Below are 224,050 nucleotides of genomic sequence, written 5' to 3'. Positions count from 1 at the left end.
GAGTTCCAGGCGCTGTCCCGTCCCGAGGGGCAGGCCATGCGCATCCTGGACACGGACGGGACCGTCCTGCGCGACTGGCGGCCAGGCCCGGACGACCGGGCCAATCCCGAGATCGACCGCGGGCAGCTCCGTGACCTGCTGCTCGGCCCCCTCGACGTTCGGTGGGGGCGAGGCGTGACAGAGGTGGTGCCGGGGACCCCGGGCGGGACACTGGTCCGTTTCGCGGACGGACGGCAGGAGATGTTCGACCTCGTGGTCGGCGCGGACGGCGCCTGGTCCCGGGTCCGCCCCGCGGTCTCCCCCGCCACGCCGCACTACACCGGCGTCACCGCGATCGAGACCTCCCTGGACGACGTCGACACCCGCCACCCCGACCTCGCCCGGCTGGTCGGAGACGGTTCCGTGGCCGTGTACGGCGTGAACCGCTCCCTCGTCGCCCAGCGCAACAGCGGCGGCCACGTCAAGGTCTACGTCCAGACCCGCGCACCGCTGGACTGGCACACGAACCTGGATCCGGCCGACGTCGAAGCGGTGCGATCAACCCTGCTGGCCCTGTTCGACGGCTGGACCGCCCCCGTTCTCGACCTCCTCCGCCACGGCACCGCCTTCATCCCCCGCCCCCTCCACGTCCTGCCCGTGTCCCACACCTGGGACCACGTCCCCGGGGTGACGCTTCTGGGCGATGCCGCCCACCTGATGCCCCCCTTGGGGGCGGGTGCGAACCTCGCGATGCTGGAAGGCGCCGAGCTCGCCGAGTCCGTGGCCGCCGCCTCCGGAGATCTGGACGAGGTCGTCCGTGCCTTCGAGGATCAGATGTGGGAGCGGGCCGGCAGGTGGGCGAAGATCACGACGGCCGGGCTGGAACGTCTCGTGAGCCAGGACCCCACCCGGGCACTTGCCCTCTTCGACGAGGTCCAGCCGTCTTGAAGCCTCCGCCGCGGGCCCGGAACAGGCCCGTTGGCAAGGACCACTCCGCCAGCCGCCGGCCGGCTAGCTGAGCAGACCCCGCCGGTAGCCCTCACCAACGGCGGCGGCGCGGTCGCGGACGCCGAGTTTGTCGTAGATGTGCAGCAGGTGCGTCTTGATGCTGGCTTCGCTGATGAAGAGCCTGGCGGCCGCCTGGCGGTTGGAGGCGCCGTCGGCGACAAGGGCGAGGACCTGGAGCTCGCGGTCGGTGAGAGCGGCCTTGACCGGTTTGCGTACCTGGCCCATCAGGCGTCCGGTGACGGAGGGAGACAGGACCGGCTCACCGGCGGCCGCGGCGCGGACGGCGCGCAGGAGTTCGTCGGTGGGGGCGTCCTTGAGGAGGTAGCCGGTGGCGCCGGCTGCGATGGCGGGCAGGACGTCGGAGTCGGCGTCGAAGGTGGTCAGGACGAGGGTCTTGATGTGGGGGTGGGAGCGGCGCAGGGCGGCGATGGCGGTGACGCCGTCCATTTCGGGCATGCGCAGGTCCATGAGGACGATGTCGACCTCAAGCGCGGCGGCACGCTCCACACCTTCGCGGCCGTTTGCGGCTTCACCGGCGACGTGGATGTCGGGCTCGGCTTCGAAGGCGGCCCGCAGGCCGTCACGGACGATGGGGTGGTCGTCGACGATGAGGAGGCGGATCACCGGGGGGTTCCTTGGAGTGCGGGGACGGTGGCGCTGACGGCGGTGCCCTCGCCGGGCGTGCTCTCGATTTCGAGGGAGCCGCCGACGCCGCGCAGACGTTGCCGCATGCTGCTGAGGCCGAATCCTCTGCCGCCGGAGTCGCGGATGCCGGTGCCGTCATCGCGGATGTCGAGCAGGACGACGGCGCCGGCGTAGGAGAGGGTCAGGCCGGCGCGGGTGGCGCCCGCGTGCTTGGCGACGTTGGTGAGGGCCTCCTGGGCGACGCGGAAGAGGGTGACCTCGATGGCGGGGCTGAGCGGGATACGGTCGCCTGTGACCTCGACGTGCAGGTCGACGCCGGTGGACCGCGCCCAGTTACGCGCCAGGGTGGTCATCGCCTCGGGCAGGTGGGCGTCGTCGAGTTGGTGGGGCTGGAGGGCGGCGACGGAACGGCGGGCCTCGGTGAGGCTCTCGCGGGCCAGGTCGAGGGCGAGCGCGACGTGGGTTTCCGCGTCCTCGACGCGCTGGGCGGCGCGCAGCTGGGTGATGATGCCGGTCAGGCCCTGGGCGAGGGTGTCGTGGATCTCGCGGGCCATGCGCTGGCGTTCGTCGAGGATGCCCGCCTCATGGGCCTGGGCGAGGAGTTGGGCGTGCAGGTCGGCGTTCTCCTCCAGGGCGGTCTGCAGGTCGCTGACCGCCTTCCGGTATGCGCGCTGGCGGTCCTCGATCTTGATTCCGGCGATGGAGCCGCCGCCGATGGCGACGGTCTGCACGACGATGATCGCCAGGTAGAAGGCGACGAGCTGGATGGTGGCCTGCGACCAGTCGAGCGTCGAGCCGTACAGGACGAAGGAGGTGGCCGCGACGGCGGCGAAGGTCCACTTGGAGGGAGCGAGGTGGGCGGCCAGGAAGAAGCCGGATGTGCAGTAGATGATGAAGATGGGGTCGTGGAAGGCCAGCAGTGCCGCGGTGGCCAGGACACCGAGGAAGTGCGCGGTGACCGCCACCCGTCGCCCGCGCACGGCGGCGGGCAGGAGGGTGCGGGAGCCGAGGATCCAGGCCAGGGCCAGGGCGGTGAGCGCGAGGGTGCGCAGGACACCGCCCGGGGGCTGTGCCGGGGAGGCCAGGCTGATGACCAGGGAGGCGGCGAGGGTGAGGTAAGGGACGATCTCGACGATGCGCTCGAAGCGCCGTTCCCAGACGGAAGGCGGGAAGGGATCGTTCATCCGGGGCCTACCCTCCCCTTCCGCCTGGTAGTCGACGTGGACGAGCTTAGACGCATCGGGATGAGGATGGCGTAACCGTACATCAGCAGCCCAATCGCGATCATGAAGATGATGGTCGGCCACTGCCAGATCGGCGGGAGGTACAGGGCCAGGAACCAGACGCGCTCCTCGACACCCAGGATCTTCATGACCAAAGGGGCCAGGCCCTGGGGGAACAGGGGAAGCCAGGCGATGAGGTAGCTGATCGTGACGCCGATGCGGTGGTGGATGGGAAGGTCGGCGGTGGTGGGCTTGGCGGGTTCGGGGGGCGGGCCGTACTTCATGAGGTTGAGCAGTTCGATCCCGTGGCTCTCCAGTCTGCGGTAGGCGATCCTGCCCAGACCCCAGGCGCTGAGGACTCCTGTCAGCACGCCGGTGGCGACGCCGGCCCAGGGGTTGAGGAGGATGACACCGGCCGTGGGCAGGGCGGTGGCGGGGACCGCGAGGAGCACGAGCCAGGCGAGGCTGGTCTCGGCGGTCTCGTCGGCGCCGGTGCTGAGCGGGTTGCCGCCGCGCTTGTGCGGGTCGGTACCGGGGACGAGCGAGGTGACGGCGAGCAGGACGATGACCCCGGCGCCGCCGCCGAGCAGGGCGGGCAGCAGTCCCAGGACCCACGGCCAGGCCCAGGTCAGGCCGCTGACGAGGGCGCCTGCCAGGGAGAGAACGAGCGCGGCCGGGCCGACGATGACCAACCAGGCCAGCTGGCGGCCGCGGACGTCGGCGCGTTCGGCTCCGGGGGTCATGAGGGTGAGCCACAGGGCGGTGCCGTCGGAGCCGTACAGGTTGGCCGAGGTGGCGGCTCCCATCACGATCGCGACGAGACCCGTGAACGGGACCATGACCCAGGCGCCGATGGTCACGAGCAGCAGGGGCGTGACGACGGCGTAGGACAGGGCGGTGGCCAGGAGCTGGATGCGGACCAGGTCACGCCACCAGGCGCGCAGCTCCTTCGCGGCCGCGATCCGGGCGCCGGTCGCCATGGGAAGCGGACGCGGGGTGCCCCGGCGGGGTGGCACTCCGCCCCGCGCGGCCGAGACGACGCGGCGCGCGAGCAGGCCGGACCAGGCGGTCAGGAGGAGGGCGATCACGGCGGCGTCGGTCGCGAGGATGGCCAGGGCGAGAGGCCAGGGGGCCTCGACGGCGGCCACGCCCCATCCCGACGGCAGGGCGCGGACGAAGAGCCGCGACCACGCGGCGGTGTCGGCGCCGCCCAGCGCCGCCACCAGTGCCCAGCCGTTGCTGCACAGGGCGACGGCGGTTCCGGTCACCACGCCGACGGCTGCCGCGGTGACGCGGGATCTGACGAACAGGCCGATCAGGGCCACGATCACACGGGAGATCATCACCATCGTGACGAGCGTGCCGACCGCCGCCGCGAGGCCGATGAGCACACCTGCCGGGCCGAAGCGCCAGCCGTACACCGGCAGCGACATCAGGGCGACGAGATTGACCGCCGGTGCGGGGCCGGCGAAGGCTCCGGCGAGCAGCGCCGTCGCGATCCGGCCCGGCGGGGCCGGGAGCATGGAGAAGTACTCGGGGCGCAGGGCCTCACTGCCACCCCCGATGAAGATGGGGCCGAAGATCCAGCCGGACAGCCAGACCGCCAGCACGACCGGCAGGTGGACGGGCCACAGGACGGCGACGGCGATCGTCCCGAAGGCCAGGATCAGCCCGAGCGAGACGCCGGTGTAGAGGTTGGAGGCGTTGTCGCCGCGGAGGGAGTTGCGCATGATCGCCAGCCGCATGCGGATCATGTGCCGTGCCGACGCGGCCGGGCCGGGGGTCAGGAGGTGAGCCACGTCAGCCCCTCCGTCCCTCCGGTGCGGGCGCCCACGAGGTCGACGAAGGCGTCCTCCAGGGATCCGGCGCCGCGGACGTCGGCCAGCGGCCCGGCGGCCACGACGCGGCCGTCGGAGATGACTCCCACGTGGTCGCAGAGCTGCTCGACGAGGGCCATGACGTGGCTGGAGATGATCACCGAGCCGCCGCTGTCCGCGAACCTGCGCAGGATGGCCCTGATCGTGGCCGCGGAGACGGGGTCGACGGCCTCGAAGGGCTCGTCCAGGACGAGCAGGCGGGGCGCGTGCAGGAGGGCGACGGCCAGGCCGATCTTCTTGCGCATGCCGGTGGAGTACTCGATGACCAGGGTCCGCTCGGCGGAGTCGAGTTCGAGGACCTGGAGGAGTTCGTCGGTGCGCTCGGCGACGACGGCGGGCGGCAGGCCGCGCAGCAGGCCGAGGTAGGTGAGGACTTCGCGGCCGGTGAGCCGTTCCGGCATGGCGTTGCCGTCGGGCAGCACGCCGATCAGTCCCTTGGCCCGGACGGTGTCACGCCAGACGTCGACGCCGAAGATCTCGGCGCTGCCGGAGTCGGGGCGGAGCAGGCCGACGGCCATGGCCAGGGTGGTGGTCTTGCCCGCTCCGTTGGGGCCGACCAGGCCGTAGAAGGATCCGGCGGGGACGGTGAGGTGGATGTCGTCGACGGCCAGGTGGCCACCGAAGGCTTTGCGGAGTCCGGTGGTGCGGAGGGCGGCATCCCGGTTCGTTGGCATGCCTTGAGAATCGCGCGGGGGCGGGAGCGGCGGATCGTCCGTACGGGGAGCGGGGTGGTGGATCACGGCATCAACCGATCGGTTGATACGGGCGGCCGGGGCCGTGGTCGTCGAACGATTCGGATTTGACCCTGACGTCGCGTCAGGCTCCACGATGAACGCATGGCCGACTACTACGACGCATTCGAGATCAGCCCTGTCCCTCCGCCCGGGCCCGACGCGACGCCACCTGAGATCTACCGGGGCATCTACGGCATGCCGATGTTCGTCACCGTGCCGACGTCGGATCTGGCCGCGTCCGTGGACTTCTGGACCCGCGGGCTCGGCTTCATCGACCTGTTCACGATTCCCGGCCAGGTCACGCACCTTCGGCGGTGGGCGTTCCAGGATGTCCTGCTTGTCCCGACCGGTGCCCCGCAGACCCCTTCGACGGTGAGCGTCAGCTTCTCCTGTGTGCTGAGCCAGCTCGACGGGATCGCGCAGGCGTGCACCACGCTGGTGCCCGGATGCACGACCGGACCACGACAGACGCCGTGGAACACCGTGGATCTGGAGGTCGTCACGCCGGAGAACGCCCGGGTGATCCTGACCGCGGCCCGTCTCCTCGAACTCGACAGCGACGAGGCGCGCAACCTTGAGGCGATGGGCATCCCCCTCCCGAAGGAGGGAAATCGCGCAGGTCAGACGCGCATGACAGACTCGTCGGTGTGACCGACAGAGCGATGGGCGATGCCGCGGAGTCCGGCGGGCTGACCGTCGGGGCCGCGGCGTCGCACGCGGGAGTCACCGTCCGCACCCTCCATCACTGGGACGCGATCGGGCTGGTCCGCCCGTCCGGACGGACCGCAGGCGGTTACCGGCTCTACTCGGCGGCCGACGTCGCACGTGTGCACCGGGTGCTCATCTACCGCGAGCTCGGCCTGCCCCTCGACGACATCGGTGAGCTTCTCGACGCTCCGGCGGTCGACATGACCGTGCCGCTGAGACAACAGCGCGCCCAGCTCCTCGATCGCATCTCCCGTCTGCAGTCGATGGTCGACGCGGTCGATCGCATGATCGAAGCCGCGAACGCCGGCATCCTGCTCTCCGCGGAGGAACAGGTCGCGATCTTCGGGCAGCGCTGGGATCCGGCGTGGGCCGAGGGCGCGCGTGACCGGTGGGGCGAAACACCTCAATGGGCGCAGTACGCCGAGCGCGCCGCGGGCATGACCCCCGAGGACTGGCGGCGGATCGCTGACAGCGTCGCGACGCTCGAAAACGACCTGGCGGCGGCCAAGCGCGCCGGGGTCAGACCCGGCAGCGCCGAAGCCAACGCCCTGGCCGAACGGCACAGGGCGTCCATCGGCGCGTACTTCGACTGCACCCTTCCGATGCACGTCTGCCTGGGCAGGAGCCACGCCGCCGACCCTGGCTTCAGGGCCTACTACGACGCGATCGAGCCGGGCCTGACCTTCTGGCTCCGTGACATCATCGACGCCAACGCCCGCGATCGAGGCATCGACCCGGATTCGGCGACCTGGACCTGACACGTCATGCCTGCGGCGTGCCCGCCGGGCGTTCGGCGGGCGTCGTCGCGGCGGCGCCGTGCCGGTGCCGCGGGCCGAGAAGACGCAGCATGTCCAGCGCCTCGGAGCCGCCGGGTGTCGGGGTGAACACCCGCAGCCGCTGGTCCGCCGCGGGCGTCGCCAGCACCTCGCAGTCGAGCTCGATCACGCCGAGTTCGGGATGCATGATCCGGTACGGGTGCGACCTGCGCACCGCGACCTCGTGCCGGTCCCAGAGGGCCGTGAACTCGGTGCTGGCCGTACGGAGCCGTGTGACGAGCTCGCGGGACGCCACGTCGTCCCCGCGGCGGGTCACCGTGGCGCGCAGGTCGGCGACCAGTTGCCTGGCCTGTTCCTCGTGCTCCTCGGGCGCGAAGTAACCGCGCACGTCCGGCTCGGTGAACCAGCGCAGCACGATGTTGCGGTTCTCCGGGGCCACCGTGCACACGCATCCGAACAACGCCTGCGCCATGTCGTTCTGCGCCAGCAGGTCACCCAGGTCGCTCAGGACCTGGACCGGAACGCTGTCCAGCCGGTCGAGCAGGTACAGCAGGCTTGGCCGCAGGTACTCCCCCGCCCGTGCCCCCTCCGGCGGCCGGTGCCCGGCGAGCAGGTACAGATGGTCCCGCTCGTCGATGGTCAGCCGCAGCGCGCGCGTCAGCGCGGCCAGCATCTGGACCGAGGGCTGCGTGCTCCTGGCCTGCTCAAGCCGCATGTAGTAGTCGGCCGACATCCCGGCGAGGGCCGCGACCTCCTCACGGCGCAACCCCGGCGTGCGCCGCCTCGGCCCCTCGACCAGCCCGACCTCCCCCGGGGTCAGCCGTCCCCGGGACCGGCGCAGGAAATCGGCGAGATCGTCGCGATGCATCCCCATGCCGGTAGTGATACCACCGTTCCGCCGAGGGCGGTCACACCGCCGGGAGCCCGACCGCGTTCGAGGCGTCGGCCTCGAAGTACTCGGTGGTGGCGAAGGGGCCGACGTGCTCTTCGAGGAAGCTCCTGACACCGTCGACCGAGTCGTGGACGATGACGTTCACCGCCCTGTCGCCGTCGGCGCTCGCCACCGCCAGCGTCCATCCCGCCCCCCTGGGCAGCAGGCCGTACGCCTTCTTCAGGGAGTTCCAGAAGCCCTCGCTGTCGGAGATCGTGGAAACGGTCATGACGTGCACTGTGGCACTCTCCTTGTTCGTTCTCGGATGCACCCGGCAGTTGATGTGGAGGTACCGCGCGGCCCCGTCTTCGAAGTCGTAGATCGCGACGGTCTGCGGGTCCTCCAGCGGGTCGCCGGAAGGCATCAGGAAATGTGTCTCGCTGATCGGGAGAAGCTCGTATTCGAGCCGTTCCGGCCTGTTGAGGAGTTTCGCCTCCATGGGGTTCAGGGTGAGCCCGAGGCGGAGTCTCCCGTCTTCGGCCACCACCTCGTAGCGGGTGCCGGGCCGCCCGTAGGAGCCTTCGTACCTGGACAGGTCGAGGGCCGGGACCGGGGCGGGCTTCGGCAGGTCGGGGATCGTGACCGTGCCGAGGCCGGCGAGGATCTCGTTGAACACCCCCCGGTAGAAGCTGTCGCGCGGCCCGGCGTTCGTCAGCATCGTGATGGCGATGTTCGACTCCGGCAGGATCCGCAGGCGGGCGCTCTGGCTGACCGCGCTGCCGTCGTGGGCGTAGACGGTTTGGCCGTGCCAGTCGCACACGATGAGACCGAGCGCCCATTCCGGCCCGAACATGTACGGGTCGGGTACGGCGACCCGGGATTCCGTCATCTCGCGGATGATCTCGGGTGAGACGATCCTGGTCCCGTCCGGTGCCTTTCCCTCGTTGAGGAAGACGGAGGCCATCGTGAGCGTTTCCCTGGCCGTCGTGCTGATGTTGCCTCCGGGGCCGAAGGAGCGCGGCAGGTGGCCCAGCGGTGAGAGGACGGGGCCCTCGTCAAGGGACCGGATCAGATATCCGGTCGCGGCCCGGTTCCGGTCGACGTGCTCATGCCTGCTGCTCGTCGAGGTCAACCCCAGGGGACCGAACAGGCGGTCCCTCATGATGTCGTCCCACCGCCTGCCGTCGACCACCTCCATGACGCGGGCGAGGATCGCGTAGCCGAGGGCCGCGCTGTAGCCGTGGGTGTGACCCAGGGGGTGGACCTGTGACGCGCCGGCGATGTTCTCCACCATGCGCTCGTACACGTCGTCCCCCTCCCCCGGATCTCCGTAGCTCTCCTCGATGCCGTTGGTGTGGTTGAGGAGGTGACGGGGGGTGACCCTGGCACCGACCTCAGGGTCGGCGACCCGGAAACCCGGGAGGTAGGTCCGCACCGGCTCGTCCAGGGAGACCCTTCCCTCGTCGACGAACCGCATGAAGGCGAGGGCGGTCCATGTCTTGGACACCGAGCCGCACCGGTAGACGGTGTCGGTCGTCGCGGGCTCTCCCGTGGAGACGTCCCTGACGCCGACCGCGAAGTCGGTGATCTCCCCGTCGCTGAGGACGCCGATCACGGCGCTCGGGATCCGGTACTCCGCGAGCAGTCCGGCGACGTGAGCCCGTATCCGGGGCACGTCCAACGCTCTCGTCACAAGGGGCTCCAATCTTTTCCAGATGCGGAAAGGCTACGTTGCGTTTCAAAATTCGTCAACGAATAAACCCTAACGATGCGCGTCTTCACTGGGATTTCACGAAAATTGTTGCAATGACATTGTTGATAAATGCAACCCATACCGATCGTTCGTTGCAATGTATTGTTGGTGAACGCACCCGTGAACCCGAACCGACAGGGGCGAGCCGATGCCCGGAGACAGGCTGACCCACGAGGACCGCCGGCGGATCGCGACCTGGCTGGCCGAGGGGCTGGGATACGCCGAGATCGCCAGACGGCTGGGCAGGCCCACCTCCACGATCAGCCGCGAGGTGGCACGCAACAGCGCGCCCGGTGGCTATCTGGCCGACCGTGCGCAGCAGGCCACCGGACAGCGGGCCCGCCGTCGCAGACCGGTCCAGGCCGCGTGTCCACCGGCCGGCGAGCGGTCGGCCGAGTCCGTGCACGGTTTCGTGGAGCGGCTCGCGGCCCCGCTGGTCGGGGTCGGCCTTCCCCGGATGGCCGCCCGCGTGTTCGCCTGCCTGCTCACCTCCGGCTCAGGAGACCTGACGTCCGCCGAACTCGTGCGCGGGCTGCGGGTCAGCCCCGCCTCGGTGTCCAAGGCCGTCGGTTATCTTGAGGCGATCGAGCTGGTCGGGCGCACCCGGGACTCGGGGCGCCGTGAACGGTACGTCGTCGACGACGACGTCTGGCTCCGGGCGTTCAGGGCCGACACCGGGGCGCACGCCGAGGTCGCGACGGAGGCTCGGCGCGGGATCGAGATCTTCGGCGCCGACACGCCCACCGGCGCCCGGCTGGGCCGGATGGCTCAGTTCTTCACCTGGATCAGCGAGCAGATGAACGGCAGTGATCTCACCGACGCCGACGTCCGTGACGCGCTGACGGTGGTCTCCGCGCTGGTGTACGCCGCCCGGCCACTCACCGTGAACGAACTCGCCGCAGCACTGGGCTGGCCCGTACGGCGGGCGGCCGGCGCCCTGGACGCGATTGGCCGCCGTCCGGTCCTCGCCGACCCGTTCGTCGTGGAACGGGCCGGGAGCGGCGCGTTCGCCGCCGCCCCCAGGCCGGACCGCCTGAGCCCGGCGCAACGCGACGCCCTGCTCGAAGGCGTGGCGGCACCTCGGAAAACGCCTCGGTAGGCTCGGGGGAATCCTGGTTCGGACACGGTGGTACGGAGGCCTTGAATGATGCGATCGGAGCGGGGTTCGAGGCGGCTGTACGGCATCATGCTCGTGCTGGCCGCGGTGGTCGCGCTCCTGGACCAGCTCACCAAGTTCTGGGCGGTCTCCGCACTGTCCGAGACCGAGCGTGTCCCCGTGTTCCCCCCGCTGATCCACTTCCGGCTGCTGTACAACCCCGGCGCCGCCTTCTCCCTGGGAGAGAACGCCACGTGGGTGTTCGCCCTGGTCGCGGCGGCCGCGGTGGGTGGCATCCTCTACACCGCCCGCCGCGTGGCCTCCCCGGGCTGGGCGCTCGTGCTGGGCGCGCTGCTCGGTGGCGCGGTGTCCCACCTGGGCGACCGGCTCCTCCGTGAGCCCGGCTTCGCCCGCGGGCACGTCGTGGACTTCATCGACTACGGCCCGTTCGTGGGCAACGTCGCCGACATCGCGCTCACCTGCGGAGGCGCCGCGCTGGTACTGCTCAGCCTTCGCGGCGTTCCCTTCGCCAAGGAGACGGGCGAAGAGCCCGCCTGACCCGCACCCGTGCCGCCGCGTCCCACCGTGGGCGGCGCGCCGGTTCACGGGACCGGGCTACGGCCCCGGCGGCGTCGTGGAGCGGATTCCGTCGAGGGCGAGCAGGAGCAGGCGGTCGGTCGCGGCGGCCGCGTCGGCGTGCCGCTCGGTCGCCGCCGAGATGGCGTTGACGAGGGTGAGCAGGTCGTCGATGGACACCTCAGGGCGTACGGCCCCCGCCAGCCGGGCCCGGGTCAGCAACTCCTCACCGGCGCCGCTGATCTTCCTGTGGCAGGTCACGTTCCGTTCCCGGTGTTCGAGCTCGTGGGCGCTCAGCAGCAGTGACGGGGCGAGCCCGCGCACGTTGGCGGCGTAGGTGCCGATGGCCCTGAGCCAGGTGACGAGCGCGGCCCCGGGGTCCGGCTCCGCGGCCAGCTCGCGAGCCTGGGAGCACAGCGTCTCGACGCGGTCGAGGAACACCGTCTCCAGCAGCGCCAGGCGGGAGGGGAAGTGCCGGTGCAGCGTCGCCGAACCGACCCCGGCCTGCCTGGCGATCTCCTCCAGCGAGGCGTCGACGCCGTCCCTGGCGATGGCGATCTGGGCCGCGGCCAGGATCCGGTCGCGGTTGCGCCGCGCGTCCGCGCGCTTCGGCCGTTCTTCCCTGGTCTCCCGCACCGTGTCTCCTGCCGCTTGCCAAGTGGGGTGGTCCCCCATATCTTACCCTGAGAAGTGAAAACGGGGTGTCACCCCACTTATTGGTGGAGGCCTGTCATGCCTGATCCAGTGCTCGTCACCGGTGCGACCGGCAAGCAGGGCGGCGCGGTCGCGCGAGCCCTCCTCGCCGCGGGAACACCCGTGCGGGTCCTTCTCAGAGATCCGGAGTCCGAGCCGGCCAGGGCCGTCCTGGCGCTCGGCGCCGAACCGGTGCTCGGAGACCTCGACGATCCCGCGTCCCTGACGGCCGCGGTGACCGGTGTCCGCGGAGTGTTCTCGGTGCAGCTCCCGGACCTCACCAACCTCATGTCCGACGGCGAGGCCGTCCGCGGCCGCAACCTGGTCGAGGCCGCCAGAGCGGCCGGTGTGGCGCAGTTCGTGCACACCTCGGTCGCCGGAGCCGGAGACGAGGTCCGGGCCGTGCCCGGCTGGACGCCCGACGAGTGGAGCCGCCACTACTGGGCGAGCAAGGCCCACGTGGACGACCTCGTACGCACCGCGGGATTCCCCCACTGGACGATCCTGAAGCCCGCGACCTTCATGGAGAACCTGCTCGGCCGGTCCTACATGTTCGGCGACTGGGCGGAACAGGGATTCGTGACGGCGTTCGCGAAGGACACGAGACTGTCACTGGTGGCGGTTCCGGACATCGGCGCGGCGGCCGCCGCCGCCTTCGCCGACCCGGCGAGGTTCACCGGCGCCGACGTCGAGCTCGCCGGCGACCTCCTGACGATGACCGAGATCGCCGAGGTCCTGTCCGGAGTGCTGGGCCGTACGGTCGAGGCTCCCGTCCTGTCCGCCGAACAGGCCGTCGCGCGGGGGCTTCCGCCCATGATGGTCAACATGCAGCAACAGATGAACGTCCTCGGCCAGGCGGCTCGCCCGGAGCACGCGCACGCGTTCGGGCTGACCATGACCGGCTTCGCCGCCTGGGCCCGGGACGCCTTCGGTGGGGCACATTCGTCCTGACCCGGGGGCGATGAGGGTCTCGTCGGCACCTGAGGGCCCGCTGTATCGTCGTGATCGGGTTACACGTCTGGAGGTGATCGCGGTGCATCCGGTCTTGTGACGGCCCCATCCCGGGGCGTCGCGGAGCCGAAAGGTGACCGTATGAGCAAGACTGACAAGACCCGGCCCTGGTGGGTGCGGATGGCCGAGACACCGATGGTGACCTGCCTGCCCGTGCACGACCACCGGTTCGGGCCGTGCACGCTGCCGGATGAGATCACCGCCGACGGCGTCTCCCAGAGCGTCCGCACGACCGGCTGTTACTGGGGTGCCCCCGCCGGTCTCTGGTTCGGTCACACCGGCAGAGGCGGATACCGGGAGTGGCACTACTTCCTGCGCCAGGAGCGCCGGCGTGACCGCCGCCGGGCACGCCGCGAACTGCGCGCCTATCTCGACGACTGAAGGCCCTCCCGGCGCGGCGGAGCGGGATGCCTTCCCCCCGGAACCCCCAGGAGGCTGGGTATGAGCACGGGCACTCCCGAAGGACGCGCCGGCCGATGAGCCGGCCGGTGTGGCTGCTCGACGTCGACGGTGTGATCAACGTCGCCCGGCCCGGTTGGGGAGGTATCCCGCGTAGAGGGGTCGCCCACTCCGGTGGCTACGCCTATCGCATGCGCTGGGCGCCCGCTCTGATCGACCGTGTCCGCGCGTTGCACCGGACGGGCACGGTCGAGATCCGCTGGTGCAGCACCTGGTGCGCCGACGCCGATGAGGTGGAACGGTTGTTCGCCCTGCCCCGGTTGCCCCGTACCTGGTCGGAGCGCCTTTCCAGTACCGCCGCGGCGGAGGCCAAACTCGCCGCGGCACGCCAGGTCCTGGCGCGAGGGTGGCGGCTCGTCTGGACCGACGACGTCGAGGTGCCCACCGGCGGTCCGGTGCATGACGAGTTGACCAAAGACGGCCGGGCCCTGTTGATCGCGCCGTCGCCCCGCGAGGGTCTGCGGCCCGACCACATGGACGCGATCGAGGGCTTCGTCGCCACTCGGGGTGCCGGCTCCGGAGGCGGGCGGCCCGGACCAGAGGGTGTCTGATAATTCGGCGTTTCGGAGCCAGAGCACGAGCGAGGCGATGGTGACGCCTGCCAGATAGCGGCTGGCCGGCTTGTCGAAGCGGGTGGCGATCGCGCGCCATTGCTTGAGTTCGCCGATGCAGCGTTCGACCAGGTTGCGCTGCTTGTGGGCCAGGGCGTCGAAGGCGTGCGGGCGGCCTCCCAGGTTGCCCCGGCGCTTGTGGTTGGCGATCTGATCGCGGCGTTCGGGGATGACCGCTTTGATGCCGCGCCGGCGTAGGTCGAGCCGGATCTTGCGGGTGGAGTGAGCCCTTGTCGCCGATCATCGTGTCCGGCCGGGTGAGGGGGCGGCCGCCGGCCGGGCGGAGGAACCGCTCCGGCTCCTCAGGTGTGGGATCCGCCACGAAGGCTCCGTACCGGCGGACCTGCTCAGCCGGCAGATACTCCAAAGACACAGTCGGTGACGTTACGAGTTGACTGTGTCGGTGAGAAGCAGCAACACTCTGCGATCTTCGCGACGGCCGAATGTCGATGAGAACCGAGAACGCCTGACGCTGCGAGCCGACGTGTGTCCAGGCCGCCGCCCCCGCACCGGCTGTTGTCAGAACTCATCGACAAGAACATGTCGCCGGGGCGGGCGTTGTCGATTCTCATCGACAAACGTTGCAGCCTCTCACCGACAAAACCAACGAGTGCTTGCGGCTACTACCGCTCAGTACTCCCGAATCGAGATCAACGAACACGACTCATGACCACATGTCGGTACGCTGACCTGCCGGTTCGGCACTTAGCGCTAATACTGACGAGTAGAGTCCCCGGCTTCCCAAGCAGTTCCTAGTCGGTTCCCACATCGGCCAGAAGCTTCGCCGTGCCCTCGGGTGCCTCCACTGGGAAGTGGTGGCTGCCCAGCTCGATGAGAACGATGTCGAGCCGGTCCCCGTAGCGGTCGATCGCTTCCTGCGTCACCAGGTCACGAATCGCGAACACGGTGATCGGCTGCTTCGTCTCGCGCAGTGCCGCGTCCATGTCCCAGCGCATGAGCCCTTCGATGGAACGCAGCCCCGCAGGCTGCCGTACGGCGACCATCTTCTCGAAATACGTTTCCTTGAGAGCCGGATCGGTCCCCGACGGCGAGCCTCCCCCGACGAGGCCCCGCACCCCGGCGGCGAAGTCCTCCCGGAACAGGCGCAGCATCGCTTCGACCTGCTCGTCGCTCATCGCCGGGAACAGGGACAGGTAGTGCAGCGCGTCGAGCGCCACCACTCGCGAGACCGTATCGGGAAGCAGCTTGCCAACCTCGACAGCGACGGCCCCACCGAGGGAGTGCCCGGCCACGACCGCCTTGTTCACCGACTCGGCCTCCAGCACGGCCGCCACGTCGCGGGCGAACTCCTCCATCGTCCACAGCGCCCGCGTCGAGCGCGACTCGCCGTGCTCGGCAAGGTCGATCGCGAGGACACGGTGGTTCTTGGGCAGATGGTTGGTCACCGCGTCGAAGTCGCCGCGGTCGCACGCCCAGCCGTGGATGAGGGCCAGGGCCGGCCCTCCGGCCGGACCGCTGGCCGTGTACCGGACGGTCGTGTGGTCCCCTCGCTGGACCCCCAAGTGCTTCTTGTTCCTGCTTGTCTCCGTCACGATGTCTCCTTATTACTTGTTACGCATTTGCTGAGTGGAGCAGGGCGGGCGCGCGTTCTCAGCCGCACGCGGCCATGACGGTGCGGCGGTTGGCCCGTAGCTGGTTCAGGCGCAGGGCGAAGGCGGAGAACGTGATCACCGCGATCGCCAGCGCGTAGATCACGGTGGCGGTCCTCAGTCCCAGGGCAGTGACGGCGATCCCGCCGAGTACGGCGGGCACGCTGTTGCCCAGATAGTTGATGGTGTTCGCCAGGGCGAAGACCGCGCTGCGCTCGTGCGGCCTGGCGATCCGGGCGAAGGTGCCGAACGTCGCCAGCACCGACGCGCCGAAGCCGAGACCCGCGACGACGGTGCCGGCGGCGGCGAGCCAGGCAAGGTTCTGCGCCACCCCGGCGAGCGAGATCAGGGTGCCCAGCCCGAGCATCGCGGACGAGGGAGCCAGCAGCCAGGAGGCGGATCGGGAGCGGAGCAGGAAGACCGCGAGTGCTCCGGTTCCGGCCAGGAGCGTCACGACGACGCCGCCGATCAGGTGGTTGCGCAGCCCCAGCAACTCGGCCGCGACGGACGGGCCGAGCGAGAGGTACATCCCGGCCAGGGCCCAGGTGGCGATCATCGCCGGCACCACCGGGACGATGTCGGCGTGCAGGTGCGCGGGCATCGCGACCCGGGGTCGCAGGGAGGCGACGGCTCCCGGCCGGCGCGGCGACGTCTCCGGGACGAAGGCGACGCCCACCGCCGCCAGCAGCATCCCGCCGAGCAGCAGCACATAGATCAGCCGGGTCGGGGAGGGGCCGAACTCCACCAGCGCGCCACTGCCGAGAGCACCGGCGGCGAGCCCGGTCAGGGGAGCCACCGAGGTGACGACGCCCGCCCGCCCCCGAGACGGCTCTAGATCGACCAGCGTGGCGCTCAGCGTTGTCGTCGCCGCCCCGGTCGCGATGCCCTGCAACACCCGAGCGGCTGACAGGACGAGTACGTTCCCTGCGACCAGGAACAGGACGAGTGCAATCACCTCCAGCGCGATCGCCGCGGCGAGCACCGGCCGGCGGCCGAGATGGTCCGACAGCGCTCCGACGACGAGCAACGAGCCGAGCAGGCCGAACACGTACAGGGCGAAGACGACCGTCAGCACCCACGCCGTGAACTGCCACTGCTGCTGGTAAATGACATAGATCGGGGACGGGGCGCTGGACGCGGCCAGAAAGAGGACCAGGACGGCGGCCACGGAGGGGAAGGCCCCCTTCCACGGCACGCGGCAGTGCGCACCGCCGACGGGCGGTGTGGGGAGGGCGGAGGACTCAACAGACATGAGCATCTCGCAGTGATCGTTGCGTTAGTGGCTTCAACGTACTACAAAAGCAGTGATCGTTGCGATTATAAAGCAGTGATCAATGCGATACTGATTGCATGCGTCCTGCGCCTTCCTCGCCTCGCGCCGAGAGCCGACCCGGCGGCCGCTCTGCCCGGGTCCGCGCCGCCGTCCATCAGGCCGTTCGCGAACTGCTCAGCGACGAAGCCGACGAACTCACGATCCCGGTGATAGCCGCCCGCGCAGGCGTGCACGCCACCACGGTCTACCGCCGCTGGGGCTCCGTCGGAGACCTGCTCGCCGACGTCGCGACCAGCCGCTTCTCCGGGGACATCGTGGTGCCGGACACCGGAAGCCTGCGCGAGGACCTCGAACGCTTCGCCTCCGACCTCGCCAGGGACCTCAGCGACCCGGACACGCTCAGCTTGGTACGAGCCATCGTCGGCACGGGCGGTGAGAACGCCGGCGTGTGCCGCGCGGAACGCCAGCGGCAGCTCGAAGCCATGCTCGAACGGGAACAGGCCCGGGGTAACGAGACCCCACCCGTCGAACGCGCCACGGACGCCCTGCTCGCCCCCCTCTACTACCGCGCCGTCTTCACCGACCAGGCCCCTACTCCCGAATGGGCACGCACCCTGGTGTCACACCTGCTGCCGGACTGACCACACCCACACCGTCACCCCCCGGCCGGGCGAACATGTGCGGCAGGTCGCAGGCGCACACCGGCCTCCGGGGAGGATCGGACGACCGGATTTTGGCGCTACGCACGACGAGCACATCCGGTACAGGCGGCAACGCGCCGGACGACGCAGAGCCAGTTCTCAGCGCCTGTGTCGCCGGGCCGCGGGGTCGTGCTTGATGTGGGCGGAGGTCTTCTCGCCCAGCTCCAGGTCCGACTTGGCCGGCGGCGCCTCGATCGTGCCCGTGGCCGGCCCCACTCCGGTGACCGACGCCCTTCACCTCGCACGACGCCTCCTGGGAGGCGAGGCCGCACCGCCTCCGTGAGCGACGAACCGCGGACCGCCACCGGAACGTGAGCGCGTGTCGCCGTCCGGCCCGGGTGGCCTCGACCGGCTGATGGTCTACCCGATCAAGAACGAGACGTACGTCCCGGCCCCGGCCGGTGACGCCCGCTCTCATTAAATTGAACGTTTGTACTAGTTTTACTACTGTTCAATTTTATGAGAGCGAAGGGGGCGTGATGGCGGGGCAACGGTTCACGCGGGCAGGGGCGCGCCAGTGGGCGGGCCTGGGCCTGCTGGCCATGCCGACGGTGCTGCTGGGGCTGGACGTGACCGTGCTGTACCTGGTGGCGCCGAGCATGGCGGCCGATCTGTCCCCGTCGGCCACCCAGCTGCTATGGATCATGGACGCCTACGGGTTCCTCGTCGCCGGGTTCCTCGTCACCATGGGCACGCTGGGCGATCGGATCGGGCGACGCCGGTTGCTGAAGATCGGGATGATCGCCTTCGCGGCGGCCTCGGTGTTCGCCGCGTTCGCCCCCACGGCCGAACTGCTGATCCTCGCGCGCGCCCTGCTGGGGGTGGCCGGGGCGACGCTCATGCCCTCCACGCTGTCGCTGATCTCGAACATGTTCCCCGACCCACGTCAGCGCGCGGTCGCGATCGGGGTCTGGGCCACGATGTTCGCGCTCGGGATGGCCGCCGGGCCGATCGTGGGCGGAGCGCTGGTGGACTCCTTCTGGTGGGGAGCGCCGTTCCTGACGGCGGTGCCCGTCGCCCTCGTCGTCCTGGCCGGAGCACGCGCACTGCTCCCCGAGTACGCGGCCCCGGCCACCGGCCGGCCGGACCTGATCAGCGTGGGCCTGTCCCTGGCGGCGATCCTTCCGGTCGTCTACTCCGTCAAGCGCATCCCCTCCGACGGCCCCGGCGGCCCGGCCCTCGTCTGTGCCGTGGCGGGCGTTCTGGCCGGAGTCGTGTTCGTACGTCGCCAACGCCGCCTCACCGACCCCCTGCTGGACGTGACACTGTTCGGCAACCGGGCCTTCACCGTGGCCTTGAGCGTGCTGCTCATCGGCCTGGCCGGAGTCGGGGGCTCGATGTACCTGGTCACGCAGTACCTCCAGCTCGTCGTGGGGCTCACGCCCTTCGACGCGGGACTCTGGATGGGTCCACCGGCGCTGGCGATGTTCGCCGCCGCCATCGGTGCTCCCCTGGTCGCCCGGCGCTTGCGTCCCGGCTCGGTCATGGGTGCCGCCCTCGGGGTGTCCCTCGCCGGGTACGCGCTGCTCGCCACCGCGGGGCTCGACGACGAGATCCCTGTGACGGCCGGCTTCGCGTTCGTCTATCTCGGGCTGGGCGCCCTCGCCGCCCTGGGCACCGACATCGTGGTGGGCGCGGTGCCGGCGACGCGATCCGGGTCGGCGGCGTCGATGTCCGAGACGGTCCAGGAGCTCGGCATCGCCGTCGGCGTCGCCCTGCTCGGCAGCCTCACCACCGCCGTCTACCGTACTCAGGTGACAGTGCCCGAAGGCCTGGCGTCGGAGACCTCCGGTCCCCTCACCGACAGTCTGAACGCGACCGCGGCGATCACCGAGAACCTTCCGCCCGGGACCGTCGAGGCGGCCCGGCAGGCCTTCACCAGCGGACTCAACATCGCTTCCCTGGTCGCGGGGGTCGTCATCGCCGCCGCCACGGTGCTGTGCCTCAAGATGCTGCGTCACGTGCCCGCGCTCGGGGAGGCGCGGAGCCGCGACACGGACGGTTGAACGACGGTCCCACTACCCTGGGGTCGTGCCGAGGAGCAGCATGGACGACGCCACCGACGACGGCGAGCACATCGACGGACGCCGCGCGCGTGGTGAGAGACGACGCGCGGAGATCATCGAGGCCACCCTTGCCGTGGTCACTCGCGACGGCGCGGCGGGCGTCACCCATCGCACGGTCGCCAAGCAGGCCGGCACCACGACGTCCCTGAGCACCTACTACTTCGCGACCCTCGACGACCTGCTCGTCGCCGCCCTCACGAGCGTCGCCGACGCCTACACCGCCCGCATCCGCGACATCATCGACACCCCCGGCGACAAGCTCGCCGGCCTGGCCCGCCTCATCGCCGAGTCCGCCGGTTCCGGACGTGAACGCGCCCTGGCCGAACGCGAGCTGGCGACCCTGGCCGCCCGCCGCCCCCCACTGCGGCCCGTGGCACGCCGCTGGCGGGAGAACATCGCCGAACTCGCCGCCACGCTGACCGACGACCCCGCGGCCATCGCCGCCCTCGTCGCGGCCTCTGACGGGCTGTGCACCGCGATCCTCCTCGACAACGCCCCCGCCGACCCTGATCACATCCAGGCCGTCCTGCAACGAGCCGTCCGCGATTGAACCGGCCGGCCGGCGCGTCCCCGGTGAGCGGCGGCCGCGGGGCCACGCATTCATCGGCGACGCGAGGTTTTCGGCTCCGTGCTTCCGCCGGGCCGACAGGTGGAACGACCTGATTCGGCCTGTAAGAACTCCTCACGCGGGCTCGCCACTCGGGTCGCCACGGCCGGACGCGATGTGACTTTCCGCAGCGTTCGCGGCTTTTTGCGCTCTCAGAAACGGCCGATTGCGCGAAGCCGACGCCACGGACGTTCCGCGGACCGTTCGTTCAATTAATGTTCGCGAAACTCCTCCTGTGAACACGGATTCGGGGAGGCGATTCCGAAAATGCACCGAGCCGATCCGCTCTGCGGCCGGTGACACAGATCCGAGCGGAGGCCGGCGCAGGTGCGTCGAGGTACGGGCCTTTCCCCGCCTCCCATGCCACCGTCCGTGACCGGCCCCGTCGCTCATCGGCGGAACCGAACGCTGTTCTGCGACACGGCTTCAAAAGATATGAACAATCACCTTTGTGAAATCCCCTGCACACACGGCGGGAAGGCTCGCCGCGAGCTTCGGGGCGCCGGTCGGCGTTACCCGGCCCACCATCAGGACTCAGCTCGACCAACCGAAACCCCCGCCTCGCCGGGACCTCCCCTTGACAGGACCTGGTGGGCAACATACTTTCCGCAAGAGTTCTTTAGCAGCACGCCGTGAACGTGAGAGCACATTCGAAGTCTCATCCCCTCACGGACAACCGAAACATGGATTCACGCATCCGCCTGAACCAGGCGCGAGTCTTTCGGGAGGCGGAGCTGCGGCAGAGGTTCTTCGCGCACACATTGGATCGTGAGGGCCCGGGATATATCCCGCGTTCACCTCCGGAGCAAAACCGCGCCATCCCGAAATAGCCGACGTGGAAAAGACGCTTCCCGGCTCCTCGCCGCGGGCCTGGCCGGCACCGCCGTACGTGAGATCGACGTCCACCCGCCCGACCGGAACGGAGACCGCGACATGACCGACCCGTTCGAGGAAGCCGAAGGCACCTACCTGGTCCTGGTCAACGACGGGAACCGGCACGCGCTGTGGCCCTTCGGCCCGAAGGTCCCCGCGGGCCGGCGGGTCGCGCTGGGAACCTCCCCGAGAGCCGAGCGCCTTGACCACGTCGAGGCCAACGGGCGCGGCATCCGGCCCGTGAGCGTCACCCGTGCCTGACACGGTGCACGGCCTCTCGCCGCGCCGGCACCGAGGTTCGCCTCCACGGCGTCCCCATCACCCGGCCGCCCAGGTCCCGGGAAAGGACTGACGTCCCGATGGATATCAGCGTCATGTTCTTCGGGGCCGACAACGTCAGCGGCGTAGGCCATGCCACGAAATACACCGAGATCCTGGACATCGCCAGAGTGGCCGACCGACTGGGCTTCACCGCAGTCTGGACCCCCGAACGGCACTTCCAGCAGGTGGGCCAGGTCTTCCCCAACCCGTCGGTGCTGAGCGCGGCCCTGGCGGTGGCCACCGAGCGCATCGCGATCCGGGCGGGCAGCCTGGTGCTGCCACTGCACCACCCGCTGCGGGTCGTGGAGGACTGGGCCGTCGTCGACAACCTGTCGCGCGGCCGGATCGGCCTGTCGGTGGCCACTGGCTGGCACTCCAAGGACTTCGTGCTCGCCCCCGAGCGGTTCGCCGGGCGGCGCGAGCACGCCCTGGACGGCATCGAACTGCTGCGCCGCCTGTGGTCGGGCGAGGAGGTGGAGTTCACCGACGGCAGCGGCAGGCCGGTCGCGGTACGGCCCCAGCCCACGCCCTACTCGCCCGAGCTCCCCCTGTGGCTGACGACCTCGGGTAACCCGCAGACCTGGAGGACCGCCGGGCGGCTGCGCACCAACGTACTGGCCGCGACGATCGGCCAGACCCGTGAGGAACTGGCCGGCAGGATCGCCCTCTACCGGGAGCTGCACCCAAAGGGCACGGTGACCCTGATGGCCCACACCCACGTCGCCGACGACGCGGCCCGGACGGTAGGTGAGCCGCTCAAGGCCTACCTGAAGTCCTACGTGGCGCAGACCGCCACCAACCGGCTGGACGACGGCCGGGCCGCCCGGCTCACCGAACGGGAGAGCGACGCACTGGCCGAGTTCGCCCTCCGCCGCTACCTGAACTGGGGCGGACTGCTCGGCCCGGCCGAGCGCTGCCGCGAGTTCCTCACCGACCTGAGCGACCTGGGCGTCGACGAAGTGGCCTGCTTCGTCGACTTCGGGCTCCCGGCCGAGCAGGTGCTCGCCGGGCTGGAGCGACTGTCCACGCTGATGACGGAGGCCCCATGAGTACCACGACCCGTTTCGCCGCGCTCCCGCGTGAGCAGCGCGTCACACTCCTGCGCCGCCTCGTCGAGGCAGGGCAGATCGGGGCGATCCCCGACATCGTCCCGCAACGCGACCCCTCCCGGCCGGTACGGCTCAGCCCAGGCCAGGAGGACCTGTGGGTCTACGAGGCGCTCTATTCGGAGTTGTCCGCCCTCAACCTCTGCTGCGCCTACCACTTCGACGGCCCCGTGGCCCCCGGCGACCTCGAAGCCGCCCTGACGATCGTCCAGGAGCAGCACGACATCCTGCGCATGCGCATCACCGGATCGGTCGACGAACTGCGCGCCGACTTCCCCGCCGCGGGGCCCTTCGTCCTGGAGCGGGCCGAACTACGTGGCCCCCTCCACGACGAGCTGACCGCCTACAGCCGACGGCGCTTCGACCTCAGCAGGGACCGGCTGATCCGGGGACGCTTCATCAGGGTTGACGAAAAGCGCTCGACCCTGGTCCTGGCACTGCATCACATCGTGACCGACTGGTTCTCCTTCGACATCCTGCACAGGGAGTTCACCGCCGCCTACAAGACCGTGCGCGACGGCACCCCGCCGGTACTCGGCCGCCCGGAGATCCAGTACCCCGACTTCGCCTCGTGGCAGCGCGAACTGGAGGAGGCCGGGGTACTCCAGGCCCAGCTGGGCTTCTGGCGCGACTATCTGGGCGCCCCTCCGCCCCCGCTGACCGTGGGGCCGCTCGGCGCGCCGCGCGGCCCGTTCGGCATCACGCGGCTTCCCTTCCACATCGACCTGGAGGGAGAGGCGGCGATCCGCGCGCTGGCCAGGGAGCGGGGCGCGACCGTCTACGGCGTCCTGATGACCGCCTTCGCGGTGCTCGCCCACCGGCTGAGCGGCCAGGACGACATGACGATCGGCACGCCCGTCGCCAACCGGGCGGCCAAGGGCCTGGAACGCGTCATCGGCTACGTCATGAACGAGGTTCCCACCCGCTGGCACTTCGAGCCGGAGACGACCTTCGCCGACCTGCTGAGCCGCTTCACCGCCGACTTCCCGCGCCTGCTCGACAACGCCGACGTACCCGTGGGGCGGATCGTCAGCGCGATCCGCCCCGAGCGGGTCGTCGGGCGCTCGCCGTTGTTCCAGTGGGTCTTCATGTACCTGACCCGCCAGGAGAGCGTGCGGATGTTGCAGGAGATCGCCGAGCCGGAGCGCGTGCAGACCGGCGGCGAGCACGACGTGATGGGGATCGTGCGCGACACCGAGGACGGTCTCGCGGGGGCGCTGGAGGTCCGCATCGACCTCTACGACCCCGAGGCGGTCCGCGCCTGGGCCGACGGCTTCACCGTCCTGCTGGCCGACCTGGTGCGCTCCCCTGACACGCCGATCTCCCACGCGGCGCTGCTGTCTGGAGAGACACCCGGCGCCGCCGTCCCCCGGGAGCTGCCCGCCACCTCGCCGGCGGATCTGGCGGTACGGCAGGCGGCCCTCTCACCGGACGCCGTGGCGGTCGAGTCGGAGCAGGAGGCGGTGACCTACGCCGAGCTGATCGCGCGGGCCGACCGCCTGGCCGGGGCGCTGCGCGAGTGCGGCGCCGGTCCGGAGCGGATCGTCGCACTCGTCCTCGGCCGGTCGGTGGAGCTGGTGGTGGGCATCCTCGCGGTCCAGCGCGCCGGAGCCGCCTTCCTGCCCATCGACCCCGAATACCCGCAGGACCGGATCGCGTTCATCCTGCGGGACGCCGCGCCGGTGGCCGTCGTGGCCGACCCGGCGACGCCCTTACCGGAGACGGGCGTCTCGCGGTTGTCGCCCGGCGACTCCGGCCGGGCCCCGCTCCCGCGGGCCTTCCAACCGCTGCAGGCCGCGCACGTCTACTACACCTCCGGATCCACCGGCACCCCCAAGGGCGTCGTGGCCTCGCACACCGGGCACGCGACGCTGGCCGTCTCCCTGGTCGAACAGCTCCGGATCGACGCCTCCAGCCGGATACTGCAGCTGAGCGCCCCGACCTTCGACGTCCTGGTCGGCGAGCTGTGCATGGCCTTCGGCTCCGGCGGCACACTCGTCGTCACCAGGCCCGGTCCCCTGACGGGCCGGGAGCTGGCGGAGGTGCTCGTGGAGCGCGAGATCACCGGCACCTTCATCTCACCGACGATCCTGGCCAGCGTGCCGCCGGGCGAGTATCCGGCGCTGCGCGTGATCGCCACCATCGGCGAGGTCTGCTCCGCCGAGCTGGTGCGGGCCTGGGCGAACAGCAGGCGCCGCTTCCACAACACCTACGGGCCGACCGAGGGCACGGTCCTGGCGACCCTGAGCACGGAGCAGCCCCAGGGGCTCCCGCCGATCGGCCTGCCCATGGACAACGTCGGGGCCTACGTGCTGGACGCCCGGCTGCGCCCGGTACCCGTGGGCGTGCCCGGCGAGCTCTACCTGACCGGGGACCTCCTGGCGCGCGGCTATCTCAACCGGCCCGGGCTGACCGCCGAGCGTTTCGTGGCCTGCCCGTTCGAGCCCGGCGCGCGCATGTACCGGACCGGGGACCTCGCACGCAGGCGGCCCGACGGGCAGCTGGACTTCCTCAGCCGCACCGACGACCAGATGAAGGTGTCCGGCGTACGCGTCGAGCCGGGCGAGATCGAGGCGGTCCTTTCCGCCCACCCCTCGGTGAGCGGCGCCGCCGTGGTCCTGCGGGACGGACGCCTGATCGCCTACGTGGTGCCGCACGGCGAGCTCGACCAGGACGCGCTCATCGCCCACACGGCGGCCCGGCTGCCGGTCCAGATGGTGCCCGGCGCCTTCGTCGAGCTGGCGAGCCTGCCCCTGACCCGCAGTGGCAAGCTCCACCGGGCCGCCCTGCCCGCGCCGCCGCGCCGGGCCGGGACCCGTGCCCCCACCGGCGCCGTGGAGGCCCGGCTCTGCGAGTTGTTCGCCGAGTTCCTCAAGGTCGACGACGTCGGAGCGCAGGACAGCTTCTTCGCCCTGGGCGGCGACAGCATCGCGGCCCTCCAGCTCGTCTCCCGGGCCAGGGAGGAGGCGATCGTCCTCACCCCGAAGGACGTCTTCGTCGCACGGACCCCGGCCAGGCTCGCCGCGCTCGCCGGAGCCACGGGCGAGGTGGCGACCGACTCGCCGGTCGGGCGCTTCCCCCTCACCCCGATCATGCACCGGTGGCGCGAGCACCACGGCCCGCTGCACGCCTTCGCGCTGTCAGCCCTGCTGCCGGTGCCCGACGACGCCGACGCCGAGCGCATCGGTCGAGCGCTCCAGATCCTGACCGAACGGCACGCGAGCCTGCGGACGCGGCTCGTCCGCCACTCCGGCGAGCACTGGGAACTAGAGGTCCCGGCGACCGCCGAGCCGGTGGGGCTCGGCGGGGTCGCCCTGGATCCCGAGAAGGGCAGGATGCTCCAGGCCGTCTGGCAGAAGGAGGCGGGCAAGCTTCTCCTCACCGTGCACCGCCTGGCCGCCGACGGCGTGTCCTTGCGCATCCTGGCCGCCGAGATGGCGGTACTGCTGTCGGGAGCCGATATGCCTCCTCCGCGCGGGACCTCCGTGCAACGCTGGTCCACACTGCTGCACGAGCAGGCGGTAAGCCCGGCGCGCCTGGCCGAGCTGTCCTTCTGGACCGGGATGGACACGGGCGAGGAGGCCGGGCTGGTGCCCGGCAGGACGAGCGGCGGCAGCCGTACCACCCTGACCAGGACCCTCGCGCCCGAGATCACCGAGGCGGTGCTCACCCGGCTGCCCACCGCCTACCGCTGCGGGCCGGACCACGTGCTGCTGGCCGCGCTGACCGCCGCGGCGGCCAGGTGGCGCGGCCACGGCAACGCCCTGCTGGTCGAACTGGAGGGCCACGGACGCGAGGAGCCGACCGGCGACGTGGACCTCTCGGCGACCGTCGGCTGGTTCACCGCGCAGTACCCGGTCCGGCTGGAGGCCGCGGAAGGGTTCTGGGACGGCGCGGCCGGCGTCACGCTGAAGCAGGTCAAGGAGCAGCTGCGGGCGGTTCCCGGCGGCGGGCTCGGCTACGGCATGTTGCGTTATCTCAACCCGGACACCGCACCACGGCTGGCCGCCTCGCCCGGGCCCGACCTGCGCTTCAACTATCTCGGGCGCTTCTCCGGCGGCGACCTGGAACCGGTCGGCACGACCGACGTGCCGACGGCCTACGCCGTGGAACTCGACGTGATCGCCGACGGACCCCACCTGGTGGCCGTCTGGTCCTACGCCGGCATGTCGGCAGAGGAGGCCGAGGCCCTGGCCGACCTGTGGTTCGAAGCGCTCGGCGTGCTCGCCAGGGAACAGGGGGGCGGCTCGACCAGCTCGGACTTCCCGCTGGTCGAGCTCTCGCAGGAACAGGTCGACGCGCTGGAGGCGGCGGTGGGGTCCAGGCTGTCGGACATCCTGCCCCTCTCCCCCACCCAGGAGGGCATGCTCTACCGTGCGCTCCTGGTCGAGTCCGGGCCGGACGTCTACATGATGCAGGGCCGGTTCCGGATCGACGGGCCGGTGGACGTGGCGGCACTGCGGCGGGCGGTCGACACCCTGGTGGAACGGCACGCCGGCCTGCGCGCCTGCTTCCGGTACAAGGCGGGGCTGCGCAGGCCGGTGCAACTGGTGCCGGAACACGTGTCCGTCCCCTTCGTCGAGGTGGACGGACAGACGATGGAGGAGGTGATGGCGGCAGACCGGATCAGGCCCTTCGACGTCACCAGACCACCGCTGCTCCGCGCCGCGCTGGTCGGCTCAGAACTGCTGCTGACGGTCCACCACCTCCTGATCGACGGCTGGTCGAAGCCCCTCCTGGCCCGCGAGCTCATCGCGCTGTACGAGGGCGAGACGCTGCCGCCCGCCCCCCAGTTCCGCGACTACCTGGCCTGGCTCCGCGCCCAGGAGTCGGACAAGGCCACGGCCGCCTGGGAACCGGTCCTGGCGGGGCTGCCCGGTCCCACCCGCCTGCATCCGGACGCCCTCGACAGCGTGATCCCGCACACGCTCGACCTCGAACTCACCGAAGAGCTGAGCAGGAGGCTGCGCGAGCGGGCCCGCGCGGTCGACGTCACGCTCTACATCCTCGCCCAGGCCGCCTGGGCCATGGTCCTCGCCCAGATGACCGGCCAGGACGACGTCGTCTTCGGCACCATCGTCTCCGGCCGCCCGCCCGAGATCCCCGGAATCGAGTCGATGATCGGCCTGTTCATCAACGCGCTGCCGGTACGGGTCAGGCTCGGCGACAACCTCCTGGCCCGCCTGCAGGACGAGCACGCCCGGCTGGCCGCCCACCAGTACGTGCGCCTGGCCGACCTGCAACGGCTGGCCGGGCACCGCGACCTGTTCGACACCGCGCTGGGCTTCGAGAACTATCCCCGCGACGGCCTGGACCGTCCCGGGCGCCTGCGGCTGGCCGAGGTCTGGGACTCCTCGCACTACCCGCTGGCCGTCATGATCGATCCGGCTGACCGGCTGTACATACGGCTGGCCTACCGGCCCGACTGCCGCACCCGCACCGAGGCCGCGCTGATCATGGGACGCCTCGTGCATGCCTTCGAACAGCTGGCGGACGGGGCCGAGTAGGTGAACCCGCCTCCTTCCGGCGGAGTGGAACAACACCGTCACCCCACGGTTCGCCGAGCGGAGCATGCGGGCGCCGCAGGCTGTGGCGACGGTCACCACAGCCCTCGCCCCGAACCCACGGGAGTCGCGATGCGTTACGAATTCCCCGTCTCCCCCACCCAGGCCAGGCTGCTGGTGCTGGATCGCATGCACCCGGGCACGGCCCAGTACAACGTGCCGGTCGCCTTCGCCGTCCACGGCCCCTTCGACGTCGAAGCCTTCCGCCGGGCGCTGGAGACGCTGGTCGCCAGACACGAGTCGTTGCGGACGGTCTTCCGCGTCCGCGACGGCGAGTACGTCCAGGTGGTCTGCGACTCCGCCGAACTCGCCTTCACCGGCGTGGCGCGGCTCGACCTGAGAGCGGAGGCCGCCCGGCCCTTCGACGTGGAGCGAGGACCGCTGCTGCGGTGCGCGGTCCACACCGTCTCGGCGGACCTGCACCGCGTTCTGCTCGTCGCCCACCACCTGATCTGCGACGGCTGGTCCCTGCAGATCCTCCTGGACGAGCTGGCCACGGCCTACGGCGGAGCCGAACTGGAACCCCTGGAGCTGCAGTACCCCGGCTACGCCGCCTGGCGCCGTGAACACCCCGCCGAGGAGGCGGTCGCCTACTGGGCCGACAGCCTGTCCGGCGCACCGCACACCCTGGCCCTGCCGACCGACCGGCCCCGCCCGCCGGTACAGGGCACCGCCGGTGGCGTCGAACGACTCCCCCTGCCTCCCGACACACCGCACCGCCTCGCCAAGCTGGCCCGCGACCGCGCGACCACCTCCTTCACCGTGCTCTTCGCCGCCTTCGCCGCCTTCCTCGGCCGCGTCACCGGCCAGCGGGACCTGGTGATCGGCGTACCTGTCTCCGGACGCGACCACCCCTCGGTCCAGGGCGTGGTGGGCCTGCTGACCAACACCCTGGCCGTCCGGGCCGACCTCACCGGCGACCCCACCTTCGGGGAGCTGGTCGATCGGCTGCACGACCGCCTGCTCGACGGCCGCCTGCACCACGACGCGCCCCTGGAAGCCGTCGTCGAAGCGGTGGTGCCCGAACGACAGCTCAGCCACGACCCGCTGGTCCAGGTGATGTTCTCCTACTACGGCGACACCTCACTGACCCTGCGGCTGCCCGGCGCACGGGTGGAACGCATCGAGCTGATACTGGACGAAGCCAAGTTCGACCTGCTGCTCTACGTCGAACGGTGGGACGGGGAACTCCTCGGGCATGTCGTCTACCGAAGCGACCTGTTCGACGCGGCGACCGTCGGACACTGGGCCCGGAGCCTGCGGGTGATGCTCGAAGGACTGCTGGAGCGCCCCGACCTGCCGATCAGCCGGATCGGCATGCTCAACGCCGAGCAGTTCGCCCTGGCGACCCGCTTTCCAGCCGGCCCCCCGGCCCCCTCGTCCCCGCTCGTGCCGGATCTCATCGCCGCGACAGCCGCGGAGCGGCCCGATTCCGTCGCGGTGACGTACGGCGAGGCCACCCTGACCTATCGCGAGCTCCTGCAACGGGCGGACGACCTGGCCGCCCGGCTGCGCGGGGCGGGGGTGGGACCGGAGGTCCCCGTGGGCCTGCTCCTGCCGAGATCCCTGGAGATGGCCGTCTCCGCGCTGGCCGTACTGAGAGCCGGCGGCGCCTACGTCCCGCTCGACCCCGGTCACCCACCCGCCCGCCTGGCCGCCATGGTCTCCGGCACCCGTGTCCACCTGCTCGTCACCGGCGACGGCACCCGTGCGCTCGCCCGTCAACTGGACGTGCCGGTACTCGACGAGCTCGGCCCGCTGGAGCCGCCCCCGGGCCCGCCGAAGCCGGGCAACCTCGCATATGTCCTGTTCACCTCCGGCTCCACCGGCGCCCCCAAAGGAGTGGCCGTGGAGCACGGCGCTCTGCTCAACCTGGTGACGGCCGTACGTGGGCAGTTCCCCGTCACCCGTGACGACAGGGTCCTGCAGTACGTCAACTTCGGCTTCGACGTGGCGGTCTCCGACCTCCTCTTCACCTGGACGGCGGGCGCCGAACTGCACATCCCCCACGAATACGAACGTCTCGGTGAAGACCTGCTCGCACGTCTCCAGGACTCGCGCATCACCTACGCGTTCCTGCCCCCCGCGGCCGCGATGTCCATGCCCCCGCACGAACTGCCGGACCTGCGAACCCTGGCCGTCGGTGGCGAGACGGTCCCGCCGGAACTGGTCAGACGCTGGTGGGCACCGCACCGGCGGATCGTGAACGCCTACGGACCGAGCGAGACCACCGTCTATTCGACCCTCGCCGATCTGGAACCCGGCGAACCGGTGGTGCTCGGCCGTCCGGTCACCGGGGCCCGCGTCTACGTGCTGGACGAACGGCTATGCCCGGTCCCGGTAGGAGTGACCGGGGAGATCTACGTGGCCGGAGCCGGGCTCGCCCGAGGCTACGCCGAACGGCCGGGACTGACAGCCGAGCGGTTCGTCGCAGCCCCGTACGGCCCGCCCGGCTCACGCATGTACCGGACCGGGGATCTGGGCCGTTACGACGCCGACGGGGTGCTGTCGTATCTGGGCCGGACCGACACCCAGGTCAAGATCCGAGGATTCCGCATCGAACTGGGCGAGATCGAGAGCCTGCTCGCGACACACCCGCTGGTCTCCGTCGCCGCCGCCCGCGTCGTCGGCGAGGACGACGGGCGACGGCTGGCCGCCTACGCCGTCGCCCCGGGAGCCGACCCCGCCGCCCTACGGTCCTGGCTGGCCGAACACCTGCCCGGCTACATGATGCCCGACACCGTCACACTCCTGGACGAGCTGCCGGTCAACCGCTCCGGCAAGGTGGACCGGACCAGGCTGCCGGAGCCGCTCGCCGTACACCGCGGTCCCACCGAACCCCATCACACCCCGTCCGGCGCGACCGAGGAACTGATCGCCGGAATCTGGAGGCGGGTACTGGGCGTGGAACACATCGGAACACACGACAACTTCTTCGACGTGGGCGGCACCTCGATCCGGCTGCTGACCGTCCTGGCGGCCCTGCACGACCAAGGCCACGACGAGCTGGCCCTGGTCGAACTGTTCCGGCATCCCACCGTCGCCACCCTCGCGGCCCGGCTCGACGGCGTCACGCGACCCCATCACGACCAGGACCGGCGACACGGCGCGGACAGGCGGGCGCGCCTGGCGGCCAGAACAAGGAGGAGATCGTGACTGATGCGGCCGTGGCCGTCATCGGAATGAGCGGCCGTTTCCCAGGTGCCTGCGACCTCGCCGCCTTCTGGGCCAATCTACGCGACGGGGTCTGTTCGATCACCGACTTCAGCGAGAAGGAGCTTCGCGACGCCGGAGTCGGCGAGGAGGAACTGCGCGACCCGGCCTACGTGCCGTCGAAGGGTTACCTCGTCGGCGCCGACCGGTTCGAAGCGGAACTGTTCGGTTTCAATCCCGCCGAGGCGGTCGCTCTCGACCCCCAGCACCGCCAGCTGCTGCAGACGGCGTGGAACGCGCTGGAGGACGCCGGCCACGACCCGCGCAGACCACCCCGGCGTACCGGCGTCTATGTGGGCGGCGGACTGAGTGAGCACATGATCGCCGCCCACGCCGACCCCGGTCTGGCCGCGCGGTACGGCGCCATGCACCTGCGTGTCCTGACCGACCGCGAGTTCCTGGCCGGATGGATCTCCTACCGCCTGGGACTGGACGGCCCCAGCCTCACCGTGCAGACGGCCTGCTCCACCTCGCTGACCGCGGTCCACCTGGCCGCGCAGGCACTGTTGCTGGGTGAATGCGACACCGCGCTCGCCGGGGGCGTCTCGATCGACTCCGTCCGCAGGCGCGGCTACCTCTACCGGCCCGGTGGCGTCTTCTCCCCCGACGGCCGGTGCCGCCCGTTCGACGAGAAGGCGGCCGGCACGGTCCCCGGCAACGGCGTCGGCCTGGTGGTGCTCAGGCGGCTGGAGGACGCCGCGGCCGACGGCGACCCGATCCGCGCGGTCATCCGTGGCTCCGCGATCACCAACGACGGCTCGGCCAAGGTCGGCTTCACCGCGCCCAGCGTCGACCGGCAGGCCGCCGCCATCGTCGAGGCGTGGGCGGCCGCGGGACTCGACCCCGCGCAGGCGCACTACCTGGAGACCCATGGCACCGCCACCGAACTGGGCGACCGCATCGAGATCGCCGCCGCCTCCACCGCCTTCGCCGAGGCCGACCGCTGTCTGATCGGCTCGGTCAAGTCCAACCTCGGCCACCTGGACACCGCCGCCGGAGTCGCGGGCCTGATCAAGACAGTGCTCATGCTGGAGAACCGGACCCTGGTGCCCTCGGCCAACGTCACCCGCCCGCACCCCGACCTCCGCCTCCAGGCCTCCCCCTTCGACCTGGTCACCGCCGCCTCTCCCTGGACGTCCTCGCGGGGGATCCGGAGGGCCGGGATCACCTCCGTCGGCATCGGCGGAACCAACGTGCACGTGGTGGTCGAGGAGTGGGCCGGGAGCCGGCCGGCCATTCGCACCCGCGCCTTCTCCGGGGTCTCCTACGGAGCCTTCTCCCTGTCCGCGCTAGTCTCGGTGCCCGCCCTGGCGAACACCGGTCACCTGCAGGACGCGGTGATCGGACTGCTGTCGGCCACGCTCGGGCTGACCAGGGCCGAGGACCTGGACAGGACCTATCTTGCCGCCGGCGGCGACTCGCTCACCGCCGTCTTCCTCGTCGGCCGCATGCGCGACGACTTCGACCTCGACGTCCCTGTCACGCTCTTTCTGGAGAAGCTGACCCTGCGCGAGATCGCGGAGCGGATCGTGCGACCGGAGGAGAACCTGCTGGCCTCTTTGCTGGACGAGCTGGAGGACTGAGCCGTGGGGCCGCGTCCGAGCGGGACGGTGTGAGAACGGGCGGAGGAGTCTCTCCGGCCCGTGACCGCGCCACGGCATGGCCGCACCCGGCAAGACGGATGTCCTGTCGGGTGCGGCCTCCGTGTTCTCACCGGCGGCAGGTTCTACCGCTGGTTTCCGTACCGCTCCTTCCGCGCGCCCGCGGCCGGAACAGGGCCGCCTTCACCGCTTGCGTCCAGCGTCACCGAACTAGCGGATGCGGTAGGCGCTGACCCAGCTGCCGATCGAGTTGTAGCCGCTGCTGTCGACGACGATCGCTCCACCGGTGCAGTCGTAGTTGTCCCACAGCTCCACCAGGCGGCTGCTCTCGGTACGGGCGGAACGGATGTTGTCGTTCCAGCCGGCGCCGACGTAGTAGCACTGACCGGGGTCTCCGTTGAGCCAGGCGTCCGGGCCCGAGAAGCCCGTGGAGGAGTAGACGTGGATGCCGGTGACCAGTAACGCCTGGCGAGCGGTATCGGTGGAGGCCTGGGCCGAACCGGTCGCCAGCACAGGCGCCAGCATGACCGCGGCACCGACGGCGCCGAGAAGCCTCAGCTTGATGGACTTCGTGCGCTGTGACATGGATAGTTCCCCTTTACTACCGTTGTCCAACTATCTGATAGTTCGTTGATAACAGAGATCCGGTTGACGGATCACCCCTCGAATCCGTGTCATCTGACTGACCTTGTCGAGACACATGACTCCCGTTGACAACGCCACCCCGGGGCGACGGATCGGCCCACCGTGGTCGGGGAACTCCGGGACGGGCCCCGATCGGGTCACCTCGCGGAGGCTCCGGAGGCGGGCGATGGGCTATCGCGCGTCGTGCGGGCGGGGGTGCGGGGGGCGGTGGTGTTCGACGAGGACGGTGAGCAGTCGAGTGAGCTCCTCCCGCTGGCCGGGGGTGAGGGGGGCGAGGAGTTCGCGCTGGGCGTCGGCGATGAGCGCGTCGAGGTGCTCCAGGCGGCGGCGGCCGACGGGGGTGAGGGTGATGACGTTGCGGCGGCGGTCGGCGGGGTCGGGTTCGCGGCGGACGTAGTCGGCGTCCGCCAGCTCGTTGAGGACGGCGACCATGTCACTGCGGTAGATGCCGGTGCGGCGGCTGAGCTCGGCCTGGCTGGCGGGGCCGGCCTCGGCGAGCGTGACCAGTACGGCGAAGTGCCATTTGTGAGCGCCTTCCGCGGACAGGCGTTCACCGACGAGCCGGTCGGCGACGATCGCGGTCCCGGCGAGCAGGCGGCTGGGGATGGCGCGCAGCCGGGCCGGGGTCGGTTCGGGGATCGTGCCCACGGGATTCCTCCGCTTCTTGCGTTAGTGACACTAACAGTCTACCTTCGTTAGTGTCACTAACGTTTAAACCTCCCCGGAGTGAAGACCGTGATCAAGCCGTTCCGCATCGACATCCCCCAGGCCGACCTCGACGACCTGACCGACCGCCTCTCCCGAACCCGCTGGCCCAACGAGGTCGCCGACGCCGGGTGGGACTACGGCTTCCCGCTGACTCGGCTGAAGGAACTCGCCGAGTACTGGCGCACCGGGTACGACTGGCGTGCGCAGGAGGCCAGGCTCAACGAGCTTCCGCACTTCACCACCGAGATCGACGGCCAGAACATCCACTTCGTCCATGTGCGCTCGGCGAAGCCGGACGCGCTCGCGCTGATCCTCACCCATGGCTGGCCCGGCTCGTTCCTGGAGTTCCTCGACGTGATCGAGCCGCTGTCGCGCGACTTCCACCTGGTGATCCCGTCCATCCCGGGCTACGGCTTCTCCGGGCCGACCCACCGGCGCGGCTGGGACATCGTCCACGTCGCACAGGCCTGGGCCGAACTGATGCGCCGTCTCGGCTACGAGCGCTACGGCGCGCAGGGTGGCGACTTCGGTTCGGGCATCTCCCTGGCACTCGGCGCGGTGGCACCCGATCGGGTCGCCGGGGTGCACGTCAACTATCTGCCCACCCGGCCGGACCCGGACGCCGACGTCGAACTGTCGAAGACGGACGAGGCCCGGCTGGACAAGGTCCGGCAGCTGATGGCCAACCGCCCGCCGTACCAGGCACTGCAGGCCGCCACTCCGCAGACCATCGGTTACGCGCTGACCGACTCGCCCGTCGGCCAGCTGGCCTGGATCGCCGAACGCTTCGCGCAGTGGACCGACCCCCGCTCGACGATCAGTGACGAGCGGATGCTCACCGACATCTCCCTGTACTGGCTGACCGCCACCGCGGCCTCCTCGGCACGGCTGCACCGCGAGACTCCACGGCGGACCGAGCCGTGCCCGGTGCCGGTCGGTGTGGCGGTGTTCGCCCACGACATCACGCAGTCGGTACGGCCGCTGGCCGAGAGGTTGTACGACATCAGGCACTGGTCGGAGTTCGAGCGCGGCGGCCACTTCGCCGCGATGGAGGTGCCGGAGCTCCTGGCGCAGGACATCCGGGACTTCTTCCTCACCCACGTCGAGGCCGACCAGCGAAGGCGCCCGGCCGTTGCTCTTTAGTTCGTGGAGTTACGAGGGCTTGAGAACCGGACCGGTCCCGGCCAGGCAGCCGCCGATCAGATGCGGCCGGTACTGGATCTTCTTCAACCCGCGCTTGATCGCACGCACCAGATGATCCAGGTTCGCCGCGGTGGTCCCACGGCCGGCCGCACCTGCGCCTTCCACACCGTGATCGCCTCCTCATCCCGTCCGTTCGCCCGGCGCGCCGCTGCCGGTTCGGAGCGTCGGTGCCGGAAGGCGCAGGCGTCCGTCGTGGACTTCGGCGATCTGGTCGGCGTCGGTGAGGTGGGTGCGGTCGTGGGTGACCAGGACGGTGGCGGTGGCCTGCCGGCGGGTGAGGCGGGCGATCAGGTCGAGAACCGCGGCGCCGCGTTCGTGGTCGAGGGCGCTGGTGGGTTCGTCGACCAGGAGGACGGTGGGGTCGTTCATCAGGGCGCGGGCGATGTTGACGCGCTGGCGCTGGCCGCCGGAGAGCTGGTGGGGGCGGCGGCCCGCCTGGTCGGCAAGGCCGACGGCGTCGAGGAGTTCCATCGCGCGGTCGCGTGCGGTGCGAGGTTTGCGACCGTCGATCTGGGCCATGACCTGGAGTTGTTCGGCGGCGGTCAGGGAGGGCAGCAGGTTGGGCTGCTGGAAGACGATGCCGATCTTGTGGCGGCGCAGTTCGGTCAACTCGCCGCGGGTGAGGCCGGTGGTGTTCCGGCCGTCGACGGTGACGGTGCCGGTGTCGGGAGTGATCAGGGTGGCGGCGACCGCGAGGAGGCTGGACTTGCCGGAGCCGGAAGGGCCCACCACGGCGGTCAGGCTGCCCTGGGGAACCTCCAGGCTGACCTGGTCGAGAGCGGTCAGGCGGGCCTCACCGTCGGGGTAGGTGAGGGTGATGTCGGTCAGGTTCAGGCTCATCGGGCGCTCCCCAGGGCGGTCAGCGGGTCCACGGAGGTGATACGGCGGATGGACAGGGCGGCGCCGAGCGCGCCGAGGAGGATGATCACGGCGGCCGGGATCAGGATGGTGGCGGGGGTGAGGAGGAACGGCACAGCGGAGCCGGACACGAGGGCGCCGAGTGCGACGGCGATGCCGGTGCCGAGCAGGGTGCCTCCGGTGAGCAGGACGACGGCCTGGCCGAGAGCGTCCTTGAGCAGGTTGGCGGTGGAGGCGCCCAGTGCCTTGAGGACGGCGACGTCGCCGCTGCGCTGGATGGTCCACACGGTGAAGAAAGCGCCGATGACGAGGGCGGAGATGACGAACAGGAAGCCGCGCATCAGCTGCAGGGAGCCGTTCTCCGAGGTGTAGGAACCGATCGCAGACAGGGAGTCCTGGATGGAGACCGTCCGGGTACCGATCCGCTGGTCGGTGGTCGCCGTGTTGGCTTCGGAGGCGGTGGTCAGGGCGATGACGGTGGCGGTCGGGCCCTGCCCGCCACCGGTGGGTGGCGCGGCCTTGCGCCAGACATCCAGGCTGGTCCAGACGACCGGGGTGTGACTGAAGGAGGCATCGCCCTCGACGGCGGCCACTGTCAGCCGCTGACCTGCCAGGGTGAGGGAGCCGCCGGTCTGCACACCGAGGTCGTCGGCGGCCGCGACGGACAGCACCACCGCACTGTCGCTGATCTTGTCGCCGACCGGGGCGAGGCGGGAACCGGGCTTGACGCCGAAGGCGGAGACGGCGGTGCTCTTGTCTCCGGAGGCGGCCTTGGTCGTGGTGATCCCCAGCGGTTCGGCGTTTTCGACGCCGGGTGCTGTGGACCACTGCAGCCACTGCTGCTTGGTGACGGTGGAGTTGGAGTACGACAGGTTCTGGCCGCCGCCGGGAGCCTGGAACGCGATCTTGTCTGCGGGCAGTCCCGTGATCGCGGAGATGTTCTGCTGACCCAGACCGGCCGTCAACCCGGACAACAGCCCGACCAGCAGGGTGATCAACACGATGACGGTTCCCATCAGGGCGAAGCGCCCCTTGGCGAACTTCAGGTCTCTCCAGGCGACGAACACGGCCTTGGCCTGTCCTTTCCGGTGGTGGAAGCGGGGTACGCCTCAACCGTCGCCGCCGGAGTCTCACACACGCGTCTGGCGCAGGGGGGAACTTCACGGGCCGAAGGACGGCACGCGGGTTCTAACTTTCGATGGAGGCCCCCACGGGCCTGCCTCCATAGGCTGGAGGACACTGTGAACGCCACCGCCTCCGCCCTGACCCTCACCACCCGGACCCTGGCCTGGTGCCTGCACCTGCTGATCATCGGCCTGCTCGTCCTGACCTCCGGCCGGGCACTGGCCGGCGACCATCCCCATGCCGGATGGATCGCCGCGACGGCGGGGGCGTGCGGCCTGGTGTACGCCGCCGGTGCGCTTGCGCCGCGCGTCCGGCGCACGTGGCGGGGTGCCGCCTGGTGGCTCGCGGTCGTGGGCACCGTATGGCTGGCGCTGCTGGCCTTGTCTCCCGACGCCGTGTGGGTGGCCTTCCCGCTGTACTTCCTCCAGCTTCATCTCCTGCCTCGCCGCGCCGGACCGGTCACGGTGGCCGCCACCGCGGTGGCGGCCATCGCCGGATTCTCCGCCCACCAGCACTCCTTCAGCCCTGCCATGGCCATCGGCCCCGCGCTCGGCGCTGCCGTCACCGTCGCGGGAGTACGGGGTTATCAGGCCCTGTACCGGGAGAGCGAGCGCCGCCGCAGGCTGATCGAGGAACTCACCGCCACCCGCGCCGACCTGGCCCGGGTCCAGCACACCGCCGGTGTGCTCGCCGAACGCGAACGTCTGGCCCGCGAGATCCACGACACCCTCGCCCAAGGCCTGTCCAGCATCCAGCTGTTGCTACGGGCCGCCGAGCGCGCACTGCCCCAGGCACCGCAGAACGCGGCCCGCCACGTCGGCCAGGCCAGGCAGGCCGCCGTCGACAACCTCGCCGAGGCCCGCCGTTTCGTGGCCGCCCTCACTCCGCCCACGCTGGAGGGCACCACCCTGGCCGGTGCCCTGGAACGCCTGTGCGCCACCGCGTCCGCCCGGCATCGGCTCACCGCGCGGTTCCGCCTCACCGGCGATCCCGCCCCGCTCACCACCGCGCACGAGGTCGCGCTGCTGCGAATCGCCCAGTCCGCCCTGGCCAACGTCGTGCAGCACGCCGAGGCCACCACCGCCGAGGTCACCCTCGGCTATCTGGGTGACCACGTCGCCCTCGACGTCGCCGACGACGGACGCGGCTTCGACCCCGCCCGCCTGCCCGCCCCCGACCCCGAGACCGGCGGCTTCGGACTGGCCGCCATGCGCGCCCGCGCCCAAGCCCTCGGCGGCACTCTCACCGTCGAATCCGCCCCCGGCCACGGCACCGCCCTGGCCGCCCAACTGCCTCTCACCCCACCAGCCGACACCGAGCCCGAGGTCCGCCCGTGACCGACGACACTCCCATCCGCCTGCTCGTGGCCGACGACCACCCTGTTGTACGGGCCGGGCTGCGCGCCGTGCTGGAAACCGAGCCCGGCCTCGTCATCGTCGCCGAAGCCGCCACCGCCGAGGACGCCGTCACCCGCGCCGCCGAAGGCGACATCGACGTCGTCCTGATGGACCTGCAGTTCGGCAAGGGCATGGGCGGCGCCGAAGCCACCGCCCGGATCACCGCCCGCCCGGGAGCCCCCCGCGTGCTGATCGTCACCACCTACGACTCCGACGCCGACACCCTGCCCGCCATCGAAGCCGGCGCCACCGGCTACCTCCTCAAAGACGCCCCGCCCGAAGATCTGGCCGCCGCCGTGCACACCGCAGCCGCCGGACGCACCACACTCGCGCCCACCGTCGCCGACCGGTTGATGAACCGCCTGCGTGCCCCCGGCACCACCCTGACCCGGCGCGAAACCGAAGTCCTCGCCCTGGTCGCCGACGGCCTGTCCAACCAGGCCGTTGGCACACGCCTCCATCTGACCGAGGGCACCGTCAAATCCCACCTGGCCCGTATCTACGCCAAACTCGGCGTCGACTCCCGTACCGCCGCTGTCGCCGTGGCCACCGACCTCGGCCTCATCCGCCGTTGACCCGAACACGCGCGGTTCTCGTACGGCTACGGCAGGTGGCGTGTGGCGCCGTCTGCCCAGGCCCGTACGCTGCGGCCGATCAGGCTCTGCGCGAGATGACCATGATGTACTCGCAGGGAGCGTTCGTTCGGTTGGCGAAGCCGTGGTCCGCGTCGGCCTGGAGGAACAGGGAGTCGCCGGTGTTCAGGGTCTCGCTGATCCCGCCGATCGCGACGGTGAGGGTGCCCTTGAGCACCACGAGTTGTTTCTCCGTACCCGGCGGATACGCAGGCAGCAGCCCGGTGGAGACCTGCGCGGGGAGATAGTGGACGACCATCTCGGCTCCTCCCGCACCCGGGGCCGCTGACACCATGTGCCGCTCGAAGCCGGTCTCCGGGTCACGGAAGACGGGACGATCGTTCTTGCGCATGACAATGGCCACACCGGGCGCGGCGGCGGCCGGCGCGCCGATCAGGTCCGAGAGTGACGCGTCGAGCGCGTGGGCGATCCTGGACGCGACGCCGATCGTCGGGCTCTTCTCGCCGCGTTCGACCTTGGACAGCATCGCCCGGCTGACCGACGACTGCGCGGACAGCTGCTCAAGCGTCAGGCCCGCCTCCTCGCGGCGCCGCCGCACGTTACCGCCGAACGCTCCGGCCAGGTCGTCACCGTTTCCGTCTTGCTCGACCACCGTGCTCCTCGATCGATGGGGGTATCTCGACGCCCACAGTGTATGGTTTCTTCTAAAGGAGATATTGTCTTCTATTGAAGATGCGCGATGCGCGCTCAGCACGATGGAGATTCCATGCGTTTGATCTCAAGTGGCCTGCGTTATGCCACGTTTGAATTCGGCGACCTGCAGGTGACCTCGTTGCGAGACGGGTACATCGACATGCCGCCGACACGGCTCCGCGACGAGGACGGGTGCGCTCTCGACGAGCTGCCTGCCGCCGTCCCGCTGATCGACGACAACCTGCGGCTGTCGGTCAACGCCTTCTTCGTCACCGACGGCACGCGGTCGGTTCTCGTCGACACCGGTGCGTCCAACGTTTGGCACGTCCCGGGCATGGGGTTTATCCACGACGCGCTCGACGAGGCGGGAATCGACCGCGCGCACGTCACCGACGTGGCCATCACCCACAATCACGAGGACCACGTGAGCGGCCTGATCGCGCCGGACGGTTCGGAGGCGTTCGCCAAACTTGAGCGGGTGTGGATCGGCGCGGGCGACACCTCGGTGTTCACCGGGCGGCTTGAGCCGATCCGCGACCGGGTGGTACCCGTGTCGGAGAAGGTCGCGATCAACGGCTGGGTCACCGCGATCCCGACGCCGGGCCACACGCCCGGTCACACCGTCTACGACGTCAGGAGCGGCACCGGCCACCTTCTCGTCTGGGGCGACACCGTTCACGTTCCCACGCTCCAGTTCGAGCAGCCGAACGTGACCTGGGAGTTCGACGGTGACCAGTCCCAGGCCCGCTCCGCGCGAGCGGCCCTTCTCGAACGGCTGACCCAGCCGAACCACTTCGTGGCCGGCGCCCATCTCGACTCTCCCGGCATCGCCCGCGTGACCGCCTCCGGAGACGGTTACGCGCTGGAGTACCTCGCGCCGCCGATCGGCTGATCGAGCACGTCGGCTCCGGGCCGCGTTCACGACGGTCCCCAGCCCACCCCGGTCGAGGCACACCGCGACCTCCGCAGCGGTCGTGGCGAGCCGGACGCCTCATCGGGCGTGGGCGGTGTTCTCCCCTGCCGCGCGGGCGGGGAGGACCAGGGCGATCAGGGCGCCGGTGAGGATGGGGGCACCGTGCTCGTCTCCGATGAGGGCGAGCACGACCGCGCCGGCCAGGAGCGCGGCGGCGGCGATCCTGGGCCTACGGGGCAGTCCGGAGTGGCCGCGCACCACCCAGACGGCCAGTCCGCCGAGCAGGCCGGCGATGGCGACGGACGAGCCGGCGCTGTAGTCGCCGACGGCGTAGCTGTAGACCTCCCCGGCCAGGGCGCCTCCCAGGTAGAGCAGCAACCAGCGGGCCCGGCCGTACGCCCGCTCGGCGTATGTGCCGAGGAGGAGCAGCGCGGCCCCGTTGAAAAGGATCTGGTACCAGCCTTCCGGGTTGACCAGGATGGGGCTGAGCAGCCGCCACCACTGACCGTCCAGCAGGCCGGGGCTCCTGGCCAGCAGCGCGGACAGGCCGGGAAGGAGCAGGCCCGCGGTGGTGGTCACGGCGGTCACGGCGAAGGTCGTCCAGGTCAGCCAGGGCTTGCTCATGCGTCCACCTGTTCAGCGGGGAGGGAGGGGGCGGCGGGTTCGCGCAGCCATGCGGCGAAGGGGGGCGCCATGATGGCCGCGGCGATCACGAACACGGCGTTGATCGGGGAAACGAACGAGATCACCACGCCGTTCCCGACCGTGGCCACCGGTGCCGCGACGCCGGCCAGGCCACGTGACCCATGCAGCCGGTCGGGCCGAACTCCTGGACGAACGGGCCGAGGAGCCTCCCGTACTTCCCCACCAAGGAGGCCCTGGTCCTGGCGCCGCTGGAAGAACATGTCGACGAGCCCGCCCGTGTCGTCCGTGGCCGTGCGGCCGGAGAGTCGGCGGTTCGGGCCCTGCGACGCCATTTCCTGGCGGCCCTGGCCGCTCGCGACGCGGCCACCGGTCTGAGCGACGACCCCCAGGTGCTCGCCGTGCAGAGGCTCACCCATTCCGCGCCCGCCCTCCTGCAGCACCTGCACCACTTCCTGGCGCGTGGTCAGGAGCTGCTGGCCGAGGAACTCGCCACCCAGGACGGGCGGGCGGACCCGATCGCCCGCGTCGCCGCCGCACAGATGCTCGGCACCCGCAACGCCCTGATGTCGGAGAACATCCGGCGGCTACTGGAGGGCGAGACGGCCGACGCCGTCTACCCCGACGCGGTCGTCAACGCCGAACAGGCCTTCCACCTGCTCGAACACGGCCTGGGCGACTACCGCACGCGGCAGGCCCCGCCCGGTGGGAGGCGCAAGAGCCCACCGGGTCCGGTCTCACCAGCCGTTGAGCACCTCGCGACCCTGCAGGATCGCGAGGTCGAGCAGGCCGGGGAAACGGGCGTCCAGGTCGTCACGGCGCAGCCGGTTCAGCCGCCGTGTCCCCTCGTCCCTCTGCCGGATCACACCCGCCTCCCGCAGGACCTTGAAGTGACCGCTCCGGGTGGACCTGCTGACCGGTACCGCGAGCGTCGTGCACATCAGCTCGCCGTCGGGCTCGACGTCGGCGAGCTGGGCGACGATGGCCAGGCGCAGAGGGTCGCTCAGGGCCGCCAGCACCGCGGTGAACCGGAGCTGGTCGGAGTCGGGGTGGACGAGTTCGGTCGCGGTACGGCTTGCCATGCCTCCAGGATAGCGACATGTTCGGCATTCTCGAACATGTGTTATGTTCGGCAAGTCCGAACATGATGGTGTGGAGGAACGGATGTCTCTCGATCAACTCACCGCCGCGAGCCATGACCGTCCGCCGCGTCGTGACCCCCGCCGGGAAAGGCGCGCCCCGCAGGACGCGGGCCCCGCAGGACGATGGAGATTCTGGGGTACGGCGTACACGTTGCTCATCCTGCTGACCGGAACGAACCTGCCGACCCCCCTGTATCGGGGCTACCAGGCGGGCTTCGGCTTCTCCCCGTTGGTCGTCACATTGATCTTCGCCACGTACGTGGCCGTGTTGATTCCCTCCCTGCTGCTGGCCGGTCCGCTGTCCGACCTGCTCGGCCGCCGCACCGTGCTGCTGTCGGCGGTGGCGCTCGCCGCGCTGGGAGCGTTGCTCTTCGCCCTGGCCACGAGCACCGGATGGCTGTTCGCCGCCCGTGCCCTGCAGGGCGTGGCGCTCGGCGTGGCCTCGGGCCCGCTGACCGCGACGCTGACGGAACTCGAACCGAACGGCGACCGCCGCAGGGCCGCGCTGGTGTCCACCGTGGCCACCGTCGGAGGGCTCGGCCTCGGCCCCGTGCTGGCCGGGCTGCTCGCCCAGTACGCCCCCGCGCCGCACGTCCTGCCGTTCGCGGTGGAGATCGCGCTGCTGGTTCCCGCGGCGGTGACGATGGCCGCGCTGCCGGTCATGGCCTCGGGCATCCGGCGCGGGCCCCACCTCCCCGAGATCCCCGCCGCGGTGCGCTCCATCTTCGGGACCAGCGGTACGGCGAGCTTCCTCGCGTTCAGCGTGATGGGACTCTCCCTCGCCCTCGTCCCCACCTATGTCGCGATCCTCTCCGGCAGCGGGAACCTGTTCCTGGCCGGTGCGGCGGTGGCGCTGATGCTGCTGTGCTCCGCGCTCGCCCAGCTTCTCGGGTACGGCAGGCAGGCCCGCGACCTGGAGCTGGCCGGCCTGCCCCTCCTGGCCACCGGACTGGTGCTGCTCGCCCTCGCCGGTGGCCTGTCCTCGCTGCCGCTGTTGCTCCTGGCGGCGGCGACCGGCGGCACCGGCCAGGGGCTCACGTTCCTCGGCGGCATCACCGCGGTCAACCAGGCGGCTCCCGCCGAACACCGCGCCGACGTGCTGTCCACCTTCTACGTGATCATCTACCTCGGCGTCGGGGTGCCGGTCATCGGGGTCGGCTTCCTCGCCACGGTCTCCGGGCTTCTCTTCGCCGTGCAGTGCTTCGCCGCCGCAGTCGCCGTGGCCTGCGTGGTGATGCTGATCGTCCTGGCCCTACGACGTCACCGCTCCCCCACCGCAGGCTGACGCGGGCCTACGGTCACCCCAGGACGAACGGGAGCCGCGCCGCCAGTTCCCCCAGATCATCCTTCTCCCCGTCGGTCGGGGCACGCCGCCCGGTGCCGACCAGCAGCGCGTCCTCGTCGGAGAACGAGGCGGGGAACGCGGCTCCGGCGATCTCCTCCAGCATCTCGCGGGTCCGGGCGAGCCCCTCGGCGGGAGGTCCCGCCACGTGCGGCAGGTGCGCCACCAGGTCGAGGTGGTGCAGCGTCCACTCCAGCACGTACGCGGAGAGGTAGTCGCCCGCGGTGAGGACCTGACCCTGGGTACCGACCCACCGGTCCGGGTCGGCGAGCTCGGCGGCGCGACCGGCGGCTGAGCCGACGTCGTCGAGATGGAATTTGAGCAGCTCGGGCTCCTGGTAGGCGGCGGCCAGCCGCACGATCAGCGCGTCGAGCGGGTCGTCACCGGTCGGGGGTTCCGCGGCGACGTTCCAGTAGGTCACCGCGTCGCGGGTCGGCTCCGAGTCCACGGGGGTCACGAGGGTGATCAGGACGTCCTGGGCGTCGATGACCAGGTGGCACACCAGGTCCCGTACGAGCCAGCCCGCACAACCGGACGGCCGCGCGAAGTCCTCGTCGGGGAGGTCGGCGACCGCCGTACGTAACGCGCTCCAGGTATGAGAGAAGAGATCCACTTCGGCACGGTAAGACGACGCGGCGACGTGAGGCAACCACATATCGGACCGTCACGCGAACGCGGCGACGCCGTCACCGGTGGGTGGCGAAGAACGCGCGGATGTCGTCGGCGAGCACCTGCGGTTCCTCCTGCGCGGCGTGGTGGCCGCCCTTGGCGTACTCGTTCCAGCGCACGACGGCGCCGTGGTCGCGTTCGGCGAGCGGGCGGATCGAGGGGAAGAAGTCGTCGGCGAAGCAGGCAACGCCCAGCGGGAAGGACGACCGCTCGGCGGGCGGTCTGCGCCCGTGATAGCCGACCAGGGCCGAACTGCCCGCGCTGTCGGTCAGCCAGTGGATCGTGGCGTTGGTGAGGATGTAGTCGTCGCCCACCCCTTCGCCGAAGAGCTGCAGGTTCCAGGCCAGCTGCCCGGCCGGAGAGTCGGCGAGCGCGTGCGCGAGGGTCTGCGGCCGGGTGGCCTGAAGGGTCAGATAGGCGCTTCCCCCGGCCATGAAGCGCTCCAGAGCGGCGAGTCTCCCCTGGTCGTCCGGCCCCAGCGCGGCCCGCTCGGCCGGATCGCCGGAGGGCAGCGAGAAGACCTGGGTGACGTGCACTCCGGCGACGCGGGGCTGGTCCAGGCGTCCCAGCTCGATGGAGACCAGGGAGCCGACGTCGTTGCCGTGCGCGCCGTAGCGCTCGTATCCGAGCCTCCGCATCAGTTCCGCCCACGCCGCGGCGACCCGGCGGCGGTCCCAGCCGGGCTCCCCCGGCGCGCCGGAGAACCCGAAGCCGGGCACCGAGGGAACGACCAGGTGGAAGGCGTCGCTCAGCCGTTCGATCAGCGGCAGATACTCCACGACCGACATGGGCCAGCCGTGGGTGAGGATGAGCGGAAGGGCGTCCGGCCGGGACGAGCGGATGTGCAGGAAGTGCACGTCGAGACCGTCGATCTCGGTCGTGAACTGCGGATGGGCGTTGATCCGCCGCTCCCAGAGGCGCCAGTCGTAGCCGTCACGCCAGTACTCGACCAGCCGTCGCACACGTTCGACGGGCACGCCGAGCCCGGCACCGGGCAGGGAACGGGTGAAACGCGTCCTGACCAGGCGGTCGGTCAGCTCGTCCAGGCTCGCCTGGGGAATCTCCACACGGAAGGGGCGCGTCATGACCGGGCCGTCTCGTCCAGCACCCGGGCCAGCTCGACCGGCCTGGTGATCATCGGCCAGTGCCCGGAGTCCAGGACGACCATGTCGTGGTCCGGAAGGTCCGGCGGGTCGCCCGGGTCACCCGCGCAGACGATGTAGGTACGCGGCAGTTTCCGCACCGCGCCGAGGTCGTCCGGCGCCGGGTCCTGGAGGGTGCCGACCGGCTGGCCGACACCGCGGGCACGCAGCCACGCGAAGTCCTCGGCGGTGAGTCCGTGGTCGCCGAAGTTGGCGTCGATGATCTCGTCGCTCATCACGGAGATCCGCCCGTCCTGGACGGTCTCCATGATGGCCTCGACGGTGGAGGCGGGGATGATGTCGAACAGGCTTCTGCCCGGCTCGGGCAGGGAGGCGGCGACGTAGACCACCCGGGCGATCCGGTCGGGGATCGCGTTGGCGGCGATCGTGGCCGGGGCTCCGCTGTAGGAATGCGCCACGAGCACCACCTCCCTCAGGTCGGCGTACTCGATCGCGGCCGTGATGTCACGGGCGTGGGTGGTGAGCGTCGTGGCAGGCGAGCCCAGGTGGGCGCGGTCGCCGAAGCCGGTGAGCGTCAGCGGGTGCACCTGGTGGCCGTGTGCGGTCAGCAGCGGCGTGACCCGCTCCCAGGCCCACGCGCCGAGGAACGAACCGCCGACAAGAACGATGGTCGACACCTGGTCGACTCCTTTCGATCGATCTCCTGTGGCGCAACGCTAGGGCGGATTGTGGACGATTTCTGCCCTCATTAGGATCGGGTTCATGTCCCGTCCGGCAACCTGTGTCCTGGCGCTGTTGGAGATCCTCCAGGACCGCGGCCTGGTGCCCGCCGACGAACTGGCCCGGCGCCTGGCCGTCGACGCACGTGCCGTCCGCCGGTACGTCACGGCCCTGCGCGACATGGACATCCCCGTCGAGTCGGTCCGCGGCCGTTACGGCGGCTACCGGCTCGCGCACGGCGTGCGCCTGCCGCCCCTGATGCTCTCCGACGACGAGGCGGTGGCCGTCGCCGCCGCGCTGGTCACCGGCAGGCACGAACCGGTGGGTGAGCCGGGCCCGGCCGACCGGGTGCTGGTCAAGCTCAACCGCGTCCTGCCCGCCGCGTTACGCCGGCGTGTCACCGCGCTGGTCTCCTCGACCTCCGCGACGACGGGCCCGCTGACCCCGGACCCGCACCTGGTCCTGACGCTGGCCGCGGCCGTCCACGCGCGTCACACCGTACGGATCGAGCACACCCGCGGCGCGCGTGAGGTGGACCCCTACGGGCTCGTCGTGCACGGGCGCCGCTGGTACCTGGTCGGGCACGACCACCTGCGCGACGCCGTCCGCATGTACCGCCTGGACAGGATCGGCGCCGCCGCGGAACTGCCCGCCCGGTTCACCCCTCCCGAGGGGTTCGACCCCACCGACCACGTCATGCGGACGATGACGCTCGGGGCCTGGACCCACCGCACCGAGGTGTGGATGGACACCGACCTTGAAACCGCACGTGACCGGCTGCCCGCCCCCTTCGGCGACCTGTACCCCTGCCCGGAAGGCGGGGTTCTCCTGGTCAGCGGGGCCGAGGACCTGAAGGCCATGGCGCGCGTCCTGACCGGTCTGCCCTGGTCCTTCACCGTCAGGAACCCGCCCGCCCTGGTCACGGCGCTCACCGAGCACGTCGCCTCCCTCGCCCAGGCCGTGGCCCGCTCCCAGCCGTAGAAGGTCACGGCCCCGTACGGCACGCGCCGGTTGTCCGGCGGACGAGAGCGGCGTCGGCGAACCGCTCAGGCCGGAGTGTCAGCGGCTCTCGACGGCCATCCGCAGGCCCAGGGCGATGAGGACCGTGCCGCTGACCGCTTCCAGCCTGCGCCGGATCGCCGGGCGGCGAAACCACGCCCCGGCCCGTCCGACCACGGCCGCCAGTGCCAGGTACAGGACGATCTCGATGGCCACCTGGACCGCGGCGAGCAACGAGGTCGTGGCGAACAGCGGCCGGTCGGCGGGTACGAACTGGGGATAGAAAGCGATCATGAAGGCGGCGATCTTCGGGTTGGCCAGCATCACGACCGCCCCCTCACCGAACGCCTTCCACCAGGACGGCGACGATCCGGGCCCAGGCTCCTCCGCCACCGTCTCCCCGGCCCGCGCACCGCGCCACGCCGTACGCCAGGCCCTGAAGCCGAGGTACAGCAGGAAGCCGCCGCCCACCACGCGCAGGATCAGGTAGGCCACCTCGGAGGCGGCGACAAGGGCGGTGAGCCCGGTGGCGGCGAGCAACGCCCACGCGTACAGGCCCGCCTCCAGGCCCAGCACCGTGGGCACCGCGCCGGAGAAGCCGTGCAGGGCCGCGCGCCGCAGGATCAGCGCCATCGCGGGCCCCGGTGAGGCGGAGATCAGCATGACGGCGAGGACGAAGGCGGGCAGCGAGGAGAGGAGGTCCATGGAGGGCATCATGATCGTCCATATATCGCCCGTTCAACGGATTTAGTGCCATATACAGGTTTCTGCCAGGACCTCGTCGACGGCCGGGAAGGCGACGGCGGGAACACTCTTTACCCCCCTGGAGTGGGCGTCCTCCCCTGCGGGGGAATCGTTTCCTGGCGGGTTCTTTCGGGACCCGACCTGCGCCGATCAGCACCACCGCTGAGAAGGCAGAGTGCGAACGGGGGTAGGGATCATGACCGTTTCCAGCGCTCCGATGAACCTCACCCGAGCCGCCCACGTTGGGATCTCGGTCTCGGACCTGGACGCGTCGATCGCGTTCTACAGGGCCCTCACCGGACGGGAGCCCGTCGTCGCGGACGAGACCATGCACAGTGTGCCCTTCGGTGAGGCACAGGGGCTGCCCGTCGCGAAGCTGCGGTACGCCACGTTCAATCTCGACAACGTCGGCATCGACCTCATCCAGTTCCAGGACCCGGTCGGGGAGCGGACGAACGGGGCGGCGAACCGTCCGGGCTCGATGCATCTGTGCTTCAAGGTCGACGACTTCGACGCGGTGTACGGGCGTATGAAAGAGGCCGGGTACGACTTCCTCGGCGAGGACTACACGTTCATCGCGGGCGAGGTCACTCCTGACGCGGCACTCGGCACCCAGGTCGCCTACTTCAACGATCCTGACGGCACCAATCTGGAGATCATCCGACCCAAGGGAGGTTTCTCCAACTGAGACCGCCGATCCGGCCAGGCCGGTCCGGCCGGATCCGGGAGCGGCCGTGGATCAGCTCCTCGTCCGGGACGGGGCCAGGCGAAGGAAGGCGGCGTAGGCCAGCAGCACCAGCACGACCGCGTCGATCGTCAACGTCACCAGCGACCGCACCACCAGTCCGGCGCCCACCGTCACGATCAGCCCGGCCGCCAGCACTCCCATCGCCGCCGGCAGCGCCAGCCGTACTCCCAGGCCCGGCTGGGACACCGGTTCGCTCAACGGCCTGCGCCACAGCCACCAGCAGGCCGAGCCCAGCGCCGTCAGGGTGATCAGTGAACCGACCAGGTGCACCCCCTCGGACTCCATCAGCACCACGTCCCCGGCGGCGAGCAGCCACTCGTCCACCAGGCGGTCCCACAGCAGGTGGGTGGCGATCCCGACGGCGGCGGCCACCGGCCACCATGCCCAGTGCGCCGCCCGCCCCCGGCCGGGGCGCCCCATCCTGCGGGCCAGCGCCTGGGGCAGCAGGATGCGGACCGGGGCGGCGCACACCGTGATCACCCCGGCCAGGATCAGCGCCATGACCAGGTCGAAGACCATCGACCCCGTCTCCACCCGGTGGGTCTGCCCGGCGTCCCGCAGCGGGGACCATGGCGCGGAGACCGGAACGAGCGCATCGGTGAGCCCGTAGGGGACGAAGTAGGGAAGGTCGGGGACCATCGCTCCTGCGGCCAGCGCCGCCGGTGGCAGGAACCGGCGCAACGGGATCGCGACAACAGGATGAATAAGGGTAAAAGGCACGAAATGGCACACTATCGGCCATGGCGGGGTGGTGTTGACAATGGTCATGAGCCCCCGGTGGGCGCCGGACCATCGGTCCGCCCGCGGGTTCGCAGGTCCCACAGCCGGACCGTGCCGTCCTCGTCACCGCTGAGCAGTACCTGGTCGCCGTTCACCGTGCCCGCCGCGAGCGCGGTCACCGCCGTCCCGGGTCGAACGGTCATCTCCGCCAGGACCGCACCGTCGGCGGGGTCCCGTAGCTGGATCGGAGCCCCGGCGACCCGGCCCGTGACAAGGACGGGTCGCCGGCCGTCCAGGGCCACGGTGAACGAGGGGAAGGAGAAGAGCCGGGCGTCCTCCTGCCGGTTCTCGACGGACGGGCCGAGCTCCTGCCGCCTTTCGAGATCCCACCGTCTCAGGCCGTAGTCGGAGCCCGTGACGAGGGTGGGCCGCCCATCGAGGGTGAGCGCCTGGAACCGGTCGAAGCTCTCGGCCTCCTGCCTGGCGGGCAGGACAGCACCGGTCCTGTGACGTGTGGTGAGATCCCAGAGCTGCGCGTGGCCGGGGTCGTCCCCGTGGTTGTCGACGGCGACGACGAGGATCGGCCGGGAGCGCACCCGCGCCGACGCCAGTGCCGTGATCGCCGTGCCCGCGCCGGTGTCCAGGCTCCCGGCGGACGTGCCCGAGGCCAGGTCCCAGATCCGGACCCGGCCCCGGCGGTCGCCGGTGAACAGTGCGGGAGCCCCCCGAAGGGCGCCGAAGGCGAACGCGGAGACAGGTGCGGGAACGTGGAGCAGCTCCCTGCGGGTGTCCAGATCCCACAGGCGCCCGCCGTACCCGCCGGCGGTGAAGACCACCGACCGGCCGTCCAGCTCGGCGACGGCGGCGCGGTCGCCGGGCAGCGGCCCCGCGGCGGGTTCCAGGGTGGGCAGCCACCGGAGCCTGACCAGCCCGTCGGCCCCGGCGGTGACGGCCACGTCCCTGCCCCGCGACCTGCCGAAGGCCACTGTCCGGACGGCGGATCGGACAGCGGCCCGGTCTCCGGTGCTCGCCCGCGGACCGTCCTCTGGCGCATGTGTCCTGGAGGGCGTCGTGGTCACGGAGGAGCACCCGGCGAGGCCGGCGGCGCAGACCCCGGTGACCACGGCGGCGACGATCGATCGCCGGAGCGGCAGTCTGGGCATGCCCCTTTCTCCCAGACGGAGGTCCCACGGGCAACAGGACCCCGCTGTTCGCACCACCGGTTCCTGTACGGACTTGTACGGATAATTCGGCCGGGCTTTCACCGGTCACGGCGCCCTCGTCAGCGTGGTTCCGGCAACGCCCCGTCACGGAGCGCACAACTCCGTACAAGCAGAGAGGAACCCCCGTTGTCCAGAGCCATCAGGACCGTGGTCGCCGCCACGGCGCTGTCCTGCGCCCTCGCGCTGACGGTCACGGCCGCCAACGCCGTGCCCAGCTCCCAGAACGGCACGCAGACCGGCGCGCAGTTCTTCGCCGGGGAGAGCGCTCCCTGGACCGCCCAGACGGTCGGGGCCTGGGGGAACATCCCGACGGCGTCCGTCAACGTCACCGTGCCCGCGGGGACGACCCGGTTCGTCGACGCCCGCTTCACCGCCGAGTCTCTCTGCGTCGGCGACCCCAGCGCGTGGTGCTCCGTGCGCGTCGTCGCGGTCAACTCCGCGGGAACGACCATCGAGCTGCAGCCGGTCACGAGTACGGACTACAGGTTCGACACCCCCGGCGGCGCCGAGGAGGCGCACGCCCTTGAGCGCTTCTCCCCCTCGCTGGGCCCCGGGACCTACACCGTCCGGGTGCAGGCCCTGCGCATCACCGGCATCACCCAGTTCACCCTGGACGACTACGCGTTCGTGGTCGGCCTCGTCGAGCCCTGAGGTGTGAGGGGACGGCACCGACCATCGGTGTCTCCGCGGTCAGGTGTGCGCCGCGAGGACCGCGTGGTGGTCGGTGCCCTCCGGCCCGTCGGGATCGGTGTGCACGGTGGCCGCCCGCAACCGGGGCAACTCGTGGATGAGGTGGTGTTCGGCCTCGACCGCCACCGCGTGCGCCCGCACCAGCGACAGTTCGTGACCGACCACGATGTCGACCTCCGCGCGCAACGCGTGCCCGATCCAGCGCAGCCGTATCGAGCCGACACGCTTCACACCCGCGACCCGGGCGACGATCTGCTCGGCCTGTTCGACCAGGGAGGGATCGACCGCGTCCATCAGCCGGTGGTAGACCTCCCGGGCCGCGTCCCTCAGCACGAAGCAGATCCCCACCGTGATCAGCAGGCCGACGACCGGGTCGGCGAGCGGCCAGCCGAGCGCGGCGCCGCCCGCGCCGAGGAGGACGGCCAGGGAGGTGAAGCCGTCGGTACGGGCGTGCAGGCCGTCGGCCACCAGGGCGGCCGAGCCGATCTCACGGCCGACCCTGATCCGGTAACGGGCCACCCACTCGTTGCCGAGGAAACCGACCACGCCCGCGACGGCCACCCAGCCGAGCGCCTGGACGTTCTCGGGGACGATCAGGCGCCTGATCGCCTCATAGGCGGCCATGCCCGCCGAGGCGGCGATCAGGATCACGATGACGATCCCGGCCAGGTCCTCCGCCCGGCCGTACCCGTAGGTGAACCGGCGCGTGGCCGCTCGCCGTCCCAGCGAGAAGGCGATCGCCAGCGGGACGGCGGTCAGCGCGTCGGCGACGTTGTGCAGGGTGTCGCCCAGCAGCGCCACCGACCCCGAGGCCGCCACGATCACCGCCTGGACCAGCGCGGTCACCATGAGCACGGCGAAGGAGATCGCCAGCACACGCATGCCACGGGTGCTGGACTCCAGCGCCACGTCGGTTTTGTCGGCGCTGTCGTGACTGTGCGGGACGAAGGCGTGCCTGGCGCGGGCCAGCAGTCCACGACTCCCGCCATGCCCATGCCCATGCCCATGCCCGTGGCCGTGGCCGTGGCCGTGGGGATGGTGGTGCGGCTCGTGGGGGGTGGTGTGATCGCTCACGACAGCTCCAGTCTGTGCGAATCGGGGTGAGCCGGTTGGACGGCGGACCGCCCATCCCTCATTATGTGCAGATGAGCGCACGCATGCACCTATCAGGTGCGCATGACTCGCAAGAGCGTGACCAGGGCGAACGCCTGGCCGTCGCCGCCGACATCCTGTCCCTGCTGGCCGACCGCACCCGCCTGGCCCTGCTGCGGCGGCTGTCAGAAGGCGAGGCGGACGTGACGACGCTCACCGCCGCCTGCGACCTCGCCCGCCCGGCGGTCAGCCAGCACCTGGCCCGCCTTCGCCTGGCCGAGCTGGTCACCACCCGAAAGGAGGGCCGCCGCGTGATCTACGCTCTGCGTCACGGACACCTGCGGCGTCTGGTGGACGAGGCGCTCAACGCCGCCGACCACCAGCTCGGGCACCTTCCCCCGCACGACTGAACGCACCCCCGAACCACCTCGCCGCCCGGGAACCACGCCGGGCGTGAAATAGTTCAGGGCGTGGCGGATATCCGAATCGAGTGGCCGGACCCGGAGGGCCAGGAGATCGTGGAGCGTCTGTTCGCCGTGGCGGCGGCCCTGCGCGTGAACTTCGAGGAGACCGCCGCCCATGTCGGGCTCACCGTTCCGCAGGCCCAAACACTGATCCACCTCCAGGAGCCCCAGCGCATGGGAGGGGTGGCCGCACATCTGCGCTGCGAGCCGTCCCACGTGACCGCGATCGCCGACTCCCTCGAACGGAGCGGCTTCCTACGCCGGGAACCGGACCCCGAGGACCGCAGGGCCAAGCGGCTTCTCCTCACAAGCCGTGGACACCAGCTCAGGGACCGCCTCCTGGCCCGCCTGTTCGAAAACGCGCCGATCATCTCGGTGCTCGACGCCGGCCAGCGGACCGAGTTGCTCTCGCTGCTGCGCACGGCCCAGTCGGCGACCGGACCCGGCACCCGGAACTGAGCCCCGGAGGGGCCCGCCTCCACGGTTGGCCCGGCACCGTCGGGCGGTGTCATCGCTGCCTGGAATCCGTTCGTCCTTGACGTGGCGAGACCCTTTGGCCCTGGTGGGCCCCCCGCCGGCACGCGAGAAACAACTTCTGATAGAAAATAGTTCAATCATTGAAGTAATTTCCGTGAGGAGATCGCGGCCATGTTCATCGCCACCGCCGTCCTGTCCGTCCTGCTGGCCCTCGCCTTCGCCGGAGCCGGCTTCCCGAAGGCCTCCGGCAAGGAGGAGATGGCCGCCCAGCTCGGCAGACTCGGCGTGTCCGCCGGGTTCATGCGCGTCATCGGCGCGCTGGAGATCATCGGAGCCGTCGGCCTGATCGCCGGGCTGTGGGTCGGAGCCCTCGGCGTGGCGGCGGCGATCGGCCTGGCGCTCCTCATGGCCGGCGCCGTCGCCACCCACGTCAAGGCCCGCGACGCCGCCAAGGGCAGCCTGCCCTCCCTGGTCCTGCTGGTGCTCAGCGCGGTCACGGCCGCCCTTGGCCTGGCCGCCCTCTGAGTCCTCCTCCGCGCGGAGCGCCCACCCGTCCTCGTTTTCCTCGGAAGCGCCCTCGGCGGTTCGGGGCGCGGGCCGGAGAACACCGCGGTGGCCGTCGGAACGGACGGCCAAGACCGCCTCCCGGAGGGTCTGGGGACGTCGAAATGTAAAGCACACCTTCCATGAAGTCATGGACACTTTACTTCATGGAAGGTGTGCTTTACATTCATTCCATGGCAAACCAGATACAGCAGGACCAGCTGACACGCGCGGCCCGGCGCGCCGTGCTCATCGACGGCATACCCGTGTCCACTTTGGGGGTGATCGCCCTGGCCCTCGGCAGCAACCCCGACCAGAGCACCGCCCAGAAGGCCTGGTGGATCGCGACCACCATCGTGTTCACCCTCGCGATCGCCTGGGTGCTGCTGCGTGCGTTCCGGCGCGCGGACGAATACCTGCGCAGGATCCAGCTGGAGAGCATGGCCGTCGCGTTCGCCGCGGTCCTCGTGGCGCTGCAGGTGGCCACCCTGCTCGACGCCGCGGGTGTCGTACGGCTCCAGCAGCTCGCGCAGGTGATCCTTCTCGGCGGTGTGGCGACATGGCTGCTGATCGCGGACCTGCGCACCCGCCTGAACCGGTGACGGCCCACCATGAAGAACCGACTGCGCGAGCTGCGTGCGGCCCGCCGATGGAGCCAGGCCGACCTGGCCGACCGGTGCGAGGTCTCCCGGCAGGCCATCAACGCCATCGAGACCGAGCGGTACGACCCCAGCCTGCCCCTGGCCTTCACCATCGCCGACGTCTTCGGCCTGACCATCGAGGAGATCTTCCAGCCCGACCGACCGGAAGCGACGGACAACCCGCTCTGACGCCGAGTCCTTTCAAAAGGTCAGGTGGCGCGGGTTCCGCGGCTCCTCGGCGGTTTCGAGGTCGCCGGGACATCGACGCCGGGTTGGCCTTCCCACGGCTTGAGCATGTCGCATGACGACCGGGAGGGCGTTTCCGGTGCCTGTTGTCCGATGAGGTGGATGCGGTGACGGTAATCGATCGGAGAGATCTCGTAGGCGGCGCGAAAAAGACGACTGAAGTGCGCGTTGTTGGCGAATCCCCAGCGAGCGGCGATGGCGTGGACGGGCCGGAGCCGCAGAGCGGGGTCGGCCAGGTCATGGCGGCAGCGTTCCAGGCGGCATGAGCGGATCCAGGCGGCCACACTCAGCCCCTGGTCCTGAAAAAGCCGGTGCAGGTAACGAACGGAGATCTGGTGTGCCGCGGCGATGCCCGCGGGGCACAGCTCCGGGTCGCTCAGATACCGCTGGATGAACGCGTGGATGCGTGCCCGCAACATCTGACGGGGCGACTCGGTCTGCGGGAAGGAGCCTGCTTCGAGGATGTGAGCGCAGGTCGCGGCGACCAGGTCCAGGGTGATCATGGACAGCCGGGTGGCGTCGGCCGCGCTGCAACTGGAGGTGTGCCGGGCCAGCCCAAGGATGTGCCGGCGCAGCAGGGCGCCGACCCCGGCCGAGCAGAGCAGGTTTCGACCGGCGAGCCGTACCAGAGAGTCGGCGGGCAAGGGCATCAGCACCTTGGGGATGTACAGGATCACGATCTCGGCACCACCGGTCGCGTCGGCCAGCAGGTGGATGTGGAAGGGCTGGGTGGTGTCGTGGAACAGCAGGTCCCCCGGGCCCGCGATCACCTGCCGACTCCCCAGATCCAGCTGCTCGGCGCCGCGCAGGGGCAGCGAGAGGCAGTACGTCCCGGGGGCCGAGCGGCGGATCAGCGTGTCGGCACGCCAGACCTGCGACGGCGGGAACGAAAGCCATGACAGGTGCAACGCCCCGAGACCGATCCGGCGCACGACGGCGTGGGACGCCTCTTCGTGGTCGCCGAGGACGACCGCGGGAGGCCGTCCGCCGACCGTTTCCCGGTGCCGGACGAAACAGCCGGCGGATGGTTCGTGGTCACGGAAAACGGGCTCGGCATTCACCGTTGAATTCGTTGGCTGCCCGCCGCGCTCGTCGAGGCGCAAGAAAGCCTCCAGCTCGTTCTTTGGAAGACGTGTCTTTTCCTTTCTCGACCATAGGTAGCCGCCGGAGAGGTTGTTGCGCAGGTCAGGCCCCGGTGCGCAACAAAAAGAATCCGATCGGCGCAGGCCGCAATTCTCTGACGGGCGCACCCGAAACCACGCAGCCGATCCGGTGAAGGAACGCCACGGTTGCCGCTGTTTCTCGGCCTGAGTTAATTTGACGGCTCGGTCGACCTCTCGGCGCCGAGGCGGAGGGAGCACTGGATGGGCCGGAGTGAGACTCCCCTGGATCCCACCGCGGGGGTGGCCCAACGTTTCGCCTACGAGCTCCGTAAACTGCGGCAGGAGGCGGGTGGTCCCACCTACCGGGAAATGGCCGACCGGGCGGGATATTCGGTCAGCGTGCTGTCGCGGGCGGCGGCCGGGCAGCGGCTGGCGTCCTGGCCTGTGGTGGAGGCCTACGTACGCGCCTGTGGCGGGGACGTGGCCGGCTGGCGGACGCGCTGGCGGCAGGCGGCCGAAGAACACGCCTCCCCCGCCGCCGGTGAGGAGGAGCGGGCCGCGCCGTACCAGGGGCTGACGCACTACGACGTCGGCGACCGTGACCGCTTCTTCGGCAGGCAACGGTTGCTGGACCAGGTGACAGGAATGCTGGAGCGGCGGCGCCTGGCCGCGGTGTTCGGCCCGTCGGGCAGCGGCAAGTCCTCACTGCTACGCGCCGGCCTGATCCCCGCCGCCCGGTACGGTGCCCTGGGCGAACCTGTGCCGGCCGTCGTGACGCTCACTCCCGGTGCCCACCCGATGCGTGAGCACGCCGGCACCTTCACCGCCTTCACCGGGGGTGAGCTGGTGGTGGTCGACCAGTTCGAGGAACTGTTCACCCTGTGTTCGGACGTGGCCGAGCGGGCCGCGTTCATCGACCTGCTGCTGGCGACGGCCGGACCGGGCGGTGGGCGGGTGGTCCTCGCGGTGCGGGCCGACTTCTTCGGCCGTTGCGCCGAGCATCCCACTCTCACCGAGGCCCTACAGGGCTCGACGGTGCTGGTCGGGCCGATGAACCGGCAGGAGTTGCGGGAGGCGATCGTCAAACCGGCCGTCGCCGCCGGACTGATCGTGGAACGCGCCCTGACCGACCGGATCATCGAGGACGTGGCGGGAGAGGCCGGTGGGCTGCCGCTGATGTCACACGCGCTGCTGGAGACCTGGCGACGCCGCCGTGGCACTCTGCTGACCCTGGAAGGCTACGAACGGGCCGGCGGAGTGCACGGGGCGATCGCCGCCACCGCCGAGCAGGTTTACACGCACCTGTCTCCCGAGCAGGCCGACCAGGCCAAGCGGGTGCTGCTGCGGCTGGTCAGCCCGGGTGAGCAGGCGGCCGACACCCGCTGCCCGGTCTCCTACGAGGACTTCGACCATATCGCACACCCCGAAGGGGTGCTGGAACGGCTCGCCCGGGTCCGGCTGGTGACGCTGCACGACGACCACGTCGAACTGACCCACGAGGCGCTGATCACCTCCTGGCCGCGGCTGCGCGCCTGGATCGATCAGGAGCGTGAGCTGCTGCGCCTGCGGCGGCGCCTGGGCGAGGCCGCCGCCCTCTGGAACGAGCACGGCCGGGACGCCGGTGTCCTGTACCGGGGAACGCGCCTGACCGCCGCCAAGCCGTTGCTGAGCCACCCCGACGACCTCACCGTCGCCGAGCAGGCCTTCCTGCGCGCCTCCGTGCGGGCGGCGGAGTCGGCCGACCGCGCCACCGCCCGGCGCAGGCGGCTGGCGCGGCTGGCGGTGGCCGCGCTGGCCGTCCTGGCCATCGTGGCCTCGGGCGCCGCCGTGTCCGCGGTCGCCGCGGCCCGTCAGGTCGACGCCCGTGGCCGCGAGATCCTGGCCCAGCTCGTCGCCAAAAGAAGTGACGAACTGGCCGCGACGGACCCGGCCCTGTCCGGGCTGCTGGCCGCCGCCTCCTGGCGTTTCGCCTCCACCGCCGAGGCCCGCTACGACATGCTGACCATGCTGACCGGTTCCCTGGACGGAGTTCTGAGAAACCCCACCGGCGCCGTCACCACCGTGGTCTTCAGTCCCGACGGCCGCCTGCTGGCCACCGCCGGCACCGACGGGAGCGTTCAGCTGTGGCAGTTCGCCTCCCATCAGCTCGTCTCCACCTTGTTCGTCGGCCCCGCCCGCTACGGCGCCGTCCTCACGATGGCCTTCAGCCCGGACGGCCGCCTGCTGGCCACCGCCGGCGTCGGTGAGGACGTGCGGCTGTGGGAGGTCGCCACCCGTCGCCTGGTCGGGACCCTGCCCACCAGTCACACCACCGCCGTCACCACCATGCAGTTCAGCCGGGACGGTGTCCGGCTGAACACCGCCGACGACGAGGGAGGCGTCCAGGTGTGGGACGTCGTCGCTCGCCGTCCGGTCGCCACCTTGCCCATCGCCTCTGCTCGCGGCGCCGTCATGGTGGCCTTCAGCCCCGACGGCACCACCGTTTCCGCCAGTTACCTTGATGGGGCACGCGTACAGCGCTGGGATCTGGCCACTCGCCGCATGAAGGGCCCGATGTTCGACGGCGACGTCGGAATGTCCCCTCAGGTGAGGTTCAGCGCCGACGGCGCCGTCGCCGCCACCTTCGGGATGGCGAGTCCGAGTGTGCGGTTATGGGACGCCGCCACCGGCAGCCCGGTCGGCCGCCCCCTGCCGACGGGCTACACCGGCGACCTGGCACTCAGCTCGGACGGCGCCATGCTGGCCGTCGTCGACGAAGGCGGCAGACGCATCCGGCTGTGGGACGCCCGTACCCAGAGGCCCGTCGGCGTTCCGTTGAGCGGACACACCGGCCCGATCGCGAACATCGCGTTCAGTCCGAGCGGCGGCATCCTGGCCAGCGTCAGTGATGACGGCACCATCCGGTTGTGGAACACCGCGACATTCCACGAGATCAGCGGCCTTCCATCCGGTCACACCCTCGATGTCACCGCCGTGGCCTTCAGCCCGGACAGCCGTCTGCTGGTCAGCGGTGGAACCGACAAAACCTTCCGCCTGTGGGACGTCACGACGCGCCGCCCGAGCGGCTCCCCCGTGACCGGCTCCGCCAGCGGTATCGCCACACTGGCGTTCAGCCCTGACGGCCGTCTGCTGGCCACCTCCGGCAGCGACGCGAACGTTCACCTCTGGGACGCCGTCACCCGCCAACCGGTCGGTGCTCTCGCCCTTGGCAACTCCGAAAGTGTGGTGAACTCGGTCGCCTTCAGCCCTGACGGCCGTCTGCTGGCGGCGGGGAACTGGCGCGGCGTCATCCGGCTGTGGGACGTGGCCTCCCATCTCCCGGTGGGCGCTCCCCTCGTGAGGGGAAGCAGGCCGGTGAACTCGGTCGCCTTCAGCCCTGACGGCCGTCTGCTGGCGGCGGGGAACTGGCGCGGCGTCATCCAGTTGTGGGACGTGGTCTCCCAGCTTCCGGTCGGTGCTCCTCTGGAGGGGCACAACGGTCCGGTGAACTCGGTCGCCTTCAGCCCCGACGGCCGTCTACTGGCCACGGGCGGGCAGGACAGGACCATCCGGCTGTGGGACATGGCCACCCGCCTCCCGGTCGGTGCTCCTCTGGAGGGGCACAACGGTCCGGTGAACTCGGTCGCCTTCAGCCCCGACGGCCGTCTACTGGCCACCGGTGGGGAGGACAGGACCATCCGGCTGTGGGACATGGCCACCCGCAGGCCGATCGGCACTCCCCTGTCCGGTCACAGCCGTGCCGTCCGCACGGTCGCCTTCAGCCCCGACGGTCGCCTGCTGGCCACCGGTGGGGAGGACAGGACCATCCGGCTGTGGAAGACGGAGCTGCCCCCGGATCCGCCCGCGGCGGTCTGCGCCGCCGTGGGGCGCTCCCTCACCCGGCAGGAATGGCAGCAGTATGTTCCCGGGGAGTCGTATCAGCAGATCTGCCCTTGACGATCCGCGGACCAAGCTCTCAGCGCGGGGCGAGGACGCAGAACTCGTTGCCCTCCGGGTCGGCGAGAACCGTCCAGGGAACGCCGCCCTGGCCGAGGTCGACGTCGACGGCACCGAGAGCTCGCAGCATGGCGACCTCCGCCGCCTGGTCGTCGCCGGGGTACGGCCGGAGATCGAGATGGACGCGGTTCTTCACGGTCTTCACATCGGGCGTGCGGACGAACTCAAGGTACGGCCCGACGCCCTTGGCCGAGCGCAGTGTCGCATGGTCGTCGGTGACTTCGTGCAGGGTCCAGTCCATCGCCCCACCCCAGAACCGGGCCATGGCCCGCGGATCCACGCAGTCGACCACCACCGCGGCGATCGGCCCGGTGTCCCGGTAGATCGGCCGAGGCTCCAGCACGCAGAACTCGTTGCCCTCCGGGTCGGCGAGAATCGTCCAGGGAACGTCGCCCTGGCCCACGTCGGCGGACGTCGCGCCAAGGGCCCGACGGCGCGCGACCAGGTCCGCCTGGTGGGCGGCGGAGGTGGTCGCGAGATCGACGTGCAGGCGGTTCTTCACCGTCTTGGGTTCCGGTACGGCGACCACGTCGATGTACAACGCGGCGGGGTCGGGATAGGCGAAGCCCACGGGTTCGACGTTGGTCACGCCGGGTCCCTCGCTGGAGACACCCCAGCCGAGGGCCTCCGCCCAGAAGCCGCCGACCACGGAGTCATCCCGGGCGTCCATCGCAATCTGTACAAGCCTCGTCGCCATGCCGCCGATCCTACGAGGGAGAACCGGCTCAGCCGGAGTGCAGGACCCGGAGGCGACCGGGTTCCGCCGGGTCCCGGTCGACGATCTGGACCGGTGCCCAGACCCACTGCCGGACGCTGATGCCCGGGGTGCGGGAGAACCGGATCCACCCACGGGTGCCCTCGACCGCGACGTGCGGCCATGCTTCGGCGACACGTGCCCGGTCCGTGCCGTGGGACCGCAGCGCGTCGGCGAGGACGGCGATCGTGTCGTAGCCCTCGAAGGCCACGAAGGAGGGTGCTTCGGCCAGCCGTTCGCGAAGGGCCGTCTCGACGCGTGCGCCGAGCGGGCTGAGGACTTCGGGCAGGTAGCGCAGGAAGGGGATCGCGACGCCGTCGTCGCCCAGCAGCGTCGCCCACTCGGCGGACTCCGGTTGCCCGGCCGGAGCGCCGATCATGATCTCGCCGAGGCGCGGGTCACGGCGGACGGACGTGACGATCGACGCCGCCGGCTCCGGGTGACCGACCAGAAGGAGAAGGGCTGTCGCGCGGTCACGGACGAGTGCGTCGCACACGGCCGCGGGGGTGAGTGCGAGCATGTCGAGTTCGGTGACGGTGCCGCCACGGGGGGCGAGGTGGTCCCGCAGGACGCGGGTCCCGGACGCCCAGTAGACACTCGGCTGGACCGCCACGGCGATCCGGCTGTGGCCCGCGCGGAGAAGGAAGTCCGCGTAGATCCGCCAGCCGTGGGACTGCGCGGGGGCCAGGCGCGCGACCCACTCCGTCGGCCGCTCGGTGAGCTCGTCGAGGACCGCCGACGAGCAGAGGAAGGGCAGGCCGAGGGCGTCGGCCCTGGCTGCGGCGGCTCGGGCGACGACGCTGTGATACTCCCCCACGAGGGCGGTCACCCCCAGACCGGCCAGTTCGTCCACGGCCGCCGCGGCCTTCTGCGGATCGGCCGCGGTGTCCCTGACCACCAGTTCGAACGGCCTTCCGGCGATGCCCCCGGCGTCGTTGACCTCGTGAACGGCCAGCTCAAGCCCGGCGACCAGGTGCCGGCCCGCCTCGACCCAGCCAGGCCGGGTCAGCGGGGCAAGAGCGCCGATCCGGATGGATGACTCGGCGGCCCGTTCCGCTCCAGATGACGACGATGACGTGTTCATGTGCTGGCGTCTCCTGTGCGGTGAGTCATTGAGCGGTTTGCCTGGATCACGGAGTGGCAAGGCCTGATCGTACGCGGCGGGGCGCGCCCGGGTGATGAGGCCACCGCCGTCAGGGCCGGAACGCGTCGGCGTCACGTGCACCAGTGTGCGAACGTCCGTGGTCCGCGTCCGAGCGGTCGTTCCACGGCGTCGGTGAGGAAAGGTCACGGTGGACCTCACCGGCAGCGGTACAACTGACCCTGGTCGGGGTGCTAGGCTGCCGTTCGTTCGGTATTGGATCGATGTGGGAGGGAGGTGAGGTTTGATGACCGCGGTGAAGACCGCTGCCATGGGCAGCGCCCGGACCAACCTCACGTCCCGGGCCCCGGTCTGACCCACTTCTTCCCCCAGCCTTGAGCCATCGGGTTCGCCAGGCGGGGTGACGTCCGCGTCTCGTCGGGGCCCCTTCTCCGCAAGGGTCTCTCACGTTGCCATACACGTACACCGATCCATCCGGCCTGTTCAGGTACGGGTGGACCGGCGCACTCGACCGAACCTTCACCGAGCACTACGAAGCGGGCCTCGTGCCGGCGCGGATCTCCCGGGTCGATCGCGGCCTGTGCACGGCGATCACCACGTCGGGCCCGCTGCGGGCCTCGTTCGCCGCGCCGTACCCGCCCGACCCGCTCCTGACGCCCTGCACCGGCGACTGGGCCGCGCTGCGCCCGGGCGCCGAACCGCACCTGGCGGCGCTGCTGCCGCGGCACAGCGCGATCGTGCGTTCGTCGGCGTCCAGGTCCTCCCACGGACAGGTGCTCGCCGCCAACGTCGACACGGTCGTCATCGCCCTGTCCCTGGCCACGCCCCTGGACGCGGCCAAACTGGAGCGGCTGCTCGCCCTGGCCTGGGAGAGCGGGGCGCAGCCGGTGATCGTCTTGACCAAGGCGGACCTGGCCGACGATCCCGAGGCCGTCCACGCCGAGGCCGAAGCGCTGGCACCCGGCGTGGACGTCCTGGTCACCAGCGTCGCCACCGGTCACAACATCGACGTGCTGGCCGCGCTGGTGCGCGGTACCACCGTGCTGCTCGGCCCCTCGGGCGCGGGCAAGTCCAGCCTCGGCAACACGCTGCTCGGCGAGGAGCGGCTGGCCACCGGCACGGTACGCGAGCAGGACGGCAAGGGCCGCCACACCACGGTCCGCCGCGAACTGGTTCCCCTGCCCGGCGGCGGGGTCCTCATCGACACGCCCGGCCTGCGCGGGATCAGCCTGCATGACGCCGCCGACGGCCTGGAGCAGGTCTTCGCCGAGATCGAACGCCTCGCTCGGGACTGCCGCTTCGGCGACTGCGCCCACGACACCGAACCGGGTTGCGCGGTTCAGGCCGCCATCGACGCGGGCGAGCTGGCCGGACGCCGTCTGGACAGCTACCGCAAGCTGCAACGGGAGAACGCCTGGGCGGCCGCACGTACCGATGCCCGGTTGCGCGACGAGCGCGTCAACCGGCAGAAGGCCATCACCAGTCACCTGCGCGCCACCTACAGGTTCCGGGACCAGCAGCCATGACCGGCCGCGTCCCACCGACCTCCTCGACCGCTCATCGGCCACCCGGAGGCCGCACCACCATGCCCGGAGGACCGTACGACCCGGTCGGCGACCCCACAGTGGCGGCGTTCTTCGCCCTGCACGACAACCTGGCACGTCAAGGCCCCGGCTCCGACGCGACCGCCCGCCACCTGCTGTCCCTGGCCGGGCCGCCGACGCCGCGCCCGCGCGTGCTGGACATCGGCTGCGGGCCGGGCCGCTCCTCGCTGGTGCCGGCCCAGGCCGGAGCCGAGGTCACCGCGGTCGACCTGCGTCAGCCGTACCTCGACTGGTTCGAGGAGTACCGCACGCCGCTGTCACAGCGCGCCCACGCGGCCGACCTGGCCGTACCCGGGATGCGCGGGGCGGTCGCGGCCACCCTGCAAGAGATCACCATGCGCCGCGAGCACGGCGCTGACTACCGGTACACCGGCTATGTCCTGCATCCGCAGAAGGACAAGGAGACGAACCCGACCATGACCTCTTCCTGGACCACCCGTCCCGAGAACGCCGGCGACGTCGCCGCCATCCGCGACATCAACCTCGCCGCCTTCCCCAGCCCGCACGAGGCCGACCTTGTCGAGGCGCTGCGAGCCGACCCGCAGGCGTGGCTGCCCGGCCTGTCCTGGCTGGCCGAGACCCCCGACGGCGATCTCGCTGGATACGCGTTGCTCACCCGCTGCCATGTCGGCGACTCACCCGCCCTCACCTTGGGCCCGTGCGCCGTCAAGCCCGACCATCAGCGGCAGGGCTCCGGGTCCGCCGCCATCCGCGCCGCTCTGCGAGCCGCCCGTGAGCAGGGCGAGAACCTGGTGCTCGTGCTCGGCCACGCCGAGTACTACCCCCGCTTCGGCTTCACCCCGGCCTCCGGGTACGGAATCCGCCCGCCCTTCGACGTCGAGGACAAGTACATGATGGCGCTCGCCTTCAACCCTGAACAGCCGGTCCCGAGCGGCGTCATCCGCTACCCGGCGGCGTTCGGCGTCTGACCTCCCGCTCCTCGAACGCAGCGAACGGCCCCCGGCACCGCTGGGGGCCGTTCGCCCGTCGCGAAGGTCGGCGGAGCGGCTTCGCGGCCGAGCATCCGTGGTGCGAGATGGGGCAGGTTCACGAGATCGCCAAGCATCATCCCAGGTCAAAGGGGGTAAGCCAATCGCAGCTTGGGGGTCAGGGCCGTACGCCGCTCCAACGAAACCGCGGCCATCGCCTACCGGGAGGGCGACCATGGGTGAGGCGTTCGCCGACATGCTGCCCTACACGCTGGGCCTGATCGTCTCACCGTTCCCGGTCGTGGCCGTCATCGCGTTGCTGATCAGCGCCAACGGGCGGGCCAAGGCCCTGCTGTTCGAGATCACCTGGCTGATCATGAGCTGGGTCGTGCTGCTGGCCCTCATCGCGCTGCTGGGCGCCACCGGTGCCACCGGCCACGAGTCGCCCGCCTGGGCCGGTTGGATCAGCCTGGTCATCGGCGTCCTCCTGCTCCTGACGGCCTTCTTCGGTGTTCGCAGGGCCGTACGCCGCAAGGAGGGCAGGGACCCGAAGGTGCCCGGCTGGATCGCCGCGATGGACACGATGACCAAACCCAGGATCGCCGGAGTGGCGGCCGTGCTCATCGTGGCCAACCCGGTCAACCTCGCCTCCCTGGCCGGCGGTGCCGTCGCCGCAGGCCGGGTGCCACTGCCCGCGGGGCGGCAGGTGATCCTCGCGGCCGCGTTCGTCGTCATCGGCAGCCTCGGCGTGCTCGCCCCCTACGCCACCGCGCTCAGCAAGGACGGCCCGCAGCGACTGCGGCGGATGCGCGGCTGGCTGATCCGGCACAACGGCGCCCTGTCCCTGCTGCTGATCCTGGTGTTCGGCATGCTGTTCGTCGCCAGGGGCCTGCGCGGCCTGCTGGCCTGAGGCGTACCCGCGAGTCAGTGAGTCCGTGGGGTCCGTGGAGTCCGTGGGGTCCGTGGAGTCCGTGGGGTCGCGGTGAACCAGGTGCGGTCGTCGGTGAGCCACCGGCCCAGGGTCAGGTCCGCCTCGGCCAGGTCGCCGGCGAGTTCGGCTCCGTCGACGGGGTGGCGGCTGAAGGCGTGGGTCCAGGTTCGTTCGCCGACGTGGTAGTCGATGACGACGTCGACGCACGGCCCGTCCCGGTGGACCTCTCTGACCACGCGGCGGATGCCGTCGTGTTCGTGCGCGGTCGGCTGGGCCGTGTCGAACCAGTCCGGGGCGGTCCGCTGGAAGACGGCCGTGCCGTTCGGGGCGAGGTGTTCACGGCAGGTCCGCAGGAAGGCGCGGCGTTGCGCCGGGTCCGTGTTGATCATGGTGCTGGCGAGCAGGACGGCGTCGAAGACGCGCCCCAGACGCACCGTCTCGATCCGGTCCCGTACGGCGGGCAGCTCTCCCAGGCGTTCCAGCATCGCCGGGGACTCGTCGACCCCCATGACCGGGTGGCCGAGATCGGCCAGGGGCCGCAGGATCCGGCCGGTCCCGCAGCCGAGCTCCAGGATCGACGCCCCGGCGGGCAGAGCCGCGTGCACGATCTCGGCCTCCCCCATCGGCGGCAGGAGGTCGTAGAACTCAACGGCACAGCCGTCCGGGGTGATCTCCCCGGGACCGGACCCGTGGTAGGGGCTCAAGATCGTTCCCTTCTCGTCACTCGGAGCGGGCGGCCTGCGGTGAGGCGGTCGGATCATCGTCGGAGAGTTCCTGGACGGAGCGCATGTGACGCACCGGTGAGAACCACAGGATCACGGTGGGCACGAACAGTCCGACACCGGCGACGAGCACCGTCTCCCTGAGACCGATCCGGCCGCCCAGCGCCCCGCCCGCCAGCGAGCCGAGCGCCAGCGCGCCCCAGGAGATCATGCGCACGGTCGCGACGACCCGTCCGAGCAGGTGGTCGGGGGTGACGGCCTGCCGCAGACTGATGATCGTGACGTTGTAGATCGGGACCGCGAACAGTACGACGAAGTTCGCCGCCGCCGCGGTGACCAGCCCGATGCCGCCCCCGTGAACGGTCGCGAGGCCGAGCACCCCCACCCCGGGCAGCGCGGTGGACACCAGCAACGACCGCCCCGTGCCGAGGAAGCGTGTGACGGGTCCCAGGCAGAACGCGCCGCACAGCGCCCCCACGCTCCCCACCGAGATGATCAGGCTGACCCCACCGGCGCCGGTGCCGACGTCACGGATGAGGAACAGGAAGAACACGGCCGTCAGGGCGTCGAAGAAGAAGTTCCCCACGGCGCCGGCGATCATCGCCCAGCGCAGTACCGGATGGCGTAGCACCATGTCCAGGCCCTCGCGCAGCGAGGCCCGTATCGAGAGCGCCGTTCCGGACGGGGGCGGCGCCGGGCGTTCGTCCCTCTTGACGCCCAGCAGCGAAAGCGCGGACACGAGATAGCTGATCGCGTCGATGGCGACGACGACCGGCGGCCTCAGCACGCCGATCAGCAGGCCCGCGAGCCCGGGGCCCGCCACCTGGGCCAGCGATTCGGAGATCTGCAGCCTGCCGTTCGCCTCGACGAGGTGCCCACGCCCCACGAGGCCGGGAAGGAAGGCCTGGTAGGACACGTCGAAGACGACCGTCATCATGCCGATGACGAACGCCACCACGAACAGTTGCCCGATCGACAGGAAGCCGAGGCCGTACGAGACGGGGATCGAGCCCAGCAGCAGGGCCCTGACCGCGTCGGAGCCTATCAACAGCGGCCTGCGTCTCCCCCGGTCGACGAGCACGCCGATGAGCGGTGCGAACAGCAGGTACGGCAGGCGTTCGAGGAAGCCGAGGACACCGGCCTGCATCGGGGTCGCGTTCAGGACGACGACCGCGGTCAGCGGCAGCGCGACAAGGGTGATCTGCGTGCCGACCAGTGACAGTGACTGGCTCGACCACAGCAGCGCGAACGACCGGTTACGGACCACCGAGTCCGGTTTGAGACCGAGTTTCATCGTGCCGCTCCCCCATCCACTCGCTGCCCGCCTTCTCGCACGTCCCGGCACCGGATCACGGGCCGAGTTCCTCCAGCGCCTCGTCGAGCGCCGTCACGATCTGGGTCACGTCGTCCGCTGAGATCACCAGCGGGGGAATGATCATGATAGCCGGGCTTATCGCGAGTGCGGAGACGAGAACCCCCCGATCCTCCATCGCCAGCCGCAGATGGCTTGAGGCCGCCTCGTGAGCGGGCTCACCGTCCGGCCCGCGCATCTCGACGGCGTACATCAGGCCGGTGCCCCGGACCGCGTTCACATGCGGATGCCTTTCGGCCACCGCGGTGAGACCGGCGTACAGCTCCGCGCCCCGGTGCTTCACGTTCTCCAGTACTCCGTCGCCGGTCAGCGTGTCCACCACGGCGATGGAGGCGGCCAGCCCGAGGGGGTGACCGTCGTTCGTCGAGCCGATGAGGAACTTCTGGTCGTAGTCGAGACCCAGAATCCGTTCGTAGACCGCGTCCGACAGGACCACGGCCGACAGGGGCGCGTATCCGGCGCTCAGGCCCTTGCCGAGGGTGAGCATGTCCGGCTGGACACCGACCTGTCCGGTGCGGGTGAACTCGCCCGTGCGGCCCATCCCGGTCGTCACCTCGTCGACGATCAGATAGATCCCGTGCTCCCGGCAGAAGGCCGCGAGCGTGTGCAGGTACTCGTCGGTGAGCACGTGGCCGCCCTCACCCACCACCGGTTCGACGACGACCGCCGCCACGCGTTCCGGACCGTAGGAGGTGATGAGCCGTTCGAGGTCTCCGGCCTCGCCGGGCCGCCCCGCGGTGAACGGGCCGGGAGCGTGTTCGACGTCGGGCAGCAGGGGGCCGGACTGTTCGTGCACGTACGGCATGCCGGTGAGCGCGCCTCCGGCGGCCCCGAGGCCGTGGTAGCCGCTCCACAGGCCGAACACCGCCCTGCGGGCGGGCGCACCGTCGGCGCGGTGCAGGAAACGGGCCAGCAGCACCGCCGTCTCGACCGCCTGCGCGCCGTTGCTGCAGTATCGGATCTTGTTCATCGTGGGGGGAAGGTGCGGCACGAGGGCGTTGGCCGCCTCGACGGAGATCGCGCTGGGCCGTCCGTAGCCGATCAGGTTGGCGTAGGCAAGGGTGTCGATCTGCTTCTTGACGGCCTCGCCGACGGCCTGGTGGCCGTATCCCAGCGTGACGTTCCACAGCCCGGAGCGGGCATCGAGGAACCAGCGTCCGCCCCGGTCGCGTACCCGCACCCCCCGTCCCTCGACCAGCATGCTCTCCGGCCTGAGCGTCCGAAGGTAGGCGCCCATCGTGGGGCTGTTCCACAGCGGGTAGTCGGCAGGATCGATCAAGGCTTCACCTCTCCGATGTCCGATTCGGCCGGGGCCGTACCTCTGACGGCCTCGATCACGCTCATTCCCGGCGGACCGGTGACGACCTTCTCGAACCGCCATCCGCCGTGTTCCAGCAGCCGCCGATACTCCGTCAGCGTGCGTTCCCTGGCCCCCTCGTACAGGACCATCATGGCGACGTCGCTCCAGCTCTGCTGGGAGGCGGGGACGCCGTGTTCGGGAAGCAGGTCCTCGAACAGCAGGAGGCGGGCCTGCCTCGGCGCCCCGCTCGCGACGGCGCGGAGGATCCGGACCGCCGCGGCGTCGTCCCAGTCGTGCAACACCCGGGCGAGCAGATACAGATCGCCCGGCGGCGGCGGGACGAACAGATCGCCGGGATGGAGCGCGTATCGGCCGGACACCCCCTGACTCTCCAGGTACGGCCCGGCCAGAGCCAGGACCTGTGGCTGGTCGACGAGGACCGCCGTCGCCCCGGGCGCCTCCTGGAGCGCCCCGGCGGTCAGGACGCCGACGCCGCCCGCGACGTCGACGATCATCCCGCTCTCCGGCCAGTCGAGCAGCGGCAGGCACGGCAGCGACAGCAACCGCGCCTGCTCCACCATCGCCCTGCCGAAGGTCGTCTGCTCCTGCGGCCGCGGGGCGAGATACTCCCAGAAGCCCGTGCCGAGGACCCCGGGCGCCGCCGCGTGGCCCGTGGTGAGGGTCTCGGTCAGCGCGTGCGCGACGTCGGAGATCCCCAGCGTCGCGAACGTCGCCTGCAACGACATCGGGTGCGAGGCGCACAGCAGCCGTCCGCGTCCGGTGAGCGACACCTCATCCGGCACCGGGTCGAACGTGACGATCCCGTGGCCGGACAGCAGGCGCAGCACACGGCGCAGCGCGTCCTCGTCGGCACCGGCCTCGGCCGCCAGCCACGCGACCGGGCGGGCGCCGCCGGCGAGCAGATCGGGGACGCGGAGCCTGCTGATCGCGCACACGCAGTGCCACGCGACGCCGCTCTGGTAGATGTCGAAGAGCGCGCGGATGTCGGCGATCGGCTCGGTCGCCGTCTCCGCCGAAGGGGCGCCGTTCATCTGTCGCACGCTAGATCTCCTCGCCGTGCAGCTCCGGGACCATGGTGACCTCAAACCGTTCCAGGCCGTTGAGGAAGTTCGACCGCTGACGCACGGCCTCTCCCGCGGGCTCGACGGCGGCGACGCGCCGCAGCAGGACGCGCAGAAGACAGCGCAGTTCGATCCGCGCCAGCGCGGCGCCGACACAGTAGTGCGGCCCGCCGCCGAAGCTCATGTGCGGGTTGGGCCTGCGGTCGATCAGGAACCGCCCGGCCTCGGGGAACACCTCCTCGTCACGGTTGCACGAGGGGAACCAGACCACGACGCGGTCGCCCTCGCGGATACGGGCGGCTCCCAGTGTCGAGTCGGTCATCGCGGTGCGCATCGCGTGCATGGCCGGGGAGGTCCACCGGAGGATCTCCTCGACCGCGCTGTCGATCAGGCCCGGATCCTCCTTCAGCCGCCGCCACGCGCCGGGATGCTCGATGAACGCCAGGAGCGCGCCCGACATCGCGTGCGGGGTCGTTTCGAGGCCGCCGTTCATCAGGCCGTCGCAGTTGAGGATGACCTCCTCGTCGGACAGGGGGCGTCCGTTCACGGTCGCCTGGGCCAGCGAGGTCACCATGTCGTCGCCCGGGGCGTTCCTGCCCTCTTCGAGCCGATCGGCGAAGTAGGCGAAGACGCCGGCGTGCGCCGCCGTCCGCGCCGAGGCCGCGGCGGGGCCGGGGTCGGTGTCGTCGAAGGCGACGGCGATGAAACGGGCGAGTTCGTCACGGTCGTCCGGCGGGACGCCCATCATCTCGAACAGGAGCCATGTCGGGATCGCGACGGCGAGGTCGCGGACGGCGTCGAACGCCTCGCCGCGTTCGAGGAGCGTCCGCACGAGATCGTCGATCATCCGTTCGAGCCCCGGCTGCAGTGCCGCGACCGCCCGGCCGTTGAACCATGTGGAGTGGGCGGCGCGGAGCGCCCGGTGCTCCGTGCCGTCGGACACCACGAGCATCCGGCCGGAGGCGGCCTTCACCGCAGCCTCGTTCCCGCCGAGCCGCATGCCGAGCGCGGAGCCGAACCTGCCCGGGTGTTTGACCACCTGGCCGCCGAGCCGGTGCGTGGTGACCGACCAGAAGCCCCCCGCGCGTTCGGACTCGCACCAGGCGATCGGATGGGTACGGCGGGCCTCCCGCCACACGTCGAGGTGCCGGTCGCCGACGTAGAGGAGCGGGTCCGCGATGTCGAGCCCCGCTCCTCCCGCCGTCCATGTGGGACTGCGTCGGCTCATTGCCCGCGCTCTCCCCGTCCGGGCTTCGCCCGGTGCCCATCGATCGGTCCGCCGGTCAGGCCAACGCCCAAAAAACACGAGAATAAGCCCATAATCTACCCCGAATTCCTCTTTGGCCGCCATTCTTGTGACGTTGAAAACGCCGGAACCCGAAACGCTGGACGGCCCTGCCGAATGTCCGATGTCGCGCCGCTTCCGGCACGGAAAGACGATCCCTCGAAAGCCGGGATCCGGACTCCGTTTTCCCTTTCAGGACATGTCATTGGGCCTGCTCCGCGGAGGAAGGACGCGTAGAAGATTGCGGTTGAGGATGAGCGCGTGCTCCCTGCGGGGCAGCCCGGCGAGGACCCGGGGCCCTCGGACGACCTCCTCGACCAGGCGTCCGAGCCCGCCGGAGATGCGGTTGAGCGGCCAGTCGGTACCAAAGATGATCTTGTGGTTGAGGCCGAGGCGGAACAGGTGACGCAGATGGGCGGGCCAGCCGCCGGGCGTCGCCGCGCCCGCGAAACCCCCGATGTCCAGATAGACGTTCCTCTGGAAGGCCGCGAGATACGCCGCGACGTCCACATGCGTGACGCCACCGTGCCCGAGGACGAAGTTCACCCGGGGGAAGTCCCGCACCGCCTGGTCCACCCGCAGCGGATGCGCCGGCGCGAAGTCGAGACTCCCCGCGGTCGGGCCCGTGTGCACGAAGACCGGAAGCGACCGCGCCGCGCACACCTCGTAGTAGGGGTACAGCCCGGGGTCCGAGGGCGAGTAGCCGCACGGCGGATAGAGCTTGAGCCCGTCGAACCCGTAGGTGTCGACCAGCCTCTCGAAGAGCTCCACCCCCTCGGGGCCCCGGCGCGGGTCCGCCCCGATGTACACCCAGAAGCGGTCCGGGTGGCGGAGACGGATCTCGTGGTGACGCCGTGCCATCTCCTCGATCGTGAGTGGCGAGGCCATCCTGAGGGTGAAGTCCGGCACGAGGAGTACGGCGCGGTCCACCCCGGAGTCGTCCATCTCCCGCACCAGCTGGTCCGCGTGATGGTCCTGGTGCTGGGCGACGTAGGCGTCAACGAGCCGGCCACGCCGTGGGGCGGCGCCCTCGGCCTCCAGACGGCGGTGCACGTTCGCCACGACGTCCTCGATGAACCTCATTGGGATGAAGTCGGTCGACGCCACGTGACAGTGACCGTCGTAGACCGGCACGGGCGGCGCTCCGCCCGCCCCGGCGTTCACGCGGACCTCTCCGCGGCGGCCACCCCACCGTCGTCGCCCGCCAGCCGCCGGATGGTGCCGGCCATGATGAGCCTGCGATGCGACCGCCTGACTCCGGCGAAGACGGTCGTCCCCTCCCTGAACTCCCTGGTCAGCGAGTCGAGGGACACACTCATCCGGAAGGAGGGCCAGCACGTCCCGAACAGGATCTTGTGGTTGACGCCCAGGTGGAAGAGCCGGTTGAGGTGCGCCTGCCAGCCGTCGGAGCTGAGGACGCCGGGGAACTGGCTGATGTCCAGGAAGACGTTCGGCCGGTGCAGGCACAGGTACGTCGACTCCTCGACGTGCGTGACGCCGCCGTGCCCGAGGATGAAGTTCACCCCGGGGAAGTCTCGCGCCGCCTCGTCGATCATCAGCGGCTGGCCGTGGGTGAAGTCCAGCGGGCCCCAGCCGGGACCCGTGTGGCTGAGCACGGGGACGCCCCGGTGCGCGCACACCTCGTAGTACGGGTACAGCCGGCGGTCGCTCGGGGAGTAACCGGCGGGGGGATAGAGCTTGAGCCCGGCGAAACCGTACTCGTCGAGGCACCGTTCGAAGAGCGCGATCCCGTCGGGGCCCGACCGCGGATCGACCCCCCAGAACACCCTGAACCGGCCTGGATGGCGCTGCGACACCTTGTGGTGCAGTTCGGCGAGTTCCGGAGGTGACAGGATCCCGTCCGCGACGTGGGAGAAGTCGGGGGCGACGAGGAACGCCTGGTCGACGCCCGCGGCGTCCATCTCCGCGACGAGCCGATCCCCGTCGTGATCCTGGTACAGGGCGAGCAGCCGGTCGGTGACGCGTCCCAGCTTGACCGGCTGCCCGTGGGAGACCAGCCGGTGATGGACGTTGGCCGCCTGTTCTTCGAGGAACCGGCGCGGAACCGCCAGGTCCGTGGCGAGGTTGACGTGCGCGTCGACGACGGGCTCGTCCGTAGGCTGCCCCGTCATGTGGTCTGCGCCCCAGCCGGGCGGTCCGTCGGTTCCTCGAACCTCATACTCGTCTCCTCCGGCGTTCCCGCAAAGAGTCGGTGACGCCATGAGCCGGGATGGCGGGTTTCGGGACTTGTGCGAACCGTATTCCGTTTCGCGCGGAGGGTGAGGTGAATGCCGCACCACCGCATCCGGACAATTCCACATCAATGAAATTGATAGTTCGCGTCCGCAATATTTGCGATTAATCCGCATTTGACATTACAAGGTGGTCAGACTCAAAGTCAACGTTGTTATCACTTCTGTTTTCGCGTATCCGGCTGAACAGGTGATATGGCGGTGAACCGCGCCGGAGGGGGGCGCGGCGACCGGCCCGTCACGAAGCCGCCAGGCCGGCGTCACGGATCCTGGCCCCCAGGATCGGCCCCGTGACACGCGTCGCGTCGGCCTTCAGCACGTCCATGTGCCCGGCCTCGATCCGGTGTGTCTCGACCGGCCCCTTGAGCGTCTCCCGCCACGCCTCGGAGGCCAGGCCGTCGTGACCCGGCTCCGGTGAGGCGTCGAAGAACAGGACGGGGCCGTGGAAGCTCCGCGACCGGTGTTCGGCCATGGCCCGGACGTTCTCCTCGGTGATCGAGACAAGGTCCTCGATCACCTTCTCCTCCAGCGTCCCCAGGGAGCTCCCCGACTCCCGCAGCACCGTGGCGAGCTCTGCCGCCGGTGGACGGTACGGCCCGTTCCAGCCCGGTGCGGTGATCCCGCCGAAGGCGAGGTGCAGCACGTCCGCCACGCCGTCCCGCACGACGCCGTCTCCCGCGCCGCCGGGGAAGGAGTCGAAGAGCACGAGCAGGGCCACCTCCTCGCCCCGGCCTTCGAGCTCCACGGCGATCTGCTGCCCGACCACGCCGCCGAACGACCAGCCGACGATGACGCAGGGCCCGGCAGGGTGGATCTCCCGCATCTGCCGCAGCAACGCCTCCGCCAGGTCCGTGACGGACAGCGCCGAACGCCCGCCGAGAAGGCGGGGGTCCTGCAGGGCGTAGACCGGGTGGTCCGGCGGCAGATGGCTGATCAGTGCCGAGTAACACCAGCCCAGGCCGTTGATCGCGGGAACCAGGAAGATCGGCGCGCGCTCTCCCCGGGGACGGTAGGCCAGCACGGCGCCGAGGTCGTCGGGCGGGCCACCCCGGATGAGGTGCCGTTCCAGGAGCGCGACGGTCGGATGGTCGAAGATCGCACGCACCCCGAGCTCGACCCCCAGCACCTCCGCGATCCGGCTCACCAGGCGGACGGCCAGCATGGAGTGGCCTCCCAGTTCGAAGAACCCGTCGTCCGCCCCGACCGCGGGCAGCCCCAGGACCTCCGCGAATATCCCGCTCAGGACCTCCTCCCGGGCGGTGTGCGGGCGGGACGGGACGAGGTCGCCGGCGGGACCGGGCGCGGGCAGCGCCGTACGGTCGATCTTGCCGTTCGTGGTCAGCGGCAGGGCGTCGAGCACCACCAGGGCCGACGGCACCATGTACTCCGGCACCCGTCCGGCCAGCCGGGCCCGCACCTCGGCGAGGTCCAGGCCGTTCCCGCCCACGGGGACGACGTAACCGACCAGCCTCCGCTCGTCCTCCGCCCGCTCCCCCGCGCGGGCCAGCACGACGGCCTGGTCGATCCGGGGGTCGTCCGTCAGCGCGGCCTCGATCTCCCCCGGTTCGATACGGAAGCCACGGATCTTCACCTGGTGGTCGGTCCGCCCGAGGAACTCCAGCTGCCCGTCGGACGCCCATCGCGCCAGGTCTCCCGTGCGGTACATCCGGGTGCCCGCCGGTCCGAAGGGGTCGGCGACGAACCGCTCGGCCGTCAGGCCGGGACGGTTCAGATAGCCCCGGGCGACTCCGGCCCCGGCGATGTACAGCTCGCCGGGGGTTCCGGCGGGGACGGGCCGCAGGCGCGCGTCCAGCACGTAGATCTGGGTGTTGGCCATCGGCCGCCCGATCGGCGGGTCCCCGGGACGCCCGTCCGGGCCCGTGTCGACCGGCGCGAAGGCCGAATAGACGGTCGTCTCCGTGGGGCCGTAGGCGTTGACGACACGTGCCCCGCACACGGCCAGCTTCCGCGGCAACCGGTCTCCGCCGATCACGATGAGCAGGTCCCGGAGCGCTTCGGGATCCGCCGTACGCACCATCTCCCACAGTCCGGGCGTGCCCGACGCGAGGCTGATCGAGTGACGGCGGATCAGCACGCCCACCTGGTGAGGATCGCGTACGGCCTCCGCCGGGGCGACCACCACCGTCGCCCCGCTGAGCAACGGAAGGTACAGCTCCTGCCCGGCGACGTCGAAGGCGAGGTTGGTGGTCGCGAGCACCGTGTCCCCGGCCCCGAGGGGAAACCTCTCCCGCAGGTCGGAGAGGTAGTTCAGCAGTCCTCCCCTGGTGGCCGCGACGCCCTTGGGCCGCCCCGTGGAGCCGGAGGTGTAGACGAGGTAGGCGACGGTGTCGGAGGTCACCGGTGCCGGCAGGTCGGAACGGGTGAGGTTCTCCGCCGAGTGCCCGGCCATGCCGGCCACGGTGGCGTGGTCGTCGAGGACGACGCGCCGGACGGCTCCGGTCCCCTCCTGCGCGGTGTGGGTGTCGGTGAGGAGGATGAGCGGCCGGGTCTCATCCAGCATGAAGGCCACCCGGTCCGCCGGGGTGCCGGGGGCGATCGGCAGATAGGCGGCGCCGGTCTTGAGCACCGCGAGGAGGACCACCGGCGTCCACTCGGAACGGGCCAGCGCCAGCGCCACGTAGCGCTCGGGGCCCGCGCCCCGCTCCAGCAGGTACCGGGCCAGCCTGTTCGCCCGTTCGTTGAGCTCGGCGTAGCTCGTCGCGGCTCCTTCGCAGATGACCGCGGTGCGGCCGGGCGAGCGTTCCACCTGCCGTTCGATCAGCTCGACGACGTCGGCGCGCGGCAGCGCTCTGGCCGTGTCGTTCCACTGCCTGAGCAACCTGTGCCGCTCCGGCGGAGTGAGCAGCTCGATCTGGTCGATCGGCTGCCCGGGATCCGCCGCGACCGACTCCAGCAGGCGGGACAGCCGCGCCGACAGGGCGAGCGCGGTCGCCCTGTCGAACAGGTCGGCGCTGTACTCCAGCGTCCCGGTGAGTCCCAGCGGGGAGCCGTCCGCGCTGTGCCGTTCGCCCAGATAGAGGGTCAGGTCGAACTTCGCCGTGCCGCTCTCGGTCGGATGGGGAACGCTCTGGAGCCCCTCCAGGTGGAGGTTCGGCGCCTCACCCACGGCGGGCGAGAGGAACACCTGGAACAGCGGGTGCCGGGACAGCGACCGGGCAGGCTGCAGATGCTCGACCAGTTGCTCGAAGGGAAGGTCCCGGTGCTCGTACGCCGCCAGATCGGCGTCGCGCACCCGCCGCAGGAGCTCGTCGAAGGTCGGCCGCCCCGAGGTGTCGGTGCGCAGCACGAGGGTGTTCACGAAGAATCCGACCAGGTCCTCCAGGGCCTCCGCGTCGCGGCCCGCCGTCGCCACGCCGATGGGGATGTCCGTTCCACCGCCCGAACGGGTCAGCAGCACGGCCAGCGCCGCCTGTAGCACCATGAACACGGTCGCCCGATGGCGGTGCGCCAGCTCCAGCAGGTCCATGTGCGTCCAGGCGTCCGTCCGGAACGGGACCTCGCCGCCCCGGTAGGTCGCCTTGGCCGGTCGGGGGCGGTCGGCCGGGAGCGACAGCTCCTCCGGCAGCCCCGCCAGCGCGTCACGCCAGAAGGCCAGCCGGACGGAGATCCGGCTCTCCGGATCCCGCGGGTCCCCCAGCCTTTCCCGCTGCCACAGCGCGTAGTCGGCGTACTGGACCGGCAGCGGTTCCCACCCTGGTTCCCGCCCCGAGCGCCGGGCGGCGTAGGCCAGCGACAGGTCCGCGCTGAGCGGTGCCAGCGACCAGCCGTCACCCGCGATGTGGTGGACCACCATCACCAGGATCTGTTCCGCGGGGCCGGTGCGAATCACCTTCGATCGCACGGGGAGTTCGGCCGAGATGTCGAAGCGGTGGCCGAGGACTTCGGCGACCGCGGCGTCGATCTCGTCCGCCCCGCACTCGGTGAACTCCACCCTCACCCGTGCCTGATCCGCCGGGACGATCCGCTGGACGGGTTCGCCGTCCTGCTCGGCGAAGTGGGTGCGCAGGGATTCGTGCCGGGCCACCAGGTCGCGTACCGCCGCGAGGAACGCCTCGCGGTCCAGTTCGCCTCGTAGCCGCACGACCAGAGGCAGGTTGTAGGTGGCGCTCGGCCCGTCCATCCGGTGCAGGAACCACAGGCGGCGCTGGGAGTAGGAGAGAGGCAGGGCCGCCGGACGAGGGTGAACGGCCGCGGGTTCCTCCGCTCCGGGCCTCCCCGGCCTGGTTTCCGTCATGTCCGCCCCCTGTCAGTCGGTCGAATCGCGAAAGTCCGGCGAATTGCCGTTCCGGCCTCGAATGCGCGGCGCCGGAGACTCCGATGTCCGGGCCGATGCCGTCCCGGTAATTCTCAATGAAATGGTGTGCGGGCCCGGTGATTCTGTCGGCGATATTCCGGGTTCCGGTCCTGATTCGCTTGTACGGGCCGCGACGGAGCGAAGGCAGGTCATTGCCGAACGACATGGACTCACGGGTGAACGGCGAAGTATTCGCAGGTGAAGGCGGCATTCGCCCAATGGCCGCCGGTGGGGGAACCCCGTCGTTCTCTCTTCACGATCCACATTTCCACCCAGAAGAAAGGCAATGATTCATTCCGTGTCCGGGTGTGCGTTCCCGGGTGCGGGGGTCGCGATTTTTCTGCGAACCGGTCTTCCATTTCGGGATCGAGTTGTTATTATTTCTGCATATGCTCACCGGAAATCGCGATAATTCCACGAGAGTGACCCGAACGCCGTAGCGGAAATTCGAGCACCGACGAGAGGAACCTCCGATGTCCAAGGAAGCGACCCTCTACTCCCCCGTCATCAAGGATGAGCGGGGAATTGTCTCCGTAGTGTTCGCCAAGGACCACCCTGGATATGACGACCCGGAGTACCAGAGGCACCGGGCGGGGATCGCCGAGGCCGCCCTGCGGTACGTTCCCGGGCAGCCCGTGCCGGACGTCGTCTACACCGAGGAGGAGCACGCGACCTGGCGCCTGGTGAACGCCGAACTCGCCGAGAAACACCGGCGGCACGCCTGCCGGGAGTTCCTCGCGGGCAAGGAACGCCTGGCGCTCCCGGACGACCGGTTGCCGCAGCTCGGCGAGGCCTCCGCCGCGATCAACGAGGCGACCGGATTCCGCTTCAGCCCGGCCGCCGGCCTGGTGGAGGTCCGTGACTTCTACGGTTCGCTGGCCGACCGCCGCTTCCAGGCGACCCAGTACATCCGGCACTTCTCCATGCCGCGTTTCTCCCCGGAACCCGACATGATCCACGAGGTGGTCGGTCACGGCAGTCATCTGTCGGCCCAGCGGCTGGCCGACCTCTATGAGCTGTTCGGGAAGGCGGTTCGCCGGCTGCGCTCCAAGGAGGCCGTCGGCATGGTCTCCAGCGTCTTCTGGTTCGCCATGGAGTACGGCCTGGTCAGGGAGGACGGGGAGATCAAGGCGTGCGGAGCCAGTCTGCTCTCCTCCTGTGCCGAGCTGGAGCGCTTCCAGGAGGCCGACATCAGGCCGCTGGACGTGGCGTCCATGGCCGGTCAGGGCTATCTGGTCGAGCAGTACCAGCCCGTGCTCTTCTGCGCCGACTCCTTCGCGCACATGGAGGAGTTCCTGTCGACGTTCCTGATCACCGTGAGTGACGCGGACCCGCTCGCCACCACCTGAGAACGTCCCCGTCCCGCTCCCCGAGGATCCGGACGGTCGCGCCGTACGCGGGTGGGCACCGTCATCCCGTGCGCGCCCCGCTCCGCACCGGTGTGGAGCGGGGCGGTGGGGCACGGGATGGCGGCGAGCGTCGTGGACCGTCATCCGACGCAGTGCTTGATGAGGTCGCGGATGGTGACACCTCCGCTGGAGTTGAACGATCCGAAGTCGAAGGAGGTGTCGGTCTGGTCCTCCAGGTAGGCCACGAGCGCGACCAGGGCCATGGAGTCGAGCAGCCCGGCCCCTTGAAGGTTGGTGTCCGCCTCGACGACGAGATCCGTCTCCTCGTTCCACCTGGCCACCCAGCCGACGAGGTCGTTCTCCAGGGCGGTCATGTCAAAGCCCATGCGCGGTTCCCTTCCTCTGTTCCTTCGTGCAGGACTGTTTCCCGTGCGGAACCGTCACCGGCCGTGTTCCGCGGCCCGCTCCTGCCGCCTGGCCTGCGCGGCTTCGGCGAAGTACGCCGCCGCGAGCGGCCGGCTCAGCTTCAGGTTGGCGGTCATGTAGCGGGGGTCGTTCCGCAGGGGCCGGTCGGAGAAGACCAGCGACGTGATCCGTTGATGGGACTCAAGCGACTGGTTGGTCTTGTCGATCCGCTCACGGATCGACAAGACCAACGCGTCGTCCTTCGGGTTCGCCGGGGTGACGATAGCCCCGAGCCTGCCGGTTCTCGGAGTCGGGACCACGAGCAGTTCGACGACCCCCTCGACGCCGGCGAACAGGGACTCGATCTCGGCCGGGTGCACCTTGCGGCCGCTGTCGAGGACGATCACGTCCTTCTTGCGGCCCAGCAGGGTGAGGAAGCCGTCGTCGTCCAGCGTCCCGTAGTCGCCCGTCACGATCGTCCCGTCGGGACGGTAGGTCTCGTCGGCCGCGCCTGCCGTGTCGAAGTAGCCGGTGCTGAGCGGGGCGGGGCGGTGGACCAGCAACTCGCCGTCGGGCAGGAAGGTCACGGCCTCCGGGTCGATCAGCTTGCCCACGCTGCCCAGCCGGTGCTCCTCCTGCGTGTTCCAGGCGATCATTCCGGACTCGGTCATGCCGTAGGCCTCCAGCAGCCGCACCCCCTGAGCCCAGTAGGCCTCCAGGGTCTCCCGCCGGATGGGCGCCATTCCAGTGATCATGAAGCGGATTCCGCCGCCCAGGAAGTCACCGAGTGAGCCCCCGCCGGTCTTGTGGAAGAGCTGGAGCGCGGTGTCGTAGAAGACGGGCGGGGCGATCAGGAAGGTCGGCCGTTCGTCCCTGACCACACCGAATATCCGCTGGTAGGGCGCCAGCACCACGTCGGCCCCGATCCACAGGCAGCAGTAGACCGACAACCGCTGCTGGTAGTTGGACAGCGGCAGGAAGATCACATGCCGGTCATCCGCACCGACGCCGAAACACTCGATGAAACGGCTGATGACGTACTCGGTACCCTTCCGGCTGACGTTGAGCCCCTTGAGCAGGCCCGAGGTGCCCGAGGAGAAGACGAGGCTGTGCAGGTCGCCCGGCTCGCCCCGGGGGGCGTCGGCCGGTACGACGTCCACCCCGGGCACGCCGTCCGGCCTCACCAGGGCGGGGTGGCCGGACGTCACCTCGGCGTCCGTGACGAGCAGCGCCAGTCCGTGACGGGTGACGAACTCGCCGGGGTCACCGATCACGGTCTCGTCCGCGAACGCCTTGAGCACGGCGCCGGTCATCATGGCGGCGAGGTCCCAGAGCACCCAGTCGATGCCGTTGCCCGCGCGGATGCCCACCACGTGGCCCGGCCGTACCCCGGCGGCGGTCAGCCGATCGGCGTACAGCACCGCCAGGTCGTGGAGCCGCCGGTGTGTCACCTCACGCCGGCGGCCCGTGGAGTCGATCTCCACGACGACCGCCGAGGCGTTGTCACGGTAGCGGTCGGCGAGTTCGTGAAGCCTCATTCCTGCCCTCCTTCTCCAACGTCCGTTCCAGGCTCGCGACGAGGTCGGTGAGCCGCCGGGTGACGAAGAAACCGATCCGTCCGCCGATCATGGATTCGTAGCCGCCGCTGCCGGTGTCCCACTCGATCCGGATCTCCAGCTCGCATCCGTCGTCCTCGACCGGCTGCCGGACCCGCACCGACCGTTCGAGCGAGGCCCACAGCCAGCAGGGGTCGGCCCGCAGCGCGACACCGTCCTCCAGCCGCCGCGCGCGGTCGGCCCACACGACGTGGTCGTCACCCAGGGTCCCCCGGAACTCCACCTCCGCCGACGCCGCCGTCGCGTCGGCCTCCGGGTCCGCCGCGAACGGATCGAGCAGGTACGGCCTGCCGTGGAGCAGGTCCAGAACCTGCCGGGCGGGGTGGGAGCTTCGGACCCGCAGGGTCAGCGGCGACGTCACCGTCTGGGGCCGGTCCCGCCGCCCCCGGTGGGCCGCGGCCTCGGTCAGGACGGCCTCCAGCGTCTCCAGGCCGCGTTCGAGGTCGGCCTCCGAGATCACCATCGGTGGCTGGATCCGCAGCACCCTGGTGTTGTACAGCGAGTAGGTGGAGGTCACGCCCGCCGCCAGCAGCCCGCCGAGCACCAGCCCCGCGATCGAGTCGTCGTGGAACTCAAGGCCGTGCATCATGCCCATGCCACGATGGGCCGCGACCAGTTCGGGAAAGCGTTCCACGATCCGTGCGAGCCGGTCCCCGATCACCCGGGCCTTCTCCCCGACACCGGTGAGGAACTCCTCCTCCGTCGCGATGGCGATCGACTCCAGGCCGATCCGGCAGGACAACGGGTTGCCGCCCAGGCTGGAGCCGAAGGTCGAGGGAAGTGCCCGAAGCGTCTCCCACACCGCCTCGGTCCCCAGCACGGCGGAGATCGGGAGCATGCCCCCGCCGAACGCCTTGCCGATGCAGACGATGTCCGGGACCACGCCGAACCGCTGATGGGCGAAGAAGGCACCGCATCTGCCGAAGGCGGTCTGCATCTCGTCGAGGATCAACAGGGCGCCGTTCTCGTCGCACAGGCGGCGCGCCTCCCGCAGGTAGCCGGGAGGCGGCACGATCACCCCGGCCTCCGCCTGGACCGGTTCCAGCAGGACGGCGGCGGTTTCGCCGTCGACGGCCGCCGCCAGTTGCCCGACGTCGCCGAAGTCGACCAGTTCGAACCGCTCAAGGAACGGCCCGAACAGGACCTCGTGCTCGGGTCGCGCCGAGGCGCTCAGGGTGGCGAAGGTCTTGCCGTGGAAGCAGCCGCGGGCGCTGACGAACTTGGGACGCCCGGTCGTGGCACGGGCGAGCTTGAGGGCGTTGTCGATCGTCTCGCCGCCGCCGTTGGCCAGGTAGGCGAACGGCAGCCGGCCGTCGGTGAGTTCGGAGAGGCGTTCGGTCAGGCGGATCTGCACCTCCTCGAACATGATCTTGGTGCTGTTCAGGACGCCCAGGTCGAGCTGGTCCCGCAGCGCCGCGATGAGCCGCTCGTTGGAGTAGCCGAACGACTGGTTGCCGTACTGGTCGAACAGCGCGAGAAAGGAGCGCCCGTTCTCGTCCAGCACGCTGCTGCCGGAGCCCCGCCCCTGGACTCCGCAGCCCATCACGAACGCCATCTTCGAGTAGGTGGGATGGTTGTGCGCCGCCTTGGACTCAGCGAGCACCTGACGGTGTGTCCGCAACACGGCTCCCCTTGGCGTAGTCGTCGTAGTCGTGGAAGAAGTACTGCAGGAGCCTGTTGCCGCGCCCCGCCTCGGTCCTGGCCCGCGCGGCGGCGCCCGCCAGGTCGAGTACGGCGACAAGGCTGAGCGGGGCCTCCCTGAACCTGACGTCCCGGTACGGCTCGTGCAGCGCGACGAAGCCGATCTCGGTGTAGAAACTTCGCAACCCGCCTCCGGCCTCGGCGAAGAAGTCGCCGAGGACGTGGGTCGCGCCGTGTTTCGTGACGCTGTGCACCAGCCCCCGGCGCATCAGCGACATCCCGATCTCGCGATGGCGGACCTGGGGCAGGGTCATCAGGTGGCCGAACTCGACCAACCGGCCTGCGGCTCGCAGGCCCGTGACGTCCACGACGTCCTCACACGGCAGACCGGCCACCGAATCCGGCACGATCTTGACCGTCCCGACCGCCTCCGCCCCCTGGTAGGCGACGATGTAGTCCGCGTGGGCGTCGAACCGGTCGAAGGTGTCGGCGGTGTCGGCGGCGTCGGAGAGGCGTCCCTGGTCCTGGACGTACACGGCGTCACGCAGCCGGAGCACGGCGTCCCGGTCGGCCTGTGACTGTGCCACACGGAAGGTGACAGAGCTCATTTCTGCTCCATTCAACCGGTTCGTCCGGTCAGCGAGACTGTCCGATGATCAACTTCTTGAAGTAGTCGAAATAGCCCGTGTGGAAGTGGTGGAGCCGGTCACGGATCTCGACGTGCAGGTTCGGCAGCCGCGAGATCGGCAGGTTCGGCATCACGTGATGCTCGACGTGGAAGTTGTTGCCGTTGGTGAACCACGTCATCAGCCGGTTGGACCTGACACTCCGCGTGTTGGCGAACACGTCCACGTTGAGCGTCTCGCAGCCGTGGTGCTCGGGCAGCTCGATCAGGGCGTGCACCGGAGCAGCGACGGTCAGCAGCGGCACCAGCCAGGCCCAGAGCATGAACGGCGAGCCGGCCACCACCGAGACGACGGTCAGCGTGACGAGCACGGCCAGGATCAGGAGGTGGTCGTAGCGGATACGCCGTGAGACGGTGCGGGTCTCACCGTCGAAGTCCCTGCCGAACAGGGAACGCCCCAGGTTCACCAGGAACAACCGGTAGTGGTGGAACATGGTGAACCGCGCCGTCCAGTCCATCGCGCGCCGGAACCCGGACCCGCCCTCCGCGTCGCCGTACTGGTCTCCGTAGTCGAAGAACTCACGGTTCATCGCGGTGCCCAGATACCGATGGTGCCGCAGGTGGGCGACCCGGTAGGCGGTGAACGAGATGAGCATCGGCAGGCCGAGCAGGGTTCCCGCGATCGTGTTGGCCCGCTTGTTGCGGAAGGCCAGGTTGTGCAGGGTCTCGTGCTGAAGTTCGGCGGCGTGCGCGAACATGCAGCCGATCAGGACGACACCCGCGATCCTGGCCCACGGCGTGGGCTGCAGGGCGAGCACCAGACCGGCGGTGGTGAGGGCGCCGCACAGCAGGAGCTTGAGCGTGAAGATCGCCCCCCGGGTCTCGGTTCGCAGGTGCTTCAGCGAGGCCCGGAGTTCCGCGGCGCTTTCCGGTGCAACCGTCTCATCCGCCTGGGATTCCATCTCTCCCCCATCTCCCTCGGCCGTCAGGAGGTTTCGGTCTGTTTCCGCAACGCGTCGTCGACGAGTCCTGCCAGGCCGGCGGGCGTGGGCGCGTCGAAGAGCTCCCGCACGGTCAGCTCCACGCCGACCGTCTTGCGGATTCGGGCGAGCAGGCGGACGGCGGACAGGGAGTGCCCGCCGAGGTCGAAGAAACTGTCGTCGATCCCGGGCGGTTCGGCTCCGAGGATCGCGGCGAACAGCTCGACCATGAGCCTCTCGTGCGCGGAGACCGGAGGACGGCTCGCGACCGCCGTCACCTGCTGCGGGGGTGGCAGCGCCCTCCGGTCGAGTTTCCCGCTGGCCGTACGGGGCAGGCCGGCGATCCGCGTGATCACACTCGGGACCAGGTGGGCGGGCAGCCCGGCGGCCAGCCTGGCGCGCAGACGTTCGGGGTCCGGCTCCGCGCCGGGATCCGCCACGACGTATGCCACCAGCCTGCGGTCTCCCGGCTGGTCTCCCCACACCGTGGCGGCCGCGCCGGCGACCCCCGGGGAACGGGCCAGGGCCGCCTCGATCTCGCCGAGCTCGATCCGGAAACCCCGCACCTTGACCTGGTCGTCGTTGCGGCCGACGAACGTCAGCTCGCCGTCCGCCGTCCAGCGCACGAGGTCACCGGTGCGGTACAGCCGGGCGCCGGGATCGGCGAACGGGTCGTCTCCGAAGCGTTCGGCGGTCAGGACGTCCCGGCCGAGATAGCCGAGGGTCACCCCGGCGCCACCGACGTACAGTTCTCCGACCGCGCCCGCCGGGACGAGTTCCATGCGGTCGTCGAGCACGTAGACCCGCACGTTGCGCAACGGCCTGCCGATCGGCGGGGCGTCCGCCTGCGACGGCGACAGCCGGGTGCTCATCGCCGTCGACACCGTCGCCTCGGTCGGCCCGTATCCGTTGATCAGCGTGCAGACCGGGCTCCACCGTTCGATCACGGTCGGCGACCCGGCCTCGCCCACGATCGAAACCGTCGTGCCGCCCGGCCATTCCTGCGGCGACATGACCTCCAGGGCCGACGGCGGCAGCACCAGGTCGTTGATCCGCTTCTCGGTGACCAGCCGGGTGAGGTCCGGGCCCGGGGTCAGGCGCTCCGCGGCGGCCGAGACCAGGGTCCCGCCGTTCAGCAGGGACTGGGTCATCTCGCCGACGAAGGCGTCGAAGCTGGACGACGCGAACTGCAGGGTACGGGTCCCCGGTCCCGAACCCAGGCGGTCCACCATGGCCGCCACCAGGTTGACCACTCCCGAGTGCCTGACCACCACGCCCTTCGGCACACCCGTGGAACCGGAGGTGTAGATGACGTAGGCGGGCTGGTCCGGGGAGAAGACGGCACCGCGCTCCTCGTCGGTGAGGTTCCGTCCGGGCAGAGTCCGTACGGCCTCGGCGACCTCGGCGTGGTCCAGGAGCAGGCACCGTGCGTCCAGTTCCGCGGCGAGCCCCGCGGTGACGGAGTTCAGCACCACCAGCGCCGGTTTCGCGTCGCCCACCATGAAGGAGAGCCGGGCGGCGGGGTAGGCCGGGTCCAGCGGCAGGAAGGCGGCGCCGGTCTTCAGCACGCTCAGGGCGGTGATGTGGAGATCGGCCGAGCGCGGCAGCGCGAAGGCCACGATCTGGCCGGGCCCCGCCCCCAGGCTCAGCAGATGCCGTGCCAGCCGGTTGGCCCGCTCGTTCACCTCGGCGAAGCTCAGCACGGTGTCCTCGAACTCGATCGCCGGGGCCCGCGCGGTCCGCGCCGCCCATGCCTCGACCAGCTCGTGCACCGCGGTGGGCGGGATCTCGTGGACCGGCCCGGTCCCCCACTCGCGCAGCCGCGCCCGCTCCGCGGGGTCGACCAGCGGAACCTCGTGAACGGGCGTGCCCGGCTCCTCCCGCACCAGAGAGTCGAGGAAGAAGAGGAAACGCCGCAGGTGGGCCTCTGTCTCCTCCACGCTGTGGATCTCGGGGTGCGCGTCGACGATGAGCTCGAACGTGTCGTCCGCCGACGTCCGGTAGAAGGTCACCGACAGGTCGTCCGCGGCGGAGAGCGAGATGGTGCGCACGGTCGCGGTGGCGCCCGCGAAGTCGAGCGCGTAGTCGAAGTCCATGACGTTGACGACCTGTCCCCACAGCCTTCGTCCCGTTCCCAGCAGCCCCGTCTCCCTGGCGAGCTCCGCCGAGGGGTAACGGGAGTGCTTCAGCGTCTGCCGCAGTTCGAGCGACACCTGCCGGGCGAAGTCGGCCACGCTCGTCCCGGGGACCATCGGCACGCGCACCGGCAGGCCGTTGGTCGTCATGCCGGGTACCCGCCGCACCTGCGGGGTCATCCGCGCCATCGCCGGTATGCCGAGGACGACCTCGTCCGCGTTCGTCATCCTGCCCACGTAGGCGGCTGTGATCCCGGTGGCCAGGTCCGACCAGCTCACCCCGAAGCGGTCGGCCGCCGCCCGCAGGCCTGCGATCCTGGCCGGGCCGAGGTCGGCCCGGCGCCGGTGGGCGATCCGTACGGCGGAGGAGGACCGGCCTGCCAGCCGTACCGGATCGGGGCGGTCGGCGAACCTGGCGAGCCAGTAGGCGTGGTCTGTCTCGAAGCGCCTGGACTCCTCGTACTGCTTCTCGCTGCTGAGAAGTTCCTGGAAGGCGGGGAAGGCTCCGTCCTCGCTCGCGCGTCCCTCGGCCAGGGCGGTGTAGACCGCGGCGAGGCGGTTGTGGACGAGCGCGAGGCTCCAGCCGTCCACTACGGCGTGGTGGACCCGGCGGTAGAGGACGAAACGGTCCGCAGCGGTCCTCAGCAGGGCCGCGCCGCAGAGTCTGAGTGGGTCGATCGGCCGCCTCATGTCGGCCTGCATCCAGGCGTCCGCCTCCGCGACGGGGTCGGCCTCAGCGCTGAGGTCGAGGTAGACGAGTGGCGCGTTACCCGCGGGATCGACGTACTGCCGGTATCCGTCCTCGGTGCTCACCAGGCGCAGGCGAAGCGCCTCGGCCTCGTACTCGACCCGCTCGTTCGCCGCCCGCATGACGGCCGGGTCCACCGGCCCGTGGATTTCCAGGCAGTCGGTGATGCAGTTGGTCGGGTCCGTCAGGTCGGACGACTGAGCCATCCATGTACGCAGCTGCGCGGAGAGCAGCGGCCATTCTTCCACCCCGTGATCGAGCAAAATTCATCCTTCCGACACAGGCCATAGACATCGAAAATGCATTAGCTGTGCGTGCGGATCCCGCGCGGGCCGACTCGGCAGACCCAGCGAACTAAATGCCGGACAACTAGATCCGGCACCTTGACGAACTGATTAACTGTATGAATTCAGATCAGTCATACATCGACATACTTCCTTCGCGTAGCAGATCGTGTCAAGGGTGCCATACGGCCCGTATGTCGCTGGTGACGATATGTTCCCCGGCTGACCAGCACGTCTTGTGCCTTCTCTTTCTCCTCATTACAGACGGTTCACAAAAATGAACCAGATGTAGCCGGACATCAGGGCGGGACGGCCACGGAGAGCAACAAATAGAAGGCAGGCCATTAAAGGATGCGGATCTTCGTTTTTCGCCTCCCGAATCCGGTGGGCGGCACGCGCATTCACACCTGTATCCGCGGCGAAGAATCCCGGGTGGCGCGACGGGCACCGTCTGCCATATTCGCCGGACATGGGAGGCGCGCCGACGCCGTTCGCGCTTTCCGCGGCCCGCCGGACGGGCCGGTGGCCGGGGTGGCCGGCGGGCCGTGCCGGACCGCCGGGCACCGGTCCGGCACGGCGGCGGTCCTCGCCCCGAGCGGGCCTGTCCGATAATGCCCAAAACTGCACAAACAGCATCACCCTTGGCCGGGTCAGTACGGCAAATATCAAAGCAACCAAAACGGCGAAACCTCGCCCCATTGGGTCGTCTTGCCTGCGATAGGTTGCCAAGCATGATCACCAAGATCGATGAGTGCGAACTCACCGGGCCCTGGGAGGGGTTCCTCGCCGAAGCCGCATCGTCGGCGGACAGCAGTGGTGCGGGTGTCCTCGTGCTGTCCGGGTCGAGTGGCCGTGTCGAGCGCGAGCGGTGCAGGCTCTTCGCCCGTGCCGGTGTGACGGCGATGTCGATCCGGTGGTTCGGCGGACCGGGGCAGCCTCCCGGCATCTGTGAGCTTCCGCTGGAGACTTTTGTCGCCGCGGCCGAACTGCTGCGCGAACGCGGTGCCGGACGCGTCAGCGTCCTCGGGCTCTCCAAGGGCGCCGAGGCGGCGCTGCTCGTGTCCGCCCTCTCGGACTGCGCCGACGCCGTGATCGCGCTTGCTCCGTCGTCCGTCATCTGGGCCAACGTCGGCCCGGGGACCGACGGCAGGAACCGTCCGTTCCGCTCAAGCTGGACCTGGCGGGGACGACCGCTGCCCTTCGTCCCCTATGACGACTCCTGGACACCGGCGGAACCCGAAGGCACACCGGTCGCCCTGCTCGGCTCGTACGAACGCAGCCTCGCCACCCATGCGGACCTGGTGCCCGCCGCGGCCATCCCGGTGGAGAGGATCAGTGCGGACCTGGTGCTGATCGCCGGTGGCGCCGACCGGATGTGGCCGTCCCTGCGTTTCGCGCGTGAACTGGAGGCCCGGCGCTTGGCGGCCGGGCGCGATGTGGTGCTCGTCACGCGTGACGACGCCGGCCACCGGGTCGTCTTTCCCGGTGAGGTGGCACCGCCCCCGTCCATCCACTTCGACCACGGCGGCACGTCCGAGGCCGACGCGGCGCTGGGGGCCGCCGCCTGGCCGTACGTGCTCGCGGCCGTTCGCTGAGGCCGACGGCGGAGGCGGGGCGCCCAACCGGTTCCGGGGCGTACGGTATGCGATCGGCCAAGGGGCGTGTTGCCGTCCGGAAGCGCCGGGGATGATCACATAACGTCACGGCATGCCGGTGAGAAACCCCGCGTCGTCGTCCGTCGGATTCCGCACTCTCACGTCCTGCGCGGCGGCGGTGATAGTGCTGTGGGGAGTCAGACAGCTCAGCGCGGTGATCGCCCCGGCGTTCCTGGCGCTCACCCTGACGATCGCCGTGAGCCCGCTGCGTGACAGGTTGAAGGGATGGGCGGCGGCCTTCGTCCCCCTCACGGTCATCCTGCTCGTGCTGTGCGCCCTCGGCGGAGCCGTGGTGGTCGCCGCGGCCAGGTTCGCCGGCCTCGTCCCGCAGTACGCCGACCAGTACCGGCGTCTGCTGTCGTCCGCGGGCAGGGTCCTGCACGACATCGGCGTCGACCGGTCCCAGATCAGGAAGGCGCTGAGCGGCGTTGACCCCGACCGCCTCGTCCAGGCGGCGCAGAGCCTGCTGTCCGGTCTCACCGGGACGGTCTCGGCGGTGCTGATCACCGTCCTGGTCCTGTACGGCATGAGCCTGGACGCGGCCGTCCTGCAGCGGGCGACGGGTGCTCTCACGACCGAACGCCCCGGCCTGGTGACCGCGTTGCGGGGATTCGCCCGTGACACCTGTGCCTACCTGATGGTCTGCACGGTCTTCGGACTGATCGTGGCGCTGCTCGACACGGCGGTCCTGGCACTGCTCGGTGTGCCGTTGCCGCTGCTGTGGGGCCTTCTGTCGTTCATCACGAACTACATCCCCAACGTCGGTTTCATCATCGGGCTGGCTCCCCCGGCCGTGCTGGCGTTGCTGGACTCCGGGGTGGCCACGATGCTGTGGGTGATCGCGGCCTACTGCGTGCTGAACTTCCTGATCCAGTCGGTCGTCCAACCGAAGTACGCGGGGCGGTCGGCCCGCCTGTCCACCACCGTGACCATGCTCTCCCTCCTGGTGTGGACCTGGGCTCTGGGAGCCCTCGGGGCGGTTCTGGCGGTGCCGCTCAGTTCCTTCGCCCGTGCCGTACTGCTGGACGCCGACCCCACGACCGCCTGGGCCTCCCCCTTCGTCACGGGGCACGACGAGCGTTCGGGCGAGAAGCCCCGCTGACGGAGCTCTCGGCGGGGCCGGCGTCAGCCGTCCTGACGGAAGACGATCGCGACGCCCAGCGCGGCGTCGGCGGGCACGAACATCTCCTCAGGGCCGGTCCGGACGACCGGGATGTCGTTGTCGGACAGGAGCTTTTCGGTGACGGAGAGGTCGCGTACGGCCACCGCGTAGGCGACGAACGCGGGCAGGGCCGCCGGTCGCTCACCGGGCAGCAGGTCGGCGAGCGCCGATGCGGGCACGACGGTGACGTTCGCCCGGTCGAAACGCGTTACCCGACCGTGTCGCGCCCGGCCGAAGTAGCCTTCGTAGCGGCGCTCCACCTCGGGCAGCGCCGTTTCGGCCACACACAGCACGCACTCGACCAGCCCGGTCGCGCCGTTGGGGTGGTCGATGTGCCGCTGGTCCTGGGGAGTCTCGGCCGACACGTTCTGGGCGAACCCGAGCCTGCCTTCCTGCACGCGTCCCGGTGACAGCCGGAGGTCGGAGACCTCCAGGTAGCGGGCGGGTTCCATGCTGGTCCCCGTGGGGGTCTCGACGGGCCGCTGGATGTCGTGGACGCCACCGTGGCTGACACCGTCTGCCGCCAGTCGCGCGGCCACGTGGTCGATGTCGGGTGTGTCGGCGATCACGATGTGCACGCCCTGGAAGCGCTGCAGCAAGGACGCGATACCGTCGGCGGTGGCCCGGATGGCGGCCCTCAGCCCCGCCACCCTGTCCTCGGGCACCCGCAAGGGGATGGCGCGCGCGTCGCCGGGCATGCGGCCGGTGCCGTCGATGACGGCCACCAGCTCGACGAAACCACGCGGGAAGTACACGTGGGTGTTGGCCACCCCGAACGGCTCCGCGGGGCCTCCCGGCGTGGCCGGCATGACCGGGTAGGCGGGGGCGGCCACGGCGAAGCCGAGCCGCCGGTAGCGCTCCATCGCCTGGTCCAGGTCGTGCACGATGTGGCCGACGTGGTGCAGGCCGTTGATGTCATGGCCCATGGCGGGCACCTCCAGGTCTTCCGGTCCGAACATTTTGATAGTCAACTCTTTTTTGAGAGTACACTATCATTTGTGAGCGCGATAGAATCTTCTACGTGGCTGAGATCGGACTGCGCGAACGTAAGAAGGCCAGAACCAGGGAGACGATCCTGCGTGAGGCGTTCAGGCTCTTCCGAGAGCGTGGCTACACCGTCACCACCGTCGAGCAGATAGCCGAAGCGGCCGAGATCTCCCCGGCCACCTTCTTCCGCTACTTCCCGACGAAGGAGGACCTGGTCACGCTCGACCGCTTCCCTCCTCTCGTCGAGGCGCTGGCCTCCCAACCGCCAGGCGCTCCGGTCACCGTGCTACGCGGCGCGTTCCGCACGGCGTTCGCCGCCCTGTCCGCCGAGGAGATCGCCGCGGGGCACGCGAGGGAGGTGTTCGCGGCCACCGTGCCCGAGCTGCTGGTGGCCAACCTGCGGAGAAGTCCCCACCTGATCGGCGAAGTCTGCTCCATCGTGGCGGAGAAGGCCGGATGCGCCGGGGACGATCCGCGGATCCGGAACGCGGTCGGCGCCGCCTTCGGCGTGGTGGCGATGGTCTGGGTGCAGTGGGCGCGGAATTCCGGCCTTGACGGCCCGGCCGAGATCGACACGGCGCTGGCACATCTGGAGTCGGGCCTGACCCTGTGAACCGGATGCCCTAGGCCGGGTGCTCGGAGCTTTCGGCATCGGCCACCACCACGGCCTCCCGCGGCGCGCAGCGCCTTCGGTCGCACCCGGACGATCCGCCGCGCCGTTGCCCGCGGAGGTGTTCAGGACCTTCCTCGGCGAACGCGGCGCCGTGCCCCCGGCCGTTCATACGCCGGATGTCCGGCATGTACGGGACGGATCGGCCGCTGACCGCCACGAACAGTCCGTGCCCTCCCCTACGCGCCAGCGCCCAGCTGTACGCACCGCAGGTTTTCCCGGTTACGGACGGCCAGGTCGCGCACAACATGACGTCCGCCGCGATCCACACATGCTCAAGGTGTTTGACCGGAATGACAGGATGATCTGAATGCCGATTGATTCACACCTGCTCGCCGTGTTCACGGTGACCACCGTCGTCGCTCTGATCACCCCGGGCCCGGACATGTTGTTCGTCCTGGGCTGCGGTGTGCGGGGTGGCGCCCGCGCCGGGCTGCTGGCCACGCTCGGCGTGGTCACGGGGGACGCGTTGTACATCGCCGCGGCGGCGGCCGGACTCTCCGTGCTGCTGACGACGCTTCCCGTCGTGTTCACGGCGCTGCGGCTCGGCGGCGCCGCGTACCTGGTCTACCTCGGCGTCCAGATGCTCCGCAACCTCAGGAAGGGCCGGGCCGGCGATCGGACCGGCAGCGGCATGACCGGTCGGCGTGCCTTCCTCAACGGTGTGGTGTCCTCCATGGCCAACCCGCAGACGTTCACCTTCATGGTCGCTTTTCTGCCCCAGTTCATCGACCCCGGGGCGGGGCCCGTCTGGCTGCAGTTCGCCATCCTGGGTGCGATCCTGATCATCTTGGAGTTCCTGGCCGACGCGACGGTCGGCGTGCTGGCGGGGCGGATCGGCGGCTGGCTGCGCGACCGGCAGGTGGTGCGCCGCCGTCTCGACGCCGCGACCGGGACCCTGTTCATCGGCTTGGGCGTGACTCTCGCGTCTGCTCCGAACTGACCCTTCGCGGCCAGAGCGAACGCCGGTGCGCCCGCCTTGGCCACCGACGCGTAGCCGATGCTCAGCGCCTGGGCCGTGGGACAGGCCGCGGACCGGGATGAGGAGGCTTTGGCCGTGTGACCGGGTCCGGCGGCGGGCCCGGACACACGGTGCCAACCCGCGGGCCGACGCCTGCGGAGTCGGGATATTTCAGTTGATGCCGAAAGCCGGGCTCTGCGAGGCTCTCCCTTGATGTCCCGAGCGTAGAAACACCTCGATCACCGACAGGTGACGGCCCGGTTGAGGCCGCCACCCCGTCGGCGCTGCCCGTCGTCGCAGCCGTTCGGTTCGCCGGGCGCGCCGCCGACCCATGTGAGCGATGAGGGTTCCGGCGACACGGAACCCTCCTGTGATCGATGTGGGCGTCCAGGACGCCAAGAGGGACTGAGTCTTATGGAACTTCACGAGTACGCGCGGTACGACGCGATCGGGCTCCGGAAACTGATCGGGGCGGGAGAGGTCACCGCCGAAGAGGTGGAAACCGCGGCGCGCGAGGCCCTGTCCGTGGCGAACGACCAGGTGAACGGCCTGGCGCTGCCGCTGTTCACCCCGGCGCTCGAACATGACGGGACCGGGCCCCTCGCCGGGGTCCCGTTTCTCATCAAGGACCACGGGCCGGTGGCTCGGGGAATCCCGTTCTCCATGGGGAGCCGGGCCCTGCGGGGCGCCGCCGCCCGGCACGACAGCGACCTGATGACCCGTTTCCGGGCCGCGGGCCTGGTCACCCTGGGCCTGACCACCGTGCCGGAGATGGCGATCAGCTTCGCCACGGAGTCCGTCAGGTACGGGCCGACGCGCAATCCGTGGAACCTGGAGCGGGGCGTCGGCGGTTCGAGCGGTGGCGCGGCGGCCCTGGTCGCGGCCGGTGCCGTACCCGTGGCCCACGGCGGTGACGGAGCGGGGTCCATCAGGATCCCGGCCGCCTGCTGCGGCCTCGTCGGCCTCAAACCGAGCAGAGGCCGTGTCCCGTGCGGACCCGACATGGGAGAGGCGATGCTCGGGATGGTCTACGAGTTCGGGCTGACCCGGACCGTCCGCGACGCCGCTCACCTGCTGGACGCCGTTCAGGGGCCCGGCGTCGGCGACAAGTACACCGCGCCACCGCCACGGGGCCGGTACGCCGACGTCCTGGGAGCGGAACCGGGGCCGCTGCGGGTGGCGGTGACCACGGCCGCCTGGTCGGGGGCCCGGGTGGATCCCCAGGTGGCGACGGCGACGCTCCTGGTCGGCCGGACACTGGAGGAGATGGGACACGCCGTCACCGACGCCCGCCCGGCCCTCGACTGGGACGACGTCCTGCACTGCGCGACGGCGACATCCGTGGCGATCGCCTCCACGCTGCTCCTGGCCCCGCGCAGCCCTGACCCGGCCAAGATGGAAGCGGTCTCCAGACGGCTTCTGGAAGTCGCGAAGGATTACAGCGCGCTGGACATGATGGCCGCCTTCGGCGCGCAGAACCGGGTGACCCGATCGGTGGGCGCCTTCTTCACCGAACACGACCTGCTCGTCACGCCCACGTTGGGCGGGCTTCCAGCCCGTCACGGCACCCTTCGCTACGACGACCCCGACCACACCCTGACGAGCTGGCTGCGATCGATCTTCGACTACGGCCCGTTCACCATGGTCTTCAACGTCTCCGGACAGCCTGCGATCAGCCTGCCGCTCGGTCAGAGCGACGACGGGCTGCCGATCGGGGTGCAGATCATCGCGCCCTACGGCCGTGAGGACCTGCTGTTGCGCATCGCGCACCAGCTGGAGCAGGCGATGCCCTGGAACCGCCGGATCCCCCGGTTCTCCATCGGGAGGCGCTGACAGCCGTGGCCGCCGTACGAGGGCCGCCCGTGACCCAGGCCGGCGACGGCGCCGCCGGCCCCTCAGGGACGATCCGAGCTCTAACTCGTGACCCGTGGCACGGCGCGCAGGTTGTAGAGGAAGCGCCCGTCCTGGAGGAAGGAGATCAACGGGTGCAGCCCTCCGTCCGGCTCGACGCCGACGAAGCGGTTGTCGCCGGCGTGGACGTAGCGGGCGGTCGTGCCGCTCTCCCCGAACTGCGCCGCGAGGCCGTGCGGGATGTCGGTGATCTCCAGCCCGTCGGCATCGGCCCTCACCTCGTAGGTGACCGACGGCGCGGAGTACCTGCCGGTGCAGGCCTCCGGCAGGAACGGCACCGGGGTGTCCGGCGGCAGCACCCGCGACGGCAGGCGGATCCCGGCGGTGGCCGAGAGGATCTCCGCCAGCACCTCGTCGATGAAGGCCGAGGTGTGGCCGCCGTTCGCGTGGACGGCGAGCACCAGGCCTCGGCCGGGCACGATGCGCCAGATCGCTGACTGCCCCGGGGTGCTGCCGTCGTGGCCGACCACGGCCTCGCCGTCCCAGTCGAAGAGCATCAGCCCGAGGCCCCAGGCGGCCGGGTACCGCTCCCCCAGCCGCGGCAGTGTGACCTGTGGCCTGCGCATCTCGGCGAAGGTTCCCGGGGGCAGTACCCGTGTCCCGTCGGCCGCCACGCCGTCGGCCAGCAGCATCCGCCCGAACCGTACGAGGTCGCGCGGCGCGGCGCTCGGCGTGGACCCGGCCGGCGCGTTCGACTGCGGCAGCTGCCGCCGGGGTGACACCCGCAGCGGCTCGCCGACGTGCCCGACCGCGGCCCGGAACATGATCGCCTCCTCGGCGTAGAGCGCCATGTGCCGCGCTCCGAGAGGATCGATCAGCAGCTCCCGCATGGCGGCCTCCCACGTGCGCCCGCGCAGCTTGGCGACGAGGGCGCCGAGGGCGCAGTAACCGGCGTTGCAGTACGAGAACAGCTCCCCCGGCCCGCTGACCTGCCGGGCGTTGCCACGCATGAACGCGACGAACTTGGCAACCGCGTCCTCCCCGCGTCCGGTGTCCTCGAACAGGTCCCCGTCGAACCCACCGGTGTGCGACAGCAGTTGCCGCACGGTGATGCTCTCCGAGGCGGCGGCGTCCAGCACCCCGAACTCGGGAAGGTACCTTCGGACCGGCTCATCGAGGTCGACCAGCCCTTCCCCGGCGAGCTGCATCACCAGGGCGCCTGTCCAGGCCTTGGTGACCGACCCGATCTGGAACAGGCTGTCGACGGTGGCCTCAACCCCGGTGTCCAGATTGACCACTCCGGTGGCCGCCTCGGCCAGCTGATCCCCCATCCCGACGGCCACCGCGGCTCCCGGTACTCCATGCCGCTCGGCGGCCCGGTCGATCCATCCCTGAAGATCCGGAAGAAGCGTCATATCGAGGACCGTACTCGCAAGCCCTTCTCCGCGGCGCCGGGCGGCGAGGGGAACGGGACCGCCCCGCTCTGTCCTCGGTGCCTTTCGCGTGTGAGCGAGGTCCCGCGGAGACCGGGATCGCCCGCCGTCCTCTCGATGCCGGTGACGGTCAGCCCGGCGACCGCCGCCGGTTCGGTGATCGCCTCACGCGGTCCGGGCCGGCTCATCGGGCCGACCGGAACCATGGAGTCCCGGACGGCTTTCACATCCTCCCAAATGTGACAAAACGGGCATAGTGCCAGTGCCGTCGAGGTGACCATGTTTTGTTTCGGTGGCGAATCGGGATTTCAGACAATTCACCAGCCGCCCAGACTGAGCCCTGCCTGCCGCCACCCGGGACCGTCTCCAGCGGTCACAGGGCAGGGCTTCTCACCAGAGGAGCGACGGCAGGTACCGCATCGACATGGATTCCGAGCAGAACGGGGCAGGAGAATGCTCTTCACGGGGCGTGGACGGGCCGTAGCGGTGATCGCAGGCCACGCTCTGATCCTGGGGTCGCTCGCCGGTTGCGCCACCGGCCCCAGCGCGCCGCCCGCTCCGCTCACCCAGACCGACTACGTGGTCCTGAAACGCGCGGAACTCCTGCTCATCCGCGACTGCATGCGTGAGCAGGGCTTCTGGTACTGGGTGCCGAAGATGTGGGAGCCGTCGCGGGGGTTCGGCCTCGTCCTGGACGATCCGGGCTGGGCGCGTGAGCACGGGTACGGGGGGCTCGATCAGCAGGAGGTCATGCGGGAAAAGCGAGACGACCCCAATCTCGCCTACCGCGACAGCCTGCCCGCGGCCCGTCGAGCCCGGTACACCCTCGCCATGGGCGGCGGCGACGATGTCAAAGTGCTCACCGCGCATTTGCCCGACGGAGGAACGATCAACAACGCCCTCGGTGGGTGTCAGCTGTCGAGCAACGAAAAGCTCTACGGCGACCGTGAGCGATGGTTTCCCCTGGACGCGCTCGCCTCCAACATCGCGCCGCTGTACATGCGGGCGATCACCAAGGACGCGCGCTTCACCACGGCCCTGTCCTCATGGTCGCGATGCATGCGCGGGAAAGGCCACACCTACACCACGCCAATGGAGATCCGGGCGGCTCTTCCCGGCCTGGCCAAAGGGCTGGCTCCCGCCCAGGCTCATGCCGTCGAGGTGAAGCTGGCGGTGGCGGAGGCCACCTGCGCACGCGCCACCTCGCTCACCTCGACCTTGCGTGCGCTGCAAGCCGAGTACCGGCCCAAGGTGGAGGGCCCCAACGCGGCCGATCTCCGGACCCATGCCCGGCTGCTGCGCGAGGCGCTTGAGCGTGCGAAAGAGATCAACCACTCCACCCCCTGACCTCCGCGGCGCAAGGTCGCGGATCGCCCTTCAACCAGGGCTCACGAAGGAGAGAACCATGCGCAAGATCCGTCTCGCGGCTGTAGCCGTGGGTCTGGCGGTCTCCGTAGTTCCCGTGTCCTCCCCCTCCTCGGCGGCCGGTACCGCCATGGAGTCGCACTGCCTCACGATGAAGAAAATCTACGGGCAGGACGGCGATATCAACGCCTACGCGGACACCTTCTGCTACGGGGGCGAAATCGGCTACGACTCGGGTGACGACCCCAATTGGGCCGACAACTCGGGTGGGTTCCGCGACAGTGCCGGCAACAACGCCATGTCCGTCCTCAACACCGGCATACCTGGGAAGTACGAGGTCGTCGCCCTGTACGACTACGAGAACTACGACTACGCCGCCGGGTACCGATGCCTGGGCGTGGGCGACTGGGAGTCCGACCTGAGCAAGTTCAGGTTCGTCGACTCCAACGGCAACACCAAGGGCCCCATGGCTCGTCAGATCTCCTCGCATCGGTGGGTCACCCGCAGCGCCTGCTCGGCCAACAGCTGGATCGGTCTGTAACGGGCGAGCGACGCCGCCATCGGATGGCGGCTCCCACGCTGAACAATCCGGTGACGGTCACGCGAGCCGTTTCCGAATCCGCCCACGTCGTCGCGGCCCTCGCCCGATGGGTGACGGCCACCGGCCCCACAGCGGCAGGGTCCCCCGATGAAGGACGACTTCCATCCCGGCGCCGACGGGTGAGCGCCGAGCTGGACTCCCGGCCAGGACCTTGAGCAAAGCCAGGCCCGTGCCCTGTCAAAGGCGCGAGCCTGGCGCGCACAGCCATGAGTGACCCCGCCCAAGGCACTTCTGGGCAGGACACCAACGGCCATCGGACACATGCGACATCACCGTGACGGGAGCCTCGCGCTCGGAACCCGTTCAAGCGCCCCTCGGCCGTCACGTCCACGCCAGGACAACCTCGGCTTCCGGCAGGCCGACGTCAAGGTCGTTCTTCGCACATCGATCCTCAACGCCCTTCGTCATGACCCGGTAGTCATGAAGGTGTGCCGAGTCGCGAAGTAGATGGATTCACGTACCGGTGACGTGCGGGAACACTCCGGTCGGCTGTCCCTTCTTCGACTCAGGGAACGGTCATCAGCGGCGGCTTCCGGGAACTCCCGGCGCGCATGGCGTCCACTCCCCTTGTTCTCCGGAACGCTCGCCGTGGGATGAGGGGAGGCTCACTACGTTCCCAGGGGGTTGACACCCAGGCCCTCCGCCGACACCGGCGATAAACCGAATGCGCGGAACCGGCCCGGTGGTGTTGCATACAGACGTGACCGGCGGGCCCTCGCACTTCTCCAGGAGCAGTCGACCGCACACGGGTGCCGGTGCAACGCTGGCCACCCACCGGACGAACCCGCGACGCCCGCCGCTTCGACCCCTTCCCGCTGCTGCGCGCCCTCCCGAGCAGGCCAACGCGCTCACATCCACTCTCGCCCTGGCCGACTGCCGACTCAACGGCGATGGCTGCGGTACGGCGCTGCTTCGGGGCTATCCGGACGCGAGCGCTCTCCTTGACCGGTCCCTGACGGCACGGGACGACCACGGCCCCGGGATCCGCTATGTCCGGCCGCGCTGACCTGGTCACGACGCATCAGACGTCCGGCCGGGCCAAGGGCCTGCGCCGCATACATCGACTCCAGCAGGGAGAGGCACCGAACACGTGAAGGACACCGAGATCCCGCGGGCGGTGGCCGCGGCCGTCGACACGGCCGCCGAGTACGGTCTGGGCGCCGACGACGCCGCTGTGCTGCACAACTCGAACCGGATCGTCGTCCTGCTGCGGCCCAGCGGCGTGCTCGCCCGGGTCGCGCCCCTCGCGCACCGCCTCGACTCCGAGGTCGAGATCGCCCGGCGCCTCGCCGGGACCGGCAGCCCGGTGGCGGGGCTCGATCCGAGGGCCGAGCCCCGCGTCCATGTCCGCGACGGCTTCGCCGTCACCCTCTGGACCTACCACGAGCCCACCGCCGTACCCGAGAAGCACCCGCCCGCCGCCTACGCCGACGCCCTGGCCCGGCTGCACGCCGGCCTGCGCCGCGTCGACTTCGCCGCACCACACTTCACCGACCGCGTCGCCGACGCGCTCCGGGTGGTCGAGGACCCTGCCGCCAGCCCGGACCTCGGCGCCGCGGAACGCGCCCTGCTGACCGGCACCCTCCACGGAATCAGCCGCGCGATCCTGGACCGCGGCACGCGGCAACAGCTCCTGCACGGCGAGCCGCACCCCGGCAACCTGCTCGCCACCGCGGACGGGCTGCTCTTCATCGACCTGGAGACCGCCTGCCGCGGACCCGTCGAGTTCGACCTCGCGCATGCCCCGGAGGACGTCGCCGCGCACTACCCAGGCGCCGACTCCGGGCTGCTCGCCGACTGCCGGATCCTCAGCCTCGCCCTCGCGGTCTCCTGGCGTTGGGACCGTGACGACCAGCTCCCCGACGGGCGCAGAAGGGGCCGGGAGTGGCTCGCCCAGATGCAGGCCGACCTCGACCGCCGGGAGTACGCCGCCGGTGGCGGTCACTGAGCGGCGCCCCGCCTGCGCCGTCCGGTCGACGACGGCGTCTCGATCACCGAGGCCGCCCGCACCCTCAAGATCGGCCGCTCCACGGCCTACGAGGCGTCGGCTCAGCGCAGTACGGCCGTCAGCAGATCGGCGCCCAGCGCCGTCAGATCGGGCAGGTTGACGGTGTAACGGACGTAACGACCGTGTCGCCGGGCCGTGAGCAGACCCGCGCGGCGCAGGACAGCGAGGTGGCGGGAAACCTCCGGGGGTGAGAGTTCCCAGGCGTGGGCCAGCTCACCGGTGGTGTGCGGACCGCGGGCGAGAGTGCGCAGCAGCCGCAGCCGTACCGGATGCGCGAGTGCCTCCAGCCGGAGCGTCACCGTTTCCAGCGACACCGGCTCCGACGGACTCGCCTCGGCCACGGGGTACTGCACCACCGGCTGCCACCCGGGCGCGTGGACCACCACCAGGTGCGGGCGGCCGAAGACGCTGGGGAGGAAGGTGACCCCGGTGCCGTGGGCGGCGGTCGCGTTGTCCTGCAGCTTGTCCACGATGATGCAGTCGCCGTCCGGTGTCAGGGTCACGGCGCCGGAGACCGATGCGAGCGCCGCCCCGATGCCCTGGCGCTTCAGCAGGTCGTTCTTCAGGCGCAGGTCGGTGGCGAGCTGTACGGCGACGCTCGCCCAGGCGGCGTCGAAGAAGGCTTCGGCGCACTGTTCGAGGGTGTGGCGCACCCGCGCCCGCACGGCGGCCGGGTCCGCGAGCAGCCGTTCCGCGAAGGCCTCCTGGGTCGCGCCGCGGGCCTGGGCCAGGTTGAGGGCCCGCTCGCGCGCCGTCGCGTCGGCGAGCGGCGACGGTGCGGAGAAGTGAACCCGGTTGCTACCGCACGTGGTGATGAGCGCGGCGGTGACATAGGTTTCATCGTCGATCTGGTCCACATCGTCCAGTTCCTCGGCGAGGGTGGGCCGGGGGCAGGCGGGAACCAGAAAGTCGGCTCGTGAGGATCGCCAGAGGAACTCCGCCTCCCTGAGCCGCTCGGCCAGCTCCGGCCGCAGCCCGGCCCAGACGTCCCCGGCCCAGCCGGCGAGTTGCGGGTGGTGCCCGGGTTCGGCCAGCACGTGCAGCATCGCGGTCAGCTCGGCCAGCGGTGAGACAGCGAACCGCAGCCGCCCGGACGGCAGGCCGCCGATGTCGATCCTCAACGTCATCTCCTCATCATCGCTGGTCGGACGGCCGACGACCGCGTCGGTTGACGGTGTTCGTCAACCGACGTAGCCCGCCCGGCGGCCGAGCACATCGTTGACGCCATGGCAACCACCACCGAGTTTCAGCCGCGCGCCCTCGTCCGTGCCTCCGGAGGCCCCCGCTATGCCGTCGCCCTGGTCGTGGACGCGCTCGGCACCGGCTTGCTACGGCCCTTTCTGCTGCTCTACGGGGTGACGGTGCTGAGGCTGTCCGCGCCGGTCACCGGAATCGCCATGACGGCCGGTGTCGTCGTGGGCCTGGTGTGCATGCCCGTGGTCGGCCGGTGGCTTGACCGGGGCGCCCGCAGCACGGTCGTGGCGGCGTCGATGCTGGTGCGGGTGCTGGGCGTGGTGTTACTGCTGGCCGCCCCGGCGGGGCACGTCTGGCTGTTCGCGACGGCGGCGCTCTTCCTCGGCATCGGCAACCAGGCATGGCCGGCCGCCCACGCGGCCCTCGTGGCCACGGTCGCCCACGGCCGTGAACGTGACGCCGCTCTCGCGGGAGGCCGCGCCCTGCGTAATGCCGGCCTGGGCGTGGGCGCCCTCCTCGCCACCGCATGCCTGGCGGGTGGCACCGCCGCACTGCAGGCGCTGGCAGCCGTCACCGGGCTCGCCTATCTCGCTGCGGCCGCCCTGGCATGGTCGGTTCACCTGCGCACGTATCCGGCCACCCCTCCTGCCGTGGACGGGGCCGGTGAGCCCGCGCCTCGGATGCGCGCGCTGCTGGCCGCCAACGTGATCTACGTCTTCTGCCTCAACGTCCCCGAAATCGCACTCCCCCTGATCCTGGTGACGCAGCTGCACGCGTCCCCGGTGTGGTCGGCGGCCATCTTCGTGGCGAACACGGTGCTGGTGGTCAGCCTGCAGGTTCCGGTCACCGTCCTGATGTCCCGCTTCTCCCGCCGGACCGTACTGGCTCTCGCCGGTGTGGTGCTCGCCGCGTCCTACCTCGGCTTTCTCGCGGCCACCTCACTGGGAAGCGGCTGGGGCGCCCCGGCGGTCGCCACGGTGTCCGTGGTCTGCACCATCGGCGAGATCATCTATGCCGGTAGCGCCACCGCGCTCGTCACCGCTCTCGCTCCGGCCCATCTCCTGGGACGGGCCCTCGCCCGTTTCCAGCTCTCCACGGGCTTCGGCCTCGCGGTCTCTCCGGCGGTCATCACCGCTCTCGCCACCCGAGGCTCGGCCGCCCTCTGGGGCGGCCTCGCCGCCGCGACGCTCCTTTCCGCCTCCGCCGTCGCCACCGAGAAGGATCAAGGAACGCGGCTCAGCGATCGCTGACGCCGGGCACGAGCAGGCTCGTGAGCCCGGCGACCGCCTCGGAAGCGCGTCAAGGCTTAGGTGAAGATGGCGTGATGATCGCTCCTTCCGGGCCACGTTCCGCCGCCGAGATTCGCGACTACCTGACTGACCGGCTCAATTCGGCGCTTCGCCGTCCCGGGATGTTCGGCGGGGAGACGGCTCTGCTGCTACTGCTCGACCACCTCGCCTACGCCGAGAACCAAGACGATGCCTGGGAGCAGGAGCGCCGGGCGATGGAGTCTCGAGGTGCCTTCACCTCGATCGGTGTGACGGGGGCGTTCAGGACCCTGCTACCGAACAGTGAAGAACACGGCCCGGCCTCGGTCTACGCGGAGTTCGCCCACGTTCACGGATGGCTGCGAGCGGACCGGGTGCTCACGGCCGAGGAACATGAGTCCGTACGTCAGGAATCACGCACCTGGGTTGGACAAGACCGCCTGTTCAGCGAGGTAGTGGAGACCTTTGGCCCGCCTTCGGTGCTCTTCGGCGGCAGCAACCCCTTCTACGGGAAGACTCTGGGTTACCTGACCGAGCAGGTGAACGAACCGATGATCTTCTTCCATCTCTGGAACGGGACCGACTCGGACGCCGTGTCGACCTGGCCGCCGCTCCACAGTGAGCCCGTCCTCCTCGCCGTCCGCCACGGGAGAGGACGGTTCAGAGACACTTTCATCTTCAGCCCGGAGGGGAGGAAACGCCGTCCTGTCACCGAATGACGTTGGTCGAGTCGGCGCTCTCCTGCCCCGCGGGCGGTACCGGGGCGCGGGAGTCAGATCGGGGACCGTCACCGTACGGGCGGCGCACGGGCTGTCCCGGCAAGGCCGGGACCCTTCTCTCTGGTGCCCGGCCTGGGGTGCCCCCGAAATACGGCAGAAACGAGCCGGGGGCTTGATCGCTGATCGTTAGGATCTTGGCGTTCCGGCTGCTTAGTGGTGGGTCGGCCATTCGTGGGAGGCGCGAGCGGGCGGCTGCCGGCGATCGGCGTGAACGTCCGTGATGACTTCGGCGGGAGGACTGGCGCGGCTTGGCGCGCGTAGTGGCAAAAAGGACTGCCGGTGCGGTGGTCAGGGGGCGGTTCATCGGCCGGAGAACTCCGCCGACACTGGGCGAGCGGACTACTTCTCGGTCGCGCCGGCCTCCCCGCTGATGGATTCCTGGTAGATCTCCGCGTAGGTGGGAGAGCCCTTGATCAGGTCGTCGCAGAACGCGGCGACGTCACTGCCGATGAGCTCCAGGACCCCCTTGCCCGCGGCGGCGCCTTCCTCGAAGAAGTCGACGATCCCGGGGAGCAGGGGCCCGTCGGGCAGATCGACCGGCCCGACTTTGAACAGGTACTTCTGCATCTCCTTGTAGACGATCTGGTAGTCGGGCGGGAGCGCCTTGACGCGTGCCGTGTGCGCCCGCCACTGCTTCTTGCCCTCGATGATGTCTTGGATTCCCACGTCAGCCTCCCAGCCGGCTCAGTTTTCTTGCGACGTTCCTGTTCAACTGCTCGCGCCACCGGTCGCGATAGGTGCGGGCCTCTTCCCCGCCGGTCAGCGCCGCGCAGAAGCCTGCGATGTCGTCGCCGAGCACCTCCTGGGCACTCTGCCCGTCCGCAGCCGTCTCCTCCAGCAGCCCCAGCGCGGCGTCGAAGATCGGTGTCAGGTTGCGGCCGGTGAAGCTTCCGTAGGGGAACAGCTGCCCTTTGATCTGCTCCCACGCCGCCCGGTGGTCGTCCGGCAGGGCCTTGGCCCGGGCTTCGAACGCCTTCCATTCCCGGGTGAGATCGCTGCCTGTGACGGTCTCCCAGAAGTTCATCTCCGGCCCTCCTTGAGGCTGTTGATACGTGATGAGACGTATTGCCATCTCGCCCAGAACTTCGCGAGTTCCTCGCGTCCGGCGTCGTTGAGCGTGTAGAACTTGCGCGGCGGACCGACCTCGGAGGGCCGTTTCGTCACCTGGACGAGTTCGTTCCGCTCCAACCGCAGCAGGATGGTGTACACCGTCCCCTCGACGACGTCGGCGAAGCCGAGTTCGTTCAGCCGGCGCGTGATGGCGTACCCGTAGGCCTCCTCGCCACCGATGATCTCTAGCACGCAGCCCTCAAGTGTGCCTTTGAGCATCTCCGTCATCTGCTTGTCCATGGACCCCCTTCGACTACTCGGTGCTACTGACTACCGGTACAAAGTAGCACCGAGTACCGCTATTCAGCAACACCGAGTAGCTGGGAACGCGAGCGCGCAAGGGCGGGTGGGCCTCCGAGGAGGCTGGGTGTAGGAATTGGCGGTAGTGACCTGGGGTTTCTTTGCCCGTCAGTGCTCCGTGATGGCCCGGACTCCCACAGCTCCGGCCGGTCTCCACTCAGTTGATCAGTGGGTACGGCGACGGACGCCAGGTCCCCGGCGATCCTTCTCGGTCACCTTCGGCACGGCCGGCCCGGCGCTGGGGGCGAAACTGTTGTGCCGTCAGTGGCGGTGGCCTGGAAGGCGTTGGAGCCCTGTCGCTGGACGCTCACCGACGATGGAGTGCCCGACCGCGGGCCGTACCTGCCATTGGGCTTGATCTTGTTGAAGTCCGAGGTGGGGTGGTCGGTGCCGTTGCCGACGGGTACCTCCACCGTGATCACCGCGAACGCCCATCACCCCGCTCCTGCCTCGTTTGCGGCCACGGTGTACGACAAGCTCAACAAGGGCCGGTCGCTGATGGTCTGCGACGGTGATCAGGCCGAGCTTGGCTGCGAGTGGAGGCAGGTTCATCAAGGCCTTGCCGAAGGGTGCTGCCGAAGGTCTGCCGGCGCCGAGGGAGACGGGCAGTGGCCGCAACCGCACCAGACCGGCGTCCTCATTCGCCGACCGGCTCATCGTCGCGCCCCGGCCGTAGGGCGCCCGCGTGCACGGCGGCGAGCGTGACGCGCACCGCCTGGTCGGCGATCGTCTCGTCGACGGGTTCGGCGGTGATGAGCAGGCGCAGGTAGATCGGCGCGGCCAGGGTCTTCAGCACCTCGGCGGGATCGGTGTCCCCGGGAAGCTGGCCGCGCTCGATGGCACGCCTCAGCACCGGCTCAACCCTGGCCAGCCGGTCGTCGAACACCTGCCGGCGGGCTGCGGCGATCTCCGGAAGGTGGGCCGCCCCCGTGAACATGGCGGCCAGGATGGCCTGCCCGGCCGGGCTGGTGAACGCCTGGACGATCGAGCGCGCCAGCGCCCGCAGGTCGGTCTCGATCGCGCCGGTGTCGGGCACGGGGATGTCCGTCGCCATGTGTTCGGCCAGAGCGTCGATGAGCAGGCTCTCGCGATCTTTCCACCGGCGGTACACCGTCGTCTTGTGGACCCCGGCGCGCTGGGCGACGTTCTCGACGGTCAACGCGGCGTAGCCCTTGTCGACGAGCTCGGCGAGGGTGGCGGCGTGGACGGCGACGCGTACTTTGGCGCCGCGGCCGACCGGCCGGGCAGGGGGTTGACCAGACCACATTGCAACTCCAAGTTGCGATATTCGAAGGCGAATGACAGGATCAATTTATCGCAACTCAAAGTTGCGATGTGTTGGTCCCATTCCTCTGAGGTGGCACATCATGCACAGCCCTCCCGCCTGGACCTTCAACGACATCCCCGACCAGACCGGTCGTGTCGTGGTGTTGACCGGAGCCAACAGCGGTATCGGCTACATCACCGCCCGCGAACTGGCCCGCCACGGCGCGCAGGTCGTCCTGGCCTGCCGCGACCCCGAACGGGGCCGGCTCGCGCTGACCCGCATGCAAGGCGAGGTGCCCGGCGCCCGCCTGGAACTGCGCCGGGTGGACCTGGGCAGCCTGGCCTCCATCCGTGAGTTCGCCGCCGGGTGGGACCGTGGACGGCTCGATCTGCTGGTGAATAACGCCGGGGTGGCGATGGTGCCGTACGCCCGGACCGCCGACGGGTTCGAGTCGCAGTTCGGCGTCAACCATCTGGGCGCCTTCGCCCTGACCGGCCTACTGCTGCCGCACCTGCTCGCCGCGCCCGACCCGCGGGTGATAACCGTCAGCAGCGAAGGCCAGCGCTTTGCCCGCTTCGACCTGCGCAACCTCAACGCCGAGCGCAGATATCGCACAGTGTTCGCCTACGTGCAGTCCAAGCGGGCCAACCTCTACTTCGCCATGGAGCTGCAGCGCCGGGCCGACGCCGCCGGGCTGCGGCTGGGCAGCATGGCCGTCGCCCCCGGGCTCACCCGCACCAACGTGCTCACCGGCGGCGCCAACAGCGACAGAGGACGACTGTACGCGACCCTCACGCGCCTGGTGGTGCGCGCGGCCTTCCGCCCGACGCCGGAAGGGGCGAAGACCTCACTGTACGCGGCGACGGTACCGGACCTGTCCGGCGGCAGCTACATCGTTCCCGACGGGCCACTGCAACTGCGCGGCGAGCCCGTACGCCGCACCCGCGAACGCGCCATCCGCGACACCGATACGGCCACACACCTGTGGCAACTGTCCGAACGCCTGACCGGAGTCACCTACGCCTTACCGGCGTGTACGGCGGCTGGCCTGCACTGGCGTGCATCGCCCACGAGCTGAGGAACCATGCCCATAGATCCGCGCCGGGCCCTTGGGCTTGTTCGAGCTCGCGCAGGCCCGGCACCCTGACGGATCACCGGCCCGGCCGGTGGGCGGCTACGGGGCTGACATCGGGCTTCTCCTCCATTGGTCGAGGTGGGCGTTGATGAACTCGCCTATTGATGTGGGCTCGTGCCCGGTGATCTGCTTCACGGCCGGGGAGAGCCGGCTGAAACCGCCGTGTCGGACGCGGTGGTAGAGGTCGTCGAGGATGTCCGCCATCCAGGGGTCGAGGCCGTCGAGGGTTTCCCGCGGGGACGGGTCCTCGGCGCGGATCCGATGGCCGAGACGCGCGGAGAGCTCCTGCGCGACGTTCGCGACGGGAACCGGGTCCGGACCGGTGATCGTGTGCGCTCGGCCGTGGTGATCCTCCGGCGCGCGGAGCGCGGCCACAGCGACGTCGGCGATGTCGCGTGCGTCCACCCACGCGATCGGGGCACCGCCCGAGGGCAGGCTCAGGACACGGTCGTCCCGGATGGCGTCGCGGTAGAACCGAGAATCGGTCAGGACCTGGTGGAACCAGGACGGACGGAGCAGGGTCCAGGAAGCGGCCCGAGTGACGACCGCGTCCTCAACCCGGCGCGCCCAGTGGTCCGGCGAGAGGGTTTCGGCTCCCTGCTCGGACAGCAGGACGACATGCGCGTCCGGGTTCACCTCGACCAGATCGGCGACGAGTTCGGGGGCGGTGGGATAGTCGGGGCGCATCAGGTAGATCGCGTCCACGGCCGCGGCCGCCTCGCGCCAGGTCGCCCGGTCGTGCCAGTCGAAACGGACCGGATCGGTTCTGGTGTCTGACATCCTGGCGGGCTGCGACGACCCAGCGTGGACGAGGATCCCGAAACGGCGCAGCCGGGCGGCCACCTCGCGTCCTGTCTTGCCTCGGGCTCCAGTCACCAGCACCGTGCGGATCATGCCTGCTCCTGGAGCCGGACGACGGCCTTACCGATCGTGGGCGCCCCACTGCGCAGCAGGCCCAGCAGGGCTTCGGGCATCCGTTCGATGCCGTCCACCACCGTCTGCCGGTGGACGATCTCGCCCGAGCGTACCCAGGAACCCACCTCGGCGCGGAAGGCGGGCATCTGGTCCTGGTGATCGGTGACCAGGAAGCCGCGCGCGGTCACCCGCTTGGTGACCAACTGGTAGAGGTTCCGCAGGCCGTATGGCTCCCGGCCGTCGTACTGGCTGGCCATCCCGCACAGGGCCAGCCGGGCACCGACCCGGAGATGGTCGATCGCGGCCTCCAACTGGGCGCCGCCAACGTTGTCGAAGACCACGTCGATGCCGTCCGGGGCGGCCTGTGCAAGGTGCTCACCAGCCGCACCGTCGTTGTAGTCGAAGGCGGTGTCGAAACCGAGGTCATCGACCAGATGGCGCACCTTGGCGGACGATCCCGCGCTGCCGATCACCTGCTTGGCTCCCCGCAGCCGGGCGATCTGACCGGCGATGCTCCCGACTGCCCCGGCCGCTCCCGTGACGAACACCGTGTCGCCGGGTCGCACCGACGCCACTTGGGTGATGCCCAGCCATGCGGTCAGGCCCGTCGCGCCGAGCACGCCGAGATAGGTTTCGGCGGGCAGATCGTCGGTGTCGATGGGTACGACCCCGGCCGCATCGATCACGGTGGCCTCGCGCAGGCCCAGGAAGTGCTCAACCACCTGGCCCGGCTTGACACCGTCCGCACGGGACTCGACGACCACGCCGATCGCTCCTCCCTCCAGTGGCGCCCTCAGCGGGAATGGCGGGATGTAGGACGGGCGGTCGTCCATCCGGCCACGCATGTACGGGTCCACCGACAAGTGCGTGTTACGAACCAGGACCTGACCGGGCCGCAATTCGGGAATCTCGGTTTCGACCAGCGCGAAGTCGTCGGCCGACACCTGCCCTTGCGGCCGTCGCGCCAGGTGCCACTCCCGGGCCCGTCCCTTGCTGGTGACCGTCATTAGAATGCCCCCGTAGATACTTGACCCAATTAAGTATCTACCTTGGCACATATACTTGAGTCCATCAAGTTCTTGGTAGAATCGGCTCCATGGCTGCACCTTCGGGGCCCGTCGCCGCGTCGACCGATGCCGAACGGGCGATGTTCGACTTCGTCGATGCCTACGACCGCGCATACGAAACCGCCGCTCTGGGGCACGGGCTGAGCGTGGCGCAGGCCTGTGTGCTCGGGCGGCTCACCCGGCAGATCGGGATGCGGGAACTGGCCGACGAACTCAACTGCGACGCGTCCAATATCACCCAGATCATCAGCAGGCTCGAGGCTCGCGATCTCGTCCACCGTCGACCTCACCCCGGCGACGGCCGCTCCCGGCAGATCGTCCGGACCTCCGATGGAGCCGCCCTCTACGCCGCCTTCGAGGAGTCCTTCGAATTCGCCCGGTCCGCCACCGCCAACCTCAGCGCCCGCGAACAAGCCCAACTGGCCACCCTGCTCCGCAAGGCCCTCAACGGAACACGGGAACCGAACAGCTGACCCTTCGGGGCGTGGTAAGCGGTCCGACCTGGCAGGAGACGCGATGGAGCAGTCCCACATGGGCGATGCCTCGGGCATCGTCACCATGCCGGTTGAACGTCGACTTGCCGTCCGGACCGACGACGAGCAGACCCTCTGTTCGGGCCCGACCGCTGCAGGATCGTGGCGAAGATGGTGGCGTTCACCTCGGCGCGGATGCTGGTGGCCAGGTCCTCCAGCGTCGTGTACCCGAGCAGTTCCAGCCGGAGCCGGAGTAACTCCTCGATCGCCACGTTGATCAGATCCGCCGGGTTGTTCTTGGCGTGGGCCGCCTTCCGGACCGCCGTCGCGGCGATCGCCCGGGCCTGGCCCGCGTCGTACTTCACACCCTGACGCTGGCGCACCAGCTTGCGATGCGCCTTCGCGCTCGGGAAGGACCCGTGGTCCGGCAAGATGTTCTCGGCCAACTCCAGGCAGCGCCGGTCGTGGTCGACCACCACGTCGGGGATCTCGTCCGGGGACGGGAAGCGCGCCATCTTCTGAAAGCACTTCAACGCCGGCACCAGCGCGAAGCACGACTCGGAGCTGCCGGTGCACTGTTCGGCCCAGGCCACCTCCTCCGGCGACGGCGTGAAGAAGACGTACAGCACCCGCGCTGACATCCACGAGGCCTTCCTCAGCCTCGGTTGTGCTCTGATCCGCTGGCGCCGCCCCAGCTCATTGCGTTAAGAGTGCTAGGACGTGTATCGAAACGGATCTTGAGCTGTGAATGATCACCGTTCATGGGAGGAGGAGATCTCACGGACGAGCAGTGGGCAGTGCTGGAACCGTTGCTGCCGAAGGGCGCGAGAGTGGGACGGCCCCATGTCTGGTCGCGCCGGCAGTTGATCGACGGCATACGGTTCCGTGTGCGGACCGGTGTGCCGTGGAGGGACGTGCCCGTCGAGTACGGACCGTGGAGCCAGGTCTACGACTTGTTCCGTCGGTGGCAGCGGAACGGCACCTGGCAGCAGATCCTCACTCGGCTTCAGTCCCTGGCCGACGCGAGAGGAGCGATCGTCTGGGACCTGAGTGTCGACTCCACAGTCTGCCGCGCTCACCGGCATGCAGCCGGGGTCCATAAACGGGGTGACCTGCAGAAGGAACCGCCTGGCGGTGTGTTCACCGAGCCCGGAGATCACGGGCTGGGCAGGTCGCGCGGCGGATTCACCACCAAGTTGCACCTGGCGGTCGAGCAGGGACAGAAGCCCATGTCGATTGTGATCACGGCAGGGCAGCGCGGCGATTCGCCGCAGTTCGAGCCCGTGTTGGAGCGGGTAGGTGTGCCCCACCTCGGGCCGGGTCGGCCGCGTGTCCGCCCCAACCGGGTCCGTGCGGACAAGGCGTACGCCTCCCGCATGAACCGGGGCTACCTGCGCCGCCGCGGCATCCGCTGCACCATTCCGGACAAGGCCGACCAGACACGCAACCGCAAGAAGCTCGGTTCCCTCGGTGGCAGGCCGCCCGGATTCAACGCCGAGGACTACGAGGCTCGGCATGCCGTCGAGTGCGGCATCAACCGCCTGAAAAGGAATCGGGCCGTGGCCACGAGATACGACAAGCTTGCGGGCCGCTACGAGGCCACTGTCCTCGTAGGGGCTATCAATGAATGGCTGTGACCAGCTCGATCAGGACGACAAAGGATGTCCGTGGAGTTGTGGAGGTTCAGGTGTTGATGGCGTGTTCGACGAACTGACCGCAGGCGCGGAACCCCAGGCGGCGGTATACAGGCTCGCCGTCGGCAGACGCCTGCAGGACCGCGATGCCGTGGTCTCGCTCGCGGGCAGCGTGAAGGGCCGCGAGCGTAATGGCTCCGCCGTAGCCGCGCCGGCGGTGGGCGGCCAAAGTGGAGATGTTGTAGACGCCGGCGACTCCGGCGTGGTGGAACACCTCGGCGGAGCAGACCGGGCGGTTCTCCACGTAGCCCACCAGGTAGCGGGCCGGGCAGGTAGCGTCCAGAGCCTGGGATGCAGCCCGGGCGAAGAAGTCACGGACGGTTTCAGCGGGTGGATTCCAGTTTGCGGCGAGGACCGTGGCGTAATCGTCGAGCTGCTCGGGCGTGGTCACCGTTCGGATGTCCAGGCCCGGGACATGGGGAATCGGCAGGGTGTCGTCCAGCTCGGCCCACATCGCCGTCTCACGCTCGGACACCGGCAGGCCAGCCGCGGTCAGGCGGGTGGTGAGGTCTGTCGGTGTCGAGGCAGGTCCCACCCACCAGGAGAAACCGCGGCCGGTGCCGGCCAGCGACCCGACGGTCTCGGAGATGCGGGCCGCGGCGTGGCCGGCGGTGAAGCGAGCCGCTGCGACGATGTTGAACGTGTCGTCGTCCAGGCCGCTGTCCGCGACCAAGAGGTCACCCGCCTCCGTGACGGTCGCACCGGACATGCTTCGGTGCAGATGGCAGGCGTGTTCCGCCAGGTTCCGCTCCATCTTGTCCGTCAAGTCGGCTATATCGAGAAGGTAATCATTCATAGGGACTGATCCCAGCACGACCGGCGAAGACTGCATGTCATTTTAGGCGGCGCCACGCCGACGACCAGCACTTTCGATACACGCCCTAAGTGTCCTCTTCCTGTTTGAGAGGTGATCTCATTGTCCGGTTCACCGGCTGAAGCCGGCCCGCGCGCCACCTTCTCCGATTCCAGCGGCAACGGCAGCGGCCCCGCGGAGACAGCAGACTTGCATCGGTCTCCCGAACGGCTGTGTCCCTCTCCTCGAATTCTTTGGTAGGTCAGATGGGTTTCTCTTGGCCAACGTTGGTCTGGCGCCGCCTGGCCAACATCGACCGATGGGTACAGAAGGTCAGCAAAGGACGCTGGGCGCTGATCGGACGGGTCGACAACTCCCTTGTTCTGACGACGGTCGGACGCCGTAGCGGCAGGGCCCGTTCCAGCCCGCTGGTCTACGTCCGGGACCAAGATGCGCTGATCATCGTCGGCACCAATTTCGGGCAGCGGAACCATCCGTCCTGGTCAGCCAACCTGATGGCTCACCCCACGGCAACGGTACTGATGAAGGGCCGGTCTTTCACGGTCGACGCCGAGCCCGTCATAGACGAGCAAGCGCGCTCTCACGCCTGGGGTCTCATGACGCGCCATTGGTCGGGTTACGAGGCCTACGCCGAAAGATCAGGCCGGGAAATCCGCATCTTCCGCCTCATACCCCGGAAAGAATGACGAAAGGCCTCCCGCGCCGCGTCGAAGCCACGCATGACTTGAGACCGAGGCGCTTTCGGAGTGCTACAGCGACATCATGTTCCGGACACCGCCTGGTCGACGCCGCACCTCAACGACGAAGGCCGCATCGCACCGTAGCGTACGGTATGGCCTCCCCGAGGGGGTGCTCTGTGGCAAGAGCGTCATCACCGACAACGACCCGATTGTGCGGCCGGGCCGTGCCAGTGCTGCAGTGCCTGGTGGAGCCCGTCGGCGTGGTCGTGACCGGCGGCGCGCAGCCAGGCGGTGTGCCCGTCCGGCCGCAGGAGGACGGCCGCGAGTTCGGGATGGTCGGGGCAGGTCGCGGTGACGATGTCCACTCGGTCTGCCCATCCTGCGGCCGAATCGCGGATGGTGCCCGCTCCGGTCAGGTCGAGCAGCGCGCCGCGTCCCGAGGTGAGCAACTCGGCCAGGCGTGTACGGCCGTCGCCTGTGGTCAGGGCGAGGTCGGGCGCCAGGCGGCCCAGCCAGGGATGGCCGGAGTCGGGGCGCATCTCGTAGCGGGTGTCCAGCCCGGTGATGGTCTCGGTGAGAGCGCGGTTGCCCGCAGGGTGGCGGGCGAGGCGAGTGAGGAGGTCGGTGATCGGAGCGAGCCGGTCGTCGGCGTCGCCGAGCAGCACCTGGGCTCGCGTGTTGGCCAGCACGTGCGCACCGGCGGTGTGGCGTTCGGCGTGGTAGCTGGCGAGCAGGTGCGTCGGAGCGGTGCCGCGCACGGTGGCGGCGAGTTTCCAGCCGAGGTTGAACGCGTCGTCCAGGGCGACGTTGACGCCGATCGCCCCGGCCGGCGGGTGGATGTGTGCGGCGTCTCCGGCCAGGATGACCCTGCCTCGGACGTACTCGGACGCCTGCCGGGCCGCGTTGCCGAACCGGGTCAGCCAGCGTGCGGCGCGTAGCCCGACATGGCGGCCGAGCGCGTCGTCCACGGCGGTTTGGAGCAGGTCCAGGGTGACCGGGGTGTCTTTGTCCGCAGGTGGTTGCCGGTCGGAGGTGATGATCCTGACGTAGCCGGGGCGGGGGATGACGAACACGGATCCGTCAGGGCCGGTGGTCGCGCCGAACGGCAATGCCTCGGGGTCGGCGAGCTCGACGTCGCCGAGCAGGAAGAAGCGGGTCGCCGCGGTACCGGGGAAGTCGATGCCGGCCTGTTTGCGGACGGTGCTGCGGCCGCCGTCGCAGCCGACCAGGTACGCGGCCCGGACGCGGTACTCGCGGTCGCCGGTGGTGACGGTGGCGGTGACGGATTCGGAATCCTGTTCCAGCACGCGCAGTTCGTGTCCGCGCCGGATGTCGGCTCCCAGGTCGAGGGCGTGCGCCTCTAATATCTCCTCGACCCGGGTCTGCGGGATGCCCAGCGAGTACGGGTGGTCGGTGTGCGTGCCGGGGAGGGCGAGTGTCACCGGCAGGCCGGAGAACGCGGCGTGCGGCACTTGCCAGCCCTCGCTGATAAGCCTCTCGGCGAGGCCGCGCCGCGCCAGCAGGTCCAGGGCGCGGGCGTTGAGGTTGAAGCCCCGGCAGAAGTCCGGCCGTTGCGCGTGGCGTTCGACGACGACCGTGTCGACGCCGGCGAGCCGGAGTTCGCTCGCGAGTAACAGTCCGGCCGGGCCGGCTCCGACGATCAGCACCTCGGTCATCGGGTGGTTCCTTCCGGGGACGTGGGGGCGGACCAGGTCCATCCCTGTTCGGTTTGTTCGACCTTGGGCCAGAACAGGCTGCCGTCGCGGATCTCAGCGATGGTCCGCCGCGTCCAGGCCAGTTCGGCCTCCCAGGCGTGCAGTGCGCACTCGGTTTCGATCATGAACAAGCGGGGGACCTTACCGGAGCCGACCGTGTCGGCCAGCACCGTGTTCGTCTCCTCGATCCGTTGGGCCAGATGCCCCGCCCGTTCGGCCAGTGCCTCCGCCGCCCTGTCCGGACCGAGAGCGCCGAGGTAGGACACCGCGGCCATGAACTTCGGGTATTCCGCGACGGGCATACGCAGAAGCTCGTCGATCCAGTGCACGAATTCGCTTTGGCCCAGCTCGGTTGTCGCGTACACGGTTCGCTCCGGCCGCCTGCCATCGCGCGCCGTCTCCATCGGCTCGATCCAGTCATGCCGGACCAACGCCTCGACCGTGTCGTACAGGGACCCGGAGTTGACCTTGAAGCTGCTGTCCTTGTGCCGCTCCCGCAGGGTGGCCGCCATCTCGTACGGGTGCATTGGCTGTTCCTGGAGCAGGCCCAGCACGGCCAGCGCCAGGGTGTTGGAGACCTTCCGCTTCGTCATCTTCATCACCGATCTCTAATAGTAGGAACCGACTATACGGTATCGACTATCAGAGGCAAGCCCCTGCGGATTCGCGCGCAGGGCGACGGCGAACACGGATCGGGGGTCAGGGAGATGTGGAACGGAACCCGGCGTCAACGGGTTCCCGCTCGTTGGCGAACTGCGGTTTCCCCGCCTCCGAACGTGCGCTGACCCAGCCGACCGCACCCGGGCGCCAGGCCCCGCGAACCCACGAGGCGGCCCCGCTGCCTCCCATGTGTGCGACGCCACCAGTCGAGGGGCTCCCCGCCGCGCTCCAGGAGCGCGCCCGGCAACTGCTGGGCTTCCGTGATCAGATCGGGCGAGTGCCTGGCGAACTCGAACTACCGGGCAGCGCGGGCGTGGAACGTCGAGAATGCACGACCTGCCGTACGCGGGCGGCTCCCCGCGATCGACGCTTGTCGGCTATCGCCCGGTGTGCCGGAGGATCGCGGCGGAGATCCGGGGAATCACCGGTGGCGGGAACCCGTGCCCCATTCCCTCGATGGGCAGGAACTCGCTGCCGGGAATCGCCGCCGCCAGGGCCTGGCCGTGAGCGAAGGGCGCCATGGGATCGTCCGAGCCGTGAATCACCAGAGTCGGAGCGGTGATCGAGCCGACAAGCCCGGAACGGTCGCGGGAGGCGAAGGCCGCGAGGATGTGGTTCTTCGAGGCGTGGCCCGCATTGGTGGCGTTCTCGATCTCCCGCTCGATGATCACGCGCGTGGCCGCCTCGTCGAACGGCGTCAGCTGTCCGGCGAGAATGCGTGCCAGTTTGAGGTGCGACTCGACGTGCTCCTCCTGGGTGCTGGGCGGATTGGCGATCTGTTCGGCGTCCCAGGCGGCCAGCCGTGGATCGCGTACCGTGCCCCGGAAGGTGTTGGTCGCGGGGTCGAGGGGCTCGGCGCTCGACATGATGACGGTCAGGCTGCGCAGCCGGTCAGCGTGTTCGAGCGCGATCTCCTGGGCGATCATGCCGCCCATCGAGGCGCCGACCACATCCGCCGTGGCGATGCCCAAGCCGTCGAGCAGACCGACGGCGTCCTGGGCGAGGTCGACCATGGTGTACGGGTTGGCCTCGTAATCCACGCGGCCGGACAGCCCGGTGTCCCGGTTGTCATAGCGGATGACGTACCGGCCTCCCTCCTGGAGAAGGCGGCAGAGCTCGTCGGGCCAGGTGGCACCTCGGGCGCCGAGCCCCATCACGAGCAACAGTGCGGGGTCGGCCGAGTCGCCGAACGTCTCGCACCACAGACGGATTCCGTTGGCCTCGACGATGCGTTCCATCATGTTCTGCCCCTCGTTCTGGCTCGCACCAGTGGCGACGACTGGCGCTACGACATCCCGTACGAGGACGAGCGCTCACGGACCGTGCGCCGAGTCCGCTCCCACAGCACCCTCCCAAAGCAAAAAGTATATACACGTTAACTTTTTGCTTGATCCGGACCGTCACAATCCAGCCGGCGCATGCAGGACGGCGAGCATCTGGGCTCGCAGGTGCACGCCCAGCGCCCGGATGTCGTCGCTCAGCCGGGCGGCGAGCACCGCCGTCACCATCCCCATGACGGAGGTGACGGCGATCCGCGCCGCGAGGTCCGACAACTCCGGCCGTACCTCGATCAGCAGCCCGACCCACTCCTCACGTATCTGCCGCATCTGGCGGTTGAGCCGCCGCCGATCCTGCTCCGGCAGCCACAGAAGCTCGGCCTGCATGATCAGAGTCAGGCTCCGGTTCTCGACGGACGACCGGGAGAACCAGTCCACCAGGGCGATCAGCGCCTCCTGCGGGTCCCGGTCCCGGTTGGCCAGCGCGGCTTGCGTCCCCTCCCGAAGGCGTTCCAGCGACAACTCGATCAGGGCGAGAAGGATGGCCTGCTTGCCGGGAAAATGCCGGTAGACCGCGGGTCCGGAGATGCCCACCGCGACCCCGATGTCGTCGATCCCCGTGTCGGCGTAACCACGCTCCACGAAGAGCCGGGCCGCCTGCAACAGGATGACCCGCTTGCGCACCCCATGTTTGCGCCCCTGCGAGATGAGGGACTCCAGCTCGTCGGACTCGGCCACGTACGTACCTCTCTGAAAGAAACGGGAACCACGGTTAACATATTGGATAAGGGCTGACCAGGCACACCGCTTCTCGTCCGCGACCGCAGCGAGGTGAGCGCCCACCACGTCCACTCAGTTGGTCAGTGGGCACGGCGACGGGGCGCGAGGACCTCGGTGGCCGTGACGATGGCCTCAGGTCCGGGTTTGACGTAGCGGATTGCGGTGCGGGGGCTCTTGCGACGGGTCTTGCCCATGATGAGCTGCGGCGGCACTTCAGTCTCGCCGAGGTGGGTGGCGGCGCTGTGGCGCAGCTGGTGCAGATCGAACCCGGCGTACTTGTCCAGCAGGACGCGGGCGCGGTCGTAGCCGAGGCGGGCGCGCCCGGTGTACGGGCAGATGTCGGCCGGGCGGCGGGCGGCGGGCGACGCTCGGACAGGAACACCGGTCGTTTCGTGCGGGTCCTGCCATCCGGAAGCCGGAGTACCCGGGGCGGCAGGTGGGCGGTGCGCTGTCCCAGTACACCCACTCGATCGCGCCACCGGCTGCCCTGGCGGGCCCTGGACACCTCACCGGCCACGCCGCTCCGCCCTCACTCACGCTGCCGAGGACAGCGCCAGCACCTCCACCCTCCTGGCCCACTACGCCCGCCTGCCCCCCAAGGCCCTGGCCCGCCGGCGGAACAACCGAGACCCGGCGGCGGAACAACCGAGACCCGGCGGCACGGCGCCGGTAACGCGTACAGCGCATCAGATCAGGTTCGTATCCGCCCGATTTTCCGCGAGTACTACGGATCCCCTGGGCACCAGGGCCCGGGCAGCCGGGCGGGCGCCGGTACGGCCTGCGAGACCTTTGCTCACGATGGGGTCGCCGTGAAGTCCAGGTCACCTGCTTGGTCCCGGCCGTTGTGTCCTGCTGCGGATTCCGGGGCCTCGGATCCGGGCCGGGTGTGTGCGGTGCGGAGCAGGAGGGCGATGAGGACGGCCGCGCCCGTCATCAGAACGACGCAGACCACCGAGGCGATCCGCATCTCCTGGGCGAAAGCGTCGAATGCCACGCTGCGCAGCATTTCGGCGGCGCCCTCCGGAAGGGTCGCGGCTGTGTCGACGGCACCGCCGAGGGTGTTCCGCGCGGCCTCCAGTTCCTTGGGCGTGAGGGTGTCAGGAGCCTTGGCCGCCAGTTCCGAACGGTAGACGGCGGTGCCGACGCTGCCCAGGATCGCGATGCCCAGCGCCCCGCCGAACTCGGCCGAGGTCTCGGCCATGGCGGAGGCCGCCCCGGCCCGCTCCGGTGGTGCGGCGGACAGGATCACCTCGGTGACCACGGCGGAGACTCCGCCGATACCGATCGCGACGATTGTCAGGCCGCTGACGAGGTAGCCGATTCCCGAACCGGCTTGGATCAGGGTCAGCATGGCGTAGCCGGCGGCTGCCACGAGCAGCCCGGCGGCGATCACGTTGGGTTTACCGATGCGGGGCGCGATCGCGGTGGCCAGTGCGATGCCCAGCGGCATCACGAGGAAGGTGGGCAGGGACCACAGAGCCGACTCGAACGGTCCCATGCCCAGAACGAGCTGCATGAACTGCCAGTTGAACAGGGAGAAGCCGACCAGTCCGAATGTCGCCAGCGCGCCGATGAGCAAGGGCACGTTGAATCGGCGTGTGCGGAACAGCGCAAGGTCGATCATGGGGTTCGCGGTCACGCGCTGACGGTGGACGAAGGCCGCCCCTACGGCGAGTCCGGCGGCGCAGTACAACAGGGGAACCCACTCAAGACCGCGCTCCGCCAGCAGTTTGACGCCGTAGATGACGCCGAGTACGGCCAGAAGGGACAGGGCGGCGCCGAGCAGGTCGAAACGGCCCGGCCTGGGGTCGCGATATTCGGGAAGCAGCAGCGGGCCGAGGACCAGGAGCAGGACCATCACCGGCACGTTGATCAGGAAGACCGACCCCCACCAGAAGTGCTCCAGCAGCAGTCCGCCGATGATCGGGCCGAGTACGGCGCCGCCCGCGAAGCCCGCCGTCCAGACACCGACCGCGGCAGCCCGCTGTTTGGCGTCGTGGAACATGTTGCGGATCAGGGAAAGCGTGGACGGCGCCAGCGTGGATCCGGCGATGCCCAGGAGCGCGCGGGCCGCGATGAGCGACCCGGAGCCGGTCGAGTAGGCCGCCAGAACGGAGGCGGCACCGAAGGCCGCGGCGCCCGCCAGCAGCACCCGCCGCCGTCCGATCCGGTCGCCGAGCGTACCCATCGTGATGAGCAGGCCGGCGAGGAGGAAGCCGTAAGCATCCATGATCCACAACAGTTCGGAGCTGCTCGGCTTGAGGTCGGCCGTCAGGGACGGGAGCGCGACGAACATGACGGACATATCCATGGACGCCAGTACGCAGGGCAATACCAGGACCGCGAGCCCGACCCACTCCCTGGCTCCGGCTGTTCTGTCTACTTCAGTCATTTCCTCGGTTCCTGAGTCGCGTTGGCCAGGTCGGGACAAATCGCCCCGGTGGGTACTTTGTACGCACTGGAGCGTACAGAATACGCATGCACGTTGAACTCGTACAACATCTTTCTAAGCTGCCACTTTGCCTGCACCGCACGCTGGAATCCTCGATGGTCTAGGATTTCGACACAACCCGGAGTGTGTGACGAAAAGGAGTGTGGTGATGTCGGTGCAACCGGCATGCGCGTCATGCGGAAAGTCGCTGGAACCCGCCGATCGGGGCCGACCGAGGCTCTACTGCTCCCGCGCGTGCCAAGCGAAGGCGTACCGGGCACGCAGAGTGGAGGCACCGGCCGGCACCCCGGAAGACAACGACGGCGCGCCGCATCTCACCGTTGAACGCATCGTGCGAGCCGGGATCGTCATCGCGGACGCGGAGGGACTCGACGCGCTGTCGATGCGCCGGGTCGCCATGGACCTCGGCACCGGCACCATGTCCTTGTACCGGCACGTGGCGTCCAAGGACGACCTGGTGGCCCTGATGGTGGAGGCCGCGATGGCCGATGTGCCCCTGCCCGACTCGGCGCCGCGGGACTGGCGTCACGGTCTCGAACGCGCCGCATACCGTGACTGGGACCTTTACCACCGCCACCCGTGGATCCTGCCGAGAGTCATGGTGACAACCCGCGCGTACTTCAGCCCGGCTCTCGCGGCGGACAGTGAAAGCGCTTTCTCCGCGTTCGACGGACTCGACCTCGAACCCGCCGAGGCTTTCCGGTACATGTTCATGTTCGCCTCGTACGTGCAGGGCGTGGCGCTGACCTACGTCAGCGACATGGAGGCGGAACGGCAGGCGCGAATCGCCCCAGCTCAGGGGGCGAAAGCCTCGAATGAGGCACAGAATCCGCTTTTCGCACCTGGGGCATATCCCCGGCTCGCCCGCGCGATGCGCGCAGGCGCCACTCCCTGGGACCTCGACGCCCTGTTCGCCTCAGGACTTGCCGGCATCCTGGACGGCATCGCGGCCGATCTGGCCAGACGGGGCATCGATTCGAGGTCTGGCGACCATCGGAACGAGAAGTCACGCTAAACGGCTCAGTGGACTCGGCTCAGAGGTCGCGCGGACAGGTGATCCTGACGCGCCGGGGGGTGACAGGCGCTGCTGCTAGGCTGATCGGCATGTCAGGCGCATCGTGCTCGGCCGCTTGTGCGGCAGTGACCAGGACGTCCCGCTAGCGGCGGGACGTTCGACTCTCAGCACCACCCATCCTGGAACGTCCAGTCGCTTCGTGATCAGTCCGGAGCGGCCGTTTGTGCTGCTCGGAAACTCTTCAGAGCGACGGAGCACTCGATGCTTTCAGGCATTACTTCTTCCCGCGGGCAAAGCCCGTCTCCCGTACGCGCATGGCTCGTACTGTGCGCGATGGCCATGCTGCAGTTCTTCATCGCGGTCGACGTGACCGTGGTCAACATCGCGCTGCCCTCAATCGGCGCGGATCTCGGCGTCGACGGCCAGTCGCTGACCTGGATAGTGGTCGGCTACACCATCACCGGCGGCGGGCTGCTCACGCTCGGCGGTCGCCTCAGCGACCTGCTAGGCCGCCGCCGCACGCTGCTGGTCGGCACGACCCTGTTCGGTGCGGCATCGCTGCTGGCGGGGCTGGCCCCCTCGTTCGCGGTCCTGGTGGCCGCGCGCCTCTTCCAGGGGGCCGGCGAGGCTATCGCACTGCCGGCGGCGATGGCCACCATCGTGCTGATGTTCCCCGAGGGCCCACGCCGGTCGCGGGCCCTGAGCGTGTGGGCCGCAGTCGCCAGCTGCGGTCTGGTGCTGGGATTCGCCCTCTCCGGAATCATCACCGCCCGTCTGGGTTGGCGCTGGATCTTCCTGATCTCGGTGCCGTTCGTCCTGGTCGTGATCATGGCCATGCTCGTGCTCGTCAAGGCCGACCGTCCCGCTTCACGTAAACGGGCCCGGCTGGACCTGCCAGGCGCGCTCCTGCTGACCGCGTGCCCGCTGTCGTTCACCTACGCCGCGGTCGAAGCAGGAGAATCCGGAACGAGCCCGTGGGTGAGCCTGGCAGCGCTGGCAGGTGCGGTGCTGGCCGCCGCCGGGTTCGTGCGGGTCGAGTTGCGGTCCTCGAACCCGCTGGTGCCGCCGGCCTTCTTCGCCAACCGTGCCCGGGTGAGGGCGAACCTGACAACGATGCTGCTCAGCGGGGCGTTGTCGACCTCATTCCTGCTGTTCACGTTCTACCTGCAGAACCGTCTCGGAATCGGTCCGCTGGGAGCCGGCCTCACGATGCTCCCGCTGGCTGTTGCGCTGATCGCGGCCTCGGTTCTCGTGCCGAGGCAGCTGGGCCGTTGGGGAGCACGCGCGTGCGTGCTGGCAGGTCTCGGAGCCGCTGCGGGCGCGATGACGGTGATCGCGCTTGTGGCAGCCCTGGGTGCCGGGGCGACGTGGCTGCTTCCGGCGATGCTGCTGATCGCCGCCGGGATGGGCTTCGGGCTGGTGGGGCTGCAGTACATCGCGGTCAGCGGAACGACCGACGAGGACGCCGGGATCGCCTCCGGCGTCCAGCGAGCAGCCGACCAGCTCGGCGGGGCAAGCGGCGTAGCAGTCTACGTGGGCATCGGGTTCGCCCCCGCCGTGCACGCCGCAGACCCGTTCCTGATCGCAGCGGTCCTCGCCATCGCCGGGCTGGCCGTCGGTGCCGTGGTCGTCAGCCGTTCCTCGGCCATCACGGAGGTGCGACCGCAGACCGAGTAGGAGACCGCGCCGCCACGCTCCGTCAGGCAGCGGCGTGGCGGCGCGGCCATGTGTTCGACCCGGGAACAGTGGCTCGATCCGCGCCCGCTGCGCGTCAGTCAAGGGCATGCCCAGATCAACGATTAAGCGATCGGAAAGAAGCTCAGCTCAGGGCGGCGATGTGGGCTGCGAGCCGGTCATCGGAGGATCAGGCCGCGGCGTCCGCCGTACCATCCTCATCGCCTCTGGGCGTGTCCTGCTCCTCGGTGCCGAACAGCGTCAGTTGCTCGCCGTCCGGTTCGGTGCCGGTGAGTTTCAGACAGAGGTGCTTTCCATCAGGTCGTCACCCGCTGTCGCCGAAGTCCGGTCCGATCCTTCTTCTGTGTTTTCCGGTGGCACCCCTATGTGAGAACCAGTGTTCCGTATGGTGTACGGTACGACGTACGTTACAAGGAGGAGCAGCATGTACCAGCCGAGTGCCGAAGAACTGAAGAGCGTCGAGGAATGGTTCGCCGACTACGATGCGCTTGCCGAGCAAGGCTCCATCGAACAGCTGGCTGACCTGGCGGTCTTCCCGATGAACGTGGCCACCGACACGCCGGGCGGCTACGCGAGCGTCCGTCAGTGGACGCGAGCCGAGTATGTCGAGGCGATGAAGGAGTCCATGGGCGGCGGCACCGCCGGGCTTGACCTGCGTTCGACGCGCACCCCGCGCTTTCTCACCCCGAACCTGGTGGTCGTGGAGACCGAGGCGACGATGACGGTCGAAGGCCAGGAGCACCGCATGCACTACGTCGACCTGCTGGTGCGGGCGGAGAACGGGTGGGCGTTCCAGACCATGGTCCAGGGCGGCTGGGGTCACGGCTGGCCGTCCGCCAAGCGCGGCTGACCGAGCCGTTCCCGGTCAGGGCACGTCTGGATGCTGAGCCGGCCTCCCGGAAGGGGAACGGTGCCGCCCGCGGTGGGTCGCGGGCGGCACCGTTCTGGGTGCGGGGTGAAGCGTTCCTTCGCGGTCCGGATACGACAGGCCTGGATACGACAGGAGGTGCGCTCTCGATGGTCGGCCGCCGGGCGGGGTGGCGTGAACGACCTTGTCGTCCTGCCGCACCCGGCTGCCCGTGGTGAAATCGAACGTGAAGAACCCACCCCCTCCAGGGATGACCCCTGAAGGAGCCCGGGGAATCGCCGACGCAGCTTGCGGGGCCCCTTGAGGGCCGGCTTCTGGATTCGCCGCCGTCAGGCCGCCTTGTCCGTGGCATCGGAAGCGGGGGCCAGCCGCACGCGGCCGGGCCGGATCCCCTCCTCGGGGAAGACCCACTTCCGGAACGCCCAGAAGCGGAAGACCATGGCGATCAGCGTGCCGACGACCTGCGCGCTCACGAAGTCGGCGATCTCCTGGGCCACCAGGCTCACATCCGGCGTCTCCATGCCGAACGCGTACCGCGAGACCCACAGCGGTGCGGAGTTGAGCACCAGGCCGATCCCGCTGACCAGGAAGAACAGCGCCGCCTCGTGACGGCGCTCGCGACCGCCCCTGGCACGGAACGACCATTCGCGGTTCAGCACGTAGGACACGATCGTCGCCACGAGCACTGCGATGATCTTCGCGGTCACGGGCTTCGGTTCCAGAACGGTCAGCTTCAGCCCATAGAACATCGCGTTGTCCACGAGGAACGCCGTCCCACCGACCGCTGTGAACTTCAGTAGTTCGCGGTGCTTCAGCGCAAGCGCGTGCAGCGGTTCCGGCAACCTTGCGAGTACCGCTTTTGCTATTCGGAGCACCCCCGATCTTCTCACCAGTCAGACGTTCCATGACAAGTTTGACGAACACGATTTGCCCGGCTGGAACCGTACCCGAGGGCGAAGCCGCGTGATCATGAGCTTTGACACGGCGCCGTGGTGCCTAGTGAGGCCCGTCCCTCTAGGGTGGGCGCATGGCCGAACGGCGTCCCTTGATCGCGCGCAGGCTGCGACCGGGACACTGGGTCGCCGTCGACGTGTTCGCGGCCTTCGCCCTGGCCGCCGGGTTCTCGGCGTCGGCGGTGCTGGTGCCGGAGTCCGCCCGAGTGCCGACGTACGCGGCCGTGCCGGTGATCGCGCTGGCCTGCCTGCCACTGGCGGTCCGGCGCCGGTGGCCGGTGACGGTCTGCGTCCTGGTCCTGGTGGCGGCGGTGTTCGCGCCGTTCACCGGGTGGGAGGAGCCGTTCGTGCCCTTGGCGGTCGCGCTGCACGCGGTGGCGCTGCTGGAGGCGCGCCGGACGGCGGTGGCGGCGCTGGTGGCCGCGCTGGCGGTGACCGCCGCCGGCTCCGCGATCGGCTCGCTCTCATGGGCAGAGGCCGCGTCGGCGTGCGGATTCGCCTGGCTGACGCTCGGCCTGGCGTGGACGATCGGGCTTGCCGTACGGGAGCAGCGCGCGTACGCCGCGCAGGCCGTCGCACGGTCGGCGCAGGCCGCGGCCACGGCGGAACGGCTGCGCATGGCTCGTGACGTGCACGACGTCGTCGCCCACAGCATGGGCCTGATCTCCATGCGGGCCGGCATCGCCAACCACATCGCCGCCACGCACCCAGAAGAGGCGAGCGAGGCCCTGTCGATCATCGAGGAGACCGGCCGGAAGGCGCTGGCGGACCTGCGCAGGCTCCTCGGTCTGCTCCGCGACGACTCAGCAGACCGGGACGGCCCGCCGTACACGTTGGACTCGTTGCGCGAGCTGGTCGCGGCGATCCCGGCCGGTGACGTACGGGTGGAGCTCGCCGTCGAGCCCGGCCTCGCGCTCGGCGACGAGGAGGCCCTCGTCGTCTATCGCCTCGTGCAGGAGTCGCTGACCAACGTGCTCAAACACGCCGGACCGGCCCGATGCCGGGTGGCCGTCGGCACCCGGGCGGAGCATGAGCTGGTGGTCGAGGTCGTCGACGACGGCCGCGGGGGCGCGCCGCGGGAGGGGGGCCACGGGCTGGCCGGGCTGGAGGAGCGGGTGACCCTGTACGGCGGAACGTTCTCGGCGGGGCCGGAGCCCGGAGGCGGCTTCGCCGTCCGCGCAAGGCTGCTGTCGCCGGGCGGTTCCGGGAAGGACGAGAGATGAGCACGTTCACAGTGCTGGTCGCCGAGGACCAGGCGTTGCTGCGCGCGGGGCTGCGCAGGCTGATCGACACCGCCCCCGACCTGGAGACCGTCGGCGAGGCCGGGACCGGAGAGCAGGCCGTGGAGCTGGCCCGCGGCCTCCGGCCCGATCTGGTGCTCATGGACGTCCGCATGCCCGGCCTCGACGGGATCAAGGCCACCGAGCTGATCCGGACCGGCCCGGTGACCGCCGCCACGCGGGTGGTGATGCTGACCACGTTCGATCTCGACGAGTACGTCTACGGGGCGTTGCGGGCCGGAGCCAGCGGATTCCTGCTGAAGGACACCCGGCCGGGCGACCTGCTGGAGGCGCTGCGCGTCGTGGGGGAAGGACAGGCGTTGCTGGCCCCGTCGGTCACCACGCGACTGATCGGGGAGTTCGCCCGGCGCGGGTTCACCGGGATTCCGGCCCGGCTCGCGGCGGGGCTGACCCAGCTGTCCGCCCGGGAGCGGGAGGTGCTCCTGCTGGTGGCTCAGGGACTGACCAACCCGCAGATCGCCGAGCGGCTCGGCATCGGGCAGGCGACGGTCAAGACCCATATCCGCAGCCTGCTGGCCAAGCTCGCCGCGCACGACCGGGCGCAGCTCGTCATCGCCGCCTACGAGGGCGGCCTGGTCACGGCCGGCGGGCAGGCGCCGTCAGCGGCGGTAGGAGACCTCGGGGAAGGCGGCTGACGGGCCCCGCAGCAACGCCTGCGGACGGCCGCGCAGGTTCTGCTCGAAGAAGGCCAGCGGGTAGGCGCGTTGGAAGGCCAGCGCCCGCTCGGCCGGGATCGTGCCGACGACCTCCTCAAGCTGCGCCTTGCCCAGCCCCAGTGGCTTGGCCGACATGGGGATGAGCAGGACGTCGTCGCCGAAGGAGTTGTGGGCCGCACCCTTGAGGGTCACGTTGAGCCGCCAGCCCCGCAGCCCGTCCCAGAAGGCGCGCAGCGTCGGATTGGTCGCCATGCCGCCCTTCCCGTTGGTGTCGACCACCATGTACGGCCGGTCGAGACCGGACTGCGCGACCTTGCCAAGGATGGCGCCGTCCAGGCCGAGCCCGGCCTTGATCCGGGGGTCGGCGTACATGGCGGAGGAGGTGGCCGCGCCACCGAGCGAGTGCCCGAACATTCCGATGCGCGCGAGGTCGAAGAGCGGCTTCCCGTCACGACCGGGCAGTTTCTCCTCCAGGGAGGGCAGGCTGTCCAGGACGAACCGCACGTCGGCCACCCGGATGTCGACCGCCTTGGCGAAGTCGGTCACCTCGTCACCCGTCTCAACCCGGCCGCCGGGGAACTCCACCACCGCCGCGTCATAGGGGTGATCGACGGTGACCACCGCGTATCCCCGGCTGGCCAGTTCCTCGACGACGCCGGTCCCGTACGCGCGCGAGGCGTTGGCGCCCGGTGAGTACAGGACGACCGGCAGTTCGCCCAGGCTCGTGTCGGCGGGCGCGCCCTCGTGGCCGTCGGTTCTGTCCGTCAGCAACGAGCCCGGCTCCAGGTCGTTCATCTTCAGGTACTGCTCCGCCGCCGCCTTCGGCATCCAGGGGGCGATCGGGTGGGCCTGCGTGTCCCGGGCCGGGTACCACAGGCTGACCATCAGCTCCCGCTTCCTGCCGGAGCCCTTCCAGGGATCCGAACGGGACTGATCGACCAGGTGGACCGAGACGGTCCCCACCGGATGCGGGCCCGTCGGCTTCGGGATCGTCAGGCGTTGCGGTGGGGTGGAGCCGCATCCGGCCAGTGTGAGGGCCATGGCGGTGATGATGAGTGCACGTTTCACCCTGTTCACGGTGTCAGTCGTGTCCGGCTGCCGCCTCTGGCGTGAGGAGGACCTCCGGCTCAACCCAGGAAGGTAGCGCTCGACGGAGATCGTTTTCAGGGATGACGCTCGCGACCGGAACCGGCCGTCAGGCGGCGGACCTGCGGATTCAGGGCGCGGGTCACCGTCCTTGAGGCTCGATGCCTACTCCCTTTGGAGTAACGCGTACGGCGAACGGTGCAAGATCAGGTGACGATCGACGGACGACGCGCTCCCGCCACTGCCCGGCCTAACGTTTCCCCTTGAAACAACGACACGAAAGCTGGAGGAATCACCATGAACAAGCGAGTGATGACGGCGATCGCCGGGCTGAGCCTGACGGCCGGTCTGCTGGGATCGGCCTGGGCACCGGCCGGCGCCCAGACCGGCACGGCCGGCGAGGCCACCGTTGCGACGGCCGCGCCGAAGCCGCCGAAGGGAGCCAGGGCCGTGGTTCAGGTCAGCCCCAACCCCACCACCGAACGGGGCCAGGAGGTGACGATCACCGGCCACTGCGGCGGCGGCAAGGGGCTCAAGGCAGTGGTCGCCGGGATCGACTTGAAGAACCCGGTGCTGCAGAACATCCGCATCGTGAAGGACGACCCGAAGGGATTCGTGGCGAAGGCGACCCTCTCCCCCAGGATCGGTAACGGCGTCGGCCCTGTCTTCGTCGACTGCGGCGGTGAGGCGGGCGTGACCCTCCTGGTCACCCACGTCTGATCGGATCCGGGGCCTCCGCATGGCCGAGTCGTTCGCACGGCGCGAACCCACTCCTGTCCGGCACTTCGCCCGGATCATCGACATCACGCTCGCCGTCCTGACCCTGGTCTTCTTCGTCGCCGTGGCCCTCGCCACCGGGGTGCACAGCCCCTGGCAGGGCCAGATCCCCCTCGGTCTGTTTCTCGGAGCGCTCCTGCTGGTAAGACGCCGCTGGCCGATGACCGTGCTGCTGTTGTCGATCGGCGGTGTCTTCGTCTACCACCTCACCGGACACTGGTCTCCCCCCGGTTGGATCTGGCCGGTCGCGGTCGCCTACTTCACCGTGGCCACCACACCACGTGTGCGCTGGGTGCCCGTCATCGGCCTGGCCCAACTGGTCTACTCCGCTGTCGACGCCCGCTGGGTCCTGGACAGGAACCCGACCCACTACCTGACCCACGTCGTGGGGGAAGGACTGCTCCTGGCGATCCTCATCGCCGCCGGCCTCACCTACGCCGCCACGACGCGCTGGCGTGAGCGGTTGCGCGAATCCGACAACCGTGCCCGCGCCGCCGAGGAACGGCTGCACGTCTCGCACGAGGTACACGACATCATCGCGCACACCCTGGCCGTCGTCGGGGTGCAGCTCAACGTCGCCGCCGACACCCTCCAGGAGGACCCGGCCGAGGCCGCCGCCGCGCTACGCCTGGCGAAGGACGTCAGGAACCGGGCGATGAGCGACCTTCGCTCGCTCATCGCGACCCTGCGTGACAGCCCGGCCGACATCGCGCCCCAGGCGGACCTGGCCTCCCTGGACGCTCTCATCGCGGACATCCGCGCCGCCGGGCTTGAGGTGATCCTCGATGAGCGCGGCGACCGCGCGGCCGTCTCCGCCACTCCCGCCATCGCCGTCTACCGCGTCGTTCAGGAGTCCCTGGCCAACACGCTCAAGCACGGGGAGGCGAGCAAGGCCGAGGTGACGATCGGCTACCGGCCGCACTCGATCACCGTCGAGATCATCGACGACGGCCGCGGCGTCCCGGGTGGCGCCGATGTCACCGAGGGCCACGGCCTGGCCGGCATGCGCGAACGGGTGAGCGCGCTCGGGGGCGAGTTCACCGCGGGCCCCGTCCCCGGTGGCGGCTTCGCCGTACGGGCCGACATCCCTGTGGCAGGCTCGATGGCATGACGATCAAGGTCCTCCTCGCCGACGACCAGGCGCTCGTACGGGCCGGCTTCCGCAGCCTGCTGGCCCGCTCCCGGGACATCACCGTCATCGGCGAGGCCCAGGACGGCGACGAAGCCGTACGGCTGACCGTGAGCACCCGCCCTGACGTGGTTCTCATGGACATCCGCATGCCGGGCACCGACGGGATCACCGCCACGCGCCGCATCGTCACCGACCCGGCCATCCTGGGCTGCCGCGTCATCATCCTCACCACGTTCGACACCGACGAACACGTCTTCGCCGCCCTGCGCGCCGGAGCCAGCGGCTTCCTCACCAAGGAGGTCGAGCCCGCGGAACTCCGCCGGGCGGTCGCCGCCGTCGCCGGTGGGGACGCGCTCCTGTCGCCGGGCGTCACCCGCCGTGTCGTCGAGCGGTTCGCCCACCGGCAGGACTTCACGCCTGACGCGGGGCGGCGAATGGCCGCCCTCACCTCCCGGGAACTGGAGACGGTCAAGCTCGTGGCGCTCGGACTCTCCAACAACGAGATCGCCGAGCGCCTCGTCATCAGCCCGTTCACCGCCAAGACCCACATCACCAGGGCCATCGCCAAACTGAACGTGCGCGACAGGGTCCAGCTGGTCATTTTGGCCTACGAGAGCGGCCTCGTACGGCCCGGCGCGTGACGACGACTCCGAGGAGGTGGTGAGGCCGGGTGGCCTCACCACCTCTAGTTCTCAGCCATCACGGTGAAGGTGAATCCGGTGCTCGTCGTACGGCGCAGCGAGACGTCGCACTTGATCCGGCGCAACACCTCGTTCCTGCTGAGGCCGAGCCCCCGCGCGATGAGCCGTTCCGGACGCACCGGCACCGGATCGTCGAAGGTGACCTCCACCTGGACCGGCCACGCCTCGTCGAGCCATGCCGACGGGGTCTCCAGCCGCCAGGCCCCCGTCCAGTCGAGGGTGAAGTGGTTGCGCTGGGCGAACAGCGGGTCCAGCAGTCTGGACGCCACCAGTCCCGGATCGTTGACGAGATAGCCGTCGAGTTGGGCCGGATCGAGGGATCTGACCGGCGCCCGCTCGTGCACGGTGAGCTTGCTCGTCCGGTCGCAGGACACGCAGCGGACCAGCAGCCACACGTCCAGCAGCTTGCCGTTGGCGTTGACGCGGAACCTGCCCTCGCCGGTGGTGGCCGACTCCGACCGGCAGTCCACGCACCGCAACGACAGCAGGGGAAGCCTGGTCCGACGGATGACCCAGGGCAGCACGATATGAGGTTGTGAAGACATGATCTCTCTAGACCTGACACGAGGCCGATTGCGCGCGGCCTCAAACGCCGCAGAACCGGGCGCACGAGGCAGCCCGGCGGAACCGACGAGAGCGTCGGCTACAGGTGAGCGAAGAAGCGTGTCAGGTTAAAGAGCAGGCGGGGTCACGCGGTCTTGTCCTCTGTCCTCACGACGACGGTGCTTGGGGCAAGCTACGGGAACGCGGCAGGAGGCCTCAAGCGGTTTTCCGACGGTGTCGGCTCGCCGGACCCTCGGGTGAAGCCGCCGGACGGCTCCACCCCCCGCGTGCCGGGGACGGGCGCCAAGGGATGATCCTGCCATGGCGGATGTGATTTTCTTCGACCTGGACGGCACCCTGGTGGATCACCGAAGCGCGGTCCTGGAAACGATCGGCCAGGTCGTCCGGGCCGCGCCCAACGCGACGGCTCCATTGGAGGAGCTGGTGACGTCGTGGTGGACGCTGGAGGGACGCCACATGCGGGAGTACCTGGCCGGTCAGTGTTCCTTCGCCGAACACCACCGGCGCAGGGTCCGCTCCTTCCTGCCCATGCTCGGCGAGCCGGTTCCGGAGGACCCCGCTCTTCTGGACGCCTGGATCACCGAGCGCTACCTCACCGCGTTCGAGGAGTCCTGGCGGAGCTATCCCGACGTCCGGCCATGCCTGGAGACCCTGAAACGACTCCCCCACGGACCGCGCCTGGCCGTCCTCACCAACGGCGACCCCGGACAGCAGCGCGCCAAGCTCGCCCGCTTCGGCCTCCTGGAGTACTTCGAGGCCGTCCTGACCCCGACCGAGCTCGGTACGGCCAAGCCCGCCGCCTACGCCGCCGCCTGCCGGTGGATGCGGACGGACCCGGCCCGGGCGGTCAACGTGGGCGACATGCTGGAAAGTGACGTGAACGCGGCCTCCCTCGCCGGGCTCACCGGCGTCTGGCTGGACCGCGGCATCGACTTCGTCACCGGTGAGCCGTCACCGGCGGCGGAGGAGACCGTGCTCCGCGTCGAACGTCTCACCGACCTCCCCGGCCGCCTGTCGTTCACGGAGTCGACACGCCGGCACAGGTCTTCGAGCGGCGTGACAACCCCACCGGCATGATCGATCAGCTCATCCCCGGGGATCCCATGGGAAGAGACGACCGCCGGGTCCGGCGGTGGCGGCCGGAGATAATCCGAAACTCGGAGCCGACGGACGTCGAGAACGCTCCGGCGGCTCCGTCCCCGGGGTGGAACACGACGACGACCTTGGAGGAACGGCCATGCGAGCGAACGAGATCACCGAGATTCTGGACCGGCCGATCAGCCGGGAGCTGCCGGCCCGTCACGTGGCCCGGCTGGCGTACGTGGCCAAGGACGGCACGCCCAGGAACATTCCGATCGCGTTCACCTGGAACGGCTCGGAGATCGTCATGTGCACCACGAAGAACGCCCCGAAGCTTCCGGCCCTGCGCGAGAACCCGATGGTCGCCCTGACGATCGACACCGAGGTGCACCCGCCCAAGATCCTGCTGATCCGCGGGCGGGCCGAGCGCGAGAACGCCTGAGAACGGCCCCGCCCACAGCGAGGAGAACTCAAGCACTGCCGGGGCGCTCCCGCACTGGCAGCCCGGTCGTACGGCTCAACCGCGCGGGGCCGGTCGGCCCCGCCGGTCGGGTCAGTTGTTCGCGACGAAGTCGACGACCAGCCGGTTGAACTCGTCGGCGTGCTCGATCATCGCCCAGTGCCCGCAGTGGTTGAGCAGCACCAGCCTGCTGTTCGGGATGTTCGCCAGCAGGTACAGCGAGGTCTCGAACGAGACGACGCGGTCGTCGCGGCCGTGGATGAGCAGGGTCGGCACCTGGATCGCCGGCAGTGCCTCCGGCTTGACCCACTTCGGCAGCGGCGCGCCCTTCGGCAGGCCGTCCACGTAGTTGCGCAGATGGTCCGGACGGGCGAGCGCGGCGTCCGAACGCGCCTGGCACAACTCGGGGGTGGCGAAGCGGGCCTTGTCGTAGACCATGATCTCGACGAGCCTGCGCATGTTCTCCGGGCTCGCGTCGTGGTAGGCCTCGATCAGCACCTTGAGGCCTTCGGAGGGGCCGCCGCCGGCACCGAAGAGCGTCGGCATCCGGCCGACCGGCGGGCCCATGGTGACCAGGTGCGAGATCCGGTCCGGGTGCTCGGTGGCCAGACGCAGCGAGGTCTGACCGCCCATCGAGTTGCCGACGAACGCGGCCTTCTCGATGCCGAGGGCGTCCAGGAACTGGATCACCGCCTCCACATGGTCGAGCCGGTCGACGGTCGCGGGGTCCGACTCGCCCCAGCCGGGCATGTCGACGGCGTACACGTGGAAGTGCTCGGCCAGCGCCTCGATGTTGCCCGCGAAGTTGCTCCACCCGGTCGCGCCCGGCCCGCTGCCGTGCAGCAGGACGACCGGGTGGCCGGAGCCCGCCTCGTAGTAGCGGAGCTTCCAGTCGTTCGTCTGGACCGTGCGGGCGATGTCCTTGGGGTCGAGGGCCATCACTGGTCTTCTCCGTTCGGTGCGGGTGCGGCGGCGAGCAGTTCGGCGACGACGGCCGAGGGGCGGTGACCCCAGCTGTGCAGCTTGTCGAGCGTCCTGACCTCCCACGTCTCGTCGTCGATGATCAGCCCGCCCCAGCCGTACTCGACGCTGAAGCCCGAGGGCGTGAAGACGTAGAAGCTGAACATGTGGTCGTTCGGGTGCATGCCGAGTGTCATCTCGAACGGCTGCTTGGCGTCCATGCACCGGTCGTAGGCCCTGCCGACGTCGCGGATGTCGGTCACCTCGACCATGAAGTGGTGGGTCCTCTTCGGCGACGGCAGGTCACCGAAGGCCACGGTGTGGTGGCGGCCGTTGCAGTGCAGGAAGATCAGGTCGGCGACCACACCCGGGGTCACCTCCTCGACGATGATGTCGCTGACCTTGAATCCGAGCAGGTCGATGTAGAAGCCCAGGTAGGTCTCCCGCGGGACGTCGTGCGCCAGGAGGACCTGGTGGCCCGCGCCGCCCGCGCCCGTCACGAAGCCGCCGAGCAGCTTGGCGGACTCGAACGGAGTGCCGGCCTCGGCCAGGCCGGTGACCAGCTCGATGCGGTTGCCCATCGGGTCCGCGGTGACGAAGATCCGCTCCACCTTACGGGCGGCGGCGAGGGCGGGGTCGCCCTCGGCGACCTCGATCCCGGCCGCGCGCACCTTCTCGACCAGCGCGTCGAGCTCGGCCGCGTCGACGACCTCGTAGCCCGTGGCCACCAGGTCGTCGGCGGGGCCCTCGGTGACGATCCAGCGGTGGGCCTTCTCGTCGGTGCGCAGGGTGAACCCGGTGCCGGTTCTCTCGCCGATCGGCATGCCCAGCAGCTCGACGCCGAAGTGCTCCCAGTCGGCGAGGTCGCTGACCTCGTAGACGACGTAACCGAGCTCCTTGACTCGGGGCATCTCTCTTCTCCTTCTTCTCAGGCTTCTCAGATTTCTCAGGCCGGTGGCCCGGCCGGCCGGTCTCAGGCGGGCACGGCGAGGGCGGGTACGGCGAGGGCGGGTACGGCGAGGCCGCCGACGTCGGACGCGGCGACGAACCTGTCGGGGCGCAGCGCCACGGCGCGGGCGCCGTACCTGCGCAGCCACGGCAGCAGGACCTCGTCCAGGTCGACCAGTTCGTCCGGCCCCTGCGTGTACGCCGTCTTCGGCCGCACCGCGACGTAGCGCGCGCCGAGCGCGTCCCAGCCCGCCTTCTCCTCCGCCGTCAGCAGGGTCGAGGGGTCGACGTCACCACCGAGCAGCACGAAGCCGTCGCCGAGGAGGTCGTCCAGGCGCACCATCCGGCCGATCGCGTCGCCGGTGATCGGCTGCGGGACCATTCGGCCGACGATGCTGGCATCGCCCAGCGGGCCCCTGATCCAGCCGCCCTCAAGCACCGGCGGGGCGATGAGCGGTGGCTCGAACGGGGTGACCGTGTCCTGGGGCACCGCGTTCATCGCGGCCTGCTCCTGTTCGGACAGCTCCTGCTTGATGACCCGCCCGAGCTGGACCGCGAGGCCGGTGTAGAAGGCGGCGTTCGGACGCCGCTCCGCCTCGTAGGTCTCCAGCCAGCTCTCGGGCAGCTCGCCTTTGATCACGCGGGCGAGTTTCCAGCACAGATTGTGGGCGTCGCGCATTCCGGTCTGCATTCCGGCGCCCGCCCACGGCGGCATCAGGTGGGCCGCGTCGCCGGCCAGGAAGACCCGGCCCCGGCGCCAGGTGTCGGCCATCCGGGTGTGGTGCCGGTAGAAGGCGTGCTGGTGGATCTCGACGTCCTCCTCCGTGACGCCGAGCGCCTGGAGCAGCGGCCACACCTCGGCGCTGGTCGGGTAGTCCGCCGGGGACTCGTCCGGCTTGAGCGGGATCTCCCAGCGGTGGTTGCCCGCGGACAGCGCGATGTCGACGACCGGGCGTTCCTTGTCGGACCAGAAGGTCAGGAAGTCGCGGTCGGGCCACCACCGCTTGACGCGGCAGTCGATGACCACCCATGTGACGTCGTTGGTGTCGCCCAGCAGCCGGCAGCCCACCTCGTCCCGGGTCGTGCTGCTGCCGCCGTCGGCGCCGATCGCGTACCGGGCGCGGACGGTGCGGGTCTCACCGGTCGCGGTGTCCGTCGAGGTGACGGTGACGCCGTCGTCGTGCTGGTCGATCCCGGTGACCTCGGCGCCGTAGTGGACGGTGATGCGGTCGCCGTACTCCAGCGCGGCGGCGCGCAGTTCGGTCTCCATCGTCGGCTGGTAGATGTTGTAGAAGCGCGGCTTGCGGCCCAGCGTCGAGGGCGGGTGCTCGACCCGCATGATCTCCGTGCCGTCGTAGGTCACCCAGCGCAGGGCCCGCTGGGGGTCGATCTTCTTCTCGATCCGCTCGTCGATGCCGAGATCCTGGAAGATCCGCATCGTCCAGTCGTTGACGGTCACGGCCCGGGCTCGGGGGTAGATGTCCCTGTCCCGTTCGAGGGCGACGGCGGAGACTCCGTACCTGGCGAGGGTGAGTGCGGCGATCACACCGGTCGGGCCGTATCCGATGATCGCGACATCCGCGTCGTAGCTCTCGGTCATGCGCTGACTCCGTTGTCCTGGCCGCGTGTGCTCGGCGCGGCAGTTTTGGACCGATCGGTCGGTACGATAGTGAGGAGGGTAACAATGACCAGCGGCGATGTGTCAAGAGCCGCCCTCCGAGTCCCTAGAATTCGGCGAGTGGACAAGCCCGCGCCGAAGGCGCAGACCGGGAACCGCCGAGGCCGACGGTCACGCCAGGAGATCCTCGACGCGACCGCCCGGGTGATGTCCGTGCGCGGCTACGCGGGCACGTCGATGTCGACCCTCATCAAGGAGACGGGCCTGCCGAGGAGTGCCTTCTACCACCACTTCGAGTCCAAGGCGGGGCTGCTGTCGGCCGTCATGTCCCAGGGGGCGAGCGACTACTTCGACGCCATGCGCGAGGCCCACCGCAACCCGCCGGAGGGCGGCACCCCGCGCGAGCGCCTCGGGTGGTACCTGCGCAGGACCGGTGAGGTCTTCGAGCACCGGGAGGCGTTCCTGCGCCTGCTGCTGGTGCTGGTCATGAGCAACGAGGCGGCCGAGGCTCCGGAGGCGCTGCGAACCGTGATCGCGGTCCGCGACGAGGGCCGCGACTACATGCGGCACATGATCCGCTCCTCGTTCCTGAGCGAGGGCGAGGAGGCCGCGAACACGGTCGCGGACGCCCTCGCCCACTTCGGCATGGCCGGATTCGACGGCGCGTTCGTCTCGCTCCAGTCGGAGGACGGCAAGCCGATCTCGGAGTTCATGGAGCAGCTCGCCGACGCCATGACGGCGATCGGCGAGGCACTGATCGCCCGCCACTGAGCCTCAGAGGGCGCGCGTGATCGCGTCGGCGGCGGCCGTGAGGGCGGCGGTGAGCGGCTTGACCTGCTCAGGCGAGTAACGGACGCTGGGCATCGAGATCGACAGCGCCGCGACGGTCGCACCGGAGCGATCCCTCACCGCGCACCCCATCGCGGTCACGCCCCGCTCGGTGCGTTCAAGGTTGAGCACGACACCGCTGAGCCGTACGGACCGGAGCTCACGGCGAAGCCTCGTCAGGTCGGGCAGCTCCTCGGCGGGATCGTGCCGGTCGTCGGCGGCGTACAGGGCCACGAGTTCCTCGTCCGGGAGCGCCGCCAGCGCCACCAGGCCGCCGGTCGCCTGGTGGGCGGGGAAGACCATGCCCTCGCGGCTGCCCACCCGCAGGGCCTGGGCGCACTCGACCGAGGCGATGAACCGGACGTTCCTGCCGGTGCGGATGCTGAGGTTCACGGTCTCGTCGATCCGGTCGACCAGGGCCCGCATCGGCCCGAGGGCCGCCGCCCGGAGCGTGCCGACGTCGGACTGGGCACGCTCGGCGAGGGCGAGGATGGGGCCCACCCGGTAGGTCCGGTCCTCGTCCTGCACCGCGAAGTCGCGGTAGACCAGCGCGGTCAGCAGCCGGTGGGCCGTGGAACGGGCGACGCCCAGCCGTTCGGCCGCCGCGGAGACCGTGATCGCCCCGTCGAGCTGGAGGATCTGCGCGAGCCTGAGGGCGTGGTCGACGCTGTTCGAGGCGTAGGCCGGCGGAGTCTTCATCGGCTTCACCATGGTCCGATCCTGACACAGCCTGTTCTGCTGTGCAGAATCCTCTGTTCCTGATCCGTCGCGTCAGCGGATAGTCAGGACCATGTCCGACGCGCACGCCATCACGTCGCCGGTCAGCGTCACCGCTGAGGACCGGCCCGACCAGCCTCCCGTCAGCCCCGAACTCGAAGACCTCTACCGCGGGTTCGAGAAGGCGCTGCTCGTCCCGCTGTGGACGGAGATCGGCGACCTGATGCCGCGGCACCCGCGTTCCAAGGCCCGGCCGCACCGCTGGAACTGGAGCGAACTGCTCGAACTCGCCGGCCGTTCCGGGAACCTGGTCCCCGTCGGCCGCGGCGGCGAGCGCCGCGCGATCGCGCTGGCCAACCCGGGCCTGGGCGGCAAGCCCTACGCGACCCCGACCCTGTGGGCCGCGATCCAGTACCTCATGCCGGGCGAGGACGCGCCCGAGCACCGGCACACCCAGAACGCCTTCCGCTTCGTCGTCGAGGGCGAGGGAGTGTGGACCGTGGTCGAGCGCGACCCGGTGCCGATGCGCCGGGGCGACTTCCTCCCCCAGCCCGGTCTGCACTGGCACGCCCACCACAACTCGGCGAGTACGCCGATGGCCTGGATCGACGGGCTCGACATCCCGTTCCAGTACGGCATCGAGGGGCAGTTCTTCGACTTCGGCCGGGACACCCTCACCGAGGAGGAGCACGCCACCCCCGATCGTTCCCGCGCCGAGCGGCTCTGGGGGCACCCCGGCCTGGCACCGGTCTCACAGCTCGGCCGCCGTGAGGGCACACCCCTTCTGCGTTATCGCTGGACCGACACCGACGCCGCGCTGACCGGCCAGCTCACGCTGGAGCGGGAGGGCCACCCGGCCACGGTCGAGCCGGGTCACGCCCTGGTCCGCTACACCAACCCGACCACCGCCGACGACGTGCTGCCGACGATCCGGGCGCAGTTCCACCGGATCACCACCGGCACGGAGACCGCGCCGTACCGGGAGACCGGCTCTTCGGTCTACCAGGTCTTCGACGGGTCCGGCCGGGTCACCGTCGGCGACCGGACCTGGACGGTGACCCGCGGAGATCTCTTCGTCGTCCCGTCCTGGCAGCCGCTGTCGATCCGCTCGGAGGCGTCGGCGTCCGACTCCGACTCGGGCGCGCTCGACCTGTTCCAGTTCGGCGACGCCCCGATCTTCACCAAGCTCAACCTGTTTCGCAGCCACACCGAAAGGGACAGCCGATGAAGCTCGCCACCATCCGCCTGGGTGACCAGCGCACCGCCGCCGTCCGCGTCGAGGGCGACCAGCTCGTCGAGGTGGGCCTGCCCGACGTCGGCGCCGTGCTGGCCGCGCCCGGCGGTCTCGCGACCGCCGCGACGGCCGACGGCACCCGGCACCCGCTCGCCGGAGCCGACCTCGCCCCGGTCGTGCCCCGGCCCGGCAAGGTCATCTGCGTCGGGTTGAACTACCAGAACCACATCAAGGAGATGGGCCGCGACCTCCCGGAGTACCCGACCCTCTTCTCCAAGTTCACCGACACCCTCATCGGCGCCACCGACGACATCCGGCGCCCCGAGGAGACCGAGCAGTTCGACTGGGAGGCCGAACTCGCCGTCGTCGTCGGCCGGCAGGTACGCCGGGCGGACGAGGAGCAGGCGGTCGCCGCGATCGCGGGGTTCACCGTGCTCAACGACATCACGTGCCGCGACTGGCAGTTCCGGACCCGGGAGTGGCTGCAGGGCAAGAACTGGGACTCGACCACTCCGATCGGCCCGTTCCTCGTCACCGCCGACGAGACCGGTCCGCGGCCGGCGCTCGACATCCGCTGCGAGATCGACGGTCAGGTGACGCAGTCCGACAACACCGGCGACCTGCTCTTCGACCCGGTCCACCTGATCCGTTACGTCTCGACGATGGTGCGCCTCAACCCGGGCGACGTGATCGCGACCGGCACCCCCGGCGGGGTCGGTCACGCCCGCAGGCCACCGGTCTTCCTGAAGGGCGGCGAGCTGGTCGTGACCGAGATCGAGGGTCTCGGCCGCCTTGAGAACCGCGTCGTCCCCGAAGGCGCGTGATGGCACGCGACCTCGCCACCACACTCGCGTGGGCCGAGACGGGGACCCGGCTGTGCGTGTCGGCGATCACCGGCCTGTCCGAGGAGGAGTACGGCGCCGCCTCGGCCCTGCCCGGCTGGACGCGCAAGCACCTCGTGGCGCACCTGGCCGCGAACGCCGAGGCGGTCGGCAACCTGATCCACTGGGCGCGCACCGGCGAGAGGACCCCGATGTACGGCTCCCCGCAGGAACGCGCCGAGGGGATCGAGCGGGGTTCCCGGCTGGGCGCCGGCGAACTGTCACGGTGGTTCACGGAGTCGGCCGCGACCCTGGCCACCGCGATGGCGGCGCTGCCCGACGAGGCGTGGCGGACCCAGGTGGTGACCGCGCAGGGCCGTACCGTGCCGGCGAGCGAGGTCCCGTGGATGCGCAGCCGGGAGGTCATGGTGCACGCCGTGGACCTCGCCACCGGGCTCACCTTCGCCGACCTTCCCGACGGCTTCCTGCTGGCGCTGCGGGAGGACGTCCTCGCCAAGCGGGGTCTCGACGCGGTGCCCGGCGTCGAAGGGTCCCTGGCCGACGTCACCGCCTACCTGGCCGGACGTCCCACGACCGGGGTGACCGCCGTCGGCGGCGGCCTCCCACCGACCCTGCCTCCGTGGCTGTGACGAGAAGGACCGATCCCATGGGCGTCTTCCCCTCAACCCGTGCCGACGTGATCGTCGTCGGGGGCGGCATCGGCGGTCTGTCCGCGGCGCTCGCCCTGACCCGTCAGGGGCTGCGGGTCAGGGTGCACGAGCGGTCGTCGGTGTTCGGCGAGGTCGGCGCGGGCCTCCAGCTGGCGCCGAACTGCACCCGCATCCTGGACCGCTACGGGCTGCTGGAGGAGGCGGCCTCCCTCGGCGTGCTGCCCGAGGCCATGGTCATGAAGGACGCCGTGGACGACGACGACCTGACCCGGCTGGACCTGCGCGACCTGGAGCGCCGTTACGGCTACCCCTACCTGGTGATCCACCGCAGCGACCTGCACGGGATCCTGCTCCGTGCCTGTGAGCGGGCGGGTGTCGAGCTCCTGACCGACGCCCACTGCACGTCGTACGAGAACGTCGCCGGTGGTGCCCGGGTCCGTTTCGCCGACGGCGGCGCCGACGAGGCGGAGGTGGTGATCGCCGCGGACGGGCTGCACTCGGTCGCCCGCGAACTGCTGGTCAAGGACGAGCCGGTGAGTTCGGCGTACGTCGCCTACCGCGGCGCCGTGCCGTTCGAGAAGGTCGCCGACAACGGCATCCACGACAAGGACGTCGTCGTGTACGTCGGCCCCCGCTGCCACTTCGTCCAGTATCCGTTGCGGGGCGGCGAGATGTTCAACCAGGTCGCCGTGTTCGAGTCGCCGAAGGCGCTGGCCGGTGAGGACGACTGGGGAACACCGGACGAGCTGGACGCGGCGTTCGCGGGAACCTGCGAGCGGGTCCGGAAGGGGCTGCCGCTGATGTGGCGCGACCGGTGGTGGCGGATGTACGACCGTGACCCGATCATGACCTGGGTGACCGGCCGGATCGCGCTGCTCGGTGACGCGGCGCACCCGCCCCTGCAGTACATGGCGCAGGGCGCGATCATGGCGATCGAGGACGGCTGGGTGCTCGGGGAGCACGTCGCCGCCCAGCGCGCGCGGCGGACCGGTGACGGCTCCGGCGTCGACTGGGACGCGGCACTCGCCGCCTATGAGGCCGTACGGCCCGAGCACTGCCGCCGCGTCGTCACCACCGCCCGGGCGTGGGGCGAGCTGTGGCATCTCGAAGGCGTCCTGAGGCTGCGGCGCAACGCCCTCCTGCGTGGCCGTGACGTCTACGACTACTCGTTCGTCGACTGGATCTACGGCCCCACGGCGCTGGTCCCCGAGGACGAACCGGAGATGTTCCAGCCGATCCCCCTGGACACCGTGCCGCTCTGACCGTGCCACTTTTGACCGCTTCGCTTCCGCCCGAGGCGGGCGGTACCGCCCCGGGCGACGACCGGCGGCACCGGACACGTTGGCGCCGGGTCGCCCGGGAACGTGTTCTCGACGGCCGGTCAGCAGGTGACGGTGCCCCTACGGATGGCGTGACCGCCGTCGTTGTCGTCGTCGGCCCAGTAGACGGGCTTGGACCCGTTGACGCATTCGTCGGCTCCGGCGAGGGAGAAGCCCTCGTTGTTGTAGTCGGGCATGCCGGTGGGCCGGTCGTGGACGGCGGTGACGGCGAAGGCCCCCGAGGCATCGACCTTCAGGGTGCGGTGCTGGCCGCCGCAGTTGTCGTCGCAGACGGCCCACAGCCGGAGGGCCTGCGGTTCCCACTGCAGTTCCATGACACCGGCCATGCCGCTGCTGGTCGAGGAGATCCGGGTGAAGGCCCCGGAGTCCTCAAGGACGTAGCCGTGGATCATGCCGGTGCCCTCGACGCCGAGGAAGAAAACACCTCCGGTGTGGGCGCCGTAGCCGCCGGGGTCGTAGGCCGCGCCGGTCGAGGCGTCCTTGAACCCGGCGCCGGTGAGGTAGCCGTCGGGGATCCAGGTGACGCCCTCGAAGCCGAGATTGGAGCCCACGGACGGCAGGCTCGCGGTGAGGTTCCACTCCTTGGTCGCGGTCAGCGTCGTGCCGCTGCCGGAGACGTCGTAGCGCAGGACGGAGAGCCTGCTGCTGCCGGAACCGTTGCGCTCGCTGGAGACGAACACCCCTCCGGCCGCGCCGGAGCCGGTGACGGTGACGCCCTCGCTGTCGGGGACGCCGGAGCCGCCGGGGAAGCGAAGCGCCTTGCCGGAGGTCCAGCCGCCGGTGGTGTCAGGCTTCCAGCCGCCGGAGCCGTTCGGGACCAGGCGCCACAGCCTGCCGCTGTTCTGCGCGCCCCACAGTACCCCGCCGGTCTGGTGGAGGCCGCTGAGGTCCTCACCGAAAACGTTCGACCCGTCGGCGGTGGACACCGAGGAACCGCCCGGCCAGGCGACCGATGCCAGGGAACTCGCCGGAGCGACCCCGTTTTCTGTGGCTTTTGTGGCTTCTTCGACTTGCGTGACGGGCGCGACGGATGTCGCGTTGGCGATCGTCGGTGTGGCCATCATGCCGAGCGCCATCGCGCAGGCGACCAGGATTCCGCGGGCCGGTCGGCCGGATAACGAGCGGGGGGTCCGAAAGGTACTGCCATTCACAGGCGAACTGCCTTTCAACGAGCGAACGGCTGCCGGCAGCAGCCAGAACAGGCATAAACGACAAAATTCTGATCATTCGGCATGAATGCCGAATGAATCGCATACGTCGTCACGCCGTCCGCAGCGTGAGGCAACGCCGACGTTCCCGGTGGGCTTGCCCCGCAACCCCGAGGGGACGTCTCCCGCTCCGCCCGCCGCCGTCCGAAGGGCCGCCCGGACGGCGGCGGGCGGAGCCCCCGACGTGATGGCCTCAGCGGGCCGGAGGGTTGCCCCCGGGGTACTGGAAGCCCCACACCTGGTTCCAGCGGTTCCCTTCCGTACCTGTCCTGATGCAGCTCCATGCCTGCAGGCGTGCCTGCTGGCCGGGTATACCGCTGGAGGAGGCGTCCAGGCACCTGCCGTTCGCGCGGTTCCTGATGATCATGTAGGTCTCGGGAAAGCACACGCAGGGCTCGTGCGGCGGGATGATGTAATCGGTTCGCCACTCGGCCGGCGCGTACCCGGACTCGCAGTGGGTGTCCTGAACGATGGACACGCCCTCCCGGGGGTCACCGTCCAAGAGTTGCAGGCACTGACCGGAGTGACGCGCCTTTATGCGGAAGTATCCACTTCCGCTGTCGAGGAACTCGAACTCCTGCGAGTGGCTGGCATTGTCCGGCCACAGGAAGACGCCCTGCCTCGGATTGGTGGACGCCCACATCACGTCGGCGCGCAGTCCGCTGATCCGGTTCACGATCTCCGCGTAACGCGTGTCCGCGTACGCCGGCGTGGACGTGCCCGCCGCGAAGGACACGGCCACCAGGACCAGCGCCATGACCAGGGCGCTGAACGTCAACCGCCTCTCCCCGGGATTCAACGAGGTCGGCCTTCTGCTTTTTCGCGGCAGAAAGCCGATCCTGACACGGGAAAATCTCATGATTTCTCCTCCTCTGGTCTGGACAATGAGGGCCGCGCGGGCGGGTTCACCGTGGTCCTGTCGTGGCACGATTTCGGTGGTCTCCGGCACCGGTAACGGCCATGCCGGAAAATGGGCCGCTCCCTTCGGTGGTTGGGCGTGGTCGGCTCTGATGATCAGGAGAATGAACCCGGGGCAGGGGTGATCGGTGATTCGCGCCGCTCGGCACGCCTCCGATTTCTCAGGTGCCGCCTTCGCTTTTCGCCGACACCAATGTTAAACAGGCGTGCCGCGGACGGCGATGGCGTTCACCCACCGAATGTTCACCGAGCGCCGGATGAAATGGGATGAGCGATTTCGGGACCGTATTACGGCTCGCCGCGGCGCTGGCCGGAAAGGCGAAAAACAGCGCCAGGAAGTTCCAGGCCGTCAGCGCCCTCCCAGCCGCGATCAAGACTTTGGCACGATGCTTCTCAACGCCCGGACTCCGGGCGAAAGATCAATGTCACCGCGCCGGTAGTACACCTCTGATCACAAACAACTACCTTTCGTATTTATCCTCACACCTTGCGTGACCATGGTTGGAGTTCCATGCCCTCACGACGCGCTCTGCCGGTCACCGCCACGACCCCGCCTCTCCCCCTGACCCGCTCCCCCGGCCCGGTGTCACAAGGCCGAAGCCCTGAACGCGGCCTCGTCCGTACGCCTGCCCGCGCCAAGCCCGTCCCCGCCTGCCGGAACGGGATGGGCTGAGCCCCTCACCGGGGACTTCGGTCGTCACGGAAAACGACGTCCCCTCGACGTGACCCGCCCTGAGGTGTCGTGTCACAGCCATGCGCGAAACCCGACCTTGGAGGTGCGATGCTCCCGCAGGAGAAGGCTCTGCGACTCGCGGCAGCCGGCATGCTGCCCGCGTACATCTACGATCTGGACGGTCTTCGCCGCCACGTCGGCGTGGTCATCGGCGCCGTGAACGGCGCCGCTCAGGTGTTGTACGCCGTCAAGGCCAACCCCGACGCACGGGTTCTGCGCGCCCTCGCACCCTTCGTTGACGGGTTCGAGGTGGCCTCGGGCGGTGAGCTGGCCTTCGTGCGAAAGCTCCTGCCGCAGGCATGGGTCGCCTTCAGCGGTCCCGGCAAGACCGACGCCGACCTGAGGCTCGCGCTCGAACTCGGCGTCGAACGGGTGCACGTGGAGAGCCCCGGCGAACTCACCAGAATCGCCCGGATCGCCCGAGGGCGGCCGGTGGACATCCTGTTGCGGGCCAATCTGCGTCCGCCCGCCGTGAACGGGCAGACCACGACCGTCACACCCTTCGGCATGGACGAGCCCACACTGGAGGCGTGCCTGCCGATCCTGCGCGCGGCTCCCCGGATCCGCGTGCGCGGCATCCACAGCCACCTGGCATGGGGCCTGCCCGCCCCCGCCATGGCCGAGGTGGCCGCCTACGTCGTCACCTGGGCCTCGTCCTGGCTGAACCGGCACCTGCCGGGCGTCGAGCATCCCGAGATCGATCTCGGCGGGGGGATGCTGGTCGACTACGCCGATCCGGACAGTCGTTTCGACTGGGCGGCCTACGGTGCCGCCCTGGCGGCCCTGCGCTCCCCCGGGCCGCTGCGCATCGAGCCCGGACGCTCACTGTCCGCCTACCAAGGCTGGTACGTCACCGATGTCCTGGACATCAAGACCAGCCACGGACAATGTTTCGCGGTGCTGCGCGGCGGCACCCAGCACCTGCGCACCCCGGTCGCCAGAGGGCACGACCAGCCGTTCACCGTCATCCGCCCCACCGGCCGGACACCCGCCTACAGCGGCACGATCACCCTGGTCGGCCAGCTCTGCACCCCCAAGGACGTCTTCGCCCGGGACGTGTCCGTCACCGGGCTGAGCCCCGGCGATCTGATCGTCTTCGGTCTGGCCGGCGCCTACGCCTGGAACCTGTCCCACCACCAGTTCCTCATGCATCCCGAACCCACCTTTCACTACCTCGACCGGGAAGGCGCATCGTGATCATCGACGAGTCCGGAGACCCGCAGCAGACCTGGCAGTACGCGGAGCGATACCTGGGCGGCGGCACCCGTGACTACAGTGCCTACTCGGCGCACCTGGACATCGGCGACCGCTACCACCCGCAACGGGGACTGCCACGCTTCCAGGTGCCCACCTTCCGGGTGCCGCCCGAGATGGGCACGTTCCTGGCCGGAGACCTGCCGAGCAAGGTGAGCGGCCTGTACGGCGACGCGGACGAATTCCTGCTGCCCGTCCATCCGGAGACGCTCGCCTATCCGGACCTTCCCGAACGCCGGACACTGCGTCGCCTGCGACGCGGCCCCGAGCTGACCGTGGTGCCCTCCGCGAACGCCCGCACCGTGTTCGTCGAACGCGTCGGCGGCGCGTCCACCGAGCCGCACTTCGTCAAACTGCACTACCCCAAACGGCTGTCACGCTTCACCCGCCGCCTGCGGCAACCGATCATCACCCTTGAACTGTGGACGGCCGCGGAACTGACCCGCAACGAGCTCCCCGTGCTCTGCGAGGTGGCGGGCGGAGTCCTGGGACACCGGCCGCGCGACGCCTGGGGCTTCCTCGTCCGCGAGGCGGGCCCGCGCACGGGCACCGCCGTCGGACCGCCCGGCGGGAACTCCGCAACCGCTGACATCCTCGCCTCGCCCCTGCGGTACACGGTGCCGCTGTTCGCCCTGTACGGCCGTGACATCCTCCAGCCTCGGCACCCCGCCGTGCTGACGCAGCTCATCTCCCGTAGCGGCGAAGACCCGACACAGTGGCTGGTCCGCCGCGTGGTGGCACCCATGGTCGCCCTGTGGACCCGCGCCGCCACGCGCACCGGATGCGCCCTGGAGATGCACGGCCAGAACACCCTGTTCGGCTACGACCTCGACGGGCGGCGCACGGCCGTCTTCTACCGGGACTGCGCCATCAACGTCGACCCGGCCATCCGCCTTCGGCAGGGCCTGACGCGTCCGCTGCCGCCGGTCAACATCATCTCCCGCGACGTACGGCACCCCGCGGCGCACGTCTTCAGCCTCGCCTACGACAGCTTCATGGCCCACCACGCGCTGGAGCGCCTGGTCCAGGTCGCCACCGACACCTTCGCCGTGGACCCCCACCGGCTGCGGCAGGCGGCCTGCGAGGCCTTCGTCGCGCACGATGGCCCGACCCTCGGCCTGCCCTCCACCGTCTTCTACTACGACGACGAACTGCACCCCGACGGGCAGTGGTCCCTGCGCGACACCGGCGCGAGCCCCCGCTGGCGGCCCGGATCGCCCACTTGAAGGGCCACACCTACTGTTCAGTCGTGACTGAATAAACTATTAGCTTGATTCAGTATCGACTGTATTGTCCGGGGCATGGAGAGCTCCGGCCGCCCCGCCCTCGCCGTGCACCTGTCCGGCGGCAGGCTGTCCCACCTGTTCGCCGGCGAGCTGGGGCTGCCGTTCCGGCCCTACGTGCTGTGGACGCGGCTACGGGCGGCGATGTCGTCGCTGGCGGACGGCGCCCTGCTCACCGAGGCCGCGCACACGGCCGGGTTCGCGGACTCCGCCCACCTGACCAGGTGGTCCGCCGGATGATGGGCCAGGCACCCTCCACCCTGACGACCGGGGTGCGATGGCTGCCTTGACGCTCTCCGGCCTGAAGGACGGAGCACCACGGACGAACCCGGTAGCAGGATCGTTCAAGCCCCGCCGCCACTCTCTCGGCCAGGCTTGGTTTCGTGATTCTCATGATCGGCGCCGGACAGGCGGGGCTCGCGGCAGGCCGCGAACTGCGCATGGCCGGACATGACGTGCTGCTGCTGCTGGAGGCCCACCCGCGGCTGGGCGAGTCCTGACGGCGCCGCTGGGACTCTTTGCGCCTGTTCACCCCCGTCTCCCTGAGCGCGCTGCCCGGCCTGCCCATGCCCGGCGCCGACCGCTATCCGGGCAAGGACGAGGTGGCCGACTACCTGCGGGCGTACGCGGCCCACTTCGAGCTGCCGGTCCGGCTCGGCACCACCGTTTCCCTGCTGCGCACCGCCGGCGGCCGGACCATCGCCCCGCGGAGCGTGATCTGGGCGACCGGCTACCGCTGGCTGCGGGTTCCCGGTGCCCTGGCCGGCGGGCTGCCCCGCCACAGTGAGGGGATCAGCCCGGTACCCGGTTTGGCCTACCTGGGCCTGCCCTTCCAGCGCTGCCGAGGTTCGGCCCTGCTGGGCTGGGTGGGCGAAGACGCCGCACCGGTCGCCAGGGGCCTGGAGGGCCGCAGACGCCGCTGAGATGGTTCGCGTCGCCGTCCCGTCACCCCGCCAGAGCCGCGCGGAGGAACTCGAAGATCTCCGCCTGGGCGACCTCGGCCTGCGGTTCCACCCCTGGCAGGGTGAGGAAGGCGTGCCGCGCCTGCGGATACTCGGTGAGCCGTACGAACGTCCCTGCCGCCCGCAGTCGCCCGGCGTAGCGGCGGCCGTGATCGGCGACCGCGTCCTTGGTCGGCACCACGAGCAGCGCGGGGGCGAGCCCGCTCAGATCATCGGCGTACAGCGGCGAGAACGCGCGGGCGTCGGTTCCCGGCGGGACGGCGAGCCGTCGCAGGAACCGCAGGAGCGACAGGGCAGGGGTCGGGCTGTAGGCGTACTCAGCCACGGAGGGGTAGTCGCACATCGTCTCGGTCACCTCGACCACGGGGTTGACCAGCACCTGCGCCCGGAGCCGCAGGCCCGCGTCCCGGGCCCGGACGGCCGTCAGGGCGCTGACCAGCGCGCCGAAGCTCTCGCCGGCGACGGCCGTACGCGTTGGATCGACGCCCCACCGTGCGGCGTTTTCCACCATGTGCCGGAGGACGTCCCAGCCGTCGTCGGCGGCGTTGGCGAGGGGGCTGCCCGGGGCGACGAGGCGGTGCTCGACGGAGACGACGAGCGCGGGCAACCGGGCGGCGAGGTGGCTGTTGGTCCAGTCGCACTGCGCCGCTGTGCCCACGAAACCGCCTCCGTGCACGTGGACCACGAGGGGCAGGCCGGTCCTGGCGGTGGTTTCGCCGCCGGCAGGAGAAACCGGCCGGTACACCCGGACCGGAAGGTCGCGACCCGGCAGCGCGATGTCCTGCCATTCGACGGCGGCTCCGGGGTCCGGCTCCCCGAGGATCGCCCGTGCCGCGCCGGAGGCCCGCCAGCGGTTCTCCGCAGTGCGGTAGTCGATCAGCTGCTTGACCGTCATCGTGGAGAAGTCCGGCTCCGGCGGCCGTTTGACGGCAGTGGTCTCGCTCATCTCGCCTGCTCTCTTCTTCCAGCCAGTAAGACGCCTCCATTATGCACGCGGTGCGTGCATCGGCAAGTGCATAAGATATGCTGGGCCGGGCGCGGACGAGAGGGGCGAGATGACAGGCCGAAGGCGTTGGTCGACGGAGGAAATCCTGGACACGGCGGCGGAACTGCTGCGCACGGACGACGCCGAGTCGTTCAGCGTTCGCAGGCTCGCCGCGACGCTCGGGACCGACTCCTCCAGCCTCTACCGGCACTTCCGCAACAAGACCGAGCTTCTGCGCGCGGTCGCCGACCGGATCCTGGTGGCCGCGATGGACGGCTACCGCCCCGAGGGTGACTGGAGGCAGCGCATCACCGCGACAGCCCTGCGCCTGAGAGAGGCCTTCGGCCGGCACCCCCAGCTCGCCGCGGTCTGGGGACGCTACGGATCCGGCGGTACCGGTTCCCGGCTGGTCATGGAGGAGGCACTACAGGCTTTGCGGACCTCTGGCCTGCCCGATGAGGAGATTCCCTCCCGCTACCACCGGCTCGTGATCCTCCTCTCCGCGCTGATCGTCTCCGAGGCCGGAATCGGCACCCTCACCCCGGACGAGTACGAACAGGGCATGGAGCAGTTCCGCGTCGCGGTCCTCGGGGCCGACCCCGACCGCTTCCCCGCCCTGGCCCACTTCGCCCGCGAGATCCGCCCCCTCGGGGCCGACCGCCGGGCCGCGTTCGATGAGATCCTCGCCGCCCACCTCGCCCAGATCGAGGCCGCGATCCCCTGACGCGCCTCCCGGTGGTGCCGCGTCACCACGCTCCGTTCGAAACACGGCGGTCGCAGAGCCGGCGCACCGGTTGGACCGGACGCGGCCGTCAGCCGGGGCTCGGCGTCGTCACGGCGGGGCCCGGTCCCGTGGGGTCCGCCTCGGCGCGGAGGATGCGCCAGCTGAGATAGGCGCAGACGCCCGTCGCGGGCGTGGTCAGCAGTGTGCTGGCGATCCCGAGCGCGACCACCTGCCCGGCCAGGTACAGAGGCACCATCAACGCCGTGCCGAGGGCGAACTTCGCCAGGAAGATCGCCGTGCACCTCTGGTAGCGCCGCCGCCTCGCGCGATCCCGCCGCCAGCCGAACCGATCGTCACGCGCCGCCCCCAGCACCAGCCCGACCACCGGCCACCGCACCAGCACGGACACCAGGAACACGGCCCCGCCGACCGCACTGGTCAGCACGCCCACAAGGTAGAAGTCGACCCCGCGCCCGGTGCTCCCCGCAAGCAACGCGGAGACCCCCACCACGAGCAGCCCACCGGCTGCCTGCCAGTACTTCCTGTCGGTCCACACCCGGGCCACCGCGAAGGCGAGCACGCCGACGACCGCGATCAGCGCGGAGGCCGATACGCGACCGCTCGTCAGATAGGCGACCAGGAACAGCGCACGAGACGCGACGGCCTCCGCGAGTGTGCGCCAGCCACCCACCGCGGCGAACAAGGACAGCGACCTCCGCGTCAGCATGGTGAGGTTCATGCGCTCGGCTCCGTGGCGCCGGTCCGCTGCCGGGCTCCCGGGCCGGTTCCGGCCGCCGCGCCGGGAGCGGAGAGGTTGTTGCGGCGCGTCGCGTCCTCGTAGGCGCCGATCGCGGCGCGCAGGTCCCGCTTTCCCCGGGCGGCCTGGACCAGTTCGTCACGCAGGCGGCGGGCGTCCCGCATCGCCAGGTTGCCCCCGAAACCCGGTGCCACGTGGATGGCGTCGCCGATGAGCGTCACCGGAGTGGCCGGCCATGCCGGCGTCGGCGGGATCAGCCCGATCCGCAGCGCGACGGTGAGGTCCGGCCATGCTTGGTCGACGACCAGCCGCAACGTCTGGTGCATGCCGACGGCCAGTCCCCTGGCCCGGTGCCACGCGTCGGCCGGTGAGCCGGTGGAACCGAGCCGTTCCCGCGTGACGGACAGCGTCCACATCACGTAGTCCTCGGCTTCGGCGACGGCGCGGTGGTCCAGGGCGGGCAGCCACTTCTCCCGCGCGGCGGCCGGTGGCCGGGTGAACCGCAACGCGCCCATCGCCATCATCGTGCCGTGCGAGCGCGCACTGGTGGCGCTGTGGCCGATCAGCTCGGGCAGCCCGGTACCGGCCACGGCCCGCAGCGGTGTCGCGCCCATCACCATGCGCTTTCCCGTGTCGGCCACCCGCACGTGCGGCAGGTACTGGCGCCGGACCGCGGAACCGATGCCGTCCGCGCCGACCAGCACGTCCGCCGTGTCGGTGCCGCCATCGGCGAACCACGCCCGGACGGTGCCGTCATCCCGCTGCTCGAACCGTGTGAACCGCGCCCCGAACCGCACCGTTTCCTCCAGTCCGGTCAGCAACACCGCCCGTAGCAGCGGCCGGTGCGCCTGCCAGCCGGGCCGCACGGGTCCCGCGGTACCGGCGAGCGGCTGGGTGCGAACGACCTTGAGCTCCCCGTCCACTTCGGACAGGAACAGCCTCCGCTCGCGCGGACCGCCCATGGTCGCCTCCGCCATCGCGACGTGCCGCGGCGGCAGGCACGCGCGCAGCGCGGCGGCTCCCCTGTCGTCGAAATGCAGGCTGACGCCCTGTGGGCGCCCCTGCGGCCCGTCCCGCTCGTACACCACGACGTCGACGCCCGCCTGGCGTAACCCGTGGGCAAGCGTCAACCCGCCAAGTCCGGCACCGACAACGATCACCCGCATTCCGTCCCACCTTTCTTCATCGGTTGATGAAGTTCAGCGTACCCCGCGCCGGGGAAGAAACATCATCGACCGATGAAGAAATGTCCGATAGGATCTTTCCGCCATGACAGAACACAGTCGTCCCGGACGCTGGCGATCCGGCGAGCAGAGCAGGCAGCAGATCCTGGAGGCCGGCCGCACGCTGTTCCGCGAGAATGGCTACGGCGGCACGACGGTGCGCGCGGTCGCGGCCGAGGCGGGGGTGGACCCGGCCATGGTGTTCTACTTCTTCGGCACCAAGCAGGGCCTGTTCGCCGCGGTCACCGAGATGCCCGCCCACCTGACGTCGGCCATCGAGTCGATGTTCGCCGGCGGTCTCGACGGCATCGGTGAGCGCATCATCCGGACGCTCTTGGAGAACCTGGATAAATCCGACCGCACGCCGCTCGTGATGCTCACCCGGTCGGCCCCCACCCATGAGGCGTCGGAAGCGCTGCTCCGCGAGTTCATCGATCGGGAGATCACCGGCCGGCTCGTGGCGATGCTCGGCACACCGGACGCCGCGCTACGGGCGGGGATGGTGAACGTCCAGGTTCTGGGCCTCGCGGTGGCGCGTTACATCATGCGGATCGAGCCGATCGCCTCCGCGCCCACCGATGAGCTGGTGGCCCGGTTCGGTCCGGTCGTACAGCACTGCCTCACCGGACGACAGGAGACGGCGTGGTGAACGCCGCTCACCATGTTCTCCGCCTCCTATGAGCCGGTCAGGCCGGCGTCGCCGCCGAACATCGTCGCGGCCTGGCGGCCCGCGGCCTGGTTCCCGGTGACGTAGGGCCGTAGCTCTTCCTCGTAGGCGGCGAAGGCGGCCGTGTGGTCTCCGGCCGCCGAGGCGAGGTTTCCGGCGAGCGCCCGGGCGCCGATCAGCGCCTGTGAGGTGCCCATGCCGCTGGTCGGGGCGGCGCAGTAGCCCGCGTCGCCGACCAGGGCGATCCGGCCGCACGACCAGCGGTCCAGATGGACCTGGCAGGCCGAGGAGAAGTAGAAGTCGTCCGCTTCGCTCATCGCCTCCAGCAGCCGGGGCGCCTGCCCACCGAAACCGGCGAAGGCCGCCCGCACCGCGTTCTCCTGCTCGTCTCGGCCGCGTCGGTCCAGTGCGGGTGAGGCGGTGGCGAAGGAGAAGCTGACGGTAAGGCGGTCCGGCGCGCCGGAACCGAACAGGTAGAGGGCCGCGCCAGGGCCTTGCTGCAGCAGGCCGCCACGCTCCAGGCCGAGGTGGTTGGCGGTGCTGAAACCGGCTCCGGACAGGCCCAGGTGGCGTAGCGCCCCGGCGTGCGGGCCGAAGGCCAGTTGCCGCACCTTGGAGTGGACGCCGTCGGCTCCGATCACCATGTCGAACTCCCGGGTGGCTCCGCGCTCGAACTCGACCGTGACGCCCGACCCGTGCTGGGTCAGCGCGCTGATCGAGTCGTCGAACACGTAGGTCACGTCGTCGGCGGTGATGCGGTGAAGGATCCGGGTCAGTTCCTGCTTCGGTACCTCCAGTTCACCGGCGAACGCCTCGGCGGGCAGCCGTCCGGTCTCCACGCCCTTGTCGTCCAGCAAGGTGGTGCCGCGCATCTTCGTGTCGTGCCCACGCATCTCGGCGAGAACGCCCAGGTCCTCCAACGCGTCGAACGCCTCGCCGCGGAAGTCCACCGCGTATCCGCTGTCACGAAGCTCGGGGGCTCGCTCGACCACGCTCACCTCGTATCCGTCGCGGTTCAGGAAGAAGGCGAGGGCGGGCCCGGCCACACTCGCGCCGGAGATCAGAACTTTCGTCTTGGTCATTGGGCATGACGGTAAGCCGATTTGCCCATTTGGTCAATCCGTTTGGATAGACCAAATGGGCAAATCATCGGCTATGCTGCACCGCATGGGAAACCGAGAGGATCTGCTGGCCGGGGCCAAGCGGTGCCTGATCGAACGCGGCTGGGCTCACACGACCGTCCGGGACATCGCCTCGGCCGCCGGAGTGAGTCATGCCGCCATCGGCTACCACTTCGGCTCCAAGGACGCGCTGCTCACCCAGGCCCTGGTGGAGGCGGTCGACGAACTCAGCGACGAACTCGCCCACCGCACCTCTTCGGACGAGCCGGAGCGACACTGGCAGGCCCTGATCGACGGCTTCACCACCCACCGGGCGTTGTGGGTGGCGCAGCTTGAGGCCGTGGTGCAGGCGGAGCGGTCACCGGAGGTGCGCGAACACCTCGCCAGAGGGCAGCGGGAGGGGCGAGAGGGACTCGGCGGCTCGGTCCCCCTCGCCCTGCTGACCGGTCTGATGATGCAATGGCTGCTTGATCCGGACCACGCTCCCTCAGGCGCGGACGTGATCGCCGAACTCCGGTCGCTCACCACCGAAACCTGATCCGGCTCGGCCCCGAAGGTGACCGCTCAGGCGAAATCAGTCGGCGGGCCTGCCGAACCAGCGGGAGAGGTGGTCGTCCAGATCCTGCTGGTCGTCGCCGACCCAGGCGACGTGGCCGTCGGGACGTAGCAGAACGCACGGAACATCCAGCGCCGCGGTGGGATCCGCGAGGTGGTCGACCCGGTCCGACCAGCCGCCCGCGGTCAGGCGTTCGGTGCGGTCCAGCAGCAGGCCGCGGCCGTGACGCAGCAGATCGTAGAGGCGGCCCTGCTTCACCTCGATGTCACGCAGGTGGCGGCCAAGCAGGTCGGGGCCCGCGCCGAAGTCGTAGCGGACGCCGATCGCGGTGATCTTCTCGATCAGGTGGCGGTTCACCTCGTCGAAGTCCATCAGCTCGGTGAGCAGCCTGCGCACGGCCTGCGGGCCCGGTTCGGTGGACAGCAGTTCCGTCTGTGCGCGGGTGTTGTCCAACACGTCCTCGGCGACGGGGTGCCGTTCGGCCTGGTAGGTGTCCAGCAGTGTTTCCGGGGCCCAGCCGCGGATCTGCGCGGCCAGTTTCCAGCCGAGGTTGAACGCGTCCTGAACGCCAAGGTTCAGGCCCTGTCCGCCAATGGGTGGATGGATGTGCGCCGCGTCACCGGCCAGCAACACCCGCCCGACCCGATAACGCTCGGCCAGCCGGGTGGCGTCCCCGAAGCGGGACAACCAGCGCGGGGAGTGCACGCCGAAGTCCGTTCCGGCGACGGCGCGCAACCGCTGTTTGAAATCTTCGAGGGTGGGCGGTTCCGCGCGATCACCGACTCCCTCGGCGGGGACCAGAACGCTGTAGACCCCTCCCCCGAAGGGCCGCAGCCAGAATCGCTGATGGCTCTCGCGGACCTCGGCCGTCCTGGCCGCGATCTCCTCCTGCGACGCACCCACTTCCATCTCGCCCATCAACGTCTCGGCCCGCGAGGGCTCGCCGGGGAAGCCGACGCCGAGCAGTTTGCGCACCGTACTGCGCCCGCCGTCACAGCCGACGAGATAGCGCGAACGCAGCCGCCGCCCGTCGGCCAGCTCGACGGTCACGCCCTCGTCGTCCTGCTCGAAACCGGTCACCGTCCAGCCACGCCGGACCTGAGCGCCCAGCTCGATGGCGTGTTCTTCGAGGAGACGTTCGATGACCGGCTGCGGGATGCCCAGCAGATAGGCGTGCGCGGAGTCCAAGTTCTCGGGCGCGGGTTTGGGGATGGCGGCGAAGAAACCACCGGCCGGACGCCGCCTTCCGTGTTCGAGGACGCGGTCCAGCAGTCCGCGCATCGCCATCAGCTCAAGACTGCGGGCGTGCAGACCGACTATGCGGACGAACGACTTGGGCTCGGTCTCCTTCTCAAGGACGAGCACCCGCACATCGTGCAGCCGCAGTTCCGCGGCCAGCGTCGCGCCGGTCGGTCCGCACCCGGCGATGATCACGTCGAAAACGAGAGGCACGTGATCGGCGCCCGGGGCTGCCGGGGGGAAGTCGCGCTCGACCGTGTCGTTCGACGACAGCCCAGCGGTGACCTGCGAAAAGTCCATGGTGTTGCCTTCCGGGAGTGCCTTGTTGGCGAGGCGCTCCCGGCGACACCTACGTCAATCGCCCGGCCGTGACGGGAAGGGGGAGCACCCACATCGATACAGCGTTCATGGGTCTCACCTCCTCGGCGGTGTCACGGTCAGCTGCAAGCTACCAGTCCGATGCGATCCCGCCCACTCCTTTTTCCGCCACGTGATCACGGCGCCGAACCAGGCCGTACAGCGGTCCGGCCGACCCTCCTAACTCGGTCTTCGCCACCCGAAGGTCACGCGATGGCCATCACCGTTTCCCGGCGCATGCCTGTCATCGGCGAGAACTCGTACACCCTTCGTGGGCCCGGCCGCCCCGTCGGGGAGCTCACCCGTTCGAGGCGCCTGCCTCCAACCATGCGACGATGTGCCGCGCGTAGCTGTCGGCGTTCGCCCGCGCCCTGCCGTCCAGCGCCGCGACAAGATGGGTCACCCCGAACGTCCGGTCCCAGACCCGGGCACGCCGGTAGGTGGCGCCGTCTACGGCCTTGCGAAGATTGTCCCAGCCATGCAGCCATCCCATGGTGGCGGCGTCGACCGCCGGGTCGAACAGATGAGCCCGATCCCAGTCCAGAACTCCGATCAGCGTACCGTCGCCGCTCCAGTGGACGTTGTCCGCGCCGAGATCGCCGTGGACAAGACAGTCTGGGACCTCCTCCAGGGCCAGGGCGTCCTCCAGGCGCCGCCGGCCTTCCTCACGCCACCTGCCGGGCAGGCGCGGGATGACCTCTTCGGCCAGGATGTCGGCCCAGTGATGGCCGCCGGTGAAGGTGCGCGGCGCACCCAGTACGGCGCGCAGCCGCGGGGTGACGGCGAACTCCCGTAGAGCCCGGAGAAGCTCGCCGATCCTCACCGGATCGCCCACTCCATCAGGCAGTCCGGAACCGTCGATCCAGGAGACGGCGACCGCGGCGCGAGCTCCGAACATCGTCACCGGCGTCAGCGGCTCGGGCACCGCGAACGGCAGGCCGGCCGCCGCGATCGCCCGCAGCGCCTCGGTCCGCCGTGGCAGGGCCTGTGCCCCGGACGGCAGCCTGCTGACCCGCACCGCCGCGACCCCCGGAAGCAGGACGACGTCGTGGACCCCGCCGCGAAAGAACCGCGCCGCTTTCAGCGAGGTCCCGGGGAGAAGGGCCTCGGCTATCTCCAGCAGCTCGCCGGACACCTGGTCGCTCACCACGCCCATCTTTCCTCGCCGACGACCGATGCCGCGTTCGGAACGCGACTCACCGAACCGGACCAGGTCAGGCAGCCCGCTGTCCGCAGGGCTGGGAAGTCACTGGAAGGCCCCCAAGCCGACCCAACGGGGCCGACGGCGGTCGCTCGCTCACAGCTTTGCCGCCTCGGAGCGCCCAACAGACGCGATCGACCTCTCCGGGAGGGCTCCTAGGGTGGGGATGTGCTTTTTGGGAGATCGGTGGAGATCGGTGCGCTTGACGAGGTGATCGCGGGGGCGCGTGAGGGACGCGGCGGCGCCGTGGTGTTGCGGGGGGAGGCGGGGACGGGGAAGACCGCGCTGCTCGACGCGGCGGCGGCGCGGGGCGGGTCGATGCGGGTATTGCGCACCACGGGCGTCGAGTCGGAGTCCGATTTGGCGTTCGCGGCGTTGCACCAGGTGCTGTGGCCGGTGACCGGGTCGCTCGACGCGTTGCCCGAGCCGCAGCGCGACGCCGTGCACGCCGCGCTGGGCATGGCGGCGGGGGGCGCGGGTGACCGGTTCCTGGTGGGGGCCGGGGTGCTGTCGCTGCTGGCCGAGGCCGCCGCGCCGGACGGGCTCATCTGCGTGGTCGACGACTTCCAGTGGGTCGACCGCGCCTCGGCCGACGCGCTGCTGTTCGCCGCCCGGCGGCTCGGGACCGAACGCGTCGCCATGCTGCTCGCCGTACGCGGTGACGCGCCGGTCAAGGGGGTGACGGCGGCGGTGGACGTACGGGGGTTGCCGGAGGCGGCCGCGGACGAGTTGCTGGAGACGCGTCACGGGGAGATGCCCGCGCCGGTGAGGCGCGAGCTCGTCACGCTGACCGGCGCGAACCCGCTCGCGTTGGGCGAGATCGCCGCCCGGTTGACGCCCGCGCAGCTCACCGGCCGTGAGCCACTGCCCGATCCGTTGCCGGGCGGCTCCCGGCTGTTCGGCGACCTCGTGGCCGGTCTGTCCCCCGATGCCCGGCTGTTCGCGCTGGTCGCCGCCGTCGAGACCGACCTGTCCCTCGTCCTGCGCGCCGCCGCCGACCTGCTCCCCCGGTCCGGCTCCGAACCCGGGCGGGTCGCGTTGGGCGAGCTGGAGACGGCGGGGCTGGTCGAGACGGCGGGTGACGGGGTGCGGTTCAGGCATCCGCTCATACGCTCGGCGGTCCACGAGGCAGCCCAAGAAGCTGACGTGCGGCGGGTGCATGCCGTCCTCGCGGAGTCGGCCACGGGCGACCGGCGGGCCTGGCATCTGGCGAGGTCCGCGCTGGGCCAGAACGAGAGGGTCGCCGCCGAACTGGAACAGGCCGCCGAACGGGCACGCGCCCGGGGCGGGTACGCCGCCGCCGCGACCGCCCTGGCCAGGGCCGCCGAGCTGACGCCCGGACCGCACACCCGAGCCGTACGGCTGAAGGACGCCGCCGTCGCGGCCTGGCTCGGCGGCCGTCCGGGACAGGCGGAGACCCTGCTGGCCGAGGCCCGCGAACGCGCGGGTGCCGACGCCACCCTGGCCATGGAGATCGCCCGGCTCAGGGGCAGGTTCGAGCTCAACTCGGGCAACGCCGCCGAAGCCGTACGGATCCTCGCGGCGGGCGACGGCCTGGACATGCTGGCCGACGCCTCGGAGGCGGCCTCGTACGTCGGCGACATGGGCTCGGTCGTCGAGCTCGGCAGGCGGGCGGCGGCGCACCCGGAGGGGTTCCTGCGGGACGTCGTGGCCGGGATCGGCCTGACCGTGGACGGTGACGCCTCCGGGCCGGTCCTGCTGCGGCGGGCGCTGGCCAGGACGGGCGAGCTGGAGGACGCGGCGGGATGGCTGTGGGCGTCGGCCGCGGCCAGTTACCTGGGCGAGCCGGATCTGGCCAACGAGCTGGCGGGCCGCGCGGGGCGGGTGGCCAGAGTGTCGGGGATGGCCGGGCAGCTGCCGGTGGTGCTGGAGTTCGTGGCGACCGCCGAGCGCATCGCCGGGCAGCTCGCGCGCAGCCAGGCCGTCTCGGAGGAGGGCCTGGAGCTGGCCCGGGAGGCCGGATACGCCAACACGGTGGCCGCCCATCTCGCCAACCTGGCGGTGCTGGCCGCGCTGCGCGGCGAGGAGGAGGCCTGCGAGCGGCAGGCGCGGGAGGCGCTGGCGATCGCCGTCCCGCACCGGGTGGGGCTGCGGATCGGGGTGGCCGCGTACGCACGGGCGCTGCTCGACCTGTGCCTCGGCCGGTACGCCTCCGCGCACGACCGTTTCACGGCCATCGCGTCGGCGGGGCCGGGCGGCGGGCACCCGACCGTGGTGTGGCGCACGACCCCCGACCGGGTGGAGGCGGCCGTGGGCGCGGGTGACGAGGCGGGCGCGCGGGCGGCGCTGGAGGCGTACGAACGATGGTCGGCGAACGCGGCGACGCCCGAGTCACGCGCGCTGCTGGCCCGCTGCCGCGGCCTCGCCTGCTCCTCCGAGGACGCCTTCCTCGAAGCGCTGAAGCTGCACACCAACCCCTTCGAGGCGGCGAGGACGTCCCTGCTGCTCGGCGAACGGCTACGCCGCACGCAACGGCCGGGTGAGGCGCGGGCGCACCTGCGTACGGCATGGGAGACGTTCGAGCGGGCGGGGGCCAGGCCGTGGGCGCGGCGCGCGCAGGAGGAGCTGCGCGCGGCGGGTGAGTCGCACGCGGCCCCCGCGTCTCTGCTGGACGCGCTGACCCCACAGGAGCTGCGCATCGCGGGCCTGGTCGCCGACGGTCTGTCGAGCAAGCAGATCGCCGCCCAGCTGTTCCTGAGTCCGCGTACGGTCGAGTACCACCTGTACAAGATCTATCCCAAACTGGGCATCGGCTCCCGTACGGATCTGGCGCGGCTAGTAGTTCTACAGAAGGCGCCCGTAGTCGGCGACGGCATGCTTTGAGACATGCAAAACGTCACCATCTGGAGTGAAGAGTTCGGCGCTGAGACGGATGCGCCGATCCTATTGATCATGGGTTCGATGTCGCAGGCCATCCTGTGGCCGGACGAGTTCGTCGGCCGGCTGACCGCAGGAGGCCGCCGAGTGATCCGGTACGACCACCGGGACACCGGCATGTCGGGCACCGTCGACTTCGCGGCCCACCCGTACACGTGGAACGACATCAAGGACGATGTCTACCGCGTGATGGACGCCCACGGGCTGGACAGCGCCCACCTGGTGTGTCACTCGGCGGGCGGCCTGCTCGGCCAGTACGTCGCCGTGGAACGCCCGGAGCGGGTGCGTTCGCTGACCGTCATCGGCTCCTCGCCGCTCGGCGGCAGGGAGGGCGAGGTGATCATGCGGGCCCTGATGGGACAGCCACAGCCCGAGGGCAGCCTGCCGGAGCCGACGCCGGCGTTCGTGGACTTCTACCGCGCGCTGATCGCCGGCCCGCCGCCGGAGGGCAGGCGCGCGACGATCGACGGCATGATCGCCGAACAGCGCCTCCTGCACGGCGACGAACTGCCGTTCGACGAGGACGCGGCGCGCCGGCTGCAGGAGCGGATCTACGACCGTGCCCACGACCTGTCGGCCGTGGCCAACCACCGGCTGGCCGCCATGGCCAAGCCGGACTTCGAGCCGGAGGGCGTGCTGCACCGGGTGAAGGCGCCCACCCTGGTCATCGAGGGCAGCTGCGAGCCGGCCAAGCCGGGCCACAGCGCGATCATCGCCGAACGCGTCCCCGGAGCGCGGCTGATGATCATCGAGGGCATGGGGCACACGCTGCCGCCGGAGGTGCACGAGGAACTGGCCGCCGCCGTCCTCGCGCACACGGCCGGGCGGTGAGCGCGGCTCAGGCGGAAACCGCGTCCGGCGGAGGCGCGGAGGTCGGTCAGAGGCCGCCCCTCACACGGTGTTCACGGGGCAGATGCCCGCCGCGTGCCGTGTCGACCTGTTTGAAACCGCCTTGAGCAGGCCGCGTCATGGAACGTCGGAGGCCACGGGCAGGTCGAGCGTGGCCAGCGCGCCGCCTTCGGGAGGGTTGGTGAAGGTGAGACGGGCACCCAGCACGGCGGCCTGGCCCGCGGCGATGGTCAGACCCAGCCCATGGCCCGCGGCGGCCGGGTCGCCGCCTTTGCGGAAACGCATCGGCCCGTCGCGCAGCAGATGGTCGGGGAAGCCGGGACCGTGGTCGTGGACGGTGACGCGGAGGCCGTCCACGACCACGGTGATCGGCGGCCGGCCGTACCGGGTGGCGTTGGTGAGCAGGTTCGCCAGGATGCGCTCCAGGCGGCGCGGGTCGGTGGCGACCACGGTGCCGGTGCGGACGCGCACCTGCGCGTCGGGGACGAAGGCGGTCGCCCGGCGCGTGACGAAATCGCCGAGGGCGACGTCGGACAGGGCGGGACGTTCGGTGGCGGTGTCCAGGCGGGCCACCTCCAGCACGTCCTCGGTGAGGGCGCGCAGCGCCTTGACCCGGTCCTGGACGATGTCGGTCATCCGCCCCGGCGGCAGGAGCTCGGCGGCGGTGGTCAGGCCGGTGAGCGGGGTGCGCAACTCGTGGGCGATGTCGGCGGTGACCCGGCGTTCGGCCTCCAGACGGCCCTGCAGGGCCTCGGCCATGGCGTCGACGGCGTGGGCGAGTTCGGCGGCCTCGTCATGGGAGCGGCCGCCGATCTCCGCGCCGACCCGGACGGTGGGATCGCCCGCGCTGACGTGGCGGGCGGCGGCCGCGGCCCGCCGCAGCCGGCGTGACAGGCGCGCGCCGACGGCGATCCCGGCCAGGGTGCCGCCGACACCGGCCCCGGCCGAGCCCAGGACCAGGACCCGGTCCAGCGCGGCCAGGTCCGCGAGGCTGGGGCCGTAGTCCGAGCGCAGTGACAGGACGTGACCGCCGGTCCCGGCCGCCGCCCAGACGAAGGTGCCCTCGCGGGTCCGGCGCAGCGCGGTGGCGACGGCCCCGTCCCGCGCCGCCGCGCGCAGGTCCGCCGGCACGGCCGGGTCGTCCAGCCGGCTGCCGAAGACCGTCTGGCCACCTCGGTGGTACTCGCGCAGCAGCAGGCGGATGCGTTCGGCCTGCAGGCGGTGGGCGTCGTCGGCCTGCCTGCGGGCGTAGGCGAGATGGACGCTGAGGCTCAGCGCCACCGCGACCAGGACGCTGACCACGGCGACGGCGGCGCTGATCTTCCAGCGCAGGCTCATCCGCCGCGCTCCCGCCGTACGCCGAGATCTCGGCCAGGACCTCACTCGTTCTCCGCGCGCAGTTTGTAGCCGAACCCGCGCACGGTCTCGATGCGGTCGGCGCCGATCTTGTTGCGCAGGCGCTGCACATGGATGTCGGCCAGGCGCGAATCGCCGCCGTAGGCGTAGTCCCAGACGCTCTCCAGCAGCACGTCCCTGCTGAGCACCGTGCCGGGGGACTCGGCGAAACGCAGCAGCAGCCGCATCTCGGTCGGGGTGAGCGCCACCGGCCTGCCGCCGCGCAGCACCCGTACGCCGTCGACGTCGATGTCGACATCGCCGAAGCGCAGCTGACGGGCACGCTGCCCGGTGTCCGCACCGGCCGCGCCGTTGCGCCCGCTGCGGCGCAGCACCGCGCGAATGCGGGCCAGCAGCACCGAGCCGTCGAAGGGCTTGGTCACGTAGTCGTCGGCTCCGGCCTCCAGACCGACGACCACGTCGACGGCGTCGTCCCGGGCCGACAGCATGATCACCGGGACGAGGCTCTCGGCGCGGATGCGCCGGCACAGGCTCACCCCGTTCATCCCGGGCAGCATCACATCCAGCAGCGCGACATCGGGAGTGCGGGCGCGAAAGGCCTCCAGCCCGGCCGGCCCGTCGGCGGCGGTGGTGACCGTGAAACCGTCGCGTTCCAAGGTCAGCTGGGTCACCTCCCGGATCACCTCGTCGTCCTCGACGAACAGCACATGCGGGGTCTCGGCGGCGTCCATGGACATCCTGCCCTCGTCCTTTCGTGTCGTCTCACGCGCCGTCGAGAACGAGCGTGCGGCCGTTCCAGCGCAGCGGTGTCGCCCGGGTGGTGGTCGGGCAGGAGGCGTCGTCGCCCGGCAGGTAGTCCGGCCGGATCAGGACCAGGGCCGCGTCGCGGACCTCCACGCGGCTGCCCGCGCCCTGATGGGCGTAGACCCGTTCACCCGGCCGGCCCTGTTCGAGGCGGTAGACGTAGGTGCCGCGGGTCCCCTCGTACCCGCAGCTGCGGCCGGGACAGGTGTAGACGGTGACGGCCATCAGGTGGACGCCTTCCGACTGACCGGACAGGGAGATCTCCTCGGAATAGACCGGGAACCGGCCGCCCTCGCAGCGTCTGATCGCGGAGGTGGTCTTCGTGCCCAGGCGCGGATCCTCCCGCAGCACCCGCAGACCGTCGAGGTCGGAGGGGACGGCGACCGCGGTCTGCGCCGGCGCCGTGGAGGACGTGCTCCGCCCGGTCTCCTGCCCGGCCGGGTGCTCCAGACGCACCCGAGGATCGATCCCGCACCCGGCCAGGGAGACCGTCCCGGCCACCACGAGACCGAACAGCACGGCTCCCGCGGCGGTGAACCGTTTTTTCAGCGACATGCCGCCGATAATACCGTCCACGCATTGTTACAGAACCTATGGATTACCTCTGGGCGGCCGATGGAAAAGCTGAAATAAACCTACGGAGGCGGCCCCTACGGTGGCGGCCATGGAAAACGGAAAAGGGCCGGGAAAGCATCGGAGGCGGACCGTTCTCACCGGCGCGGTTCCGGTGCTGGCCGCCGCCGCGGTTCTCGCGTCCGGCCTGACGGCCCGGACGCTCGCAGCCGCGCCACAACCGGCGGGCCAGACCGGTCAGGCCGGCAAGGCCGTCCACCGCGTCCCCACCGAAGATCGCGTCGTCTTCCTCACCGTCGACGACGGTCTGAAGCGCCACGCGGGGATGATCGACCTGCTGCGCGGGTCAGGCATCAAGGCGACGCTGTTCCTGACCGGCCAGTACGTCCGGCAGGACAGCGGCTTCTTCCGCCGAATGCGCGACCGGACCGGCGCGGTGGTCGAGAACCACACCGTCGGCCACCCCGATCTGGCGGGCAGGCCGCGCGCTCTGCAGCACAAGGAGATCTGCGCGGCCTCCGACCGGTTCGAAAAGGTCTTCGGCCGCCGCCCCACCTTGCTGCGGCCGCCGTACGGCAGCTTCGACGCCACCACCGTGCAGGTCGCCGCCGAATGCGGCGTCAAACACCTGGTGCACTGGAGCGCGGAAATCGCCAAAGGCCATATCGAATTCGCCGCCGGTGACCGTCTCGTTCCGGGTGACATCGTTCTCATGCATTTCCGTGACGAATTCAAAGAAGACATCGAAGCATTCATCGATCAGGCGAGGAAAGACGGGCTGACGCCCGCGCTCTTGGAGGACTACCTGAAATGAACCATCCCGCGCACGTTCCGTACGACGCCCCGGTGGCCGCTCCGCCGGTGGTCCGATCCCAGCCCCCGCGGGGGCGGTTGCTGGGCTTGGACGCCGTACGGGCGCTGGCCATCATGGGCATGGTCTACATGCACGTCAGCCCGACCGGATGGCTGAGCCCGGCTCCGATGCGGGACAAACCGGCCGTGCTCGACTGGATCGAGCACACCGTCTCCGGCCGGTCGATGAGCCTGTTCGTGCTGATGGCCGGCATCTCGGTGGCGCTGATGACCGGTGGAGCCGAACCACTGGACGGCGATCGGCTGAAGGTGGCCAGGAAACGGCTTGCGATCCGCGCGGCCATGTTGTTGCTGGTCAGCCTGTGCGTGGACCAGTTGTCCGGCCTGAACCTGTCCATCCTTGAGTTCTACGCCGTGTGGCTGTTGATCCTGATGCCGCTGGTGCGGCTACGGCCGGGCACACTGCTGGCCGCGGCCGGTGTCCTCGGCGCCGTGCTGCCCGTCTTCTGCTTCGTCGTGCTGAACTACGGCGGCACCTGGGCCATCTCCCCGATGAACACCGGCGCCGAGCCCGCTTTCGGCCTGACGCTGCTGATCCACCCGCAGGACTGGCCCGCCAAGCTCCACCAGTTGCTGCTGGGCGGTGGCTTCCAGACGCCGTACGCGATCCCGCTGCTGCTGGCCGGGCTGGCCATCGGTCGGCTGGACCTGCGCAGCCGCGTCGTACGTCGGCGAATGGTTCTTTTCGGCTCGTCGCTGGTCGCCCTCTGCTGGCTGATCTCGTGGTTCGCACTCGGCCCGCTGGGCGCCGAGCGTGCGCTGGCGGCGATGATGGAGTCCACCGGCGGGCCGATACTGCAGCCGTGGAGCTCGGTGCTGACCCTGCCGCCGCACCAGCTGTACGCGCTGAGCGTTCCGATGGCACCGATGATGACCGGGGTCGGCCTGCTGCTGCTGGCCGCCTTCCTCACGCTGCTGGAGCGGCCCGGGTGGCGGCGGGCGCTGCTGCCGCTGACCGCCGTCGGAAGCCTGGCGCTGACGTGGTACGCCGCCCACCAGGTCTTCATCGAGCGGGTCGCGGGGGACCCACCGTACGGCTTCGCCCTGTTCGCGGGCATGACTGTCTTCGCGTTGGTCTTCTCCCCGCTGTGGCTGCGCCGGTTCCGGCGCGGGCCGCTGGAATGGCTGGTCCACCGCGCGATCGTGCTGGCCGTACCGGCCCGCGGCACGGGCCACCGGGCACGCGCATAGGCCCGACCGGCGGAGGTGCCGATCAGCACCGTCAGCTGGTTGCGGGCCGTGTCGACACGGCCGAACGTGCCGCCCCTGCCCGGCATCCGATGTCAGGCAGGGGCGGCACGTCCATGTCCGGCCCGCGTGCGGGCCCTGTGGCATGCCGGACGCGGTTACGGACCGACCAGTTCGTAGACCTTGACCGCCATCGGGCCTGCGGGGTCGTAGACGACCTTCACCGGGGTGCGTCCCTCACGGAGCCGAAGGTAGAGGTGGCCGGGGTCGCACTTCACGGTGCCCGTCGCGGACGTGCTCCGGGTGTTGCGGCTCTTGTACGGCGACGGGCCGTAGCCGCACTTCTTGTTGATCTGGCGGTAGTCCAGACCCTCGGTGTAGTCGATCCTGACGGGGTCACCGGCGCGCTTGCCGAGATACCAGTCGCCGCCCGTGCCCTCGCGGTGCGCCCGGTACGGCGTGACGATCATGGCAGAGTTGCCGGACCGCTTCGCCCAGCCGTACACCGTCTTCAGGCCCGATGCGGCGGCCAGGGCCGGTGCCGAGGGCGCGGCGAGGGCGGGTGAAGGGGAGGCGACGAACAGGAACGCCGCCACGGCAGCCAGAGTCGTGACAGCCGATGTCTTGCGCATTTCTTCTCTCCGTTCGGGGTAACCAAAGATCATCTTGCCATGCAGTCGCCCCGGAATAAGGGGCCTTGCGCAGTGAGTCATCACATAGCCGGACAAACCAACCTTTCGCCCAGAAAATGCGTCACAGGCCCGGCAGTGCCCCTTCCGTAGGCCCGAATCGGACGGGCCCACCTCCTTCGGCCGCCGACCGTCGGCAGAGCGCCGGCGAAGGGCGCCCCGCCCACGTGGAGATCCACCGTCGGTGACGGCCCAGGACTCCCGAAGCCACGGCCAAGGGCGAAGGGGTGGGTCGATCAAGCTCAGCAGCTCCCCCGGTGACCGCGCAGGACGTTCAGGACGTTCAGGACGTCGGAGTGCAGGGTGGGGGCGGCGGCGACGAAGGTGGACGAGGCCGGAGTCCACGGGTCGCCGTCGGCGTCGGTGACGAGTGCTCCGCCTTCCCGGGCGATCAGGGAGCCTGACAGCAGGTTGTTGGCGTCGTGGCCGTACTCCCAGAAGACGTCCACGTGTCCGGAGCCGACCTGGGCGACCTGGAGGGCGGTCGGACCGAGGTTGCGTACGGCCAGGGTGTGACGCAGCATGGCCGTCAGCGATGCGCCCGCGCGCTCCGGCTCCAGGTTGTAAGGGGGCTGGCTGGTGCAGGCCAGTGCCGCGGAGAGCCGTTTGGCCGAGGTCCTGACCCTGCGCCCGTTGAGGTGGGCTCCACCACCCTTGACCGCGGTGTAGAGAGCGTCCAGTTGGGGCGCCCACAGCACTGCCAGCACGGGCTCACCGCCGGCGATCAGGGTGATCGTCACGCCCCAGTGGGGCAGCCCCTGCAGGAACTGGACGGCGCCGTCCACCGCGTCGCACACCCATGTCTCGCCGTGATCGGCCACCACCGTGCCGATCTCGTCGGGACTCCAAGCGCTCTGCGGCCGCAGGGCGCCGAGGCGTTCGCGCAGGAGCTCCCCCGCGGGCCCGTCGACCGTGCCGAACGCCTCCATGACCGAGGCCACACTCGCCCCGACCGCGGCGGGGCGGTGCTCCTGCACGTAGGCGCCCACCTGCCGCGCGATCCCGATGACCTGCGGCAGCAGTTCCCGATAGCCCATTGTCCTGCCTCCCTCGACGGTGTCCTAGACCCCAGAAGTACTGTCGAAGCGCGGCAAGGCGGCCCAGGAACCTGTCCAGACGGCGGATATCAGACATGAAGCATGTTTCTACGGTGGATTCCGGCATCACCCTCGATGACCTGGATCGGCGCATCATCGGGGCCCTCCAGGTTGACGGACGGGCGGAGATCTTCCGTATCGCGACCGTCCTGGGCGTCTCGGCCCGTACGGTCACCCGCCGCCTCACGCGTATGCGCGAGGGTGGCATCACCGTCGTGCGGACGATCGCGGCCGAACAGAGCATCGGTGCCACGCTGCTGCGGGTGCGGGTCCTGCGCGGCAAGGTCGACACCATCGCCGCGTCCTTCGCCAGGCGCCCCGACGTCGGATCCGTCGACATCGTGATGGGCGGCGAGGAGATCGACGTTCTGGTCGTCGCCGACCCCGCCGATCGCGATCGGCTGCTTTTCCGCCAGCTGCCCGCCACGGGCGCCATCACCTCCACCACCGCGCACAGCGTTCTGCACACTTTCACCGACGCTGCCGGCTGGCGGGCCGACGTTCTCACACCCGGCCAGGTCGCCGCCCTGGCCCAGCCCTCGCCTGGCATGGCCTCGCACACACCTGATCTCCTTGACGAGCGGTTGCTCGGCCTGCTCGCCGAGGACGCCCGGCTCTCCCACGCTGCTCTGGCCCACCGCACCGGCGCCTCGGAAAGCACCGTCCGGCGACGCCTGCGCCACCTCACGGACGGCGGCATGCTTCGTACGCACGTCACCGTCGATCCGCGCCTGCTGGGGCTGGCCGTCGACGCCAACCTGTGGCTCGAAGTCCCGCCGGCCCGGCTCCGTACGGCCGGGCAGACGCTGGCCACCCACCCTCACACCCACGCCGTGGCCGCCACCACCGGCCCCACCAATCTCGTGGTCGCGCTCTACTGCCCCGACCTGCACGCGCTGTACGCCTTCACCACCGACGTCCTCGGGCCGCTGGGCATCACGCGCGCGGAGACCGTCGTCATCGCCAGAACCGTCAAGCCGGTAGGTGCCGGCCCTTGGTCCGCACAGCGGAGCGGCGACTGACGCGCGGGCGAAGGCCCTGGTGAGCACACCGGGGACTCACCTTCGGGCTTCTTCGCGTGCCCGCGCGAAGTGGCTTGAGAAACGCGTGAAACTCTCGCTGGGCCGAGGCCGGCGGGTGTGCTTCCTTGAGCGCGTGCCGCTCCTGACCGCCGCGGGAACTCCGGGCGTCACCGCTTCGACGACGGCCGGGAACACCCCGTGGCGCACGGGAACGCGGCGCTAGAGCGGCTGAGGAGGGCCGGCGGCGCGTGTGTCGTAGGCGTGGCGCGCCGTCTCGATCGTGTCGAGGTGGCGGCGCGTCCAGGCGCAGATGCCGGTCACCAGGGTGAGCAGTTCGACTCCGGCGTCGGTCAGCTCGTAGTCCACGCGAGGGGGCGCCGTGGGATAGACCGAGCGGGTGACGATCCCGTCCCGTTCCAGGCCCCGCAGGGTCTGCGTGAGCATGCGCTGATTGATTCCCTCCACCCGCTGCCGCAGGTGTGAGAAGCGCAGCACGCCCTCACCCAGCGCCGAGATGACCAGCAAGGTCCACTTGTCGCCGATCCGATCGATGATCTGGCGCGCGACCGAGTCAGCCCGCTGCACCTCATCTAGCAGGTTGGTTGTCATAAGTAACCTATAGCACAAAATAGTGCCTGGTTCGATTTTGGAATCGTCCTGTTCCGCACCGGGTTGCCGCCTCCGACGGGGCCGCACGGCCCCGCGGAAGGAGACAGCACCATGACCGGAATGACCGACCGCGAGCAGATCTTCGCCCTCTTCGATCGCTACGCCGACGCCCTCGACCACCGGGAGTGGGCCCTGCTGGAGCGGCTGTTCACCGAGGACGTGACCACCGACTGGTTCGGCGCCTACCAGGTGTCCGGTCGCGCCGAGGTGATCGCCTACATCAGCGACCTGGTCGGGCGCACCCTGAGGACCCACCACATGCTGGGCAACTACACCGCCGACGTTCAGGGCGACACCGCGGAGGCCTCGGCACGGGTCCGGGCGTACCACGTCGGCGAAGGTGACCTCTTCGAGGAATCCCTCGCCGGCTTCGAGGCCACCGCGGTCCGCACGCCGGACGGCTGGCGCTTCAGCCGCTTCGACGAACGGCTCTACGTGATGCTCGGCACCCAGGAGGTCTTCGGCCTCACCGACGAGGCGGTGTCCTGACATGACACATTCAGCCACCGTTCCCGAGCCCGGTACCTGGCTGATCGACCCGGCCAACTCCAGCGTCACCTTCGCCGTCGGCCACATGCTGGTCAGCCGGATCACCGGCCGGTTCAACCGCTTCGACGGCCATGTCACCGTCGGGCGGGACCTGTCCGAGACCGGGGTGACCGCCACCCTCGCCGCCGGCTCGATCGACACCAACCACCCCGAACGCGACCTGCACCTTCGAGGTGGGAAGTTCCTCGACGCCGGGACCTACCCGCAGATCACCTACCGTTCCTCCACCGTGCGGGGTAGCGGCACGGACTACGTGATCGGCGGCGACCTCACCGTGAAGGCGACCACCCTGCCCGTGGAGCTGCGGCTCACCTACGGCGGTGTCACCGATGACCCCCTCGGCCACCGCCGGGCCGGATTCCTGGGCCGGGCACGGTTCAGCCGGGCGGCGTTCGGCGTCGCGGAGACGATGGGGCTCATGCGTGCCGGTGGCCCCGTCGTCGGCGACACGGTCCACGTGTTCCTGAACATCGAGGCGATCTTGGAGGACTCACATGTCTGACGTCGTGACATCCCTGCTGGAGGCCGAGGCGCGGCGGGACGTGCCCGCCATGGCGGAACTGCTGGCCGAGGACATGGTCTTCGAGATGCCCTTCGGCGAGCAGGTCACCGTGGTCAAGGGCAGGCAGGCCATGACCGACCTGCTCAGCCGGTTCCTCGGCGGCTTCTACGCCGAGTTCACCCTGCGCGACATCGAGGTGACGGCCGCCGCGACGCCGGGCCGCTACTTCGCGGAGTACCGTTCGACCGGACGGGTCGCCTCGAACGGGCATGCCTACCACCAGCGTTACGCCGCCGTGCTGGAGGTCAGCGACGGCAAGGTCGTCCTGTGGCGGGAGTACTTCAACCCCCTCCCGCTGCGCGACGCCCTCGCCTCCTGAGAAGGTCCTCGATCACTCCCGGACCTGACAGGCCGCCGACGAGGCCGGCCTTCGAGAGAAGCCGATGCTGAGGAGCGGTGCCCCGCCCCTCGCCTCTCCCACGGGAGACGAGGGGCGGGGCACCGCCGTTGTAGCTGTTGCCGCTGGGGATGTCCACGCACATGCCGGTGGGTGGCCGCCGTGATCGGGGAGGTCTGCCCGTTCAAGCTGTCGCCGCAGCCGGAGTTCCTGCGGTCGGCCGAGGACATCGCACGGTCGTGGAAGGTGTGGCCCTTGACGGTCTTGTCGGGGTCGGGCCCGCTGCCCGTGTACCCGAAGTACCGGTTGTGGTGGCCCCACTGCGGGTGGTGGTAGACGATCTCCCATGACCCAGCGTAGTAGTCGGCGTAGTCCCAGTCCTCGTACACCGAAACGCCGCAGTTGTTGTAGGTCTTGAGCGAGCTGTACACGTCGTTCCAGGTGGTCAGCCTCGGGAAGTTGTAGGTCACTCCGGCCTTCACCTCGCGGGAGCGGGCCGTGAACCGGCTCGGCGCCCTGCGGCACGCGGCCAGGGAGGGTCGGCACCGGCGGGTCCTGGAGGCCGCCCGACGCGATGCACCGGTTCTTCGACCTGCGATCCCACTGGAGCCTGCGGCGGGAGCTGTTCCAGCTGCCGGTGGCCGCGGCCAGAAGCCTGGAGCGGGCGCTCGGGGTGTTCACCGCCATCGGCGACCTGGCCTGGCAGGAGCGGGTCCGCCGGGCCGTGGCGGCCGTGCCCGGCGTGGAGACCAGGTGCGCTCAGTTGAGCGGGGCGTAGCCGAGGATGTGGTCGCGAAGCAGGGCTCCCGCGTCGGGGTCCCCGCGCTCGAACGCCGCCATGAGCGGCTCGTGGTCGGCGGTGTTCTCGCAGAGCCGCATCCGGAACAGCCGTATCGACAGGTGCGTCCACACCTCGATGCCGAGTGACTCCCACACCGCCAGGAGCACGTCGTTGCCCGAGGCCTTGACGATCTCGCGGTGGAACGCGACGCCGTGGCGTACCTGGTCGGCCACGGAGGAGGCGGCCGCGGCCTGTCGCAGTCCGGCGTGGTGGACCCGCAGCGCCTCGACGGACGGGTGCCGCAGCCGCACGGCCGTCTCCTCCAGGCCCGCCCGCACCTCGTAGATCTCGCGCAGGTCGGTCGCGGTGATCCGGCGGACCCGCGCGCCCTTGTGCGGTGACGACTCGATGAGCCGGAGCGCCTCCAGCTCGCGCAGTGCCTCACGCACCGGAGCCTGGCTGACGCCCAGCTCCGCCGCCATGTGCCGTTCCACGACGCGGTCGCCGGGCTCCCACCGGCCGCTGATCAGGCCGTCGAGTACGGCCTGCCGGATCTGATCACGAAGCGGGAGTCGCATGACAGGTTTCACAGTCCCATAATGACGGATGGAAACATCCTACGATCGATCATAGGGTGTTTAATGGTGGTATGGAGAAGGACATTGACCCGCAGGAGACCGCGGAATGGCTGGAGTCGCTGGAGGCGGTCCGCCGGGCGGCAGGCCCCGAACGGGCCGAATACCTGCTGAAGCGGCTGGCCACGAGCAGCCGGTACATCAACACCGTGCCGACGTCGGAGGAGCCCGGCTACCCCGGTGACCTCGAACTGGAGGAGCGGATCGCGGCCTACGACCGGTGGAACGCGGCGGCGATGATCACCAGGGGTAGCCGGCTCGGTCTCGGGGGCCACCTGGCCACCTACGCCTCGGCCGCCTGGCTGTACGAGGTCGGGTTCAACCACTTCTTCCACGGCGGTCATGACCAGGTCTACTTCCAGGGTCACGCGTCCCCGGGCATCTACGCCCGCGCGTTCCTGGAGGGACGGCTGACCGAGGGTCAGCTCGACCTGTTCCGGCGCGAGCCCGAGGGCGGGCTGCCGTCGTACCCGCATCCGCGGAGCATGCGCGGGTTCTGGCAGTTCCCCACGGTGTCCATGGGCCTGGGGCCGCTCAACGCGATCTACCAGGCCAGGTTCAACCGCTACCTGCACAACCGCGGCATCAAGGACACCTCGCTCAGCCACGTATGGGCCTTCCTCGGCGACGGCGAGATGGACGAGCCGGAGTCCACGGCGGCCATCACCCTGGCCGCCCGCGAAGGGCTGGACAACCTGACCTTCGTGATCAACTGCAACCTGCAGCGGCTCGACGGGCCGGTGCGCGGCAACACCCGCATCGTGCAGGAACTCGAAGGCGTCTTCAGGGGCGCGGGCTGGCACGTCGTCAAGGCGCTGTGGGGCGCCGAATGGGACGGGCTGCTCGGTTCCGACGAACTGGTGTCCCGCCTGGGCGAGATGCCGGACGGGCAGTTCCAGACCTTCGCCACCTCGACCGGGGCCTACATCAGGCAACACCTGTTCCACGGGCTGGACGTGCCGTACTCCGACGAGGACCTGCGGCGCATCGTCGGCGGTTCACGGGCCGGCCACGAGCCGCGCAAGGTGCACGCCGCCTACCGCCGGGCCCTCGACCACCGCGGCGCGCCGACGGTGATCCTCGTGCAGACCGTCAAGGGGTGGACGCTCGGGGCCGGTGTGGAGGCGCGCAACGCCAACCACCAGATGAAGAAACTCACCCGGGACGAGTTCCGCGCGCTACGTGACCGGCTCGGGCTGGCGGTGCCGGACGAGGCGCTCGACGCGGACCTGCCGCCGTACCTGCACCCCGGGCCCGACTCGCCCGAGGTCCGCTACGTGGCCGAGCGCCGCCGCGCCCTGGGCGGGCCCATCCCCAACCGAACCGTCTCCCACCAGCCGCTGCCTGCGCCGGCCGAGCGGCCGTTCCAGTCCCTGGAGAAGGGGTCCAAGCAGCCGGTGGCCACCACGATGGCCTTCGTCCGCCTGGTCAAGGACCTCATGAAGGAGCCGGAGACCGGGCGCCGCTGGGTGCCCATCGTGCCCGACGAGGCCAGGACCTTCGGCATGGAGTCGCTGTTCCCCACCGCCAAGATCTACTCGCCGCTGGGCCAACGCTACGAGTCGGTCGACCGGGACCTGCTGCTGTCCTACCAGGAGGCGGTCGACGGCCAGCTCCTGATCGAGGGCATCACCGAGGCCGGATCGATGGCGTCGTTCACGGCCGCCGCCTCCAGCTACGCCACCCACGGCGAGGCCATGATCCCGTTCTACATCTTCTACTCGATGTTCGGCTGGCAGCGGACCGGCGACCAGATGTGGGCGCTGGCCGACCAGCTCGGCCGTGGGTTCCTGATCGGCGCCACCGCGGGACGGACCACGATGACCGGCGAAGGGCTGCAGCACGCCGACGGGCACTCCCAGTTGCTCGCCTCCGCCAACCCCGCGTGTCTGGCCTACGACCCCGCCTTCGGCTACGAGGTCGCGGAGATCGTGCGCGAAGGGCTCCGGCGCATGTACGGGCCCGACGGCGAGGACGTCTTCTACTACCTCACCCTCTACAACGAGCCGCTCCCCCAGCCCGCGATGCCCGAAGGCGTGCGCGAGGGAATCCTCAGGGGCATCTACCGCTACTCCTCCGGCGGCGGCCAGGCCCATCTGCTCGCCAGCGGTACGGCGATCCACTGGGCGCTGGCCGCGCAACGGCTGCTCCAGGAGGAGTACGGCGTGGGCGTCGACGTCTGGTCGGTCACCTCGTGGAGCGAACTGCGCCGCGACGCGATGACCTCCACCGGGGTGCCCTACCTCCGGCAGGCCCTGGCCGGGACCGAGGGTCCGGTGATCGCGGTCAGTGACTGGATGCGCGCCGTGCCGGATCAGATCAGCCCGTGGATCGACCGGCCGTGGACCTCCCTCGGCACCGACGGGTTCGGCCTCTCCGGCACCCGGGAGTCCGTACGCGAGCACTTCGGCGTCGACCCACGTTCGATCGCCGACGCCGTCCTCAAGTCCGTCGAGGAGACCGGCCGGAGATGACCGGCCCGGCTTCGCCACCGCTGCGGCCGAGCCGTCCGGGGGTGTCGCCCCGTTCCGCCGTACGCGGAGCGGGGCGGTGCCTGGCCGTGATCTCCAGGGACCTTCAGGGACCTTCTGGCCGACCCGGTCGAGGGGCGCCCGAAGTCCTACGCGCGAGACGCCGGTGTCACCGGTGAGGGCGGCCGGTCGCCAGGTCCGTGAGACGTGGGTCGACTTCGGGAAACGAACCGTCGCCGAACAGGATCCGTGCCGCCAGGGCGCGGCCGGCACGACCGCGTAGCGCGGTCACCGCCGCCTCCGCCACGGCAGGGGATCGAATACCGGCGAACACGCGGCGCAGCAGCAGCCGGCCGCGGAACCGGGTCCGCAAAGCGTCTCCGTCGTACCGGCTCAGCACACGCTGGTCGCCGGTACGCAGGTACCCGGCGATGACCGCAGCGGCCAGCTCGGACATGCGGAGACAGGGGTCAAGCCCACCGGCCGTCAGCGGCGAAACCGCGCCCGCCGCGTCTCCGACGAGCAGCCCGGCGAGACACGCCAGCCGTCGCAGCACACCGCCGACCGGGATCGGACCACCTCGGCGCTCAACCGGCCCGGCCGGCGGTTTGCCGCCGGGCGCGTCCGCGGCGAAGGCGTCCAGCAGGTGGCGGATGCCGGTGCGCATCGCGTTCGGATATCCCGCGACGCCGACATGCGCGTGCCGGCCGTCGTCGATGACCCACCCCAGGTACCCCGGGGCGATCCGCGGGTCCAGCACGCAGTGGAACGCCGGGGTGGTCGTGCCCGACGCGATCGGGTGGACGATCTCGGCGCCGACGAGGAAGCGCCGGTTGACATCAAGACCGAGGTCACGGGCCACCCGGGAGCGGGCGCCGTCCGCGCCGACGACGAACCGGGTCGTCACCGGTTCCGCGCCCGCGAACCGTACGAACCCCATCGTCGTGTCGACATACCGTACGCCCAGAAGGACTCGTGCCCCGGCCGACTCCGCCGCGCGGCGCGCGTGTTCGTAGACGGCCGCCATGTCGGCCACGCGGTACTCGTCCCGGTCGCTGGTGAGCCGGATCGGTGCCCGCCGCGACGGCGGATACAGCAGCACGTCCCGGACACCTGGCCCGAGCAGACGATCCGGCACGTCGAAGTCGTCGAGGGTGCGGCGCACGAAGATCCCTGTCGTGCGGACGCCCGTCGACAGCGACCTGCGACGGTCGACCACCATCACGCTCAGGCCCCGTCCCGCGAGCAGGCGGGCCGTGCTCAGACCGGCCAGCCCCGCACCCACGACCAGTACATCCACTGTCTGCATGCCTTGTGACGGTAGGGGCAGTGCCTCATCCATACGCTGGTTTGCACGCTACCTGCCCCATACCTCCACACCGTGGCCATACTCAAGACCGTGAAGCGTTCCCAGGTCCTCGGAAACGAGGAGATCCCGCCCGATCAGGCGACCAGACGGGATCTCGCCAACCGTTCTTGATCTGCCTCAGGAACGGCCCGCGGAGCCGCGCACCGCGCTTGGGCCGTGTATCCCGGCGTCCGGTTTCACCGGGGCCGACCGACCTGGGCGGTCCAATAAGATCATCCGCATCGTAGCCTTACTCCGGGCCGCCGTCGCCCGCCACCGCTTCGGGCGTCCGGCCGCCGTCGCCGTCACGCTCTACCTGACCGCCGTCGCCGCCGGATACGACGGCGGGCGGTGGTTCGCCGTCGTCGCGACGGCGAGTCTCTGGCCGTGGGACGACGGGGCGCGGCTCCTGCCCGCGGCGATCGGCGTGCTCAACGCGTGGGCGCTGTGGCAGATCCTGCGCGGCCCGGCCTTGCCGCGTGCCGGGGCGTTGCCGCGTGATGTGGTGTGGCTGCGGCGCCTGCTCTACACGGACGTGGCCGGCGACCTGCTGCTCTGGGAACTCCTCGACGAGGTGTCCGGCGTCGCGGAGTACGTCGCGCGCTGGGCCGTGTGGGCCGCCACCATGTTCCTGCTGGTGCGGGCCCTGGCCGGGGTGTCGGCCCGGTTCCGGGTCATCGCTCTCGGGCTCGGTCTGACCGGGGTGCTGGCCGCGGCGCTGCGGCCGTTCGCCGAGATCCCGTTGACGGCGTCGTTCCTGGTGGCGATGGCGGCCCTCGGCTGCAAGGTGATGATCATCGCCGGGCAGAGACGCGACAGACGGTTCAGCGCCGTCACGGTCGGCATCGGCTGGACCGCCCTGCTGGTCCCGCAGGTCTACTCGTTGCTCCAGATCGGACGGGTGGCGTTCGACGGCCTGTCGCTCGCGGTGCACGCGCTCGACGGGCTGCTCGTCGTGTGGGCGGCGCGCACCGCGCACGAGCTCGCCGCGCCCGGACAGGGCGTCCCGGCGCCGGGAACCGGCCGGACGCCGCGGCTGATCGCCGCCGCCTTCGTGCTCGCGCTGCCGGCTGCGGTCGTCGGCGCCGAGGAGGACGCCCGGCTCACCTACACGGCCGCGGACGAGGGCTGCCGCGACCGGCTCCGGCCCGCGACCGCCCTCGGGCCCGAGGAGCGGCGGCGGTCGTTCCTCTGCCTGGCCAGGAGCGAGACCTTCGCGGCGAACGCGATGTTCCCCGAACGGCTGGCCGACCAGCGCGTCCTCGCCCACGGCGCTCAGCTGTGCGCGCTGCCCGGCGACCGGGAACGGAACGCGCTGCACGAGCGGGCCGGTGGTACGGCGGACGCCATCGAGCTGGCCGCGGCTCTGGAGTACCTGTGCCCCGGCATCGTCGCCCGGCAGACCGCCGATGCGCACCGCCGTCAGGCAGAGCGTGACCTGCAGGAGGCCAGGTGGAAGGCCGAGGCCAACGCCCGGTGCGACGACCCGTGGCCCGGGACGCGGGCCAGGTGGCAGGGCACGGCCGCGTACATGCTGCCCGAAGGCGGCGGCTACGCCGTCTTCGACGACCGTGACGACAGCGCAGGCGGTCCCGGGGACATCTACGGCGACGGCGACGAGGTCGCCGACATCTTCGACGCCGTCGAGGACGGCTTCGTCGACGTCGTGGGCAGCAGCGCCGCCATCGTGACCAGAGGGGACTCGGCGATGTGCTTGACGGTCAAGGCGTTCGACCGTGCCCCGCCGCTCCGGCTCACCGGCTGGGACCAGGTGGTCGAGGTGGGCATCGCCAGCCGCAGCGGCCGCCTGATCGTGCCGACGTACCCCGAGGGCGGCGATGGCGGCGCGGCCAGGCCGCTGCCGGACCTGGCCGTCGCCGGCCCGGGCCACTACCGCCTGCGAATCTACGCCCGCACGCTGCCGTGGGACGAGAACGACCCCGAAGCGCCGCTGGAGGAGCACCTGCTCGTCGTCCATCCCGGTCGCTCGACGGACAAGGTCGTCCACCGTCCGCGCGACTGACCTCGCCGCGCCCGCCTTCGTCACAAGGGTCGGGCAGACCCGCACGAGATGAGGCGCGAGGGCCGTGACCCCTTCGGCTCAGCTCGTCGTCAGCCGCAGCACCGCCTTTCTGCTGGACAGCGAGAGGGCCTGGACGGTGATGCCGTTGACCGTGACCGAGCCGCTTCCGCTGAAGTACGCCGAGCCGCTCACACCCGGCCCGCTGGACTTCACATGGACGCCGCCGGCGTTGAAGGACAGGGTCAGCTTGGTGATGCCGAAGCCGGGGTCGATCCGGAACGAGACCTTCCTGGTGATGGAGATCTTGCAGTTACCGTCGTAGCAGGCACGAAGGTTGGGCTTGGCGGCGGCGGCGGCGAAGGCCGTGGTCGCGCCGGCGGGGACGATGGTGAGGGACACGGCGACCGCCAGGGCGGCGGTCCGGATTTTGCCGGACATGATCCTCCTCGGGTTTCCATCTGCGGACGGAACGGAAAAGTCCTGAGCAAGTTCAGTGTGCGCCTGTTCCTCCGGGTCCGCTCCCGGAACGGGCCCGGTTTCCCGTCGCGGTCGGAGCCGAAGGTCGCCGCCTGCGAGGCGCGGGCACCCCACAGCGCCACGGGCGGCGGTCCGCCGCGGACGCCCATGACGATCAGCCGTAGGAGGCCGCCTTCCTGGCGATGGCGTGCAGCATGACGCGGCGGATGACCCCGCTGAAGGGCCGGATGAGCCGCCAGTAGGCCAGCATCCTGCGCCGGGTGTCCACCGACCCGGCGGTGACCCGCGTCTCGGTGCGGAGCAGGGTGCCATGCTCGGTCGGGATCAGCTCGAAGACGGACGCCGACTTGGCGAAGCCGGGCACGTCATAGTCGCGGAACTGCCCGGTCGGGCAACTGCGGCGGAACTCCGCCGACCGCAGACGCCAGAACTGACTGATCGAGCCGAGCACGACATACCGCTGCGACTCGCTGGCCAGCTCGAACCAGCCCCGGCTGAGCATCGTGCCGATCATCGTCGGCGCCTCGTTCGCCCCTGTCGCCGAGAGCGAGCGGACGCTCATGAGCAGCCGCACCAGCGGAAGCTCACCGGGCGACAGCGTGTTCAACGCGGTCCAGACCGTTTCCGGCCGCTGCCGGATGTGCAACTCGTGGCGTTCGGAGCCCAGCGGCTGCGGGATGAAGTCTTCCAGGACCTTCGGCATTCGCATGTCCCTTCGTTCGTCAGTTGTGCTGCGACAGGTGAGCAAGCTTTTCCGGGTTCGCCATGCCGTAGATGGCGCGTACCCGGCCTCCGGAGGAGTCCGCCTCGACGGTGACGACCGCGACCGGCCGGTCACCGGCGACGATCAGGGCGGTCGGCGTGCCACCGGGGAACGCCCAGCGGACCTCGCACCCCGCATAGCGGGGCCCGACGGCGGCCAGCAGGCGGGCCACCTTGCCGGCGCCGTGCACCGGCCGCAACGCGGCGCGGACCCGGCCGCCTCCGTCGTTCCACAGCGTGACCTCGGGCGCCAGTACGTCGAGGAGATCGGTCACACTGCCTCCGACGGCCGCGTTCACGAACCGCTCCGCCGCCACCTGGGCGTCGCGCCGGTCGGCGGTGAAGCGGGGTCGCCGCGCGTGGACGTGCCCCCGCGCCCGGTGCACGAGCTGGCGCACCGCGGTTGGCGTCCTGTCGAGAATTCCGGCGATCTCGTCGTACTCGTAGGCGAAGGCCTCCCTGAGAACGAACGCGGCCCGTTCGAGCGGCGACAGCGTCTCCAGAACGACCAGCAGACCAAGCGCGACACCATCACGGCGTTCCTCCCGGCCGTCGGCGCCCTCCTCGGTCCACAGCGGTTCCGGCAGCCACGGGCCGATGTAGTCCTCGCGCAGCCTGCGCGCCTTGCGGAGCTGATCGACCGCCCGGTGCACGACGATGCGCATCAGGTACGCGCGCGGATGCTCGATCGCCGCGTGGTCGACCCTCTCCCAGCTCAGCCACGTGTCCTGCACGACGTCCTCGGCGTCGGTGACGCTGCCGAGAATGTCGTACGCCGCCGCGAACAGCAGATTGCGGTTCGCGGCGAAGACCGTCGTCCGCTCGTCCACGATGTCGTCCGCCACTTCCGTCCCCCGACTCCCCCGGTTGCCTGCCTTTCCCACATAGGACGAACCCGTCGCCGGCCGTGTGACATCTCAGTCGACACGGCCGTTCCCGGTGTCCTCAAGGTCGAGTTCCACCGGAGCGGCTGAGCTGCCTGCGGTGCACCACGAGACCGGCCAGCGTCAGCAGTGAGACGAGGCCGAGCTGCCACCAGTTGTCCGGACTGCCGCCAAGGTCCAGGTCGGCCGCGTGGTTCACCGCGTGCAGCGTGTTGGCGACGAAGAACCCGACCAGCACGATCGACAGCACGTCATGCCACACCAGCGCGCTCAGCATCATCAGTCCGATGCCGATCTGGAAGACCCCGGCGTCGTGCAGGAAGTGCACGTGATTGGGGAACCGGGCGAAGACCGCGAAGCCCGCCGGGTCGATGCGCATCCACACGCCGAAGACCAGCATCGTCAGCGCGCCGACCACCACGGCCACCTGGACGAAGGTCCTGGCCTGCCTGCTGTAGCCGTTCGTCATGTCGTGTCCCTTTCCTGTGCTCGCTCTGGTGATAGGACGAGCGCCCAGGGCGGTGTGTGACACGGCTCATCCCGCCTCGCCGGTCAGCCGACGGCGTCCGCGCCTTCCCGGTAGCCGACCTGCCGCAGGATGGTCACGAAGTAGGCCTTGACGGCGTCGGCGCTCTCGGTGGCCGGGTAGGAACCCAGGTGGTGCAGCACCGCGCCGTTGAGCAGCTGCTGGACGGCGTTCAGGTCGCAGTCGCCGGGAAGCTGCCCGCGCTCACGCGAGCGGCTCAGCGCGGCGTGCTCGGCCGCCGCGCGCCGTCCGCCGTGGGAGTCGCGGTACGCGCGCAGCAGTTCGGGGTGGTCGTCCACGGCGCCGTACAGCCGCCGCAGCATGCGCCGGTTGCGCGGGTTGCTCAGGTAGGTCGCCCAGTTGCCGAGCATGTGCTCGATGTCGGGCCAGTCGAGGGCGCCGGGGTCGTGATCGTGGTGCACCGACTCGATGGCCTGGATCAGCAGGGCCGTCTTGTCGGGGAACCGCCGGTAGATGGTGGCCCGCGTGACGCCGGCGCGCTGGGCGACCTGCTCGATGCTGGTTCCGCCCGCGCCGCGTTCGATGAAGAGGTCGAGAGCCGCCGCGAGAACCGCCGCGTCCACCTCCTGGCTGCGCGGCCGCCCCGGTGGGAGTCGTCGAGGTCGTGTCACGGCGGCGCTATCCGGCCTTGGTGACCAGCGCGTCGAACGCGCGGTCGGGCAGGATCCGGTTCAGGGCCAGGAGTGTCCTGGCCAGGTAGCCGACCGGGTAGCGCGGTTTCGGCCTGGGTGATTCGACGGCGCTCCTGATGGTCCTGGCGACCACGACGGGGGCGGAACCCCTGGTGTTGCCCTCGGCCCGGCTCGCCATCGACTCGGCCAGCGCGCCGTAGGCCCCGTGACCGGAGGTCTCGCGCAACTCGCGTGGCGTGTCCTGTTCGAACTCCGTCCTGATGATGCCCGGCTGTACGACCACCACGTGGACGCCGAAGGACCGGCACTCCTGGCGCAGCGAGTCGGAGTAGGTCTCCAGGGCGTGCTTGGAGGCGTGGTACCAGGCGACGAGCGGCAGCGAGATCTCACCGGCGATCGAGGAGACGTTGACGATCGTGCCTGAGCGCCGTTCACGCATGTGCGGCAGGACGAGCTGGGTGAGCCGGGCCGGGCCGAAGAGGTTGACCTCGAACAGGCGACGGGCCCGTTCGACGGGCACGTCCTCGACGGCGCCGTGCAGACCGGCTCCGGCGTTGTTGACCAGCACGTCGATCCGGTGCTGCTCGTCCAGGACGGCGTCCACGACGCGGCCCAGATCGTCCTCCCTGGTGACGTCCATCGCCAGAGCGTAACCGCCCGCCTGACGCAGTTCCGCCATCCGGTCCACCCGGCGGGCGGCGCCGTACACGATGTGGCCGGCCCGGCGCAGCTCCAGCGCGGTGGCGCGGCCGATGCCGGACGAGGCACCGGTGACCAGGCAGATCTTGGGAGTCAAGGTGGCGTCCTTCCCCTGTCGGCGACCCCTGATTTCAATACAGTACTGTACTGTATTGAAACATCGGGTGAGAGACAGGATCCGCCATGAGTGCCTATGTGCTCGGGCTCCACGACATCGATGAGACACGACTGCCCCTGGTCGGCGGGAAGGGGGCCAACCTCGGCGAGCTGTCCGCGATCCGGGGCGTCCGCGTGCCGCGCGGCTTCTGCGTCACCACCGACGCGTACGAGCAGGTCGTGGAACGCGACGCGTCGGTCAGCGCGCTGATCGGCGGGCTGACCGGGTTGCGGGCCGACGACCGGGCGGGCATCGCCGCCGCCTGTGCCCGGCTGCGCGCCGCCGTCGAGGGCCTGACCGTGCCCGACGAGATCCGGCGCGACATCGAGCGCAACCTCGGCGACATGGGCGGCGCGGACGTGGCCTGCGCGGTCAGGTCCAGCGCCACCGCCGAGGACCTGCCGTCCAGCTCCTTCGCGGGCCAGCAGGACACGTACCTGAACGTACGGGGTGCCGAGGCGGTGATCGACAGCGTGCGGCGGTGCTGGGCGTCGCTGTTCACCGACCGGGCGGTGGCCTACCGCATCCAAAACGGCTTCGACCATCGCGCCGTACGGCTTTCCGTGGTCGTCCAGCAGATGGTCTTCCCCGAGGCGTCGGGCATCCTGTTCACCGCCGACCCGGTCTCGGCCAACCGCACGGTGGTCTCCATCGACGCCGGGTTCGGCCTCGGTGAGGCCTTCGTCTCCGGGCTGGTCAACGCCGACAACTACCGGGTCAGGGCGGGGCGGATCATCGACAGGAAGATCGCCGCCCAGACGAAGGAACTGCGCGCTCTGCCGTCGGGCGGCACCGAGGAGCTTCCCGTCGAGCCCGCGCGGCAGAACGCGCAGAAACTCGGCGACGAGCAGATCCTGCTGCTGGAGAGACTGGGGCGGGAGATCGAGGCGCACTTCGGCCGCCCCCAGGACATCGAGTGGGCGCTGTACGACGGCGCGTTCCACATCCTGCAGAGCCGCCCCATCACCACGCTCTATCCCGTGCCGCCGGCGCACGACGGCAAGAACCACGTGTACGTCTCCTACGGGCACCGGCAGATGATGACCGACGCCTTCGCCCCACTGGGCCTGTCGTTCTTCTCGCTCCTGCACGACAAGCTGGGCCGTACGGCGGGCGCCGTGGCCGGCAACCGCTTCTACAAGGACGTCTCGGCCGAGCTCACCTCGGTCTGGGCCAGACCCGCCACGCTCAAGAGTCTCGACCAGGTCGACGTGCTGATGGCCAACGCGCTGCGGGCCGTGCTGAGGCGCAAGGAGTTCGCCGCCGGGCTGGCGCGCGGCAAGACCTCGATGCTGGACTTCGGCGAGGGCGGCGTGCTGCCGATCGTGCGTCACTATCTCAGGCTCGCCCGCGAGGACGACCCCGGCGTCGTGCCGGACCTGATCGCGCGCACCGAGGCGACGGTGGAGCGGCTGCGGAGCGAGATCGCCGGCAAGTCGGGCGACGAACTGTTCGCCTGCATCATCGACGACCACGACGTGCTCGCCGAGCTCACCTTCGACCCGCGCAGCGTGGCGGCGGCCTTCCTCGGCATCCAGTCGGTGAACTGGGTCAACAAGCACATGGAGGCCTGGCTGGGTGAGAAGAACGCCGCCGACGCGATCGCCCAGTCCGCCGACCACAACGTCGTGGCCGCCATGGGGCTCGACCTGCTCGACGTCGCCGACGCCGTCCGCGAGCATCCCGACGTGCTGCGCTACCTGGAGACCGCCCGGTGCGACACCTTCTACGAGGGGCTGGCCGCGTGCGCGGGCGGGGCGGCCGTGGGTGACGCCGTCCGCGGTTACCTGGACACGTACGGGATGCACTGCGCCGGTGACATCGACCTCACCAGGACCCGGTGGAGCGAGGACCCGACGCTGCTCGTGCCGCTCGTCCTCAGCGACATCAGGAACTTCCCGCCCGGGGAACGCCGCCGCAAGGCCGAACAGGGCCGCGCCGAGGCCGAACGCGCCATGAACGACCTGCTCGCCCGCCTCCGCGAGTTGCCGGGCGGCGCGGGCAAGGCCAGGAGGGCGGCCAGGAAGATGAGCCTGATCCGCCACTTCATCGGCTACCGCGAATACTCCAAGCACGCGCTCCTTCTGCGGTACGAGATCTACAAGCGGGCGCTGATGAAGGAGGCCGCCGGGCTGGTCGCGCGCGGGGTCGTCAAGGAGCCCGAGGACGTGTACTTCCTGTCCATCGAGGAGTTCAGGAAGGTGGTCAACACCGGCGAGCTGGACTACTCGGTCATCACGCGGCGGCGGGAGGAGCACGAGACCTACCAGAGGCTGACTCCGCCGCGGGTGATCACCTCCGAGGGCGAGGTGATCTCCGGCGCGTACGAGCCGGGCGCCCTGCCGGAGGGGGCGCTGGCGGGCATCGCCGTTTCGTCGGGAGTCGTGGAGGGCCGGGCGCGGGTCATCCGCAGCATGGCCGAGGCCGACCTTGAGGACGGCGACATCCTCGTCACCGTCTTCACCGATCCGAGCTGGTCGCCGCTGTTCGTCTCGGTCAAGGGGGTCGTCATGGAGGTCGGCGGGGTGATGACGCACGGCGCCGTGGTGGCCCGCGAGTACGGGCTGCCCGCGGTCGTCGGCGTGGAGGACGCCACCCGGCGGATCAAGGACGGCCAGCGCATCCGGGTGAACGGCGCCGAAGGGTACGTCGAGATCCTCTGAGACCGCCGGGGCGGCCCCGCCCCGGCGTGTTCTCAGCGAACCTTCAACCCGTCGGACACGCTCCGGTGCACCGGGGTCCAGCCCAGGTCGCGGGTGGCCTTGGCGTGCGAGACCCGCATCGTGGTGTCGATCAGCAGGCAGCCCAGGTACGGCACGGCCAGCCTGACCAACCATCTTGGCGTCACGACGGGACGAGGCGTGCCGTGCGCACGGGCGACCGTGGTCAGGAAGTCGCGCCAGCTCATCGGCCGGTCGTCCACGATGTTGTACGCCTCCCCCGCGCCGCCGTGTTCCATGGCCGCGACCGTGGCCGCCGCCGCGTCCTCCACGTGGACGAAGGAGGTGGTCCCCGTCCTCCCTCGCGGGAGTACGGGAGCCCGCCTGCGCATCAGGTCCGCGAACATGTCGCTGAACGCGTTCCTGCCGTAGAACATCCCGTACCGCAGGGCGATGCCCTCGATGCCGTCCGCGTCGAACACCTGTCGTTCGGTCGCCACGCTGGAGTCCGTCACCAGGTCGCCCACGTTGCCGACGCGCAGCCCGAAGACGTCGTTCTCGGTCAGGACCCTGGTGCCGTGATCGCGGTAGCCGTACCCGGTGATCAGTGACTGGGTGACGAAGCGACGCGCGCCCACCACCCGCGACGCCTCAAGGAGGTGCGCGGTGCCCCTGTCGCGGAGGGCGATGGTGGGGTCGTCGGGGCGCAGCCTGAGTCCGGGTTTCCGCAGCGCCGTGGCCTGGTGCATGACCACGTCGGCCCGGTGCCCTTCGACCGCGCGCAGCAACCCGTCACGATCCATCACATCCGCGATCACCGGGAGCGCGCCGCGATCCACGACGAGCCGCCGCTTGGCCGGGTGACGGATGAGCGCGATCACCTCGTGCCCCGACCCGGCCAGCGCCGACAACAGCGGCAACCCGATCGCACCGGTCGCGCCTGCGAGCAGCACCCTCATCGCACCCGCTCCCACGCCTGCGGCCAGCTCCACGTCCATACGCCGAAGACCGGCGTGCGGAGCACGTTTCCCGTGACGGCCTGTGCCATGACGACCTCCTGTCTTGGTTGAACACATCACAAGGACGAGACGGCCGGCGCCGTTGTGACAGACAGGTTCACGGCGTGGATCGCCACCACTACCTCTTCGCCCGCACCCTAGCTAGAGTTAGAGCATGGGTAAGCCTCCCAGGATGACCATCCCGACCCAGCTCGTGCTACGCGCCTTCCTCGACGACCCCACGCGGGAGATGTACGGACTGGAGGTCTGCGCCGCCTCCGGCCTGGCCAGCGGCACCATCCATCCCATCCTCGCCCGCTTCGAGGGCATCGGCTGGCTGGAGTCACGCTTCGAGGACGTCAACCCCCACGAGGCGGCCCGGCCTCGCCGCCGCTACTACCGGCTCACCCCCGACGGCGCCGAGAACGCCCGCCTCGCGCTCGCCCAGGCACACACCAGGATCGGCACGCTGCGTGGTCTGAGCCCACGGCTGGGCGGCGGAAGTTGAGCGACCTCCCCCAGGGTTCCATCGCCAACCCCAGCAGGTTCGTCATCGACCGCCACCTCGCCCTCGCCCTCGACCGGGCCCTCGTCCACGCCCTCGACCAGGCCCAGCTCCTCGCTTCCGGCCCCGTTTACCTCCACTCCTTCGAAGATCAAAGCTTCAGCCGCACCAACGTCATCGACCTGGACCGCGCCCTGACCCTCGCTCGCAGGCTGGACCACACCCTCACCTTCGTCCGTACCTACACGCTGGACTTCCAGCGCGGCTCCCACCAGGCCCGCGACCTCGCCCACGCCCTTCACCACGCGCTCGAACGCACCCACGCCCTCGGCTTCGACCTTGACCGCATCCCCACCTACGAGCTCGACCTCGACTACGCCCGCACCCGTGCTCGCGCCCGGATCCTCGCCGACCACCTGGACGCCATGGGGCAGAGGGCCGTGGAGATCTCCGAGCGCCTCGAAAGGCTCAGCGCGCAGGCGTCGCCGGCGGAGCCGACCGTGGTGGAGGAGAAGGCCGTCCCCATATCCCGGTCGGCGGAACACATGGTGAGCCTCATGATGAAGCTGCTCCCGGCCGTACGCCGGGACCGCTACGCCGAGGAGTTCAACGCCGAGCTGTACGACCTGGCACAGCTGAAGTCCACCAGGACCGTGCAGGTCGTCTACGCCCTCCGGCAGTTCGGCCGCGTGTGGCAACTCCGCGAGGCCCTCCTGAGGCCGGACCGGCCACGGTTCCATCGGCTACGCCGGATCGCGTGCTGGGTGCTCGCCTCGGACTGGCTCACCTGGAGCCTGCTCGGCCCGCCCCTGGCCTTCGGCGTGATCAACGTGCATCTCTCCCAGGGGTGGGGCTCCGCCCTGTTCACCCTGCCGGGTGTCGCCGGCTTCTACGCCGGGGTGGAGTGGCTCCGCAAGCGCTGGGGCATAGAGGTGAAACGGCGGGACGAGTCAGCCGGAGAGCCGCCGAACGATGACCTGAACAAGCCAAGACGGCCCTGACGTCCCGGAGAGGCCGCGTGGCGTTCAGCTTTCCAGATAGCGCAGGACCGCGGCGACCCTGCGGTCGACCTGGTCGGTCGGGGCGAGGTCGAGCTTGGCGAAGATGCTGCGGATGTGTTTCTGCACGCCGCCGTCGGTCACCACCAGACGCTGGGCGATGGCGGTGTTGCCCAGCCCTTCGGCCATGAGGGCCAGCACCTCGCGTTCGCGGGCGGTCAGCCGTTCCATCGGGTCGCGGCGGCGGGTGAACAGCTGGGCGATCACCTCGGGGTCCATCGCCGTCCCGCCCGCGGCCACCCGGTGCAGGGCGTCCAGGAACTCCTCCACCTTGCCCACGCGCTCCTTGAGGAGGTATCCCACCCCGTGGGTCCCCTCGGCCAGCAGGTTCGTGGCGAAGGCCTGCTCGACGTAGGCCGACAGGACCAGCACCGCCAGGCCGGGGTTCAGCCGCCGGGCCTCGACGGCGGCCCTGATCCCCTCGTCGGTGTGGGTGGGCGGCATGCGCACGTCCACCACTGCCACATCGGGCCGGTGCTCGGCCACCGCGGCCAGGAACCCCTCAGGTTCGGAGGCCGCGGCCACCACCTCGAATCCCTCGCCGGTCAGCAGCAGCACCAGGCCCCGGCGCAGCAACGCGTCGTCCTCGGCGATCACGATCCGCACGGCAACTCCACTTCGATGGTTGTCGGCCCGCCCCGCGGGCTGGTCAGCACGATGGTTCCGTCGTGTGCCTCGACCCGGCGGCGGATGCCGCCCAGCCCGGTGCCGTCGGCCTCCGAGGCTCCGCCCTTGCCGTCGTCGCTCACCACCACGCGTAGCAGGCCGCCGTCACGGCGCACCTCGACCAGGGCTCTCCGCGCGCCGCTGTGTTTCGCCACGTTGGTCAGCGCTTCGGCGACGACGAAGTAGGCGGTGGTCTCCACCGACAGCGGCAGCCGCCCCAGGTCGTCGGCGGTCAAGGCGCACGGGATCGCGCTGCCCGCCGCCAGAGCGCTCAGCGCCCCGGACAGCCCCCTGTCCTCCAGGACAGGCGGCAGGATGCCGCGGACGACCCCGCGCAGTTCGGCCACCGCCTGCTCGGCGGCACTCTGCGCCTCGTCGAGCGCCTCTCGCGGCCCGTCGAGCGCCAGGCCTGTCCGAGCCGCCTCTCTGGCCAGCGCCCGCTTGGCCACGGCGACCGTCACCACGACGGCGACCAGCCGGTTCTGCGCGCCGTCATGCAGCGCCCGCTCGATCCTGCGCAGTTCGGCCGCATGTGCCCGCAGGGCGCCCGCGCGCGTCGCGGTGAGCCGGGCGACCTGCCGCGACAGGTCGATCGACGGATGCGGGCGCAGGAGCCGCACCCCGGGCAGCGCCTGCAACCTGGCCATCCGCGGGGCGAGCATGACGGCGATCACCTGGACGACCACGGCCGCCAGCGCGGCTGCCAGCGCGGCCGGAAACGTGGTGATCGGCAGCTCGTAGCTGGTGATCCGGCCCTCCGGCGGCATCAGGCCCCACCAGAACGGGGACGTCGCGTCCCGCAAGGTCATCGTCGGCATCAGGACGGCGACAAGGCCAAGCGTCAGCCCCAGCGTGGCATGCGCGGCCACCCAGCCCAGATCGCGAAAGGTCGCCGGGTCGCGGCGGGCGGCGCGGATCCTGGCCGTCCAGCCCGTCGCCGTGTCCTGCTGCGGATAGGGGGTGACGACCTCCAGCCCCCAGCGGTTGAGCCGGCCGCGTTCCCGTTCGGCCACCGCCCTGGTCAGCGCCAGCATCGGCGGGATCATCAGCAGACCCACCCCCACGAGGCAGGCCGCGGCGACCATGATCCAGAACACGAGGACCAGGAAGGCGAGGATCGCGGTGCCGAGACCTCCCGCCAGGCGCTCCAAAGCCTCGAAAGCGTCCCTGCTCATCTCCCCCACCCTAAGCTGAGGCGGAGGATCGTTTCATTCCACCCTGCACTACCATCGGCCTGGCAGATTACGGCATTTCCCCAGGCAGAGCCAATTTCTAGGGTGATCAGTATGAATGACCCCTGCCGCGTCACACCTGCCGACCGGCCTCGGCCGTCCGCCCCCTTCCGTCGGCCCGAGCCACCGCGCGACGGCACCGTGCTCCGCGTGCTCCTGTGGACCGGTTTCACCGTGTGCGCCGTCGTCAACAGCGTCGGCAACAGCATCGGCGGCGTCGGCGAGGGCGTCGGCCTGGTCGCCGGGATCATCTCCGGCGGCTCCATCGCGGCCTTGATCGTCCACCACTACGCCCGGCGCCGTTCATGAGCGGTGTCACCTTCGGCGGCGTCTCCGAGAAGTACGGGGACCCGGTCGCCCGACGAGGCCTCATTCGCCTTCCCGAGCCGGTCGGCTCGTCACCGTCACGGGTTCTCGGCGAGTTTCCTGCGGCGTGACGGTAGGGCTGGCCGTACCTTCACGACTCCATTCAGCGGGGTCGATCACGGATCATCTCGGCACCATGCTCGATAGCACCGCAAACCGGTCATCAAGCAGGGAGACAGATCCCATGTCGCACTCCACCGTTCCATCCCCTCCGGTCACGTCCGGTCCTGCCAGGAGGCACGGCCTGCCGGCCCTGGCCACCGCGGCCGCCGTCGCACTGGGCGCCCTCGGCCTGGCCGCCGCCCCGGCTTTCGCGGAAACCCCCGCGGGAGCCGACAGGCCGATCCGCTTCCACCATCAAAGGCTCGACTGGCACGGTTGTAAGACAGGACCGGACGACAGGGCGGGCGCGAGCCTGGACGCGGCGGGCGCCCAGTGCGCCGAGGTCACCGTCCCGCTGGACTACCGCAGGCCCGGCGGGCGAACCATCTCGGTGGCGATCTCCCGGATCAAGGCCACCGACCCCGCCGGACGGCGCGGCGTTCTGCTGACCAACCCTGGCGGCCCCGGAGGACCCGGACTGGACCTGGTGGCGTCCCTCGCGCAATGGTCACCCGCCCTCACCTCCCGCTACGACCTGATCGGAATGGACCCGCGCTTCACGGGCCGCAGCACACCGATCCGCTGCGGATGGAAGACCGACGTCTTCCTGCGTTCGGCTGGTCCGAACCGCCGTACCTTCAACGAGAGCGCGGCCCTGATGAAGGAACTGGCGGCCAAATGCGCCCGGGGCAACCGCGACGTGCTGCCGTACGCCTCCACCCGGAACACCGCCCGCGACATGGACGTGGTCCGCGCCGTCCTCGGTGAGCCGAAACTGTCCTATCTCGGATACTCCTACGGCACCTACCTGGGGGCGGTCTACACGCAGATGTTCGGTGCGAGAGCCGACCGGATCGTGCTGGACAGCGCGGTCAACCCCGACACCTACGGCCCCGGCCTGCTGTCGGGGAACGCGCCGGCCATCACCGCCGCGCTGAGAAACTGGGCCGCCTGGGCCGCCGCGCACGACAAGGATCACGGCCTGGGCGACACCACCACCAAGGTCCTGGCCACCGTCAACCACGTCAACCGGGCCGCCGCCCGGCGCCCGCTGCGGATCGGTGGGTACCGGATCGACTCTCACCACATCCCCTACCTGCTCTTCGGGCCTCTCTACGAGGACGGCGAAAAGGCCTACGCCGACTTCGCCACCCAGGTGCGGGCGCTGGCCGACGCCACCCGCGGCACCGTGGTCACCGCCCCGCCGTCGCTGAAGGCGTCCCTCGACAGCCTGTTCACCGGGACGGGCGCGCTCGACGCCCAGGCCCCGATCATCTGCGCCGACCGGGCCGCCTCCCGCGACCCGGAGACCTACTTCCGCGACATCCAGGCCCACCGCGCCGACGAGCCGCTGTACGGGCCGCTGATCCGCAACATCACCCCGTGCGCGTTCTGGCCCACCGCTCCGGTGGAGGCGCCGACCAAGGTCCGCAACGGTGTCCCGGTGCTGGTCGTCGGCAACGACGGCGACCCCGGCTCCCCCTACCTCGGCCAGCAGGCCATGCACCGGGCGCTGACCGGCTCCCGCATGGTCACCCTGCGCGGCGCCTATCGCCACGCCACCTACCTCGGCGCCGGCAACTCCTGCGTCAACACCACCGTCGAGCGCTACCTGATCGACGGCGTCCTGCCCGGTGGCGACGTCACCTGCGTCAAGGACACCACTCCGGCAGGGTGACGACGCAACCGGCCCGATGCCTCGTCGCGGACCGGCTGATGCCAGGTCAGCTTGTCAATCGTTCCCGAGGCCCTCAAAGCAGGATGCGAGCCTGGGCGCCGGGTCGGTGACAGTACTCCCGAGGAGCCGGCGTCGAGTTCTTGTCAGCGGCGGGCGTCGTCCGCGGTACCGCCTGCCACTGATGACGCGGTTCGGTGCCCTCGATGAGGCTGACGTCCTGCTCCAACACGGCGCGGTGAAGGGTGAACGGGGCCGACGGGCGCAGCGAGTGGCCCTGGCCGCGGCGGATGACCTGCCCGACGGCGAGGGCTTGGCGGGCAGGGCCGTCGCCGGTGGTCGGCGAGGAGGCCGGGCAGATCGAGTTGCGGTACCGCTCATAAGGTGAGCCCAGGCGGTGGGCAGACCCGCTCAGGGCGCCGGCGGCTCAGGAATGAGGGCAAGAATCTCGTCGACAAGCCGCTCCCTGACCCCGCTGGGCAAGGAGGCGCCGAGGGCGTTCTCGTATCCCCAGAACCCGTCGGCGGCCATGCGCGCCATGAGGCACCGCATCGCCTCGTCGTCGTGCTCGTCGATCGGCGCCGCGTCACCGGGGAACCAGCGGTCGTAGACCCGCTGCCAGGGAGCCATCCAGTCGGGCTCGTTGCCCGCCTCGGCGATCAGACGCGTCTCCAGACGCGTGGAGGCTCCGGTGCATGCCAGCACGTATCCCCTCGTGCGTTCGGCGAGCGTCGCCTCCTCCGGTTCCTTGCCGGTCGCCTCGCGCAGCCCCCGCTCGACGCGGTCGGCGAGGAACTCGTGAATCCCGGCGAGCAGCGCGTGTTTCGTCGGGAAGTGGTAGATCAGCCCGCGCTTGGTCACCCCGGCTTCGGCCGCGACCGCGTCCAGGGTGAGCGCGGTGATGCCGCGCTCCTCGACGACGCGCAGGGCCGCCTCGATCATCGCCGGTCGCGCATTCGGTCGCGCCATGTCCCCTCCTCGTCTCCGCAGGGTTAGTATACCGCCTGGTGTAGTATACCGTTTGGTGAAGTAACTGGCTCGGGAGGGAAAGATGACCGAGAACACACAGCGGGCGACAGCTCGTACCTGGATCGGACTGGCAGTGCTCGTACTGCCGATGCTGCTGATCGCCATCGACGGCATGGTGCTGGTCTTCGCGCTGCCCGCGATCACCACGGATCTCCAGCCCTCGGGCACCGAGCAACTGTGGATCCTCGACATCTACTCGCTGATGCTCGCGGGTCTCCTGATCACGATGTCGTCCCTCGGCGACCGGATCGGCCGCCGTCGGCTCCTGCTGATCGGAGCGGTGGGATTCGCGGCGGCGTCCGTGCTGGGAGCGCTGGCGAGTGCGCCGTGGATGCTGATCCTCGCCCGAGCGCTGCTCGGGGTAGCCGGCGCGACCATCATGCCCTCGACGCTGTCGATCATCCGCAACATGTTCCTCGATCGAAACCAGCGCCGCACGGCAATGGCGGTGTGGGCCGCGATGGGTTCCGCGGGCGCCGCGGCGGGCCCGATCGTCGGAGGCTGGGTCATCGAAGCCTTCAGCTGGCATGCCGCTTTCCTGATGAACATCCCGGTCATGATCATCCTGCTGGCACTCGCCCCGATCTTCGTGCCCGAGAGCGCCAACCCGATGCCGGGACGCATCGACGTCCCCAGCATCGCGCTCTCCCTCACCGGAATGGTGACGCTCGTCTACGGCGTCAAGACCCTCGCCGAGGGAGAGCAACCACTGGCGGCGCTCGTCACGTTCGTCTCCGGCGCCGTGCTTCTGGTGCTGTTCGTGGTGCGCCAGCTGCGCATCCCGAACCCGATGATCAACGTCCGGCTGTTTCGGGTCCGCTCCTTCACCGGCGCGGTCGTGGTCGACCTGCTGTCGGTGTTCGCCCTGGTCGGCGCACTCTTCGCGCTGACGCAGCACCTGCAGCTCATCGCAGGGCTCTCCACCGTTCAGGCCGCCCTCTGGATGCTGCCGCAAGCCGCGGTCTCCGCGATCGCGGGGTTCCTCGCCGCCGCACTCGTCAAGAGGATCCCCGCGTCGATCCTCGTGTCGGCGGGAGGCGTCATCACCGCGGCAGGATTCGGGATGCTGCTGTTCCTCACACCCCAGACCCCGCCGTTCGTGATCGCGATCTCGCTGTGCCTGGTCGGCCTCGGCGCCGGGGTCGGCCTGACGCTGACCAACGACATCATCATGAGCTCGGTGCGCCCGGAGCACGCCGGGCAAGCCGCAGCCGTGAGCGAGACCGCCTACGAAGTGGGCACAGCACTCGGCACAGCCGTTCTCGGCTCCATCCTGCTCGGGTTCTACCGGACCGGCCTGGCCTCCCATGCGCCCATCGGCCTGCCCGGCACTGTGCTCTCAGCGGCTGAGGAGACGCTCGCCGCAGCCCTCGCCTTCACCGCCGAACTGCCCGGTGCGCTCGGACAGGCGCTCGCCGACGCCGCGGCGACGTCATTCACCCAGGCACTCGCATGGACAGGCGGCCTCGCGGCCCTGATCCTGACCGGGGTGGCGATCTTCGCAGCCATCATGCTGCGCGGAGTCTCCGCACAGGCCGACCTGGTGAAGGCGGACCACTAGGGCCTCCGCTCCCGAAGCCGGCTGTATGAGTGATCACGATTGCGGAGCTTCTGCTTGATCGTGTTCGTGTCACAGAAGGTCAGGTGGAGGGCGGTTTCGGGTGTGTCGGGAAGCGTCCATGACGGCCGGCCCCGACGGACCGCTCCCCTGCTGCTCTTATCTGTTGGGTCCCACCCCGGCTTCCCGACTGCCGTAGTGACGTTATCCGCCGAGATCGGAGTGGATCTCAGCGGATAACGGGAGCCGTGCACCGGGTTTCGGAAGGGCGATCCCGCGCGGAGATCGACAGCCTGACGCCGCAGGACGTCGTGGCCGACCCCGAGGGGCTGACACCGCCGTTCTGGCAGCACGTCCGGCTCTACGGCGAAGTACGGCCGGACGTGGTCAAGTGTCTGCCGCCCGGCGGCGCCGTGCGGGCTCCGCGACAGGGCGGCCCGTGGTGGGCCATCGGGAAGGACACGAACGGGGTGTCCTCAAGCTCACCCGGGGCGGCGATGGTCATGACGAGCGGTGCCGACATGACGGTCGGCCCGTCCTCGGTGTTGCGTAGCGCTCCTCCGCCGGGGCGCGTGCGATCAGACGCAAGGTAGCCATGAGCGCCCCGGGGTTTCCGGACGACATGAAAGCCGTTGGCGAGCAGTACGACCTGCGGCGACGTCCCCGCCGTCGTCATCGCGACGGCGAGCACCGGACTCGTCCCCGAACGCCAGGACCGAAACTCACGGTCGAGCGCCGCTGTGGCCTGCGGCAACGCTCTGTTCTGGAATTTGTCCATTCATCTCATGGGACGCCCCGGACGGCCCGTCTGACCTGACGCCGTAAGACTCCGGCCAGCCGGGAAGCGCGCGGCGCCGACGTCTTCCGCCTGCCGCGCGGCGGTGCAGAAATAGTCAATAAAAGGTACAGAAGCCATCAATGACATCCTGAGTACGGGTTGAAAAAGTGGCTTATAGCTCACCCGGCAAAGGAGGGAAACGCGTAGGGAGAAATGGATTCACGGAGAGTCATCGGCTCGTCCGGCAGTCGGCGTGAGCGGAAGCCAACAGTGAAACCGAGACCGACGAGGGAGTGAGGCGAGTGGGAAAGCGAAGGAGTCTGGTGGCCGCCATGCTGGCGGCGTGCGCGACGGCCACCTTGGTCACCGCGGCACCGGCTCAGGCGAAGGCGATGGACTGGGACGCGTGTCCCGCGGGCTATGTATGCCTCTACGGCGACACTTACGGCAGGGGGCGTTACAGCAACGCGCCGGGAACCGAGCGTGCCAACGTCGGCTCCCATATCAACGACCTGACGAGTTCCATCTGGAACCGCACCGATACGTATGTGTGTTTCTACGAGCATTCGGACTATGGGGGTAGGCGCCTGATAGGCGTCAACCCGAATTCCTGGGTGGACAACGTCGGGTCGTCCGCCAACGACAAGATCTCCTCATACACCCAGGACTGCCACCTCTGACGATGGGCGGGTAGACGTCGCGTTGAGCCCGGCCGACCCCGGTAGGGGCGGAGAGCTTCCGGCGCTGCCCGGTCTCGGCCGGCTGGAGGGCGTGGCTGGTCAGCGAGGTGGCTGAGCTGGGCGGGTAGTCGTCACGGTTTGGTAGAACCGACCGGTCAGAGTGTCATCCCAGGTCACGGAGGTACGCGGGGCGCGGTGGCCGCAGTCGCCGGTGGCGAGTTCGGCGAGTTGCGCCTCGACGTCGACGGTCAGGTGGTGCTTGCTGCCTGACCGTCCGCGGTCGACCGGGGACGGCCCGGTCTGCGCCCTTTTTGGGGCGCTGAGGTGGGAGGAACCCACCGAGGCCGGGAGAGGTCGACGGCGTTGGCCGCTCGGAGCCCGGCCAGGAACACCTCGTGCAGGCGCTGCCGGACGCCTGCCCCGTGCCACTCGTTCAGCCGCCTCCAGCAGGTCATGCCCGGGCCGTTACGATCCTCGGAAAATCCGGATCCCGGTAACGGACGCCCGTTGTTGAACGGCGCCGATCCTCCAATTTATGACGCAGGAAATCATAGAGTGTTTGATTAATCTTTATGGCAAGCAGGAAGGCCTATCCGATCGGCGGGCCGCCATGTCAGGGACGCGTCACCGGATACGCATAATTCCGTGACCGGATCGTGGGCGGCCCTTCCGGAAATCCCGATTCCCAGCCGGGCGCAGGGTGACCAAATTCCCTCAGCAGAAGCCCCGGTCCGTAGAAAGCCACTGATTCACTGCGGTCATCTTCCGTACGGGCGATCCCACGGATCCACAGACAGCGCCGGTTCCCGCTGACCGTCGCCCGGCTCGGCGGTCTCCCGGCCGGGGTCACAGCGCGAGCAGGTGGTCGGCGTCCTGGGGAACCGCCTGGCGCAGGGCCGTCAGGAAGTCGCCGAGCACCGGGTTCGCGTTGTCCTCCCGGTGGATCGCCAGCACGGTTCGGTGGGCGGCGGTGTAGGTCCGCAGCGGCACGGCGGATATGCGCTCGTCGGGCACGTGGCCGAGGGCGGGCACGACCGCGACACCACCCGTCCGCGATGAGGAGGGCGGGCTCTCCCCGATCGGCCGCGGGGATCTTCGCCTCCAACCTCACCGGCGAGGGCCGGTCCGACGCGTCCCAGCGCGCGTCCGTACGGGACGCCTCCTGGCTACGGGACGCCCTCGGCCGGGAACTGCACGACCCCTACGCCCTGTACGAGGCGGAGCGGGCGGCGGGAGAAGTGAACCGGTGAGTCGGTAGGCGGCGGCCATGGCAGCCGATGCCGTACCGCCGGACGATCGAGGTGAGGGCTGGATCAGCCCGGGGTCGCGGCGTCGGCGTCCAACCGCCGCCCGATCTCCGCAGCCGGGAACGGCGTCCGCTTGCTCTCGATGAACAGACGACGGAAGAAGGAGTCCAGGACGACGGTAGAACGGGCGTGCCGGTCGATGATGGCCGTGATCTCGGGCGGGATGTCGTCAGGCCGCCGGCCTGCGATCCAGTCGCGCAGGAAGACCTCACGTTCCGTGTCACCGCGCACGCCGTCGAGCAGGTGGTACCGGAGCAGGTGACTCGCGGTGTAGCAGTGGTCGTACGCGAGATGGTCCGAGAGGAAGCCGGACTCGTCCGCCGAAAGGTCGAAGCGGGAGCTCAGAGCAAGTCCGAAGTCGGCGAAGTAGAGTCGGCGGCCATCGGTCAGGATGTTGGCGAAGTGGGCGTCGAAGTGGACGAGCCCGCGAGAGCTCATGAAGGCGGCTCCGCTCGTCAGAGCTTCTTCGACCCAGCGGAAGGGCGAGCCGCCCCCGCCGTCCAGCACGGTGGTTTCGCGGTGGTCGGCCAGCCATCCGGCGAGTGTGTACGGCACGTGCTCCAGGAAGAGCACCAGGCTGCACGAGGACCGGCCGATGGCCTCCAGCCGGTCGCGAACGGCGGGTGATCCCTCCCAGTGCGCGACGGCCCCCTCCAGACCCCCGAACTCGTCGGTGAATCCTTCGGGAGGAGAGTCAGGCAGAACCCGCCAGTGGTACATCAGGGGGAAGCCCGCGTACTCGTCGCCGAGAACCCAGTTCGTGGTCATGGTGTGCACGGCAAGCTCCCGCCAGGCACCGAACCCGGCCGAGCCCACCCCGTACTGGTAGAACATCGGCAGTTCGAAGACGTTCGCCGTGGACCGTACGTTCTCGGGGCGCAATTCGGTGTCCGTCAAAGGGATCCGCTTGACGAAGACGCGCGTTCCGCCGACGTCCAGCTCTGCCGACCTGCCGCCGATGCCCGACCCGATCGGGGTGGCGGCCGCCACGACCTCCCCGAGCCGACGGTCGCTCAGCAGGGACAGTTGAGTGCTCACGGTCCCGTAGCCGGCCAGACGCGCGGCGTGCGGCGAATCCTGGTCCAGCATCGACGGCTCCTCGGTGCCCGAACCAGGGCTTCGGCGATCCCACGTACGGCGTCGACCTTACGCCGAAAGGGTCGGCCGCTCTCATGGACGGCCCTTTCTCGGAGCAGGACCAGGAGCAGCGGGCGGAAGCGGTCAGGGGCACGGACGCGCCGTCACAAATCCTTCTCCCGCAGAAGGGAACCAGGCGTGTTCGTGACAGCAGGGATCGTCACGGATATCCAGGCCCGAGCGCCACTGCCAGGATTCCCCCGTGAGTACCGCGTCGCCCCTGACCCCCCGACGGCTACGAACCATCGTCGCGGTCAACTACTTCGTGCTGACGGGCGGCGACGAGGGCACCGATCCCGACGAGGACGAACCGCGTCAGCGCTTCGAGCGGTCTTGTGGTCATACGTGTGAGCCAGTCCAGATTCGGCACCGTCTCGGGTTCGGCAGACGGCCTGACCCGGTCCAGGAGTTCCGGGGTCAGTTCCGGCTCTATCGTCAGGGCGGCACAGCTCAGACGCCGTTCGTGTACCCGGCCTGCCCGGGCCTGCCGACTCCCAGGTATATGCGACCTTCCGGCAGCCGGATCAGCAGATGGGCCGGCCCCACCTCCGGGCGTGGGGCCGGTTCCATCCGGAGGAGTCGGGGGATGTCCGAACAGGCGGACGCCGACGTCGTCGACGAACGGTCCGTGAAGGTGGAACCGGCGGCTGTTCCATACGCCGCTCACGTCGAGCCCGTCCCGCGGATCCGCGATGACCACGGTTGCGGCGTCGCCGAGCAGGACGGAGACGCCGCCGGTCTGACAGTCGACGACGTTGTCGCCGGCCAGGCGTACAGCGGCCCCCTCGGTGAGGAGCCCATTCGGATTCAGGGGCACGCGACGGCCCCTACCGCTGTCGCGGATCGTCTCTCTGACGAGATCAGCGTGGGGTTACGCGAAGACGACACCCCGCGCGCTCGGCGGACCAGCCGCGAATCAGGTCGGCGAGGCTGCGACGGTGGAGCGGCGGCCGTCCGGACCGAGGAACGGCGCCGTCACAGCAGGAAGCCCAGGCGCTCGTCCGCCATGCCTGGTGCGATCTCGATGATCTCCGCGCCGACGACGTTCCCGGCCACGAACGGGTCGTCGTTCACCCGCTTCTCCAGCTCCGCAAGCGAGGTGCCGTGCGCCAGGACCGCGCCGCCGAGACCGGGCTTGATACTGCCGACCAGCAGGAACACGCCGTCGTCCAAGCCACGCCTGATCCACTCCTGGTGGCCGCTCATGTGCGTGCCTGCGGCATCCTTATTCTCGGCGAAGCGAAGCAGGACCACGAACATCAGATAGCTCTCATTTCCTGTAGGTGCTCAGCCAGTCGCGCATCCGGTCGACTTCGCGCCGGACGAATTCCTCGTCGCGGAAGGTGTGGGACAACACGGCGACGCCTTGGCTGAAGGCGAGCACGTGCATGGCCAGGTCGTCGGCCTGCTCGCCGTACCCCAGGAGCGTGAACTGCTCGCGCAGCCAGTCGCGGAACAGTGTGAACAGTCCGCGGGCCTGACCATGCAGGGTGTGTCCAAGCTTGGCGAGTTCGGTGTTCAAGGTGCCCACCGGGCAGCCGTACTGCTGAATGTCGGTGCCGTTGGTCAGCACGATCTCGACGAACTGCAGGATGCGGCCGTCGGGGGTGGGCTGCTGGCTCTCCCACTGTTCCAGCATGTGCCGGGTACCGGCGAGCCGGGCCTCGATCACGGCGTCCAAGATCGCGTCCTTGGACTTGAAGTGGTAGTAGAAGTTGCCGCGCGACAGGCCGACCGCTGCGGCGATGTCGGCGAACGAGGTGTGCTCGTAGCCGCGGTGGTAGAACAGCCGGTCCGCGGCATCGACGATCTGTTCACGGGTCGCCGCGCCACTCATCGGTTCCTCCTTCGGCCACGCCCTTGCTAGGACGTTTGACCTAGCGAACCCTAGGTCACTTGTCCTAGGACCGTCAAGCCGACCTCCGGCATCGCCGTCGCCCCCGAGCCGCCAGTGCGCCGGGGCTTGACATCTCTAGGACAACCGACCTAGCGTGACCGCCTCGTAGGACAACTGTCCTAGATCGTGAGCGTAACGGAGACCCCATGCCCGCCGACCTGTTCGAATCCTTTTCGCTGGGCGACCTCACCCTGGCCAACCGGATGGTGATGGCGCCGATGACCCGCAACCGAGCCGACAGGGCAGGGCGGGTTCCGCCGATGATGGTCACCTACTACCGGCAACGCGCCACCGCCGGGCTGGTCATCACCGAGTCCACCACAGTCTCGCCGCAGGCCGTGGGCTACCCCTGCACCCCCGGAATCCACACCGATGACCAGGCGGCAAGCTGGCGACGGCTGACCGACGAGATCCACGAACAGGGCGCGCGCGTCTTCGTCCAGCTGCAGCACTGCGGCCGGATCTCACACCCGAGCCTGCTGGACGGCGCCACACCGACAGCCCCCTCCGCGCTGCGTCCCGCCGGCCAGGCCGTCACCTACGCGGGCCCGCAGGACTTCGTCGTGCCGCGCGAACTCGCGGCCGATGAGATTCCCGGAGTCGTCGCGCAGTTCAGGCACGCGGCCGAACGGGCGAAGCAGGCGGGCTTCGACGGCGTCGAGGTGCACGGCGGCAACGGATATCTCATCGACCAGTTCCTGCGCGACGGCGCCAACCACCGCGCCGACCGCTACGGTGGCGGCACCGAGGGCCGCATGCGCCTGCTGAACGAGGTCCTGGACGCGGTGTGCGCCGTGTGGCCGGCGCGGCGCGTGGGCGTGCGCCTCACCCCGGAGAACAGCTTCAACTCGATGTCGGACACCGATCCGCAGACCCACTTCGAGGACTACCTCCGCCGCCTGAGTCCGCGCGGCCTGGCCTACGCGCACATCCTTGAGGGCGACATGATGGCCAAGACCCGCACTCTTGACTACGGCGCCCTGCGCGCCGCCTTCACCGGCGCGTACATCGCCAACAATGGCTACGACCTCGCTCGCGCCCAGGAGGCGGTGCGCACCGGCGGCGCGGACCTCATCGCCTTCGGCACGCCCTTCATCGCCAACCCGGACCTGGTCCGCCGCTACCAGGACGACCTGCCCCTGGCCCCGGCCGACCCCGCCACGTTCTACGCCGGCGGCCGGCGCGGCTACACCGACTACGGGACGTGGCCGAGCCGGAGCTGAACAGCGCGGATTCCCCGGCCGGCGCCATCAAGGCAGCGGCGTCTGTCCTCCTGCGGTACTGAGACAGTGCGTCCGACATGGCCGACCATCAGGAGCCGCCCAAGAGCCGCTTCCCCGCACGGCCGTCAGATGAGCGCCTGGACCGTGTAGAGGCAGGCCAGGGCGACGGCCAAGGCTCCCAGCAGCAGCCGCAGCCCGGTTTCCGGCAGACGGGGCTGCAGGTGGGCGCCGAGGTAGCCGCCGACCAGCCCGCCCAGGCCGCACAGAAGACCCAGCGCCCAGTCCGGTGCGATGTCGCCGGGGGCGGTCAGCGCCAGGACGGTGTAGGTGAGCGCGCCGGCGATCGAGGTGAGGAACGTCGAGGCCAGCGCGGCGGGGGCGACCGTGGCGACCGGTAGGCCACGCCCGACCAGGATCGGCCCAAGGAGCGATCCGCCGCCGATGCCGTACATCCCGCCGACGGCCCCAACGGCCAGTGCGAGCGCGGTGACGGCGCCCGGCGAGGGGTCGTCCGGCGTGTTGCGGCGGCGGAGTGGGCGTACGGTGCGCACGCACAGCCACAGGCCCAGCGGGAAGAGCAGGCATGCGACCAGAAGACGGAACACCTGAGCGCCGGGCAGCAGGAAGACCCGCACGAGCGCGCCGATGACGACGCCGGGCAGGGTGCCGAGCACCAGCAGGCGGGTCAGCGGGCCGCCCAGACGACCACGCCTGCGGTAACGCAGCAACGCGCCGGGGACGGCCACGATGTTGAACAGCAGGTTGGTGGGCGTCACCGCCGGGTTCGGCACCTGCAGCACGCTGAGCTGGACCGGGAGCAGGAACACCGCCCCCGAAACCCCGACGGGGGCGGTCACCACCGCGATCAGCAAGCCCGCGGTGAACCCGAGCAGACCCTGCCACCAGCTCATGGGCTCACCGCTTCTGCTCTGTCTCAAAGGTCCGTTCACAGGATGACATGGCGGACAGATGATGGCTCGCCGGCTTCACAACCCGCCAGGGGTCCACTGCTGGGCGGCCGGCACGGTGGGAGGTGGCGGCCCCGGCAGACCCGTCGCCCATGCCGTCCCGGTGCTCCTGGTGAATGAGGTCACGCTTACCGTGACACAGGTCCCGGGCGAGCTCATGGCAGGACTCTCGAACGGTGAACTGCCGGACGGGTTCGAACACACCCGGTTCCCCCGGCGACCCCTGTTCACCACGGTGCGCGCCCACCACCCCGAGGCGACCGCCACCCTGCCACCGGAAACCCACCGGCAGGTGCTGCGAAGACGCATCCACGCCTTCGTCCAGCACAACCTCCACGATCCGGGCTACGCCCCGAGGTCATCGCCGCCGCCCACCAGATCTCCATCCGTCACCTGTACCAGCTCTTCCGGGACCAGGACCTGACCGTGGCCGCCTGGAACACTGCCACCGTGACCTGGCCGATCCCGCCCTGCGCTCCCAGCCGATCCATCTCATCGCCGCCCGCTGGGGCCTTACCGACAACGCTCGTTTCAGCCGCGCCTTCCGCGCCGCCTACGGCCTCTCCCCCGCTGAATACCGCTCGTCGGCGGACCCTGGCCTGCCGCTGGACGGTGCGAGGTTCGCCTGCTGTGTGAGATATCCCTCCCCCGTCGTCGTGGCGCCGGTGATCCGGGGAGGTGACCATGTGGTGATGACCTCCTCGCCCGGCTCGCCGCACGTCGGTGGCCGACCGGATCCGGCGGACGGGACCACCGTGCTCGGTGGAGAGCCCGCTCCCGCCCGCGGGTACCTGCTGGACAACGCGCGCGCCGAGGCGGGCGAGCGATTCGTCTGGCTGGCCGAGCTGTTCGACGGTGTGACGCGGGGGCACCTCGATCGGCTGGGGGTCGGGGCCGGTTCGCGCTGCTGGGAGGTGGGAGCCGGTGGCCGCAGTATCCCGGAGGCACTCGCGGCGGCCGTCGGTCCGGCCGGGTACGTGCTGGCCACGGACATCGACCCGTCGTGGCTGGAGGCGGGCGGCGGGTACGAGGTGCGCCGGCACGACGTCGCCGCTGATCCGCCCCCGGAGCCGGGGACGTTCGATCTGGTGCACGCCCGGCTCGTGCTGGTCCACGTACCCGACCGGGCTCGGGCGTTGGCCACGATGGTGGCGGCGCTGCGGCCCGGTGGCTGGCTGCTGGTCGAGGACGCCGACACCGCTCTGCAGCCACTGGCATGCCTGGACGACGACGGCCCGGCGCAGCGGCGGGCCAACCGGCTGCGCAACGCGGTCCGGGAGCTGCTGAAGCGCCGCGGCGCGGACCTGCGCTACGGACGGACACTGCCACGGGCACTGCGTGAGGCCGGCTTGGTGGATGTCGCCGCGGCGGGCTCCTTCCCGGTCGGCGGCCCGGCCTGCGACCGGCTGGAGGCGGCGACCATCAGGCACGTGCGCGGCGAACTGCTCGCGGCCGGCCTGGCCGATGACGCCGAGATCGACGCGCACCTGGCCGCCGTCCACGCGGGCGAACTCGACCTGACGCTCGCACCGCTGATCTCGGCCTGGGGGCGCCGTCCAGCCGAGCACCCGCCGGCACTCGGTTAGGTCCTGTTCCGAAGTCCGGCGGCAGGCCCGTGATCAGCGGTTCTCCCGGATGATCGTCCGTCCGAGCGTTCCTACCGCGTCTGGCCCAACGGGCCAAGACCTCAGAGGCCATGGCTCATCATGCACGAGGCCGTAAGACCTGGATCCGTTGGATCTCCGCCGCTTGCTCCGGCCCTGGTAGAGGTTGGAGGGCGGCGAAACGGTGTGTCGGGATGGCGCCGACGTTTGCCGTGGGCGGAGCCGAGGGGCCTGGATTGGGGGATGGCCGCTGCGGCACTCCTGAACCATAATCGGGACGGCACAGTCAGCCGCTGTTCACGGTCGGCGGGGCCGAACGCTCATCTCCCGTGCTTGCACCTCAAGGCGCCAATCGGTGACGAGGAGGCCGATGTGGCACGACGAAGGCGAAACCGGCACACCCGAGCAGCGGCCCTGGCGGCCGGTGTCCTTCTCCTGGCGGCGCCCGCCGTCACAGCCGGCGCCGCGACAGGCGACGGTGCGGCACCTGGCGGCGCGGGCAGCCGGACGGCACCGGGCGACATCGCCGAGTGGGTGGTGGACATGGACGCCACCAGGTTGCGTGAACTACTGGCGAGCGGTCAGGTCACCTCGGTCCGGTTGGTCAAGGCATACCAGGCACGCGTCGACGCCTACGAGCAGGCGTACGCCGACCAGCCCGGTGTCAACGCGGTCATCCGCATGGACCCGACGGCGATCGCCGACGCCGCCCGGCTCGACGCCGAACGCCGGCTGGGGCGCGTCCGCGGCCCGCTGCACGGCATCCCGATCCTGGTCAAGGACAACTACGACACAGGAGACCTGCCCACGTCCAACGGTTCGCTGGCGCTGAGGAACTGGCGTCCCGCCGACGACGCCGAACAGGTCGCGCGGCTACGCGCGGCCGGCGCGATCGTCGTCGCCAAGACCAACCTGCACGAGTTCGCCTCCGGCATCGAGACCATCAGCTCGCTCGGCGGGCAGACCCGCAACCCCTACGACCAGACTCGTAACCCGGGTGGTTCCAGCGGCGGCACGGGCGCCGGCGTCGCCGCCGGCTTCGGCGCGGCCGGCCTGGGCTCGGACACCTGCGGCTCCATCCGCAGCCCGGCGGCGCACAACAGCCTGGTCGGCCTGCGGCCGAGCCAGGGCCTGTCCAGCCGTGACGGCATCGCGCCTCTCTCCGACACGCAGGACGTCGGCGGCCCCATCGCCAAGTCGGTCAGCGACATCGCACTGATCCTGGACGCCACCGCCGGATACGACCCGGACGACCCGTCCACCAAGGCGTCCATCGGACGGATCCCCCGCACCTACACCGCCACCCTGGACGACACCGCCCTGGTCGGCGCACGCATCGGCGTGTTCACCGACTACCTGAGTACGTCGGGGCCCGCGCAGGTCACGACGGCGCTGGTCCGGGCGGCCGCCGGGGACATGGCCTCGCAGGGTGCGACCGTCGTCGATCTGCCGGCCCAACCCGCGCTGATTTCGGCGGTGGACGGCTCCAGCGTGTTCACCGACGAGACCGAACGCGATCTCAATCGCTACCTGGCGGCGCCGGGCACACGGTTCCCCCGTTCACTGGCCCGGCTGGAGCCACCGGCCGACATCGTGACCCTGGCCGACATCGTCGCCTCCGGCCAGGTCACGCCCACGGTCCTGAAGCGGCTCAAGGAACGGCTGGGCACCTCGACCGGCCCGCAGGACGCCTACCGCCAACGGCTGGCCCGGCGCGCGCAGGCGCAACAGCTGCTCCACAAGCTGTTCGAGGACAACGACCTGGACGCACTGGTCTACCCGGCGGTCTCACAGCAGGCCGCGCCGATCGGGAGGCCTCAGGAGGGGCTCAGGGTCTGCGCCCTCGCCGCCAACACCGGGTTCCCCGCCCTGACGATCCCGGCCGGCTTCACACCCGACGGCATGCCGGTGGGAGTCGAACTACTGGGACGGCCGTTCAGCGAACCGGCACTGCTGGGACTCGGGTTCGACTACGAGCAGGCCACGCGTCACCGCCGCCCACCGGCGAGCACCCCGCCCCTGAACCGGCTCCGCCTCATGTCGCCCCGGACTCCGGCCGGGACGGACGGCGAATCGGTGCCGGATCCGGCCCGCGGGTGACGGGCGGCGTCAAGGGGCGGCCGGGGCCGACGGGAGAGGGCCCAGATCGCGGATGATCCCGGCCAGTGCCCGGATGGGCTCGCTCTCCGCCTCACTTCGCCACACCAGCGCGTACGGCAGCGGCCCCATGTCGGTGACCGGCAGGTAGGTGATGTCCGGCCGTACCCAGTAGCGAGTCATGTGGGAGGGGAAGAGCACGACGATCTCGGCCATGCTGGCGAGGGTGATGGCCTCTTCCGTGTCCTGCACCACGGGGCCGCGCTCGATGGTGCGGCCGCGGCGGGTCTCGCGCGGAATGTAGGCGTCGTACCAGTAGCCGGGCCGGGTGTCGGACTGCGGATGCTGGAAGTCGGCGGCGATCTCCAGTGAGACCGACGTGCGCCGAGCGAGCTCGTGGCCGGTGGAGACGGCCAGCACCCGGGGTTCGGCGAACAGGACGGGTCCTACGGTGAGGTCCGGCTCGTCGACGGGCAGCCAGGTGATCAGGGCGTCGATGTCCCCACGGCGCAGTATGGCGAAGGCGTCGCTGAACTGGGATTTCTGGACGCGCAGTCTCCACTGTGGGTGCCGGAGGCGAAAGACGTCCCAGTAGGGGCGCAGGTCGTAGGCGTTGGCGGGCAGCATGCCGACGCGCAGGGTGCCGGTGATGCCCCGGCCGGCGAGCTGGGCGCGCTCCACGCTGTCCTTCAGCCCGGCGTAGAGAGGCCGGAGGTCGTCGCGGAGCTGCTGTCCGACCGGCGTCAGCCGTACCGTGCGGTTGGTGCGTTCGAACAGCGGGGCGCCGATCTGCCGCTCCTGCTTCTGGACCGCCTGGGTGACGCGGGCGGGTGACAGGCACAGCCGGGCGGCGGTGCGACCGAAGTGCAGCTCCTCGGCCAGGGTCAGGAAGATCTCGATGTCACGCAGTTCCACGCCTGGCCTGCCCCGTTTACTCCCACTGAACGTGATCTTTCACCATTCATCGTTGTTCTGGGTGCTAACCGTACTTGATTCTCAAATCGCACGATCTATTCGTTCGATGGAGCAAGTAATGGACGTCCTCATTTCCGGTGCCGGCATCGCCGGGCCCGCCCTGGCGTACTGGCTGCGCCACCACGGGTTCACCCCCACCGTGGTGGAGCGGGCCTCGCAGGTACGCACGGGCGGGAACGCGATGGGCTTCCGCGGTGAGGCGCTGGACGTGCTGGACCGCATGGCCCTGCTGGAGCAGGTCCACGCACTGAACACGCATCCGGGCGACGCGGCGGGTAAGGGCCGCGACGGCGGCCCGTACACCGCCACACCCACGATGATCTTCGAATACCACCTGGAGATCCTCAGAGGTGACCTGATCGGCCTGCTGTACGAGGCCACCCGCCGGGAGGTGGAGTACGTCCTCGGCGACTCGATCGCCGCCTTGGAGCAGGACGCCGACGGCGTGCGGGTCACCTTCGAACGCGGCCGGCCGCGCCGGTTCGACCTGGTGGCCGGCGCCGACGGGCTGCACTCCCGGACCCGCTCCCAGGTCTTCGGGCCGAGGGAGCGGTTCGTCCGGCACCTGGGCCTCTACACGGTGGCCTTCGGCCTACCCGGTCGGCGCTACCCGCGCGGCACCGGCCCGCTCCACAGCGTTCCGGGCAAGACGGCCGACCTCCTCAGCGCCCGCGACGACGGCGAAGGGCGCGTGGCGCTCCACTTCGCCTCCGGACCGCTGACCTACGACCACGACGACGTCGCGCAGCACAAACGCATCGTGGCCGAGCGGTTCGCCGGTGAGGGCGAGCGGATCCCGCACCTGCTGGAGGAGATGAACAGGGCGGAGGACTTCTTCTTCGACGCCAACGCCCAGGTGGAGATGGACCGCTGGTCCTCCGGCCGGGTGGTGCTCCTCGGGGACGCCGGCTACTGCGCGGCTCCGGCCTCGGGCCACGGCGCTTCGCAGGCGCTGATCGGCGCCTACGTCCTGGCCGGTGAACTGGCCGTCGCGGGCGGCGACCACACGATGGCGTTCGCCGCCTACGAGCGGGAGATGCGTGGCCTCGTCGCCGAGCATCAGCAGCTGGGGCGTGAAGGGGCCGACCGGTTCTTCCTGGGCTCCCCCATTCGGGAGGCGCCCGATATGACCGCCACGGAGGTGACCCTCGCGCGCATCGTCAGGTTGAAGAACTACGTCTCCGGCCCCGCCGTGACGTGACCGCGGCCCATGGAGACCATGACGGGCCGGGAGCCCGCCGGACCCTCGCGCGCGCCACCGGCCGGGCCGGTGCCGTACCAGCGGCCACGTCAGGACGGCAGCGGCCCGGTACCACAGCGTCCGGCGACGGTGGACGCCGTGAACGGTCGTCCGAGTTCCACAAGGTCAACAAATTGTCAGGAGTTTCATGATGGAACACAGCAACGACGGCTTCTCCGCGGCGGGACTGCGCAGGTTGCGCGGGGTGCTGGCGAGGCACGTCGATTCGGGGAGGATCCCCGGCCTGGTCGCCCTGGTCAGCCGCGGCGGTCAGACACACGTCGAGACGTTCGGGACCATGCGGCATGACGGTGGCGCGCCGATGCGCCGGGACACGATCTTCCGGATGGCCTCCACCTCCAAGCCGCTGTCGATGGCGGCGGCGATGGTGTTGCTGGACGAGTGCCGGCTGCGGCTGGACGACGTGGTGGACGCGTGGCTGCCGGAACTGGCCGGCCCACGGGTGCTGACGCGCCCCGACGCCCCGCTGGACGACACCGTGCCGGCACGTCGGCCGATCACCGTACGGGACGTGCTGACCTCCACGTTCGGGCTCGGCATGGACATGACGTCGCTGGGCACGCCGATCATGAACGAGATCTTCGCCCGGGGGCTCACGCCCAACCTGTCGGAGCCGATGTCCGGACCTGACGAGTGGATACGCCGCCTGGGCGAGCTTCCGCTGCAGTACCAGCCCGGCGAGCGCTGGCAGTACCAGATCAGCAACGACCTGGTCGGAGTACTGGTGGCCAGGGTCACCGGCCAGTCGTTCGAGGAGTTCCTGCGCGAGCGCGTCTTCGAGCCCCTCGGTATGAAGGACACCGGCTTTCACGTGCCCGCCGACCAGATCGACCGGCTGCCCACCCTGTACGCCCCCGACCCGGCCACCGGCGAGTTCCTCGCCTGGGACGAGCCCAAGGACGGACGATGGAGCCGGCCTCCGGCGTTCCAGAGCGGCGGAGGCGGCCTGGTCTCCACCGCCGACGACTACCACGCCTACTTCCAGATGCTGCTCAATGGCGGCACCCACCGGGGCAACCGGATCCTGTCGCGGGCCGCGGTCGAGCTGATGACCACCAACCGGCTCACGCCCGAGCAACAGGCCACCCGGCACGCCATGGCCACCGGCAACGTGCACATCTCCTTCGGCCAGGGACAGCAGGGCGGCTGGGGCCTGGGCATGGCGGTGCGCACCTACCGCGGTGACCACACCCCGATCGGCCAGTTCGGCTGGGACGGCGGCAGCGGCACCTCGGCCTACGCCGACCCGGTCAACCGGCTCACCGGCATCCTGCTGTGCCAGCTCGGCTACACCGTCCCCAGCCCGGCGCACCTGATGAGCGACTTCTGGACCACCCTCTACCAGGCCCTCGACGACTGAGGAAGGAGCGAGTGCCATGCGTGTCTGGTTCATCACGGGTGCGTCCAGGGGACGGGGCAGGGCGTTCGCGGAGGCGGCGCTGAGCAGGGGAGATCGCGTCGGCGCATGACCCGTTGCGGGCGAAACTGGCCGAGATGCGGGGCGACGAGGCGGGGCCCGCTCCGAGCACGGCCGCGCCGGTCGTCATGCGACTTGTGGACCTGCCCGACCCGCCCCTGCGGCTGATCGTCGACGGCCGGTCCTTCGACCTGGTCAACCAGATGAACCAGGCCAGGGCCGAGGAGTACCGCGCCTGGGAACACCGCAGCCGCCTGGCTCCCGGCTGACAACCACATCCCGGTCCGGCTACGGACGAACGCGTCACGGCGCGACAACGACACGAATCGAGAGGTCATCGATGGCGAAGCACTACGACACCACCCGGCTCGCAGAAGAAGACCCGCGAGAAGAACGGCCGACGGAGGACGCCGAAGTGATCATCATGGGGGCCGGCGGTCACGGCGGCAAGCAGCGCCTGGTCAAGGAAACCGTCCAGGAGTCCGGGGTGAACGTGCCGCACCTGGTCACCGAAGCCGCCCTGGCGCGCCCGCGCGACCAGGAACACCCGTCCACGGTCGACCGGAGCGTCCTGGCCCGGCAGCTTTCCGCACTGTTGCGCGAACCGGACCAGGCGGACGACGACGTCGACCGGCTCGCCGCCCGCGCCGAGGCACCCCCGGCCGCTTCGGTGCAGGCGCAGGTGACGCTGCGGGTTCCAGGTGAGACCGACCGACGGCGCGCCCCCGGCGCCCGCCCCGGCCCGGAGTCCGTCAAGTCTTCCCCCGCACCACGGTCCGCCGTCGTACGGCCCGCTCGGACGTCTCACCGCCGGGGCCGGTGACGACGTCGTTCTGGGCCGGGGCCGGTCACGGCGACACGCGCCGGTGCGCGGATACAGGACGTGGCCCCGCCCGCCGTCACCGAGGAAGGCGAGCGGGGCGTGGACACCGCGTTCGGGCACGGCCGGGATCAGTGAGTCGCCGCGCCGGGCGAGCCGTTCCGTCCGGCACGGCACCTCGTCCAGTTCGGCACTGACGCCCACCGGGACGCGTTCCAGCCCCAGGCGTCCCAGGGCGCCCTGGCCCACTGTGGCCTCGGACGTGCTCGACGTGTAGGTGCCGACGTATCAGGAGGAGCCCGGCGAAGGCGCGGTCCGATCGGGTACCGGCGGTCCGGGCAGTTCGACATCGCCGAAGGTCGTGGAGCACCCAGCCCACGACCTCGACGTACACGGGATTCCGGTGAGGAACGTGTCGTGAGTCCAAACGGCCATGCTCGATCCTGGCCGGGCCGGCCTTCGCAAGGCCGTACACGCTCCACGATCAGGAAAAGACGGGCTGGTGGCCCGGGATCACCGTCATCCGGTCGGCGTGCGTTTCCGGTGGCGGATCGAGGCCGCCTTTCCTTGCTGATCGGGGGTTCCCTGGGGGACACACCCCCTTCATAGCAGCAAGTATTCGTATGATGACAGTCAGTGATACAGGTGTGACGCACCGCCAGTGACCAGGTTTCACCGCATCTGTTGAACGCCTCGAACATGCAGCTTGGCTGTGGCGTCCCCTCCAGGCCGAAAGGTGAATCATGATCCCGCGCCTGGTACTCCCGCAGGGGTCTCCTTTGACCAGGCGATATCAGGCGGCGGCACGCGATCAACGCTGCGTGGTGTTCACCGGTATCCCCGGGGTGGGGAAATCGCTGATGCTGCAGCAGTTCGCCATCGTCGCCTCGCGGGAAGGCCGCACGGTGCACCTGCTGCAGTGGGACGTCGTACGGGGGGCGTTCGAGGGACATCCGGCGGGGGCCCGCTACCCGGAGGTGGATGGCGTCACCCACGCGGCCGTCCGTAGGGCCGTCGGCCTGTGGGCTCGCCGGGCCGTGAGCGAGTGGGACCGCCGGCATCCGGGAGGCGAGCACCTCCTGGCGGTGGAGGCACCCCTGATCGGTGACCGTCTGGCGAGCCTGGCAAGGGTGCGAAACGACGAGGCCGAAGCCCTGCTGGGAGGGACGAGCAGCACCTTCTTCGTGCCGGCTCCTTCGGATGAGGTGCGGCGCGCGATCGAAAGCAGCCGTATCCGCGAGGCTCGTACGCCACGACACGAACGCGAACGGGCGAACGCGGCTCCCCCGCTGCTGGAACTACTGTGGCAGGACGTCGTCCGCCTGGGTGTCCGGTTCGGCCTGGCGGAGCAGGAGTGGACGGGGCGCGGCTACCAGCGGGACCTGTACGTGTCCGTCTACCGCCGGCTCCTGCGCGACCGCACCGCGGTGGTGCTTGAAATCGACGATGTGCTGCCCGTGACGGGGTCGCCCTACGCGTTCGACACCGTGCCCGTAGAGATCCTTCCCTCGCATCGGGACGTCGACGACTTCCTCACGGTCGTGGGCTCCCTTCCGAACGGTCGGCTGCGGCAAGAGGCCGAACAATGGTACGGGGACGTAGAAGAAGGGGGATGATCCGGCGGAGGAGAAAGCGCCGCGCCCTTCACCTGCGCTTCGGTCTCTCGCGGTAGCCGAGCGGGAAGCACGGGCGGTCAAGAGGCCCGGCGCTCAAGTCGGTGTCACCGGCTCAAGCGCCGGCCGAGGGACGGCCGGGTGCGTGTGGCACCACACCGACACCCGTGCCTCCGTGCCTGTTCGACGGCGTCGGCCGCCGCACGGTCCGGCGATGTCACCAGCTGCGCTCGGTCGCACCGGCGCATCCGGCCGCCCCTTCTCCGTTCCGAACCGTCGGTCAGTCTCAGTCGTCGTCTTCGTCGCGGTAGGAGATGCCGCCCTCCGGGCGGTTGGGGTCGAGGCTGCCGAAGGTCGTGACGGCGAACGCGCCGGCCTCCGCCACCAGTGGCGACTCGTACACCTTCACCGGCTCCGTACGCGTGTCCTGCATCTGATCCACCTCCTTTCCTGAACAGTCGACGACACCATTACGGCTAACAGACCGCGCGAATAGGGCTTGGGTCGGAGGGCACAAGTGGCTACGCGCCTCGGCTGTCGATCATCATCATGACCAGGCTTGACCTACGCTGAGCCGATGACCGACAACGGCGCACCCACGAGAAGCTCGGGCGCTGAAGAGCCTGGCGTTGACGCGAGGCTGCCCGCGACCGTGCGTATCGCCGGGGTCGTGTTGAGAAGGATGGAGAGCCCTCCATCGCTGGCCTGCTGGACCGGTTACTTCCCGGAGCCGAAAGGCGCGGTCGAGACCGGGATGAGTCTGGTGGTCGAACCGGCCGCCCCGCCGGAAGAGGCCACCCTCCATTTCGCTCACGACGTCGTGAGCCATTTCGATGTCTTCGTCGACCAAGCTCTGGAGTACTGCCGCACCCGACTCCGGGAATCGCACTTCGAGCTCACAACCGAGGAACTGAGCTGGCTCGACCTTCCGGAGTTGCCACTGGCAGTCCCCGAAGCGACCGTGTGGGCCGACCGAACCTGGGCAATCCGTTTCACGGAGAGCAGGCTCCGGCTGGCGGACCCCTACGGAATCCTCGTGACGTTCGACGGAAGGCAGCCTGTCGACGTTGAGGGCCTCGACGACGAGCGATGAACCACTCGACGCGCCATCGGGCGTGTGTTCACGGGTGGCGGTTGGGCCGGTTGTCCCAGCGGTGGGTTGTCCAGGCCCGGCGGATCAGGCTGCGTACGGTGATAACGGTGTCGGCGAGATCGAAGAACGCGTTAATGACCGTTGCGTGGTGTTCGTGGCAGCGGGCGAGGCGCTGGAAGGCGTTCTGCCAGGCATGGGTACGCTCCACATGCCACCTGTCGCTTGCCTGGACCGGTGCCTTCTCGCCCTTGCGCGCGATCCGGCCGTCCGGGCCACGTTCGGCAAGCAGGGCGCGGGTCTTGCCGGAGTCGTAGCCGGAGTCCAGGCGCCTTGGCGATGCAGCCGTCCACAGCAATCCGGTCCAGGACCAGGCCGACGATCCGGTCGTAGGACTCCAGCGCGATCCGCTTGAACTGCGCGAAGGCGCCCAGAGGTATCCACTCGCCACGACGGCTGCGGATCGTCGTGGCCGAGCACGTCGCATCCGCGATCGCCTCGCAGGGACAGCCGAAACGCAGCAGCTTGTCGAAGACGACCCGGTCACCGACACGCCTGCGATGACAGCCCGACGGATGACCCGGGTGGAACTCCGGCCGCATTGGCAACAGGTCCGCGAACTGCCCAACTCTCCCTATCCGCTGAGACCCCCTTCGATCTCAGCGAGCCGCCCGCCCCCCGGGAGCGAGAAGCCAGAAGAAGACTCAGCGGATAAGGCCAGCTCGACTCTCGCGCGGAAGGTGTCCTTTGCTCGCCGAGTGACTGATGTTGCAGAAGTGACACCATCCTGTCGATGCGGATAGTAGTTGACCGATCACTGTAAGGAAATCCTTGGGGTCGGACACACCCCCAAGAGCCACTTCGCCGAGGCTCTTCATCCCGGGCGCACCCAGCCCCGACCCTCAAGGACGTGAGCATGTCCCGAACCCTCACCAGGTTCCTGCCCGTCGGCGCCGTCGCCGCGCTGCTCGTTCTCGGAGCCCTGGCCCTGCCCGCCGCGGCTACCGCCGACCCCGACGACGACGGGCCCGACACCGCCCAGATCGAGGCCGACGCCCGGGCCCGTGGCATCGGCTGTCAGGGCCGCGACGGCAGAACCAAGCCCATCGGCACCGTGCGCGAGACCAACACCGCCAGCGGAATGCGCGTGCGCCAGCGCTGCGGCGCCGGCCTCTACGGCGGCATCGACTGGATCGACACCCAGGTCCTGGACTGGGGCCGACACTGACCGGCCAGTGAAACCAGCCCTGCCCGGGCTTGCGCTACGGCGCACCGCAAGCCTGGGCGGGGCTTTTCGCATCCAAGGAACGAGCAAGGCGAGGAGGCATCTCCTCGACACCGGCGGGCGTCGAAAAAGGGCCGGGTGGGCACGGACAAAGTCGTGCTGCCGCTGGGTGTTCTGCTTGTCGGTGCCGACCCGGACCAGGCCGATGAGCGCCGTCGCGCACCACGCCTTCGTTCACGACCCTCTCCTACGGAGCTCGTGAACGGTGGTGCGGAACAGCTGAAGACGAACGGCGGAAGGAACGTCCGGAGCGGACACGACGCACGGAGATCCTCCTTCGGCCGGGTGCTCCTGGTTGCGTTCGCCAAACGCCGCCCGCAAGGCTCTTCCGTCGTCTTCTGGGCGTTACTCGAAACGCGAAGGCCTGCCCGGCCAGGATCGAGCACGGCCGTTTGGACTCGCGACACGTTCCTCACCGGCACCCCTACGCCCCCGGCGGGAGGGGCCGTGGTCCAACGCGGGGAGGTGGGCGTTGACGATATTCGGCGCGCGGCGCAGCCCGGCCTTCGTGTGGGCCTTGTGGTCGCGGTTGCGGGCGTCGATGAGCGGGTCGCCGTCGAGGTCGCCGGCCTCCAGCCAGGCGGGGAAGGCCCGGACCCGGGAGTCGTGGGCGCGGCAGGTGTCACCGTTCGCAGTTGGTTTCTTCGCGTACCCGCCCAGATCGGTCAACGGCGCACCCGATAGCGCAGGTGAAGCACCCGGTTGCCCTGAATCACCACGTCAGGGTCCTCCAGCAGGTGCTGCGCGTGGACCGACCCGAAGTAACGCTTGCCGGACCCGAACACGACGGGTACGACGTCCATGCGCACCTCGTCGATCAGGCCCGCGGCAAGCACCTGGCCCCCGACGTCGCCGGCGGCGACCTCGACCACGCGGTCACCCGCAAGCTCCTGCGCCTTGGCCATGGCTGCCTCGACGCCGTCGACGAAGTGAAACGGCGCCTCGGGGTCCCAGCCCTCGGGCATCGGCCGGTGCGACACGACGACCACGTGGTCGATGCCGCCCGGAGGCTTCCCGTCCCAGCCGTCCGTCAGGTCGAAGACGTGGCGGCCGACGATCGTGACTCCGATCTGGTCCCAGTACGGCCGGGTGTGGTCGTAGGACGTCTGCGACACCTGCAGCTCGCCGCTTTCATCCAACGGGACGTCACCGCTGGACAACCAGTCGAACAGCGGTCCGGGCTGGTCGTTCTCATCCGCGACGAAGCCGTCCACCGACACCGAGCCGTACATGACCACCTTGCCCATCGGGCTCTCCTCTGCTTTGGGGTGCCCCAAATTAGCGTGTCATGGGCCGTCGCTCTTGTAAGAAATCAATCGGCCGGCAGCGGCCAACCGTCCAGCGTGTGGCCGGGATGTTCGCGCAGGAACCGCCGCCGGACTTCGACGTAACGGGTCGGCGTGAGCCCGGTGAACGCCCGGAACTCGTGACCGAAGTGGGCCTGGTCGAAGTAGCCTGCGCCACCGGCGAGGTCGCCCCAATCGATCGGCCCGGCGGGGTCGATCGCGAACACGGTGGCGGCGAAGCGGTAGGTGCGGGCCAGCCGCTTCGGCGTGACGCCGATGAGCCTCTTGAACCTCTGTGCCAGATGAGTGCTGCTGACACCGGCTGCCACGCTCAGGTCGCCGATCGCCACCGCCCCGCCGGTAGCCGCAATGACGCTGCTCGTATGGCGGACCAGCCCCAGACCGGCGGTCTCGCACAGCCGTCGCGTCAGCTCCTTCTCAAGCAGCGTCAGCATCTCGTGCGGTCCGTTCGCCGTGGCCAGCCGGTCGCGCAGCTCAGCGATGGCGGGCCGACCCCAAACCTGTTCCACCGTCACCGGCCGGTCACACAGCTCGGCTGCGGGCATCGGCAGGAACGGTGCCAGCCCCCACGGCTTGAAGTGCACGCCGACGGATCGGGTCCGAAGTGGGTAGCCGAACTCCAACGCGCGGGTGGGTGTGGTGACCACGCAGCCGTCGGCGTACTCGGCCGTTTCGATGTCGGTGCCGGCGCGGATGCGGAACGGCGCCCCGAGGTTGACGATGAGCAACGCCGCCGGCATCGGCGGCAGCGTCAGTCGGGCGTACGGCGGTGCGCCCTCCAGGTAGTAAAGGTCGTCGATCAGCCCGTCCAGCGGCGGTCGCGGCACTCTGGACACGTACTCCACGCCCACAGTATCGCCGATGCCCGCCGGCATCGAGCGCTGGGCGCAGCCGGCCGAGGCCGGGATCAGCCGGACTGCCGGTGCCAGCGGTGCAGCAGGGCGGGGAGTTCGCCAAGCAGGAACTCGTAGAAGGCGCGCATCTGCGTCAGGCGCCGCCGGGCGGGATCGTCCTCATCGGTGGCGGAGATGCCGGCCGACGCGGCCTGGAGCATGGCCTGGATCACGGTGTTCTGGCTGGTGAACAGGGTGGCCCAGGCATCGTCGCGGAGCCGGTAGTGCTCGCGGCGGCTGCCGGGCGAGGGCAGGCGTTCGATCAGGCCGACCGTCGTCAGGGATTTGATCGCGCCGGACACCGAACCGGCGCTGGCCTCCAACTGGTCGGCGATCTCGCCGGCGGTGATGCTCTCCTGGTCGGTGAACAGGAAGGCTGCCAAGGTGCGCGCGGCCATGCGCTGTAATCCACCTTCGGTCAGGGTGAGGGCCAGTCGTTCCGCCGCCTGCCGCTGCTCATACCGGTCGTTCACGTGTTCGCCTCCTTGGGAGAAACAGAGTACCGAAAGCTACGGATATTCAGAAATTTCTGAAACTTCGGTATTGTTCTCTCATCGACCTCTCGTGAGGGGTTCGATGGTGTGCCGGGAAGCCTGGTCGGCGGCGTGATCTCTCATCAGCGACGAGACAAGAAGGTAACCGGCCATGACCCTGTTCAGCCGTTCGTACGGCGTGCGCTCCGCCCTACGCCGTCCAGCCCGCGTCCGGCGTAACGTGGGGATCCCGGCCGCCGGGCTGGCCGTGCGGCTGCTGGCCGGCCCGTGGCCCCATGGCGGCAGGCTCCACGCCCGCGAAGGACAATCGCGCCATCGAGGCCAGAGCCGACGTGCCGACCTTCACCGCCTCACCCCTCACCGAGGACGTCCAGGCCATCGGCCCGGTCCCCGTCCGGCCGCCCCAGCGCTCGGACGACCCGCACGTCGACCACTTCACCCGCGTCTGCGACGTTGACCCGCGGGCCGGTCGGTCAACGTGTGCGACGGCCGCATCCGCCCGCGGAGCCGGGTGACATCCGGACCGCCGACATCACCCTGTGGCCGACGGCCCACACCGCTTCCCGCGCGGCCACCGCATCCGGCTGCAGGCCTCCAGCGGCGCCCACCCGCGCTTCGGCCGCGGCCCCGGAACCGGCGAACCCCGCGCGCGCCCGGGAGCGAGCCGCCTCTTCGGAACACGGGATCCTCCATGACCGCCGCAACCCGTCAGCCCTCTGGCTGCCACTCACTTCAGGAGCATCGTGAAGCTACTCGTACTCGGCGGCACCCACCACGTCGGCCGCGCCGTCGTCGAAACCGCGCTGGAGCGCGGCGACGAGGTGACCACCCTCAACCGCGGGCTCAGCCGCGACCCCGCCCCCGGAGTCCGCGCCCTGATCGCCGACCGCACGGATTCCGAGTCCGTACGGCAGGCACTCGGCGACACCGAATGGGACGCGGTCATCGACACCTGGGCCTGGGCTCCCAGGGAGGTGCGAGAGGCCGCCCGCCTGCTGGCGCACAGGACAGGACACTACGGATACGTCTCCAGCCGTGGCGTGCACCGCTGGCCCTGGCTCTCCGGCGCCGACGAGTCGGCGCCCCTGGTCGACGGCGACCCCGGCAGTACCGACGACGCCGACTACGCCGCCGCCAAGCGCGGCGGCGAACTCGCCGTCCTGGAATCCTTCGCGGGGCGCGCGTTACTGGCCAGAGCCGGGATGATCCTCGGCCCGTACGAGGACGTCGGCCGCGTCCCGTGGTGGCTGCGCCGCCTGGAGAAGGGCGGCCGGGTCCTGGCCCCCTCCCCCGCCGACGCGCCCCTGCAGTACCTCGACGCCCGCGACCTGGCCACCTGGATGCTCTCCTGCGCCGAACGCGGTCTCAGCGGCGCCTTCACCGTGACCGGTCCACCCGGCGCGACCACCCTCGGCGAACTCCTCACCACGGCCCTGGAGGTCACCGGCTTCGACACCGAACTGGTGTGGGCCGAGCCGGATCTCCTCCGGAGGTACGGCCTGCCGCTTGGCATGGAGTTCGGGCTACGCCTGCCCGACGGCGGTGTCCCGAGCGGCATGCACGACGCCGACGTCAGCGCCGCCCTCACCGAAGGCCTCACCACGCGCCCGCTGCGCGCGACCCTGGCCGACACCTGGGCCTGGCTCCAGGCCGAAGGCGACCCCACACCCCGCACGGACGCGCCCTCTCCCGACACCTGGCTGGACGCCGCCGCCGAACAACGCCTGCTCGACCAGCTCTCCCGCTAAGGACAACCGACTTTCATGCGTGCCGTCATCATCGGAGCCGGTATCGCCGGCCTGGCCACCGCCCTGCGCCTGCACCAGATCGGCTGGGACACCCTCATCGTCGAACGCGCCCCGGCCCGCCGCGGCGGCGGCTACGCCGTCACCTTCGGCGGCATCGGCTACGACGCCGCCGAACGCCTCGGCATCCTGGACGACCTGCGAGCCAAGGCGTTCGACACCACCGAACTCATCTACCACAAGAGGGACGGATCCCGCCGCTTCGCCCTCGACCGCGCCACCATCGCCGCCACCACGGGCCCGCGCTCGATCACCATCCTGCGCGGCGACCTCGAATCCGTCCTGTACGAGAAGGTCCACGACCGGACCGAGATCCGCTTCGGCACGACCATCACCGCCGTCGACCAGGACGACCACGCCGTCCGCGTCGCCCTGGACGACGGCAGCACCGAGGAGGCCGACCTGCTGATCGGCGCCGACGGCCTGCACTCGGCCACCCGTGCCCTGTTGTTCGGGCCGGAGGAGGACTTCCTGCTCGACCTGGGGCACAAGGTCGCCGTCTTCATGCTGGACCGGCGGCCCGCCGGTATCGCACCCGGCGCGACCGGCACCCTGTCGTCCAACGGCCGTACCGCGGCGGTCATCAGTGTCGGCGACGGCCGCAACGTCGCCTTCTTCGGCTACCGCGCCGACCACGCCCGTCCCGGCGAGGACGTCGCCACCCAGCTGGGACGCGTCTACGGCGACCTCGGCTGGGTCATCCCCGAAACGCTCGCCGGGCTGGCTCGGGCCGACTCGGTCTATTTCGACACCATCAGCCAGGTCGTGGCACCGACCTGGAGCAGAGGCAGGGTGGTGCTGCTCGGCGACGCCGCCTGGTGTGTCACCCTGTTCGCCGGGTACGGCTCCTCACTGGCCGTCGGAGGCGCCGACCGCCTGGGCACCGAACTGGCCGCCCACCCAGGAGACGTCTCCGCCGCGCTGACCGCGTGGGAGGCCGCCATCCGGCCCGAAGCCGAACGCAAACAGAGGCTCGGCCGCCGCGTCAAAGGCGTCTACGCCCCCGCCAGCCCGCTGCTGCTGTGGCTGAGCCTGCTCCCGCTGAGGCTGGCCTCCCTGCCTCCGGTACGCCGGTACATGACGCGCCGCTTCATCAAGGGCTGAGGGCCGTGAACACCTGGCCGGGTCGGCGGCCAGGTGTTACATTCCAGGCGTCTACAGGAACGCGCCCCACGGTGGGGCGCGAACGTCGGTGAGCCGGGAAGCCTGGTCGGCCCGCGATCTTTCGGTCGTGGAGCTAGGAGGCTGTTCCCGATGCGCCCGACCGCACCCCTTCTCGCATGCGGCACCGCCGCCGGTGTCCTCGTCCCAGTGTTGCTCCTGCTCGACGGCGCCACCCGGCCCGGCTACAGCCTCTGGCATCACGGCGCCAGCCAGCTCGGCACCGGCGAGCGGGGCTGGCTGCAAACGGCCGACTTCGTGATCGGCGGGCTCCTGCTGTTCGCCTTCGCCGCCGGGATGCGCCGTGCTCTTCCTGCCGGCCGGGCCGCGGTCTGGGCGCCGTTCCTTGTGGCCGCCGCCGCTCTGGCGATGGTCGTGGCGGGGGTCGTGCCCACTGATCCCGCCCTCGGCTACCCGCCCGGCCTGTCTGAGGTGATCACCACCGCGGGCCGCATTCACGGGCTGGCCGGTCTGGTGCTGTTCGCCGCTCTGGCGGCCACGCCGTTGGTGCTGGCCCGAGGCCCACACGCCGGTGGTCGAGGCTGGGCGCTCTACTCGCGCTGGTCAGGTGCGCTGGTCATCGCCTTCGCCGTCGCCGCAGGCGTCGCCTTCCGCCTGGACCTTCAGGGCGTGGTCCGGCCCGCACCCGCCGGGCTGCTCGAACACGCCGCCCTGCTGGTCGGCTTCACCTGGATCGTCACCGCCGCAGCCCACCTGCGCCGCCGTTACACCCGTGCGGAGGCGTGAGGTGGAGACCGCGTTGGAAACCTGCCCGGCCGTTACAGCCCACAGGCCCTGGTCGGTTCGTCGCCCTGTTCACCCTGGTGAACAGGCCTCCGCCAAGGTCACCGCCGACGCTGACCCCGCAGCTCGCCGAGCCACCCGCTGGCTCGTCGGCCTCGTCTTCCTGTCGCCGCCGGCCGTTCCGATCCTCCTCGCGGGCCGACTAGGGACCCGCTGAAACGATCAGCGGGAGCAGCGCACCGTAGAGGACGAGCAGGAGGACCGACTCCCGACGGCTGAGCCTGCTGCCCCGGGCGAGCAGGCCCCAGCTGATTCCGCTGATGCCGACCATGGCCACGACCAGCGCCGGAGCCACAGCGGACGGCACACCGCCGGAGGAGAAGGCGACCACCGCTCCTCCCACCAGACTGTTGACCAGATTGCTGCCCAGCAGGTTGCCGATGACCAGGTCACCGTCGCCACGTCGTTGCGCCTGGACCGAGGTGACCAGTTCGGGCAGCGAGGTGCCGAGCGCCACCAGGGTGAACCCTACGACCTGGGAGGACACTCCAGCCCGGATGGCGAGCTCGGAGACGTTGGCGACGAGCAACTGCGCCCCCAGCAGTGTTCCGCCCAACCCGACGATCGTCCGGGCTGCCTCGACCACCAGGCGGGGCCGTATCGCGGCCCCGAGGTGATCCGTGGTCTCGGCGACCAGGGCGTCTCGCGGGTCCGCACGGGCGAACCTCAGGAGCATGACCACCGAGGCGACCATCGCCAGGGTGAGAAGGACGCCCGTCACCGGGCCGAGGCCGTACGTCAGGGCCACCGCGAACGCCGTCACCGCGGCCAGGGACAACGGAGCCTCACGCCGCAGGATCGACGACCGTACGGCGAGTGCGGCCGTCAGCCCGCCGACGCCGAGGATCAGCGTCATGTTGACGATGTTGGAGCCGACCAGGCTCGCGGCGGCCAGATCCGTGTGTCCCCGGGCGGCCGCCGTGGCGGCCACGACCAGCTCCGGGGCACTGGTGCCGAATCCGATGACCACGACGCCGACGATGACCGGCTGGACACCGAGCCGCCCGGCCAGCCGTCCGGCGCCGATGACCAGATGGTCGGCGGCCAGCGCGAGCACAACGAGACCGATCACACTGAGGATGGCGAGTACGAGCATTCGTTCCGCCTTTCCAGGGATGAAAGTGACATCGAAGGTGGAGCCGTCAGAAGGGGCTGTGGCGAACCGGGGCCGCTGTGACCGCTCCCGGCCACAGGGCGTCCCCGGGTTGCCGACGGCGCGGCGAACCCGCAGGGACCCGGCCTGCCCGCGACCGGCGCGGACCGGTCAGCCGCCCGTCAGATCTCGCCGCCGGAAACCGGCCAGACCCGCCAGGACCAGCGCCGCGGCGACCACGACCAGCCAGGCGAGAGGGCCGAACGTCGCCTCGCCTCCGGGAACCCGCGGCAGATGGGCGAAGGGCGACAGGTCCTGGATCCGTTCGTCGATCCCGAGTAACCTGCCCAGCTGGCCGAGCAGGACGAACGCCCCCAGCACCGCCCACGCGAGGCTGGTCAGCCGGGGCACGAACCCGAACAACAGCACCGCGACCCCGGCCATCACCCACACTGCGGGCGCCTGCGCCAGCGCCGCACCGGTGATACGAAGGGCCTGACCCGCGGGATCACCGACACGAATACCGTGTGCGAGACCGGCGGCCAGCCCCGCCACGGCGAGGACCGTCGTGGCGCCCCCAAGTGCCCACACCAGATGACCGGCCGGCCACCGCCAGCGGGACACGGCCGCCGCCAGGACCGGTTCGGCGCGCGCCGCGACCTCCTCGGCCCGTGGCCGCAACGCGGCCTGCACCGCGTAACCCGCGGCCACCATGCCCAGCAGGCTCATCACGGTGGCGAGGAAGGCGTCGACAACGGCCCCCGCGCCGCCGAACCCCGCCATCAGGGCGGCGAGCTGCGGATTGTCGTCCACGATGTCGCCCACGCTCAGGGCCAGCGCGCCGAACACCGCTCCCACGACGGCGAACGCGATCACCCAGCCCAGCAGCACGCCTCGGTGCAGTCTCCAGGCCAGGGCCGTCGGGCCGCTCAGACGTGGTGCCGCCGTCGCGGGCCCCCGCCTGGACGACAGCAGACCCGTTCCGACATCACGACGCCCGGCCAGCAGGTGGGCGACGGCCGACAGAGCTGCCGCGGCCACGGCGAACAGGGCGAACACCGTCCATCGCTCGTCGGCGAAGGCCCGCACCCGCTGCGCCCAGCCGAGGGGGGACAGCCAGGACAGCGTGTCACCGTCGGCCGCGTCTCCCGCCGCCCGCAGGAGGAAGGCCAGACCGAGTGCGGCGAGGGCGATGGCGTTGGCGGCGCGGGCCGTCTCGGTCAGTTGCGCGGTCAGCGCCGCGACGCCGGTGAACACCCAGCCCGTCCCCGCCACCGACAGGCCGAAGGCCAGCGCCCCGGAGACGGGCAGTCCCCGCGTGGCCAGACCGAGCGCGCTGAGCAGGGCGACGGCGAGGTTCGCCGCACCGGCCACGAGTACGGCGGCCGCCGGAAGCGCGTGACGGCCGACCGTCCCGGCGCCGATCAGCTCGGCTCGGCCGGTCTCCTCCTCGGCGCGGGTGTGCCGGGTGACGAACAGGACGCTCAACAGGCTGGTGAGGACGGCGGCGACGCCGGTCACCCGCCAGGCGGTCAGACCTCCGGCGGAGGACGGATCGAAGATCGGTCCGGTGAGCGCACGCAGAGCCGGGTTGGCGCCGATGGCGAGCCCCAGCGCGAGCCTCTCCCCCATGGTCGGGTACAGCTCGACGATCGCCGAAGCGGTGGCCGTCACCAGCCCGGGGATGACGACGACCCAGATGGGCAGTCGCAGCCGATCGCGGCGGAGGGCGAGCCGAACCAGTGTGCCGGTGCCGGTGAGGGCGCTCATGCCGCGTTCACCCGGTAGTGCCGCAGGAACAGCTCCTCCAGGGACGGCGGCCGGCAGGCGAGGCTTCGCACGCCCGCTTCGCTGAGCAGCCGCAGGACGCCGTCGAGCCCGTCGGGGTCGACCTCGAACCGCACATGCGGGCCGTCGACGACCAGGTCGTGCACGCCGGGGAGCGCGGCCAGCCCGTCCGGTGTACGGGCGAGTTCGGCGGTGACGGACGTGCGGCTCAGGTGGCGCAGCTGGGTCAGCGTCCCGCTCTCGACGACCCTGCCCTCACGGACGATGGTCACCCGGTCGCACAGTGCCTCGACCTCCGACAGGATGTGGCTGGACAGCAGTACGGTACGGCCGTTGTCCCGCTCTTCGGCTACGCAGTCGCGGAACACCGCCTCCATGAGCGGGTCGAGACCGGAGGTGGGTTCGTCCAGCAACAGCAGTTCGACGTTGGAGGCCAGCGCGGCGACGAGGGCGACCTTCTGCCGGTTCCCCTTGGAGTAGGCGCCGCCCTTCTTCGTCGGGTCGAGGTCGAAGCGCTCCAGCAGCTCCGCCCTGCGCCGCAGGTCGAGCCCGCCGCGTAGCCGCCCGAGCAGGTCGATGGCCTCCCCGCCGGACAGCGTCGGCCAGAGCACGACATCGCCCGGCACGTAGGCCAGCCGCCGGTGCAGTTCGACGGCGTCACGCCACGGGTGTCCGCCGAGGAGTTCGGCGTGACCGGAGTCGGCGCGCATCAACCCCAGCAGGACGCGCAGGGCCGTGGTCTTACCGGCCCCGTTCGGGCCGAGGAAGCCGTGCACCTCGCCCGTTCGCACACTGAGGTTCAGGCCGTTCAACGCGTGGACGCCGCCGAAACGCTTGGTCAGGTCACTGATGAGCACGGCAGGGCTGCCCGGCATGGGCGCCTCCTCGAAGCCGGTCCGATATGACGTTGCCGACCAGACTTCCCGGCGCTCCGACGTTGACGGTAACAGCGGCGAGGAGCGTTGACCAGAGCCTTTTCGCGGGAGTTCGTACCCTTTCAGGGCAGGCCGGTGAAGCGCTCGATCTGCTTGGTCTTGCCGGAGACGATGATGACGTCGCCGTAGGCCAGCACGGTCTCGGCGGTGGCGTAGGTGAACTCCTCCCCCGGAGG

At 70.2% G+C, this 224,050-nt stretch carries 215 protein-coding genes and 3 pseudogenes (1 of these 218 cut by a window edge); 109 read left to right on the top strand and 109 right to left on the bottom strand.

Annotated features, from left to right (window positions below; genetic code table 11):
• A protein-coding gene (locus tag ABT340_RS20130) for an FAD-dependent oxidoreductase (RefSeq protein ID WP_352012291.1) crosses the window boundary here: on the top strand, positions 1–927 show its 3' portion. 192 nt of this gene lie to the left of the window's left edge; 927 of the gene's 1,119 nt are visible here — the last part of the coding sequence; its start codon lies off the left edge, out of view; its stop codon occupies positions 925–927.
• Between the two features lie 63 nt (positions 928–990).
• On the opposite strand, the gene ABT340_RS20125 is transcribed toward ABT340_RS20130, so the two are convergent.
• From ABT340_RS20125 to ABT340_RS20110, 4 genes are read right to left on the bottom strand one after another with little or no spacing between them, the layout of a single operon-like run.
• Complete coding sequence (locus ABT340_RS20125; protein WP_352012290.1) at positions 991–1,611, bottom strand: response regulator; 621 nt, start codon at positions 1,609–1,611, stop codon at positions 991–993.
• The gene (locus tag ABT340_RS20120; protein ID WP_352012289.1) at positions 1,608–2,816 is read right to left on the bottom strand and encodes a sensor histidine kinase; all 1,209 of its coding nucleotides are present in this window, start codon (positions 2,814–2,816) and stop codon (positions 1,608–1,610) included. The genes ABT340_RS20125 and ABT340_RS20120 overlap by 4 nt, the downstream gene beginning before the upstream one ends.
• Positions 2,813–4,654, bottom strand: coding sequence for a hypothetical protein (locus ABT340_RS20115; RefSeq protein ID WP_352012288.1), 1,842 nt, complete (start codon positions 4,652–4,654; stop codon positions 2,813–2,815). Before ABT340_RS20115 ends, ABT340_RS20120 begins: the two co-directional genes overlap by 4 nt.
• Entirely contained in the window at positions 4,639–5,406 is a 768-nt protein-coding gene (locus ABT340_RS20110) for an ABC transporter ATP-binding protein (RefSeq protein WP_352012287.1), read from the bottom strand. The genes ABT340_RS20115 and ABT340_RS20110 overlap by 16 nt, the downstream gene beginning before the upstream one ends.
• Before the next feature lie 162 nt (positions 5,407–5,568).
• Here ABT340_RS20110 and ABT340_RS20105 point away from each other — a divergent pair, with 162 nt between their 5' ends.
• Both ABT340_RS20105 and ABT340_RS20100 read left to right on the top strand, forming a co-directional pair.
• A complete protein-coding gene (locus ABT340_RS20105) occupies positions 5,569–6,117 on the top strand; it encodes a VOC family protein (protein ID WP_352012286.1) in 549 nt (182 codons plus the stop codon).
• Positions 6,114–6,932: a MerR family transcriptional regulator gene (locus ABT340_RS20100; protein WP_352012285.1), complete on the top strand. Its 819-nt coding sequence runs from the start codon at positions 6,114–6,116 to the stop codon at positions 6,930–6,932. The genes ABT340_RS20105 and ABT340_RS20100 overlap by 4 nt, the downstream gene beginning before the upstream one ends.
• Before the next feature lie 4 nt (positions 6,933–6,936).
• On the opposite strand, the gene ABT340_RS20095 is transcribed toward ABT340_RS20100, so the two are convergent.
• Both ABT340_RS20095 and ABT340_RS20090 read right to left on the bottom strand, forming a co-directional pair.
• Positions 6,937–7,818 carry a helix-turn-helix transcriptional regulator gene (locus ABT340_RS20095; RefSeq protein ID WP_352012284.1) on the bottom strand — a complete coding sequence of 294 codons (882 nt, stop codon included), beginning with the start codon at positions 7,816–7,818 and terminating at the stop codon, positions 6,937–6,939.
• A gap of 40 nt (positions 7,819–7,858) precedes the next feature.
• A complete protein-coding gene (locus ABT340_RS20090) occupies positions 7,859–9,514 on the bottom strand; it encodes a serine hydrolase (RefSeq protein ID WP_352012283.1) in 1,656 nt (551 codons plus the stop codon).
• 208 nt (positions 9,515–9,722) lie between these two features.
• Here ABT340_RS20090 and ABT340_RS20085 point away from each other — a divergent pair, with 208 nt between their 5' ends.
• Together ABT340_RS20085 and ABT340_RS20080 are read left to right on the top strand one after the other, a co-directional pair.
• Positions 9,723–10,673 (top strand): helix-turn-helix domain-containing protein, encoded by a 951-nt coding sequence (locus tag ABT340_RS20085; protein WP_352012282.1) that lies wholly within the window; start codon positions 9,723–9,725, stop codon positions 10,671–10,673.
• A gap of 45 nt (positions 10,674–10,718) precedes the next feature.
• The gene (locus tag ABT340_RS20080; RefSeq protein WP_352012281.1) at positions 10,719–11,228 is read left to right on the top strand and encodes a signal peptidase II; all 510 of its coding nucleotides are present in this window, start codon (positions 10,719–10,721) and stop codon (positions 11,226–11,228) included.
• A 57-nt stretch (positions 11,229–11,285) separates the two neighbouring features.
• Here the strand turns inward: ABT340_RS20080 and ABT340_RS20075 are convergent, their stop codons facing one another.
• Entirely contained in the window at positions 11,286–11,882 is a 597-nt protein-coding gene (locus ABT340_RS20075; RefSeq protein ID WP_352012280.1) for a TetR/AcrR family transcriptional regulator, read from the bottom strand.
• 96 nt (positions 11,883–11,978) lie between these two features.
• Here ABT340_RS20075 and ABT340_RS20070 point away from each other — a divergent pair, with 96 nt between their 5' ends.
• From ABT340_RS20070 to ABT340_RS42485, 4 genes are all read left to right on the top strand, one after another.
• On the top strand, positions 11,979–12,890 hold the full coding sequence (locus ABT340_RS20070) for an NmrA/HSCARG family protein (protein ID WP_352012279.1): 912 nt from the start codon (positions 11,979–11,981) through the stop codon (positions 12,888–12,890).
• Positions 12,891–13,031: 141 nt separating this feature from the next.
• Positions 13,032–13,331, top strand: coding sequence for a hypothetical protein (locus tag ABT340_RS20065; RefSeq protein WP_352012278.1), 300 nt, complete (start codon positions 13,032–13,034; stop codon positions 13,329–13,331).
• A gap of 95 nt (positions 13,332–13,426) precedes the next feature.
• Positions 13,427–13,960 (top strand): HAD domain-containing protein, encoded by a 534-nt coding sequence (locus ABT340_RS20060; protein WP_352012277.1) that lies wholly within the window; start codon positions 13,427–13,429, stop codon positions 13,958–13,960.
• Positions 13,961–14,059: 99 nt separating this feature from the next.
• Positions 14,060–14,218 carry a hypothetical protein gene (locus tag ABT340_RS42485; RefSeq protein WP_386197079.1) on the top strand — a complete coding sequence of 53 codons (159 nt, stop codon included), beginning with the start codon at positions 14,060–14,062 and terminating at the stop codon, positions 14,216–14,218.
• Between the two features lie 554 nt (positions 14,219–14,772).
• On the opposite strand, the gene ABT340_RS20050 is transcribed toward ABT340_RS42485, so the two are convergent.
• Together ABT340_RS20050 and ABT340_RS20045 are read right to left on the bottom strand one after the other, a co-directional pair.
• The gene (locus tag ABT340_RS20050; RefSeq protein ID WP_352012276.1) at positions 14,773–15,573 is read right to left on the bottom strand and encodes an alpha/beta fold hydrolase; all 801 of its coding nucleotides are present in this window, start codon (positions 15,571–15,573) and stop codon (positions 14,773–14,775) included.
• Between the two features lie 58 nt (positions 15,574–15,631).
• Complete coding sequence (locus ABT340_RS20045) at positions 15,632–16,882, bottom strand: MFS transporter (protein ID WP_352012275.1); 1,251 nt, start codon at positions 16,880–16,882, stop codon at positions 15,632–15,634.
• A 98-nt stretch (positions 16,883–16,980) separates the two neighbouring features.
• Between ABT340_RS20045 and ABT340_RS20040 the strand changes: the two genes are divergently transcribed.
• The 8 genes from ABT340_RS20040 to ABT340_RS20005 all read left to right on the top strand — a co-directional run bounded on the left by ABT340_RS20040 (position 16,981) and on the right by ABT340_RS20005 (position 32,937).
• Entirely contained in the window at positions 16,981–17,544 is a 564-nt protein-coding gene (locus ABT340_RS20040; RefSeq protein ID WP_352012274.1) for a TetR/AcrR family transcriptional regulator, read from the top strand.
• Positions 17,545–18,083: 539 nt separating this feature from the next.
• A complete protein-coding gene (locus ABT340_RS20035; protein ID WP_352012273.1) occupies positions 18,084–19,610 on the top strand; it encodes an MFS transporter in 1,527 nt (508 codons plus the stop codon).
• A gap of 40 nt (positions 19,611–19,650) precedes the next feature.
• Positions 19,651–20,220 carry a TetR/AcrR family transcriptional regulator gene (locus tag ABT340_RS20030; protein ID WP_352012426.1) on the top strand — a complete coding sequence of 190 codons (570 nt, stop codon included), beginning with the start codon at positions 19,651–19,653 and terminating at the stop codon, positions 20,218–20,220.
• Between the two features lie 990 nt (positions 20,221–21,210).
• Positions 21,211–21,411, top strand: a complete 201-nt coding sequence (locus ABT340_RS20025) for an MbtH family protein (RefSeq protein ID WP_352012272.1) — start codon at positions 21,211–21,213, stop codon at positions 21,409–21,411.
• Positions 21,412–21,509: 98 nt separating this feature from the next.
• Positions 21,510–22,520 (top strand): MupA/Atu3671 family FMN-dependent luciferase-like monooxygenase, encoded by a 1,011-nt coding sequence (locus ABT340_RS20020; protein ID WP_352012271.1) that lies wholly within the window; start codon positions 21,510–21,512, stop codon positions 22,518–22,520.
• Positions 22,517–28,084: a non-ribosomal peptide synthetase gene (locus ABT340_RS20015; RefSeq protein WP_352012270.1), complete on the top strand. Its 5,568-nt coding sequence runs from the start codon at positions 22,517–22,519 to the stop codon at positions 28,082–28,084. The genes ABT340_RS20020 and ABT340_RS20015 overlap by 4 nt, the downstream gene beginning before the upstream one ends.
• A gap of 129 nt (positions 28,085–28,213) precedes the next feature.
• On the top strand, positions 28,214–31,297 hold the full coding sequence (locus ABT340_RS20010; RefSeq protein WP_352012269.1) for a non-ribosomal peptide synthetase: 3,084 nt from the start codon (positions 28,214–28,216) through the stop codon (positions 31,295–31,297).
• Positions 31,294–32,937, top strand: coding sequence for a beta-ketoacyl synthase N-terminal-like domain-containing protein (locus ABT340_RS20005; protein ID WP_352012268.1), 1,644 nt, complete (start codon positions 31,294–31,296; stop codon positions 32,935–32,937). Before ABT340_RS20010 ends, ABT340_RS20005 begins: the two co-directional genes overlap by 4 nt.
• A 228-nt stretch (positions 32,938–33,165) precedes the next feature.
• On the opposite strand, the gene ABT340_RS20000 is transcribed toward ABT340_RS20005, so the two are convergent.
• A complete protein-coding gene (locus ABT340_RS20000) occupies positions 33,166–33,540 on the bottom strand; it encodes a peptidase inhibitor family I36 protein (RefSeq protein ID WP_352012267.1) in 375 nt (124 codons plus the stop codon).
• Between the two features lie 231 nt (positions 33,541–33,771).
• A complete protein-coding gene (locus ABT340_RS19995; protein WP_352012266.1) occupies positions 33,772–34,248 on the bottom strand; it encodes a MarR family winged helix-turn-helix transcriptional regulator in 477 nt (158 codons plus the stop codon).
• Between the two features lie 87 nt (positions 34,249–34,335).
• On the opposite strand from ABT340_RS19995, the gene ABT340_RS19990 reads away from it, so the two are divergent.
• Positions 34,336–35,451, top strand: a complete 1,116-nt coding sequence (locus ABT340_RS19990) for an epoxide hydrolase family protein (RefSeq protein ID WP_352012425.1) — start codon at positions 34,336–34,338, stop codon at positions 35,449–35,451.
• 9 nt (positions 35,452–35,460) lie between these two features.
• Here ABT340_RS19990 and ABT340_RS19985 read toward each other — a convergent pair.
• The 3 genes and pseudogenes from ABT340_RS19985 to ABT340_RS19975 all read right to left on the bottom strand — a co-directional run.
• Positions 35,461–35,580, bottom strand: a pseudogene (locus ABT340_RS19985) (IS630 family transposase); the annotation flags it as partial.
• 51 nt (positions 35,581–35,631) lie between these two features.
• Complete coding sequence (locus ABT340_RS19980) at positions 35,632–36,351, bottom strand: ABC transporter ATP-binding protein (protein WP_352012264.1); 720 nt, start codon at positions 36,349–36,351, stop codon at positions 35,632–35,634.
• Entirely contained in the window at positions 36,348–37,436 is a 1,089-nt protein-coding gene (locus ABT340_RS19975) for an ABC transporter permease (RefSeq protein WP_352012263.1), read from the bottom strand. The genes ABT340_RS19980 and ABT340_RS19975 overlap by 4 nt, the downstream gene beginning before the upstream one ends.
• A gap of 174 nt (positions 37,437–37,610) precedes the next feature.
• Between ABT340_RS19975 and ABT340_RS19970 the strand changes: the two genes are divergently transcribed.
• Positions 37,611–38,831: a sensor histidine kinase gene (locus ABT340_RS19970; protein ID WP_352012262.1), complete on the top strand. Its 1,221-nt coding sequence runs from the start codon at positions 37,611–37,613 to the stop codon at positions 38,829–38,831.
• Positions 38,828–39,466 carry a response regulator gene (locus tag ABT340_RS19965; RefSeq protein ID WP_352012261.1) on the top strand — a complete coding sequence of 213 codons (639 nt, stop codon included), beginning with the start codon at positions 38,828–38,830 and terminating at the stop codon, positions 39,464–39,466. Before ABT340_RS19970 ends, ABT340_RS19965 begins: the two co-directional genes overlap by 4 nt.
• Positions 39,467–39,545: 79 nt before the next feature.
• Here the strand turns inward: ABT340_RS19965 and ABT340_RS19960 are convergent, their stop codons facing one another.
• A complete protein-coding gene (locus ABT340_RS19960; RefSeq protein WP_352012260.1) occupies positions 39,546–40,136 on the bottom strand; it encodes a helix-turn-helix domain-containing protein in 591 nt (196 codons plus the stop codon).
• Between the two features lie 114 nt (positions 40,137–40,250).
• Here ABT340_RS19960 and ABT340_RS19955 point away from each other — a divergent pair, with 114 nt between their 5' ends.
• Entirely contained in the window at positions 40,251–41,069 is an 819-nt protein-coding gene (locus ABT340_RS19955) for an MBL fold metallo-hydrolase (protein ID WP_352012259.1), read from the top strand.
• A gap of 99 nt (positions 41,070–41,168) precedes the next feature.
• Here the strand turns inward: ABT340_RS19955 and ABT340_RS19950 are convergent, their stop codons facing one another.
• From ABT340_RS19950 to ABT340_RS19940, 3 genes are all read right to left on the bottom strand, one after another.
• Positions 41,169–41,714, bottom strand: a complete 546-nt coding sequence (locus tag ABT340_RS19950; protein ID WP_352012258.1) for a rhomboid family intramembrane serine protease — start codon at positions 41,712–41,714, stop codon at positions 41,169–41,171.
• Positions 41,711–42,181, bottom strand: a complete 471-nt coding sequence (locus tag ABT340_RS19945) for a hypothetical protein (protein ID WP_352012257.1) — start codon at positions 42,179–42,181, stop codon at positions 41,711–41,713. The genes ABT340_RS19950 and ABT340_RS19945 overlap by 4 nt, the downstream gene beginning before the upstream one ends.
• A 288-nt stretch (positions 42,182–42,469) precedes the next feature.
• The gene (locus tag ABT340_RS19940) at positions 42,470–42,814 is read right to left on the bottom strand and encodes an ArsR/SmtB family transcription factor (protein WP_352012256.1); all 345 of its coding nucleotides are present in this window, start codon (positions 42,812–42,814) and stop codon (positions 42,470–42,472) included.
• A gap of 82 nt (positions 42,815–42,896) precedes the next feature.
• Here ABT340_RS19940 and ABT340_RS19935 point away from each other — a divergent pair, with 82 nt between their 5' ends.
• Positions 42,897–44,159 (top strand): MFS transporter, encoded by a 1,263-nt coding sequence (locus tag ABT340_RS19935; RefSeq protein WP_352012255.1) that lies wholly within the window; start codon positions 42,897–42,899, stop codon positions 44,157–44,159.
• Positions 44,160–44,172: 13 nt separating this feature from the next.
• On the opposite strand, the gene ABT340_RS19930 is transcribed toward ABT340_RS19935, so the two are convergent.
• The 3 genes from ABT340_RS19930 to ABT340_RS19920 all read right to left on the bottom strand — a co-directional run bounded on the left by ABT340_RS19930 (position 44,173) and on the right by ABT340_RS19920 (position 46,665).
• Entirely contained in the window at positions 44,173–44,829 is a 657-nt protein-coding gene (locus ABT340_RS19930) for a maleylpyruvate isomerase N-terminal domain-containing protein (protein WP_352012254.1), read from the bottom strand.
• 73 nt (positions 44,830–44,902) lie between these two features.
• Positions 44,903–45,970 carry an epoxide hydrolase family protein gene (locus ABT340_RS19925; RefSeq protein ID WP_352012253.1) on the bottom strand — a complete coding sequence of 356 codons (1,068 nt, stop codon included), beginning with the start codon at positions 45,968–45,970 and terminating at the stop codon, positions 44,903–44,905.
• The gene (locus ABT340_RS19920; RefSeq protein WP_352012252.1) at positions 45,967–46,665 is read right to left on the bottom strand and encodes an alpha/beta fold hydrolase; all 699 of its coding nucleotides are present in this window, start codon (positions 46,663–46,665) and stop codon (positions 45,967–45,969) included. The genes ABT340_RS19925 and ABT340_RS19920 overlap by 4 nt, the downstream gene beginning before the upstream one ends.
• Before the next feature lie 85 nt (positions 46,666–46,750).
• Between ABT340_RS19920 and ABT340_RS19915 the strand changes: the two genes are divergently transcribed.
• A complete protein-coding gene (locus ABT340_RS19915) occupies positions 46,751–47,689 on the top strand; it encodes a helix-turn-helix transcriptional regulator (RefSeq protein ID WP_352012251.1) in 939 nt (312 codons plus the stop codon).
• Between the two features lie 78 nt (positions 47,690–47,767).
• On the opposite strand, the gene ABT340_RS19910 is transcribed toward ABT340_RS19915, so the two are convergent.
• Positions 47,768–48,412: a LysE family translocator gene (locus ABT340_RS19910; protein WP_352012250.1), complete on the bottom strand. Its 645-nt coding sequence runs from the start codon at positions 48,410–48,412 to the stop codon at positions 47,768–47,770.
• A gap of 235 nt (positions 48,413–48,647) precedes the next feature.
• Here ABT340_RS19910 and ABT340_RS19905 point away from each other — a divergent pair, with 235 nt between their 5' ends.
• Positions 48,648–49,139 carry a VOC family protein gene (locus ABT340_RS19905; RefSeq protein WP_352012249.1) on the top strand — a complete coding sequence of 164 codons (492 nt, stop codon included), beginning with the start codon at positions 48,648–48,650 and terminating at the stop codon, positions 49,137–49,139.
• Between the two features lie 51 nt (positions 49,140–49,190).
• On the opposite strand, the gene ABT340_RS19900 is transcribed toward ABT340_RS19905, so the two are convergent.
• Both ABT340_RS19900 and ABT340_RS19895 read right to left on the bottom strand, forming a co-directional pair.
• Positions 49,191–49,919 (bottom strand): DUF4184 family protein, encoded by a 729-nt coding sequence (locus ABT340_RS19900; RefSeq protein WP_352012248.1) that lies wholly within the window; start codon positions 49,917–49,919, stop codon positions 49,191–49,193.
• A 44-nt stretch (positions 49,920–49,963) separates the two neighbouring features.
• Entirely contained in the window at positions 49,964–51,082 is a 1,119-nt protein-coding gene (locus ABT340_RS19895) for a WD40 repeat domain-containing protein (RefSeq protein ID WP_352012247.1), read from the bottom strand.
• Between the two features lie 186 nt (positions 51,083–51,268).
• On the opposite strand from ABT340_RS19895, the gene ABT340_RS19890 reads away from it, so the two are divergent.
• Positions 51,269–51,793: a hypothetical protein gene (locus ABT340_RS19890; protein WP_352012246.1), complete on the top strand. Its 525-nt coding sequence runs from the start codon at positions 51,269–51,271 to the stop codon at positions 51,791–51,793.
• A gap of 39 nt (positions 51,794–51,832) precedes the next feature.
• On the opposite strand, the gene ABT340_RS19885 is transcribed toward ABT340_RS19890, so the two are convergent.
• Complete coding sequence (locus ABT340_RS19885) at positions 51,833–52,906, bottom strand: cation diffusion facilitator family transporter (RefSeq protein WP_352012245.1); 1,074 nt, start codon at positions 52,904–52,906, stop codon at positions 51,833–51,835.
• A gap of 71 nt (positions 52,907–52,977) precedes the next feature.
• Here ABT340_RS19885 and ABT340_RS19880 point away from each other — a divergent pair, with 71 nt between their 5' ends.
• From ABT340_RS19880 to ABT340_RS19860, 5 genes are all read left to right on the top strand, one after another.
• On the top strand, positions 52,978–53,334 hold the full coding sequence (locus tag ABT340_RS19880; protein ID WP_352012244.1) for an ArsR/SmtB family transcription factor: 357 nt from the start codon (positions 52,978–52,980) through the stop codon (positions 53,332–53,334).
• A 60-nt stretch (positions 53,335–53,394) separates the two neighbouring features.
• On the top strand, positions 53,395–53,847 hold the full coding sequence (locus ABT340_RS19875; protein ID WP_352012243.1) for a MarR family winged helix-turn-helix transcriptional regulator: 453 nt from the start codon (positions 53,395–53,397) through the stop codon (positions 53,845–53,847).
• A gap of 189 nt (positions 53,848–54,036) precedes the next feature.
• The gene (locus tag ABT340_RS19870; protein ID WP_352012242.1) at positions 54,037–54,390 is read left to right on the top strand and encodes a DoxX family protein; all 354 of its coding nucleotides are present in this window, start codon (positions 54,037–54,039) and stop codon (positions 54,388–54,390) included.
• Between the two features lie 212 nt (positions 54,391–54,602).
• Complete coding sequence (locus ABT340_RS19865) at positions 54,603–55,010, top strand: hypothetical protein (protein ID WP_352012241.1); 408 nt, start codon at positions 54,603–54,605, stop codon at positions 55,008–55,010.
• Positions 55,011–55,019: 9 nt separating this feature from the next.
• Positions 55,020–55,238: a helix-turn-helix transcriptional regulator gene (locus tag ABT340_RS19860; RefSeq protein ID WP_352012240.1), complete on the top strand. Its 219-nt coding sequence runs from the start codon at positions 55,020–55,022 to the stop codon at positions 55,236–55,238.
• A gap of 20 nt (positions 55,239–55,258) precedes the next feature.
• Here ABT340_RS19860 and ABT340_RS19855 read toward each other — a convergent pair whose 3' ends face one another.
• Entirely contained in the window at positions 55,259–56,356 is a 1,098-nt protein-coding gene (locus ABT340_RS19855) for a helix-turn-helix domain-containing protein (RefSeq protein WP_352012239.1), read from the bottom strand.
• Between the two features lie 303 nt (positions 56,357–56,659).
• On the opposite strand from ABT340_RS19855, the gene ABT340_RS19850 reads away from it, so the two are divergent.
• Positions 56,660–60,334, top strand: a complete 3,675-nt coding sequence (locus ABT340_RS19850; RefSeq protein WP_352012238.1) for an nSTAND1 domain-containing NTPase — start codon at positions 56,660–56,662, stop codon at positions 60,332–60,334.
• 19 nt (positions 60,335–60,353) lie between these two features.
• Here ABT340_RS19850 and ABT340_RS19845 read toward each other — a convergent pair whose 3' ends face one another.
• Together ABT340_RS19845 and ABT340_RS19840 are read right to left on the bottom strand one after the other, a co-directional pair.
• On the bottom strand, positions 60,354–61,091 hold the full coding sequence (locus ABT340_RS19845) for a VOC family protein (protein ID WP_352012237.1): 738 nt from the start codon (positions 61,089–61,091) through the stop codon (positions 60,354–60,356).
• Positions 61,092–61,119: 28 nt separating this feature from the next.
• The gene (locus ABT340_RS19840) at positions 61,120–62,232 is read right to left on the bottom strand and encodes an ABC transporter substrate-binding protein (RefSeq protein WP_352012236.1); all 1,113 of its coding nucleotides are present in this window, start codon (positions 62,230–62,232) and stop codon (positions 61,120–61,122) included.
• A gap of 467 nt (positions 62,233–62,699) precedes the next feature.
• On the opposite strand from ABT340_RS19840, the gene rsgA reads away from it, so the two are divergent.
• The 3 genes from rsgA to ABT340_RS19825 all read left to right on the top strand — a co-directional run bounded on the left by rsgA (position 62,700) and on the right by ABT340_RS19825 (position 65,693).
• Complete coding sequence (rsgA, locus tag ABT340_RS19835; RefSeq protein WP_352012235.1) at positions 62,700–63,776, top strand: ribosome small subunit-dependent GTPase A; 1,077 nt, start codon at positions 62,700–62,702, stop codon at positions 63,774–63,776.
• Positions 63,777–64,270: 494 nt separating this feature from the next.
• A complete protein-coding gene (locus ABT340_RS42480) occupies positions 64,271–64,783 on the top strand; it encodes a GNAT family N-acetyltransferase (RefSeq protein WP_502992519.1) in 513 nt (170 codons plus the stop codon).
• A gap of 235 nt (positions 64,784–65,018) precedes the next feature.
• Positions 65,019–65,693 (top strand): GAP family protein, encoded by a 675-nt coding sequence (locus ABT340_RS19825; protein ID WP_352012233.1) that lies wholly within the window; start codon positions 65,019–65,021, stop codon positions 65,691–65,693.
• A gap of 14 nt (positions 65,694–65,707) precedes the next feature.
• On the opposite strand, the gene ABT340_RS19820 is transcribed toward ABT340_RS19825, so the two are convergent.
• The 8 genes from ABT340_RS19820 to ABT340_RS19785 all read right to left on the bottom strand — a co-directional run bounded on the left by ABT340_RS19820 (position 65,708) and on the right by ABT340_RS19785 (position 77,982).
• Positions 65,708–66,418 carry a class I SAM-dependent methyltransferase gene (locus ABT340_RS19820; RefSeq protein ID WP_352012232.1) on the bottom strand — a complete coding sequence of 237 codons (711 nt, stop codon included), beginning with the start codon at positions 66,416–66,418 and terminating at the stop codon, positions 65,708–65,710.
• Positions 66,419–66,434: 16 nt separating this feature from the next.
• Entirely contained in the window at positions 66,435–67,730 is a 1,296-nt protein-coding gene (locus ABT340_RS19815) for an MFS transporter (protein WP_352012231.1), read from the bottom strand.
• Positions 67,731–67,785: 55 nt separating this feature from the next.
• Entirely contained in the window at positions 67,786–69,087 is a 1,302-nt protein-coding gene (locus ABT340_RS19810) for an aminotransferase family protein (RefSeq protein ID WP_352012230.1), read from the bottom strand.
• Positions 69,084–70,160 (bottom strand): methyltransferase, encoded by a 1,077-nt coding sequence (locus ABT340_RS19805; RefSeq protein WP_352012424.1) that lies wholly within the window; start codon positions 70,158–70,160, stop codon positions 69,084–69,086. Before ABT340_RS19805 ends, ABT340_RS19810 begins: the two co-directional genes overlap by 4 nt.
• A gap of 10 nt (positions 70,161–70,170) precedes the next feature.
• Complete coding sequence (locus tag ABT340_RS19800) at positions 70,171–71,418, bottom strand: cytochrome P450 (protein WP_352012229.1); 1,248 nt, start codon at positions 71,416–71,418, stop codon at positions 70,171–70,173.
• A gap of 249 nt (positions 71,419–71,667) precedes the next feature.
• A complete protein-coding gene (locus tag ABT340_RS19795; RefSeq protein WP_352012228.1) occupies positions 71,668–72,639 on the bottom strand; it encodes an amidohydrolase family protein in 972 nt (323 codons plus the stop codon).
• Positions 72,636–73,607, bottom strand: a complete 972-nt coding sequence (locus ABT340_RS19790) for an amidohydrolase family protein (protein WP_352012227.1) — start codon at positions 73,605–73,607, stop codon at positions 72,636–72,638. Before ABT340_RS19790 ends, ABT340_RS19795 begins: the two co-directional genes overlap by 4 nt.
• A 358-nt stretch (positions 73,608–73,965) precedes the next feature.
• Entirely contained in the window at positions 73,966–77,982 is a 4,017-nt protein-coding gene (locus ABT340_RS19785; protein ID WP_352012226.1) for a non-ribosomal peptide synthetase, read from the bottom strand.
• Between the two features lie 533 nt (positions 77,983–78,515).
• Here ABT340_RS19785 and ABT340_RS19780 point away from each other — a divergent pair.
• Positions 78,516–79,391: a phenylalanine 4-monooxygenase gene (locus tag ABT340_RS19780; RefSeq protein WP_352012225.1), complete on the top strand. Its 876-nt coding sequence runs from the start codon at positions 78,516–78,518 to the stop codon at positions 79,389–79,391.
• Between the two features lie 140 nt (positions 79,392–79,531).
• On the opposite strand, the gene ABT340_RS19775 is transcribed toward ABT340_RS19780, so the two are convergent.
• Genes ABT340_RS19775 through ABT340_RS19750 form a run of 6 tightly spaced genes read right to left on the bottom strand, consistent with a single transcriptional unit; the run spans position 79,532 to position 87,789 of the window.
• The gene (locus ABT340_RS19775) at positions 79,532–79,777 is read right to left on the bottom strand and encodes a phosphopantetheine-binding protein (protein WP_352012224.1); all 246 of its coding nucleotides are present in this window, start codon (positions 79,775–79,777) and stop codon (positions 79,532–79,534) included.
• Positions 79,778–79,831: 54 nt separating this feature from the next.
• Complete coding sequence (locus tag ABT340_RS19770) at positions 79,832–81,334, bottom strand: AMP-binding protein (RefSeq protein ID WP_352012223.1); 1,503 nt, start codon at positions 81,332–81,334, stop codon at positions 79,832–79,834.
• Positions 81,300–83,033, bottom strand: a complete 1,734-nt coding sequence (locus ABT340_RS19765; protein WP_352012222.1) for an aspartate aminotransferase family protein — start codon at positions 83,031–83,033, stop codon at positions 81,300–81,302. The genes ABT340_RS19770 and ABT340_RS19765 overlap by 35 nt, the downstream gene beginning before the upstream one ends.
• Positions 83,005–83,661, bottom strand: a complete 657-nt coding sequence (locus ABT340_RS19760; RefSeq protein WP_352012221.1) for an N-acyl amino acid synthase FeeM domain-containing protein — start codon at positions 83,659–83,661, stop codon at positions 83,005–83,007. Before ABT340_RS19760 ends, ABT340_RS19765 begins: the two co-directional genes overlap by 29 nt.
• Before the next feature lie 28 nt (positions 83,662–83,689).
• Positions 83,690–84,640 (bottom strand): fatty acid desaturase family protein, encoded by a 951-nt coding sequence (locus ABT340_RS19755; RefSeq protein ID WP_352012220.1) that lies wholly within the window; start codon positions 84,638–84,640, stop codon positions 83,690–83,692.
• Positions 84,641–84,663: 23 nt separating this feature from the next.
• Positions 84,664–87,789 carry a non-ribosomal peptide synthetase gene (locus ABT340_RS19750; protein ID WP_352012219.1) on the bottom strand — a complete coding sequence of 1,042 codons (3,126 nt, stop codon included), beginning with the start codon at positions 87,787–87,789 and terminating at the stop codon, positions 84,664–84,666.
• Positions 87,790–88,556: 767 nt separating this feature from the next.
• Between ABT340_RS19750 and ABT340_RS19745 the strand changes: the two genes are divergently transcribed.
• Both ABT340_RS19745 and ABT340_RS19740 read left to right on the top strand, forming a co-directional pair.
• A complete protein-coding gene (locus tag ABT340_RS19745) occupies positions 88,557–89,420 on the top strand; it encodes an acyl-CoA thioester hydrolase/BAAT C-terminal domain-containing protein (protein ID WP_352012218.1) in 864 nt (287 codons plus the stop codon).
• A gap of 112 nt (positions 89,421–89,532) precedes the next feature.
• Complete coding sequence (locus ABT340_RS19740; protein WP_352012217.1) at positions 89,533–90,582, top strand: AI-2E family transporter; 1,050 nt, start codon at positions 89,533–89,535, stop codon at positions 90,580–90,582.
• Positions 90,583–90,605: 23 nt separating this feature from the next.
• Here the strand turns inward: ABT340_RS19740 and ABT340_RS19735 are convergent, their stop codons facing one another.
• Positions 90,606–91,601 (bottom strand): VOC family protein, encoded by a 996-nt coding sequence (locus ABT340_RS19735; protein WP_352012216.1) that lies wholly within the window; start codon positions 91,599–91,601, stop codon positions 90,606–90,608.
• Between the two features lie 62 nt (positions 91,602–91,663).
• Between ABT340_RS19735 and ABT340_RS19730 the strand changes: the two genes are divergently transcribed.
• From ABT340_RS19730 to ABT340_RS19720, 3 genes are all read left to right on the top strand, one after another.
• Positions 91,664–92,242 (top strand): TetR family transcriptional regulator, encoded by a 579-nt coding sequence (locus ABT340_RS19730; RefSeq protein ID WP_352012215.1) that lies wholly within the window; start codon positions 91,664–91,666, stop codon positions 92,240–92,242.
• Between the two features lie 367 nt (positions 92,243–92,609).
• Complete coding sequence (locus ABT340_RS19725; RefSeq protein ID WP_352012214.1) at positions 92,610–93,242, top strand: LysE family translocator; 633 nt, start codon at positions 92,610–92,612, stop codon at positions 93,240–93,242.
• A 432-nt stretch (positions 93,243–93,674) separates the two neighbouring features.
• Complete coding sequence (locus ABT340_RS19720) at positions 93,675–95,093, top strand: amidase (protein WP_352012213.1); 1,419 nt, start codon at positions 93,675–93,677, stop codon at positions 95,091–95,093.
• Positions 95,094–95,173: 80 nt separating this feature from the next.
• On the opposite strand, the gene ABT340_RS19715 is transcribed toward ABT340_RS19720, so the two are convergent.
• Positions 95,174–96,526 carry a serine hydrolase domain-containing protein gene (locus ABT340_RS19715; RefSeq protein ID WP_352012212.1) on the bottom strand — a complete coding sequence of 451 codons (1,353 nt, stop codon included), beginning with the start codon at positions 96,524–96,526 and terminating at the stop codon, positions 95,174–95,176.
• A gap of 471 nt (positions 96,527–96,997) precedes the next feature.
• Between ABT340_RS19715 and ABT340_RS19710 the strand changes: the two genes are divergently transcribed.
• The 3 genes from ABT340_RS19710 to ABT340_RS19700 all read left to right on the top strand — a co-directional run bounded on the left by ABT340_RS19710 (position 96,998) and on the right by ABT340_RS19700 (position 100,458).
• The gene (locus tag ABT340_RS19710; protein WP_352012211.1) at positions 96,998–97,891 is read left to right on the top strand and encodes a hypothetical protein; all 894 of its coding nucleotides are present in this window, start codon (positions 96,998–97,000) and stop codon (positions 97,889–97,891) included.
• Between the two features lie 58 nt (positions 97,892–97,949).
• A complete protein-coding gene (locus ABT340_RS19705; RefSeq protein ID WP_352012210.1) occupies positions 97,950–98,450 on the top strand; it encodes a hypothetical protein in 501 nt (166 codons plus the stop codon).
• 1,150 nt (positions 98,451–99,600) lie between these two features.
• A complete protein-coding gene (locus ABT340_RS19700; RefSeq protein ID WP_352012209.1) occupies positions 99,601–100,458 on the top strand; it encodes a phosphotransferase in 858 nt (285 codons plus the stop codon).
• 101 nt (positions 100,459–100,559) lie between these two features.
• Here the strand turns inward: ABT340_RS19700 and ABT340_RS19695 are convergent, their stop codons facing one another.
• Positions 100,560–101,645, bottom strand: coding sequence for a DUF5937 family protein (locus ABT340_RS19695; protein WP_352012208.1), 1,086 nt, complete (start codon positions 101,643–101,645; stop codon positions 100,560–100,562).
• Between the two features lie 99 nt (positions 101,646–101,744).
• Here ABT340_RS19695 and ABT340_RS19690 point away from each other — a divergent pair, with 99 nt between their 5' ends.
• Both ABT340_RS19690 and ABT340_RS19685 read left to right on the top strand, forming a co-directional pair.
• Positions 101,745–102,962: an MFS transporter gene (locus ABT340_RS19690; protein WP_352012207.1), complete on the top strand. Its 1,218-nt coding sequence runs from the start codon at positions 101,745–101,747 to the stop codon at positions 102,960–102,962.
• A 20-nt stretch (positions 102,963–102,982) separates the two neighbouring features.
• Positions 102,983–103,699, top strand: coding sequence for a hypothetical protein (locus ABT340_RS19685; protein ID WP_352012206.1), 717 nt, complete (start codon positions 102,983–102,985; stop codon positions 103,697–103,699).
• A gap of 399 nt (positions 103,700–104,098) precedes the next feature.
• On the opposite strand, the gene ABT340_RS19680 is transcribed toward ABT340_RS19685, so the two are convergent.
• The 4 genes from ABT340_RS19680 to ABT340_RS19665 form a co-directional block, all read right to left on the bottom strand.
• Positions 104,099–104,425, bottom strand: a complete 327-nt coding sequence (locus ABT340_RS19680) for a DUF1048 domain-containing protein (protein WP_352012205.1) — start codon at positions 104,423–104,425, stop codon at positions 104,099–104,101.
• A gap of 1 nt (position 104,426) precedes the next feature.
• Entirely contained in the window at positions 104,427–104,783 is a 357-nt protein-coding gene (locus ABT340_RS19675; RefSeq protein WP_352012204.1) for a DUF1048 domain-containing protein, read from the bottom strand.
• A complete protein-coding gene (locus tag ABT340_RS19670) occupies positions 104,780–105,109 on the bottom strand; it encodes a PadR family transcriptional regulator (protein WP_352012203.1) in 330 nt (109 codons plus the stop codon). Before ABT340_RS19670 ends, ABT340_RS19675 begins: the two co-directional genes overlap by 4 nt.
• A gap of 697 nt (positions 105,110–105,806) precedes the next feature.
• Positions 105,807–106,436 (bottom strand): TetR/AcrR family transcriptional regulator, encoded by a 630-nt coding sequence (locus ABT340_RS19665; RefSeq protein ID WP_352012202.1) that lies wholly within the window; start codon positions 106,434–106,436, stop codon positions 105,807–105,809.
• 100 nt (positions 106,437–106,536) lie between these two features.
• On the opposite strand from ABT340_RS19665, the gene ABT340_RS19660 reads away from it, so the two are divergent.
• Positions 106,537–107,514 (top strand): oxidoreductase, encoded by a 978-nt coding sequence (locus ABT340_RS19660; protein WP_352012201.1) that lies wholly within the window; start codon positions 106,537–106,539, stop codon positions 107,512–107,514.
• Positions 107,515–107,610: 96 nt separating this feature from the next.
• Here the strand turns inward: ABT340_RS19660 and ABT340_RS19655 are convergent, their stop codons facing one another.
• Positions 107,611–108,465 (bottom strand): NAD-dependent epimerase/dehydratase family protein, encoded by an 855-nt coding sequence (locus tag ABT340_RS19655; protein ID WP_352012200.1) that lies wholly within the window; start codon positions 108,463–108,465, stop codon positions 107,611–107,613.
• The gene (locus ABT340_RS19650; protein ID WP_352012199.1) at positions 108,462–109,493 is read right to left on the bottom strand and encodes an NADP-dependent oxidoreductase; all 1,032 of its coding nucleotides are present in this window, start codon (positions 109,491–109,493) and stop codon (positions 108,462–108,464) included. Before ABT340_RS19650 ends, ABT340_RS19655 begins: the two co-directional genes overlap by 4 nt.
• Before the next feature lie 89 nt (positions 109,494–109,582).
• Here ABT340_RS19650 and ABT340_RS19645 point away from each other — a divergent pair, with 89 nt between their 5' ends.
• Positions 109,583–110,026 carry a MarR family winged helix-turn-helix transcriptional regulator gene (locus ABT340_RS19645; protein ID WP_352012198.1) on the top strand — a complete coding sequence of 148 codons (444 nt, stop codon included), beginning with the start codon at positions 109,583–109,585 and terminating at the stop codon, positions 110,024–110,026.
• A gap of 80 nt (positions 110,027–110,106) precedes the next feature.
• On the opposite strand, the gene ABT340_RS19640 is transcribed toward ABT340_RS19645, so the two are convergent.
• The gene (locus ABT340_RS19640) at positions 110,107–110,667 is read right to left on the bottom strand and encodes a DUF4158 domain-containing protein (protein WP_352012197.1); all 561 of its coding nucleotides are present in this window, start codon (positions 110,665–110,667) and stop codon (positions 110,107–110,109) included.
• Between the two features lie 120 nt (positions 110,668–110,787).
• On the opposite strand from ABT340_RS19640, the gene ABT340_RS19635 reads away from it, so the two are divergent.
• A complete protein-coding gene (locus tag ABT340_RS19635) occupies positions 110,788–111,663 on the top strand; it encodes an IS5 family transposase (protein ID WP_352012196.1) in 876 nt (291 codons plus the stop codon).
• A 46-nt stretch (positions 111,664–111,709) separates the two neighbouring features.
• Here the strand turns inward: ABT340_RS19635 and ABT340_RS19630 are convergent, their stop codons facing one another.
• Positions 111,710–112,486, bottom strand: a complete 777-nt coding sequence (locus ABT340_RS19630) for a GNAT family N-acetyltransferase (RefSeq protein ID WP_352012195.1) — start codon at positions 112,484–112,486, stop codon at positions 111,710–111,712.
• 293 nt (positions 112,487–112,779) lie between these two features.
• Between ABT340_RS19630 and ABT340_RS19625 the strand changes: the two genes are divergently transcribed.
• A complete protein-coding gene (locus ABT340_RS19625) occupies positions 112,780–113,220 on the top strand; it encodes a nitroreductase family deazaflavin-dependent oxidoreductase (protein ID WP_352012194.1) in 441 nt (146 codons plus the stop codon).
• Positions 113,221–113,405: 185 nt separating this feature from the next.
• On the opposite strand, the gene ABT340_RS19620 is transcribed toward ABT340_RS19625, so the two are convergent.
• From ABT340_RS19620 to ABT340_RS19595, 6 genes are all read right to left on the bottom strand, one after another.
• The gene (locus ABT340_RS19620; RefSeq protein ID WP_352012193.1) at positions 113,406–114,890 is read right to left on the bottom strand and encodes an FAD-dependent monooxygenase; all 1,485 of its coding nucleotides are present in this window, start codon (positions 114,888–114,890) and stop codon (positions 113,406–113,408) included.
• Positions 114,887–115,522: a PadR family transcriptional regulator gene (locus ABT340_RS19615; RefSeq protein WP_352012192.1), complete on the bottom strand. Its 636-nt coding sequence runs from the start codon at positions 115,520–115,522 to the stop codon at positions 114,887–114,889. The genes ABT340_RS19620 and ABT340_RS19615 overlap by 4 nt, the downstream gene beginning before the upstream one ends.
• A gap of 444 nt (positions 115,523–115,966) precedes the next feature.
• Positions 115,967–116,830, bottom strand: coding sequence for an alpha/beta fold hydrolase (locus tag ABT340_RS19610; RefSeq protein WP_352012191.1), 864 nt, complete (start codon positions 116,828–116,830; stop codon positions 115,967–115,969).
• Between the two features lie 159 nt (positions 116,831–116,989).
• Positions 116,990–117,604, bottom strand: coding sequence for a TetR/AcrR family transcriptional regulator (locus ABT340_RS19605; protein ID WP_352012190.1), 615 nt, complete (start codon positions 117,602–117,604; stop codon positions 116,990–116,992).
• Between the two features lie 122 nt (positions 117,605–117,726).
• Entirely contained in the window at positions 117,727–118,125 is a 399-nt protein-coding gene (locus ABT340_RS19600; protein WP_352012189.1) for a site-specific integrase, read from the bottom strand.
• A gap of 314 nt (positions 118,126–118,439) precedes the next feature.
• Positions 118,440–120,038: an MFS transporter gene (locus ABT340_RS19595; protein WP_352012188.1), complete on the bottom strand. Its 1,599-nt coding sequence runs from the start codon at positions 120,036–120,038 to the stop codon at positions 118,440–118,442.
• Positions 120,039–120,363: 325 nt separating this feature from the next.
• Between ABT340_RS19595 and ABT340_RS19590 the strand changes: the two genes are divergently transcribed.
• The 3 genes from ABT340_RS19590 to ABT340_RS19580 all read left to right on the top strand — a co-directional run bounded on the left by ABT340_RS19590 (position 120,364) and on the right by ABT340_RS19580 (position 123,658).
• A complete protein-coding gene (locus ABT340_RS19590; protein ID WP_352012187.1) occupies positions 120,364–121,113 on the top strand; it encodes a TetR/AcrR family transcriptional regulator in 750 nt (249 codons plus the stop codon).
• A gap of 333 nt (positions 121,114–121,446) precedes the next feature.
• Complete coding sequence (locus tag ABT340_RS19585; RefSeq protein ID WP_352012186.1) at positions 121,447–122,790, top strand: MFS transporter; 1,344 nt, start codon at positions 121,447–121,449, stop codon at positions 122,788–122,790.
• Positions 122,791–123,232: 442 nt separating this feature from the next.
• Complete coding sequence (locus ABT340_RS19580) at positions 123,233–123,658, top strand: nuclear transport factor 2 family protein (protein WP_352012185.1); 426 nt, start codon at positions 123,233–123,235, stop codon at positions 123,656–123,658.
• Positions 123,659–124,005: 347 nt separating this feature from the next.
• On the opposite strand, the gene ABT340_RS19575 is transcribed toward ABT340_RS19580, so the two are convergent.
• Positions 124,006–124,518, bottom strand: coding sequence for a GtrA family protein (locus ABT340_RS19575; RefSeq protein ID WP_352012184.1), 513 nt, complete (start codon positions 124,516–124,518; stop codon positions 124,006–124,008).
• A 185-nt stretch (positions 124,519–124,703) separates the two neighbouring features.
• On the opposite strand from ABT340_RS19575, the gene ABT340_RS19570 reads away from it, so the two are divergent.
• Positions 124,704–125,852, top strand: coding sequence for a sensor histidine kinase (locus tag ABT340_RS19570; RefSeq protein ID WP_352012183.1), 1,149 nt, complete (start codon positions 124,704–124,706; stop codon positions 125,850–125,852).
• On the top strand, positions 125,849–126,565 hold the full coding sequence (locus ABT340_RS19565; RefSeq protein WP_352012182.1) for a response regulator: 717 nt from the start codon (positions 125,849–125,851) through the stop codon (positions 126,563–126,565). The genes ABT340_RS19570 and ABT340_RS19565 overlap by 4 nt, the downstream gene beginning before the upstream one ends.
• On the opposite strand, the gene ABT340_RS19560 is transcribed toward ABT340_RS19565, so the two are convergent.
• Entirely contained in the window at positions 126,530–127,654 is a 1,125-nt protein-coding gene (locus tag ABT340_RS19560; RefSeq protein WP_352012181.1) for an alpha/beta hydrolase family protein, read from the bottom strand. The genes ABT340_RS19565 and ABT340_RS19560 overlap by 36 nt on opposite strands.
• Positions 127,655–127,969: 315 nt before the next feature.
• Between ABT340_RS19560 and ABT340_RS19555 the strand changes: the two genes are divergently transcribed.
• The 3 genes from ABT340_RS19555 to ABT340_RS19545 are packed head-to-tail and all read left to right on the top strand — an operon-like array spanning position 127,970 to position 130,222.
• Positions 127,970–128,392, top strand: coding sequence for a hypothetical protein (locus ABT340_RS19555; RefSeq protein ID WP_352012180.1), 423 nt, complete (start codon positions 127,970–127,972; stop codon positions 128,390–128,392).
• 19 nt (positions 128,393–128,411) lie between these two features.
• A complete protein-coding gene (locus ABT340_RS19550; protein WP_352012179.1) occupies positions 128,412–129,560 on the top strand; it encodes a sensor histidine kinase in 1,149 nt (382 codons plus the stop codon).
• Positions 129,557–130,222 (top strand): response regulator transcription factor, encoded by a 666-nt coding sequence (locus ABT340_RS19545; protein ID WP_352012178.1) that lies wholly within the window; start codon positions 129,557–129,559, stop codon positions 130,220–130,222. Before ABT340_RS19550 ends, ABT340_RS19545 begins: the two co-directional genes overlap by 4 nt.
• 44 nt (positions 130,223–130,266) lie before the next feature.
• On the opposite strand, the gene ABT340_RS19540 is transcribed toward ABT340_RS19545, so the two are convergent.
• The gene (locus tag ABT340_RS19540; protein ID WP_352012177.1) at positions 130,267–130,806 is read right to left on the bottom strand and encodes a DUF1062 domain-containing protein; all 540 of its coding nucleotides are present in this window, start codon (positions 130,804–130,806) and stop codon (positions 130,267–130,269) included.
• Positions 130,807–131,146: 340 nt separating this feature from the next.
• Between ABT340_RS19540 and ABT340_RS19535 the strand changes: the two genes are divergently transcribed.
• Together ABT340_RS19535 and ABT340_RS19530 are read left to right on the top strand one after the other, a co-directional pair.
• Positions 131,147–131,923 (top strand): HAD family hydrolase, encoded by a 777-nt coding sequence (locus tag ABT340_RS19535; RefSeq protein WP_352012176.1) that lies wholly within the window; start codon positions 131,147–131,149, stop codon positions 131,921–131,923.
• 160 nt (positions 131,924–132,083) lie between these two features.
• Positions 132,084–132,368 carry a pyridoxamine 5'-phosphate oxidase family protein gene (locus tag ABT340_RS19530; protein ID WP_352012175.1) on the top strand — a complete coding sequence of 95 codons (285 nt, stop codon included), beginning with the start codon at positions 132,084–132,086 and terminating at the stop codon, positions 132,366–132,368.
• A gap of 111 nt (positions 132,369–132,479) precedes the next feature.
• Here the strand turns inward: ABT340_RS19530 and ABT340_RS19525 are convergent, their stop codons facing one another.
• From ABT340_RS19525 to ABT340_RS19515, 3 genes are all read right to left on the bottom strand, one after another.
• Positions 132,480–133,325 carry an alpha/beta fold hydrolase gene (locus ABT340_RS19525; protein WP_352012174.1) on the bottom strand — a complete coding sequence of 282 codons (846 nt, stop codon included), beginning with the start codon at positions 133,323–133,325 and terminating at the stop codon, positions 132,480–132,482.
• Positions 133,325–134,257 carry a VOC family protein gene (locus ABT340_RS19520; RefSeq protein ID WP_352012173.1) on the bottom strand — a complete coding sequence of 311 codons (933 nt, stop codon included), beginning with the start codon at positions 134,255–134,257 and terminating at the stop codon, positions 133,325–133,327. The genes ABT340_RS19525 and ABT340_RS19520 overlap by 1 nt, the downstream gene beginning before the upstream one ends.
• 62 nt (positions 134,258–134,319) lie before the next feature.
• Entirely contained in the window at positions 134,320–135,894 is a 1,575-nt protein-coding gene (locus tag ABT340_RS19515; RefSeq protein WP_352012172.1) for a bifunctional 3-(3-hydroxy-phenyl)propionate/3-hydroxycinnamic acid hydroxylase, read from the bottom strand.
• A gap of 138 nt (positions 135,895–136,032) precedes the next feature.
• On the opposite strand from ABT340_RS19515, the gene ABT340_RS19510 reads away from it, so the two are divergent.
• Positions 136,033–136,683, top strand: coding sequence for a TetR/AcrR family transcriptional regulator (locus tag ABT340_RS19510; protein WP_352012171.1), 651 nt, complete (start codon positions 136,033–136,035; stop codon positions 136,681–136,683).
• A gap of 3 nt (positions 136,684–136,686) precedes the next feature.
• On the opposite strand, the gene ABT340_RS19505 is transcribed toward ABT340_RS19510, so the two are convergent.
• Complete coding sequence (locus ABT340_RS19505) at positions 136,687–137,439, bottom strand: IclR family transcriptional regulator (RefSeq protein ID WP_352012170.1); 753 nt, start codon at positions 137,437–137,439, stop codon at positions 136,687–136,689.
• 91 nt (positions 137,440–137,530) lie between these two features.
• On the opposite strand from ABT340_RS19505, the gene ABT340_RS19500 reads away from it, so the two are divergent.
• From ABT340_RS19500 to ABT340_RS19485, 4 genes are read left to right on the top strand one after another with little or no spacing between them, the layout of a single operon-like run.
• Positions 137,531–138,685: a cupin domain-containing protein gene (locus ABT340_RS19500; RefSeq protein ID WP_352012169.1), complete on the top strand. Its 1,155-nt coding sequence runs from the start codon at positions 137,531–137,533 to the stop codon at positions 138,683–138,685.
• Entirely contained in the window at positions 138,682–139,515 is an 834-nt protein-coding gene (locus ABT340_RS19495; protein ID WP_352012168.1) for a fumarylacetoacetate hydrolase family protein, read from the top strand. The genes ABT340_RS19500 and ABT340_RS19495 overlap by 4 nt, the downstream gene beginning before the upstream one ends.
• Positions 139,515–140,162: a maleylpyruvate isomerase family mycothiol-dependent enzyme gene (locus ABT340_RS19490; RefSeq protein WP_352012167.1), complete on the top strand. Its 648-nt coding sequence runs from the start codon at positions 139,515–139,517 to the stop codon at positions 140,160–140,162. Before ABT340_RS19495 ends, ABT340_RS19490 begins: the two co-directional genes overlap by 1 nt.
• Positions 140,153–141,445 carry an FAD-dependent monooxygenase gene (locus tag ABT340_RS19485; RefSeq protein ID WP_352012166.1) on the top strand — a complete coding sequence of 431 codons (1,293 nt, stop codon included), beginning with the start codon at positions 140,153–140,155 and terminating at the stop codon, positions 141,443–141,445. Before ABT340_RS19490 ends, ABT340_RS19485 begins: the two co-directional genes overlap by 10 nt.
• A 119-nt stretch (positions 141,446–141,564) precedes the next feature.
• Here ABT340_RS19485 and ABT340_RS19480 read toward each other — a convergent pair whose 3' ends face one another.
• Complete coding sequence (locus ABT340_RS19480) at positions 141,565–142,449, bottom strand: esterase-like activity of phytase family protein (protein ID WP_352012165.1); 885 nt, start codon at positions 142,447–142,449, stop codon at positions 141,565–141,567.
• On the opposite strand from ABT340_RS19480, the gene ABT340_RS19475 reads away from it, so the two are divergent.
• Positions 142,442–142,759, top strand: a complete 318-nt coding sequence (locus ABT340_RS19475; protein ID WP_352012164.1) for a hypothetical protein — start codon at positions 142,442–142,444, stop codon at positions 142,757–142,759. The two genes, ABT340_RS19480 and ABT340_RS19475, sit on opposite strands and share 8 nt — an antisense overlap.
• Before the next feature lie 165 nt (positions 142,760–142,924).
• Here ABT340_RS19475 and ABT340_RS19470 read toward each other — a convergent pair whose 3' ends face one another.
• Positions 142,925–143,509 (bottom strand): RICIN domain-containing protein, encoded by a 585-nt coding sequence (locus tag ABT340_RS19470; RefSeq protein ID WP_352012163.1) that lies wholly within the window; start codon positions 143,507–143,509, stop codon positions 142,925–142,927.
• Between the two features lie 301 nt (positions 143,510–143,810).
• Entirely contained in the window at positions 143,811–144,023 is a 213-nt protein-coding gene (locus ABT340_RS19465) for a hypothetical protein (protein ID WP_352012162.1), read from the bottom strand.
• Positions 144,024–144,430: 407 nt separating this feature from the next.
• Between ABT340_RS19465 and ABT340_RS19460 the strand changes: the two genes are divergently transcribed.
• The 5 genes from ABT340_RS19460 to ABT340_RS19440 all read left to right on the top strand — a co-directional run bounded on the left by ABT340_RS19460 (position 144,431) and on the right by ABT340_RS19440 (position 147,842).
• On the top strand, positions 144,431–145,579 hold the full coding sequence (locus ABT340_RS19460) for an alanine racemase (RefSeq protein WP_352012161.1): 1,149 nt from the start codon (positions 144,431–144,433) through the stop codon (positions 145,577–145,579).
• A complete protein-coding gene (locus ABT340_RS19455; protein WP_352012160.1) occupies positions 145,576–146,862 on the top strand; it encodes a ferric iron reductase in 1,287 nt (428 codons plus the stop codon). The genes ABT340_RS19460 and ABT340_RS19455 overlap by 4 nt, the downstream gene beginning before the upstream one ends.
• A 75-nt stretch (positions 146,863–146,937) precedes the next feature.
• Positions 146,938–147,159 carry a helix-turn-helix domain-containing protein gene (locus ABT340_RS19450; RefSeq protein WP_352012159.1) on the top strand — a complete coding sequence of 74 codons (222 nt, stop codon included), beginning with the start codon at positions 146,938–146,940 and terminating at the stop codon, positions 147,157–147,159.
• 152 nt (positions 147,160–147,311) lie between these two features.
• The gene (locus ABT340_RS19445; protein ID WP_352012423.1) at positions 147,312–147,419 is read left to right on the top strand and encodes an NAD(P)-binding protein; all 108 of its coding nucleotides are present in this window, start codon (positions 147,312–147,314) and stop codon (positions 147,417–147,419) included.
• Positions 147,420–147,437: 18 nt separating this feature from the next.
• Positions 147,438–147,842 (top strand): hypothetical protein, encoded by a 405-nt coding sequence (locus ABT340_RS19440; protein WP_352012158.1) that lies wholly within the window; start codon positions 147,438–147,440, stop codon positions 147,840–147,842.
• A 22-nt stretch (positions 147,843–147,864) separates the two neighbouring features.
• On the opposite strand, the gene ABT340_RS19435 is transcribed toward ABT340_RS19440, so the two are convergent.
• Entirely contained in the window at positions 147,865–148,827 is a 963-nt protein-coding gene (locus ABT340_RS19435; RefSeq protein WP_352012157.1) for an alpha/beta hydrolase, read from the bottom strand.
• 109 nt (positions 148,828–148,936) lie between these two features.
• On the opposite strand from ABT340_RS19435, the gene ABT340_RS19430 reads away from it, so the two are divergent.
• On the top strand, positions 148,937–149,590 hold the full coding sequence (locus tag ABT340_RS19430) for a TetR/AcrR family transcriptional regulator (RefSeq protein WP_352012156.1): 654 nt from the start codon (positions 148,937–148,939) through the stop codon (positions 149,588–149,590).
• Between the two features lie 88 nt (positions 149,591–149,678).
• Here the strand turns inward: ABT340_RS19430 and ABT340_RS19425 are convergent, their stop codons facing one another.
• Positions 149,679–150,329, bottom strand: a complete 651-nt coding sequence (locus ABT340_RS19425; protein WP_352012155.1) for a DUF3159 domain-containing protein — start codon at positions 150,327–150,329, stop codon at positions 149,679–149,681.
• Positions 150,326–151,513, bottom strand: a complete 1,188-nt coding sequence (locus ABT340_RS19420) for an FAD-dependent oxidoreductase (protein WP_352012154.1) — start codon at positions 151,511–151,513, stop codon at positions 150,326–150,328. Before ABT340_RS19420 ends, ABT340_RS19425 begins: the two co-directional genes overlap by 4 nt.
• A gap of 103 nt (positions 151,514–151,616) precedes the next feature.
• On the opposite strand from ABT340_RS19420, the gene ABT340_RS19415 reads away from it, so the two are divergent.
• The gene (locus ABT340_RS19415; RefSeq protein WP_352012153.1) at positions 151,617–152,219 is read left to right on the top strand and encodes a TetR/AcrR family transcriptional regulator; all 603 of its coding nucleotides are present in this window, start codon (positions 151,617–151,619) and stop codon (positions 152,217–152,219) included.
• A 26-nt stretch (positions 152,220–152,245) separates the two neighbouring features.
• Here ABT340_RS19415 and ABT340_RS19410 read toward each other — a convergent pair whose 3' ends face one another.
• Positions 152,246–153,319: an FAD-dependent monooxygenase gene (locus ABT340_RS19410; protein ID WP_352012152.1), complete on the bottom strand. Its 1,074-nt coding sequence runs from the start codon at positions 153,317–153,319 to the stop codon at positions 152,246–152,248.
• An 85-nt stretch (positions 153,320–153,404) separates the two neighbouring features.
• Between ABT340_RS19410 and ABT340_RS19405 the strand changes: the two genes are divergently transcribed.
• The gene (locus ABT340_RS19405) at positions 153,405–153,896 is read left to right on the top strand and encodes a TetR/AcrR family transcriptional regulator (protein ID WP_352012151.1); all 492 of its coding nucleotides are present in this window, start codon (positions 153,405–153,407) and stop codon (positions 153,894–153,896) included.
• A 36-nt stretch (positions 153,897–153,932) separates the two neighbouring features.
• Here the strand turns inward: ABT340_RS19405 and rox are convergent, their stop codons facing one another.
• Positions 153,933–155,453 (bottom strand): rifampin monooxygenase, encoded by a 1,521-nt coding sequence (gene rox, locus ABT340_RS19400; protein ID WP_352012150.1) that lies wholly within the window; start codon positions 155,451–155,453, stop codon positions 153,933–153,935.
• Between the two features lie 355 nt (positions 155,454–155,808).
• A complete protein-coding gene (locus ABT340_RS19395) occupies positions 155,809–156,657 on the bottom strand; it encodes a phosphotransferase (RefSeq protein ID WP_502992515.1) in 849 nt (282 codons plus the stop codon).
• A gap of 222 nt (positions 156,658–156,879) precedes the next feature.
• On the opposite strand from ABT340_RS19395, the gene ABT340_RS19390 reads away from it, so the two are divergent.
• Both ABT340_RS19390 and ABT340_RS19385 read left to right on the top strand, forming a co-directional pair.
• Positions 156,880–159,555: an AAA family ATPase gene (locus ABT340_RS19390; protein ID WP_352012148.1), complete on the top strand. Its 2,676-nt coding sequence runs from the start codon at positions 156,880–156,882 to the stop codon at positions 159,553–159,555.
• A 78-nt stretch (positions 159,556–159,633) separates the two neighbouring features.
• A complete protein-coding gene (locus ABT340_RS19385; protein WP_352012147.1) occupies positions 159,634–160,440 on the top strand; it encodes an alpha/beta fold hydrolase in 807 nt (268 codons plus the stop codon).
• Between the two features lie 135 nt (positions 160,441–160,575).
• Here ABT340_RS19385 and ABT340_RS19380 read toward each other — a convergent pair whose 3' ends face one another.
• The 3 genes from ABT340_RS19380 to ABT340_RS19370 are packed head-to-tail and all read right to left on the bottom strand — an operon-like array spanning position 160,576 to position 163,173.
• A complete protein-coding gene (locus tag ABT340_RS19380; protein ID WP_352012146.1) occupies positions 160,576–161,796 on the bottom strand; it encodes a HAMP domain-containing sensor histidine kinase in 1,221 nt (406 codons plus the stop codon).
• A gap of 41 nt (positions 161,797–161,837) precedes the next feature.
• Positions 161,838–162,545 (bottom strand): two-component system response regulator CseB, encoded by a 708-nt coding sequence (gene cseB / locus ABT340_RS19375; protein ID WP_352012145.1) that lies wholly within the window; start codon positions 162,543–162,545, stop codon positions 161,838–161,840.
• 31 nt (positions 162,546–162,576) lie between these two features.
• The gene (locus ABT340_RS19370; protein WP_352012144.1) at positions 162,577–163,173 is read right to left on the bottom strand and encodes a hypothetical protein; all 597 of its coding nucleotides are present in this window, start codon (positions 163,171–163,173) and stop codon (positions 162,577–162,579) included.
• 109 nt (positions 163,174–163,282) lie between these two features.
• Between ABT340_RS19370 and ABT340_RS19365 the strand changes: the two genes are divergently transcribed.
• A complete protein-coding gene (locus ABT340_RS19365; protein WP_352012143.1) occupies positions 163,283–164,005 on the top strand; it encodes a polysaccharide deacetylase family protein in 723 nt (240 codons plus the stop codon).
• Positions 164,002–165,255, top strand: coding sequence for a DUF418 domain-containing protein (locus tag ABT340_RS19360; RefSeq protein ID WP_352012142.1), 1,254 nt, complete (start codon positions 164,002–164,004; stop codon positions 165,253–165,255). Before ABT340_RS19365 ends, ABT340_RS19360 begins: the two co-directional genes overlap by 4 nt.
• A 155-nt stretch (positions 165,256–165,410) precedes the next feature.
• Here ABT340_RS19360 and ABT340_RS19355 read toward each other — a convergent pair whose 3' ends face one another.
• Positions 165,411–165,884: a hypothetical protein gene (locus ABT340_RS19355; RefSeq protein WP_352012141.1), complete on the bottom strand. Its 474-nt coding sequence runs from the start codon at positions 165,882–165,884 to the stop codon at positions 165,411–165,413.
• A 299-nt stretch (positions 165,885–166,183) separates the two neighbouring features.
• On the bottom strand, positions 166,184–166,978 hold the full coding sequence (locus tag ABT340_RS19350) for an inositol monophosphatase family protein (protein ID WP_352012140.1): 795 nt from the start codon (positions 166,976–166,978) through the stop codon (positions 166,184–166,186).
• Positions 166,979–167,091: 113 nt separating this feature from the next.
• Here ABT340_RS19350 and ABT340_RS19345 point away from each other — a divergent pair, with 113 nt between their 5' ends.
• A complete protein-coding gene (locus ABT340_RS19345) occupies positions 167,092–168,060 on the top strand; it encodes an Lrp/AsnC family transcriptional regulator (protein WP_352012139.1) in 969 nt (322 codons plus the stop codon).
• 219 nt (positions 168,061–168,279) lie between these two features.
• On the opposite strand, the gene ABT340_RS19340 is transcribed toward ABT340_RS19345, so the two are convergent.
• Positions 168,280–168,669, bottom strand: a complete 390-nt coding sequence (locus tag ABT340_RS19340; protein ID WP_352012138.1) for a winged helix-turn-helix transcriptional regulator — start codon at positions 168,667–168,669, stop codon at positions 168,280–168,282.
• A 111-nt stretch (positions 168,670–168,780) separates the two neighbouring features.
• Here ABT340_RS19340 and ABT340_RS19335 point away from each other — a divergent pair, with 111 nt between their 5' ends.
• The 4 genes from ABT340_RS19335 to ABT340_RS19320 all read left to right on the top strand — a co-directional run bounded on the left by ABT340_RS19335 (position 168,781) and on the right by ABT340_RS19320 (position 170,955).
• Positions 168,781–169,218, top strand: coding sequence for a nuclear transport factor 2 family protein (locus tag ABT340_RS19335; RefSeq protein ID WP_352012137.1), 438 nt, complete (start codon positions 168,781–168,783; stop codon positions 169,216–169,218).
• Between the two features lies 1 nt (position 169,219).
• Positions 169,220–169,780 carry a YceI family protein gene (locus tag ABT340_RS19330; protein WP_352012136.1) on the top strand — a complete coding sequence of 187 codons (561 nt, stop codon included), beginning with the start codon at positions 169,220–169,222 and terminating at the stop codon, positions 169,778–169,780.
• Positions 169,773–170,159 carry a nuclear transport factor 2 family protein gene (locus ABT340_RS19325; protein ID WP_352012135.1) on the top strand — a complete coding sequence of 129 codons (387 nt, stop codon included), beginning with the start codon at positions 169,773–169,775 and terminating at the stop codon, positions 170,157–170,159. Before ABT340_RS19330 ends, ABT340_RS19325 begins: the two co-directional genes overlap by 8 nt.
• 592 nt (positions 170,160–170,751) lie before the next feature.
• Positions 170,752–170,955, top strand: a complete 204-nt coding sequence (locus tag ABT340_RS19320) for a hypothetical protein (RefSeq protein WP_352012134.1) — start codon at positions 170,752–170,754, stop codon at positions 170,953–170,955.
• Here the strand turns inward: ABT340_RS19320 and ABT340_RS19315 are convergent.
• Positions 170,937–171,536, bottom strand: a complete 600-nt coding sequence (locus ABT340_RS19315; RefSeq protein WP_352012133.1) for a GntR family transcriptional regulator — start codon at positions 171,534–171,536, stop codon at positions 170,937–170,939. The two genes, ABT340_RS19320 and ABT340_RS19315, sit on opposite strands and share 19 nt — an antisense overlap.
• A 71-nt stretch (positions 171,537–171,607) precedes the next feature.
• Between ABT340_RS19315 and aceE the strand changes: the two genes are divergently transcribed.
• Complete coding sequence (gene aceE, locus ABT340_RS19310; protein WP_352012132.1) at positions 171,608–174,067, top strand: pyruvate dehydrogenase (acetyl-transferring), homodimeric type; 2,460 nt, start codon at positions 171,608–171,610, stop codon at positions 174,065–174,067.
• Positions 174,068–174,233: 166 nt separating this feature from the next.
• Here the strand turns inward: aceE and ABT340_RS19305 are convergent, their stop codons facing one another.
• Positions 174,234–175,373 carry an FAD-dependent oxidoreductase gene (locus ABT340_RS19305; RefSeq protein WP_352012131.1) on the bottom strand — a complete coding sequence of 380 codons (1,140 nt, stop codon included), beginning with the start codon at positions 175,371–175,373 and terminating at the stop codon, positions 174,234–174,236.
• A gap of 466 nt (positions 175,374–175,839) precedes the next feature.
• Here ABT340_RS19305 and ABT340_RS19300 point away from each other — a divergent pair, with 466 nt between their 5' ends.
• Positions 175,840–177,435 carry a hypothetical protein gene (locus ABT340_RS19300; RefSeq protein ID WP_352012130.1) on the top strand — a complete coding sequence of 532 codons (1,596 nt, stop codon included), beginning with the start codon at positions 175,840–175,842 and terminating at the stop codon, positions 177,433–177,435.
• Between the two features lie 78 nt (positions 177,436–177,513).
• Here ABT340_RS19300 and ABT340_RS19295 read toward each other — a convergent pair whose 3' ends face one another.
• The 6 genes from ABT340_RS19295 to ABT340_RS19270 all read right to left on the bottom strand — a co-directional run bounded on the left by ABT340_RS19295 (position 177,514) and on the right by ABT340_RS19270 (position 181,533).
• The gene (locus ABT340_RS19295) at positions 177,514–177,873 is read right to left on the bottom strand and encodes a hypothetical protein (RefSeq protein WP_352012129.1); all 360 of its coding nucleotides are present in this window, start codon (positions 177,871–177,873) and stop codon (positions 177,514–177,516) included.
• A 193-nt stretch (positions 177,874–178,066) separates the two neighbouring features.
• Positions 178,067–178,615: a hypothetical protein gene (locus ABT340_RS19290; RefSeq protein ID WP_352012128.1), complete on the bottom strand. Its 549-nt coding sequence runs from the start codon at positions 178,613–178,615 to the stop codon at positions 178,067–178,069.
• Positions 178,616–178,634: 19 nt separating this feature from the next.
• The gene (sigJ, locus tag ABT340_RS19285) at positions 178,635–179,519 is read right to left on the bottom strand and encodes an RNA polymerase sigma factor SigJ (RefSeq protein WP_352012127.1); all 885 of its coding nucleotides are present in this window, start codon (positions 179,517–179,519) and stop codon (positions 178,635–178,637) included.
• A gap of 100 nt (positions 179,520–179,619) precedes the next feature.
• Positions 179,620–180,027, bottom strand: coding sequence for a hypothetical protein (locus ABT340_RS19280; protein WP_352012126.1), 408 nt, complete (start codon positions 180,025–180,027; stop codon positions 179,620–179,622).
• A gap of 83 nt (positions 180,028–180,110) precedes the next feature.
• Positions 180,111–180,716, bottom strand: a complete 606-nt coding sequence (locus ABT340_RS19275; RefSeq protein ID WP_352012125.1) for a TetR/AcrR family transcriptional regulator — start codon at positions 180,714–180,716, stop codon at positions 180,111–180,113.
• 7 nt (positions 180,717–180,723) lie between these two features.
• On the bottom strand, positions 180,724–181,533 hold the full coding sequence (locus ABT340_RS19270; protein ID WP_352012124.1) for an oxidoreductase: 810 nt from the start codon (positions 181,531–181,533) through the stop codon (positions 180,724–180,726).
• Positions 181,534–181,619: 86 nt separating this feature from the next.
• Here ABT340_RS19270 and rph point away from each other — a divergent pair, with 86 nt between their 5' ends.
• Positions 181,620–184,256: a rifamycin-inactivating phosphotransferase gene (gene rph / locus ABT340_RS19265; RefSeq protein WP_352012123.1), complete on the top strand. Its 2,637-nt coding sequence runs from the start codon at positions 181,620–181,622 to the stop codon at positions 184,254–184,256.
• Between the two features lie 32 nt (positions 184,257–184,288).
• Here the strand turns inward: rph and ABT340_RS19260 are convergent, their stop codons facing one another.
• Positions 184,289–185,212, bottom strand: coding sequence for an NAD-dependent epimerase/dehydratase family protein (locus ABT340_RS19260; RefSeq protein ID WP_352012122.1), 924 nt, complete (start codon positions 185,210–185,212; stop codon positions 184,289–184,291).
• Positions 185,213–185,426: 214 nt separating this feature from the next.
• On the opposite strand from ABT340_RS19260, the gene ABT340_RS19255 reads away from it, so the two are divergent.
• Together ABT340_RS19255 and ABT340_RS19250 are read left to right on the top strand one after the other, a co-directional pair.
• On the top strand, positions 185,427–185,759 hold the full coding sequence (locus ABT340_RS19255; RefSeq protein ID WP_352012121.1) for a helix-turn-helix transcriptional regulator: 333 nt from the start codon (positions 185,427–185,429) through the stop codon (positions 185,757–185,759).
• A complete protein-coding gene (locus tag ABT340_RS19250) occupies positions 185,756–186,757 on the top strand; it encodes a hypothetical protein (protein ID WP_352012120.1) in 1,002 nt (333 codons plus the stop codon). Before ABT340_RS19255 ends, ABT340_RS19250 begins: the two co-directional genes overlap by 4 nt.
• A gap of 24 nt (positions 186,758–186,781) precedes the next feature.
• Here the strand turns inward: ABT340_RS19250 and ABT340_RS19245 are convergent, their stop codons facing one another.
• Together ABT340_RS19245 and ABT340_RS19240 are read right to left on the bottom strand one after the other, a co-directional pair.
• The gene (locus ABT340_RS19245; protein ID WP_352012119.1) at positions 186,782–187,420 is read right to left on the bottom strand and encodes a response regulator transcription factor; all 639 of its coding nucleotides are present in this window, start codon (positions 187,418–187,420) and stop codon (positions 186,782–186,784) included.
• A complete protein-coding gene (locus tag ABT340_RS19240) occupies positions 187,408–188,655 on the bottom strand; it encodes a sensor histidine kinase (protein ID WP_352012118.1) in 1,248 nt (415 codons plus the stop codon). The genes ABT340_RS19245 and ABT340_RS19240 overlap by 13 nt, the downstream gene beginning before the upstream one ends.
• A gap of 207 nt (positions 188,656–188,862) precedes the next feature.
• On the opposite strand from ABT340_RS19240, the gene ABT340_RS19235 reads away from it, so the two are divergent.
• Together ABT340_RS19235 and ABT340_RS19230 are read left to right on the top strand one after the other, a co-directional pair.
• A complete protein-coding gene (locus ABT340_RS19235) occupies positions 188,863–189,021 on the top strand; it encodes a hypothetical protein (RefSeq protein WP_352012117.1) in 159 nt (52 codons plus the stop codon).
• 241 nt (positions 189,022–189,262) lie between these two features.
• Positions 189,263–190,858, top strand: a complete 1,596-nt coding sequence (locus tag ABT340_RS19230) for an alpha/beta hydrolase (protein WP_352012116.1) — start codon at positions 189,263–189,265, stop codon at positions 190,856–190,858.
• Positions 190,859–191,266: 408 nt separating this feature from the next.
• Here ABT340_RS19230 and ABT340_RS19225 read toward each other — a convergent pair whose 3' ends face one another.
• Positions 191,267–191,824: a TetR/AcrR family transcriptional regulator gene (locus tag ABT340_RS19225; RefSeq protein ID WP_352012115.1), complete on the bottom strand. Its 558-nt coding sequence runs from the start codon at positions 191,822–191,824 to the stop codon at positions 191,267–191,269.
• Positions 191,825–191,906: 82 nt separating this feature from the next.
• Here ABT340_RS19225 and ABT340_RS19220 point away from each other — a divergent pair, with 82 nt between their 5' ends.
• The 3 genes from ABT340_RS19220 (at position 191,907) to ABT340_RS19210 (ending at position 194,900) form a co-directional block, all read left to right on the top strand.
• Positions 191,907–193,445, top strand: a complete 1,539-nt coding sequence (locus ABT340_RS19220) for an MFS transporter (protein WP_352012114.1) — start codon at positions 191,907–191,909, stop codon at positions 193,443–193,445.
• A gap of 245 nt (positions 193,446–193,690) precedes the next feature.
• Positions 193,691–194,035 (top strand): hypothetical protein, encoded by a 345-nt coding sequence (locus ABT340_RS19215; RefSeq protein WP_352012113.1) that lies wholly within the window; start codon positions 193,691–193,693, stop codon positions 194,033–194,035.
• Positions 194,036–194,552: 517 nt separating this feature from the next.
• Positions 194,553–194,900, top strand: a complete 348-nt coding sequence (locus ABT340_RS19210) for a peptidase inhibitor family I36 protein (protein ID WP_352012422.1) — start codon at positions 194,553–194,555, stop codon at positions 194,898–194,900.
• Positions 194,901–195,746: 846 nt separating this feature from the next.
• Here ABT340_RS19210 and ABT340_RS19200 read toward each other — a convergent pair.
• A complete protein-coding gene (locus tag ABT340_RS19200) occupies positions 195,747–195,932 on the bottom strand; it encodes a hypothetical protein (RefSeq protein ID WP_352012112.1) in 186 nt (61 codons plus the stop codon).
• 23 nt (positions 195,933–195,955) lie between these two features.
• Here ABT340_RS19200 and ABT340_RS19195 point away from each other — a divergent pair, with 23 nt between their 5' ends.
• Positions 195,956–196,150: a hypothetical protein gene (locus ABT340_RS19195; RefSeq protein WP_352012111.1), complete on the top strand. Its 195-nt coding sequence runs from the start codon at positions 195,956–195,958 to the stop codon at positions 196,148–196,150.
• A gap of 63 nt (positions 196,151–196,213) precedes the next feature.
• On the opposite strand, the gene ABT340_RS19190 is transcribed toward ABT340_RS19195, so the two are convergent.
• The 4 genes from ABT340_RS19190 to ABT340_RS19175 all read right to left on the bottom strand — a co-directional run bounded on the left by ABT340_RS19190 (position 196,214) and on the right by ABT340_RS19175 (position 199,181).
• Complete coding sequence (locus ABT340_RS19190) at positions 196,214–197,296, bottom strand: protein kinase family protein (RefSeq protein WP_352012110.1); 1,083 nt, start codon at positions 197,294–197,296, stop codon at positions 196,214–196,216.
• A 283-nt stretch (positions 197,297–197,579) separates the two neighbouring features.
• A complete protein-coding gene (locus tag ABT340_RS19185; RefSeq protein WP_352012109.1) occupies positions 197,580–198,161 on the bottom strand; it encodes a hypothetical protein in 582 nt (193 codons plus the stop codon).
• Positions 198,162–198,319: 158 nt separating this feature from the next.
• The gene (locus ABT340_RS19180) at positions 198,320–198,550 is read right to left on the bottom strand and encodes a YciI family protein (RefSeq protein WP_352012108.1); all 231 of its coding nucleotides are present in this window, start codon (positions 198,548–198,550) and stop codon (positions 198,320–198,322) included.
• A 64-nt stretch (positions 198,551–198,614) separates the two neighbouring features.
• Positions 198,615–199,181, bottom strand: a complete 567-nt coding sequence (locus ABT340_RS19175) for a TetR/AcrR family transcriptional regulator (protein ID WP_352012107.1) — start codon at positions 199,179–199,181, stop codon at positions 198,615–198,617.
• A 206-nt stretch (positions 199,182–199,387) separates the two neighbouring features.
• Between ABT340_RS19175 and ABT340_RS19170 the strand changes: the two genes are divergently transcribed.
• Positions 199,388–200,464 (top strand): alkene reductase, encoded by a 1,077-nt coding sequence (locus ABT340_RS19170; RefSeq protein ID WP_352012106.1) that lies wholly within the window; start codon positions 199,388–199,390, stop codon positions 200,462–200,464.
• Between the two features lie 125 nt (positions 200,465–200,589).
• Here ABT340_RS19170 and ABT340_RS19165 read toward each other — a convergent pair whose 3' ends face one another.
• A complete protein-coding gene (locus ABT340_RS19165; RefSeq protein ID WP_352012105.1) occupies positions 200,590–201,375 on the bottom strand; it encodes a TSUP family transporter in 786 nt (261 codons plus the stop codon).
• Positions 201,376–201,589: 214 nt separating this feature from the next.
• Between ABT340_RS19165 and ABT340_RS19160 the strand changes: the two genes are divergently transcribed.
• From ABT340_RS19160 to ABT340_RS19145, 4 genes and pseudogenes are all read left to right on the top strand, one after another.
• Positions 201,590–201,856 (top strand): hypothetical protein, encoded by a 267-nt coding sequence (locus ABT340_RS19160; RefSeq protein WP_352012429.1) that lies wholly within the window; start codon positions 201,590–201,592, stop codon positions 201,854–201,856.
• Positions 201,771–201,956 (top strand): annotated as a pseudogene (locus tag ABT340_RS19155) (hypothetical protein); the annotation flags it as partial. The gene ABT340_RS19160 and the pseudogene ABT340_RS19155, both read left to right, overlap by 86 nt.
• A 108-nt stretch (positions 201,957–202,064) precedes the next feature.
• On the top strand, positions 202,065–203,018 hold the full coding sequence (locus ABT340_RS19150; protein WP_352012421.1) for a methyltransferase domain-containing protein: 954 nt from the start codon (positions 202,065–202,067) through the stop codon (positions 203,016–203,018).
• Positions 203,019–203,408: 390 nt separating this feature from the next.
• The gene (locus tag ABT340_RS19145) at positions 203,409–205,136 is read left to right on the top strand and encodes an amidase (protein WP_352012104.1); all 1,728 of its coding nucleotides are present in this window, start codon (positions 203,409–203,411) and stop codon (positions 205,134–205,136) included.
• A 9-nt stretch (positions 205,137–205,145) separates the two neighbouring features.
• On the opposite strand, the gene ABT340_RS19140 is transcribed toward ABT340_RS19145, so the two are convergent.
• Entirely contained in the window at positions 205,146–206,048 is a 903-nt protein-coding gene (locus ABT340_RS19140; protein WP_352012103.1) for a LysR family transcriptional regulator, read from the bottom strand.
• Between the two features lie 118 nt (positions 206,049–206,166).
• Here ABT340_RS19140 and ABT340_RS19135 point away from each other — a divergent pair, with 118 nt between their 5' ends.
• The 5 genes from ABT340_RS19135 to ABT340_RS19115 all read left to right on the top strand — a co-directional run bounded on the left by ABT340_RS19135 (position 206,167) and on the right by ABT340_RS19115 (position 211,222).
• On the top strand, positions 206,167–207,309 hold the full coding sequence (locus ABT340_RS19135; protein ID WP_352012102.1) for an FAD-dependent monooxygenase: 1,143 nt from the start codon (positions 206,167–206,169) through the stop codon (positions 207,307–207,309).
• Positions 207,310–207,496: 187 nt separating this feature from the next.
• Positions 207,497–208,729, top strand: a complete 1,233-nt coding sequence (locus ABT340_RS19130) for a serine hydrolase domain-containing protein (protein ID WP_352012101.1) — start codon at positions 207,497–207,499, stop codon at positions 208,727–208,729.
• 113 nt (positions 208,730–208,842) lie between these two features.
• A complete protein-coding gene (locus tag ABT340_RS19125; RefSeq protein ID WP_352012100.1) occupies positions 208,843–209,055 on the top strand; it encodes an SDR family oxidoreductase in 213 nt (70 codons plus the stop codon).
• 71 nt (positions 209,056–209,126) lie between these two features.
• Positions 209,127–209,609 (top strand): hypothetical protein, encoded by a 483-nt coding sequence (locus ABT340_RS19120; protein ID WP_352012099.1) that lies wholly within the window; start codon positions 209,127–209,129, stop codon positions 209,607–209,609.
• Positions 209,610–210,466: 857 nt separating this feature from the next.
• A complete protein-coding gene (locus tag ABT340_RS19115) occupies positions 210,467–211,222 on the top strand; it encodes a hypothetical protein (RefSeq protein ID WP_352012098.1) in 756 nt (251 codons plus the stop codon).
• 283 nt (positions 211,223–211,505) lie between these two features.
• Here the strand turns inward: ABT340_RS19115 and ABT340_RS19110 are convergent, their stop codons facing one another.
• A complete protein-coding gene (locus ABT340_RS19110) occupies positions 211,506–211,661 on the bottom strand; it encodes a hypothetical protein (protein ID WP_352012097.1) in 156 nt (51 codons plus the stop codon).
• Positions 211,662–211,796: 135 nt separating this feature from the next.
• On the opposite strand from ABT340_RS19110, the gene ABT340_RS19105 reads away from it, so the two are divergent.
• Positions 211,797–212,312, top strand: a complete 516-nt coding sequence (locus ABT340_RS19105; RefSeq protein ID WP_352012096.1) for a hypothetical protein — start codon at positions 211,797–211,799, stop codon at positions 212,310–212,312.
• 28 nt (positions 212,313–212,340) lie between these two features.
• Here ABT340_RS19105 and ABT340_RS19100 read toward each other — a convergent pair.
• Positions 212,341–212,947: pseudogene (locus tag ABT340_RS19100) on the bottom strand (transposase family protein).
• A 278-nt stretch (positions 212,948–213,225) separates the two neighbouring features.
• Between ABT340_RS19100 and ABT340_RS19095 the strand changes: the two are divergent.
• Entirely contained in the window at positions 213,226–213,537 is a 312-nt protein-coding gene (locus tag ABT340_RS19095) for a hypothetical protein (protein ID WP_352012095.1), read from the top strand.
• A 402-nt stretch (positions 213,538–213,939) separates the two neighbouring features.
• Here ABT340_RS19095 and ABT340_RS19090 read toward each other — a convergent pair whose 3' ends face one another.
• The 4 genes from ABT340_RS19090 to ABT340_RS19075 form a co-directional block, all read right to left on the bottom strand.
• Positions 213,940–214,263, bottom strand: coding sequence for a hypothetical protein (locus ABT340_RS19090; protein WP_352012094.1), 324 nt, complete (start codon positions 214,261–214,263; stop codon positions 213,940–213,942).
• Positions 214,260–214,841, bottom strand: a complete 582-nt coding sequence (locus tag ABT340_RS19085) for a dihydrofolate reductase family protein (RefSeq protein ID WP_352012093.1) — start codon at positions 214,839–214,841, stop codon at positions 214,260–214,262. The genes ABT340_RS19090 and ABT340_RS19085 overlap by 4 nt, the downstream gene beginning before the upstream one ends.
• Before the next feature lie 65 nt (positions 214,842–214,906).
• Positions 214,907–215,746, bottom strand: a complete 840-nt coding sequence (locus ABT340_RS19080) for a helix-turn-helix domain-containing protein (protein WP_352012092.1) — start codon at positions 215,744–215,746, stop codon at positions 214,907–214,909.
• A gap of 62 nt (positions 215,747–215,808) precedes the next feature.
• On the bottom strand, positions 215,809–216,267 hold the full coding sequence (locus tag ABT340_RS19075) for a GbsR/MarR family transcriptional regulator (protein ID WP_352012091.1): 459 nt from the start codon (positions 216,265–216,267) through the stop codon (positions 215,809–215,811).
• A gap of 296 nt (positions 216,268–216,563) precedes the next feature.
• Between ABT340_RS19075 and ABT340_RS19070 the strand changes: the two genes are divergently transcribed.
• From ABT340_RS19070 to ABT340_RS19055, 4 genes are all read left to right on the top strand, one after another.
• A complete protein-coding gene (locus ABT340_RS19070; RefSeq protein WP_352012090.1) occupies positions 216,564–216,803 on the top strand; it encodes a hypothetical protein in 240 nt (79 codons plus the stop codon).
• Between the two features lie 228 nt (positions 216,804–217,031).
• Positions 217,032–218,036, top strand: coding sequence for an NAD-dependent epimerase/dehydratase family protein (locus ABT340_RS19065; RefSeq protein ID WP_352012089.1), 1,005 nt, complete (start codon positions 217,032–217,034; stop codon positions 218,034–218,036).
• A 15-nt stretch (positions 218,037–218,051) separates the two neighbouring features.
• Entirely contained in the window at positions 218,052–219,197 is a 1,146-nt protein-coding gene (locus ABT340_RS19060) for an FAD-dependent oxidoreductase (protein WP_352012088.1), read from the top strand.
• A 150-nt stretch (positions 219,198–219,347) separates the two neighbouring features.
• Positions 219,348–220,001: a DUF998 domain-containing protein gene (locus ABT340_RS19055; protein WP_352012087.1), complete on the top strand. Its 654-nt coding sequence runs from the start codon at positions 219,348–219,350 to the stop codon at positions 219,999–220,001.
• A gap of 199 nt (positions 220,002–220,200) precedes the next feature.
• On the opposite strand, the gene ABT340_RS19050 is transcribed toward ABT340_RS19055, so the two are convergent.
• The 3 genes from ABT340_RS19050 to ABT340_RS19040 form a co-directional block, all read right to left on the bottom strand.
• A complete protein-coding gene (locus ABT340_RS19050; RefSeq protein WP_352012086.1) occupies positions 220,201–221,154 on the bottom strand; it encodes a sodium:calcium antiporter in 954 nt (317 codons plus the stop codon).
• Positions 221,155–221,322: 168 nt separating this feature from the next.
• Positions 221,323–222,921 carry an ABC transporter permease gene (locus tag ABT340_RS19045; RefSeq protein ID WP_352012085.1) on the bottom strand — a complete coding sequence of 533 codons (1,599 nt, stop codon included), beginning with the start codon at positions 222,919–222,921 and terminating at the stop codon, positions 221,323–221,325.
• Positions 222,918–223,814, bottom strand: a complete 897-nt coding sequence (locus ABT340_RS19040) for an ABC transporter ATP-binding protein (protein ID WP_352012084.1) — start codon at positions 223,812–223,814, stop codon at positions 222,918–222,920. Before ABT340_RS19040 ends, ABT340_RS19045 begins: the two co-directional genes overlap by 4 nt.
• Positions 223,815–224,050: the final 236 nt, after the last annotated feature.

The organism is Streptosporangium sp. NPDC000239 (assembly GCF_040300765.1).
In the GTDB taxonomy this organism is placed as follows: Bacteria; Actinomycetota; Actinomycetes; order Streptosporangiales; family Streptosporangiaceae; genus Streptosporangium.
The sequence above is the reverse complement of the archived record's forward strand: the minus strand, read 5'-3'. Positions and strand labels throughout refer to the sequence as shown.

Bases quoted from the DNA above. Each gene is read 5' to 3' on its own strand.
- ABT340_RS20120 (WP_352012289.1), bottom strand. From the start codon at position 2,816: ATGAACGATCCCTTCCCGCCTTCCGTCTGGGAACGGCGCTTCGAGCGC.
- ABT340_RS20110 (WP_352012287.1), bottom strand. From the start codon at position 5,406: ATGCCAACGAACCGGGATGCCGCCCTCCGCACCACCGGACTCCGCAAA.
- ABT340_RS20105 (WP_352012286.1), top strand. From the start codon at position 5,569: ATGGCCGACTACTACGACGCATTCGAGATCAGCCCTGTCCCTCCGCCC.
- ABT340_RS20095 (WP_352012284.1), bottom strand. From the start codon at position 7,818: ATGCATCGCGACGATCTCGCCGATTTCCTGCGCCGGTCCCGGGGACGG.
- ABT340_RS20085 (WP_352012282.1), top strand. From the start codon at position 9,723: ATGCCCGGAGACAGGCTGACCCACGAGGACCGCCGGCGGATCGCGACC.
- ABT340_RS20080 (WP_352012281.1), top strand. From the start codon at position 10,719: ATGATGCGATCGGAGCGGGGTTCGAGGCGGCTGTACGGCATCATGCTC.
- ABT340_RS20070 (WP_352012279.1), top strand. From the start codon at position 11,979: ATGCCTGATCCAGTGCTCGTCACCGGTGCGACCGGCAAGCAGGGCGGC.
- ABT340_RS20065 (WP_352012278.1), top strand. From the start codon at position 13,032: ATGAGCAAGACTGACAAGACCCGGCCCTGGTGGGTGCGGATGGCCGAG.
- ABT340_RS20060 (WP_352012277.1), top strand. From the start codon at position 13,427: ATGAGCCGGCCGGTGTGGCTGCTCGACGTCGACGGTGTGATCAACGTC.
- ABT340_RS20045 (WP_352012275.1), bottom strand. From the start codon at position 16,882: ATGTCTGTTGAGTCCTCCGCCCTCCCCACACCGCCCGTCGGCGGTGCG.
- ABT340_RS20040 (WP_352012274.1), top strand. From the start codon at position 16,981: ATGCGTCCTGCGCCTTCCTCGCCTCGCGCCGAGAGCCGACCCGGCGGC.
- ABT340_RS20035 (WP_352012273.1), top strand. From the start codon at position 18,084: ATGGCGGGGCAACGGTTCACGCGGGCAGGGGCGCGCCAGTGGGCGGGC.
- ABT340_RS20030 (WP_352012426.1), top strand. From the start codon at position 19,651: ATGGACGACGCCACCGACGACGGCGAGCACATCGACGGACGCCGCGCG.
- ABT340_RS20025 (WP_352012272.1), top strand. From the start codon at position 21,211: ATGACCGACCCGTTCGAGGAAGCCGAAGGCACCTACCTGGTCCTGGTC.
- ABT340_RS20020 (WP_352012271.1), top strand. From the start codon at position 21,510: ATGGATATCAGCGTCATGTTCTTCGGGGCCGACAACGTCAGCGGCGTA.
- ABT340_RS20015 (WP_352012270.1), top strand. From the start codon at position 22,517: ATGAGTACCACGACCCGTTTCGCCGCGCTCCCGCGTGAGCAGCGCGTC.
- ABT340_RS20010 (WP_352012269.1), top strand. From the start codon at position 28,214: ATGCGTTACGAATTCCCCGTCTCCCCCACCCAGGCCAGGCTGCTGGTG.
- ABT340_RS20000 (WP_352012267.1), bottom strand. From the start codon at position 33,540: ATGTCACAGCGCACGAAGTCCATCAAGCTGAGGCTTCTCGGCGCCGTC.
- ABT340_RS19980 (WP_352012264.1), bottom strand. From the start codon at position 36,351: ATGAGCCTGAACCTGACCGACATCACCCTCACCTACCCCGACGGTGAG.
- ABT340_RS19955 (WP_352012259.1), top strand. From the start codon at position 40,251: ATGCGTTTGATCTCAAGTGGCCTGCGTTATGCCACGTTTGAATTCGGC.
- ABT340_RS19950 (WP_352012258.1), bottom strand. From the start codon at position 41,714: ATGAGCAAGCCCTGGCTGACCTGGACGACCTTCGCCGTGACCGCCGTG.
- ABT340_RS19940 (WP_352012256.1), bottom strand. From the start codon at position 42,814: ATGGCAAGCCGTACCGCGACCGAACTCGTCCACCCCGACTCCGACCAG.
- ABT340_RS19935 (WP_352012255.1), top strand. From the start codon at position 42,897: ATGTCTCTCGATCAACTCACCGCCGCGAGCCATGACCGTCCGCCGCGT.
- ABT340_RS19925 (WP_352012253.1), bottom strand. From the start codon at position 45,970: ATGACGCGCCCCTTCCGTGTGGAGATTCCCCAGGCGAGCCTGGACGAG.
- ABT340_RS19915 (WP_352012251.1), top strand. From the start codon at position 46,751: ATGTCCCGTCCGGCAACCTGTGTCCTGGCGCTGTTGGAGATCCTCCAG.
- ABT340_RS19910 (WP_352012250.1), bottom strand. From the start codon at position 48,412: ATGGACCTCCTCTCCTCGCTGCCCGCCTTCGTCCTCGCCGTCATGCTG.
- ABT340_RS19905 (WP_352012249.1), top strand. From the start codon at position 48,648: ATGACCGTTTCCAGCGCTCCGATGAACCTCACCCGAGCCGCCCACGTT.
- ABT340_RS19895 (WP_352012247.1), bottom strand. From the start codon at position 51,082: ATGCCCAGACTGCCGCTCCGGCGATCGATCGTCGCCGCCGTGGTCACC.
- ABT340_RS19880 (WP_352012244.1), top strand. From the start codon at position 52,978: ATGAGCGCACGCATGCACCTATCAGGTGCGCATGACTCGCAAGAGCGT.
- ABT340_RS19870 (WP_352012242.1), top strand. From the start codon at position 54,037: ATGTTCATCGCCACCGCCGTCCTGTCCGTCCTGCTGGCCCTCGCCTTC.
- ABT340_RS19865 (WP_352012241.1), top strand. From the start codon at position 54,603: ATGGCAAACCAGATACAGCAGGACCAGCTGACACGCGCGGCCCGGCGC.
- ABT340_RS19860 (WP_352012240.1), top strand. From the start codon at position 55,020: ATGAAGAACCGACTGCGCGAGCTGCGTGCGGCCCGCCGATGGAGCCAG.
- ABT340_RS19850 (WP_352012238.1), top strand. From the start codon at position 56,660: ATGGGCCGGAGTGAGACTCCCCTGGATCCCACCGCGGGGGTGGCCCAA.
- ABT340_RS19845 (WP_352012237.1), bottom strand. From the start codon at position 61,091: ATGGCGACGAGGCTTGTACAGATTGCGATGGACGCCCGGGATGACTCC.
- ABT340_RS19840 (WP_352012236.1), bottom strand. From the start codon at position 62,232: ATGAACACGTCATCGTCGTCATCTGGAGCGGAACGGGCCGCCGAGTCA.
- ABT340_RS42480 (WP_502992519.1), top strand. From the start codon at position 64,271: ATGACCTCTTCCTGGACCACCCGTCCCGAGAACGCCGGCGACGTCGCC.
- ABT340_RS19825 (WP_352012233.1), top strand. From the start codon at position 65,019: ATGGGTGAGGCGTTCGCCGACATGCTGCCCTACACGCTGGGCCTGATC.
- ABT340_RS19815 (WP_352012231.1), bottom strand. From the start codon at position 67,730: ATGAAACTCGGTCTCAAACCGGACTCGGTGGTCCGTAACCGGTCGTTC.
- ABT340_RS19805 (WP_352012424.1), bottom strand. From the start codon at position 70,160: ATGAACGGCGCCCCTTCGGCGGAGACGGCGACCGAGCCGATCGCCGAC.
- ABT340_RS19800 (WP_352012229.1), bottom strand. From the start codon at position 71,418: ATGAGCCGACGCAGTCCCACATGGACGGCGGGAGGAGCGGGGCTCGAC.
- ABT340_RS19790 (WP_352012227.1), bottom strand. From the start codon at position 73,607: ATGACGGGGCAGCCTACGGACGAGCCCGTCGTCGACGCGCACGTCAAC.
- ABT340_RS19785 (WP_352012226.1), bottom strand. From the start codon at position 77,982: ATGACGGAAACCAGGCCGGGGAGGCCCGGAGCGGAGGAACCCGCGGCC.
- ABT340_RS19780 (WP_352012225.1), top strand. From the start codon at position 78,516: ATGTCCAAGGAAGCGACCCTCTACTCCCCCGTCATCAAGGATGAGCGG.
- ABT340_RS19775 (WP_352012224.1), bottom strand. From the start codon at position 79,777: ATGGGCTTTGACATGACCGCCCTGGAGAACGACCTCGTCGGCTGGGTG.
- ABT340_RS19770 (WP_352012223.1), bottom strand. From the start codon at position 81,334: ATGAGGCTTCACGAACTCGCCGACCGCTACCGTGACAACGCCTCGGCG.
- ABT340_RS19760 (WP_352012221.1), bottom strand. From the start codon at position 83,661: ATGAGCTCTGTCACCTTCCGTGTGGCACAGTCACAGGCCGACCGGGAC.
- ABT340_RS19755 (WP_352012220.1), bottom strand. From the start codon at position 84,640: ATGGAATCCCAGGCGGATGAGACGGTTGCACCGGAAAGCGCCGCGGAA.
- ABT340_RS19745 (WP_352012218.1), top strand. From the start codon at position 88,557: ATGATCACCAAGATCGATGAGTGCGAACTCACCGGGCCCTGGGAGGGG.
- ABT340_RS19740 (WP_352012217.1), top strand. From the start codon at position 89,533: ATGCCGGTGAGAAACCCCGCGTCGTCGTCCGTCGGATTCCGCACTCTC.
- ABT340_RS19735 (WP_352012216.1), bottom strand. From the start codon at position 91,601: ATGTTCGGACCGGAAGACCTGGAGGTGCCCGCCATGGGCCATGACATC.
- ABT340_RS19725 (WP_352012214.1), top strand. From the start codon at position 92,610: ATGCCGATTGATTCACACCTGCTCGCCGTGTTCACGGTGACCACCGTC.
- ABT340_RS19720 (WP_352012213.1), top strand. From the start codon at position 93,675: ATGGAACTTCACGAGTACGCGCGGTACGACGCGATCGGGCTCCGGAAA.
- ABT340_RS19715 (WP_352012212.1), bottom strand. From the start codon at position 96,526: ATGACGCTTCTTCCGGATCTTCAGGGATGGATCGACCGGGCCGCCGAG.
- ABT340_RS19710 (WP_352012211.1), top strand. From the start codon at position 96,998: ATGCTCTTCACGGGGCGTGGACGGGCCGTAGCGGTGATCGCAGGCCAC.
- ABT340_RS19705 (WP_352012210.1), top strand. From the start codon at position 97,950: ATGCGCAAGATCCGTCTCGCGGCTGTAGCCGTGGGTCTGGCGGTCTCC.
- ABT340_RS19695 (WP_352012208.1), bottom strand. From the start codon at position 101,645: ATGACGTTGAGGATCGACATCGGCGGCCTGCCGTCCGGGCGGCTGCGG.
- ABT340_RS19690 (WP_352012207.1), top strand. From the start codon at position 101,745: ATGGCAACCACCACCGAGTTTCAGCCGCGCGCCCTCGTCCGTGCCTCC.
- ABT340_RS19675 (WP_352012204.1), bottom strand. From the start codon at position 104,783: ATGAACTTCTGGGAGACCGTCACAGGCAGCGATCTCACCCGGGAATGG.
- ABT340_RS19670 (WP_352012203.1), bottom strand. From the start codon at position 105,109: ATGGACAAGCAGATGACGGAGATGCTCAAAGGCACACTTGAGGGCTGC.
- ABT340_RS19665 (WP_352012202.1), bottom strand. From the start codon at position 106,436: ATGTGGTCTGGTCAACCCCCTGCCCGGCCGGTCGGCCGCGGCGCCAAA.
- ABT340_RS19660 (WP_352012201.1), top strand. From the start codon at position 106,537: ATGCACAGCCCTCCCGCCTGGACCTTCAACGACATCCCCGACCAGACC.
- ABT340_RS19655 (WP_352012200.1), bottom strand. From the start codon at position 108,465: ATGATCCGCACGGTGCTGGTGACTGGAGCCCGAGGCAAGACAGGACGC.
- ABT340_RS19650 (WP_352012199.1), bottom strand. From the start codon at position 109,493: ATGACGGTCACCAGCAAGGGACGGGCCCGGGAGTGGCACCTGGCGCGA.
- ABT340_RS19645 (WP_352012198.1), top strand. From the start codon at position 109,583: ATGGCTGCACCTTCGGGGCCCGTCGCCGCGTCGACCGATGCCGAACGG.
- ABT340_RS19640 (WP_352012197.1), bottom strand. From the start codon at position 110,667: ATGTCAGCGCGGGTGCTGTACGTCTTCTTCACGCCGTCGCCGGAGGAG.
- ABT340_RS19635 (WP_352012196.1), top strand. From the start codon at position 110,788: ATGGGAGGAGGAGATCTCACGGACGAGCAGTGGGCAGTGCTGGAACCG.
- ABT340_RS19625 (WP_352012194.1), top strand. From the start codon at position 112,780: ATGGGTTTCTCTTGGCCAACGTTGGTCTGGCGCCGCCTGGCCAACATC.
- ABT340_RS19620 (WP_352012193.1), bottom strand. From the start codon at position 114,890: ATGACCGAGGTGCTGATCGTCGGAGCCGGCCCGGCCGGACTGTTACTC.
- ABT340_RS19615 (WP_352012192.1), bottom strand. From the start codon at position 115,522: ATGACGAAGCGGAAGGTCTCCAACACCCTGGCGCTGGCCGTGCTGGGC.
- ABT340_RS19610 (WP_352012191.1), bottom strand. From the start codon at position 116,830: ATGATGGAACGCATCGTCGAGGCCAACGGAATCCGTCTGTGGTGCGAG.
- ABT340_RS19595 (WP_352012188.1), bottom strand. From the start codon at position 120,038: ATGACTGAAGTAGACAGAACAGCCGGAGCCAGGGAGTGGGTCGGGCTC.
- ABT340_RS19585 (WP_352012186.1), top strand. From the start codon at position 121,447: ATGGCCATGCTGCAGTTCTTCATCGCGGTCGACGTGACCGTGGTCAAC.
- ABT340_RS19580 (WP_352012185.1), top strand. From the start codon at position 123,233: ATGTACCAGCCGAGTGCCGAAGAACTGAAGAGCGTCGAGGAATGGTTC.
- ABT340_RS19570 (WP_352012183.1), top strand. From the start codon at position 124,704: ATGGCCGAACGGCGTCCCTTGATCGCGCGCAGGCTGCGACCGGGACAC.
- ABT340_RS19565 (WP_352012182.1), top strand. From the start codon at position 125,849: ATGAGCACGTTCACAGTGCTGGTCGCCGAGGACCAGGCGTTGCTGCGC.
- ABT340_RS19555 (WP_352012180.1), top strand. From the start codon at position 127,970: ATGAACAAGCGAGTGATGACGGCGATCGCCGGGCTGAGCCTGACGGCC.
- ABT340_RS19550 (WP_352012179.1), top strand. From the start codon at position 128,412: ATGGCCGAGTCGTTCGCACGGCGCGAACCCACTCCTGTCCGGCACTTC.
- ABT340_RS19545 (WP_352012178.1), top strand. From the start codon at position 129,557: ATGACGATCAAGGTCCTCCTCGCCGACGACCAGGCGCTCGTACGGGCC.
- ABT340_RS19535 (WP_352012176.1), top strand. From the start codon at position 131,147: ATGGCGGATGTGATTTTCTTCGACCTGGACGGCACCCTGGTGGATCAC.
- ABT340_RS19530 (WP_352012175.1), top strand. From the start codon at position 132,084: ATGCGAGCGAACGAGATCACCGAGATTCTGGACCGGCCGATCAGCCGG.
- ABT340_RS19525 (WP_352012174.1), bottom strand. From the start codon at position 133,325: ATGGCCCTCGACCCCAAGGACATCGCCCGCACGGTCCAGACGAACGAC.
- ABT340_RS19520 (WP_352012173.1), bottom strand. From the start codon at position 134,257: ATGCCCCGAGTCAAGGAGCTCGGTTACGTCGTCTACGAGGTCAGCGAC.
- ABT340_RS19515 (WP_352012172.1), bottom strand. From the start codon at position 135,894: ATGACCGAGAGCTACGACGCGGATGTCGCGATCATCGGATACGGCCCG.
- ABT340_RS19505 (WP_352012170.1), bottom strand. From the start codon at position 137,439: ATGAAGACTCCGCCGGCCTACGCCTCGAACAGCGTCGACCACGCCCTC.
- ABT340_RS19500 (WP_352012169.1), top strand. From the start codon at position 137,531: ATGTCCGACGCGCACGCCATCACGTCGCCGGTCAGCGTCACCGCTGAG.
- ABT340_RS19495 (WP_352012168.1), top strand. From the start codon at position 138,682: ATGAAGCTCGCCACCATCCGCCTGGGTGACCAGCGCACCGCCGCCGTC.
- ABT340_RS19490 (WP_352012167.1), top strand. From the start codon at position 139,515: ATGGCACGCGACCTCGCCACCACACTCGCGTGGGCCGAGACGGGGACC.
- ABT340_RS19460 (WP_352012161.1), top strand. From the start codon at position 144,431: ATGCTCCCGCAGGAGAAGGCTCTGCGACTCGCGGCAGCCGGCATGCTG.
- ABT340_RS19450 (WP_352012159.1), top strand. From the start codon at position 146,938: ATGGAGAGCTCCGGCCGCCCCGCCCTCGCCGTGCACCTGTCCGGCGGC.
- ABT340_RS19445 (WP_352012423.1), top strand. From the start codon at position 147,312: ATGATCGGCGCCGGACAGGCGGGGCTCGCGGCAGGCCGCGAACTGCGC.
- ABT340_RS19435 (WP_352012157.1), bottom strand. From the start codon at position 148,827: ATGAGCGAGACCACTGCCGTCAAACGGCCGCCGGAGCCGGACTTCTCC.
- ABT340_RS19430 (WP_352012156.1), top strand. From the start codon at position 148,937: ATGACAGGCCGAAGGCGTTGGTCGACGGAGGAAATCCTGGACACGGCG.
- ABT340_RS19425 (WP_352012155.1), bottom strand. From the start codon at position 150,329: ATGAACCTCACCATGCTGACGCGGAGGTCGCTGTCCTTGTTCGCCGCG.
- ABT340_RS19420 (WP_352012154.1), bottom strand. From the start codon at position 151,513: ATGCGGGTGATCGTTGTCGGTGCCGGACTTGGCGGGTTGACGCTTGCC.
- ABT340_RS19415 (WP_352012153.1), top strand. From the start codon at position 151,617: ATGACAGAACACAGTCGTCCCGGACGCTGGCGATCCGGCGAGCAGAGC.
- ABT340_RS19410 (WP_352012152.1), bottom strand. From the start codon at position 153,319: ATGACCAAGACGAAAGTTCTGATCTCCGGCGCGAGTGTGGCCGGGCCC.
- ABT340_RS19405 (WP_352012151.1), top strand. From the start codon at position 153,405: ATGGGAAACCGAGAGGATCTGCTGGCCGGGGCCAAGCGGTGCCTGATC.
- rox (WP_352012150.1), bottom strand. From the start codon at position 155,453: ATGGACTTTTCGCAGGTCACCGCTGGGCTGTCGTCGAACGACACGGTC.
- ABT340_RS19385 (WP_352012147.1), top strand. From the start codon at position 159,634: ATGTCGCAGGCCATCCTGTGGCCGGACGAGTTCGTCGGCCGGCTGACC.
- ABT340_RS19380 (WP_352012146.1), bottom strand. From the start codon at position 161,796: ATGAGCCTGCGCTGGAAGATCAGCGCCGCCGTCGCCGTGGTCAGCGTC.
- cseB (WP_352012145.1), bottom strand. From the start codon at position 162,545: ATGGACGCCGCCGAGACCCCGCATGTGCTGTTCGTCGAGGACGACGAG.
- ABT340_RS19370 (WP_352012144.1), bottom strand. From the start codon at position 163,173: ATGTCGCTGAAAAAACGGTTCACCGCCGCGGGAGCCGTGCTGTTCGGT.
- ABT340_RS19365 (WP_352012143.1), top strand. From the start codon at position 163,283: ATGGAAAACGGAAAAGGGCCGGGAAAGCATCGGAGGCGGACCGTTCTC.
- ABT340_RS19360 (WP_352012142.1), top strand. From the start codon at position 164,002: ATGAACCATCCCGCGCACGTTCCGTACGACGCCCCGGTGGCCGCTCCG.
- ABT340_RS19355 (WP_352012141.1), bottom strand. From the start codon at position 165,884: ATGCGCAAGACATCGGCTGTCACGACTCTGGCTGCCGTGGCGGCGTTC.
- ABT340_RS19350 (WP_352012140.1), bottom strand. From the start codon at position 166,978: ATGGGCTATCGGGAACTGCTGCCGCAGGTCATCGGGATCGCGCGGCAG.
- ABT340_RS19340 (WP_352012138.1), bottom strand. From the start codon at position 168,669: ATGACAACCAACCTGCTAGATGAGGTGCAGCGGGCTGACTCGGTCGCG.
- ABT340_RS19335 (WP_352012137.1), top strand. From the start codon at position 168,781: ATGACCGGAATGACCGACCGCGAGCAGATCTTCGCCCTCTTCGATCGC.
- ABT340_RS19330 (WP_352012136.1), top strand. From the start codon at position 169,220: ATGACACATTCAGCCACCGTTCCCGAGCCCGGTACCTGGCTGATCGAC.
- ABT340_RS19325 (WP_352012135.1), top strand. From the start codon at position 169,773: ATGTCTGACGTCGTGACATCCCTGCTGGAGGCCGAGGCGCGGCGGGAC.
- ABT340_RS19320 (WP_352012134.1), top strand. From the start codon at position 170,752: ATGCACCGGTTCTTCGACCTGCGATCCCACTGGAGCCTGCGGCGGGAG.
- ABT340_RS19315 (WP_352012133.1), bottom strand. From the start codon at position 171,536: ATGCGACTCCCGCTTCGTGATCAGATCCGGCAGGCCGTACTCGACGGC.
- aceE (WP_352012132.1), top strand. From the start codon at position 171,608: ATGGAGAAGGACATTGACCCGCAGGAGACCGCGGAATGGCTGGAGTCG.
- ABT340_RS19305 (WP_352012131.1), bottom strand. From the start codon at position 175,373: ATGCAGACAGTGGATGTACTGGTCGTGGGTGCGGGGCTGGCCGGTCTG.
- ABT340_RS19295 (WP_352012129.1), bottom strand. From the start codon at position 177,873: ATGTCCGGCAAAATCCGGACCGCCGCCCTGGCGGTCGCCGTGTCCCTC.
- ABT340_RS19290 (WP_352012128.1), bottom strand. From the start codon at position 178,615: ATGCCGAAGGTCCTGGAAGACTTCATCCCGCAGCCGCTGGGCTCCGAA.
- ABT340_RS19280 (WP_352012126.1), bottom strand. From the start codon at position 180,027: ATGACGAACGGCTACAGCAGGCAGGCCAGGACCTTCGTCCAGGTGGCC.
- rph (WP_352012123.1), top strand. From the start codon at position 181,620: ATGAGTGCCTATGTGCTCGGGCTCCACGACATCGATGAGACACGACTG.
- ABT340_RS19260 (WP_352012122.1), bottom strand. From the start codon at position 185,212: ATGAGGGTGCTGCTCGCAGGCGCGACCGGTGCGATCGGGTTGCCGCTG.
- ABT340_RS19255 (WP_352012121.1), top strand. From the start codon at position 185,427: ATGGGTAAGCCTCCCAGGATGACCATCCCGACCCAGCTCGTGCTACGC.
- ABT340_RS19240 (WP_352012118.1), bottom strand. From the start codon at position 188,655: ATGAGCAGGGACGCTTTCGAGGCTTTGGAGCGCCTGGCGGGAGGTCTC.
- ABT340_RS19230 (WP_352012116.1), top strand. From the start codon at position 189,263: ATGTCGCACTCCACCGTTCCATCCCCTCCGGTCACGTCCGGTCCTGCC.
- ABT340_RS19225 (WP_352012115.1), bottom strand. From the start codon at position 191,824: ATGGCGCGACCGAATGCGCGACCGGCGATGATCGAGGCGGCCCTGCGC.
- ABT340_RS19220 (WP_352012114.1), top strand. From the start codon at position 191,907: ATGACCGAGAACACACAGCGGGCGACAGCTCGTACCTGGATCGGACTG.
- ABT340_RS19210 (WP_352012422.1), top strand. From the start codon at position 194,553: ATGCTGGCGGCGTGCGCGACGGCCACCTTGGTCACCGCGGCACCGGCT.
- ABT340_RS19195 (WP_352012111.1), top strand. From the start codon at position 195,956: ATGAGGAGGGCGGGCTCTCCCCGATCGGCCGCGGGGATCTTCGCCTCC.
- ABT340_RS19190 (WP_352012110.1), bottom strand. From the start codon at position 197,296: ATGCTGGACCAGGATTCGCCGCACGCCGCGCGTCTGGCCGGCTACGGG.
- ABT340_RS19180 (WP_352012108.1), bottom strand. From the start codon at position 198,550: ATGAGCGGCCACCAGGAGTGGATCAGGCGTGGCTTGGACGACGGCGTG.
- ABT340_RS19175 (WP_352012107.1), bottom strand. From the start codon at position 199,181: ATGAGTGGCGCGGCGACCCGTGAACAGATCGTCGATGCCGCGGACCGG.
- ABT340_RS19170 (WP_352012106.1), top strand. From the start codon at position 199,388: ATGCCCGCCGACCTGTTCGAATCCTTTTCGCTGGGCGACCTCACCCTG.
- ABT340_RS19165 (WP_352012105.1), bottom strand. From the start codon at position 201,375: ATGAGCTGGTGGCAGGGTCTGCTCGGGTTCACCGCGGGCTTGCTGATC.
- ABT340_RS19160 (WP_352012429.1), top strand. From the start codon at position 201,590: ATGGCAGGACTCTCGAACGGTGAACTGCCGGACGGGTTCGAACACACC.
- ABT340_RS19135 (WP_352012102.1), top strand. From the start codon at position 206,167: ATGGACGTCCTCATTTCCGGTGCCGGCATCGCCGGGCCCGCCCTGGCG.
- ABT340_RS19130 (WP_352012101.1), top strand. From the start codon at position 207,497: ATGATGGAACACAGCAACGACGGCTTCTCCGCGGCGGGACTGCGCAGG.
- ABT340_RS19120 (WP_352012099.1), top strand. From the start codon at position 209,127: ATGGCGAAGCACTACGACACCACCCGGCTCGCAGAAGAAGACCCGCGA.
- ABT340_RS19115 (WP_352012098.1), top strand. From the start codon at position 210,467: ATGCTGCAGCAGTTCGCCATCGTCGCCTCGCGGGAAGGCCGCACGGTG.
- ABT340_RS19105 (WP_352012096.1), top strand. From the start codon at position 211,797: ATGACCGACAACGGCGCACCCACGAGAAGCTCGGGCGCTGAAGAGCCT.
- ABT340_RS19095 (WP_352012095.1), top strand. From the start codon at position 213,226: ATGTCCCGAACCCTCACCAGGTTCCTGCCCGTCGGCGCCGTCGCCGCG.
- ABT340_RS19085 (WP_352012093.1), bottom strand. From the start codon at position 214,841: ATGGGCAAGGTGGTCATGTACGGCTCGGTGTCGGTGGACGGCTTCGTC.
- ABT340_RS19070 (WP_352012090.1), top strand. From the start codon at position 216,564: ATGGCGGCAGGCTCCACGCCCGCGAAGGACAATCGCGCCATCGAGGCC.
- ABT340_RS19060 (WP_352012088.1), top strand. From the start codon at position 218,052: ATGCGTGCCGTCATCATCGGAGCCGGTATCGCCGGCCTGGCCACCGCC.
- ABT340_RS19055 (WP_352012087.1), top strand. From the start codon at position 219,348: ATGCGCCCGACCGCACCCCTTCTCGCATGCGGCACCGCCGCCGGTGTC.
- ABT340_RS19050 (WP_352012086.1), bottom strand. From the start codon at position 221,154: ATGCTCGTACTCGCCATCCTCAGTGTGATCGGTCTCGTTGTGCTCGCG.
- ABT340_RS19045 (WP_352012085.1), bottom strand. From the start codon at position 222,921: ATGAGCGCCCTCACCGGCACCGGCACACTGGTTCGGCTCGCCCTCCGC.
- ABT340_RS19040 (WP_352012084.1), bottom strand. From the start codon at position 223,814: ATGCCGGGCAGCCCTGCCGTGCTCATCAGTGACCTGACCAAGCGTTTC.